This is a genomic window from Pseudomonas sp. S11P7, from assembly GCF_023195435.1.
Classification (GTDB): Bacteria; Pseudomonadota; Gammaproteobacteria; order Pseudomonadales; family Pseudomonadaceae; genus Aquipseudomonas; species Aquipseudomonas fluorescens_G.
The window spans coordinates 114,454-292,500 of sequence record NZ_JALPKS020000002.1 but is presented as its reverse complement, the minus strand read 5'-3'; the positions used below and the strand labels follow the sequence as shown (position 1 = coordinate 292,500).

The following is a 178,047-nucleotide window of genomic DNA, read 5'->3' as shown; positions in this document are numbered from 1 at the left end:
CCAGACGATACCGGCCACCACGCCGGCAGCCGCAGGACTCGCCAGACCAATGAAGTAGCGCTTGTCCGCGGTACCGACCTGAGTGTTGAAGCGCGCCAGACGCAACGCCGCGCCCGCCACATAGATGAAGGCGACCATCCAGCCGACCTTGCCCATATCACCCAGCGCCCAGCCAAACGCCAGCAATGCCGGGGCGACACCAAATGCGACCATGTCCGACAGCGAGTCGTACTCGGCGCCGAAGGCGCTTTGCGTGTTGGTCATGCGCGCAACACGCCCGTCGAGGCCATCGAGCACCATGGCGACGAAAATCGCGATCGCGGCGAAGGCGAAATACTTGCTCGCGTTCGCCGAATCCCCGGCGCTCAACGCGGCCTGGGCACTCATCGAGTTGATGATGGAATAAAAGCCTGCAAACAGGTTCGCAGTGGTGAACAGGTTCGGCAGCAGATAGATACCACGATGCCGGACTTTACGACCTTCCGCGTCGTGCCCTTCTTCGATGTGTTCATCGACGGGCAGCAGGCTTTCGGCGTCAGAAGCCTTGTTCGGCTCTTCGGGACGTTCGCTCATGGACATTACCTTGCAACGGTTTGGAGAAAATTCGACAGAGGCTTGAGGACGACAGTTCGGCCACAAACGATGCAGCTTTATACCAGAACCACCGCCTCAAACGAAAAAACGCGGCCGAGGCCGCGTCTTTCGTACAAGCAACGACGACTTAGTTTTTGGCTTTGTCGACGATCTTGTTGGCACCGATCCACGGCATCATGGAGCGCAGTTGCTCGCCGATGATTTCGATACCGTGAGCGGCGTTGTTACGACGCTTGGCGGTCATCGAAGGGTAGCCGGTTGCGCCTTCGCTGATGAACATTTTGGCGTATTCGCCGTCCTGAATACGTTTCAGGGCGTTGCGCATGGCCTGACGGGATTCGGCGTTGATCACTTCCGGACCCGTCACGTACTCGCCGTATTCAGCGTTGTTGGAGATCGAGTAGTTCATGTTGGCGATACCGCCTTCGTACATGAGGTCAACGATCAGTTTCAGTTCGTGCAGGCACTCGAAGTAGGCCATTTCCGGCGCGTAGCCAGCTTCAACCAAGGTTTCGAAACCGGCTTTCACCAATTCAACGGTACCGCCGCACAGAACGGCTTGTTCGCCGAACAGGTCGGTTTCGGTCTCGTCCTTGAAGGTGGTTTCGATGATGCCGGTACGACCGCCACCGACGCCAGCAGCGTAGGACAGTGCAACGTTTTTGGCGTTGCCCGAGGCGTCCTGGTAGATCGCGATCAGGTCAGGGATACCGCCGCCTTTCACGAACTCGGAACGCACGGTGTGGCCCGGAGCCTTCGGCGCGATCATGATCACGTCGAGGTCAGCGCGTGGCACAACCTGGTTGTAGTGAATCGCGAAGCCGTGGGAGAAGGCCAGAGTGGCGCCCTTCTTGATGTTCGGCTCGATTTCGTTCTTGTACAGCGACGACTGGAACTCGTCCGGGGTCAGGATCATGACCAGGTCGGCCGCTGCGACAGCGGAAGCCACGTCGGTCACTTTCAGGCCGTGGGCTTCAGCTTTGGCAACGGTAGCCGAACCTTTACGCAGACCAACGGTAACGTCGACACCGGAGTCTTTCAGGTTGCACGCCTGGGCGTGGCCCTGGGAACCGTAACCGATGATGGCAACTTTCTTGCCCTGGATGATCGACAGGTCGCAGTCTTTATCGTAGAAAACTTTCATGAATTTCCCCTTATATCCGGCCATTCAGGCCATGCGCTAATTTGGTTTAGATGCTGAGTACTTTGTCGCCGCGGGCGATACCGGTCACGCCGCTGCGGACGGTTTCCAGAATCGATGCGGTGCCGATGGACTGAATGAAGCTGTCGAGCTTGTCGCTGGTACCGGTCAATTGAACGGTATACACGCTGGCGCTGACATCGACGATCTGTCCACGGTAAATATCGGTGGTGCGTTTGATCTCGGCGCGCTGGGCGCCAGTGGCCTTGACCTTGACCAGCATCAGCTCGCGCTCGATGTGAGCACTTTCCGACAGGTCCACCAGCTTGACCACTTCGATCAGCTTGTTCAGGTTTTTGGTGATCTGCTCGATCACTTCATCGTGGCCCACAGTGGTCAGCGTCAGACGCGACAAGGTCGGGTCTTCGGTCGGCGCCACGGTCAGGCTTTCAATGTTGTAGTTGCGCTGCGAGAACAGGCCGACTACGCGAGACAGAGCGCCAGGTTCGTTTTCCAGAAGCAAGGAAATAATGTGCCGCATGATTAAGTACGCTCCGTCTTGCTCAACCACATATCGCGCATCGAGCCGTCTTTGATCTGCATCGGATAGACGTGCTCGCTGGTGTCGACCGCAACGTCGATGATCACCAGGCGATCCTTCATGGCGAAAGCTTCGGCCATCTTCGACTTCAAATCTTTCGATTCGGTGATGCGTACGCCAATGTGGCCGTAGGCTTCAGCCAGTTTGATGAAGTCCGGCAGCGATTCCATGTAGGAGTGCGAGTGACGGCTGCCGTAGCTCATGTCCTGCCACTGGCGAACCATGCCCAGCACACCGTTGTTGAGAATGACGATTTTCACCGGCAGGCCGTATTGCAGGCAGGTCGACAGTTCCTGGATGTTCATCTGGATGCTGCCTTCGCCGGTGACGCAGGCAACGTCGTCGTCCGGGAAGCTCAGTTTGATGCCCATCGCCGCCGGCAGACCGAAGCCCATCGTGCCCAGACCACCGGAGTTGATCCAGCGGTTCGGCTTGTTGAACGTGTAGTACTGCGCCGCGAACATCTGGTGCTGACCGACGTCGGAGGTCACAAAGGCATCGCCCTTCGTCACTTCGCACAGGGTTTCGATCACGGTCTGCGGCTTGATTTTGCTGCCGTCGCCCTTTTCGTAAGGGAACAGGCCGCGATCGCCACGCCATTCATCGACCTGCTTCCACCAACTGGCGACGGACTCCTTGTTCGGGGTTTCGCCGATTTCCTTGAGAATCGCGACCATTTCGGTCAGGACGCTCTCGACCGGGCCAACGATTGGCACATCAGCCTTGATGGTCTTGGAGATCGACGCCGGGTCGATGTCGATGTGAATGATCTTGGCGTTCGGGCAGAACTTCGCCGGGCCGTTGATCACGCGGTCGTCGAAACGTGCGCCGACTGCGAGAATCACGTCGGCATGGTGCATCGCCAGGTTGGCGGTGTAGCTGCCGTGCATGCCGAGCATGCCGATGAACTGGCGATCGGTGCCGGGAAAAGCACCCAGGCCCATCAACGTGTTGGTCACCGGCAGATTGAGCATTTTCGCCAGTTCGGTCAGCGGTGCGGAACCGTTGCCGAGGATCACCCCGCCGCCGGAGTACAGCACTGGACGCTTGGCCGCCAGGAGCATTTCGGCTGCCTTGCGGATTTGCCCGGAGTGCCCGCGAACGGCCGGGCTGTAGGAACGCAGCTTGGCCTTTTTCGGGAAGATGTATTCGAACTTCTCGGCCGGGTTGGTCATGTCTTTCGGGATATCGACCACGACCGGGCCCGGACGACCGGATTGCGCCAGGTAGAATGCCTTCTTCATGACTTCCGGGATTTCCGAGGCGTGCTTGATCATGAAGCTGTGCTTCACGATCGGCCGGGAGATACCGATCATGTCGGTTTCCTGGAACGCGTCGGTGCCGACCATGGTGCTGGGCACCTGACCGGAAATGATCACCATTGGAATCGAGTCCATATAGGCGGTGGCGATACCGGTGATGGCGTTTGTGGCGCCTGGACCGGAAGTCACCAGTACCACGCCGGCTTTACCGGTGGCACGGGCGTAGCCGTCGGCCATATGGGTTGCCGCTTGTTCGTGACGAACCAGGATGTGAGTCACTTCCGGTTCTTTGAACAGGGCATCGTAAACATGCAGGAGAGCACCACCCGGGTACCCGTAGATATATTTGACGCCTTCGTCACGCAAAAAGCGGACGAGCATCTCACCGCCAGATAAAAGCTCCACGTTGTTCACCTCTAAAACGCCAGAATACCGTCCACAAAAAAGGGGCGGGTCTTAATAGGTTTACTTCTCGGCAGAGCATGAGCGACGGTGGTCGCCGACTACGTCAGCACTGACTGAGCAAGTATTGGGATCGTCCCAAGTGTTGCGGGCCTTTCCCACCCAGCGCGAGGTAACGCGTTGCGGGTGTAACAGGTCGGCGCGGATGTGCGCCTCATGATCTACCGAGTGGGTCTGCTTCTGGCAGTCCCTCTACAGCGGACTTTGGATTCTTCTGTTTCGCCCTCTGCAAGTCAAGTCGTCTGTGAGGTTAATTGTGGGTAAGCACATGAGAACGCAAGAAAAAACCTGAAAAGCGCTACTCTGTTAGCGTCAATTGCGCAATTTTGCCAAGGAATCAGCATGCGAACGCTCCTCCTGACTCTGCTGATCGGCCTCAGCCCGTGGTGCTCGGCCGCTCAGATCTACAAATGGGTCGATGCCCAGGGTGTCACTCACTTCGATGCCCAGCCACCTGCGGGCCAGCCGTCGACCACCGTGAAAACGCCCTCCTCGCCCCCGGCAAAACCATCCGCCATGCCCGGCAGCGGCGTACTTGGTGATCAGAAAGCGATCGACGACAAGGTCAAAAAACAGGTGGCCGAGCAACAGGCGCAGCTCCAGGCGTTTTGCGAGCAGGCACGGACCAACCTTGCGCAGTTGCAAAACAATCCACGTTTGCGAGAAGAGGTCGAAGGACAGTTGAAGCGGCTTGACGATGCGCAGCGTCAGGAGCGCATCGCCGAAGCGCAGAAGCAGATTGAGCAGAACTGCCAGTGATCACTGGCAGTTCCCACGTCAATGCGAGCGTTTGATCAGATCGTCAAAATCCTTGAGCAGCACCTGCAACTGACGATCTTTACCCCCAAGGTTGCGCTGCGCGAAAACCATCTCGGCCATTTCGTGAATACCCGAGACATTCGGCAGTGCCAGATTGTGTTCGAGAATCGCCTTCATACGCGGCAGGAAGATCCATTGCAGCCACTGCTCGAAATCGAGTGTGTCGACGGAAAACGGCTCAACACTGCTCAAAGCTTCGGCCGACGGCTGCACCTCGTCCCACCAGCCCTGGGTACGCAGCTCACGCTCGATCAGCAGCAACTGATCGGCGATTTGCGGGAAACGGGCATCCATCACAGCGAGACCTTGGCCTTTTGCCGGGCCAGCGTGGCGCCGGCGGAATCGCCTTGTTTCTCACGGGCCTGAGCGATCAACTCCCACAGGCTGGCTTGCAGATCCGGACGACCGTTGGCCATCGTCAGTGCACGACGGGCAAATTGCTCGGCTTGCGGCGCATCGCCCTGAGCCATGCGCACCTGCGCCAGACGATAAAGCACTTGCGGCTCACGCGGTGCAACGCGCTGGGCGCGCTCCAGACTCGACGACGCACCGTTGAGGTCGCCACCGGCCTGCTGCTGTTGTGCAGTGGTCAGCAAGGCGAGCACCGGGCCGTCCAGTTGCTCATCGGCCGACAGGCCACCGCCGCTGCTCGCCGACGGAATGCCACTCGGCGTCGACGGCACGCTGTAGCTGCCGGAGTTGACCGGCGCCGAGTCGACCGCCGACGGGTTGTATGGGCCCGAGGTGATACCGCCGGAGGCAGGGCCCGGAACGATTGGCGAGGAGCTGATCGGTGTCGACACGGCCGCGCCGCCGCCCGGCACCATCACCACTACGCCGGTATCGCCTTGCGGAATTGCCTGAGTCTGGCCCTGCACCGGACGCTTGACCGTGGTCTGGCGGAAACCGCCATTGGCACCGATGCGCTCGCTGTTGGACACCGCTGTGCCGGAGTCGACGACGGGAATCGAACCACGCTGTACGGTAGAGCAGCCGCTGAGCAAAGCCACGGCGGTCACCGCTGGAATCAACCACTTGTTCACTTGAAACCCTCTTTGCTTAATTCATCCAGCCCTTGACCCAATCCATCACCGATTCCGGCGAGGCAGGCGTTTCGCTTGCGCACGCGGCGCCGGGTGGCGGTTCGCTGCCGCGAATATACGGCATCTGTACCGCACCGGGGCAGTTGGCATCGGAGCCTTGCCCGGTGCGCGAATCGACCCAGGCCTGCACGACGTTATCCGGCTGCGGCATGTCCAGCGGCAGCGGATCGGCCTTGCGCATGAAACTGGTCCAGACCTGCAACGCACCGGTCGCCCCGGTGAACGGCGTCTTGCCGTTGTCGTCGCGGCCCAGCCAGACCACGGCCAGCAGGTCCTGACTGAAACCGGCGAACCAGCTGTCGCGCGAATCGTTACTGGTACCGGTCTTGCCGGCCAGCGTCAGGGTCTTGGGCAACACGTTATAAACCGAACTGCCGGTACCTTCACGCATCACGCGCTGCATGGCGTTCTGGATCAGATAGATGGAGGCCGGGTCGAAACGCTGCTGAATCTGGAACGGATAACGTTTGAGCGGCTCGCCTTCTGCGGTCAGTACGCTGCGAATCCCGCGCATCGGCGTGTTGAAACCGCCATTGGCCAGCGTCTGGTACATGGTCGCCACTTCGATCGGGGTCATGCCGCCGGCACCCAGGAGCATCGACGGGAACGCCGGGAATTCACGCGTCACACCCAGACGACCGAGGGTCTTGAGCACGTTCGGCACACCGACTTCCAGGCCCAGACGCGAGGTCGACAGGTTGTAGGAATGCGCCAGCCCCTGATAGAGGAACACCGTGCCGTGGGAGCGGCGATCATAGTTCTGCGGCTTCCACACCTGCCCGTTTGCGCCTTTGACCGACAACGGTTCATCCGACAGCCAACTGGTCAGCGTGTACTGGCTCGGTTTTTCCAGCGCGGTCAGGTAAACCGCCGGTTTGATCAACGAACCGATCGGCCGCACCGCATCCAGCGCGCGGTTGAAGCCGGCGTAACTGGCCTGACGGCTGCCGATCATCGCCTGGACTTCACCGGTTTCCGGGTTGGTCACGACCATCGCCGCTTCAACGTCATCGGAGCCTTTGCGCCCGGCCAGACGTTTAAAGGTGTCGTTGACCGAGGCCTCGGCTTTCATCTGCAGGATCGGGTCGAAGCTGGTGAAGATGCGCAGGCCTTCTTCGGTCAAGTCTTCGTCGCGGTAATCCTCACGCAACTGACGTTTGACCAGATCGATGAAGCCTGGGTACGAGCTGTCGGCAAGCTTGCCGCGGGTGGTCACGCCCAGCGGCATTTTCTTCGCCGCTTCGACCTGCTCCGGCGTGGCTACGCCCTGTTGTGCAAGCACGTCGAGCACCAGGTTACGGCGCTCCAGCGCGCGCTCCGGATTGCGCCGCGGGTTGTAGTAGGACGGGCCTTTGACCATGCCGACCAGCAACGCCACTTGATGCAGCTTCAGCTCGGACAATGGCTGGCCGAAGAAGAACTGGCTGGCCAGACCGAAACCGTGCACCGCGCGCTGACCGTCCTGCCCGACGAAGACTTCGTTGAGGTAGGCCTCGAGGATTTCCTTCTTGTCGTAATGCAGCTCCAGCAACATCGCCATCATCGCTTCGGTGAGCTTGCGGGTCAGGCTGCGTTCGCTGGTCAGGTAGAAGTTCTTCACCAACTGCTGGGTCAGGGTACTGCCGCCCTGGGTCATCTTGCCGCCAGAGGTGTTGACCCAGACCGCACGGGCGATCGACTTCGGCGACACGCCCCAGTGGCTGTAGAAATCGCGGTCTTCGACAGCGACCAGAGTTTCGAGCAGATACGGCGGCACCTGATCGAGCTTGATCAGGATGCGGTCTTCAAGATTCTTCGGATAAATGCCGCCGATCAGCAGCGGTTCCAGACGCACCACCGACAGCTTGGAACCGTTGGTCGCCGACAGCTCGGCAACGTAATCGCCGGAGAAGCGCACGCGCACCGGTTGCGGTTTCTCCAGACCTTCATAGAACTGGAAGCCACGGGTATTGAGGTCAACCGTATTGCCGCTGACGGCAGCAGCGCCGGGGCCATTGCTCACGGCTTCGCGGCGATAGCCGAGGGCATCGAGTTCGGTGAGGAAATCGTCCTTGCTGAGCTTCTGTCCGACGAACAGCTCGAGCGGGCGCGCGTACACCTTGGCCGGGATGGTCCAGCGCTTGCCGGAGAACTTCTCCTGCACCACGGCATCGAGGTAAACGGCGAAGCCGGCCAGCACGACAAGGCCGACCAGACTGAGTTTGATGGCCCAGCTCAGCCACGGGCTCAGGCCCTTGGACGGCGGTTTTTTCTTGGTACGGGGGGATCGGGATCGAGTCATGGCGGCGGATTATACGCACTTTATCGATCCTCAACAGGCACCCTCAGAGGTTTGCGTCCGGCGGGCAAGCGGCCATAATGGCGACCTCGAATTTTCCCGTCTCTGAAGGATCGCCCGTGAGCCAGTCCCTGATCGCTGCCCTGCAAAACCCGGCCCTCTACCCGCACCCCGTCGAAGGGTTCCAGGTCATCGAAACCCACATCTCGTGGGTGATTCTCACCGGCCCTTTTGCCTATAAAGTGAAGAAGCCGGTTAATTTCGGCTTCCTCGACTTCACCGGACTGGAATCGCGTGCACATTTCTGCGCTGAAGAACTGCGCCTGAACCAGCGCCTGACCGAGGATTTGTATCTGGAAGTGTTGCCGGTCACCGGCAGCGTCGAGGCACCGCAATTGGGCGGCGAAGGCGCGGCGATCGAATACGTACTGAAAATGCGTCAGTTCCCGCAGACCGGCCTGCTCAGCACCCTGCAAGCTAACGGTGAGCTGACTACCCAGCACATCGATGCGATGGCCGAACAGATCGCCCGCTTCCACCTCAACGCACCGATAGTACCGGCCGAGCACGACGCCGGCACCCCGCAGAGCGTAATGGCGCCGGTCGCGCAAAACTTCGAACAGATCCTGCCGTTCCTCAGCGACAAAAACGACCTGCTGCAACTCGAGGCGCTGAAAGCCTGGGCCGAAAGCAGCTTCGAACGTCTCAAGCCACTGTTCGCCGAGCGCAAGGCTGCGGGTTTCACCCGTGAATGCCACGGCGACATCCACCTGGGCAACGCCACGGTCATCGACGGCAACGTGGTGATCTTCGATTGCATCGAGTTCAACGAGCCGTTCCGTTTCACTGACGTCTGGGCCGACACCGGTTTCCTCGCGATGGACCTGGAAGACCGCGGCCTGAAATCACTGGCGCGACGCTTCATCAGCCAGTACCTGGAACTGACCGGCGACTATCAGGGCCTGGAAGTGCTGAACTTCTATAAAGCCTACCGCGCGCTGGTGCGCGCGAAGGTCGCGCTGTTCAGCATGCCGGCGGACGCGACCGCCGTGCAGCGCGCCACCACCCTGCGCCAGTACCGCAACTACGCCAACCTGGCGGAAAGCTACAGCACCATTCCGTCACGCTTCATGGCGATCACCCACGGCGTGTCCGCGGTCGGCAAAAGCCATGTTGCCATGCGCCTGGTCGAGGCACTGGGCGCGATCCGCCTGCGTTCGGATGTCGAGCGCAAGCGCCTGTTCGGCGAGCAGACCGTCGCCAACGACGTACAGGCCGGGATTTACAGCGCCGATGCCAGCACCGCGACTTATGCGCGCCTGCACGAAATCGCCGAAGTGATCCTGCACGCCGGTTTCCCGGTGGTGATCGACGCCACTTACCTGAAACGCGAACAACGTGACAACGCCGCGAAAATCGCCGAAGCCACCGGCACGCCCTTCCTGATTCTCGACTGCAACGCGCCGCAAGCGGTGATCGAGAGCTGGCTGGCGATGCGCCAAGCCGACCAGAAGGACCCGTCCGACGCCACCCTGGCGGTGATCGAAGCGCAACAGGCCAACCGTGAAGCGCTGACGCCAGAAGAGATTCTGCGCAGCAAACGCGTGCAGACCAATGAATCCGGCACGCTCGACACAGTGGTCGCGCAGATTCGTCAGCGCCTGCCAGGCCTGTAAGAAACTATTTCGGCCGTGAAGCCCTCGCTCGCTTCACGGCCGCCAAATAGTGGCACTATACTGGCGCCATAAAACCAACAGGTGATCTGACATGAGCCAGCCGAAACTTCTCGATACGCCGCTGTATGCCTTGCTGCACAAAGACGACATCACTGGTTTCAACAAGGAGCGTCCGCAGGACGGTCCGATCGACATGGTCGGCGGCGATTTCCGCGGTCTCGATCTGCGCGAGTTGAACGCCGATGGCGTGGATTTCCGCGACGCGTATTTCCGTTCCGCCGATTTGCGTGGCATCGATTTCCGTAACGCACAGCTGGAAGGCGCAAGCCTGGCCCACGCACAGATTTCCGGTGCGTACTTCCCGCCGGAGCTGAGTGCCGACGAGATTCTGATGTCGATGAATTTCGGCACGCGCTTGCGCTATCGCACGCGCTGAGATCGCTGTCAGCCCTGGCCCCCCCTTGTGGGAGCGAGCCTGCTCGCGAAGGCGTAGTGTCAGTCGATATAGGTAGCGGCTGATCCACCGTCTTCGCGAGCAGGCTCGCTCCCACATTTGTTATGCGCTATGCCCCTTCCCTTCTGCATTCGTAGATCTTTATCCCCTTTCTTAGAAGCATTTGCGTCGAATCCGACCAAACAACCACGCTTTTCCTACTGATGGCTACACTCCTGAGAAGCTCGCCCACGCACCATTCGGCCGTCGCAAGGAGGCTTGATGAATGATGAACTGCAACACCTGAAAAATCTTGGCAAGACGTCGGCGCAATGGCTGCATGCCGTGGGCATCCACAGCGCCTCGGACTTGCGTCGGCTCGGCGCAGTGGACGCCTACCGGGCCGTGCGTACCCGCGGTTTTCGTGCATCGAAGGTGTTGTTGTATGCGATCGAAGGCGCCCTGATGGATGTGCACTGGAACGACATCCCCGCCGAGCGCAAGGACGCCCTGAACAAGCAGCTCGAAGCCATTTCCGCGCGTCACAAGAACTGAACGGGCAGCGACCGTCATGTATTTACTGGGCGAACAATCGGCGTATACCGATGCAATGATCAACCGTTTGCAAAGCCTGCCCGTGCAGTGGGTGCGAGATCTCGCTCCTTGCGGGCCGGTTTTGCAGGTGGATGCGACGGATGATTTGCTGCCCCTGTTGCCCGCCGGACAGTTGTTTCTGCTGATTGACGGTGTGATCAACGGCCACATCGGCGCGCGACCGCTGATTTACTGGCAGGAAGGCGATCTGATCGGTCTGCAGCAGGGTGATGCCTGGGCTGATTGTCGTTGGTACTGCGACGCACCGCTGCGTTTGCAGCCCTACCGCCGTGAAGAGCTGTTCCGGCATCTTTACGCTGACGCAGGCCGCGCGGAGCAGTTCGTTGAATACATGCAAGGTCACATGGCCATCCTGGCCCACGCCGTAGCAGAGCTGAAACCGCGCGAATTTCGCAGCACTAACGGTTTCAAACGGGTCGAGGCTGGCGAAACCCTGATCAGGCAGGGTGACGTTGCCGATCATGTGTTTGTGATCATCGACGGGCATGCCGAAGCGTTTGTTGATGGACACAAGGTCGGCGACGTCGCCAGGGACGAGATTTTCGGCGCCATGGCGATCTTCACCGGCGAACCGCGCAACGCCACAGTGATTGCGCGCGTACCGAGCACGGTGATGTTGATCCCGGGTGATCAGTTTTTGAGCATGGCTCGGACGAACCCCAAGATCGCTCACAGCCTGATCGAAAGCATGGCGCGGCGCATCGGCCAATTGAACCGGCAGATCGCACCCGCCACCGTCGCTGACGGCCAACACTGAAGCCCTTGATTTTCGCGGCATTCCGGCCATTTTCGCGACTGAATCGTAAAAACGGCAAATCAGTGGTTGACGCGGTAATGAGAATCGCTATGATTATCACAACTGGTCGCGAGATCAGTCGATATTCTGAAAAGCCCTTGGTTCGGACTCTCAGATTATCTCCTCATCAGGCTAATCACGGTTATTTGACCCGGTTTTTACCGGGTCTTTTTTGCCCGCAAAAAAGTCATTTACCGAACTGTTTGCGCATCTGCTCGCAGTAATCCGGTTTCGACGTGGCAGGTGTGTACCAGACATAATCGGCCATCACCGCAGTCACCTTTTCGCCTTGCTCGGCCAGCATCAGCACTGTGGGGGCATCGGCCGCGCCCAAATCGAGAACATGCAGCGGCACGCCGGCATCCTTGCGTGCATGCCAGGCGCCAGCCAGAAGGATTGAGGGCGTGGGCGCCGCGAGCAGGCGTTCAGCCATGCGCCGATCACGCTGTTGCTGAACCGCCAGCATCGCCGGCATTTGCGATTCGGGCAGCAAGCCGCAGTGGGAATCGCTGATTTGTTCCAACAGTGTGTTTTGCACCGATGCCGCGTTGCTGCGCGCACCGCTCAGCGCGGGAGACTCTCGATAGACTGCGCGGATTTCGTTGTTGTCGAGATTGGCCGCCAGCAGCGGATACGGTTGCGAGAGCGCGAAGCGTACGATCGGACCATAAAGCGTCCAGTCCCAGCCGTCCTGCCAGTCCAGCGCTTTGGCAACATCGGCGGATGCCGGCATCTGCTGCGCGGTAGCCACTTTGGGCTGCTGATCGGGCGTGAGCATTTCCAGCAACAGACTGCCCTGCTGGCGCTGCTCGCCGAGCGCCTGCAACAGCCATAACTGCACAGCGTGGTGATCGGCATTGTCATGTTGCTCACCGATGATCAGTCGCTCGGGATCCGCAAGACGCGTCACCAGTTGCTCTGCGGTCAGCACTTCACCGCTGTGCAGGTCGCGAATTTCGCCACTGACCGGTGCTGGCGCGACAGCATGCTGACACCCTGCAAGCACCACCAGCAGCAACAACCACAGTCTTCGCATGCACACACCTCGACGATTCGGTCAGCGGGCGATGATCAGCGGATGCCCGCGCTCCGGGTGCGGCTGCACCAGCACTTGCAGTCCGAACACCGCTTGCAGTGTATCCGGGCGCAGCACCCGCTCGGGCGTATCCAGGGCCACTGGTCGGCCGTTTTCCAGCAGCAGGATGCGATCGCAATAACGCGCAGCGAGGTTCAGATCATGCAGGATCACCAGCACCGCCGCGCCGCGATCGGCAAACTCACGCACCGCCTGCAAAGTGGTGTGCTGATGCAGCGGATCGAGCATTGAAGTCGGCTCGTCGAGCAACAGCGTTTGCCCGGCCTGCCCCGGCCACAACTGCGCCAGCACCCGCGCCAGGTGCACGCGCTGGCGCTCGCCACCGGACAACGCCAGATAACTGCGCCCGTTCAGATGCCCGGCATCGGCCGCCGCCAATGCCGCAGCGATGATCTCCTCGTCACGCATGCGGCCGCTTTGATAGGGCAAACGGCCCATGCCGACCACTTCTTCGACGCGAAAGGCAAAGTCCAGCGTCGACACCTGCGGCAAGACTGCCAGCCGTTGCGCACGTTCGACTCGCGCCCAGTCATTCAACGGCTTGCCATCGAGCAACACCTCGCCCGCGCTGGCGGCCAACTCCCCGCACAACGCGCCGAGCAACGTACTTTTGCCCGCACCGTTCGGCCCGAGTACGCCGAGCACTTCGCCCGCTTCGAGTTGCAGCGTGACCTCATCGAGCACGGTTTTGCGCCCGCGCTGAATCTGCAGTTTGTGCGCGCTCAGCATCAGGCCCGCCCTCGCAGCAGCAGATAAAGAAAGAACGGTGCGCCGATGAATGCCGTGACGATACCGATCGGCAACTCCGCCGGCGCCAGCGCCAGCCGCGCCACCAGATCGGCGAGCAATAACAGGCTGCCACCGGCCAGCACCGAGGCCGGCAACAGCACGCGATGGTCGGGGCCGGCGAGCAGTCGCACAAGGTGCGGCACCACCAGCCCGACAAAACCGATCATACCCGCCGCCGCCACCGCCGCGCCGACACCCAGTGCGGTGCAGAACACCAGTTCACGCTTGAGCCGCTCGACGTCGATCCCCAGATGCCCGGCCTCCGACTCGCCGAGCAGCAAGGCATTCAAGGCCTTGGCCCGACGCGGCAGCCATAACGCGACAGCGGCGCTGATGATCAGCAACGGCCACAGCCGCGCGTAGCTGGCGCCATTGAGGCTGCCGAGATTCCAGAAGGTCAGCGTGCGCAGGGTCGCGTCATCCGCCAGATAAGTGAACAGGCCGACGGCCGAGCCGGCCAGCGCCGTCAGCGCGATGCCCGCCAGCAACATGGTCGCGACGTGGGTCTGCCCGTTACGCCGGCCGAGTCGATAGACCAGTGCCGTCACCCCGAGCCCGCCGAGAAATGCGCACACCGACAGCAGATACGGCGCGAAGCCTTCCGGCACTTCGCCAAACATCTCGCCGCCAACAATCGCAATCGCTGCTCCCAGCGCTGCGCCACTGGAAACACCGACCAATCCCGGATCGGCCAGCGGATTGCGAAACAAGCCCTGCATCGCCACGCCGGACAACGCCAGCACGCCACCCACCGCCAGACCGAGCAAGGTGCGCGGCAGACGAATCTGTCCAAGGATCAGTTCGGCCTGCTCCAGACCGTCCGGCGCCAGCGGCACCCCCAGCAGGCGCAACGCGGCGCGCAAGGTATCGAACAGCGGCAGGCTGACCGGCCCGAGCGCCAGTGACAGCCAAATTGCCAACAGACACAGCAGTGTCAGGCCGATGAACAGGCCACGCGGTTTGACCAGTGTGGTCATTGGCCGCCCTTGGCCGGATAAAAACCGTCAGACAGGGTTTTCAGTGCAGCCGGCAAGCGCGGCCCGAGCCCGCCGACCAGCAGTGTCGGATCCAGCTCCATCACCCGCCCGGCCCTGGCCGCGCGACTGGAACTCAAAATCGGATTTTCCTTGAATAGCGCGGTTTTCGCCGCCTCGCCGCTCAGCGCACGATCGGCGAATACCAACACTTCGGGATCAAGGCCGGCCAGCGACTCCACCGAAAAGGGTTTGTAACCGCTATGAGTCGCGAGGTTATGCCCGCCTGCCTGTTGCAGCAGCCAATCGGCGGCGGTGTCCTTGCCGGCAATCAGCGGTTTGCCTCCGGCGTGACCGAGCAACAGCAGCACGCCCGGGGCTTTTTGTGCGGTTTGCGCCTGAGCCACCCGCGCCTGTTGCGCATCGAGTTGCTGTTGATAAGTTTGCAGCAGTTGCTTCGCCTGCGCTTCTGCGCCCAACAACTGACCCAGACGAGTGACGTTTTGCGCCAACGTCGGCAGATCCGCTTGCGCCGAAAACAGCTCGACGCGGACCTTGGCTGCCTTGACCTGAGCCAGCACCGGCGGCGGGCCCATTTCTTCGGTGCCGATGAGCATGTCCGGGCGCAGGCTGAGAATGCCCTCGGCAGAAAGACTGCGCTGATAACCGATGCCTGGCAGCGCCTTGAGTGATTGCGGATGCTGGCTGGTGGTATCGACGCCGACCAGTTTCGCTTCGCCGCCCAGCGCACTGACCCATTCCGACAGCGCACCACCGGCGCTGACCCAGCGTTGTGGCAGATCAGCCGCGACAGCGTGATGACTGAACAGCCAGCCGACACACAACGCAGCAATGCGGGGACTCAGGCGCATACACAGCTTCCTTGGGTAAGGTTTCCCGGGCATCCGCAGAGCGAGCCAAGTATCCTCGACAGCTGCCAGACTCCCTGTGGGAGAAGGCGGCCATTTGATAATTGTTTGCATTTAACCGTCAAGCTCGGACATATCCAGACACGAGCAGACTCTTGAGGATAGCCATGAAGTTTCTCTGCGCCGGCACTGAGCTGCCCGAAGCCAGCAGCCGCGGCTTCGAAATCGACGGCAAAAAATTGTTTGCCGTACGCCGTGGCGGACAGGCCTACGTTTATCTGAATCGCTGCCCGCACCGTGGCGTTGGGCTGGAGTGGCAACCTGACCGGTTTCTCGACCCGAGCAACAGCCTGATCCAGTGTGCCACCCATGGCGCACTGTTTCTGATCGAGGACGGTGAATGCGTCGCCGGCCCGTGTGCCGGGCAATCGCTCACGGCGATTGAATGCGAGGAAGACTCGCAAGGCCTGTGGATAAAGGTTTAACCGTTTAGCCGCACCTCGAGTCGGCGGTCGATGACCATTTCCTCATGGTCAAGGCGCACGCCGTAAGCCAGCACTTCCACGCCGCAGGCAACCGCTTCGCGCAGCGCCTCTGCGTAAGCCGAATCGATTTCCTCGGCCGGGCGCACGGCTTCGATGCCGGTCAGGTTTACGCAATACAGCTGCACCGCACGAATGCCGTCGCGCGCCAGATGCGCCAGCTCGCGCAGATGCTTGGCGCCACGCTGGGTCACGGCATCAGGGAACGCCGCCACCGCCGTTTCATCGAAGCCCAGGGTGACGCTTTTCACTTCGACATACGCCGGACCGCTCGGGTATTCGAGGCGAAAATCGATGCGACTTTTTTCCTGCCCGTAGGCGACTTCGCGCTTCAACGCGGTAAAGCCGTTCAGCTCGGTGATAACCCCCGCCTGCAAGGCTTCTTCGACCAACCCATTCGCCCGTGCGGTATTCACACAGAACAAGCGCCCCTGCGGGGTTTCGCCGATCTCCCAGGTGCCGGGCAGCTTGCGCTTGGGGTCATTCGAGCGGCTGAACCAGACCTGCCCGCCCTCAACCTGACAGTTGAGCATTGAGCCGGTGTTGGGACAGTGAATGGTCAGCAACTCGCCGCTAACGGTTTCAATATCAGCGAGGAAACGTTTGTATCGGCGGATCAGGCGAGCTTCTTCAAGCTGTGGATAAAAGCGCATCAGCCTTGCCAGCTCTTCAAGCCACGGGCGATACGCTCCACCGCTTCCTGTAAGCGATCAAGGTTTTGCGTGTAGGCAAAACGCACATGGTGGCTGGCCTGATAGCGGCCAAAATCCAGGCCCGGGGTGAAGGCAACGTGCTCGGTTTCGAGGAAATGCTGACAGAACGCGAAGGCATCGCCGCCGAACTGGCTGATATCGGCGTACAGATAAAACGCTCCTTCAGGCTCGACGGCAATGTTGAAGCCCAGTTCGCGCAGCGCCGGCAGAAGGAAATCGCGGCGGCGGCCGAATTCGGCGCGGCGCTCTTCGAAAATTGCGATCGTCGCCGGCTCGAAACAGGCCAGCGCCGCGTGCTGCGCCATGCTCGGCGCGCTGATGTAGAGGTTTTGCGCCAGCTTTTCCAGCTCGCTCACCGCTGCGTCCGGCGCGACCAGCCAGCCGAGGCGCCAACCGGTCATGCCGAAATACTTGGAGAAGCTGTTGAGCACGAACGCACCGTCATCCACTTGCAGAACGCTGGCGGCATCGGTGCCATACGTCAGGCCGTGATAGATCTCGTCGACCACCAGATGACCGTGACGCGCCTTGATGGCGGTGGATAACCCGGCCAGTTCATCGCGAGTCAGAATCGTCCCGGTCGGGTTGGCCGGCGACGCAACCAATGCGCCCACGCTGTCGCGATCCCAGTGCCGCGCGACCAGATCGGGGGTCAGTTGATAGCGCACGTCCGGCCCGACCGGCACCAATTGCGCCGCGCCCTCGACCAGCCGCAGGAAATGCCGGTTGCACGGGTAGCCGGGGTCGGCCAGCAACCAGTGCTTGCCGGGATCGACCAGCAACGCACTGGCCAGCAGCAGCGCGCCGGAGCCGCCCGGGGTGATCAGAATCCGCCGCGGATCAATGTTCAGCCCGTACCGCGATTGATAGAACCCGGCAATCGCCTCGCGCAACTCGGGAATCCCGCGCGCCGCGGTGTAGCGGGTCTTGCCCGCCGTCAGCGCCGCTTGCCCGGCGCGAATGATCGGCTCGGCGGTGGTGAAGTCCGGCTCGCCGATCTCCAGATGGATCACGTCGTGCCCGGCGGCCTGCAATTCATTGGCCCGCGCGAGCAGCGCCATCACATGAAACGGTTCGATCGCACGACTGCGCGCACTGTAGGGGGCCATTGAAATGCCTTCGACGGAAAAAAGAGACGATTCTACCTGTCTGCCGGAACGAGCGAGAACCCGTGAAGGTCACAGCCTCAAGAACGCTGGACTGTAACGATCTGAACGTACGCTCCAGGATTGACTAAAATCAGTGATTGAACAGGTCTCCATTCCCACAGACACGGCTTGCCAAACATCTGCAAGCGCCACCCGCCGGGGGCTCGACATCCGGGAGTAGCGCAGGCTGATTTGATCTGGTAAGTTCGCCCGCTTGCAGCCGCAGGGCCGGCAGGTGTCGGTGATGGAGCAATCCTGCGCAATGGATTACAAGAGTAGAGGCGGTCTATTTCATGTCCACCCAAGCAAAGCAACAGCAGCAAGCGACGATCAGCGGCTTCGAACCTTACGTTCCGAAGGCGGGTGAAGAGTACATGGGCGCTCCGATGCGCGCGCACTTCACCAAGATCCTGAACAAGTGGAAACAGGACTTGATGCAGGAAGTCGACCGTACGGTTGATCACATGAAAGACGAAGCGGCCAACTTCCCTGACCCGGCCGACCGTGCCAGCCAGGAAGAAGAGTTCGCCCTCGAACTGCGCGCCCGCGACCGCGAGCGCAAGCTGATCAAGAAGATCGACAAGACGCTTGAGCTGATTCAGGACGAAGAATACGGCTGGTGCGAGTCCTGCGGCATCGAGATCGGCGTCAAGCGCCTCGAAGCCCGCCCGACGGCGGATCTGTGCATCGACTGCAAGACCCTGGCGGAAATCAAGGAAAAACAGGTCGGCAAGTGATTGCGACCTGAACGAAAAACGGAGCGTGCGAACGCTCCGTTTTTGTTTCTGACATTTGCCTGCCTAACCTGCTTCTGCCTTTGTGGGAGCGAGCCTGCTCGCGAAAGCGGTGTTCCAGTCAACATTGAATTGTCTGGAAGTGCGCATTCGCGAGCAGGCTCGCTCCCACAGGGATAAGCTGAGTCAACTCTGAATAGCTTTCGTCCCCATGACCGTAAGAACCTCCCCCGCCTACATCGGCCGATTCGCCCCGACCCCCAGTGGCCACTTGCACTTCGGTTCGCTGGTCGCCGCCCTCGCCTCCTACCTCGACGCACGCTCGGTTGGCGGGCGCTGGCTGGTGCGCATGGAAGATCTCGATCCGCCGCGCGAAGAGCCCGGTGCGCAAGCGGCGATTCTCAAGGCGCTGGAGAGTTACGGTTTCGAATGGGACGGCAGAATGGTGCGTCAGAGCGATCGCCACGACGCCTATGCCGAAGTGCTCAACAGCCTGTTCAATCACGGCCTGGCCTACGCCTGCACGTGCTCGCGCAAACAACTCGAACCGTACAACGGCATTTATCCGGGCTTTTGTCGCAACGCTGGTCATGATCAGCAGGACGCGGCGATCCGCCTGCGCGTGCCGGAGCTGGAGTATCACTTCATCGACCGCGTGCAGGGCGAGTACCGCCAGCATCTGGGCCGGGATGTCGGCGACTTTGTCATTCGTCGTCGCGACGGGCTCTACGCCTATCAACTGGCGGTGGTGCTGGATGACGCCTGGCAAGGCATCACCGACATCGTGCGTGGCGCCGATCTGCTCGACTCGACCCCGCGCCAGTTGTATCTGCAGGAATTGCTCGGCCTGCGTCAGCCGCGCTACCTGCACCTGCCGCTCATCACCCAGCCGGACGGCAACAAACTCGGCAAGTCGTACCGCTCGCCGCCGCTTGCGGCCGACCAGGCCACACCGTTACTGCTGCGAGCCCTGCGCGCGCTGGGGCAGAACCCCGGCTCTGAACTCGCCCACGCTTCGCCGCGTGAACTGCTCGCCTGGGGCAGCACGCACTGGGATGCGGCGAAAATCCCGCGCACACTGACCCTGCCTGAGGCGCAACTGCAATGACGCCCCTTGCAGTCACGCGCCCATCCGTTACCATCGCCGCACGTTTTCGGGCACGCGCATAAAAAAGAGAGGCCGGGATGTACATCTATCGCTTGGTCCTGCTTTTAGTCGTGGGGATCTACCTGTTTTCCCCCGCCATCATGGATTGGTGGATCGACGCGACGGGCGCCTGGTATCGCCCTTATCTGCTCTGGCTGATCCTGATTGTCGTGACCTTCATCCTGCAGAGCCAAAAAGATGCCGATGAGCTTTAGCCTGACCCAGATGATCCTGGTCAGCGCCGCGTACCTGGCGGCGCTGTTTGGCGTTGCCTGGGTCAGCGAACGGGGCATGATCCCGCGCGCGATCATTCGCCACCCGCTGACCTACACCTTGTCGCTGGGAGTCTATGCCAGTGCCTGGGCGTTCTACGGCACGGTCGGCCTTGCCTATCAATATGGCTACGGCTTTCTCTCCAGTTACCTGGGCGTGTCCGGTGCGTTTCTGCTGGCGCCAGTGCTGCTCTATCCGATCCTGAAAATCACCCGCACCTATCAACTGTCGTCGCTGGCGGACCTGTTCGCGTTTCGTTTTCGCAGCACCTGGGCCGGCGCGCTGACCACGATCTTCATGCTGATCGGCGTACTGCCGCTGCTGGCCCTGCAGATTCAGGCCGTGGCCGATTCGATCGGTATCCTCACCGGCGAGCCGATCCAGAGCCGCGTCGCCCTGGCATTTTGCGCGCTGATCATTCTGTTCACGATCTTCTTCGGCTCGCGACACATCGCCACCCGCGAGAAACACGAAGGGCTGGTGTTTGCGATTGCCTTCGAGTCGGTGATCAAGCTGGTCGCCCTCGGCGGCGTCGGCCTGTATGCGTTGTACGGCGTGTTCGACGGTCCGCAACAACTCGAACTGTGGCTGCTGCAAAACCAGACCGCCCTCGCCGCGTTGCATACGCCGTTGCAGGAAGGGCCGTGGCGCACGCTGCTGCTGGTGTTCTTCGCCTCGGCGATCGTCATGCCGCACATGTACCACATGACCTTTACCGAAAACCTCAACCCGCGCTCGCTGGTCAGCGCCAGTTGGGGTTTGCCGCTGTTTCTGCTGCTGATGAGCCTGGCGGTGCCGCTGATTCTCTGGGCCGGGTTGAAACTCGGCGCCACGACCAACCCGGAATATTTCACCCTTGGCATCGGCATCGCCGCCAACAGCAAACCGCTGGCGTTGCTCGCGTATGTCGGCGGGCTGTCGGCGGCCAGCGGGCTGATCATCGTGACCACGCTGGCGCTGTCGGGCATGGCACTGAATCATCTGGTGCTGCCGCTTTATCAGCCACCGGCCGAAGGCAATATCTACCGCTGGCTGAAGTGGACGCGCCGCGCGCTGATCGTCGCGATCATCATGGCCGGTTTCGGCTTTTACCTGATGCTCGGCGCCGAGCAGGATCTGGCCAACCTCGGGATTGTCGCGTTCGTGGCGACCCTGCAATTCTTGCCGGGGGTACTGTCGGTGCTGTACTGGCCGACCGCCAATCGGCGCGGCTTCATCGCCGGCCTGTTGGCGGGGATTCTGGTCTGGGTGGTGACCATGTTGTTGCCACTGGTCGGCAATCTGCAGGGTTTCTACATTCCGCTGCTGAACATGATCTACGTGCTCGACGACACCAGTTGGCACATGGCGGCGATCGCCTCGCTGGCGGCCAACGTGTTGATGTTCACCTTGATCTCGCTGTTCACCAACGCCAGCCCTGAAGAAGCCAGTGCCGCCGAAGCCTGCGCTGTGGATAACGTGCGTCGTCCACAACGCCGCGAACTGCACGCCGCCTCGCCGCAGGAATTCGCCACGCAACTGGCGAAACCGCTGGGCGCCAAGGCTGCGCAGAAAGAAGTCGAGCAAGCGCTGCGTGACCTGTATCTGCCGTTCGACGAGCGCCGCCCGTACGCCTTGCGCCGTTTGCGCGACCGCATCGAGGCCAACCTGTCCGGGCTGATGGGCCCGAGCGTCGCCCAGGACATGGTCGAAACCTTCCTGCCGTACAAGGCCGGCGGCGAAAACTACGTCACCGAAGACATCCATTTCATCGAAAGTCGCCTTGAGGATTACCACTCGCGCCTCACAGGACTTGCCGCCGAACTCGATGCGCTGCGCCGCTACCACCGCCAGACCCTGCAGGAACTGCCGATGGGTGTCTGTTCGCTGGCCAAGGATCAGGAGATCCTGATGTGGAACAAGGCCATGGAAGAACTCACCGGGATCGCCGCGCAGCGTGTCGTCGGTTCGCGCTTGAGTACCATTGGCGAGCCGTGGAAAGATCTGTTGCAGGGCTTCATCAATCTGCCCGACGAGCATTTGCATAAACAGCATCTCGCCCTCGATGGCCAGACCCGTTGGCTGAACCTGCACAAGGCGGCGATCGACGAGCCGCTGGCGCCGGGCAACAGTGGCTTGGTGTTGCTGGTGGAGGATCTGACCGAAACGCAGATGCTCGAAGACAAACTGGTGCATTCCGAGCGCCTGGCCAGCATCGGCCGCCTTGCGGCGGGCGTGGCCCACGAAATCGGCAACCCGATTACCGGCATCGCCTGTCTGGCGCAGAATCTGCGCGAAGAGCGCGAAGACGACGGCGAGCTGACGGAAATCAGCGGGCAGATTCTCGAGCAGACCAAACGCGTCTCGCGCATCGTTCAATCGTTGATGAGTTTCGCTCACGCCGGCAGCCATCAGCACAGCGACGAGCCGGTTTGTCTGGCCGAAGTGGCACAGGACGCGATTGGTCTGCTGGCGCTGAATCGACGCAATTTTGAAGTGCAGTTCTACAACCTGTGCGATCCCGATCATTGGGTCGAAGGCGATCCGCAGCGACTCGCCCAGGTCTTGATCAACCTGCTCTCCAACGCTCGCGACGCCTCGCCGCCGCACAGTGCGGTACGGGTCAAGAGCGAAGCCGGCGAACACACGGTCGATCTGATCGTCGAAGACGAAGGCAGCGGTATTCCGAAGAACATCATGGACCGATTGTTCGAACCTTTTTTCACCACCAAGGATCCGGGTGAAGGCACCGGTCTGGGCCTTGCACTGGTCTATTCCATCGTTGAAGAGCATTATGGACAAATCACCATCGACAGCCCGGCTGATGTCACCAGCCAGCGCGGCACCCGTATCCGGGTGACATTGCCGCGTCATGTCGAAGCGACGTCCGCTGTGAACTGAGACCGTCGAGAGTATCGAATCAATGCCGCACATTTTGATCGTCGAAGACGAAACAATTATCCGCTCCGCCTTGCGCCGCCTGCTGGAACGCAACCAGTACCAGGTCAGCGAAGCCGGTTCAGTGCAGGAAGCACAAGAACGCTTCACCATTCCTACGTTCGATCTGATCGTCAGCGATCTGCGCCTGCCGGGCGCGCCGGGCACCGAGCTGATCAAGCTCGGCCAAGGCACGCCGGTGCTGATCATGACCAGCTACGCCAGCCTGCGCTCGGCGGTCGACTCGATGAAGATGGGCGCGGTCGATTACATCGCCAAGCCTTTCGACCACGATGAAATGCTGCAAGCGGTGGCCCGCATCCTGCGTGATCGTCAGTCGGCACCTGCTGCCGCTGAAACCGCCTCGAGCAAGCCTGCCACTGGCAACGGCAAAGCTTCTGTGGATAACAGCAACGGTGAAATCGGCATCATCGGTTCCTGCCCGCCGATGCAGGATCTGTACAGCAAGATCCGCAAAGTCGCGCCGACCGATTCCAATGTGCTGATCCAGGGCGAGTCCGGTACCGGTAAGGAACTGGTGGCCCGCGCCCTGCACAACCTGTCGAAACGCGCCAAGGCACCGATGATCTCGGTGAACTGCGCGGCCATTCCGGAAAGCCTGATCGAGTCCGAGCTGTTCGGCCACGAGAAAGGCGCGTTCACCGGCGCCAGCGCCGGGCGTGCCGGCCTAGTCGAAGCGGCGGACGGCGGCACGCTGTTTCTCGACGAGATCGGCGAACTGCCGCTGGAAGCTCAGGCGCGTCTGCTGCGTGTTTTGCAGGAAGGTGAAATTCGCCGGGTCGGCTCGGTGCAGTCGCAGAAAGTCGACGTGCGCCTGATCGCCGCGACTCACCGCGATCTCAAGAGTCTGGCGAAAATCGGCCAGTTCCGTGAAGACCTTTATTACCGTCTGCACGTGATCGCCCTGAAACTACCGGCCCTGCGCGAGCGTGGCGCCGACGTCAACGAAATCGCCAATGCCTTCCTCGCCCGCCAAAGCGCGCGCATCAACCGTACCGACCTGAAATTTGCCGCCGATGCCGAACAGGCCATTCGGCATTACTCCTGGCCGGGTAACGTGCGCGAGCTGGAGAACGCTGTCGAGCGCGCAGTGATTCTCAGTGAAAGTCCGGAGATTTCGGCCGACCTGCTGGGCATCGACATCGAGCTGAGCGATCTGGAAGACGACGAGTTCATCGGCCTGCCGCCGCAAACCGGCGGTAACGCCAGCAACAGCAGCCATGAGCCGACCGAGGATCTGTCGCTGGAAGACTACTTCCAGCACTTCGTCCTCGAGCATCAGGACCACATGACCGAGACTGAACTGGCGCGCAAACTGGGCGTGAGTCGCAAATGCCTGTGGGAACGCCGCCAGCGCCTGGGCATTCCGCGGCGTAAAACCGGGGTGGCGAGCGAGAGCTGAACGTTACCTGTCGCGTGCGCGGGTAACGCATGAGATTGTGAAAAAACTGTTACCGCAGTCGATTCACGTAACAGAAGCCGGGGTTATCGGTAACGAAACCCCGGCTTTTTTTCGCCCCTGCAAAACGGTTATATCGACCTAACCCCTTGTTTCACTGGGGTTCGCAAAAGTTGGCACGCACCCTGCTATATGTTTGGTACAAGAACAATAACAAGCAATGTACAAGACAATAAAAATAAGACGAATCGACTCACGCACAATAAAAACAAGACGGCGAGAGGCGCAGCTAACTGATTCTTTTGGAGAGGCGTTGTATTTGGGGCTTGCCCCACGACCAGGCCGAGAACAACAAAAACTGTCCTAAGACAGAGCCTGTACTGGTTGGATCGACAGATCACTGCAATTCAGCGACCAAAGCAATCCGTTTGCTCTTGGCTCCCGATTGGGAGGGTCACGAAGGAAACACTTCGTGGCGAGGGCACTCAACAAAAACAAGAAGCCCGAATCAATAATAAAAAGAGCACGCAACTACTTCTTGGGGAGCTTCGGCTCCCCTTGTAGTTTCTCCCTTCTGTAAAAAATCCTCCGATCACCCCCGCTCCACCCTTGTAGCTTGCGGCTTTCAGCTTGAATCTGCTGTGTCCTACACCATCCCTCGACTAAATGCTAGAATCTGCGCCCATCATGCGGTCATTCTTTGGTATGGCCGAACATTCCTTCAAACAGTGCATCCCATGCTGAAGAAGCTGTTCCAGTCATTCCGAACTCCCGTGCGTCGTACGCAACACATCCGCAGCACCCCTGAAGTGCTCAACAGCGGTCAACACTCGCTGCAGAAAACGCAATTCAGCCGCTATGCGGTGAATATCGTCGAACGCCTGCAAGGTGCCGGTTACCAGGCCTATCTGGTCGGCGGTTGCGTGCGCGACATGCTGCTGGGCATTACGCCCAAGGATTTCGACGTCGCCACCAGCGCCACCCCCGAACAAGTGCGTGCCGAATTCCGCAATGCGCGAATCATCGGCCGCCGCTTCAAGCTGGTACATATCCATTTCGGTCGCGAAATCATTGAAGTCGCGACCTTCCGCGCCAACCATCCGGTCAACGAAGACGAGGAAGACAGCAACCAGTCTTCGCGCAACGAGAGCGGGCGGATTCTGCGCGACAACGTCTATGGCACCCTGGAAGAAGACGCGCAACGCCGCGACTTCACCATCAACGCCCTGTATTACGATCCGGTCAGCGAGCGCATCCTCGACTACGCCAACGGCGTGCACGACATCCGCAATCATTTGATCCGGCTGATCGGCGACCCGAAGCAGCGTTACCAGGAAGACCCGGTGCGCATGCTGCGGGCGGTGCGTTTCGCCGCCAAGCTCAACTTCGGTATCGAGAAGCACACCGTGCAGCCGATCCGCGAACTGGCGCCGATGTTGCGCGAGATTCCATCGGCGCGGCTGTTCGAAGAAGTGCTCAAGCTGTTCCTCTCGGGTCACGGCGCGATCACTTTCGAAATGCTCGTCGATCTGCAACTGTTCGCCCCGCTGTTCCCGGCCAGCGCCGACGCGCTGGAATACAACCCGGAATATACGCACACGCTGATCAGCGAAGCCCTGACCAACACCGACCTGCGCATCAAGCAGAACAAACCGGTAACCCCGGCGTTCCTCTTTGCTGCGTTGTTGTGGCCTGCGCTGCCAGCACGAGTGTTGCGCTTGCAGGAACGTGGCATGCCGCCGATTCCGGCGATGCAGGAAGCAGCCCACGAGCTGATCGCCGAGCAGTGCCAGCGCATCGCCATTCCGAAACGCTTCACCATGCCGATCCGCGAAATCTGGGACATGCAGGAGCGTCTGCCACGGCGCAGCGGCAAACGCGCCGACCTGCTGCTGGACAACCCGCGTTTCCGTGCCGGTTACGACTTCCTGCTGCTGCGTGAAAGCGCTGGCGAGGAAACCGACGGCCTCGGCGAATGGTGGACCGACTACCAGGACGCCAATGACAGCGAACGTCGCGACATGATCCGTGACCTCGGCGGCAAAGGTGACGACACCAGCGGCGCGCCACGCAAGCGTCGTCGCAGCAGCGGCGCCAAGCGCAAACGCGCCGGCGCACCGAGCGCTACAGGCGAGTAAGGCGATGGAACGCGTCTACCTTGGCCTGGGCAGCAATCTGGCTGACCCGGCCGAACAATTGCGCAGCGCCGTCGCGGCGCTGGGGCAAGTGCCGCACACCCGCGTTGTCGGTGTTTCAGCGTTCTATCAAAGCGACTCGCTACTGCCGGGCCAACCGCGTTACACCAACGCCGTTGCCGCGCTCGACACCGACCTCGCGCCGTTGACGCTGCTCGACGCATTGCAGGCAATCGAGAACGATCAGGGCCGCGAACGTCTGGAACGTTGGGGCCCGCGCACGCTGGATCTGGATATCCTGTTGTTCGGCGATCGCCTGATCGACGAGCCACGATTGAAGGTTCCGCATTATCAGATGCAGGAACGCGCGTTCGTGCTCTATCCGCTGGCCGAACTGGCACCGCAGGATCTGCGCCTGGCCGACGGCCGCACGTTGACAGACTTGCTGGCCGCCTGCCCGTTCGTCGGTCTGGAACGCATTTTCCAAGCCTGACGCAAATCCAGATTGCAGGAGTGAGCCTGCTCGCGATAGCGGTGGGTCAGTCACGGAAATGTTGATTGACCCACCGCTATCGCGAGCAGGCTCACTCCTACAGTTGATCGCATCATATTCACGATTCTTGTCTGACAAAAAATCCTCGAATCAGCCCCGCCGCGCCGCTGAATCGCATCAGTAACGCCGGTAACACCGTGCGCGTAACAATGCGGTAACACACGCAATTGACTTCCGCTTGGCTCCTCACGACTATAGGCGTCCCGCTGCCGCCAACCCGGCACATACGGGCGCAATCCAGGCCTTATAAGCACGACAAAAGAGCGTGCGCCTGAGTAGATGACGAATCACGCGCGTTACTCGCTGTAGTTTCCAGAGCGCCTGAACGAGGATTTTTTACATGCCAGCCATTACCCTGACCACGCTCCAGAGCCTCAAGCAGAAAGGTGAAAAGATCACCATGCTGACCTGCTATGACGCGACCTTCGCCCATGCCTGCAACCAGGCCGGTGTCGAAGTGCTGCTGGTGGGCGACTCCCTCGGCATGGTCCTGCAAGGTCACGACAGTACTTTGCCGGTGACCACCGCAGAAATGGCCTATCACACCGCCTGCGTCAAACGCGGCAACAGCGACGCGCTGATCCTGGCCGACCTGCCTTTCATGGCCAACGCCACCCTCGAACAGACTCTGAGCAACAGCGCCACGCTGATGCAGGCCGGTGCGCACATGGTCAAGGTCGAAGGCGCACTGTGGCTGGCCGAGTCGATTCGCCTGCTCGCCGAACGCGGTGTGCCGGTCTGCGCGCACATGGGGCTGACCCCGCAAGCAGTGAACATTCTCGGTGGCTATAAAGTGCAAGGCCGCAACGAGAACCAGGCGCGGCAGATGCGCGCCGACGCGATCTCGCTGGAACAGGCCGGTGCAGCGATGCTGCTGCTTGAATGCGTGCCGAGTGAACTGGCCGCGGAGATCAGCCAGGCGGTGAAGATTCCGGTCATTGGTATCGGTGCCGGCAACGCCACGGATGGTCAGGTTCTGGTGCTGCACGACATGCTCGGCCTGTCGATCACCGGTCGCGTGCCGAAATTCGTCAAGAACTTCATGCACGGCCAGGACAGCATCCAGTCCGCGCTGAAGGCTTACGTCAGCGAAGTCAAAGCCACCACGTTCCCCGGCATCGAACATGGATTCTCCGCATGAACACCGTCAAAACCGTACGTGAACTGCGCGCCGCCGTCGCCCGCGCGCGCAGCGAAGGCAAGCGCATCGGCTTCGTGCCGACCATGGGTAACCTGCACAGCGGTCACGTCGCGCTGGTGACCAAAGCCACGCAACGGGTGGATTTCGTCGTTGCGAGCATTTTCGTCAATCCGCTGCAATTCGGCGCCGGCGAAGACCTCGACAAATACCCGCGTACGCTGGTAGCCGATCAGGAAAAACTGCTCGAGGCTGGCTGCTCGCTGCTGTTCGCCCCAACCGTTGAAGAGATGTACCCCGACGGCATGGCCGGCCAAACCCGCGTCAGCGTGCCGCAATTGTCCGAAGGCCTGTGTGGCGCCAGCCGTCCCGGGCACTTCGAGGGCGTGGCGACCGTGGTCAGCAAGCTGTTCAACATGGTCCAGCCGGACCTGGCGATTTTCGGCCAGAAGGATTATCAGCAACTGGCGGTGATCCGCGCGCTGGTGCACGACCTGAACATGCCGATCCAGATCATCGGCGAGCCGACCGTACGTGCTGCAGACGGCCTGGCGCTGTCTTCGCGCAATGGCTTTTTGACTGAAGAGCAACGTGCGGTGGCACCGGTGGTGTACCGCTCGCTGAGCAGCATTGCCGAGTCGATCAAGCAAGGTGAACGCGACTACCCGGCGCTGATCAGTACACAGTTGCAGGCGCTTGAAGCGGCTGGCCTGCGCCCGGATTATCTGGAAATTCGCCACGGTCTGACGCTGCGTCCGGCAACGGCTGAGGATCGTGACCTGGTGATTCTGGTGGCGGCGTTTCTCGGCACCACGCGGTTGATCGATAATTTGCATCTGAACCTCGATACACCCGCTTAAAACCACCGCCGCAATATCCCTGTGGAAGCGAGCCTGCTTGCGAATGTGCCAGTCAGCTGACAACGATGTCGACTGATCCGACGCTTTCGCGAGCAGGCTCGCTCCCACAGTGTTTTTCAAGGTCCGAAAGATTGCATTCCAGCCATATTGCCGCCCCCAAAGCCTTCGGGCACACTGCCCGCCGTTCGATTCCAACCCGGGAAGCCCCCAATGCACGCGATCATGCTCAAGGCCAAACTGCACCGCGCGGAAGTCACCCATGCGGTGCTCGATTACGAAGGTTCGTGCGCCATCGATGGCGAATGGCTGGACCTGTCCGGCATTCGTGAATACGAGCAGATCCAGATTTACAACGTCGATAACGGCGAGCGCTTCACCACTTACGCGATTCGTGGCGAAGAAGGCTCGCGGATGATTTCAGTCAACGGCGCGGCTGCGCATAAGGCCAGCGTCGGTCACCGCGTGATCATCTGCGCCTACGCGCATTACAGCGAAGCCGAACTGGTCAACTTCAAGCCGCGCATGCTCTATATGGCGCCCGGCAACGAGCTGAGCCACACCAGTAACGCCATCCCCGTTCAGCTCGCCTGAATCGCCGCAACGCCCGCTCCTTCTCCGTTTGTCGGCCAAATCCCTGTTCGGATGTTAAAAAAGTACAGGGATCTGGTCAGACAAAGTCAAGACAGATCGCAGCGCGAGGTTTACTGTATTCGCCCTGTGTCCGCAAATCGTGTCGATGCAGTCGATCCCGCGCCTCACCAGCGGCGTGCCGGGTCTGTTCAGTGTTCAAAAGGCCGTTCAAGTAAAAAGGAAAACCGCAGCGATGGCGTACTACCGCACTCCTCATGACGTTACCGCTCTGCCTGCCTGGCAAGCGTTGAAAGATCACCGCCAAGCCATGCAGGATTTCAGCATGCGCGAAGCCTTCAACGCCGATCCGCAGCGCTTCAATCAGTTCACTCTCAGCAGCTGCGGGCTGTTTCTCGATTATTCGAAGAATTTGATCAACGCCGAGACCCGCAATCTGCTGGTGGGTCTGGCCAATGAAGTCGACCTCAAGGGCGCGATCAAAGCGCTGTTCGACGGCGAAATCGTCAACGCCTCCGAAGGCCGCCCGGCGCTGCATACCGCCCTGCGCCGTCCGGTTGGCGACAAGCTGTCGGTCAATGGCGTCAACGTGATGCCGGACGTCCACAAAGTGCTCAACCAGATCACCGATCTGGTCGGCCGCATCCATGACGGTCTGTGGCGCGGTTACACCGAGAAGCCGATCACTGATGTGGTCAACATCGGCATCGGTGGCTCGTTCCTCGGCCCGGAGCTGGTTTCCGAAGCGCTGTTGTCGTACGCGCAGAAAGGCGTGCGCTGCCACTATCTGGCGAACATCGATGGCAGTGAGTTCCACGAGCTGACGCAAAAGCTGCGCGCCGAAACCACCCTGTTCATCGTGTCGTCGAAATCCTTCAATACCCTCGAAACCCTGAAAAACGCTCAGGCCGCACGCGCCTGGTACCTGGCGCAGGGCGGCTCGGAAGCCGAGCTGTATCGTCACTTCATCGCCGTTTCGAGCAACAACGCTGCAGCGGTGGCATTCGGTATCCGCGAAGAAAACATCTTCCCGATGTGGGACTGGGTCGGCGGGCGCTACTCGCTGTGGTCGGCCATCGGTTTGCCAATCGCTCTGGCCATCGGCATGTCCAACTTCAAGGAACTGCTGTCCGGTGCCTACACCATGGACCAGCATTTCCAGACCGCGCCGTTCGAACAGAACATGCCGGTGCTGCTGGCCCTGCTTGGCGTGTGGTACGGAAACTTCTGGGGTGCGCAAAGCCACGCGATCCTGCCGTACGACCACTACCTGCGCAACATCACCAAGCACTTGCAACAGCTGGACATGGAATCCAACGGCAAGAGCGTGCGCCAGGACGGCACTTCGGTGTCGACCGATACCGGTCCGGTGATCTGGGGCGGCGTCGGCTGCAACGGTCAGCACGCCTACCACCAGTTGCTGCACCAGGGCACCCAGTTGATCCCGGCCGACTTCATCGTGCCGATCGTCAGCTTCAACCCGGTCGCCGATCACCACCAGTGGCTGTACGCCAACTGCCTGTCGCAGAGCCAGGCGCTGATGCTCGGCAAGACCCAGCCGGAAGCCGAAGCCGAGCTGCGCGACAAAGGCATGAGCGAAGAAGACGTGCGCAGACTCGCGCCGCACAAGGTGATTCCAGGCAACCGTCCGAGCAACACCTTGGTGGTTGAACGCATCAGCCCGCGTCGCCTCGGCGCGCTGGTGGCGATGTACGAACACAAGGTGTTTGTGCAAAGCGTGGTCTGGGGCATCAACGCCTTCGACCAGTGGGGCGTGGAACTGGGCAAGGAACTGGGCAAAGGCGTTTACAACCGCCTGGTCGGCAGCGACGAAAGCGTGGCTGATGATGCCTCGACTCAAGGCCTGATCAACTACTTCCGCGGCCGTCACCGCGGTTGATATAAGCCTTCAGGCAAGCGCTGTTCCCTGTGGGAGCGAGCCCGCTCGCGAAAGCGGTTGCTCATTCAACATCATTGTTGACTGACATGCCGCCTTCGCGAGCAGGCTCGCTCCCACAGTTGTTTTGTGGATGACTTGAACCTCCGGAGCTCTCGGCGCATCTTTATTCTTGTCGCACCACAAGAATAAGGAACCGTCATGTTCGATATCAGTACGTTCCCCAAAGCCGATGCCGTGCGCCGGGCTGCTCAGTTGAGTCAGGACGATTATCGGCGTCTGTACCGCGAATCCATTGAACACCCCGACACTTTCTGGGCCGAACAGGCCACGCGCTTCCTCGACTGGAGCACGCCGTGGCAGACCGTGCAGCGCTGCGATCTGCACACCGGTGAAGCCGCCTGGTTTGCCGGGGGCAAACTGAACGTCAGCTACAACTGCATCGACCGCCACCTCGCACAACGCGCTGAACAGACCGCCCTGCTCTGGGAAGGCGACGATCCCGCCGAATCAGCGCAGATCACTTACAAAAAACTTCACCATCACGTTTGCCGACTGGCCAATGTGCTGAAAAGCCGTGGCGTGAAGAAAGGCGACCGGGTGTGCATCTACATGCCGATGATCCCGGAAGCGGCCTACGCCATGCTCGCTTGCGCGCGGATCGGTGCCATCCATTCAGTGGTGTTTGGCGGTTTCTCCCCCGACTCTTTGCGTGACCGTATTCTCGATGCTGATTGCCGCACGGTGATCACTGCAGACGAAGGCGTACGCGGCGGCAAGTTCGTGCCGTTGAAACACAATGTCGACAAAGCCCTGCAAAGTTGCCCTGACGTCAGCACCGTAGTGGTGGTCGAGCGCACCCAGGGTGAGGTCGATTGGGCCGAGGGCCGCGACCTCTGGTATCACCAGGCCGTGCGCGAAGTCAGCGACGACTGCCCGCCGGAGCCGATGGACGCCGAAGACCCGCTGTTCATCCTCTACACCTCCGGCAGCACCGGCAGACCCAAAGGCGTACTGCACACCACCGGCGGCTATCTGCTGCAAGCGGCGATGACCTTCAAATACGTGCTCGACTATCGTGACGGCGAAGTGTTCTGGTGCACCGCCGACGTCGGCTGGGTCACCGGCCACAGTTACATCGTCTACGGCCCGCTGGCCAACGGCGCAACCACGCTGATGTTCGAAGGCGTGCCGAGCTACCCGAGCAGTGCACGATTCTGGCAGGTCATCGATAAACACCAGGTCAACATTTTCTATACCGCGCCGACCGCCCTGCGCGCGTTGATGCGCGAAGGTGCCGGGCCATTGAAGGAAACTTCGCGGCAGAGCCTCAGATTACTCGGCAGCGTCGGTGAGCCGATCAACCCGGAAGCGTGGGAATGGTATTTCAACGTGGTCGGTGAACAGCGTTGCCCGATCGTCGACACCTGGTGGCAGACCGAAACCGGCGGCATCATGCTCAGCCCGCTGGTCAGTGCCCAGCGGATCAAACCGGGCTGCGCCACACAACCGATGTTCGGTGTCCAGCCGGTATTGCTTGATGAACACGGCAAGGAAATCCACGGCGCCGGCAGCGGCGTGCTGGCGATCAAGTCCAGCTGGCCAGCGCAGATCCGCAGCGTTTATGGCGACCCGCAACGCATGGTCGACACCTATTTCAAGCCCTACCCCGGCTATTACTTCAGTGGCGACGGCGCGCGCCGCGATGAAGATGGCGATTACTGGATCACTGGGCGCATTGACGATGTGATCAACGTTTCCGGGCATCGCATCGGCACCGCTGAAATCGAAAGCGCACTGGTGCTGCACGACAGCATCGCCGAGGCAGCCGTGGTGGGTTACCCGCACGACGTCAAGGGCCAGGGCATCTACGCCTTCGTCACGCCCATGGACGGCACCGAAGCGAACGACGATCTGAAAAAGGATTTGCTGGCGCACGTCAGCAAGGAAATCGGCAGCTTCGCCAAACCGGACCTGATCCAGTGGGCGCCAGTCCTGCCGAAGACCCGTTCGGGCAAGATCATGCGGCGGATTTTGCGCAAAATCGCCTGCAACGAACTCGACAGCCTGGGTGACACCTCTACATTGGCTGATCCGGGTGTGGTGCAGACACTGGTTGATAAACGGCTCAACAACTGAAAGCTGCAAGTTTCGAGCTGCAAGCTGCAAGCTCAAGCGGTCCGCATTGGCTTGTAGCTTGTAGCTTGCAGCTCGCCGCTTGAAGCTAGTAGCTGATAGACTTCGCGTTTTTTCAGCAAGGCGCCCGCATGTCTTCCTTGAATCAGGCGCTGCGCGCCGCCCTCGATCAACGTCAGGACTTGCTGTCTGAGCTGCACAGCCAGGGCACCGATTGCTATCGCCTGTTCCATGGCAGCCAGGAAGGCGCGGGCGGGCTGACCATCGACCGCTACGGCCCGCAACTGCTGGTGCAGAGTTTCCACCAGACGCTGGAGCGCGACGACCTGCTGCAACTGCACGCCATGGTCAACCAGACCTTGGGCTTTGAATCCCTGCTGGTCTACAACGACCGTTCCCGAGGCAACTCGCGCATCGATCGCGAAGACCACGTCTATAAGGCTGACGAGGCAGCGCTGGCGGATCTGGTCGGTCACGAATGGGGCCTCAACTATCGCGTGCGCGGGCGCCATGCCGGGCAGGATCCGCTGTTGTTTCTCGATCTGCGCAACACCCGCGGCTGGGTCAAGGACCACGCCAAGGGCAAATCGGTGCTTAATCTGTTCGCCTACACTTGCGGCGTGGGGCTGAGCGCTGCGGCCGGTAGTGCGCGCGAGGTGTGCAACCTGGATTTCGCCGAAGGCAATCTGGCGGTCGGTCGCGAAAACGGTCTGCTCAACCCGCAGCTGCCTGAAATGCAATTCATCCAGTCCGATTATTTCCCGGCGATTCGCCAACTCGCCGGTCTGCCGATCAGCCAGCGGCGCGGGCAAAAACTGCCGAGCTATCAGCGCCTCGAACAACGCCAATACGATCTGGTACTGCTCGACCCACCGGCGTGGGCGAAAAGCGCGTTCGGCACGGTCGACCTGCTGCGCGACTATCAAAGCCTGCTCAAACCCGCCCTGCTGACCACCGCCGACAACGGCGTGCTGATCTGCTGCAACAACCTGGCGAAGGTCAGCATGGACGACTGGCGCGAACAGGTCTTGCGCTGCGCGGAAAAGGCCGGGCGGCCAGTGCGCGAGTGGAGCGTGATGACCCCGGGCGCCGATTTCCCCTCGATGGATCAGCAGCCGCCGTTGAAGACGCTGATCTTGCAGCTCTGAGCCCTCAAGCCATAACCTGTGGGAGCTGGCTTGCCAGCGATGACGGTACGTCAATCTACATCACTGTTATCTGACACACCGCAATCGCTGGCAAGCCAGCTCCCACAGGGTTATGTGTTGATCGATATTTCTGAACAATCCTGCCCCACATCAAGCACTTCGGAACCAGAATCGCGTGCCATACTCCAAGGCACTCCGATTCAGACAGATGAAGCCGCACATGCCCAAAGGATTGATTCGCGCGATTGGCGCCTTGCTAACCGCTCTGGCGCTCTACAGCCTGCTGGGGTTTCTGATTTTGCCGGGCATTGCGCTGCGGGTAGCCAATCAGCAACTCGCCAACTACGCGACGGTACCTGCACACATCCAGCGTATCGAGCTCAACCCGTTCAGCCTTGAAGTCACACTGTGGGGCCTGGTCATCGGCGAGCCGGGCAAGGAGCAGGTCGGCTTCGAACGCCTGTACGCCGACCTGCAGATCGACAGTCTGTGGACTAAAGCCCTGCATCTGGCGAACATCGAACTGGACAAGCCAAAGACCGAAATCCTCTTCGCCAAGGACGGCAAGCTCAACCTGCTCGGCCTGTTCAATGTGCCGGCCAGCGAACCGACGCCCGCCGACCCCGACGCCAAGCCGTTCCCGCTGCGTATCGACAACATCAAACTGGCCAGCGGCGTGGTGCACTTTCAGGATGTGCGCCCGAGCGAGCCGATCGAATTTCTTTACGATGACCTCAGTTTCGAGCTGAAAAACCTCAGCACCCTGCCCGAAGACAGTGCCGACATGACTCTGGTCGCCATCGGCCCGGCCGGCGGGCGGATCGACTGGAGCGGTAATTTCAGCCTGATTCCGTTCACTTCCGAAGGCACACTGAAAGTCACCGACGGCCAGATGAAAGCTTTCTGGCCCTATGTGCGCGATGCGGTGCCGCTGGTGCTGGAAAACGGCGTGGTCAGCCTCAGCACCGATTACAAACTCAACCTGTCGAAACAAACCGAACTGCTGCTCAATAACGTCGCGGTGAGCATCGCGCCGTTCGCCATCAAGGCCCCGGACGGCCGCCCACTGGCAAAACTTGAACGTCTCGATGTCAGCGAAACCAGCGTTGACCTCGCCAAACAACAGGTCGTGGTCGGCAAGATCCGCAGCCAGAAACTCGAAACCTGGGCCGCCCTCGAAGCCGACAAGCAACTGGACTGGCAGAAACTGTTTGCCAGCCAACCGTCGAAACCGGCGGCTAAAGCCGCTGCCGAACCGGCCAGTACTCCGGCCGCAGCCGATTCACCGAAGCCTGAACCAGCGGCGCCAAGCAAACCGTGGCAAGTGCTGCTCAAAGATGTGCAGTTGCGCAACTACACCGTGCACCTCGCCGATCGATCTGCACAACCGCCGGTGACGCTGGACCTGACCCCGCTGAACGTCGATCTGCAGGATTTCGACAGCCTCAATGGTTCGCCCTTCAAGCTCAAGCTCGACAGCGGCGTCGGCAAGCAAGGCAAGATTTTCGCCGACGGCACGCTCAACCTCGCTCCGGTCAACGCGCAACTCAACGTCAAGACCCAGGACATTGACCTGCGCGTCGCCCAGTCGTACATCAATCCGTTCATTCGCCTGGAACTGCGCAGCGGCATGCTCGGCAGCGATCTGAAGGTCAATCTCAAGAGCACCGAACCGCTGGCCCTCAGCGTGACCGGGCGCGCGCAGATCGATCAATTACACACCCTCGACACCCTGAAGACCCGCGACTTCCTCAAGTGGCAGCAAGTGGTCGTCGAAGGCCTGAATTACCAGCACGGTGACAGCCTGTCGATCGACAAGGTCAACCTGTTCCAGCCTTACGCGCGGTTCATGATCAACGATGACCGCAGCACCAACGTCGATGACCTGCTGATTCCGCAACCGGCCGACAACGGCACAAAAAGCGCTGCAGCCAAACCGGCGAGCAATGAAAAACCCTTGGGCATCCACATTGGCGCCATCGCGATCAACGATGGCTCGGCCAACTTCGCCGACTTCAGCCTGACGCCAAACTTCGCCACCGCCGTGCAGCAGCTCAACGGTCAGATCGGCACCATCGACAGTCGGCAGGCGAAACCTGCCAGCGTCGATATCAAAGGCAAGGTCGACCGTTATGCACCGGTCACCATCAAAGGCGCAGTCAACCCGTTCGACCCGATGGCCAGCCTCGACATCGCCACCAGTTTCAAACGCGTCGAGCTGACCACGCTGACGCCCTACTCCGGCAAGTTCGCCGGCTATCGAATCCGCAAGGGTCGGCTCAATCTCGATCTGCATTACCTTATTACCAAGGGACAGCTCAAAGCCGAAAACAAAGTGGTGGTCGAGCAATTGCAGCTCGGTGAAAAGGTCGACAGCCCGGATGCGGTCAGCCTGCCTCTGAAACTGGCGATTGCCCTGCTCAAGGACGTCGACGGCAAGATCTCCATTGAATTGCCGGTCACCGGTGACTTGAACAACCCGCAGTTCAGCGTGATGCCGATTGTCTGGCAGACCCTGCGCAACCTGATCGTCAAAGCCGCCGCCGCGCCGTTCAAGATGATTGGCGGACTGGTCAGTGGTGGCGGCTCCGAAGACCTCGGTACCGTGTCCTTCGCGCCGGGCTCCAGCGAGCTGAACAAGGACGCCGAAGCGGCACTGGTCAAGCTGTCTCAGGCGCTCAAGGAGCGCCCGGCTCTGCGTCTGGAAATCGAAGGCACCGCTGCGAAAAGCAGCGATGGTCCGTTACTCGCCGAGCAGCGTCTGGAACGTGAATACCAGTACAACTACTACAAGATGCTCCAGCGCCGTGGCGATAAAGTCCCGGCCCAGGCCTCGCTGCTGCAAGTACCCGACGGCGAAAAAGGTCCGCTGCTGGAGGGCATCTATCGCACCCGCCTGAAAACCCAGCCACCGGCCGAATGGAAGGATCTGGGCAAGGAAGAACGCACCGCGAAGATGCGCGAAGGCGTGATCAAGTTCTGGAGCGGCAGCGATGTGTTGCTGCGTCAGTTGGGCCAGGACCGCGCCAGCACCATCAAGGATTACCTGGTCGACAAGGGCAAGCTTGAGGATGACCGCGTGTATTTCATCGACGCCAACCTTGGTGAAGCTGAAAGCGACGGTCGTGTAGTGACGCAAATGCACCTGGACGCCGAGTGATGAGTTGCAAATGGCTGGTCGCAGGGGTGCTGGCGTGTGCCGCCAGCCATGCCAGCGCTTCCGACACGTTGCGCTGCGGCAGCCAGTTGATCAGCCTTGGCGATCGCAGCAGCGAAGTCCTGCAAAAGTGCGGCGAGCCGGTCAGTCGTGACGTGCTCGGCTACAAGCGCAGCGCCAACCGCCGCGAGGAGTTTCAGGTCGAGGAATGGACCTACGGCCCGAGCAACGGCATGTATCAATACCTGCGCTTCGAGGGCAACCGCTTGCGGCAGATCAACAGCAAGCGCGGCCCCTGATCCAACACCATCCCCCTGTAGGAGTGAGCCTGCTCGCGATAACGACCTGTCAGCCAACGCTTGATCAACTGACAGAACGCTATCGCGAGCAGGCTCACTCCTACCTTTGATTTGGTCGCCCCTGAAATAGAACAGGCCCCGACACAAGTGCCGGGGCCTGTAATGGTCACCTCCGTGTGACCGTTCGCATGAACTCTAAAGGTGCGGCAGACGTATGGCTCGGCCCGTCTGTCGCGTCTTCTCCCGGTCCAGGCGAGAAGCCTTGCCTTACTCGGCTTTCAGGCCGTCAGCGGAGACCGCTTTAACGCCTTTGATTTTCTTGGCGATGGCCACGGCTACGTCTTTCTGCGATTCAGTCACTGCAGTAGTCGACGACAGGGATACCACGCCTTTATTGGTTTCTACTTTGATGTCGGTGCCTGGAATGCCTTTTTCGGTAACCAGATCAGCTTTGACCTTGGTGGTGATCCAAGTATCGGAAGTGTCCTGCTTCATCTCGGTGACTTCACCAGCAGCCAGAACCATTGGCGACTGGGTAGCCTGAGTGGTCTGGGCGAAAGCGCCGCCAGCCATGGTCAGGGTCAGAGCGGTAGCAGCGGCAGTGATAGCGAACTTCTTCATACGAGTAACTCCTGTTTTTCTGGAAAGTCTGCTGGGATATCTCTTCAGCAGGGTTGCCAAGGTAGTTGCGAACGCTGTGCCAACTTTTTCGAACCTAATAAATCGTTTAAAAACAGCAGCTTACAGAATTCGCTCATTTTCGATTTCATGCAAAATGCATGACTCGCGGTTTATTCGCATGCAAGTTGCGGTTTTTCGAAAAGTTCATAAGCTGCTGAAATTATTGAAGCTTTTTTCAAGCGCTGCGCCATAAAAAATGCCCTGCTGTGCAGGGCATTTTCGACTCTTCCGAGAAATCAGGCACCGCTACCCGGACAACCTCTAGGCGCGTATTCGTTATTGACTGTCGATGCGCATGTCCAAGAGCCTGAGGTGGCTCCAGTTGCCGCACCAGAACGAGTGAGGGTAATCGTTTTACCCAAGACAGGCCCCGGAGCGTTGAGCAGCGTACAGGTAATCGTGCCCGCACCTGTCGCAGCTGTACCTGTAACCGCCAACGTACAGTTGGAGGTGGTTGTCGTGCCGCCATTCACATTGGTTATGTCAGGGGCGGTGCCTTGGTTGATGGTGTCCTCGAACGGCACCTTCAATGCGCTGATCTCCGCCAGCCCCGCCGTCACCTTCGACCGCGCCTGATATTTCGAATACTGCGGCAGGGCGATGGTCGCCAGAATGCCGATGATCGCCACCACGATCAGCAGCTCGATCAGGGTAAAACCTTGTTGTTTTTTCATAGACACGCTCCATGCATGAGGGGAAATCTCATGATCTGAAAAAGACCCAGCATAGGCCATGCCACTGCCCCGGAGCCCTGCCTGCCGGGCGCGAACTGCGCACTGCGCCGTTTCCTACAACCCGCAACCGCACTATCTGACACTTTTTGTCACCTGCATCGGCCGTGTTTGGCGCTGTCACTTGACTAGGCTATAAGTCATGAACGCCAAGCACGCGGAATCCACATGAATGACATCGCTCTGAGCGGTCTGGCCAAGCAATTGGTGCAGGCCGAACTGCTGACGGAACAAGGTGCCCAGCAAGCCTGGCAGCAGGCACAGCGCAATCGCGTGTCGCTGGTGAACTACCTGGTGCACAACAAACTGGTGAAGAGCCGGCAGATCGCCGAGATTGCCTCGGAACACTTCGGCATGGCCCTGCTCGATCTCAATTGCCTCGACAAGGAAACCCAGCCCAAGGGCCTGGTCAGCGAAAAACTGGTGCGCCAACACTGCGCCCTGCCGTTGTGGCGACGCGGTAACAAACTCTTTGTCGGCCTCTCCGACCCGAGCAATCAGCAGGCCATCAGCGATATCCAGTTCAGCACCGGCCTCAGCACCGAAGCGATTCTGGTCGAAGACGACAAGCTCAGCGATGCCATCGACAAGTTCTTCGATACACACGCGACCGGCCTCGAGGAAATGGCCGACGTCGACCTCGATGGCCTTGACGTCGAATCCGTCAGCGACAGCAAACAGGACGCCATTGGCGGGCTCGATGCCGACGATGCGCCGGTGGTGCGCTTCGTTCACAAGATGCTGCTCGACGCGATCAAAAGCGGCTCCTCCGACCTGCACTTCGAGCCTTATGAAAAGAACTACCGGGTGCGGGTACGCACCGACGGCATGCTGCGTGAAGTCGCCAAACCGCCGATTCAACTGGCCGGGCGCATCGCCGCGCGCCTGAAGGTCATGGCCAGCCTCGATATCTCTGAGCGACGCAAACCGCAGGACGGGCGGATCAAGATGCGCCTGTCGAAAAGCAAGTCGATCGACTTCCGGGTCAATACCCTGCCGACACTGTGGGGCGAAAAAGTGGTGATCCGGATTCTCGACCCGTCCAGCGCGCAGATGGGTATCGATGCTCTCGGTTATGAACCGGAACAGAAAGAGTTGTACATGGCCGCGCTGAAACAGCCGCAGGGCATGATCCTGGTGACCGGCCCCACCGGTTCGGGGAAAACCGTGTCGCTGTACACCGGGCTGAATATTCTCAACACCGTCGACATCAACATTTCTACCGCCGAAGACCCGGTAGAGATCAACATGGAAGGCATCAATCAGGTCAACGTCAATCCGCGCCAGGGGCTGGATTTCGCCCAGGCCCTGCGCTCGTTTCTGCGTCAGGACCCGGACGTGATCATGGTCGGCGAGATCCGCGATCTGGAAACCGCCGAGATTGCCATCAAAGCCGCGCAGACCGGCCACCTCGTGCTCTCGACCCTGCATACCAACAGCGCTGCCGAAACGCTCACACGCCTGCACAACATGGGCATTCCCGGGTTCAACATTGCTACCTCGGTCAGCCTGATCATTGCCCAGCGTCTGGCACGCAAACTGTGCAACCACTGCAAGAAACCGATCGAAGTGCCTCGCGAAACCCTGATCAAGGAAGGCTTCCCCGAGGAACGCATCGGCAGTTTCACGATCTACGAGCCGGTCGGTTGCGATCATTGCAACAACGGTTACAAGGGACGCGTGGGGATTTATGAAGTGGTGAAGAACACGCCTGAGCTGCAACGCCTGATCATGGCCGAAGGCAACTCGCTGGAAATCGATATGCAGATGCGCCGCGACGGCTTCGACGATCTGCGCACCGCAGGTTTGCACAAGGCCATGCAAGGCACCACCAGCCTGGAAGAAATCAACCGGGTCACCAAGGATTGAACATGGCGGTCAAGGCAGCGAAAACCAGCACGTACGCTTGGGAAGGTACGGACCGCAAAGGCAGCAAAGTCACCGGAGAGTTGAGCGGGCAGAATGCGGCGCTGATCAAGGCACAGTTGCGCAAACAGGGGATCAATCCGGGCAAGGTGCGCAAGAAATCAGCATCGTTGCTGAGTTTCGGCAAACGCATCAAGGCCCAGGACATCGCCCTGTTCACCCGCCAAATGGCGACGATGATGAAGGCCGGCGTGCCGCTGTTGCAGTCGTTCGACATCATCGGCGAAGGCTTCGAAAACCCGGCGATGCGCAAAGTCATCGACGAGGTGAAGCAGGAGGTTGCCGCCGGTAACAGCTTCGCCGCGGCGCTGCGCAAGAAGCCACAGTATTTCGACGAGCTGTATTGCAACCTCGTCGATGCCGGCGAGCAATCCGGCGCACTCGATACCCTGCTCGAACGGGTCGCCACTTATAAGGAAAAAAGCGAAGCACTCAAGGCCAAGATCAAGAAAGCCATGACCTACCCGAGCGCCGTCCTCCTGGTGGCAGCCGTGGTGACCGGCATTCTGCTGGTAAAAGTGGTGCCGCAGTTTCAGTCGGTGTTTTCCGGGTTTGGCGCCGAGTTGCCAGGGTTCACCTTGATGGTGATCAGCCTGTCTGAATTCATGCAGGCGTGGTGGTGGGCGATTCTCGGCGCACTGATCGCAGCGTTCTTCGGCACCCGCCATGCACTGAAAAAGTCTCAAGCGTTGCGCGATCGCCGCGACGCCTGGCTGCTCAAATTGCCATTGGTCGGCACGCTGATGTACAAGTCTGCCGTGGCGCGCTTTGCCCGGACCCTGTCGACCACCTTCGCTGCCGGCGTGCCGCTGGTGGAAGCCCTCGACTCGGTAGCGGGCGCTGCGGGCAATGTCGTGTTCAAACGTGCCATCCTGCGAATCCGTCAGGACGTCTCCACCGGCATGCAGCTGAATTTCTCCATGCGCAGCACCGGAGTTTTCCCGACCATGGCCGTGCAGATGACCGCGATCGGCGAAGAGTCCGGCGCATTGGACGATATGCTCGACAAGGTCGCCGGCTTTTACGAAGAGGAAGTGGATAACATGGTCGACAACCTCACCAGCCTGATGGAGCCGTTCATCATGGTCGTGCTGGGGGTCGTCGTCGGCGGTCTGGTGGTGGCCATGTACCTGCCGATCTTCCAGCTCGGCTCAGCGGTCTGACATGTACCTCGACGAGCTGTTCGCTCTCTATCCGCTGGCCTTTATCGGCGCCGCGCTGTTGCTCGGGCTGGTGGTTGGCAGCTTCCTCAATGTGCTGGTCTGGCGCCTGCCGAAAATGCTCGAACGCGACTGGCGCCAGCAGGCACACGACGTGCTCGGCCTGCCGATCGAAACGCCGCAACCCACTTACAACCTGATGCTGCCGCATTCGCAATGCCCGCACTGCGCACACCGGATTCGCGCCTGGGAAAACATTCCCGTGCTGAGTTATCTGTGCTTGCGCGGGCGTTGCTCGGCGTGTGCTGCACCGATCAGCAAGCGTTACCCGCTGACCGAGCTGACCTGCGGTGTGCTGTCGGCCTTCATTGCCTGGCATTTCGGTTTCGGCTGGCAGGCGGGGCTGCTGATGTTCCTCACCTGGGGCTTGCTGGCGATGAGTCTGATCGACACCGAACATCAATTGCTGCCCGATGTGCTGGTGCTGCCGTTGTTGTGGCTGGGGCTGATCGTCAATAGCTTCGGGCTGTTCGTGCCGTTGCACGATGCATTGTGGGGTGCGGTGGCTGGTTATCTGGCGCTGTGGTCGGTGTTCTGGCTGTTCAAGCTGTTGACCGGCAAGGACGGCATCGGCCACGGTGACTTTAAATTATTGGCGCTGCTGGGCGCGTGGGGCGGCTGGCAGATTCTGCCGCTGACCATTCTGCTGGCATCGCTGGTCGGCGCCGTGATTGGCGTGATTGTGTTGCGCCTGCGCGAGCAGAAAACCTCGACGCCGATTCCTTTCGGTCCCTATCTGGCCATTGCCGGCTGGATTGCCTTGCTCTGGGGTGGTCAAATAACCGACTTCTATTGGCAGTTTGTCGGTTTGAAATGAATACCCCTGTGGAAAAACCCTGGATTCTCGGCCTCACCGGCGGCATCGGCAGCGGCAAAAGCGCGGCGGCACAGCACTTCATCGACCTCGGCGTGCATGTCGTCGATGCCGACCACGCAGCGCGCTGGGTGGTCGAGCCCGGGCGTCCGGCGCTGGCGCAGATTGCCGATCATTTCGGCGCGCAGGTGTTGCAAAGCGACGGCACGCTGAACCGCGCAGCCCTGCGCAAGCTGATCTTCGAAGTGCCGGAGCAACGGCGCTGGCTGGAAGCACTGCTGCATCCGTTGATCGCCGAGGAAATCGCCCATCACCTGGCGCTGGCAAAATCGCCTTATGCGATTCTGGTTTCGCCGCTATTGATCGAGTCCGGCCAATACAGCATGACCCAGCGCATTCTGGTGATCGACGCCCCGCAACCACTGCAGATCGAACGCACCTTGCAACGTGACCAGACCAGCGCCGAGCAGGTTCAGGCGATCCTCAAGGCCCAACTGAGCCGCGAAGACCGCGTAAGCCGCGCCGACGACGTAGTGGTCAACGACCGCGACCTCGCCTGGCTGCACAGCGAGATCGAGCGTCTGCATCACTTTTACCTGACTTTATCCGGAGGCCAAGCATGAGCCAGATCCCAACCGTTGAATGCCCGACCTGTGGCGCCCCCGTGGAATTTACCCCGGAAAACAAGTTTCGCCCGTTCTGTTCTGACCGCTGCAAGCTGATCGACCTCGGCGCCTGGGCCTCGGAAGAACACAAGATTCCGGTCGCCCCGGATGCCGAAGACGAACTGTTTTCCGGCGATTTCGATCCGCGTCACTGAGCCTGATCAGGGCCGCATGAAGCCGTAGTCCTGTTCGTCGTCGAGGTTTTCCGCAAGAAAACGCAACTCGTCGGCCAGGTCTTCGGCGTTGCGCACAGCCTTGCTCTGTTGCACCACAGCACTGAGCAAGGCGCGCAAGCTCAACCCCGGGTCAAAGCCGACCTCCTGCGCCATCTCCAGACTCTGCCGGGTTTCCTGCCTCGCCCATTCGTACACACTCATGCCGCTGCTCCTGAAGGGATTTGCGTGAGCATGGGATTTTCCGCCGATGGCGGATTTGATATGGATCAAGGCTTGCGATCGTCGTCGTTCCACGGCGCCGAGAGGTAGCGCGTACGGTTGAACGTCTCCAGCCATTCCGGGCTGAACACCACCAGCGCACTGACGATCATGCCGTTGATGAATGCCTCAGGAAAAATGATCAACCACAAATAGCCGATGAAATCTTCCAGCCACTCCGGCATGGCGAACAGGCCGTCGAACCACAGCAGCGTCAGACTGAAGATCAGGCACAACAGCGCCGACAATGCCGCAGCAAAAAAACCGGAACAGAAGATATACACAAACGGATTGCGCGGCTGCGCACGCTCGACAAGGATGGCCACGCACTCGGTAACCAGCACCGGTAGCAAAATGAACAAGGCGCCATTGACCCCCAGTGCCGCCAGATCCTGCCGCCCGAGCAGCACCAGGCCGATTTGCGCCACCAGCGCGCCAATGATCGCCAGCGGCCAATCCAGCAGCAGGGTCACCGCAGTCATGCCGAGGAAGTGATAGGACACGCCGGTATCGAAGTCCCGGCGCATCAGCCAGAGCAGGAACAGGGCGAACACCGTTGCGCACAGCAAATGCTGACGCCGGTTGTCACTGAACAGCTCGACCCACGGCGCGCGCATGATCGCCCACAGCAGCACTGGCAGATAAATCAGCCAGCCGAGCGTCAGACTCGCCGAGGACAGCAGTTCGGCACCGATCATGATTCCCTCACCTTCTCCATGGACATACCGCCTCGTCGCAGTCTACACCGCCACCGCATGCGCACCAGCCGATGCAAAGCTATCTGCTTGTCGCATTTGAACGCTAAGCTTGGGCTTATGGATGACTCAGATTACTTACGCCTGCTGACCATCGCGGCCGAGCAAGCCAACGCCTTTCTGTCCAATGCCCGCAAATGGGAGCGTGAGCGTTGGGTTTGCCAACGCCTGCTGCAAGGCCTCAACATCCCCTACCGCGCCGACGAATTCGCGCCGGCCGGTGAGCCGCCGGATGTGCTGTTTCGGGATGCCAACTTCGAAGTATTTTTTGTGCTCGATGAAGGTCGTCGGCTCAACGATGAATGGCGCGATGAACTGCAGCGGCGCCGCAGTGCATTTTCCCTCAGCCAACTGGTGCGCCGCGAAGCCAAGCCCAAGCGGATTCCGGCCAATGAATTTCTCCTGCGGCTGGCCCCGACCCTGCGCAAGAAAGCCCACAACTACAAGGAACGCGGCATGGATCTGGGCGAACTGGACATCATTGCATTCGCCAGCCTCAAACGCGAAGTGCTCGACCTGAACAGTCATTTCCCGCCACCGACCGAATATTTGCGTCAGGGCTGGCGCTCGCTGTCGCTGGTCGGCCCGACGTTCGCCCGCGTGTTGTTCGCACACCCGGATGCACCGGATTTCCTGCGCAGCAATCTTGGGCGCAGCATCGTCTTTGATGTCGGGATCAGCCTGTGACGCCACTTCAACAATTGATTGCCGATGTGCCGCAAACCGGACGAGTGCGCTGGATCGGCGTGCGTCCCGAATCACGCGGACCGATGCTTGAGCTCGATGCCGTGGAGGCGCGCCTGGAGGCCGGCTTGACCGGCGATCATGCCCGCCCCGGTGTGCGCAACGCGCGCCAGGTGACACTGATTCAGTGGGAGCATCTGGCAGTGATCAACGCTTTGATGGGCCGCCCTGACGACAATCCGGTCAGGCCTGAAGACTTGCGGCGTAATCTGGTCATCAGCGGTATCAATCTGTTTAGTTTGAAGGGTCGGCGTTTTCGCATCGGTCAGGCAATATTCGAAACCACTGGCTGGTGCCAACCGTGTGCACGCCTGCAGAACAATCTCGGCCCGGGCACTTTTCAAGCGGTGCGCGGACATGGCGGAATTACCGCACGGGTGTTACAAAGCGGGATCATTCGCCTCGATGACCGGGTCAGCGTCGAACCGGTGCCGGACAGCGGCTATGCTGCGTTCAACCCCGGATAAAAAACCGCTGTAGCGTGTGCCCATTCAGCAACGTCTACCTGACGAGGCCAATATGACCAGCCGCCTGAAACCCGAAGACCAAAAGCATGTCGAAGAGTACCTGCAACTGTCCCAACACCGAGTCGAGCGCCGGCCTTTCCGGCCGTGGATGCTCCTGGTGCTGGTGCTGGCAGTGACCATTGGTCTCGGTCTGCTGAGCCGACTTATCAGTTACCTGACGCTATGAGCAGCCTCGCGCTCGCTTGGGTAACGATTTCCTTTAAAAACCTTGCGAGTTATCCCCATGTCCCATCGTATTGTCATTGTCGGCGGCGGCGCCGGCGGTCTGGAGTTGGCTACCCGTCTGGGTAAGACCCTGGGCAAGCGCGGTACCGCCAGCGTGATGCTGGTCGACGCCAACCTCACTCACATCTGGAAACCACTGCTGCACGAAGTGGCTGCCGGGTCGCTGAACTCTTCCGAAGACGAACTCAACTATGTCGCCCAGGCAAAATGGAACCACTTCGAGTTCCAGCTCGGGCGCATGAGCGGCCTTGATCGCGCGCAGAAGAAAATCCAGCTGGCGGCCACTTACGACGAAAACGGCATCGAGCTGGTTCCGGCGCGTGAAGTTGCGTACGACTCGCTGGTGATCAGCGTCGGCAGCACCACCAACGATTTCGGCACTCAGGGCGCGGCGCAGCACTGCCTGTTCCTCGACACCCGCAAACAGGCCGAGCGCTTTCACCAGCAACTGCTCAACCACTACCTGCGCGCCCACGCCGGGCAGACCGATGTGGTCGAGCAGATCAGCGTGGCCATCGTCGGTGCCGGCGCTACCGGCGTCGAACTGGCGGCGGAGCTGCACAACGCTGCGCATGAACTGGCCGCTTACGGACTGGACCGGATCAAACCGGAAAACATGCACATCACCTTGATCGAGGCCGGCCCACGGGTGCTGCCTGCGCTGCCGGAACGCATCAGCGGGCCAGTGCACAAGACCCTGGAAAAACTCGGGGTCAATGTGCTGACCAATGCTTCGGTCAGCGAAGTGACTGCCGACAGCCTGATCACTGCCGACGGCAACCAGATCAAGGCCAGCCTGAAAGTCTGGGCAGCGGGCATTCGCGCGCCGGGGTTCCTCAAGGACATCGACGGTCTGGAAACCAACCGCATCAATCAGCTGCAAGTGCTGCCGACCCTGCAAACCACCCGCGACGAAAACATCTTCGCTTTCGGCGATTGCGCCGCATGCCCGCAACCGGGCAGCGATCGCAACGTACCGCCTCGGGCCCAAGCGGCACACCAACAGGCCTCGCTGCTGGCCAAGTCGCTGAAGCTGCGCATCGAAGGCAAGACCCTGCCGGAATACAAATACACCGACTACGGCTCGCTGATCTCGCTGTCGCGTTTTTCGGCGGTGGGTAACCTGATGGGCAACCTGACGGGCAGCGTGATGCTCGAAGGCTGGCTGGCGCGGATGTTTTACGTGTCGCTGTACCGCATGCACCAGATGGCGCTGTACGGGCCGTTTCGCACGGCGATGCTGATGCTCGGCAGCAAGATCGGCCGCGGTACCGAGCCGCGTTTGAAGCTGCATTGATCAAGGCCTGGGAAGGGAATCCTGACCCAGTACACCTCTCCTGTGGGAGCCAGCCTGCTGGCTCCCACACTTTTTTGTGCCTGGCTCGAAATCAAAGCTAAACACTACCCCTGTGGGAGCGAGCCTGCTCGCGAATGCATTCTGTCAGTCAGCAAGGTGGCCGACTGATCTGATGCTTTCGCGAGCAGGCTCGCTCCCACAGGGTTTTGTGTTGAATGGCAGATATGTTTCGCACTGTATCTGCCTGCGCAGATCTCACTTTTTCTTACAAACCCCGCGCGCCACGACACAGTCGCGATACACCGCCGCCGCTTAATGGCCACACCCGAGCGCACCTGCTCAGGGCTTCGTCCTTAACGTGTGGCTGCGCTGTGCAGCCAGGAGAATGTCAATGTCGCGTACTTCGACCCTCGGTAAAAAATCCATTGGCCTGTTCGGCGCCGCACTCGCCGGTGGGCTGATGTTGTCCGGTTCGGTGTTTGCTGCCCAGCCCTTGGCACAGGGCTACATGGTCGCCTCCGCGGAAACTTCGGTGAAAGCGCCGGAAGGCAAATGCGGTGAAGGAAAATGCGGTGATGCTTCGATGGCCAAGACCGACAGCGACGGTGACGGCAAAGTCTCCCGCGCGGAATTCATCAAGGTTGCGCCAAAGTCTGACTTCGGCAAGATCGACACCAACCACGACGGCTTCATCGACGAGCAAGAGGCCTACAACAACGTGAAGGCCAACTTCGAAGCCAATGGCAAGAAGATGCCCAAAGGCCTGTTCGAGCATCTGAAAGATCAAGACGGCGCCTGATTCAGCAAGCAATCCAGCCGCGCTTTTTTAAGAAAAGCGCGGCTTTTTCATGTCTGGCGTTTACAACTGAAAGCGCCGCACCATGCCTTGCAGCGCGTTGGCCAGTTTCGACAATTCGTGGCTGGAGGCACTGGTCTGATCGGCCCCCGCCGCGGAGCGCACCGACAGATCACGAATGTTGACCAGATTGCGATCCACTTCCCGCGCCACCTGCGCCTGCTCCTCGGCGGCGCTGGCGATGACCAGATTACGCTCGTGGATCTCATGCACCGACGCGGTGATCGTCTGCAACGCCTCACCGGCGCGCGCCGCCATGCTCAGCGTGGTATTCGCACGCGCAGCACTGGCCTGCATCGACTCCAGCGCCAGACTCGAGCCGTTGCGCATGCCCTGCACCATCTGCTCGATTTCCTGGGTCGATTGCTGCGTACGATGGGCCAGCGCGCGCACCTCATCGGCGACCACGGCAAACCCACGCCCGCTTTCGCCCGCCCGCGCCGCTTCGATTGCCGCATTGAGCGCCAGCAGGTTGGTCTGCTCGGCAATCGCCCGGATCACGTCTAGCACCTTGCCGATGTCCTGGGATTGATTGGCCAGTGATTGCACCAGCTCGCCAGTGTGCTGCACATCAGCGGCCAGCGCATTGATGGCGCTGGCGGTTTCGCTGACCCGCTCCTGCCCCAGTTGCGCCGAATCGCTGGATTGGCGGGTAGCGTCGCTGGTCGACACGGCGTTGCGCGCGACCTCCTCGACCGCCGTGGTCATTTCATTGACGGCGGTGGCCGCCTGCTCGATTTCATTGTTCTGTTGTTGCAAGCCTTGGGTGCTGTCGAGGGTTACTGCGTTGAGCTCATCGGCAGCGGAGGCCAATTGCGTGGCCGAGCCGCTGATGCCCTGCAAGGTTTCGCGCAGGTTTTGTTGCATGGTCGCCAGTGCTTTGAGCAAACGGCTGACCTCGTCATTGCCCTGGGTTTCGATAGGACGGGTCAGATCGCCCTTCGCCACGCTTTCAGCGGCGCTGACTGCGCTGCTCAGCGGTCGCACAATGCTGCGTGTCAGCAGCATCGCCAGGGCCACGGTCGCGAGCGCCGCCAGTGCAATGAACACGCTGACGATGGTGCGCGACGTGGCGTAATGCGCGGCCGACTTCTGGCTTTCCAGCGCGACCTGTTTGGCGAACAGATCCGCCAGGTCATTGAGTTGCTTGCCCGAGCCATCGACTACGGTCTTCATATCGACGAGCAGCAATTTGGTCAGCTCGTCACGCTTGCCCTGTTCGGCCAGGGTGAACGATTGGGCAATCCCGGTGCGGTACGCGGCAAAGGTCTGCTTGAACTGGTCATAGAGCTGCTGGCCCTCTGGCGTGGTGACCAGATTGTCGTAGGCGGTGATTTTTTCGCTGAGCTCTTTGTCGCGGGTGTCCATTTGGCCACGATAGGTCGGGATATTTTTTGGGTCTTCGTCCAGCGCCATGCGCAAGGAGATGGTACGGATGCGCAGCATCAGCTCGCGAATCTCATCGCCGCCACGAATGCTGGGCAGCCACTGAGTCTCCACGGCGACTTCACTGTCGCGGATGCTCGACATCTGCCCAAGGGCAAACACGCCGAGCAAGGCCACCAATACCGCGATCAGGGCGAAGCCCAAGGCAGCCCGCGGAGCAATATTCAACTGACGAAGCAACATGACGAACGCCCTTATTCTTGTATTGGCCAGATGCGAGGGGCGAAGCCATGGCAGTCCCCTCGTGTTAGCGGGCTATCGGCCGGTTGTATGACGACTTGAAGGGATTTGTCTTTTCAGCAAACAAAAAAATCCCCGTATCTTTCGATACGAGGATTTTCAATATGGTCGGGGTAAGGGGATTCGAACTCCTGACATCCTGCTCCCAAAGCAGGCGCGCTACCGGACTGCGCTATACCCCGGTAAAAAAAAGGCGACCTTTCAAAGATCGCCTTCTTCGATCAGCGCTTTTGGCCTCTGATCTTAAGATTCGATCCCAGCGCTAACTGGTTTCAAAAATGGTGGGTCGTGTGGGATTCGAACCTACGACCAATTGGTTAAAAGCCAACTGCTCTACCAACTGAGCTAACGACCCAAAAATGGTCGGGGTAAGGGGATTCGAACTCCTGACATCCTGCTCCCAAAGCAGGCGCGCTACCGGACTGCGCTATACCCCGGTTTGAAATTGGCTCCGTGACCAGGACTCGAACCTGGGACCCAATGATTAACAGTCATTTGCTCTACCGACTGAGCTATCACGGAACTACATATTTCAATTTACAACGGTGAAACCTGAAGCTTCTCGACACCGTTTTCGCATCGCTGCGTTCGTGTGTCTGAGGCGCGCTATTCTACAACCTAGAACACCTCTGTCAACCCCCTAAATTGCTTTCAAGTTAATGATTTGCAACTTATTTCAGTTTTCAACCCAGTGAGTTGAAAGGCTGCCGGTGACTGACTGCGGGGCGCACTTTACAAGCCTTTTCCTTTGAGTTCAACAGCCTAACGAAAAAAAGGCCCCACAATGTGGGGCCTCGGATTTTTACCTGGCGTGTGGCATCAGTTGAAAACGATTTCCTCGTTCTCGACGGTGCCGGTCGCGGTGTCGCCTGGCATGAAGTGACCGGAAAGGATCAACTGTGCGAGCGGGTTTTCGATCCAGCGCTGAATTGCACGTTTCAACGGCCGTGCGCCATAGACCGGGTCGTAACCGACGGCGATCAGCTTGTCCATTGCCTCCGGGCTCAATTCCAGCTTCAGCTCGCGCTCGGCCAGACGGCTGCGCAGACGGCCCAGCTGGATCTCGGTAATGCCCGCGATCTGATCACGTGCCAGCGGCTCGAAGATCACCACTTCGTCGACGCGGTTGATGAACTCCGGACGGAAGTGCGACGTCAGCGCGTCCATTACTGCGGCACGCTGTGCCTCACGATCACCGACCAGTTCCTGGATCTGCATCGAGCCGAGGTTCGAGGTCATCACGATCACCGTGTTGCGGAAATCCACCGTACGGCCATGGCTGTCGGTCAGACGCCCATCCTCAAGCACTTGCAGCAGGATGTTGAACACATCCGGATGCGCCTTCTCGACTTCGTCCATCAGGATCACCGAGTAAGGCTTGCGCCGCACTGCTTCGGTCAGGTAACCGCCCTCTTCATAGCCGACGTAGCCCGGTGGCGCGCCGATCAGACGAGCCACGGAATGTTTCTCCATGAACTCGGACATGTCGATACGCACCATCGCCTCTTCGGTATCGAAGAGGAATTCAGCCAGTGCCTTGCACAGCTCGGTTTTACCGACACCGGTCGGGCCGAGGAACATGAACGAACCGCTCGGACGATTCGGGTCGGACAAGCCGGCGCGCGAACGGCGTACCGCGTTGGCCACGGCCACAACCGCTTCTTCCTGACCAATCACGCGTTTGTGCAGCAGGCTCTCCATCTTCATCAGCTTGTCGCGCTCGCCTTCGAGCATTTTCGACACCGGGATGCCGGTCCATTTCGACACGACTTCGGCGATCTCTTCCTCGGTAACCTTGCTGCGCAGCAACTGGTTTTCGCTCTTGCCGTGCTGGTCGACCATCTGCAGGCTGCGTTCCAGATCCGGGATCACCCCGTACTGCAACTCGGCCATGCGGTTCAGATCGCCTTTGCGCCGCGCCGCTTCCAGTTCCTGACGCGATTGCTCGATCTTCTGCTGGATCTGCGCTGAACCCTGCACCTCGGCTTTTTCCGAGTTCCAGATTTCTTCCAGGTCGGAATACTCACGCTCGTGACGCTCGATTTCTTCCTGGAGCTTTTCCAGACGTTTCTTCGCCGCGTCGTCGCTTTCTTTCTTCAGCGCCTGGGATTCCACTTTCAACTGAATCAGGCGCCGCTCCAGACGATCGAGCACTTCCGGCTTGGAGTCGATTTCCATGCGGATACGGCTGGCGGCCTCGTCGATCAGGTCGATCGCCTTGTCCGGCAATTGCCGGTCGGTGATGTAGCGATGGCTGAGCTTGGCCGCGGCGATAATCGCGCCGTCGGTGATCGCGACCTTATGGTGGACCTCGTAACGCTCTTTGAGGCCACGCAGAATCGCGATGGTGTCTTCTTCGCTCGGTTCATCGACCAGCACTTTCTGGAAACGCCGCTCGAGCGCCGCATCCTTCTCTATATATTGGCGGTACTCGTTGAGCGTGGTCGCGCCAACGCAGTGCAGCTCGCCACGGGCCAATGCAGGCTTAAGCATATTGCCCGCATCCATCGAGCCTTCGCCTTTACCGGCGCCGACCATGGTGTGCAGTTCGTCGATGAACAGAATGATCTGCCCTTCCTGCTTCGACAGTTCATTGAGCAGGCCTTTCAGGCGCTCTTCGAATTCACCGCGGTACTTGGCACCGGCAATCAGCGCGCCCATGTCCAGCGAGAGCAGACGCTTGCCCTTGAGGCCGTCCGGCACTTCGCCGTTGATGATGCGCTGGGCCAGGCCTTCGGCGATGGCGGTTTTACCCACACCAGGTTCACCGATCAGCACCGGGTTGTTCTTGGTGCGGCGTTGCAGGACCTGAATGGTGCGACGGATTTCGTCGTCACGGCCTATCACCGGATCGAGCTTGCCCTCTTCGGCACGCTTGGTCAGGTCAACGGTGTACTTGTCCAGCGCCTGCCGCGACTCCTCGTGATTGGCGTCGTTTACCGCTTCGCCACCACGCAGGTTGTTGATCGCGTTTTCCAGGGCTTTCTTGCTCACACCCTGGCCGAGCAGCAACTTGCCGAGCTTGCTGTTCTCGTCCATCGCCGCGAGCAGCACCAGTTCGCTGGAGATGAACTGATCACCCTTCTGCTGGGCCAGGCGGTCGGCCTGATTGAGCAGGCGCGCCAGATCCTGCGACATGTTCACATCGCCGGTCGGGTTCTGGATTTTCGGTAATTGGTCGAGCTCTTTGGTCAGCTCTTTACGCAAGCTGTTGACGTCGAAGCCTACCTGCATCAGCAGCGGCTTGATCGAACCGCCCTGCTGTTCAAGCATGGCCTGCATCAAGTGCGCCGGCTCGATGGCCGGATGATCGTGGCCGACTGCCAACGACTGGGCGTCGGACAAGGCCAACTGTAATTTGCTGGTTAAACGGTCTATACGCATGGGTCACCTTCCTTTTGAGCAGGCCGGACCTAAGAAACCATCCTGAATAAAGAAACCTGCCAGATACCGCTATAGATGCGGTCGATTCTGCAAGATTCAAGCGTCGGAGAGTTGATACAGGTCAGGCAAGTCTAGCGGGTGATCCAAACGAGAGAGGCGAAGCGCCCAGTGCGCGACGCACGGCGATAGGAGAAGAAGCGCGGATCGGTCACGGTGCAGAAACCGCCCCCGTAAACCGCAGTGACGCCACGTTCAGCCAGACGCTGGCGCGCCAGCAAATAGATGTCTGCCATGAACTTGCCAGCATTGTTGCTCGGCACAAAGGCTGTGGCTGCTTCCGGCAATTGATTGATGAAGACTTCCCGCACTTCCGGGCCGACTTCAAAGGCTTTTGGGCCGATGGCCGGGCCGAGCCAGACCAGCACGTCTTCAGGTGCAACATCGAGGCTGTCGAGCGTAGCTTCAAGCACACCCGCCGCCAAGCCACGCCAACCGGCATGTGCTGCCGCGACACGGGTGCCGGCACGATTGCAGAACAATGCTGGCAGGCAATCGGCGGTCATCGCCGTGCAGGCGATACCGGGTTTGTCGGTCCAACTGGCGTCGGCGGTCGCGACCACATCCGGATCAGCTTGCGTCACGGTAATCCCGTGAACTTGCTGTAACCAGACAGGTTGTATAAAGAAGTGATCGGTCAGGCGCCGACGATTCTCGGCGACTGCCTCAGGACAATCATCAACATGATCACCCAGATTCAGGCTATCGAACGGCGCCTCGCTGACACCGCCCTCGCGGGTGGTGACGCAGGCTCTGACGCTGGCCGGCGCTGGCCAGTCCGGCGTCAGCCAGTTCATCCGACGAATGCCTCGCGATCCTGCTTGAGCAGGGTCAGCAGCCAGACGAAATCTTCCGGCAGCGGCGATTCCCAGCTCATCCGTTCACCGCTCGTCGGGTGATCGAGTTCGAGGAAGCGCGCGTGCAAGGCCTGACGCGGGAAGTGCTTGAGCGATTCGACCATGGTCGGGTTCGCCGCGGGCGGAATGCGGAAACGCCCGCCGTACGCCGGGTCGCCGACCAACGGGAAGTTGATGTGCGCCATGTGCACGCGAATCTGGTGCGTACGACCGGTTTCCAGCTTCACCCGCACATGGGTGTGCGAACGGAAACGCTCGAGCACGCGGTAGTGGCTGACGGCAGGCTTGCCGCCTTCCATCACCGCCATGCGCTGGCGCTGCTGGCCGTGGCGACCGATCGGCGCGTTGATCTTGCCGCCAGCCGTGACCACACCGATGACGATGCATTCATAGATGCGGCTGACGCTGCGGCTCTGCAATTGCGCAACCAGTTTGGTCTGCGCCTGGATGGTCTTGGCCACCACCATCAAGCCGGTGGTGTCCTTGTCCAGACGATGGACGATGCCGGCCCGCGGGACATTGATGATGTCCGGCACATGGTGCAGCAAGGCATTGAGCAGCGTGCCATCGGCGTGACCGGCAGCCGGATGGACCACCAGGCCCGCAGGCTTGTTGATCACCAGAATGTCGTCATCTTCATAGACGATGTCGAGCTCGATGTCCTGGGCGATCCACTCGCCCTGGGCTTCCTGCTCGGCCGTCAGTTCGAGGACGGCACCGCCATGCACGATGTCGCGCGGGCGGATCACCGCCCCGTCCACAGTCAGGCGACCTTCTTTGATCCAGGCGGAAAGGCGCGAGCGCGAGTGCTCAGCGAAGAGTTGGGCGGCGACTTGATCGAGGCGTTGGCCGCCCAATTCGGACGGCACCTCTGCGCGAAGTTCTATTTTATCGGACATGCTCGGACTGGGCGTCGGCACAGCCTTTGGTTTCGGCTGCGCGCTTGTGGTTAAATACGGCGTCTTTTGCCCCGAGGCTTTTCAACGGGGCGCTCATCATAACAGGACGGCCCCGCCCAAGACAGCGGCCGTCATAGGGACGCAAGCCGCCATGCAAGTGAAACACCTGCTGCTGATCGCCATCCTCGCATTGACCGCTGCTTGCTCATCGAAGGAAGTCGTAGACGAAAACCTCAGCGAAGCCGAGCTGTACCAGCAGGCTCAGACTGATCTGGACAACAACAGCTACACCAGCGCCACAGCCAAGCTGAAGGCCCTGGAGTCGCGTTATCCGTTCGGTCGCTACGCCGATCAGGCTCAGCTGGAGTTGATCTACGCCAACTACAAGAACGCCGAGCCGGAAGCTGCAAAGTCCGCCGCCGAGCGTTTCATTCGTTTGCATCCGCAGCACCCGAACGTGGATTACGCGTACTACCTCAAGGGTCTGACCTCGTTCGACCAGGACGTCGGCCTGCTGGCGCGCTTCCTGCCGCTGGACATGACCAAGCGTGACCCGGGCGCGGCCCGCGACTCGTACAACGAGTTCGCCCAGCTCACCAGCCGCTTCCCGAACAGCCGCTACGCGCCGGACGCCAAGCAGCGCATGATCTACCTGCGCAACCTGCTGGCCGCCTACGAAATCCACGTGGCCGACTACTACCTGACCCGTCAGGCTTATGTAGCCGCGGCCAACCGTGGCAAGTACGTGGTGGAGAACTTCCAGGAAACCCCTTCGGTCGGCGACGGCCTGGCGGTGATGACCGAGGCCTATCAGCGTCTGCACCTGGACGATCTGGCGGCCACCAGTCTGGAAACCCTGAAGCTCAACTACCCGGATCACCCAAGCCTGCAGGACGGCCAGTTCGTGCCACGCGTTGCCGAAGCTGACAACCGCTCGTTCCTGAGCAAGGCGACTTTGGGCCTGATCGAGTCGCGTCCACCGCTGCCGCCGGGCGAAACCCGCGCCAACCAGGACGTGCAGAAGCAGTTCCAGGACGCGAAAGACGCGATCCCGAACGAGCTCAAGCCGAAAGACGAAAACGGCGACGTGATCGAAGAGCCGGAGCCGGAATCCACCGACACCGACCGCTCGTGGTTCAGCTACATGACCTTCGGCGTGTTCGACTGAGCACACCGGCGGTAACAAAAAGGAGATCTGCGGATCTCCCTTTTTTATTGCGGCGCTTTAATCCGCTGTGCGCTGCTCGGCTCCTTGGCTAAACTGCCGGATCATCAGTCGAAAAGCCGCTCATCATGCTTCGTTTATTGTTCTGGATCGCCGTGATCTTCGCCGCCATCTGGCTCTGGCGTAAATTCAAGGCCCCCGCCGCCTCCAATCAGTCCCAGCGCAATTCTCGCGAGCAAGACGCGGCGCCCATGGTGCGCTGTGCCCATTGCGGCGTGCACCTGCCCCGCGATCGCGCGCTGGGCAATCAGCAACAGTGGTATTGCAGCCAGGCTCATCTCGAGCAAGGCCCGGGCGCCAGTGGTCGCTGAGGCCGCCCCTCCGACAGCAAACAGGCGCAGCGTCTGCTGCGTCTTTATCACCTGTACCGTCTGAGCGTCGGCATCACCTTGGTGTTGCTGATTTCAAGCAACATGGACAACCGCCTGCTGACGTCGGCCAACGACGATTTGCTGCGCGGCGGCAGTTGGCTGTATCTGGTTCTGAATATTCTGCTGGTGGTGTTTCTCGAAAACACCCGTCGGCCCGGGCAATTGTTCAGCCTGGCACTGGTCGACGTGCTGCTTCTGTGCGGTTTGTTCTTCGCTGCGGGCGGCGTTGGCAGTGCGCTGGGCAACTTGCTGATTGTGTCCGTGGCGATCAGCAATACCCTGCTGCGCAGGCGCATCGGCCTGTTGATTGCGGCCATCGCCGCGCTGGGCATTGTCGGCTCGAGTTTCCTGCTCGGCATCAACCACTCACTGAGCGCCAATGAATACTTGCAGGCCGGCACACTCGGCGCTTTGTGTTTTGCCGCATCGCTGTTGGTGCAGGGGCTGGTCCGTCGCCTTGAGGTCAGCGAAACCCTGGCCGAGCAGCGCGCCAGTGAAGTGGTGGGCCTCGAAGCGTTGAATGCTCTGATCCTGCAACGCATGCGCACCGGCATCCTCGTCCTCGATCACGAGCATCGCGTACTGCTGGCCAACCACAGCGCACAAACCCTGCTCGCCCGATCACAATTGCAGGGCCACTTGATCGATGAGTTTTCGCCGACGCTGGTCGAGCGCCTGCAGCTGTGGATGAACAACCCGACCCTGCGCCCGCAAAGCCTGAAAGTGCCCGGCAATGGCATAGAACTTCAACCGAATTTCATCGCGCTAGAGCAGAGCCCGAATCCGCGCACCCTGGTGTTTCTTGAAGACCTCGCGCAAATTACCCAACAGGCGCAGCAATTGAAGCTCGCCGCGCTCGGGCGGTTGACCGCCGGCATCTCCCACGAAATTCGCAATCCGTTGGGCGCAATCAGCCACGCCGCGCAGCTGTTGGCCGAGTCCGAGGAACTCGACAGTGCCGATCGGCGTCTGACGCAGATTATTCAAGATCACTCCCAGCGCATGAACCGAGTCATCGAAAACGTCCTGCAACTGTCCCGCCGCCAGCAGAGTGCCCCGCAACGGCTGGACCTCAAACCGTGGCTGGAGAACTTCGTTGCCGAAAGCCGCGAGCAGGCCAGCGAGCGCCAGCAGATTCATCTGCGAATCAATTCCGGGGACTTCACCACGCTGATGGACCCGAACCAGCTGCGGCAGATCCTCGACAACCTGCTGCGCAACGGCTGGCGTCACAGTGCCCTGCTGCACGATCAGGCCGAGGTCTGGCTGGCGCTGTTCACCGACCCGGACAGCCAGTTGGCGGTACTCGAAGTACAGGACAACGGCCCCGGCGTACCGGCCGAGGAACAGGCGCATCTGTTCGAACCGTTCTTCACCACCAGCAGCCAGGGCACCGGCCTTGGGCTTTATCTGTCCCGTGAGCTGTGCGAAAGCAACCAAGCGCGCCTAGACTTTCAATCACGCCAAGGCGGCGGCTGCTTTTGCATCACCTTTGCTCACGGACGGAAACAAAGTTGAATACAAGCCCACGGCAAAAAATCCTCATTGTTGACGACGAACCGGACATCCGCGAACTGCTGGAAATCACCTTGGGGCGGATGAAACTCGACACCTACAGCGCGCGCAATTTGGCCGAAGCGCAAACGCTGTTGCAGCGCGAGGCGTTCGCTCTGTGCCTGACCGATATGCGCCTGCCCGACGGCACGGGGCTGGAACTGGTACAGCACATCCAGCAACGTTATCCACAACTGCCGGTGGCGATGATCACCGCGTATGGCAGCCTGGAAACCGCCATCAACGCCTTGAAGGCCGGCGCGTTCGACTTCCTGACCAAACCAGTCGACCTTACCCGCCTGCGCGAACTGGTCAGCAGCGCCTTGCGCATGCCGGCAGCGGGTGGCCATTGCACACCGATCGATCGGCATTTGCTCGGCGATTCACCGCCGATGCGCAACCTGCGCAAGCAGATCGACAAACTCGCGCGCAGCCAGGCACCGGTGTACATCAGCGGTGAATCAGGCAGCGGCAAGGAACTGGTCGCCCGGCTGATCCATGAACAAGGGCCACGCGCCAGCCAGTCGTTCGTGCCGGTCAACTGCGGGGCGATTCCGTCGGAGTTGATGGAAAGCGAGTTTTTCGGTCATCGCAAAGGCAGTTTCACTGGCGCGGTCGAAGACAAGCCGGGGCTGTTTCAAGCGGCCCATGGCGGCACGCTGTTTCTCGACGAAGTGGCAGACCTGCCGCTGTCGATGCAGGTCAAGCTGTTGCGGGCGATTCAGGAAAAAGCCGTGCGCAGCGTCGGCGGCCAGCAGGAAACCGTGGTCGATGTGCGGATTCTCTGCGCCACGCACAAGGACCTCGATGCCGAGGTCGCCGCTGAGCGCTTTCGTCAGGATCTGTATTACCGCCTGAATGTGATCGAGCTGCGTGTGCCATCTCTGCGCGAGCGGCGCGATGACATCGAAGTGCTAGCGGCGCACATGCTCAAGCCGCTTGGCCAACGACACTGGCCAGCCAGCTGCGCATCTACACCCGCAGGCGCTGGAAGCACTGAAGAATTACCGCTTTCCCGGCAATGTGCGGGAACTGGAAAACGTTCTTGAACGGGCGCATACCCTGTGCGAGAACCGTACGATCGAGGCCGATGATTTGCGCCTCAGTGAAGGCAACTGCGCGGCGGACGGCGCGATTGCCGATCTGACGCAAATCGACAATCTCGAAGATTATCTGGAGAACGTCGAGCGCAAGCTGATCTTGCAGGCGCTGGAAGAGACACGCTGGAACCGCACGGCGGCGGCGCAGCGCCTGAGTCTTTCGTTTCGGTCGATGCGTTACCGGCTGAAGAAACTGGGGCTGGATTGAGGGCCCCTTCGCGAGCAGGCTCGCTCCTACACTGGGTCTTTGGTGTGCATGCTTTTTGTGTACAGCAAAGAACAATTGTAGGAGTGAGCCTGCTCGCGATGACGGCCTATCAGACACCGAAGACTTATCAGCTCAAATACGACCCTCAGGTGCATACGGCGCCGGATCAATAATCGGCGTCCGGTCCAACATCACATCGGCAAACAACTGACACGACGCCGGCGCCAGCACCAACCCGTTACGGTAATGCCCGCAATTGAGCCACAAGCCATCGAACCCCGGCACCCGGCCGATGTAAGGAACCCCCTCTGGCGAGCCCGGACGCAACCCGGCCCAATGCCCGACCACTTGCGCATCGGCCAGCGCCGGCAACAGCTCGACCGCCGATGCCTTGAGGCTTTCCAGCGCGACGTCGGTGGGCGTCTTGTCGTAGCCTGCGTGCTCCAGCGTACTGCCGATCAGAATATGCCCGTCGCGACGTGGAATCGCATAACGCCCCTTGGCCAGCACCATGCTCGGCAAAAAATCCGCCGCGCATTTGTAGAGAATCATCTGCCCTTTGACCGGCTCCACCGGCAGCGTCAGGTTCAAGGTCTTGAGCAAGTCGCCGCTCCACGCCCCCGCAGTCAGTACCACCTGATCGCCAGCGATGACGCCACCGGCCGTTTCAACCCCAATCACACGTTCGCCGTCGCGAGCGAAACCGCTGACTTCGCACTGCTCGTGAATGGTCACGTTTGGCAATGCCTGCAACGCTGCTTTCAAGGATTTCACCAGCCGCGGATTGCGCACGTTGGCGACATCGGCCATGTGGATAGCGCGCGAAAAACCGCCGCCCAGCACCGGCACCGCGTCATGCGCCGCAGAGATATCCACAGAGCGCAGCGGGCGGTTTTCGCGCTCGGCCCACGCCAGTGCTTCGGCTTCGTCGTGCAGATCCAGCCAGTACAGACCGGTGGTGTGGACCTCCGGATCAACGCCAGTGTCGGCAAACAGCCGCGCGCCGAGCTGTGGATAGAAATCCTGCGACCAGTGCGCCAGCGCGGTGACCGCCGGGCTATAGCGCCACGGGTACAGCGGCGAAACAATACCGCCGCCCGCCCAGGACGATTCCTGGCCCAGGTTCGAACGATCCAGCAGCACCACGCTGCGCACTTCGGAGGCGAGATTGTAGGCGGTGAGCAGGCCTATCACCCCGCCACCGACAATCACCACTTGCTGTTGCCTGGTCATGTTTGATCCAACCGTAAAAAAGACAGTGGGCGCAAAAGGCGCCCGAAAGAAAGCGCCTCAGCGGCCCCAGCAATCCTTGGTGGTCAGCCCGGTGGTCGCGTTGTTCATGCTCCTGACACCGGTGTTGGTCAGGGTGAAATCGCCGCACTTGTCAGTGGCCATCGACGTGCCGCTCTTGCGTGTTGCGGTCAGCACAAAGGTCTGGTCAGTGATCGTCGGCGTGAGGGTATAGAAATCATTGCCGGCACTCAGCCCGGTGACGCCGATGTAGACATTGTTGCGGGTGTAGAACCGCTCGAGGATCTGCGCCTGTTCCGAGAGCAGCGATACCACCTCGGCGCGACGGCCCTTTTTCAGGTACTCGGTGTAGCTCGGTGCGGCGATGGTGATGACGATCCCGATGATCGCAATCACGATCATGATTTCGATCAGGGTGAAACCTCGGTTGGTTCTGCGCATGCCTCAAATTCTCGCTTACTGGATTTGTCGCCACATGATACGACGGCTGCCGCCACCGCCCTTTTCCTTGATCATCGTAAGTTTGCCACTTGTATCGCCCGCAACCTTATCCTCAGCATTTTGGGAGATAAAATTTAGGGTCGGAATGCCGCCGGTGAATACCACACCACTGGAGATAGTGTCATTACCGTCCACGACCCTATCGTTCGTAGTGTCGAGCACCGCATAGTTGAGCATCTTACCGCTGAACGCATCGAGTTCGATTAGCTTGCCAGTCCCCAAACTCGAACAAGGATCGGTGGTATCGACGCTGGCCGTGGTAAAGACGATTCGCCCCAGCACAATGCTCGCCTGATTGATCACCCGCTCGCCGGTCAGCACGTTGTTATACACCAGCGGCAAATACCAGCCCTTCTCGCCCGGATACGTCGTCTCATTCTGCGTGGTGGTCACGAACTGCCCGGTGCTGCCGGAGAACGACCCGGTAATCGTCTGCGCCTGCAAGCTGCTGACAGTAATTTGTCCCGAACCGCCATCGGCGTCCCATACCGAATAGAACGCTTGCAGATCCTTGTTGCTCTTGTCGGCGGTTTCGTTGAATTTGCCGGTGCCGAAGAACACCTGCTTGCCACCCTGCGGGTTATCCGCCAGCAGCGGTTGCGCGGTGATCGGCTGCGTCGCCCCGCCCGGTGCGGTGAACAACGGGTTGCCGGCAAACGCCACGCCCCAGCTCTCCGGGGCCGTCGTGCTCAAGTCGAATTTCCACATCCGTCCTTTCAAATCACCACCGTAAGCCGCCTGCACCACGTTCGACGAATTGACCCTTAGCTCCACCGAGGACAGGCCATTGGTGGTTTCCGTGTTGTCGATAACGATTTTCCTGATCAACGAGCCATCACGCACATCCAGCACGTACAACGCCGCGACGCCGGAATTGCTGCCGTAGCCATTGGCAATGAACGCGGCCCAACGACCATCGGCCAAGCGTGCCACTTCCGGGCGTGCGTAGGCATAACCCAGATCATTGAATGCGTTGGCCGTGTTGGCACTGACCGGCGCACTGACCTCCCACAGCGCACGGATCACGTTGCCCGCCGAAGCATCGAACAGTTGCAGCCCGTAGAAGGTCTTACCGCCGGCACCGGTGCCGCCAATCGCCAGGGTTTTCCAGGTAGTCCCGGACTGCACGTCGAACACCCCGACCTGTCCATCCACGAGAAACTTGTGGCTGACGCCGTTGACGTAGTTGGTGTCGGCGATCAGGCGTAACGACGGCAGCACGCTGGACGGCATGTATGCATAACGGCGCGTGCCGTTCGCCGAATTGATCACGTTGACGAAGCCGTCGTTGGCGTTGACCACCAGACTGCTGTTCATGTTGGCCGCTTTGGTCGCCAGGTAAGTGGTGTAACTGGTATCGGCGGACAGATCGGACGCGGTCTTGTCCGCAGGCGACGCGAGCACCAGCGGCGAATTGATGATGTCGCCGAGCAACACACTGCGCACTTTGAGTCCGGCCTTGTTGGTGCCTTTGCTCCACTCCACCAGATCATTGCCGCTGATGCCGGTAGGCAAGCCCTGATTGAGTGTGGTCTGCTGCGCGGGGGAAAAGTTGCCGAAGGCCAGGGATATCGGCGCGTTGCTCACGGTGTTCCACGACTGGAAGGTCGGTGCCGTGGCGGACGGTACGATGGTCGTGTCGGTTGTCCACTGCGCGCTGGACGTATTCACCGTACCGGTCGAGGTAAAGCCGAACGATCTGATTGTCCCGCGCCAATCCTTGGGGTCGTAAGTGGTCTGATAAAAACTGCTGCCGCTGCTCAACGAGCTGCTGCTGGCGACGCCGGCCCCGCCGGAGCCAGCCTTGGAGGTAATGTCGCTCAATGCTGACGATAATGCCGCGTTGAGTCCGGAGCTGTCGGTGGCCTGGTAATACCGGCCCTGCCCATAACTGGCGGCATCGGACAGCATGTCGTTATCCGCCGCGAAACCGACGGTGTAGGTGTTCATGTTCTGCTTGGGAAAATCCACCGCGTTCCAGCTTTTGCCTGCCGCATCGGTGCCGGTCGAGCGCATGTCGATGTCGAAGGCGAACTTGGCGATGTCATCCAGATACAGCGTATCGCCCTCACCATCGCCGTTGAGGTTGTCGCCGTCATTGTTGACGCCATCCCAGTTCGGCAACCGATTGCCGCCCAAGGGGTCGTTGGTCGGGAAGGTCCGGTCGTAGGTCGGCAAGCCGTCGGTAATCACCACGCCGTAGTTTTTCTGGCAGCGATACTGAATCGGGCTGGTGTAGGTGCTCGGCGTGCCGTTGTAGAAAGGGGCGATGCCGCGCATGTAACGGGTGATCTCGTAATAGCTTTCCGCCAAGGGCGTATTGGCCACCGCGTTCAAACCGTTGATGGATGAAATCAGCGCGTTGTAGTTGGTATCGGCTTGCGCCTGGGTCACGCTGCCCGTTACCGGCGACAGATCGGTAATCGCGCGCGGGATGAAACCTCCGTTACCGGGGTTGGTGCTGGTGGCCGGGTTGAACGTCGCCAGCCCCATGCGCAAGGAACGGTTGCTGCTGACCAGCGCGGTGGAAACGTTGCGCGCGACATTCATCCGGTAATCGTTGGGAATCGCCCCGGTGGTGAAGTCGCGGGTGCCGGTGCTGATCGCCAGACTGACGATGTAGGAAATGTAATCAGCGGAATAACGGGTGTTCTCGTTGCCCACCGGGTCGGGCAACTTCAGGCACAACGGCGCGACGCTGTTGTTGTAGAACGCATACGCGCCGCCCGAGCAGCCGGACGTTGGCAGGCTCGAGAGAAACACCAGGTCGCCGGTGATCTGCGGGGCATTCAGCGCAGAGCACAATCCGAGAAAGGCATTGCACTGCCGCGCCGGTGTGCGGTTGATATTCGGATCAAATCCGGCGGCATAAATGATGCTGTTCATGCTCCCCGAATCGTCGATCAGCAGCATCACGTTCGGCGGCACGGCGGCTGCGCTCAGCAAAGGCGAGTCGGAGGGCGTGAAGGCGTAGGCCGGCGAGCTCAGATAAAAACTCAGCAGCATGCCGAGCAGCAACGTCCGGCAGCGCTCAAAACTTCGCATACACACTCTCCAGCACACTGCGCGAGCTACCGGCGATACCGACAGCAGTGACCCGGTACAGGGTCGCCGAGGTGTTGCTCGGCACGTTGACCGCGGTCAATGTCGTGCCGATGTTCTGCACGCCATAAAAGCCGTTGCCCGCAGCGATCCAGGTCACTCCCGACGTCGAGTTGAGCCCCGCTGCGCTGACCACCGTCGATTCTGCCGGCGGCGCACATTGAGTGCCGCTGCACACCGCCAGCGAATAACTGTCCAGTTGCACCGCGCTTTCGCCAATCCGCAGCGCGGCTTCGGCAGCCTGGAACGACTGGTTGCGCAGGCTGACGCTGCCAGCCATTTTTTCCTGCAGGTTGGCACTCTGCATCGACGACAGGCCAATCAGAGTCAGCAGCAACAGGAACACCAGACTCACCAGCAACACCATGCCGCGTTGCGCCTGCCGCTGATGCAGAGAGATCCTCATGGTCATCCCCTCACTGCAAGCGGTTGCGCAAGGCGGCAACCACGTTGAAGGTTTGGCTGGCGACCCGATTGTTCGGGTCGGTGAGGGTCAGGCTCAGGCGCACACTGCGGATGCGCGCCGCATCGCTGGGGTTGGCGCTGTAGGTCGACGCCGCGATATCCGTGGCTGAACTGGCCAGCCCGAACATCACGTTGAACGCGCTGACGTTATTCACCAGTACCTGTTGCGTCGGGTTGCCGCTGCCGGTGCCCATCAGGATCTGGTTGTTGCTGAAGCTGTAGACCAGCCGCCGGATCGGGAACGCAATCTGCCCGCTGGCCGCCGCACGCAAGCCGGTATACGCGACGGCGCTGTTGCGGCAATCGGAGAGCACCGTCCAGGTTGGCGTACCGCCAGCATTGCCGACGTCGGCGGTGACCAGGGTCAGTTTCAGGTTGGCATTGTCCCAACTGATCGGCGCGAGTTGCGCCCCGTTGAAATCGCCGGCACTGCTGGAATCGGTGATGGTGCCAAGACAACCGAACATGCCGACCATGCGGATTTCCTGAACCATTTTGCTCAATACGAAGCGCGCGTCTTCCTGCATCGCGGCGGCGCTGTTCTGGCTGACGTAAGTGTTTTTCGCTGCGATGAAAATCTGCACCACGCCGAGCACCACGATCAGACCCAGCGCCAGGGCGACCAGCAATTCGATCAGGCCGAAACCCTGTTGCTGACGCTTCATGGTGACACCACCGGATCGACCGCCGCGCGGCTGCTGAGGACGAAGCTGCGCGCAGCACTCGCGGTGTTGGCTGCCCGTGCGTCGTTCCAGGTGATAGTGATGGTGTACACGCGCTGATTGCGGGTGATGCTGCCGGTGGCAGTCGGGCCGCCGAAATTGGCAATGTTGGTGGTGAAATCGTAGAGGTCCTGATCCCGCGCGACCGAAAGATTGCCCGAGGTCGGCGGCGTGGCGGTGTAGTCGGCAGCGGAATTGGCGCGGATGCGGTCCATCATGTCGTAGGCGATGAAACTGGCCTGGCTGGTCATCCGCGAGCTGTCGGTGTACTTCAGCGCATTGAGTTGCACTGCCGCCGCGCCAAGCAAACCGACCGTGAGAATCAGCAAAGCGACCAGCACCTCGATCAGCGTCATCCCTCGCTGCGTGCGTTGACTCCCTGCCCTCATCCGCAATTCCCACCCAATTGAATTCGTCCGTTCAGACACACGTTCAGCGTCCTGCTTTGCGTACCCAGCGTGTAACTGATGACCACCGCCGTTGACGGTGCCGCCAGACCGCCGAGATTATTGAAATCCAGTGCGGTCACTCCTGAGGGTAGCGTCAGAGTCGCGCCGCTGCTCATCGCTGGAACAACCCGCAATACATTGGCCGGATTGCCAGTACTGTCGTAGACCGCCAGCTCACCGGTCCAGACGCTACCGCCAGCCGTTGGCCGCAAACGGGTGGTGACACCGCGGTTGATCGCCTCAAGGCGGGCAAAGTTGATCGCTCGTTGCAAGTCACCCATCTCGGTATCGGCCTTGCTGCCCTGTATCGAACGGGTAAAAGCCGGGACCGCCAAAGTGATCAGGACCAGAAACACGGCGATCGCCACGAGCAACTCGATCAGCGTGAAACCTTTTGTACGAAGATCCATCGATGCCCTCCGTTGCCGTCGGCTATACCTGCTTCTACACGCTAGAACATTCAGCCGACCTGTGTCGGTTGATTTGCCCTGCCCGGCGCACGGAGCGCGCCATCCATCACGTTCCACGGAGGGAGTCTTCATGTCTCAACACGGTTTCAGCCTGATCGAATTGCTTATGGGACTGGCGATCGGCGCAATTGTTCTGCTGCTGGTCAGCCCCGCGCTTGCCAGCCTTAAAGAATCGAGCCACCGCGAGCTGGCGGCGCAGTCCTTGTTCGAGGGCATCCGCAACGCCCGCAGCCTGGCCATCACGCGTAATCAGAGTGTGGTGATCCATGGGATCAATGGCGACTGGAGTCAGGGTTGGCGGATCATTCTCGACATCAGTGGCAAGGGCGCCAAAGACGTCAGCAATCCGCTGCTGGTGGAACAGGCAAGTGCCATGCAGGTGCCGATTGTCGGCAATTGGGCGGTGAGTCGTTACGTGCGCTTCAGCAGTCTGGGGCAACCGCTGATGCCCGGGCGGGCCTTTCAGGCAGGGACATTACATGTCTGCTCGGTGCGCGAGCCGGTCAGCCAGCAGCAGATCGTGCTGGCCGCGACCGGTCGCGTGCGCCTGAGCCGCGCAAAGTCGGAACAGGCGTTGTGTCAGCAAGCCGAGCGGGTCAGATCGAACGCACGCGCAACTCTTTAGGCATCGAGAAGGTGATGTTTTCCTCGCGCCCGGCCAGCTCATCGGCACCGGTGGCGCCCCAGGCCTGCAATTGCTGGATCACGCCGCGCACCAGCACTTCCGGTGCAGAGGCACCGGCGGTGATGCCGATACGCTCGACGCCATCGAACCAGCTCTTTTGCATGTCTTCGGCGCCGTCGATCAGGTAGGCCGGAGTGGCCATGCGTTCGGCGAGCTCGCGCAGACGATTGGAGTTGGAGCTGTTCGGGCTGCCGACCACCAGCACCACGTCGCATTCGTCAGCCAATTGCTTGACCGCGTCCTGGCGGTTTTGCGTGGCGTAGCAGATGTCGTCCTTGCGCGGGCCGCCAATCGCCGGAAAACGTGTACGCAAGGCGTCGATAACACGACTGGTGTCGTCCATCGACAGCGTCGTCTGGGTGACGAACGCGAGTTTTTCCGGGTTGCGCACCTGCAGTTCAGCCACGTCTTTCTCGTCTTCGACGAGGTAGATCGCGCCGCCATTACTGGAATCGTACTGGCCCATGGTGCCTTCGACTTCCGGATGCCCGGCGTGGCCGATCAGGATGCACTCACGGCCATCGCGGCTGTATTTGGCGACTTCGATATGTACCTTGGTCACCAGCGGACAGGTGGCGTCGAAGACTTTCAGGCCACGACCGGCGGCTTCATTGCGTACGGCCTGGGAAACGCCATGGGCACTGAAGATCACGATGACGTCGTCCGGCACCTGATCGAGTTCTTCGACGAAAATCGCGCCACGACTGCGCAGGTCCTCGACGACGAACTTGTTGTGCACCACTTCATGACGCACGTAAATCGGTGGCCCGAACACTTCGAGGGCGCGGTTGACGATTTCGATCGCCCGGTCCACGCCGGCGCAGAAGCCACGGGGGTTGGCGAGTTTGATTTGCATGCTGTGCCTCGTGTCTTGCGCGCAAGAAATAGCGAATTCTGTGGAAATACTGTGGGAGCGAGCCTGCTCGCGATGGCGGTATGTCAGTCAACATCAATGTTGAATGTCAGGCACCCATCGCGAGCAGGCTCACTCCTACATTTCAGATCGCTTTGACTGAAATGATTTCCACGTCAAAGGTCAATGTCTTGCCGGACAGCGGGTGGTTGAAGTCGACAGTCACTTGCGCGTCGTCGAACTCTTTTACCACGCCCGGCAGTTCAGTATTGGCCGCATCGTTGAAGATCACCAGCAGACCCGGCGACAGTTCCATGTCGGCGAACTGCGAACGCGGGATGACCTGCACGTTTTGCGGGTTCGGCTGGCCGAAGGCGTTTTCCGGCTCGACGGTCAGCGTGCGCTTGTCGCCAGCCTTGAAGCCGAACAGCGCCGCTTCGAAACCCGGCAGCAGATTGCCGTCGCCGACCTTGAAGGTCGCCGGGGCTTTGTCGAACGTGCTGTCGACGGTGTCGCCGTTTTCCAGGCGCAGTGCGAAATGCAAAGTGACTTCCGTGTTCTGGCCGATGCGTTGCTCAGCCGATACCTGTTCAGTCATGAGCGGTCTCTTCGGTTTTCTTCGGTTTGAACATGTCCAGCGCCAGCATGATCGCGCCAACGGTGATCGCGCTGTCGGCGAAGTTGAACGCCGGGAAGTACCAGCGGTTCTGCCAGTGCACCAGAATGAAGTCGATCACATGGCCCAGGGCGATGCGGTCGTACAGATTGCCCAGCGCGCCGCCCAACACCAGCGCCAGCGCGATGGCCAGCCAGGTGTCGTTGCGGCCCAGGCGTTTGAGCCAGACCACCAGCACACCGCTGACCACGATGGCGATCAGGGCAAACAGCCAGCGCTGCCAGCCGGAGCTGTCAGCCAGGAAGCTGAACGCCGCACCGGTGTTGTAGGCCAGGGTCCAGCTGAACAGATCGGGAATTATCACGATCTGCTGGAACATCTCGAGCCTGCCTTCGAAGTAGAACTTGCTGGCCTGGTCGATGACCAGAACCAGCAGGCTCAACCATAGCCAGCTCAACCGTCCGAAACGGCCAATGGCATCAGGCATAGTGACGAACCTCGCCAGTGCCGCTGATGTTGTCGACGCAACGACCGCAGATTTCCGGATGCTCCGGGTTCACACCAACGTCTTCGCGGCAGTGCCAGCAACGGGCGCACTTCGGGAAGGCCGATTTGACGATCTTCAGCTTCAGACCGCTGACTTCGGTCGTGACCGCGTCCGCTGGTGCCTGAACAAACGGCGCAACGCTGGCGGTCGAAGTGATCAGGACGAAGCGCAGTTCGTTGCTCAGTTTTTCCAGATCGGCGCTCAGCGCATCTTCGGCGTACAGCGTCACTTCGGCTTGCAGGTTGCCACCGACGGCTTTCGCCGCGCGCTGGATTTCCATTTCCTTGTTGACCGCTGCCTTGACCGCCATCACACGGTCCCAGTATTCGCGGCCCAGCTCGACGTTGTCCGGCAGTTCGGTCAGGCCTTCGTACCAGGTGTTGAGCATGACCGATTCGTTACGCTCGCCCGGCAGGTATTCCCACAGCTCGTCAGCGGTGAAGGCGAGGATCGGCGCGATCCAGCGCACCAGCGCTTCGGAGATGTGGAACAGCGCGGTTTGCGCCGAACGGCGGGCCTTGCTGTTCGCGCCAGTGGTGTACTGACGGTCCTTGATGATGTCGAGGTAGAAACCGCCCAGCTCCTGCACGCAGAAGTTGTGGATCTTCGAGTAAACGTTCCAGAAACGGTATTCGCCGTAGTGCTCTTGCAGCTCGCGTTGCAGCAGCAAGGTGCGGTCGACCGCCCAACGGTCCAGCGCGAGCATTTCCTCAGCCGGCAGAATGTCGGTGGCCGGGTTGAAGCCGCTCAGGTTGGAAAGCAGGAAGCGCGCGGTGTTACGGATACGACGATAGGCGTCGGCGCTACGTTGCAGGATCTGGTCGGAGACCGCCATTTCGCCGGAGTAGTCGGTCGAAGCGACCCACAAACGCATGATGTCGGCGCCGAGGGTGTCGTTGACTTTCTGCGGCGCGATCACGTTGCCCAGCGACTTGGACATCTTGCGCCCGGCTTCGTCGACGGTGAAACCGTGGGTCAGCAGTTCGCGGTACGGCGCGTGGTTGTCGATGGCGCAGCCGGTCAGCAGCGACGAGTGGAACCAGCCGCGGTGCTGGTCCGAGCCTTCCAGATACAGGTCGGCACGCGGGCCGCTTTCGTGGCCCATCGGGTGCGAACCGCGCAGAACGTGCCAGTGCGTGGTGCCCGAATCGAACCAGACGTCAAGGGTGTCGCTGATCTTGTCGTACAGCGGCGCTTCGTCACCAAGCAGTTCGACGGCGTCCATCTTGAACCAGGCTTCGATGCCTTCGACTTCAACGCGCTTGGCCACTTCTTCCATCAGCTCGACGGTGCGCGGGTGCAGCTCGCCGCTTTCCTTGTTGAGGAAGAACGGGATCGGCACGCCCCAGTTGCGCTGACGCGAGATGCACCAGTCCGGACGGTTGGCGATCATCGAGTGCAGGCGCGCCTGGCCCCAGGCCGGGACAAATGAGGTGTCTTCGATGGCCTTGAGCGAACGCACGCGCAGGGTGTCGCCGCTGGTGGGTTCTTTGTCCATGCCGATGAACCACTGCGCGGTGGCGCGGTAGATCAGCGGGGTCTTGTGGCGCCAGCAGTGCATGTAGCTGTGTTCGATGACCGTGGTGTGCATCAGCGCACCGACTTCGGTCAGCTTGTCGACGATCGCCGGGTTGGCCTTCCAGATGAACTGGCCGCCGAAGAATTCCAGCGACGGCACGTACACGCCGTTGCTCTGCACCGGGTTGAGGATGTCGTCGTTGACCATGCCGTATTTCTTGCAGGTCACGAAGTCGTCCACGCCGTAGGCCGGAGCGGAGTGAACCACGCCAGTGCCCGCGCCCAGTTCGACGTAGTCAGCCAGGTAAACCGGCGACAGGCGATCGTAGAACGGGTGACGGAAGTTGATCAGTTCGAGTTGTTTACCGGTGGTGGTGGCGATGACCGAGCCTTCGACGCCATAGCGAGTCAGGCAGGCTTCAACCAGTTCCTCAGCCAGTACCAGCAACTTGTCGCCGATATCCACCAGCGCGTAGTTGAATTCCGGGTGAACGTTCAGCGCCTGGTTGGCCGGGATGGTCCACGGGGTGGTGGTCCAGATCACGATCGCCGCAGGCTTGCTCAGCGATGCCAGGCCGAACGCGGCAGCCAGTTTGGCTTCGTCAGCGATCGGGAATGCGACGTCGATGGTCGAGGACTTTTTGTTCTCGTATTCGACTTCCGCTTCGGCCAGCGCCGAACCGCAGTCGAAGCACCAGTTCACCGGCTTCAAGCCCTTGAAGACAAAACCACCCTTGACGATTTCGGCGAGGGCGCGGATTTCACCGGCCTCGTTCTTGAAATCCATGGTCTTGTACGGGTTGGCCCAATCGCCCAGCACGCCAAGACGGATGAACTCGGACTTCTGCCCTTCGATCTGCTCGGTGGCGTAGGCACGGCACAGCTCGCGGGTCTTGTCCGCGCCCAGGTTCTTGCCGTGGGTCACTTCAACCTTGTGCTCGATCGGCAGGCCGTGGCAGTCCCAGCCCGGAACGTACGGCGCGTCGAACCCCGACAGGGTCTTCGAGCGGATGATCATGTCCTTGAGAATCTTGTTCAGTGCGTGACCGATGTGAATCGTGCCGTTGGCATACGGAGGACCGTCATGCAGAACGAACTTCGGACGATCCTTGCCAATCTCGCGCAACTTTCCGTACAGGCCAATACTGTCCCAGCGCTGCAGGATCTGCGGTTCGCGCTGTGGCAGGCCGGCCTTCATTGGGAAGGCGGTGTCCGGAAGGTTTAGCGTGGCTTTATAGTCGGTCATTTAAGGCTCTTCATTAGCGATGGGCGCTAGGTGCGGCTAGTGCACGGGCGGCGGCGACATCCGCGTTGATCGCCGTTTTCAGTGCCTCCAGGGAGGCGAAACGCTGCTCTTCACGCAGCTTCTGGTGGAAAACCACCGTCAAACGCCGGTCATACAGATCGCCGGCAAAATCTAAAAGATGGACTTCGAGGTGGGCCTTGCCATCACCTTGTACCGTGGGCCGTACGCCAATATTGGCGACACCGGGCCAGGTCTTGCCGTCGATATCAACATTCACCAGATACACCCCGGTGAACGGCACGCGACGACGCTTGAGCTGCACATTGGCAGTGGGCGTACCCAGTTGCCGGGCCAGTTTTTGGCCATGCAGCACGCGACCGGCGATCCGGTACGGGCGGCCGAGCAAGCGTTCGGCCAGGGCAAAATCGGCGGCGGCCAAGGCGTTGCGCACTTGCGTGCTGCTGACGCGAATGCCGTCCAGCTCGACCGTTTGCGCGGCTTCAACGCTGAAACCGTGCATCTGCCCGGCCTGCAGCAGAAAATCGAAATCGCCGAGGCGATCACAGCCGAAACGGAAATCGTCACCGACCTCCAGATGCTGCACGCCCAGGCCATCCACCAGGATGGTATCGACGAACTCGCTGGCGCTGAGTTTGCTCAAGCGCTGATTGAAGGCCAGGCACAACACCCGGTCGACGCCTTCGGCAGCCAGCAGTTGCAGCTTGTCACGCAGGCGGGCCAGACGTGCCGGCGCAGTCTCGGGGGCAAAGAATTCCCGTGGCTGCGGCTCGAAAATCACCACGCAGCTGGGTACGCCCAACTCGAGCGCACGCTCACGCAGCCGGGCCAGGATAGCCTGGTGACCACGGTGAACACCGTCAAAGTTGCCAATAGTGGCGACGCAGCCCCGATGCTGGGGGCGCAAGTTGTGGAGGCCTCGAACCAGCTGCATAACGCGCTTCTTGCTCATAAAGTGGTCGATTATAACCACACCCGACGGCCGACGACAGGCAACACCGTAACGCAAAGTGATCGAGCCGACAAAACTGCCGGCCCCCGCCTGTGGATAAAGGCTGAAACCTCAGCTCAGGGCCTTGCGATTGAAGTCGCGCAGACGGAAACCGAGCAGCAGCAACATGCCGAAATAGGCGACCACCCCGGCGACTACCAGCGCGCCAAGACGCAGGAAGCGCTCAAGCATGTGCCCCTCATCCCAAGCGGGCATGAAATGCATGCCCACCAGCAGCACCGCCGACATCACCGTCACCGCCACGACCAGTTTGAAACCGAATTTGCCCCAGCCTGGCTGCGGCTGATACATCTTCTGCTTGCGCAACTGATAGAACAGCAGCCCGGCATTCAGGCAAGCGCCGGCACTGATCGCCAGCGCCAGACCGGCATGGGCCAACGGACCGATCAACGCCAGGTTGAACAACTGCGTGCAGACCAGGGTGAAGATGGCGATCTTCACTGGCGTGCGGATGTTCTGTTGCGCATAAAAGCCCGGCGCCAGCACTTTGATCACGATGATCCCCAGCAAGCCGACCGAATAGGCAATCAATGCGCGCTGAGTCATTTCAGCGTCAAAGCCGCTGAACTGGCCGTACTGAAACAGTGAAACCGTCAGCGGCTCGGCGAGAATGCCCAGCGCCAGCGCGCACGGCAACACCAGCACGAAGCACAGGCGCAGGCCCCAATCGAGAATCCGCGAATATTCGTGGCGATCTTTGTTGGCGTAGGTCTTCGCCAGCGTCGGCAACAGGATCGTGCCGAGCGCCACGCCGAGCACACCGGACGGCAACTCCATCAAACGGTCGGCGTAATACATCCACGACACGGAGCCGGCGACCAGAAACGAGGCGAAAATCGTGTTGATGATCAGCGAAATCTGGCTGACCGAAACCCCGAGGATCGCCGGCAACATCTGCTTCATCACCCGCCACACGCCGGTATCGCGCAGGTTCAGGCGCGGCAGCACGAGCATGCCGATTTTTTTCAGGTGCGGCAGTTGATAAAGCAACTGCGCCAGACCGCCGACCAGCACCGCCCAGCCGAGGGCCATCACCGGTGGATCGAAGTACGGTGTCAGGAACAACGCGAACACGATCATGCTGACGTTGAGCAGCGTCGGCACGAACGCCGGCACGGAAAAACGGTTCCAGGTATTGAGGATGGCGCCGGCCAGCGAGGACAGCGAGATCAGCAATATATAAGGAAAGGTCACCCGCAGCAGGTCGGAGGTGAGCTGGAATTTTTCCGGCGTGTCGGTAAAACCCGGCGCCGTTGCCCAGATCACCCAAGGCGCAGCGAGCATGCCCAGCGCCGTGACCAGCGCCAGCACCAGGGTCAGCAGGCCGGTCACGTAAGCAATGAACGTGCGCGTCGCCTCTTCGCCCTTCTGGCTTTTGTATTCGGCGAGAATCGGCACGAAAGCCTGGGAAAATGCGCCCTCGGCAAAGATTCGCCGCAGCAGGTTGGGCAGCTTGAAGGCAATGAAGAAGGCGTCCGTGGCCATTCCGGCGCCGAATATGCGCGCGATCAACGTGTCCCGTACAAAACCCAGAACCCGGGAAAGCATGGTGATAGAGCTGACCGCGGCCAGCGATTTGAGCAGATTCATTGAGGGAATGGGTGCCTGTCGATAAACAGCAGGCGAACAATGCGCCTACTTGTGCGATACTCCGCGCCGCAACAGCACAGAGCCAAAGCTCGCGAGTTTACAGGTCAAGCGCCGGAAATAAATATCCCGCCTCTTTATACCTACCACTTAGCGGAACGATTCAAGTGCCCTTGACAAGACAAGTCTTCATCGGCATGATTCGCGGCCTATTTTGTTTGCTATTTCCTAAAAAGTCTTTCGAGGAGCTCGACGGTGGCCAACTCACCTTCCGCCAAAAAACGTGCAAAACAGGCTGAGAAGCGTCGCAGCCACAACGCCAGCCTGCGTTCCATGGTTCGCACCTACATCAAGAATGTAGTCAAAGCCATCGACGCAAAAGACGCTGAAAAAGCTCAAGCTGCATACGTTCTGGCTGTGCCAGTTATCGACCGCATGGCCGATAAAGGCATCATCCACAAGAACAAGGCTGCTCGTCATAAGAGCCGTCTGAATGGCCACGTCAAAGCGCTGAAAGAAGCCGCTTAATCGACGTAGTCATTAAAAAACCGACCTCAGGGTCGGTTTTTTATTGCCTGTGATTTGACCAGCCTCGCGAGCGAGACCGCGCCCAACCCAAAAGAGCCAGGCGCCGCTACGCGCCCGACCAACGTTAATCCAGCGGATTGAAAGAACGATTCATCGCCACGACATCGTCATGGCTTGGGTTCGGACCGAGCAACTGGAATTGCCGGGGCAACTCATCGCGCATGGCTGACGCCCGCCCTTTGACCGCCAGCGCCAGAGCCCGGCGCATGGTTTGCGCGTCATAGTCACAGCAATAGCAAGGCGTGCACGGCTGCTGCCGCCAGGACTCGTCAAGCGTACCGCCATCCACCGGATCAAAACCAACCTGATCCACCAAAGACATCACCGTCTCTTTGGCCTTTTGATCATCCCCGCCACGGCTGCCGCCAGACGACCCTCAGCACCTTGTGCACGCCCCAGCTCAGCCAAGGTATAGGCCAGCAGGTTGTTGAAAGCCTTGATCACAGGACGCCCGATTTGCCGGGTAACCCAGATGCTTTCCGTCATCCCCTGATCGATCTCCTCAATCTTCGGATCGCGCAAACCAGGGTAGTAATTACTGGTATCGACGATCGGGACGCCGGGTGGCACAGAAGCAAACAGATCAGCAGGTAACGCACTCAACGCCGGCAGCGGTATCGACAATACGATCACCTCCACCCCATCTACCGCACCTCGAATATCCGCAGGCTCGACCCCAATTTCTTCAGCAAACGCACGCACGCCGTCAATGCCTCTAGAGTTCGCCACGCGGACCTCATGACCGGCAGCCTTAAGCTTGCGGGCGAGAACACCGCCGATATTGCCGGTGCCGATGATGCCGATTTTCATGATTCAAACCCCTCTTCAATGATTAGCTACACCGATGTTAGGGGGCTGGTGTGATAATGGTAAGTACCGACTAAAAGGTGGGTAACTCACCTGCGAGGAAGAAATGGACCGAGAGTGGAACTGCGAAGACCCGCAAAATCGAAAGAACTGGGCCGAGGCAACGACTGAGACGCTTCGCGTACTGGAAGGGAAATGGAAGATCATCATCCTCTGCCAGTTATTCGCGGCAAAGGGCGCGCTGCGCTTCTCGGATCTGGAGAAGCTGATCGACGGGATCAACCAGAAGATGCTGATTCAGCAGCTCAAGCAACTGGAAAAGGACGGTATTGTGCTGCGCACGGTGTACCCGCAGGTGCCACCCAAAGTGGAATATCAGCTCACGCCCATTGGCCACGCCCTCGGGCCGTCCATCCAGGCGCTGATTGAATGGGCAGAGATGCGGCGCGCTCAGCTCTGAAGCGCTTTAGACTGCAACCGACCCAATCCAAACGCCGGAATGCAGCGAGCCGGCCCGCAAAAAATTGCCGGACCGGCTCGCACGTCGCTTGGATTTGCAGCGCTTACTGTTGGACCGGCACCCACGGCAGGATCGGAATCGCCGTCACGGCATTCTGCGGACTGCCCTCGATCAAGCGATCGCTGTAGACCAGGTACACCAGCGTGTTGCGCTTCTTGTCGAGGAAACGCACCACCTGCATGGTCTTGAACACCAGCGAAGTGCGCTCCTTGAACACCTCGTCGCCATCCTTCAACTCACCCTTGAACTTGATTGGCCCCACCTGCCGGCAGGCGATCGACGCTTCCGCGCGATCCTCAGCCAGACCCAGACCGCCCTTAACACCGCCAGTCTTGGCGCGCGACAGGTAGCATGTCACGCCCTCAACCTTGGGATCATCAAAGGCTTCGACCACAATGCGGTCATTCGGACCGACGAACTTGAACACCGTCGACACCTGACCGATTTCTTCGGCCGAGGCCAGCAATGGCAGCGCCATCAACAGACCCAACAATCCTTTTGCTACGCGCATCGAGCTTTCCTTAAACCAGAATCAGGTTGTCACGGTGAACCAGTTCCGGCTCCGCCATGTAACCGAGCAAACCGACAATCGCATCCGACGACTGACCGATGATTTTTTGTGCTTCCAGCGCGCTGTAATTGGCCAGGCCGCGGGCGATCTCCCGACCGTCCGGCGCCACGCAGACCACCATTTCACCGCGGCGGAAGCTGCCCTGCACCAGTTTGACCCCCACCGGCAGCAGACTCTTGTTGCCTTGCGACAGCGCCGACACCGCACCATCGTCCAACACCAGGGTGCCGCGAGTTTGCAGGTGCCCGGCCAGCCACTGCTTGCGCGCCGCGAGCATGCCGCGCTCAGGCGACAGCAAGGTACCGATGCGCTCGCCGGCCTTCAGGCGATCAAGCACTCGCTCCAGGCGCCCACCGACAATGATCGTATGCGCACCCGAACGCGCAGCCAGACGCGCCGCGCGCAGCTTGGTCTGCATGCCGCCACGCCCCAGCGCACCACCGGTGCCGCCCGCGACTGCATCGAGACTCGGATCATCGGCGCGCGCCTCGAAGATCATCTGCGCATCAGGATTGTTGCGCGGATCGGCGTCGAACATGCCATCGCGATCGGTAAGGATCACCAGCAGATCCGCTTCGACCAGGTTAGCCACCAGCGCCGCCAGCGTGTCGTTGTCGCCAAAACGGATTTCGTCAGTGACCACGGTGTCGTTTTCGTTGATCACCGGGATGACTTTCAGCTCGACCAGCGCGCGCAAAGTACTGCGGGCGTTGAGATAGCGCTTGCGGTCGGACAGGTCATCGTGAGTCAGGAGGATCTGCGCGGTGTGCCGGCCATGCTCGGCGAAGCTCGACTCCCACGCCTGTACCAGCCCCATCTGACCGATTGCCGCAGCCGCTTGCAACTCGTGCATTGCACTGGGTCGCGCAGTCCAGCCCAAACGACTCATGCCCGCCGCTACCGCCCCGGAGGACACCAGCACCAGCTCGACGCCAGCCTCATGCAAGGCCACCATCTGTTCGACCCAGACACTCATTGCCGCGCGATCGAGCCCTTTGCCATCCGCTGTCAGCAAAGCGCTGCCGATCTTCACGACCCAACGCTGCGCATCTGTCACCTTGCTCCGCATCATCTTCAACCTTAGCTTGAGGGCAGCACGACCTGACACCACCCATGACGTTAATCGTGGCGATTGCTGACCAACGATCGATTTCCAGATACCAAAACGCCGCTCGATTGAGCGGCGCTTAAGTTTACTGCAACGAATCAGTCACGCACGTAAATGATTTCCGGACCATCTTCGTCATCCACATCTTCTTCGTCCCAGTCATCGTCGCCGATGTCATGGACCGACTTCACGCCGCTGCGACGCAGGGCACGCTTGTCGTCCAGCGCCTGCAGCTGCGCACGCGCCTCGTCTTCGATGCGCTGGTCGAGATCAGCCAGCTCTTCCTTGTAGGCCGGGTCATTGGCCAGGCGATCAGCACGGTCTTCCATGTAACGCATGATGTCGTGGCACAGACGCTCGGTACCGATCTTGGCGATCGCCGAGATCACGTACACCGGACCAGTCCACTCCAGGCGGTCGACGATTTCCTTGACGCGAGCGTCGTGCTCTTCTTCAAGGATCTGGTCGCACTTGTTCAGCACCAGCCAGCGGTCACGCTCGGCCAGCGACGGGCTGAACTTGATGAGCTCATTGACGATCACTTCAGCCGCGTCCGGAGCACTGGAGTCATCCAGCGGCGCCATGTCGACGAGGTGCAGCAGCAGACGCGTGCGCGCCAGGTGCTTGAGGAAGCGAATGCCCAGACCGGCACCGTCGGAAGCGCCTTCGATCAGCCCCGGAATGTCGGCAACGACAAAGCTTTTCCAGCGGTCGACGCTGACCACACCAAGGTTCGGCACCAGGGTGGTGAACGGGTAATCGGCGACTTTCGGCTTGGCGGCCGAGACCGAACGGATAAAGGTACTTTTACCAGCGTTCGGCAAGCCCAGCAGACCGACGTCAGCAAGCACTTTCATTTCCAGCTTCAGGTCACGCTGCTCGCCCGGCTTGCCCGGCGTAGTCTGGCGCGGCGCACGGTTGGTACTGGATTTGAAACGGGTGTTGCCCAGACCGTGCCAGCCGCCCTGCACCACCATCAGCTTCTGACCGGCCTTGGTCAGATCGCCGATAACTTCCTGGGTGGCGGAGTCGATCACCGTGGTACCGACCGGCACGCGCAGGATCAGGTCTTCGCCCTTCTTGCCGGTGCAGTCGGTGCTGCCGCCGTTGGAGCCACGCTCGGCATCGAAGTGCCGGGTGTAACGGTAGTCGACCAGGGTATTGAGGTTTTCGTCGGCCATCATGTAGATGGAACCGCCATCACCGCCATCACCACCGTTCGGGCCACCGTTTTCGATGAATTTTTCCCGACGGAAACTCATGGCGCCATTGCCGCCATCACCAGCCTTTACGCGAATCGATACTTCATCAACAAACTTCATAACCAACGCCTCTCGCCGTACGGACGAGCCGAAAAACAATCAAGACATAAGACTCTTGCAAAAATGAGCGCAGCGACTCCAAGACACGACCTGCATCGCACGCCGACAGCCCATACAAACAGCTTTGCAAGAGACTCACCCCACAAACGAAAAAGCCCCGTCGCAAGACAGGGCTTCTCCAGCGATCTCGCGATTAAGCCGCGATTACGCTCACGTAACGACGACCGAAGGCGCCCTTTACTTCGAACTTGATCACGCCTTCGATTTTAGCGAAGAGAGTGTGATCCTTACCCATGCCAACGCCGTAGCCAGCGTGGAATTGGGTGCCGCGCTGACGCACGATGATGTTGCCGGCCTTGATGACCTGGCCGCCATACATCTTCACGCCAAGGCGTTTGGCTTCTGAGTCGCGACCGTTACGGGTACTACCACCAGCTTTTTTGTGTGCCATGAGTTCAATTCTCCTAGTGAGGAATTAGGCTGTAATTAAGCCTGAATACCGGTGATTTTGATCTCGGTGAACCACTGGCGGTGGCCCATACGCTTCATGTGGTGCTTACGACGACGGAACTTGATGATGCGGACTTTATCGTGACGACCTTGGGAGATCACTTCAGCCTTGACGGTTGCGCCAGCAACAACGGGTGCGCCGATGTTCACGTCGTCGCCGTTGGCGACCAGCAGAACGCGATCAAAAGTCACGGATTCGCCAGTAGCGATTTCCAGTTTTTCGATCTTCAGGTATTCACCTTCAGCGACCTTGTATTGCTTACCGCCGGTAACGATTACTGCGTACATGGTATTTCTCCGATAATCCTGCTCACCCAGCTCTTTATAAGAAGAGGTATTGGCTGGCATGGCTGCATGGGGCTGGAACGGCCCAAGTGCAATTGCGTAAGGCAGGTGCTGCCCAGGAAGTTCAGGGTGCGCGATTGTACGCAAGCCGCAGCAGGCTTGCAAGTAGCCGTCCATCGCGCCTTGACAGGTCTGGACGGGGGTCCTAGCATGCCGCGCAACCCTTCTGGAGCGACTCTCGCTGATGCAACCCCAAGCTTTCTACCGCGCGGTGGCGGACGATTTTAGCGCCGTCGACGGCATCATCAAGAAGCAGCTGACTTCCCGAGTACCGCTGGTATCGAAAATCGGCGACTACATCACCTCGGCTGGCGGCAAGCGTCTGCGTCCTTTATTAGTGTTGCTGTGTGGCAAGGCCCTGGGTCGCGAAGGCGACGACATGCGTCTGCTGGCCGCCACCATCGAATTCCTGCACACCGCGACCCTGCTGCATGACGACGTGGTCGACATGTCCGGCATGCGCCGTGGCCGTTCGACCGCCAACGCCATGTGGGGCAACGCCCCGAGCGTGCTGGTCGGCGATTTCCTTTACTCGCGCTCGTTCGAAATGATGGTCGAGCTGGGCTCGATGCCGGTCATGAAGATCCTGTCCCAGGCCACGCGCATCATTGCCGAAGGCGAAGTGTTGCAGCTGTCCAAGGTACGCGACGCCAGCACCACCGAAGAAACCTACATGGAAGTCATCCGCGGCAAGACCGCGATGCTCTTCGAAGCCTCGACCCACAGCGCCGCCGCACTGGCCGGTGCCACCGCCGAGCAGAGCGAAGCCCTGCGTACCTTCGGCGATCATCTGGGTGTGGCCTTCCAGTTGGTCGACGACCTGCTCGACTACAAAGGTGACGCGGAAACCCTGGGCAAGAACGTCGGTGACGATCTGGCCGAAGGCAAGCCGACCCTGCCGCTGATCTACACCATGCGCGAAGGCACGCCGGAACAGGCAGCACTGGTGCGCCAGGCGATCCAGAAAGGCGGGATCGAAGACCTGGAAAGCATCCGCATCGCCGTGGAAGCTTCCGGTTCGCTGGAGTACACCGCGCAACTGGCCCGTGATTATGTGGCCCGTGCAATCACCTGCCTCGAAGCACTGCCAGCCAGCGAATACCGCGATGCGCTGGTGGAACTGAGCGAGTTTGCGGTCGCCCGCACGCACTGATTGATCCGCTGTGGGAGCGAGCCTGCTCGCGAAAGCAATCTGCCAGTCGACAGCAATGCTGACTGACAAAACGCATTCGCGAGCAGGCTCGCTCCCACAGTCATTTCTGCGTTATCCCCTCCTTCGGCTAAAACCCTATACAATGTGCGCCCTTTTACCCTCCTGATACCCAAGGAACCTTAGTGAGCACGTTGCCACCCTGCCCGAAATGCAATTCCGAATACACCTACGAAGACGGTACGCAACTGGTCTGCCCTGAGTGCGCCCACGAGTGGTCTGCCGGCGGCGAAGCCGAAGTGGCGTCCACGGATGACGTGAAGAAAGATTCGGTCGGCAACGTCCTGCAGGACGGCGACACCATCACCGTGATCAAGGACCTCAAGGTCAAGGGCACCTCCTTGGTGGTCAAGGTCGGCACCAAGGTCAAGAACATCCGCCTGTGCGATGGCGATCACGATATCGATTGCAAGATCGACGGCATCGGCCCGATGAAGCTCAAATCCGAGTTCGTCAGAAAAGTCTGAGCCTTGCGTCATCCATCCCGCGCCAGCCGTGGGATGGAGATTCGCCCTCCCCGCTTCGCGCCAACAAAACCAGACAATAGCCAAACGCCAGCCGTTTTGACCTGACACAACCTTTACCCGGAAAAGCCAGGCATCCGCCAATAGGCACTTGCTATTTGACGAATAAGAATTATTCTCATTGAAACCTTTCAAGGAGAAACGACCCATGACTTATTTGATCGACGCCTGGCTGGATCGCCCGCACCCCTACCTCAGAATCCTTCATCGAGAAACCGGCGAAGTCTGTGCGGTGCTTGAAGAAGAAGCCTTGCATGAGCTGCAGGATCAAGGCGATCTGGACGTCAGCAGCCTCAATTCCAGCGAGCCACTGGTACTCAAGGAACTGGTGCGCAATCTGTTCCTGTTCTGCTATGCCCGGGCCTTGCGCCCCAGCAGTGAACTGCACAACAAGATCGAAATATGAAACGCGGTAAAAACTGTAGGAGCGAGCCTGCTCGCGATAGCGGTGTGTCAGATAGCCAATCAACTACTGACAGGACGCAATCGCGAGCAGGCTCACTCCTACATTAGGTAGCCCGCCGCGAAGGCAGGCCCGGAATTACAGAACGTCCAGCAGCTCGACGTCGAACACCAGAACGCTGTGCGGCGGGATGCTGCCAACGCCTTGAGCGCCGTAAGCCAGTTCGCTCGGCACGTACAGGCGCCATTTGCTGCCGGCATTCATCAGTTGCAGGGCTTCGGTCCAGCCGGCGATCACGCCGCCGACCGGGAATTCTGCAGGCTGGCCGCGCTCGTAGGAGCTGTCGAACACCGTGCCGTCGATCAGCGTGCCGTGATAGTGCGTGCGCACCTGGTCTTCACGGGTCGGCTTGGCGCCTTCGCCCTGGGTCAGCACTTCGAACTGCAGGCCGGAAGCCAGCGTGGTGATGCCGTCACGCTTGGCGTTTTCCGCCAGGAAAGCCAGGCCCTCACCAGCAGCCGCTTCAGCCTTGGCAGCTGCTTCGGCCTGCATGATTTCGCGGATCACCTTGAAGCTGGCGGACATCTCTTCCTGACCCACACGGCTTTCCTTGCCGGCGAACGCGTCGGTCAGGCCAGCCAGAATCGCGTCCAGGCTGACGCCCGGTGGCGGGTTGTCGCGCAGCTGGTCACCCAGCTGACGGCCAATACCGTAGCTGACGCGGGTTTCGTCGGTGGACAGATTTACTTCGGACATGACACTGCTCCGCTGTGCGGACGGCCACAAGACTTGCCGTGCGAGCACAGCGCGTCCCGGCGCGCCCGGAACCAAAAGGGCGAGCAGACTAGCACAGATGCCCCGAACGTGGGGCGCCGCGCCTACAGGGCGGAGCGCCAGGCGAGCGGCACTTTCAGACTTTCATTGATGCCACCGCCCAGGCCGCACATTTCATCGTGCACCGAGGTGTGTACGAGGTTGAACGGCAGCACTGGAAAGGCATGCAGCATGTCTCGCGCGTGCTCGACGGAACGAAGAGTCAGGGTTTTGCCCAAAGGATCATGCAACGGATGCGCCGCCCCATGCATGCGCGCTTCCAGCAAATAAATCCCGCCCTCCATGGAAATCAGGTTCAACTCATCGACCTTGCCGGCAATGGCAAACGCGTTCAGCTCTTGCAGGTTCATCGAACACCTCAAGCAGTGACAAGCCAGAAGCTACAGGGATAGGCTTGTACAAAGCAAAGCACAAGGTACAAACGAAGCCGCCCGTCTGTTTCCCAACAGACGGGCGGCTCTTTTTGCCTTGATCAATGGTTGATCAGTGCTTGGTGACCTTGTCCAGGTAACCCATGGCAAACGCCGAGATCACGAAGGTCATGTGAATGATCACGTACCACATCAGGTGCTCGGGATCGACGTTCTTGGCATCCATGAAGATGCGCAGCAAATGGATCGAGGAGATCGCCACGATCGACGCTGCGACTTTCATCTTCAGCGACGAAGAGTCCATGGTGCCGAGCCAGCTGAGCTTTTCCTTGCCTTCGTCGATGTCCAGTTGCGAGACGAAGTTCTCGTAGCCGGAAATCATCACCATCACCAGCAGACCGCCAACCAGCGCCATGTCGATCAACGACAGCAGCACCAGGATCAGTTCCGACTCGGCCATGGCGAAGACGTTGGGCAGGATATGCACGATTTCCTGGAAGAACTTCAATGCCAGCGCCAGCAAGCCAAGGGACAGGCCGATGTAGATCGGCGCCAGCAGCCAGCGCGTGGCGTACATTGCATTTTCGATAAAGCGTTCCATTGAATCTCACACAAGGGGGCTGGAAATGGCGGCGAGTATACCAGTGCGCTGTGACAGCCAGAAACAGCCCGAAAATCCGCTACCTGCGTGTGTGTGACAAAGTTTTTCTGCTAGTGTCCAAACCATTGACAGCCCAGTGACCGTAGACAGGACGCGTGGAAATGGATGTGCGATTGCCGCTAACGACCGCCGGAATTTGCCTTGCCTTGCTGATCAGCGGTTGTTCGCCCGGCGATGAAAAACGCGTCGTCAACCTTGACGAAAAGACCGCCACCTTCGAACAGTCGCTCGACGCGATCAACGATCCGAAACTCAAGGACGCCATCACCGAACTCGGCGGCTCGCTGCTGTTGCTCGACAGAGCCCGGCTCAAGCTTGACGACCTTGCGCCGCACGTCGAATACGGCGAAGACGCTCTCGCGGTGCTCAAGCACTATCCTGCCCCGCAGGCTCTGGTCGATACCTTCATCAACGGCCTGTTCGTGCTGCACAAGGATGCCAGCTCCGATTACCTCACGGACCTGCAGCCGGTATTTCCCTTCAACCTGAACATTCCCGGCGGTTTCCTGTTCCCGCATGCCATCGAATGGCGTTCGGTGACGCTGAGCAACCAACGCGTAATCGCCTGGCAGCCGGAATGGTCGGAAACCGATCCCGGCATTCAGCTCAGCCCGTCCAGCTCGAACGTCACCAACCCCGACGACCTGACCGTGACCTACCCGTTCATCGACGGCCTGAACGTCGACAAGAAAACCCTGCCGCAACCGGTCAGCCTGCAAGGCCAGGTCGAAGTCATCGCGCCACGACGCCTGTACAGTTTCGACCTGACGCAGAAGGATGTCGGCCAGACCCGCAGCAACGACAACCTCAGCGTCAAATTGCTCAAGCTTGAAAAAAACTACGCCGAGGTCGAGGTCAGCAACAGCCTGCCACTGGCCGCGGAAGTGGCCGAGACTCGCCTCAATCCGCTGATCGTCCAGGCCCGCGACGCCAGTGGGCAATATCTGGTGCGCGCCGGCTCGATCAACGAAAGCCCGGAACAGGTGGCGTTCTACCAAAAACAACTGGCGCAATTGCAGCAGCAGAAGACCTGGAGCGACAGCCTGGAAACACAGCTCAGCGACGACCAGCGAGCGTTCGAGAAGGAGCATCCGCGTCGCTACAACAAGGTGTATTTCCACGGCCCGATCGAAACGCTGGAAGTCAGCGTGCTGGACTTTTCCTCAGCGACGGTCACGCGCAAAGACCTGAACCTGCCGGTTCGAACCTTCAACCCGCACACCACGGCCAAAGCCGTGCAGCCGCTGGACCTGCCGGTGGTGGTTTACGACGATCTGGCCGCCAACTGGCTCAAAGGCGCGACGCTGACCGAGGAGCAATTGAAGGCCGGCGTGCGCATTCATCAATCGGTGGAAGAACCGAGCGCCGCGCGCATCGAGTTCTCTCATCTGCGCACCTTCAATGATGAATTGCTCGGCGATGAGCTCAATCCCGGCGTCAGCCCGGTCACGTTCTTTACCGGCAAGCGTGGCGGCAAGCTCGACGAACCGATCGAACTGCCACCCGAGGCCTACCAGGTCGACCCGCTGCAAGCGACCATCACTTACGATCTCAACCTGTTTCCGGAGACACCGGCAATTGCGGTCGGCTCGATGCCGCTGTTTCTCGCCACGGTGAACAAGCAGAGTTACGACGCCAGGTCTTTGCCCAAAGGCCTGCAGATCAAGGACAACACGCTGGTGGTTGATCAGAAACTGTTCGCCCCGAATGAATGGCGCTTTTACGTCAAAGACGACAGCGGTCATTACCTCAAGCAGATTCTCTCGGTCAGCCATGACGCGAGTGCAGAGGGCCCGGCACTGTTCGGCGTGCATTATTTCTACGGCCGGCCGACGCACGTGGAGACCTATCAGCGAACCGACCTGAGCACCGTGCAATACGGTTTCGAGGTCAAGCTCGACAAGGCGCCGTTGCCGCCAACCGCGCCTTAACTGTTGAGGCTGCGGCCGCGGCCGCCGTTGATCTGCCGCAGCTGGGCCTGCAGATGCAGGCTCCAGATCTGCGGATCGTCGGCCAGCTCATAACCGTGCAAGGTCAGGCTTTCAACGATCGTGTCGAGAATCGACTCGGCCGCTACCGGGCCGTGAAACGGGCCCTGGGCTTTGATCGCAGAAGGTTGTTCGCCTGCCATGCCGGCGGCGAAGAGTAATGTCCACATGCCGTTATCGCCGGCCAGCGGTTTGACGGCGCATTCGATCCGGGTCACGAGACCCAGGCATTGACGGGTGAGGCAGAGGTTGCGCGACATGGCGGCGACCCTCGGTAAAGCCGGTATTCAGCCCCCACGGGAGGACTGGCTCGATCCAGTGATACTGTCGATATCCTTGACCTGAGAATAGAAGAAAAGTGTCCTTCGCAAGCCGAATGGGACCAAAAGGCGCCGAATGGTCATTGTGTGAATATTGGCGCCAGAGTCGTGACACATTTGCCGAAGATCGCTGCAAATCCTAATGCTGAAAAACACTGTAGGAGTGAGCCTGCTCGCGATGGCGGCGGGTCAGGCAACGTTTTCGCCGACTGACACTCCGCCATCGCGAGCAGGCTCACTCCTACCATTTGACCGCGCTTGGCTTAAGCGGGTTTGGCTTCGGCGAGCGCCTCCTGCGCCAGTTCCTTCTCGGCTTCTTTGAGATCCTCTTCGCTGATCATTTCGGCAATGTCGCGCAGACGCTCCACTACCCGCGCGTTGATGCTGCCTTCCGGGAATTGCCCATCCTCATTCGGCTCACCCGCCGGTTCGCCGACCAGCAGGCTCAGCGCTTCGTCGGCCTGACGCACCGCGTAAACGTGGAACTGCCCGGCCCGCACCGCCGCGAGGACTTTTTCGTCGAGCATCAGCGTGGCGACGTTGGCCTGCGGAATGATCGCGCCCTGCTCGCCGGTCAGCCCGCGCGCTTCGCAGAGGCGGAAGAAGCCTTCGATCTTCTCGTTGACCCCGCCGACCGCCTGCACTTCACCGAACTGGTTGATCGAACCGGTGATCGCAAAGCACTGCTTGAGCGGGGTTTTCGACAGAGCCGAAATCAGCGTGCACGCCTCGCCCAGCGACGCACTGTCGCCGTCGACGTAACCGTAGGATTGCTCCAGCGCGATGCTCGCGGAAATCGCCAGCGGGAATTCCTGGGCGTAACGGCTGCCCAGATAGCCGGTGAGAATCATCACGCCCTTGGAGTGGATCGGCTGACCGAGGTTGACCTCACGCTCGATGTCGACAATGCCGCTGCCGCCCGGGTACACCGTGGCGGAAATCCGCGCCGGCACGCCGAACGCCGAGTCGCCGACTTCAAGCACGGTCAGCCCGTTGCACTTGCCGACCGCCGCACCATCGGTGTCGATCAGGATGATCCCGGCGAGCATGTCGTCAAGAATTCGCGCGGACACGCGGCCGGTACGGGTGGCCTTGGCTTTCAGGGCTCGCTCGATGTGCCCGGCATCGGTCATTTCATCGCCGGCCAGATGACGGATGAAGTCCGCCTCGCTGACCAGTTGAAACAGATCGCCAATGCGCGCCGACAAACGCCCCTGGTGTTCAGCCAACCGCGCGCTGTAGGTCGCCAGACGCGCCACCGCGTCGGCGGTGAGAGGCGCCATGCCTTCTTCCGAAGTACGGGTTTTCAACAGCTGGGCGAATTGCTCCAGGCTCTCGTCAACCATCGGGATGTCTTCGTCGAAGTCGACCAGCACGCGGAACATTTCCTGGAAGTCCGGATCGAGGTCTTGCAGCGTGTAGTAGAGCTGCCGCGCGCCGATGATGATGACTTTGACTTGCAGCGGAATGTGCTGCGGATTCAAGGTCACCGTGGCGAAACGGCCCATCTCGCCCAGCGGCGATTCCATTTTCAGTTTGCGCGATTGCAGGGCGCGCTTGAGCGCATCCCACACGAACGGCTCGCTGAGCATTTTTTCCGCTTCAAGAATCAGGAAACCGCCGTTGGCGCGGTGCAAGGCGCCCGGGCGCAACTGCCGATAGGTGGTGTAGAGCGCGCCCTGATCGGTGGTGTATTCGATGCGGCCAAACAGGTTTTCATAAGTCGGGTGTGGCTCGAACACCACCGGCGCACCGCCGCTGGCCGGGTGGCCGACCACCAGGCTCGGCGCGTATTGCTCTTCGAGCAGTTTGCGCGCGACGGCGTCGGTCTTGCTGTCGTCGACCAGTTGCTCGACCACGGTTTTCAGCAAGTACACCTGCATCGCCTGCAGATAACCGCAGACCGCCGCGTTTTCCGCATATTTTTCCGATAGCGGCGCCAGCAACGGCTGCAAAGCCAGGGTGATGGTTTCTTCGTTGAGCTGGCGCAGTTGATTGTTCGATTCGCGCTTCCACTGCGGCAGGCTGGCGAGCTCTTCGTTCAGACGCTCTTCGAGACCGGAGATGTCATCGTGGAAACGCTCGCGCTCGGCTTCCGGCAACTGGGCGAATTCCGCTTCGTCCAGCGCTTTGCCGTCGAGCATTGGGGTGAAGGCGATGTTGCTGCTGTCGCGATACAGGGCAACGTCCTTTTCCAGGGCCAGGCGCTCGATGATGTCGAGGGCCTTGTCGTAGCGCTGGTTGAAGGCGCGGTCGATGGCGCTTTTCTTCTGCTGGTAGGACGGGTGTTCGAACACGGCCGGAAAAGTCGCCAGCAAGTTGTCGATCAAGCCGTTGATGTCACCGATGAAAGCGCCGGCGGTGCCCGATGGCAACTCCAGCGCACGCGGCTCGCGCGGCTCATCGAAATTGTTGACGTAGACCCAGTCTGCCGGGGTCTGCAGGCGTTTGCCTTCGGCCTTCAGGTAGCGTTTGACGAACGAGAAACGCCCGGTGCCGGGCTCGCCCATGACGAATACGTTGTAACCGGGGCGTGGCATCGCCACACCGAACTGCAAGGCTTCGACCGCGCGTTCCTGGCCGAGCACACCGCGAAAGGGCTCCAGATCATTGGTGGTAGTGAAGCTGAACTGTTCAGCGGAAAACGGACGGGTCAGCGCTTCAGGCGCGAGACGCAAGCTGGCAGCAACAGGATCAGGCATCGGGCTTCCTTAACAATCGGGCGGGGCAGATAGCGGCATTCTGGCGCTGCCCGTGCCCCACTGGCAAGGCGCGCCACATGACAAAGCATAGACAACCGGACAGCCCGGCGGCGCGCCTCGTAAAACCGGGGTTTATTCCAAATATTTTGTAAAAAACCACGGAACCCTCGGAACGTGCCTAAACTCCAAACTGCGCGGCTGGAACTAATACTGGCCCACTGGCTATATTCGGCGCTGTTTCACGCAGCACCGGAAAGTCAGAACCCTGTCCATTGGTATGCACATAAAGAGAAAAAAGCTATGAAACGGATTCTTCTCGGTACTCTCTTCACCGCTGTATCCATCAACGCAATGGCGCAAGCTCCAGGCGGCCCGGATTGCGGTTGGGGCAACATGCTGTTCGAAGGTCAGCGTGGCACCCCGGCTCACTTCCTCGCTTCCACCACCAACGGCACTTCCGGTAACGCTACTTTCGGTATGACTTCCGGTACCAACGGTTGCTCGACCAACGCGTCGCTGACCTACGGCGGCAAATCCTGGTTCGCCATGAATGGCATGATGAACGAGCTGTCCGAAGACATGGCCAAAGGCAACGGCGAAGCGCTGACGACTTACGCTGTGGTACTGGGCGTGGCACCAGAAGATCGCGCGCACTTTGCCGCTGTCACTCACGAGCACTTCCAGCAGATCTTCAGCAAGGCTGACGTGACCGCAGAAGACGTGCATACCAACACCCTGGCGGTACTGAAATCGGACCCACGTCTGGCCAAGTACGCGACTCAGGCTTAAGCTCGACCCCGCCCGCTTCCTTCGGGAAGCGGGTTTTGTTTTTTTGGCCCGCCCCTCTTTGGGTCTTTTATTTCTTTCCTGTTCAAGTTGCCGACTATGCTCAAACGCCTTGCCTGGCTGGCGCTCTGTGTCTGCGCCCCGCTGTCCGCCGCGCCTCACATCGACCCTCAACGTTTGCAGCAACTGGCCAACGACCGCTTCTGGATTTCCCTCGGTCACTATGAAACCGCCAAACTCGGCGGCTGGCGCAGCTATGTCAGCGACAAGAAATTCTTTCTCGCGCCCGATGGCAACGAACACCCCGACCGTGAACTGGCCGCGACCGTGCAGGCGCTGTATGCGCCGGCCAGCCTTGGCGAGCAGCACGCACAATGTGTGTACCCGGCGCGCACGCGCTGGCTGAAAGCCCAGCTCAACCTCAACGACCTGCCGACGCCGGAGTGCGCCGAGTACAAGCAGTGGTTCAAGGACGTCTCGCCGCACAGCGCGGTGATGATTTTCCCGGCCGCCTACCTCAACAGTCCTTCGTCGATGTTCGGCCACACCCTGTTGCGCATCGATCAGGCCGACGTGCAGGCCGACAAGACCTCGCTGCTCAGCTACGCGATCAACTTCGGCGCCTACATCGAAGGCTCCGACAACAGCATTCTCTACGCCTGGAAAGGTTTGATGGGCGGCTATCCGGGGCTGTTCGCGCTGGTGCCGTATCAGGAAAAACTCTCCGAATACCGCAGCCTCGAAAACCGCGACCTGTGGGAATACCGGTTAAACCTGACCCAGGAAGAAACCGCGCGCATGGTCGAGCATGTCTGGGAGCTCAAGCAGATCCAGTTCGACTATTTCTTCTTCGACGAAAACTGCTCCTATCGCTTGCTCGAGTTGCTGCAAGTCGCGCGGCCGAGCCTGCGCCTGACCGAACAATTCCCGCTAACCGCGATCCCCACCGACACCGTGAAAGCGGTCAAGGAAGCCGGGCTGGTCGAGCACATCGAATACCGCCCGTCCCGCGAGCGCGAATTGCTCAGCCGCGCCGAGCCGCTGAGCGATGACGAACAGCAATGGGTGCTGAAAGTCAGTGCCGATCAAAAAGTATTGCAAGAGCCGACATTCAAGGCGCTGCCCCGCGACCGTCAGGCGCTGATCGTCGATGCGGCCTATCGCCTGGAGCGCTACCGCGCCAACGGTCAGGAACGTGATCCGCAACGGGCGCAGCGCAGCTTCGAACTGCTGCGGGCGATCAACAAGAACCCGGCTCCCGAGCTGAACATTGCGCAACCGGGGCTGCCCGAAGACGGCCACGAGTCCCGTACCTGGCAGGCCGGCCTCGGCACGCGCGGTGATCGTGCATTCGGCGAATACGGTTTGCGCATGGCCTATCACGATCTCAATGACAACGCCGAGAGCTTCCCGCTCGGCGCGCAGATCGAGATCCTGCAACTGAAGCTGCGCCAGTACGAAGGCAACGACTGGCAATTGCAGCAACTGGATCTGGCAACGATTCGCTCGTTGACTCCGCGCAATGAGCTGCTGCAGCCGTTGTCATGGCAAGTCACCGGTGGCCTTGAGCGGGTGCCGGGCAAACATGATGACGAGACGCTGGTCAGCCACGTCAACGGCGGCGGCGGTGGTACATGGCAGTTGGGCGAGGATGTGCTGGGCTTTGCCCTCGGCACCGTACGCGTGGAGCACAACAATGACTTCGCCGAGTTCGTGTCCCCGGCTGGCGGTTTCAATACCGGCGTACTGTGGAAAAACCCGCTGGGCAACCTCAGCCTGGAAGCCAAGGGCGATTACTTCTTCAACGGCGAAGTGCGCCGCAGTCTGAGCCTGAATCAGCAATGGGAGCTGTCGCGCAACCTCGGTTTGCGCTTGAGTGCGCAGCGTGAATTCAGCCATCTCGCTACACCGGAAACCGAAGTCATGCTCGAAGTGAAGTGGTATCACTACTGATCCGGAACTCTTCACAAAACCAATGTGGGAGATTCTATGGTTCATGTCTAGCCCCTAAACGCCTTTGGGTGAGTATTCGCTCTGGCTTTTCAACAGAGCAAATACCACCCGTGCAAGCTTGCGGGCTAGTGCGACCAGTGCTTGGGTAGTGCTCAGTCCGCGCCCTCTCATAGCCTCATAAAACCCTTTCCACGCCGAGGTCCGGCTCGCCGCCATTGCAGCGTTGTGCAGCAACCGACGTGCCTCAGGGTCGCCTCGTTTGGTCAGGCAGCGGCGGCCTTTCTTTTTGCCTGAGTCCGCTATGCGCAGATCCATGCCTAGAAAGGCGATGAAAGCGTCCGCATTTCTGAAGTCCCCACGCTGAAAGGATGCGAGCAAGCGGGCGCCAGTCAACGTACCGATGCCTTCGACCTTCATGCAGCGCTTGAGCTGCGCGCCCAAACCGGCTTCCTCTATCTGCGTCAGGATCATTTTTTCAAGCAAGGTTTCCAGCCTTTGCATGGCGCTTATCTGATTCTTGAAAGCGGTTTTGAGCAGCGGCTCATTCTCCCAGCTCTGCTTGAGGCTGACACGAGCCTGAACCAGAGCCGCACGGCGCCGGAACAGACTGATGAGCCGGCAATACAGGGGGGACGGCGGCGTCCAGGGGCGCAAATGGTCCCCTTCGTTTGTCAGATACCGGGCGAATAATCGAGCATCCAGCGCATCAGTTTTAGCGCGAACGTTCACGCCTTTGCGGTAATGACTGAGTTCATAACCGCCAACCATATAGATCCTGCAGCCATCCGCGTGCGCTAGCTCGGCAAACTCCTGGTGATAAATATTGGTGGCTTCGATGGCGATTGCTACTGGTTTGGCAACGGTTTTGAGCCATTTCTTGATCGCCGTTTTGGTATTGGAGATTGTCTCGAGCCGATCTGATTCGACGTGATAAATCACCAGTTCGTCCTTGGCGACATCAACCCCGACAATCGACTGGGTAGTAGCGACGGGCATTGCCATGAGAAAGCCTCCGGGCTAAGGTTTGAACACTTGAAGGGTTCACCCAGAGGCGCAGGCTTGTTCCTATCGTCGGTCTAGGCCAGATGCATTCTTTATCGGCGCTTGGGTGAAAGGAGGAGGGTGAAAATCTCCCACGGTCTGTACTGCGCTAACAGTCAGAATCGAGCCTTGTCCCTCCTCCTCCCTTCAAGTCCTACCATACAAGCGAGCCTGCTCGCGAAAGCGGTGAGTCAGTCGCAATCAAGTCGTCTGACACACTGCCTTCGCGAGCAGGCTCGCTCCCACAAGGATCTCCACTGGTTAATGAATTACTCACATGCCTTTGACCAACGCCCGACAAATCCCCTTCTAGACTTTCCCTATGAGCCGAGTAGCGGCGCGGGAGAGTGCAATGTGGCGGTGTGCAGGTTTGCTGGGCGTGTTGCTGGTGCTGGGCGGTTGTCAGTCGACCCATGACGATCTGATTGCCAAGGGTTATCCACCGGCCTTCGCCGACGGTTTCGATGACGGTTGCGTCAGCGGCCGGCAAGCCGCCGGTTCGATCAGCGGCGAGTTCCGCAAGAACGTGCCGCGCTATCTCAAGGACAGGCAGTACGCCGATGGCTGGACCGACGGATTCCGCCAGTGTCAGGCGATGCTGGAGAACAAGAGCCGCGAAGACTATCGCAACGAACATTGGGATGAACGCGAACGCGCCTGGCAGCAACAGAAGGATCAGGACGCCGGGCGGGCCTATCGCTCGCAATAGGTCGCTTTCAGACATCCAGTGAAACCAAATGCCGGCGAGCATGGCCCAAATCCTTTAGAGGAGGACACCATGAGTCGCGCATTCGTCAACGAGGACAACGCCGCCGCACAGGCCGATCAGCCAGTCGAGCGGCAAGTCAGCACACAGCCCAATTACGTGACGCCGCAAGGTCTGGCGCAGTTGCAGGCGAAAGTTGCCGAGCTGCAAGCCCTGCATGCCGAACAATCAGGCAAAGGTGAGCAGGCCGACAAGCAGCGTCTGGCGGATCTGCAAAGGGATCTGCGTTACTTCAATCAACGCCTGGGCACGGCACAGGTAGCTGTCGCCGCGACGTCCACCGACAAAGTGCAGATCGGCAGCTGGGTGACCTACGCCGACGAGCACGACACCGAACACCGCGTGCAACTGGTCGGTGAAGATCAGGCCGATGCGAGTCAGGGGCTGATCAATTGGGCCTCGCCGCTGGGCCGGGCGCTGCTCGGCGCACGACTCAACGACGAGGTGCTGTGGCAGCGCCCCGCCGGTGATCAGGTGATTGAAGTGATCCGCATCGAACCGGCTTAAACCACGCCTTGGGCCAACATCGCATCGGCGACTTTGACGAAGCCGGCGATGTTCGCGCCTTTGACGTAATTGACCTGGCCGTTGTCCTCGCCGTAATGCACGCAAGCGTGGTGGATCGATTGCATGATCGCGTGCAGCTTGCTGTCCACCTCGCCGGCCGTCCACAGCAGGCGCATGGCGTTCTGCGACATCTCCAGACCACTCACCGCGACGCCACCCGCGTTGGACGCCTTGCCCGGGGCGAACAGAATGCCCGCCTCGATAAAGATATCCACAGCCTCCAGCGTGGTCGGCATGTTCGCGCCCTCGGCCACGCACTCACAGCCATTGCGCAGCAGCGTGCGCGCCGCTTCGGCGTCGAGTTCGTTTTGAGTGGCGCAAGGCAGCGCGATGTCGCACGGCAGCGACCATGGCAACTGCCCGGCGCGGAACTCCAGACCGAATACGGCCGCCAGTTCGCTGATGCGCCCGCGTTTGACGTTTTTCAGCTCCAGCAGCGCCAGCCATTGTTCTTCGCTCAGGCCCGCCTCGCAGAACAGCGTGCCTTCGGAGTCGGACAGGGAAATCACCTTGCCGCCCAGATCCATCACTTTGCGCGCCGCGTATTGCGCGACATTGCCGGAGCCGGAAATCGCCACACGCTTGCCCTCAACGCTTTGCCCGCGGCGCTTGAGCATTTCCTCGGCGAAGTACACGCAACCGAAACCGGTGGCTTCGGGGCGAATCAGGCTGCCGCCGTACGTCATGCCTTTACCGGTGAGCACGCTGGTGAACTGGTTGCTCAGGCGCTTGTACTGACCGAACAGGAAACCGATCTCCCGCGCGCCGACGCCAATGTCACCGGCCGGTACGTCCACATCCGCACCGATATGACGATACAACTCGCTCATGAACGCCTGGCAGAAACGCATGACTTCTGCGTCGCTTTTGCCCTTTGGATCGAAGTCCGAACCGCCCTTGCCGCCGCCCATGGGCAACGACGTCAGCGAGTTCTTGAAGGTCTGTTCGAAAGCGAGGAATTTCAGCACGCCCATGTTCACCGACGGATGAAAACGCAGACCGCCCTTGTACGGGCCGATGGCGCTGTTCATCTGGATGCGGAAACCGCGATTGACCTGAACCTTGCCCTGATCGTCGACCCACGACACGCGAAACACCACCGCACGCTCCGGCTCGCAGATGCGCTCCAGAATCCCCGAAGTCAGGTAGCGCGGATTGGCTTCGAGAAATGGCCACAGACTGCGCAGCACTTCTTCGACAGCCTGGTGAAATTCAGGTTGATCGGGGTCGCGTTTTTTCAGGCGCGCAAGGAAGGATTCGACGGATTCGGTCATGGGCAAAAGTCTCGGCAAATTCATTGTCGTTGGAGGAGATTGGGCCGGACTGTAACAAACCGATTGCGCACAGGAACAGCGCAAAATGTCGCAGTTATGAAATTAAATGGTGCACAGGATATAAATCAGCCCTGATTTTTGCCCAGTCTTGCACCTGAATGGTGAGATCAGGCTCAGATTACGCACCAGTAGTTACATCGCCATCGCTGGCAAGCCAGCTCCCACAGTTTTAGCGGCGTTCACACAATCCGGACATAACACAATCCCTGTGGGAGCTGGCTTGCCAGCGATGAATCCACCTCGGTCCCGCTGAAAAAACCCGAGCAAAAAAACGGAGCCCGAAGGCTCCGCTTTGTCATGCAACCCGCCGAATCAGGCCAGTTTCTTGTGGCGTACCCGGTGTGGCTGGGCCGCCGCTTCGCCGAGGCGCTTTTTACGATCGGCTTCGTACTCGGTGTAGTTGCCTTCGAAGAACACCGCTTGCGAGTCGTCTTCGTACGCCAGGATGTGCGTGGCAACACGGTCAAGGAACCACCGATCGTGAGAGATCACAATGGCCGCGCCCGGGAAGTCCAGCAGCGCTTCTTCCAGCGAACGCAGGGTTTCCACGTCGAGGTCGTTGGACGGTTCGTCGAGCAGCAGGACGTTGCCGCCCTCCTTCAGGGTCAGCGCCAGGTGCAGACGACCGCGCTCACCACCGGACAAGTCCTTGACGAACTTCTGTTGGTCGCCGCCCTTGAAGTTGAAGCGACCGACGTAGGTGCGCGACGGAATCTCGTAGTTGCCGATGCGGATCTGGTCGGAACCGTCGGAGATCTGCTGGAACACGGTCTTGCTGCCGTCGAGGTCTTCGCGGCTCTGGTCAACGCAGGCCAGTTGCACGGTTTCGCCGACTTCGATGGTGCCCGAGTCCGGAGTTTCCTTGCCCATCAGCATGCGGAACAGGGTCGACTTACCGGCACCGTTACCACCGATCACGCCGACAATGGCGCCCTTGGGCATCGAGAACGACAGGTTGTCGATCAGCACGCGATCGCCGTAGCCCTTGGTGACGTTCTTGAATTCGATGACCTTGTCACCCAGGCGCGGACCGGCCGGGATGTAGATCTCGTTGGTTTCGCTGCGCTTCTGGAATTCCTGCGACTGCATTTCTTCGAAGCGTTGCAGACGAGCCTTGGATTTCGACTGGCGGGCTTTCGCGCCTTTGCGCACCCACTCCAGTTCTTCCTTCATGGCTTTTTCGTGCGCCGACTGCTGCTTGGATTCAGCGGCCAGACGATCGGACTTGGCTTCGAGCCAACCCGAATAGTTGCCCTCGTAAGGGATGCCCGCGCCGCGGTCGAGTTCCAGAATCCAGCCGGCGACGTTGTCGAGGAAGTAACGGTCGTGCGTGATCGCGACCACAGTGCCCGGGAAGTCGTGGAGGAAATGCTCCAGCCAGGCCACGGAATCGGCATCCAGGTGGTTGGTCGGTTCGTCGAGCAGCAGCATGTCCGGCGCGGACAGCAGCAGACGGCACAGGGCCACACGACGTTTTTCACCACCGGACAGGTGTTCGACTTTCGCATCCCAGGCTGGCAGACGCAGCGCATCGGCGGCGACTTCCAGTTGGCGCTCCAGGTTATGACCATCGCTGGCCTGCAGGATCGCTTCAAGCTTGGCCTGCTCGGCGGCCAGTTTGTCGAAATCGGCATCCGGATCGGCGTAAGCGGCGTAGACCTCGTCCAGACGCGCTTGCGCATCCTTGATCACGCTCACCGCTTCTTCGACCACTTCACGCACGGTCTTGGTCGGATCGAGTTGCGGCTCTTGCGGCAGGTAGCCGATGTTCAGGTCCGGCATCGGACGGGCTTCGCCTTCGAACTCGGTGTCGACGCCGGCCATGATTTTCAGCAGCGTGGACTTGCCCGAACCGTTGAGGCCGAGCACGCCGATCTTGGCGCCGGGGAAGAAGGACAGCGAAATGTTTTTGAGGATTTCCCGCTTCGGCGGAACAACTTTGCCCAGCCGATGCATGGTGAAGACGTATTGAGCCATGGAGAACCTTGGGTCAGTGACAGATGAATGAGTGGAGCGCAGGCGATGCCTGGCCAGACTGTGCGCGTCGTTCAGTTGATCGCGATCAATGCGTGCGCGCTGGAAAAAGTCTGATTGTAGGGGCTGGAACGCCCCCGGTCTAACCGGCAAAGCTACCTGAATGCTCCCAGGCAGTCCAGCCGCGAGGGGCTGGCACTTCGCCACGAGTCAAGGCATGCTAGCCGCCCTTTGGGCGTCCGGCTTATAGTGCACGTCGCGCCAGTCCAGCCAATCCGCAGGATCACAGCTTGTCCAACGTCACTCCGCCAGCTTCTGTGAGCAGCACCCCAGCGGCGCCCGGCTCGTCCCTGCGCGGCACATTAAAGGGTGCGCTGGCGACGCTCGTGCTTTTATTGCTGGCGTTGCTGTTCTGGCAACTGCTCGACCAACTGCGTGAAACCCAGAAAAACCAGCGCCAGTACACCATCGACTACACCGCCGACCTCGCCGCGCAGGTCAGCCTGAACATGGCGCTGAACGCGCAAATCGCCCTCAATCTGCTACCGATCGTCGAACAACCGCAATCAGCCGACGAACAGCAGGCGTTGCTGCGCAAGCTCCAGCAATCGCTGCCGGATCTGCGCAGCATGGCCTTGCTCAGCCCGTCCGGGCGGATCATCAGCGACAGCGCCGCGAACAGCGACGACGCCGACTACCTCACTGAACTGGTCCGGCGCAGCCGCGCCCAGGCGCATTATTTCAGCAACGCCGACGATGGCTCGGTGGTGCACTTGTTGTTGCACCAGGCCAGCGGCAGCACCCGCGGCTATTGGGCGCTGCGCCTGACGCCGACGTTTTTCGATTCCCTGACCAAACAGGGTGAAGCCGGCCTGCGCCCGCTGTGGCTGGTGGAAAACCGCGTCAACCATCAGATCATCAGCCGCGACAAAGCCCAGCCGTCGACCAAACCCGGCGTACTGACCCCGGACGACCTGGCCAACACCGTACTCACCGTGCCGCTGAGCAGCAGCGACTGGCAGTTGCGCGGGCTGTTCGACCGCCAGCGGGTGCTTGAAGAATTGTTGCCGGCGTTCATCGGCAAATGCCTGCTGGGCCTGGCGTTTTCCATGCTGCCGGTGATCGCGCTGCTGAACATGCGGCGGCGTCAGCGCCAGCTACATGAAGGGCGCCGCCGTTATCAGGACATTTTCGAAGGCACCGGGGTGGCCCTCTGCGTGCTCGATCTGTCGGGGCTCAAGCAGGCATTCGACAAGGCGCAGATTCAGAGCAGCGACCAGCTCAAGGCCTGGCTCGACCAGCCGCAGCAACGCCAGCAATTGCTTCAGGAACTGCGCGTCACCGAGGTCAATCAGGTCGCGCTGCAGTTGCTCAATGTCAATTCCTGCGAGCAGGCCTGGCAACTACTGATCGCCGGCCAGCCGCATCAACATTGCGTCATCGGCCAGCAAATTCTCGATGCGGTTTTGCTGCAACAGGATCAACTGGAGCTGGAAATCAAACTGCCGGACGGCAATGGTCGCGACCAGCACCTGTGGATGGTGCTGCGCCTGCCCAACGAGCAAGACGATTACAAAGCGGTGATCCTCAGTATCAACGACATCACCAGCCGCAAGCTGATCGAACTGTCGTTGCTCGAGCGCGAGGGCTTCTGGTCGGACGTGGTGCGCACCGTGCCGGATCATCTGTACGTGCAGGACGTGATCAGCCAGCGGATGATTTTCAGCAACCATCACCTCGGCCAGACACTGGGCTACAACCGCAGCGAACTGCACCAGATGGGCGAGTACTTCTGGGAAATCCTCCTGCACCCGGAAGATGCCGACCACTACCATCGCTCGCGGCAGTTGCAGCGCCACGCCGGTTACAGCCAGTTGCTGCAATGCCAGTTGCGTTTCCGCCATCGCGACGGCAAATGGCGGCGCTTCGACATTCGCGAACAGGCGCTGGCGCGGGACAAACACGATCAGGTCACGCGGATCATCGGCGTGGCCAAGGACATCACCGAGCAGATCGAGGCCAGCGAATCCCTGCGCGACAGCGAGCAGCGTTACCGGATGCTCGCCGAAAGCATCAGCGACGTGATTTTCTCCACCGACAGCAAACTCTCGCTGAACTATGTGAGCCCGTCGGTGCAAGCGGTGCTGGGATATAACGCCGAGTGGATTTTCCAGAACGGCTGGCAATCGACCATCGCCAACCCGCAGCAATTGAACGGCATCTACACGCTGATGGATCGCGTCAGCAAAGCCTTGGACAAGCCCGAACAACTGGCGCTGCTGCGCAATCAGGTGCAGACGCAACTGTTCCTGTTCGACTGCCTGCGCGCCGATGGCCGCAAGATCCCCATCGAACTGCGCCTGGTGCTGGTCTGGGACGAGCATGGCGCCTTCGAAGGCGTGCTCGGCGTCGGCCGCGACATCAGCCAGCAGCGCCGCGCCGAAAAGGACCTGCGCATGGCCGCCACGGTATTCGAGCACTCGACCTCGGCGATTCTGATCACCGACCCGGCCGGCTACATTGTCCAGGCCAACGAAGCGTTCAGCCGCGTCAGCGGCTACGCGGTGGGTGAAGTGCTCGACCAGTTGCCGAACATGCTCACCGTCGATGAACAGCAGGACGCGCACCTGCGCTACGTGCTCAAACAACTGCATGAGCACAGCACCTGGGAAGGCGAGGTCTGGATGAAGCGCCGCAACGGCGAGCATTATCCTGCGTGGGTCGGGATTACCGCAGTGCTCGACGACGAGGGCGATCTGGCCAGCTACGTGTGCTTCTTCAGCGACATCAGCGAGCGCAAGGCCAGCGAACAGCGCATTCACCGCCTCGCCTACTACGACGCCCTGACCCACCTGCCCAACCGCACGCTGTTCCAGGATCGCCTGCACACCGCGCTGCAAGCGGCCGAACGGCAGAAGTCGTGGGTGGTGCTGATGTTCCTCGATCTCGACCGGTTCAAGCCGATCAACGACTCCCTCGGCCACGCCGCCGGCGATCGCATGCTCAAGGACATGGCCACGCGCCTGCTGGCCTGCGTCGGTGAAGACGACACCGTGGCGCGCATGGGCGGCGATGAATTTACCCTGCTGCTGCAACATCGTTCCAGCCGCGAACTGGCCTTGAACCGGGCGATTCACGTCGCCGAGCAGATCCTCGGCAGTCTGGTGCGGCCGTTTGTGCTCGAAGGCCGTGAGTTCTTTGTCACCGCGAGTATCGGCATCGCGCTGAGCCCGCAGGACGGCAACGAACTCAGCCAGTTGATGAAGAACGCCGACACCGCGATGTACCACGCCAAGGAGCGCGGCAAGAACAACTTCCAGTTCTACCAGGCTGACATGAACGCCAGTGCGCTGGAGCGTCTGGAGCTGGAAAGCGACTTGCGCCATGCGCTGGAACAGAACGAATTCGTCCTGTATTACCAGCCGCAGTTCAGCGGCGACGGCAAACGTCTGACCGGCGCCGAAGCGCTGTTGCGCTGGCGCCATCCGCGTCGCGGGCTGGTGCCGCCGGGGGATTTCATTCCGGTGCTGGAAGAACTCGGGCTGGTGGTCGACGTGGGCGACTGGGTGATCAGCGAAGCCTGCCGCCAGCTGAAAACCTGGCATCAGCAACGCGTGCGCGTGCCGAAGGTGTCGGTGAACATCTCGGCGCGGCAGTTCTCCGACGGCCAGCTCGGCACGCGCATCGCCACGATCCTGCGCGAAACCGGTCTGCCGCCGGCGTGCCTGGAACTGGAACTGACCGAAAGTATCCTGATGCGCGAAGTCAGCGAGGCGATGCAGATTCTCGCCGGCCTGAAAAACCTTGGCCTGAGCATCGCCGTCGATGACTTCGGCACCGGTTACTCATCGCTGAACTACCTCAAGCAATTCCCGATCGACGTGCTGAAAATCGACCGCACCTTCGTCGATGGCCTGCCCTCCGGCGAACAGGACGCGCAAATCGCCCGGGCGATCATCGCCATGGCCCACAGCTTGAACCTGGCGGTGATCGCCGAGGGCGTGGAAACCCACGAGCAACTGGACTTCCTGCGTGAGCACGGTTGCGACGAGGTGCAGGGTTACCTGTTTGGCCGGCCGATGCCGGCGGGACGGTTCGAGGCGCAGTTCAGCAATGATGCGCTCTTCATGTTCGACTGAAGTCCTGCGGTGCGGCCATCGCTGGCAAGCCAGCTCCCACAGGGATTGGCAATGGATCAGTATTTTGAGGCTGGAACACAGTCATTGTGGGAGCTGGCTTGCCAGCGATAGGGTCGGCACAAACGCCACCTGTCTATGCATGAACGCCACTTGTCTGCGACATGATGCCGTTTCATATGCCATCCAAAAGCGGTTGGGTTAGAATGCCCCCTTTTCTGCCCCCCGATCCTTGAGGACCGCCATGTTCAGCCGTGATTTGACTATTGCCAAGTACGACGCCGACCTTTTTGCCGCCATGGAGCAAGAAGCTCAGCGTCAGGAAGAACACATTGAGCTGATCGCTTCGGAAAACTACACCAGCCCAGCGGTGATGGAAGCTCAAGGCTCGGTCCTGACCAACAAGTACGCCGAAGGCTACCCGGGCAAGCGCTACTACGGTGGTTGCGAATACGTCGACGTGGTCGAGCAACTGGCCATCGACCGTGCCAAGGAACTGTTCGGCGCCGATTACGCCAACGTTCAACCGCACGCCGGTTCGCAAGCCAACGCCGCGGTCTACCTGGCCCTGCTGTCGGCTGGTGACACCATTCTGGGCATGAGCCTGGCCCACGGCGGTCACCTGACCCACGGCGCCAGCGTTTCCTCCTCGGGCAAGCTGTACAACGCCGTGCAGTACGGCATCGACGCCAACGGCCTGATCGACTACGACGAAGTCGAGCGTCTGGCGGTCGAGCACAAGCCGAAAATGATCGTGGCCGGTTTCTCCGCCTACTCGCAGATCCTCGACTTCCCGCGCTTCCGCGCCATCGCGGACAAAGTCGGTGCCTACCTGTTCGTCGACATGGCCCACGTGGCCGGTCTGGTCGCCGCTGGCGTCTACCCGAACCCGGTGCCGTTCGCTGACGTCGTCACCACCACCACGCACAAGACCCTGCGCGGCCCACGTGGCGGCCTGATCCTGGCGCGCGCCAACGCCGACATCGAGAAGAAGCTCAACTCTGCCGTTTTCCCGGGCGCCCAGGGCGGCCCGCTGGAGCACGTGATCGCTGCCAAGGCGATCTGCTTCAAGGAAGCGCTGCAGCCTGAGTTCAAGGTTTACCAGCAACAGGTGGTGAAAAACGCCCAGGCCATGGCCAGCGTATTCATCGAACGCGGTTTCGACGTGGTCTCGGGCGGTACTGAAAACCACCTGTTCCTGCTGTCGCTGATCAAGCAGGAAATCTCCGGTAAAGATGCCGACGCCGCTCTGGGCAAAGCGTTCATCACCGTGAACAAGAACTCCGTGCCTAACGATCCACGCTCGCCGTTCGTCACCTCCGGCCTGCGTTTCGGTACTCCGGCAGTGACCACTCGCGGCTTCAAAGAGGCTGAGTGCAAAGAGCTGGCCGGCTGGATCTGCGACATCCTGGCAGACCTGAACAACGAAGCGGTAATCGACGCCGTACGTGAGAAAGTCAAAGCCATCTGCAAGAAACTGCCGGTATACGGCGCGTAAATCGCGACGTCAAACCTGCAGCAGGAAAAACCGGCCAAGTGATTGGCCGGTTTTTTTTCGCCCGTATTTTTTCAAACACCTGAACCGCTCAAGCATGGGGCTTGCCGCACAACTGGTCAGACCGGTCATGCCAATTCGTCATTTTTCACTTGCGGCCATGGAAAATCAGCGCCTAGACTGCGCCTGCACTGGACATACCGGTAAGACCACAATAATTAAGTCCTGAATCCGATACGCCAAGCGTGCGGCAGCCAGGACACCGACCCAGGATTCCTCCCATGCTCAGATGGTGCTCGCGTTCAATCTTCCTCCAAGTGGTTCTCGGACTGATGCTCGGCATCGTCTGCGGGCTGACCCTCCCGGAATACTCAGCCCAGCTCAAACCGCTCGGCGACGGTTTCATCAAACTGATCAAGATGCTCATCGGCCTGATCGTGTTCTGCGTGGTAGTCAGCGGCATCAGTGGCGCGGGTGACCTGAAGAAGGTCGGGCGCATCGGCCTCAAGTCGGTGATCTACTTCGAAGTGCTGACCACCATCGCGTTGGTGATCGGCCTGGTGTTCGCCTTCAGCACCGGCATCGGCAGCGGCGCGAATATTCATCTGGAGCAACTGTCCAGCGCTGACATGGGCGACCTCGCCGAGCGCGGGCAGCACATGCACACCACCACGCAGTTTCTGATGGACCTGATCCCGACCTCGGTGATCGGTGCCTTCGCCGACAACAACATTCTGCAAGTGCTGCTGTTCTCGGTGCTGTTCGGCAGCGCGCTGAATCTGGTCGGCGAAGCGGCGTCGGGAATCTCGCGACTGATCAACGAACTGAGCCATGTGATCTTCCGCATCATGGGCATGATCGTGCGTCTGGCGCCGATCGGCGTGTTCGGCGCCATCGCTTTTACCACCAGCAAATATGGCCTGGATTCGCTGCAGCATCTGGGCAGCCTGGTCGGCCTGTTCTATCTGACCTGCATTGCATTCGTCAGCGTGATTCTCGGTCTGGTGATGCGTGCTTCCGGGCTGCGCATGTGGCCGCTGCTCAAGTACCTGCGCGAAGAACTGCTGATCGTCATGGGCACCGCCTCCTCTGACGCCGTGCTGCCGCAGATCATGCGCAAGCTTGAACACCTGGGCATCGGCAGTTCGACCGTCGGGCTGGTGATTCCGACCGGGTATTCGTTCAACCTCGACGGTTTTTCGATCTACCTGACCCTGGCCATCGTGTTTATCGCCAACGCCACCGGCACGCCGCTGGCGATGACTGACTTGCTGACAATTCTGCTGGTGTCGCTGATCACCTCCAAAGGTGCCCACGGCATTCCCGGTTCGGCGCTGGTGATTCTCGCGGCAACGCTGACCGCGATTCCGGCGATCCCGGTGGTCGGTCTGGTGCTGGTGCTCGCGGTGGACTGGTTCATGGGCATCGGCCGCGCGCTGACCAACCTGATCGGCAACTGCGTCGCCACCGTCGCCATCGCCCGCTGGGAAAAGGACATCGACGTACAACGGGCCAACAAGGTGCTCAACGGCGAACAGGGCTATAACTTCCAGCCGAGAAAAACCGTCGCCCAGGCGGCGGCCAAAGAATTCTGATTGATCGCCGTGCCTGCTGATCGGCAGGCACGGCGCAGGAGCCAATACGTGATTACAACTTCAACCGTCGTCAACTCAGTGGTGGAAAAGCTCCGCGCGGCGCTGGCCCGTGGTCAGTGGCGCAGCGGTGAAATGCTGCCGGGCCAGCGTGAACTGGCCGAACAATTGGGCATCAGCCGGCCGAGCCTGCGCGAAGCCGTGATCGTTCTGGAAACCCTTGGCCTGGTGCGTTCGATGCCGGGCAAAGGTGTGGTGGTGCTCGACGCACAACTGAGCGACAACCCAAACCACGACAGCGCAGTCGCCGGGGCCAGCCTGGAAGACGTACTGCAACTGCGCTACACCCTCGAGCCATTCATTGTCGGCCTCGTCGCACAATCGATCAGCAGCAAGGAAGTCGGCCAGCTGCGCCTGACCCTGATGGACATGCGCGAAGCCCTCGAAGCGGGCGACAGCGAAGCCGGAGTCAGCGCCTATATCGCTTTCCACGAGGAACTGTTCACCCTGACCTCGAACCCGATTTTCCAAAGTGTCGTGCAGCAGACCAGCAACGCGCTCAAGCAAAGCGCCGAAGTGCTGCGCAATTCTCCCGAGCATCTGGCCGAACGTCTGGAAGAAAACGAAGCGGTAGTCCGCGCGATCCGTAGCAAGAACAGCGCGCAGGCCAGCGCCGAAATGCGTCGGCACATTCTGCGAGAGGGCCAGCGCATGGGCGTCGAGCTGAATATCCCGGAAGACAACCTGCCCCACTGAATTACCTTTTTTGGAGACCGGCCATGAACAGTGTCGCCGCAACGCCGCACGCTCACTCTGCAGGCGCCCCACTGCCCTTCACTCACCTGCGCGCCGCGGTGGACGATCTGTATCCGCGCCTGCTCGAGGCGATTCTGGAGCAGCGGATTACCCCGGCCAGCCGTTTTACCGAGGACAGCCTGCAGGCGATGTTCAGCGTGGGCCGCGCCGATGTACGACGGGTGCTGACGCAGTTGTCCCATGAGCAGATCGTAGTATTGCGCGCCAATCATCGACCGCGAGTGGCCGCGCCTGATCGGGATTTGATCCGGCAGACCTTGCATGCGCGACGGCTGGCTGAGAACACGCTGGTCAGATTGGCCTGTCAGAGTCCGCAGCCAGACGATCTGGAATGCTTGCGCACGTTGATAGAGCGCGGGAAGCGCGCCATCGAGCAGGATCGGCGCGGGGCGGCGATTCGGTTGTCGGGGGAGTTTCATTTGCAGTTGGCACGGATGGCGGGGAATGTGCCGCTGACGCATTTTCTGCGCAGTCTGGTGCCGTTGACGTCGTTGGCCATTGCGCGGAATCAATGTTCGACGCGAAGCTGTTGCGCATCGCAAGAGCATTTGGCGTTGGTTGAGGTTGTGGAGCGAGGTGATGCTTCCAAGGCCGGGATGCTGATGAATCGGCATCTGGATCATCTTGAGCAGACACTGCTGGGGACAACCTTTCAACATTGTGTTGTGAGTTAAATCGTCATCGCGGGCAAGCCCGCTCCCACAGGATTATCTGTCGCTCACAGATTGCGGGTACACCAATAAACCTGTGGGAGCGGGCTTGCCCGCGATGACGTCAGCTCTGACACCGAAAAATCATCAGGCAGAAGCTACCCTGGCAAACCCCGCCCGAATCTTCTCCTGCGGCAAATCATCGGCAATAAACACCATCACACTTTCGCGCTTCTCACCCTCGGCCCATTCAGTGTCCCAGTCGAAACCGTAAAGTTTCAGCACCCCCTGAAACACCAGCCGCCGATCCTCGCCCGCAATGTTCAACACACCTTTGTAACGCAGCAATTGCTTGCCGTGTTCTTCCAGCAGTTCGTTCATGAACTCGCTGAGCTGATCGATATCCAGCGGCTGATCAGTGCGCAGCACCAGGCTGGAAATCCGATCGATCGACGGCGCCTTGCCTACCGGACGCAGGCTCAAGCCGCCGCCGAGATCGGCATTCAGATTGAAGCCGCGCACATCCAGCAGCTCGGCCAGATCAATGTTGCCATGCTCGACCACGCGGATTGGCGCACGGCGGTTGATCCGCGTCAGCCGCTCGCTCAGCGCGGTGAAGGTGGCTTCGTCAACCAGATCGGTCTTGCTCACCAGCAGGCGGTCGGCGAAACCGATCTGCGCCTGGGCGATGGTCTGGCTCAGATGCACGTCGGCATGCGCGGCATCGACCAGGGTGATGATGCCGTCGAGCAGATAACGCTCGCGCAGCTCTTCATCGATGAAAAAGGTCTGCGCTACCGGCGCCGGATCGGCAAGGCCGGTGCACTCGATGACCAGACGATCAAAGGCGATCTCGCCGCTGTCCAGCCGTTCGAGCAGCAGGTACAGCGCCTTGGTCAGGTCGGTGTGAATGGTGCAGCAGACGCAGCCGTTGGCCAGGGTCATGACTTGCACTGGCTCGTCACCCAGCAACTGCGTGTCGATGCCGGCGTCGCTGAATTCGTTTTCGATCACGGCGATTTTCAGGCCGTGCTCGGCTTTCAATAAATGGCGCAGCAACGTGGTCTTGCCAGCGCCGAGGAAACCGCTGAGTACCGTGACCGGGATGGGAGAGGACAAAACTCGATCTCCTTAAAAGGAACACAAAACAAATGTGGGAGCCAGCCTGCTGGCGATGAGGGTGTGTCAGTCGAAATTTCCGTCGACTGACACTCCGCCATCGCTGGCAGGCCAGCTCCCACAGGGGGATTACCTCAACCTGATACTGTCAGCTCAACAGCACTTCGGCCCACCCTTGCCACCGTAGCGAGCCTCCTGACGTTCACGAAAGAACATCTCGTAGCTCATCACCGGTTTGTCCGGGTGTTTGGTTTGCATATGCTCGACGTAGGTGTCGTAGTCGGGCATGCCGACCATCAGGCGCGCGGCCTGACCGAGGTATTTACCGAGGCGACTCAGGTCATTGAACATGCTGCAATCCTCTGGTTACGCATCCGGCAGGGCCTGGAATGGCGATTCTTTATCCGTACGCTCTTTTTTGCCCCAGGCGGCGATGCCGACCTTGAGCGCATAGAACAGGATGCTGAATACCACGAACAGGAACAGCGCGGTGAGTGTGGCGTTGGTATAGGCGTTGAAGATCACATGCTGCATCTGCTCGACACTTTTCGCCGGTGCCAGCACCTGACCGTTGGCCAGCGCATCGCTGTACTTCTTGGCCAGCGACAGGAAGCCGATCGCCGGGTTGGCGTCGAACAGCTTGATGAAGCCTGCGGTCGTGGTGCAGATCAGCAGCCAGGTGGCCGGCAGCAGGGTGACCCAGATGTAGCGCTGGCGCTTCATCTTGATCAGAACCACGGTGCCGAGCATCAGCGCAATACCGGCGAGCATCTGGTTGGAGATGCCGAACAGTGGCCACAGGGTGTTGATGCCGCCCAGTGGATCGATCACGCCCTGATACAGCAACCAGCCCCACATCGCCACACAGCCGGCGGTGGCGATCAGGTTGGCGCCCCACGATTCGGTACGTTTCAGCGCCGGGACGAATGAGCCGAGCAGGTCCTGCAGCATGAAACGCCCGGCACGGGTACCGGCGTCGACTGCGGTCAGGATGAACAGCGCTTCGAACAGGATCGCGAAGTGGTACCAGAACGCCATGGTGTTTTCACCCGGCAGGACGCTGTGCAGGATCTGCGCAATCCCCACCGCCAGGGTCGGCGCACCACCGGCACGGGCCAGAATGGTGGTTTCACCGATGTCATGAGCAACCGCTTGCAGCGCCTCCGGCGTGATTGCGAAGCCCCAACTGGTGACCATCTGCGCCACTGACGCGGCGTCACTGCCAACCACGGCGGCCGGGCTGTTCATGGCGAAGTACACGCCCGGCTCGATCACCGAAGCGGCAACCATGGCCATGATTGCCACGAACGACTCCATCAGCATGCCGCCGTAACCGATGTAGCGGGCGTTGGTTTCGTTATCCAGCAGCTTCGGCGTGGTGCCCGAAGAAATCAGTGCGTGGAAACCCGATACCGCACCGCAGGCGATGGTGATGAACAGGAACGGGAACAGACCGCCCTTCCACACCGGCCCGGTGCCGTCGACGAACTGGGTCAGCGCCGGCATTTTCAGCTCGGGCATGGTGATCAGGATGCCGATCGCCAGCGCGACGATGGTGCCGATCTTGAGGAAGGTCGACAGGTAGTCACGCGGCGCGAGGATCAGCCAGACCGGCAGCGACGCGGCGACAAAACCATAACCGACCAGCATCCAGGTAATCTGCACACCGGTGAAGGTGAAGGCTTTGGCCCATACCGGATCGGCAGCAATCTGCCCGCCCAGCCAGATCGAACCGAGCAGCAGCAACACACCGACCACGGAGATTTCGCCGATGCGGCCCGGGCGGATGTAGCGCATGTAGATGCCCATGAACATTGCGATCGGGATGGTCGCCATCACGGTGAAGATGCCCCACGGGCTCTCGGCCAGGGCCTTGACCACAATCAGCGCCAGCACCGCAAGGATGATGATCATGATCAGGAAGCAGCCGAACAGCGCGATGGTCCCGGGAATCCGGCCCATTTCTTCGCGGACCATGTCGCCCAGGGAACGCCCGTTGCGACGGGTCGACATGAACAGGACCATGAAGTCCTGCACCGCGCCCGCCAGCACCACACCGGCAATCAGCCAGAGCGTACCGGGCAGGTAGCCCATCTGCGCCGCCAATACCGGGCCGACCAGCGGCCCCGCGCCAGCGATGGCCGCGAAGTGGTGACCGAAAAGAATGTGTTTGTTGGTCGGCACATAGTCCAGACCGTCGTTGTTGAGCACGGCGGGGGTGGCCCGTCGCGGGTCGAGTTGCATCACGTTGTTGGCGATGAACAGACTGTAGTAACGGTACGCAACCAGATAAATGGCCACGGCAGCGACCACGATCCACAAGGCGTTGATCGCCTCGCCGCGGCGCAATGCCACTACGCCCAGGGCGCACGCTCCTACGATTGCCAGCACTAGCCAGGGTAAGTGGCGTAGCAGGCTATTATTATTTTTCATTTTTTTATTCCAGCCAGGGTGGACAAGAAAGACAGCCACCCCGAGTTTAGCGCTAACGGTGCCAAAGGCCATACCCCGACATAGGTCTATCTGGCCCCGTGCGCGCTGGCGAGGCCGGACAAGGTGGGTCTATAGTCAGCGAACCTTCGGAGGATTGCGCCATGAACGAGCCTTCAGACAACCGTCGTCGCTTCAAACGTATTGCGTTCGATGCCAGAACCGAGCTGAGTCAGGGCGAGTACATCTGGCCGGTCAAACTTCTCGACCTGTCACTCAAGGGTTTGCTGGTCGAACGGCCGGAGCCGTGGCTCGGCGATCGGCAAAAGGATTTTTTCGTCGACATTCATCTGAGCAATGACGTCGACATACAGATGGACGTGCATTTGACCCATGAGGAAAACGGCCATTTGGGGTTCATTTGTCGGCATATCAGCCTGGAGTCGATCCAGCGCTTGCGGCGGTTGATCGAGCTGAACCTGGCGGACAAGGCCGAGCTTGAGGCCGAATTGGCCGCCCTGATCGAAATCTAGCGTCCTCCACCGATCAACTGTAGGAGTGAGCCTGCTCGCGATAGCGGTGTGTCAGCCAGCTGATTTGTCGAATGACACACCGCTATCGCGAGCAGGCTCACTCCTACAGGGGATTGTGGTTATTCAAAGAGTGCGTCAAGCGCCTGTTCGAGGCGCGTGACAGCAATAATCTGCAAGCCTGCCGGCGATTCCTTCGGCGCGTTGCCCTTGGGCACGATCGCGCGTTTGAAACCATGCTTGGCCGCTTCCTTCAAGCGCTCCTGCCCGCTCGGTACCGGGCGCACTTCGCCGGACAGGCCGACCTCGCCGAACACCAGCAGATCGTGCGGCAACGGCCGGTTGCGCAAGCTCGACATGACCGCCGCCATCAGCGCCAGATCGGAAGCCGTTTCCAGCACCTTGACCCCGCCGACCACGTTGAGGAACACGTCCTGATCGTGGGTTGGAATCCCACCGTGGCGGTGCAGAACCGCGAGCAACATCGCCAGACGGTTCTGATCCAGACCCAGCGTCACTCGGCGCGGATTGGCCAGATGGCTGTCATCGACCAGCGCCTGCACTTCCACCAGCATCGGCCGGGTGCCTTCCCATGTCGCCATGACCACACTGCCCGGGACTTCTTCCTGGGCGCGCGTGAGGAAAATCGCCGAAGGGTTGGAGACTTCCTTCAAACCCTTGTCGGTCATGCCGAACACGCCCAGCTCGTTGACCGCGCCGAAACGGTTTTTCACCGCGCGCAGCAAACGCAAGCGCCCATCGGACTCGCCTTCGAAATACAGCACGGTATCGACCATGTGCTCAAGCACGCGCGGACCAGCCAGTGCGCCCTCCTTGGTGACGTGGCCGACCAGGAAAATCGCCGTCCCGCTCTGCTTGGCATAACGCACCAGCAGCGCCGCACTTTCGCGCACCTGAGAAACGCCGCCGGGCGCCGACTGCAGTTGTTCGGTGAAAATCGTCTGGATCGAGTCGATCACCATCACCTTGGGTTTTTCCTGACGGGCGGTGGCGATGATGGTTTCGATGCAGGTTTCGGTCATCACGCGTAGCTGGTCCTGCGGCAAGCCGAGGCGGCGGGCGCGCATGGCGACTTGCTGTTGGGATTCTTCGCCAGTGACGTACAGCGCCGGCATGCTCTTGGCGAGGTTGCACAGGGTTTGCAGCAGAATCGTCGACTTGCCGATGCCCGGATCACCGCCGATCAACACCACCGAACCGTCGACCAGACCGCCGCCGAGCACGCGATCGAGTTCACCGGAGGCGGTGGAAAAACGTGGAATTTCTTCAATGCTGACTTCGGCCAGGGTCTTGATCTGCGCTTGCTGCCCGGCCCAACCGGTGCGCCCGGTGGGTGCCGTGGCGCCGCCACTTTCAATCATGGTTTCGGTCAGCGTGTTCCACGCGCCGCATTCACCGCACTGGCCGGCCCACTTGGGAAAGGTTGCGCCGCACTCGGTGCAGCCGTACATGCGCTTGGCCTTGGCCATCAGAACCCCCGACAAAAACCGCGATGATAACCTACAGGCTCGCGATCAGCGCGGCGCCGGATTACGGATTTCGCCGCTGGCCAGACGCGCGGCGCTATTGCCCAGCGGGTCCTCGGCATTCAGGTCGGCGCCCTTGGCCTTGAGCGCATCAAGCAGTTCCAGACGCTTGAACAAGCCGCCATACATCGCCGCTGTCTGCCCGGCGCCGTTACGTTGATCGGGGCTGCAATCGCTGGCCATCAAGCGCCGGGCGATCTGCACTTCGCCTTTGAAAATCGCGCCCATCAGCGCCGTGTTGCCGCGCTGATCCTGGGCGCAGGCGTCGGCGCCGGCCGCAAGCAAGCGCTCCACGGCAGGCGCCTGACCGTGATAAGCGGCGAGGATCAGCGCGGTGTATCCCTTGCTGTCGCGGGTGTCGAGGGAATAGCCAGATTCGATGAACGTCTCGAGCATCGGCACATCACCACGCCGCGCCGCGTCGAAATAGTAGTCGCGCAATTGTGCCTGGATCGCCTCGGGACTCTGGTCGACCGGTGCCGCCCATACGTTAAGCGACAGGCACGCGGCCAATAGGAAAAGACAGGTTCGCATCAGCAGTCTCCTTCAACGGAACGGGGCCTGCTGCAGGCCCCGCGGGTGTCATGTCGCTATCAGTCGACCAGTTTCGCCGCCAGGGCCTTGACCCGGCTCAGATCGCCCTTGGCCACTTCCGTCACGCCGGTGCCGTATTCCGGATCGGCCTTGTACAGGAACGACAGGATGATGTGCTTGCTTTCATCGTCGGTGGTGGCCAGCGAGCCACCGAAGCTGTCGATCAGGTCGCGACGCTCTTTCTTGCTGAACGAGCGATACAGATCGCCGGCCTGCTTGAAGTTCTGCTCGCGTTGGATCTTCACCTGCTGAGTGCTGCCCGACAGCGCCAGTTGGCTGTAACGCGCGCTCGACGTCTCTTCACGCGGTTGCAGACGGCTAGGCTGGTAGTTCACGCCGCTGTTGCTGGCGCCAAAGTTCATTGCACCGTCCTGATTGCCATTGTTCACCGCAACTTTCGGCGCGTTGATTGGCAATTGCAGAGCGTTGGCACCCAGGCGATACATTTGTGTATCGGCGTAGGAGAACACTCGGCCCTGCAATAAACGATCTTCGGAAGGTTCGATACCCGGAACCACATTAGCCGGCGCCATCGCAACTTGTTCGGTTTCCTGGAAGACATTCGCCGGATTACGGTTCAAGACCATTTGTCCAACTTTTCGCTCAGCAATACCTGGCCAGATCTTGGTGGCATCCAATGGATCAAAATCAAACTTGGACAAATCCTGTGGTTTGAGAACCTGAACGTACAAGTCCCATTTCGGGAAGTTGCCTTTATTGATATGACTCACCAGATCATTGGTCATATGGCTGTAATCCTGACCCTGAACTTTGGCAACTTGTTTTGGCGTCAGGTTATTAAGACCTTGCAGGCTCTTCCAGTGAAACTTGACGTAATGAACTTCACCTTTGGCGTTGATCAATTTATAAGCATGCACACCATTACCGTCCATTTCCCGATAGCTGGCCGGAGTACCCGCATTGGAATACAACTCGGTCAGTGTACGGGTGGCTTCCGGTACATGGGAGAAGAAGTCGAACCGGCGCGAGTCATCGTCGAGGTTGGTTCGCGGATCAGGCTTGAACGCGTGGACCATGTCGGGGAATTTGATCGCGTCGCGAATGAAGAAAGTCGGGAAGTTATTGCCCACCAGGTCCCAGTTGCCATCAGCGGTGTAAAACTTGGTGGCAAAACCGCGTGGGTCACGCAAGGTTTCCGGCGAGTGATTGCCATGCACCACCGCCGAGAAGCGCACGAATACCGGTGTGGTCTGCCCAGCGGCAAACACCTTGGCCTTGCTCAGGTCGCTGAGGTCGTTGGTCACCGTGAACGTGCCGTGAGCACCGGTACCGCGGGCGTGAACCACGCGTTCGGGAATGCGCTCGCGGTCGAAACGCTGCAGTTTCTGAATCAGTTGCACGTCCTGCAGCAGAACCGGGCCGTTGGCGCCTGCGGTCTGAGAATTCTGGTTATCACCGACGGCTGCGCCATTGTCACGGGTCAGTGGTGCTGCATTCACGGAGAAACTCAGCAGGCCGGCGGTCAGTACGCCGAGCGTGCGGCGGCGGGGAAAAGCCCCCAATCCAAGTGCGGAAGTCATATCAGGATCCTCTGGTTTTTTTTGGCGGCGCATCCAGGTGCGCCATCCCAAGGCTAGAGGCCTGCGGCGGGGAACATAAATAGAAAGAACGTAACACCATGATTGAGAAAATTGGCTTCCTGATCAGCGAGTTACACGCTATTTCGCGCGCGATTGCTGGCACTTTGCAAACTAATCGTCTATTGATGTGTCGATAAAAACGGGGATTGTAAGAAGGTGTTTCGCGCAGGACGCGTTTCGCTGATTTACACTGCCTTCACCAAACTCATCTGTAACAAGGAAATAACTATGGGCGTGCTTAGCGAGTTCAAGGCCTTCGCGGTCAAAGGCAATGTGGTCGACATGGCCGTCGGTATCATCATCGGTGCGGCGTTCGGCAAGATTGTGTCGTCGTTTGTCGGTGACGTGATCATGCCGCCAATCGGCCTGTTGATCGGCGGGGTGGACTTCAGTGACCTGGCCATCACGCTCAAGGCCGCCGAGGGCAACACGCCTGCAGTGATGCTGGCTTACGGCAAATTCATCCAGACGGTGCTGGACTTCATCATTGTCGCTTTCGCCATCTTCATGGGCGTCAAAGCCATCAACCGCCTCAAGCGTGAAGAAGCCGTAGCGCCGACCGCGCCACCGATCCCGAGCAAGGAAGAACAGCTGCTGGGTGAAATTCGCGATCTGCTCAAGGCGCAGAACGAGCGGCCCTGAGCCATCCGCCCTTAGCAAAACAACGGCACCTGCGGGTGCCGTTTTCGTTACCAGTAATTTTCCACAGCGACCTGGCCGGGCCGGCGCGTCAGGCTCAGGCGCATGTCCCTCTGTTTCAGCAACGCGCGGGTGTCGTCGATCATCTGCGGGTTGCCGCACAACATGACCCGTGAATGCTCCGCCGACAGCTCCACGCCCGCCGCACGCTCCAGTTCACCGTTTTCAATCAGGGTAGTAATGCGCCCGTGTAGCGCCCCCGGGTGCGCCTCACGCGTCACCGTCGCGATGAACCGCAACTTGTGTGCATATTCGCTGAGGTAGTCGCGTTGATCGAGCCCGGCAATCAGTTCCTGATAAGCCAGCTCGCGCGCCTCGCGCACGCTGTAGACCAGAATGATGCGCTCGAATTTTTCCCACACTTCGAAATCCTGCAGGATCGACAGGAACGGCGCCACCCCCGTGCCCGTCGACAGCAGCCAGAGATCGCGGCCGTCGACGAAGCGATCAAGGGTCAGATAGCCAAACGCCTGGCGCTCGACCAGCAAGGTATCGCCGACCTGCAACCGGCTCAGCTCGCTGGTGAACTCCCCACCCGGCACGACGATGGAGAAAAACTCGAGAAACTCGTCAAACGGTGACGAGACCATCGAATAGGCGCGCCAGACGATACTGCCATCAGCCTTGGTCACACCGAGGCGGGCAAACTGCCCGGCGCGGAAACGAAATCCGACGTCACGAGTGGTGCGCAGGGTAAACAGACTTGAGGTCAGGGGTTGGACGTCGAGCAAGGTTTGCCTGGTGTATTTATCTGCGCTGGCGGTCATGGGTCACTCCACTGAACGGTTGTCGCCAGTTTCGCGCAAATCGACGCGGTTAAACACCGACGGTTAATAATGGTATTGAACCTATATCAAACAGAAGATTCATCTGAAAAATTATCGCACCGGTCAACATTCGAGCAATTACTTCAAATGACAACTCCAATGTAATACAAGAATGTATTAAGAACTCTTTATCCATATATCTAACTGTTCAATACCGAAAAAATTTATAGCTCCCTGTGTGAATCGTCCTACACTTCGCTGCGTGCCGGATCTGTTTGGATCCATTCGGCGCCCCCGTTACGTCATGGAGTGTTTCATTATGGAAACATGGAAGGAATCACAGCTGAAACAACTGACGTTTGCCAAGGGCATCGATGCTGCTTATCCGATTCTGTTGCGATTTGCCGAAAACCTCGGATTCAACTTTTGTGCAATATCGGTTGTCCCCCTTCATCGCGATACGCCGCTCCGCCCCTTGCAGATCAATAATTACCCCAGCGACTGGAACAGCGAATATGAACTGAATAGTTACATTAAAACAGACCCTCTGATATCACACTGCAATCATTCAATGTCTCCCATCGTCTGGAATGAATCGGTATTTGCCGAAACCCGGGATATATGGCAAGGCTTGCAGAAGTATGGCTTGCAACATGGCTGGTCACAGTCGTTCCATCATGCGCCAAGTGGTTTGTGCAGCATTATCAGCCTGGCGCGCCGACATTGTTCGATCAGCCCACTGGAGCTGTATGAGCATTTTGGCTATATGTTCTACGCCAGCAGTCACTTGAGCGAGCTGTTCGCCCGGACCCTGCCAGCGGAATCGCTCAAGCCTCGTCAACCGCATCTGTCCTCACGAGAACTGGAGGTGTTGAAATTGTCCGCCGTCGGCAAGACCGCTTATGAAATCTCGAAGATCCTCAGCCTTAGCGAACGGACCGTGAACTATCACGTACAAAACGTCATCGAGAAACTCCACGTCTGCAACAAGATCTCTGCCGTTATCAAAGCTGCCAGAACCGGGATCATTTGACGCGCGATCAGCCTTGCCTCCCTTTATAAACATGCGGGTAATGACAGCGAAAAAAACGTACCATTCGTAACCTTCCTGAGTGATAACGCCGGTACTGCGCGTTGCCTTACACTCGGTCGGTTCCGCCGCACATATCAGGGCCGCGGAATATTCGTCGATCACCTGAGTCCCCGCCCCATGCCTTTGCTCGAAACGCCCTTCGCCCAACTCGACCTGATCCGCCAGCCCGAACAGCCGAACGAACCGCTGCAAGCTTTCGATGCCGCCGACGAATACCTGCTTAACCATCTCGCGGCGCAGCAACCGACGGCGGACACCCGCGTGCTGGTGCTCAACGACAGCTTCGGCGCGCTGGCGGTCAGTCTGCTCGGCAAGGTCAAAGTCTGCAGCAGCGGCGACTCGTTTCTCGGTTTTCAGGGACTGGAGAAAAATCTGCTGCGCAACGGCCAGGCGTTCGATGCGGTGCGCGGTATCCCGGCGAGCGAGCCCTTGGTCGGGCCGTTCGACCGGGTCCTGATCCGGGTGCCGAAAACCCTCGCGCTGCTGGAAGAACAACTGATCCGCCTGCAAGGGCAACTCGCGCCCGGCGCCGAAGTAATCGCCGCCGCGATGGTCAAGCACCTGCCGCGTGCCGCCGGAGACCTGCTCGAGCGTTACATCGGCCCGGTACAAGCCTCGCTCGCGGTGAAAAAGGCCCGCCTGCTGATTGCCACGCCGCAAGCCAAGGCTGCGGTGGCCGACTCGCCCTACCCGACGCGCTATCGCCTCGACGAGCCGCCGATCGAACTGCTCAACCACGCCAACGTATTTTGCCGCGAAGGGCTGGACATCGGCACCCGGGCGTTCCTCCCGCACTTACCGAAAAACCTCGGTCAGGCCCGCGTCGCCGATCTGGGCTGTGGCAACGGCGTGCTGGCCATCGCCAGCGCTTTGCAGAACCCGGATGCGCATTACACGCTGGTCGATGAATCGTATATGGCGGTGCAATCGGCCCTGGAAAACTGGCGGGGCGCACTGGGCGACCGCGAGGTGATCGTGCGTGCCGCCGATGGCCTGGCCGGACAAGAGGCGCAGTCGCTGGACGTAGTGCTGTGCAATCCACCGTTCCATCAACAGCAGGTGGTTGGCGACTTCCTTGCCTGGCGCATGTTCCAGCAGGCACGCGAAGCGCTGGTGGTTGGCGGTGCGCTGTACATCGTCGGCAACCGCCATCTGGGTTACCACAGCAAACTGGCGCGGTTGTTCCGCGGCGTCGAACAAGTCGCGGCCACGCCGAAATTCGTCATTCTCAAAGCGCGCAAATAAACCCGCAGACGAAAAAAACCCTCCACAAGGAGGGTTTGCAAATCCTTTGCCGAAGGCGCCGGGGCGGGATGATTTCAGTGCGTGGTCAGGCCTGCTGCGTTCATGAACATACGCATCAGGCTGGCGGCGATAAACAGCACACCCACGCTACCGACCCAGATCAGGGCCAGCCAGCCGAGCCGCTGCCACAGCGGCTTTTTTTCGGCTTCTTCGATGTCGTGCAGGGAATGTTTGCCGGTCATTGCATCGATCTCCGTTAAGCCAAGCCGTCATTCGGGACGCCTTCGCGAGCAGGCTCGCTCCCACAAGGGAAGCCAGGCAGCAGACTAGTGATAACCGTCTTCATGGGTCACCTTGCCGCGGAACACGTAGTAGCTCCAGAAGGTGTAACCCAGGATGAACGGAATGATGAACAGCGTGCCCACCAGCATGAAGCCCTGACTTTGCGGTGGTGCTGCGGCGTCCCAGATCGAGATCGATGGCGGCACGATGTTCGGCCACAGGCTGATGCCCAGGCCGCTGTAGCCGAGGAAGATCAGTACCAGCGTCAGCAGAAACGGCGTGTAGTTGGCGTTACGCGCCACCGCGCGGATCAAGCCATACAGTGTCACCAGCACCAGAATCGGCACCGGCATGAACCAGAACAGATTGGGCATGGTGAACCAGCGCGAAGCGATTTCCGGATGCGCCAGCGGCGTCCACAGGCTGACCACACCGATCACCGCCAGCAGCACGAAGGCCAATGGCCGCGCCAGATCGTGCATCTGCTCTTGCAGCTTGCCTTCGGTTTTCATTATCAGCCAGGTGCAGCCGAGCAAGGCATAGGCGACCACCAGGGCGGCGCCGCAGAACAGCGTGAACGGGGTCAGCCAATCCATTGAGCCGCCGGCGAACTGGCGGTTGACCACCGGCAAGCCGTCGATGAACGCCCCCAGCGCCACGCCCTGAAAGAACGTCGCCGCGATCGAGCCGCCGATGAACGCTTTGTCCCACAGATGACGTTTTTCATCCTTGGCCTTGAAGCGGAACTCGAAGGCCACACCGCGGAAGATCAGCCCCATCAGCATGAAGATCAGCGGTAGATAAAGCGCTGAAAGCACCACCGAATAGGCCAGCGGGAAAGCGCCGAATAATGCGGCGCCGCCGAGTACCAGCCAGGTTTCGTTGCCGTCCCAGACCGGGGCGACGGTGTTCATCATCACGTCACGGTCGGTCTTGCCCGGAACGAACGGGAAAAGAATCCCGATGCCCAGGTCGAAACCGTCCATGACCACGTACATCATGATCCCGAAGATGATGATCACGGCCCAGATCAGCGGAAGATCAATACCCATGGCTCAAATCTCCTTGGTCAAGCGAGTGTTGTCTTCGTGTTCGCCTTCGCCCGGATCGTCGGCAGCGGACAACGGACGCGCCGGAGTGCGCTTCTTGCCCGGACCACCGTCCGGCGTATCGGTGCCTTCGCTGAGCTTCGGACCTTTGCGCACCAGGCGCATCATGTAGCCGAGGCCCGCACCGAACAGGGCGAAATACACCACGACGAACATGATCAGGGTGATGCTCATCTGCAGGAAGCTGTGATTGGACGAGGCGTCCGCGGTGCGCATCAGGCCGTAGACCACCCACGGCTGACGGCCGATCTCGGTAGTGAACCAGCCCGCCAGAATCGCGATCAGGCCGGACGGGCCCATCCACAGTGCCAGATGCAGGAACGGCCGCGAGGTATACAGCGAGTCACGCTTGCGCAGCCACAAACTCCACAGACCGGTGAAGATCATCAGGAAACCGAGGCCCACCATGACCCGAAACGACCAGAACACGATCGTCGAATTCGGCCGGTCTTCTGGCGGAAACTCTTTGAGTGCCGGTACTTGCTTGTCCAGCGAGTGGGTCAGAATCAGGCTGCCGAGGTAGGGAATCTCTACGGCAAATTTAGTGCGTTCTTCTTTCATGTCCGGCCAGCCGAACAGAATCAGCGGCGTCGCTTCGTCACCGTGGTTTTCCCAGTGCCCTTCAATGGCAGCGATTTTCGCCGGCTGATGCTTGAGCGTATTCAGACCGTGAAAGTCACCAATGACCGCCTGGATCGGCGCAACGATCAGCGCCATCCACATGGCCATCGAGAGCATGGTGCGAATCGCAGGATTATCCCGGCCGCGCAGCAAATGCCAGGCCGCTGACGAGCCGACGAAGAACGCCGTAGCGATGAACGCGGCGGTCGCCATGTGCAGCAGGCGATACGGGAACGAAGGGTTGAAGACGATGGCCAGCCAGTCGGTGGGGATCACCTGACCATTGACGATCTCGAAGCCCTGCGGGGTTTGCATCCAGCTGTTGGAGGCGAGAATCCAGAACGTCGAGATCAGCGTGCCGATCGCTACCATCACCGTGGAGAAAAAGTGCAGCCCGCGCCCGACCTTGTTCCAGCCGAACAGCATGACGCCGAGGAAACCAGCCTCGAGGAAAAACGCCGTCAGCACTTCATAGGTCAGCAACGGCCCGGTGACGGCGCCGGCGAAATCCGAGAAGCGACTCCAGTTGGTGCCGAACTGGTAAGCCATGACCAGCCCGGAGACCACGCCCATGCCGAAATTGACGGCAAAGATCTTCGACCAGAAGTGGTAAAGGTCACGGTAGGTGTCGTTTCGAGTCTTCAGCCACAGACCTTCGAGCACCGCCAGGTAACTCGCCAGGCCAATGGTGATGGCCGGGAACAGAATGTGGAACGAGATGGTGAACGCGAACTGAATTCGGGCGAGATCGAGAGCCTCTAAACCGAACATATGGCTTCCTCTGTCAGGTAATACGGGTGGCAGACCCGGGGGCCTGCACCACTGCCCCCACGGATATGAGTGCGGCGAATTCGGATTCGTTCTTTTTTTACAGCCATCGCTACGCAGGGAGTCTGGCCAACTGGCCGTCAGATCAAACCCTCGTGAGGTGTTGATCTGGATCAAGCAACGTTAAAAGAGTAGTCCCATTTTTGCCGTTGAACGGCGTGGTCGTTTGCCGCGTGACAAGTTGCCTCAGCGCGTTGGCAGGGCATTTGCCCAGTGGCTTCGCAGGCAGGCTGGGACAATTCGATGTCTGGCTAAGTAAATTTTTCGCAGGTAGCAACTTCCTGTTACAGACTGGTGATAATCTCGCGTTTCCCCTCGAGCCAGACCTGCCTTCAGATGCCCAGCCAAGAGCCCCTGCTGTTACGTCACCATCGTCCGTTTCTCGCTTTCTGGTTCGCGCGGATTTTCACCGCCAGCGGTTTTCAGATGCTCACCGTGGCGATTGGCTGGAATCTTTATCAGTTGACCGGCAACGTCCTCGACCTGGGTCTGGTCGGTCTGGTCGAGTTTGCCCCGCGCGTGTTGTTCATGCTGCACACCGGGCATGTCGCCGATCGCTATGACCGGCGCAAGGTCGCAGCGCTTTGTCAGTCGCTGCAGGCGATGATCGCCCTCGCACTGGCGATCGGCAGCGCCACCGATCACGTCACCCGCGAAATGATCTTCATCCTCGCGTTCCTGCTCGGCGCGGCGCGTTCGTTCGAGATGCCGACCACCCAGGCGCTGCTACCGAGCATCGTGCCCAGCGCGTTGTTCCCTCGGGCAGTGGCCGCAGCGCAGTCCGCGCAACAGTCTGCAACCATTGTCGCGCCAGCGCTCGGCGGCTTGCTCTACGCGTTCGGCAGCGTCTGGGTCTACGGCCCGACCGTGCTGCTCTACGTTGTTGCCTGCACCCTGATGCTCAACCTGCCCACACGCCAGACGCCGCTGAACAAAGGCAAGGCCACGCTGGATTCGTTGCTGGCAGGGATTCGTTTTATTCGCAGCCGCCCGGACATACTCGGGGCGATTTCGCTGGATCTGTTTGCGGTTCTGCTCGGCGGCGCCACGGCGCTGCTGCCGGTCTTTGCCAAGGACATTCTCCTGACCGGCCCGTGGGGCCTGGGCCTGCTGCGATCGGCACCGGCGGTCGGCGCACTGGCAATGTCGCTGTACCTCGCGCGGTTTGCCGTGGAACGCAAGGTCGGCCGCGTGATGTTCACCGCAGTCGGCGTGTTCGGCGTCGCGACCATCGCCTTCGGCCTGTCGACCTCGTTCTGGTTCTCGCTGGCGGTGCTGGTGGTGCTCGGCGCGGCGGACATGATCAGCATGGTCATCCGCGCCTCCTTCGTACAACTGGAAACCCCCGACGAAATGCGCGGCCGGGTCAGCGCGGTCAACGGCCTGTTCATCGGCGCCTCGAACCAGCTCGGCGAATTCGAATCCGGCCTCACCGCCCACTGGTTCGGCACCGTCCCGGCGGTGGTCATGGGCGGGATCGGCACGCTGGTGGTGACAGGAACGTGGATCAAACTGTTCCCGACCTTGGCGAATCGAGACCGGATGCATGTGCCGGTGGAAGAGACGAAGGTCTGACGTTACTCAGGCTTGAAGCTCTGCAGCCACTTTCGCCCGCAACCCCTTACCGCCAAGCTGCTCGACCAGCATTAATGCAAAACCCAATGCGGCGCCGGAACCCTGCGCGGTGATGCAGTTGCCGTCGACCACCACCGGTTGGTCAACGAAGGTACAACCCGACAACTGATGGCTGGCGCCGGGCAGACAGGTCATGCGGCGTTGGCGCAGCACACCGAAGGCTTGCAGGGCGACGGCCGGGGATTCGCCAATGGCGGCGAACAGGCGTCCGGCGCTGGCCTGATCCTTGAGCAATTGTTGCAAGGGTTGATGCGCTGCCAGGTGCCGGGAGCCAACGGCGCCGCCGGGCAGAACGATCAGATCAAAGGTTTGCGCCAGCACATCGACCAGCATGCCGTCGGCGGTCAGGCGCGTACCGCGAGCGCAGGTGAGCATGCGTCGGCCTTCGATACTGGCTGCGACCACTTCGATTTCGGCGCGACGCAGCACATCGATCAGGGTCACGCTTTGCAGATCATCGATGCCCTCGGCGAGGGTAATCAGCACTCTTGAAGTCATGGGCGTTATCCACAGGGTGATCCTTCAAGCGTAGTCAGCTTCCCCCGGATCGCGCAGCGCCAGCCGTTACTTGATGTAAAGCTGGGTCGACATCATATTGCGCGGTGCGTTGATCGAGGTGTTGCTGAAGCTGAAGGTGCCTTCCTGCTTGCCGGCCAGATCGAAGGTATACAGCGAACCGACGGCTTTGCGCCCGGGCGTGCACTCGGTCAGATTGCCGTTATCGAACGCACATACCGGAGCACGGCTGCCGTTGACTTCGAAACCGTCCAGCGTGGCGTGCGGCTGGTTCTGGCCGTAACCGACTTCCAGCACATAGACCTTGATGCTCGGCCCACTGTGGTTGCATTGAGTCTGCGGCTGGTTATCGGCGATGTCCTCCAGACCACAGCTCGGCGATTGCACCTTGATGACTTTTACCTGCGTCAACGCCGCCGCCGAAGCGGCCCACGTCATCGGAGCCACAGCCATCAGCACCGCCATCAAGCCCCAACCTTCCACCCAGCCCTTGCTCATGCGTCGCTCACCCGGAAAAATTCAGCGCGCAGTATGGCGCAGTTGTTTGCTGCGCAAAACTTCGCCGACGATCGACACCAACATCCGCCAAATTCCTCACGCGGCTGGTATGATGCGCGGCTTTTTCCGGCCCAGCAGAATTTTCCAGGCGCTTGCGACGGTCTGTGCTTTGCTGTTGAGGTCGATACATTCACGGCGCCACGCGCGCCACGGGGAGCAGACATGCTGGAAAGGCTGTTTCAACTCAAGGCACACAACACCAACGTGCGCACCGAGATTCTCGCGGGCATCACCACGTTTCTGGCCATGGCCTACATTCTGTTCGTCAACCCGAGCATTCTCGGCGAGACCGGCATGGACAAGGGTGCGGTGTTCGTTGCCACCTGTCTGGCGGCCGCCATCGGCTCGACGGTCATGGGCCTGATCGCCAACTACCCGATCGCCCTCGCACCGGGCATGGGCCTGAACGCCTTCTTCACTTACACCGTGGTCCTGCACATGGGCCACACCTGGCAAGTGGCACTGGGCGCGGTGTTCATCTCCGCCGTGCTGTTTTTCCTGCTGTCGATCTTTCGCATCCGTGAGTGGATCATCAACAGCATCCCGCTGCCATTGCGCTCGGCGATTGCGGCCGGTATCGGCTTGTTCCTCGCGTTGATCGCCCTGCACAACGCCGGCATCGTCGTCAGCAATCCGGCGACCATGGTCGGCCTCGGTGACCTGAAAGCCCCGGCACCGATCCTCGCGACCCTCGGCTTCGCGCTGATCGTCGGGCTTGAAGCACTGAAAGTGCGCGGCGCGGTGCTGATCGGTATCCTCGCGGTGACCATCGTGTCGATCGCCATGGGCTTCACGCCGTTCGGCGGCGTCACCTCGATGCCACCCTCGCTGGCCCCGACCTTCCTGCAACTGGACATCAAAGGCGCACTGGACATCGGTCTGGTCAGCGTGATCTTCGCCTTCCTGTTCGTCGACCTGTTCGACAACTCCGGCACCCTGATCGGCGTCGCCAAGCGCGCCGGCCTGATGGGCAAGGACGGCCACATGCCGAAAATGGGCCGTGCGCTGATCGCCGACAGCACCGCGGCCATGGCCGGTTCGCTGCTGGGCACCTCGACCACCACCAGCTACATCGAATCCGCCGCTGGCGTGAGTGCCGGTGGCCGCACAGGTCTGACCGCCATTGTCGTCGCGATCCTGTTTCTGCTGGCGCTGTTCTTCTCGCCGCTGGCGGCCAGCGTTCCGGCATTCGCCACCGCACCGGCGCTGCTGTTCGTCGCTGTGCTGATGACTTCTGGCCTGGCGGAAATAGACTGGGACGACATCACCGTCGCCGCGCCGGTCGTGGTCACCGCGCTGGCCATGCCGTTCACTTACTCGATCGCCAACGGCATCGCGTTCGGCTTCATTTCCTGGACCGTGATCAAACTGCTGTCGGGCCGCGCTCGCGAGCTGAACCCGGCACTGGTGATCCTGTCGATTCTGTTCGTGATCAAGTTGGGTTGGTTCAACGCATGACTTTCGATTCCCAGGCTTACGCCGAACAACTCCAAGCCAAGGTCACGCGTTTGCGTGATCTGCTGGCACCGTTCGATGCTCCCGAGCCGGCGGTATTCGATTCGCCGCTGCAGAACTTCCGTCTGCGCGCCGAATTCCGTCTGTGGCGCGAGGCCGGTGAGCGGCACTACGCGATGTTTTCCCAGGACGACAAACGCACACCGATCCTCATCGAAGAATTCCCGATCGCCAGCCTGCGCATCAACCAGTTGATGCCACAACTGAAAGCCGCGTGGCAGGCCAGCTCGGCGCTGAGCCACAAGCTGTTCCAGGTGGAATTCCTCACCACGCTGTCTGGCGATGCGATGATCACCCTGTGCTATCACCGCCCGCTGGATGAGCACTGGCATGCCGCAGCAACGCAGCTGTCGGCGGATCTGGGCGTCAGCATCATCGGTCGTTCGAAGGGCAAACGCGAAGTGCTGGGCCTCGATTATGTGGTCGAAAAACTCGACGTCGGCGGCCGCACCTTCAGCTACCGTCAGCCGGAAGGCGCATTCACCCAGCCCAACGGCACGGTGAACCAGAAGATGCTCAACTGGGCGTACGAAGCGCTGGGCGATCGCCCTGACGATCTGCTGGAGTTGTACTGCGGCAACGGCAACTTCACCCTGCCGCTCGCCACCCGTGTGCGCAAAGTATTGGCCACCGAAATCAGCAAGACCTCGGTCAACGCCGCGTTGAGCAACCTCAGCGAAAACGCTGTGGATAACGTCACCCTGGTGCGCTTGTCCGCCGAGGAACTGACCGAAGCCCTCAACGAAGTGCGCCCATTCCGTCGCCTGCACGGCATCGACCTGAAAAGCTACGAATTCGGCAGCGTCTTCGTCGACCCGCCACGCGCCGGCATGGACCCGGACACCTGCGAGCTGACCCGGCGCTTCGACAACATCCTGTACATCTCCTGCAACCCGGAAACCCTGGCCGCCAACATCGCCCAGCTGCACGACACGCACCGCATCACCCGTTGCGCGCTGTTCGATCAGTTCCCGTGGACCCATCACATGGAATCGGGTGTATTGCTGACCCGCCGGTGATGCTGATGCCGGATACGAAAAAGCCGTCGTGATTGACGGCTTTTTTGTGCGTGCTGTTTGTTTGTGCGATCACCGAACACATAACGCCAAGGGTCTTTTTTGTTCAATTGACCATGGTAACCATCTAGTACATTTTATCTCCACAGGCCGGAACCCTCGGCCAAAGCTAAAAACAATAAGTGGAGTCTGCCCCCATGTCCCCTATCGTTCTGGTGCTCAACGGCCCGAACCTGAACCTGCTCGGCACCCGTGAGCCGGCGACTTATGGCCATGAAACCCTGGCCGACATTTCTGCGCTGTGCGGACGTGCCGCCGAGGAATTCGGTCTGACCGTGGAGTTTCGCCAGACCAATCATGAAGGCGAATTGCTCGACTGGATTCACGCTGCCCGTGGCCGTTGCGCCGGGATCGTGATCAACCCGGCCGCGTGGACGCACACGTCGGTGGCGATTCGTGATGCGCTGGTGGCCAGTGAGTTGCCAGTGATCGAAGTGCACCTGTCCAACGTGCATGCTCGTGAACCGTTCCGCCATCACTCGTTCGTCTCGGCGATTGCCACGGCGGTGCTGTGCGGTTTCGGCAGCCATGGTTACCGCTTGGCGCTGGAGCATTTCAGCCAGCGGTTGCAAGGGGCGAAACATGGCGCGCGCTAACGCGGTACTCGCCGGGCTGATCGGTGCCGGCATTCAAGCTTCGCGTACGCCGGCACTGCATGAGCACGAAGGTGATGCACAGGGTTTGCGTTACCTGTACCGGTTGATCGATCTCGATGAACTGCACCTCGACAGCAACGCCCTGCCCGATCTGCTGCTCGCTGCCGAGCGCATGAACTACACCGGCCTGAACATCACCTTCCCGTGTAAACAGGCCATTATTCCGCTGCTCGATGAACTGTCGCCGGAAGCGCGCGGAATCGGCGCGGTGAATACGGTGGTGTTGAAGGACGGCAAACGTGTCGGTCACAACACCGACTGCCTTGGTTTTGCCGAAGGCTTTCGCCGGGGCCTGAAAGGCGCGCCGCGTGAGCGTGTGGTGCAGATGGGGGCTGGCGGGGCGGGCGCAGCGGTGGCCCACGCGCTATTGAGCGAAGGCGTACAGCAACTGAGCATTTTCGACGTTGACGTCGAGCGCGCCGAGAGCCTGGCACACAACCTCAATCAGCATTTCGGCGCCGGTCGCGCGGTGGCCGGGCGTGATCTGCCGAGCGCCATGAGTCTGGCCGACGGCCTGGTCAACACCACGCCGATGGGCATGGCCAAACTGCCGGGCATGCCGGTACCGGTCGAGCTGCTGCGCGCGGACCTGTGGGTGGCGGAGATTGTGTACTTCCCGCTGGAAACCGAACTGCTGCGCAACGCCCGCGCCCTCGGTTGCCGCACGCTGGACGGCGGCAACATGGCGGTGTTTCAGGCAGTAAAAGCGTTTGAACTGTTCAGCGGCGTGGCGGCGGATGCGCAGCGCATGCTGGCGCATTTTCAGAGCATGAACAACTGAAGAGCGAATCTGCTTCTGTGGGAGCGAGCCTGCTCGCGAAGGCGTCGAAGACCAGTCAATCAACCGGCGACTGACGCAGCGCTTTCGCGAGCAGGCTCGCTCCCACAAGGGGAATCGCGTCAGGCCTGCAGATAACGCAACACCGACTCGCAAATCATCTCGCGGTGGCGCTGTTTGATCTGCGGATCGGGCAAGTCGATCTGGAAAATTTCGCCCAGCGTATGGCGGTTCGAGACGCGATAGAAGCAGAACGAACTGATCAGCAGATGCACATCCAGCGCATTGATCCCGCGGCGGAACAGCCCTTCGTCAGCGCCGCGCTGCAAGATCGCGCCGAGGGTATCGAGGATCGTATTGTTCAACGCCTTGATCGCATCGGAGCGTTTCACGTATTCGGCGTTGTGGATATTTTCGATGCTGACGATGCGCACGAAATCGACGTTGTGATCATGGTGATCGAAAGTGAATTCCACCAATCGGCGGATCGCCATTTCCGGCGGCAGCTCGTCCAGGTGCAGGCGGTTTTCGGTGCTGCGAATGTCGCCGTAGAGCTTTTCCAGCACCTCGACGTACAACTGCTCCTTGCTGCCGAAGTAGTAATAGATCATGCGCTTGGACGTGTGGATGCGTTCGGCGATCGCGTCGACGCGCGCACCGGACAGGCCTTGCTGGACGAACTCGACGATCGCCTCCTGCAAAATGTTCTCGCGGGTCTTTTCCGGATTGTTCTTGCGGCCCTTGCGCGGCTCTGCGGCGGCTGCGTCCGGGGCGACGGACAGTTCTGAATTCACGGTCATTGCGGGCTCACGGCCATCACTGCACAAGCGCCGATTATGGGCCGCGCGACACAGTGAAGGAAGCCGCGCAGCCTGCGTTTAACACCGCATTTACGAATTTCCTACAACTTCGCCTGGCGTACAGCGCCGCTGCGTGACTTAGCCATCGCCGCCAAACGCACAGCGACGTTGGCTGCGCCATAACCGGCATAACCGTTCTTGCGCTGGATGATCTCGAAGAAGAACCGTCCCTCGAACGGTTCGGTGTAGACGTGAAACAGTTCGCCGCCCTGTGCATCGCGGTCGTACAGCACATTGAAGTACGCCAGCTCGCTGAGAAACTCGTCATCGAAATCGAAACGCGCGGCGAGGTCGTCGTAATAGTTGAGCGGAATGTCCAGCAACGGCACGCCCGCCTCTTTGGCGCGACTGACTTCGGCGAAGATGTCATCACAATCGAAGGCAATGTGATGTACGCCAGAACCGCGATAACTCGACAGCGCATGGGAGATCGCGGTGTTTCGGTTCTCGGAAATGTTCAGCGGCAAGCGGATCGAACTGTCGCGGCTGCGCAAGGCGCGGCTCTTCACCAGGCCGTAAGGGTCAGGCAAGACCACTTCGTCATCGGCCTCGAAGTCCAGCAGGCTTTTATAGAACAGCACCCAGCTGTCGAGGCTGTCGGCGGGAAGCGCCATGGCCATGTGATCGATGCGCTTGAGACCGCCACGGGCCTGCGCGTCGGGGAGCAGATTGAAATCGGTGCCGTAGACGTCCGCCTCTTCATCCACCAGATAAATCAGACTGCCATCCGGCGCACGCACCGCCGCCAGTTCCAGTTCGTTGGGGCCGACCAGCCCGCGATAGGGCTGGCCTTTATAGGCAACGGCACGGGCCAGCGCACTGGCGCTGTCCTTGACTCGTACCGCCGTGGCGCACAGCGACGGGCCATGAGCTTCAAAGAAGCTGTGGGCGAAAGAATAGGGTTCGGAGTTGAGAATCAGGTTGATATCGCCCTGACGCAGCAGGCTGACGCTCTTGGAACGATGCTGCCCGGCCTTGACGAAACCGAGGCGCTCCAGCCAATGGCTGAGCTTGGCGCCCAGCGCCTCGTCAACGGCGAATTCGAGAAACTCGATGCCGTTGTACTCGCTGGCCTTCGGCGTTTCGAACAGAATCTCGCGATTGGCCACGGGTTCGGCTTGCTGCTCGAGACGCTGGCGGGTCTTCTCTTCCAGATACAGCAGCGAGCGCAGACCGTCGGCGGCATTGGCCCGTGGCGGTGCGGCGCGGAAGCCGTCATTGAAGATTTCCAGCGACAGTGGCCCGCTGTAGCCGCTCTGGATGATCGGTGCGAGGAAGCCCGGCAGATCGAATTCGCCCTGCCCCGGGAAGCAGCGGAAATGCCGGCTCCACTCCAGCACGTCCATCTGCAGGATCGGCGCGTCGGCCATTTGCACGAAGAAGATCTTGTCGCCGGGAATTTCGGCGATCGCCGCTGGATCGCCCTTGAGCGACAAGGTGTGGAAGCTGTCGAGCAGCACGCCCAGGCTCGGGTGATTGGCCTGACGCACGATGTCCCAGACCTGTTGATAAGTGTTGACGTGGCGGCCCCAGGCCAGCGCTTCGTAACCGATGCGCAAACCCCGCGCGCCGGCCCGTTCGGCCAGCAGGCGCAGGTCATCGACAAGGATCTGCTGATCACCGACGCTGTCGGCCGCGGCGTTGCTGCACACCAGCACCAGATCGGTACCGAGTTCCTGCATCAGGTCGAACTTGCGCTCGGCGCGTTCCAGATTGCGCGCCAGCCGGTCACGGCGGCAGCCTTCGAAATCACGAAACGGCTGAAACAGTGTGATGGCGATGCCGAGGTCAGCACACATCTGCTTGATTTCACGGGGGCTGCCGTCGTAGTACAGGAGGTCGTTTTCGAAAATCTCCACCCCGTCGAACCCGGCGGCGGCGATGGCTTCGAGTTTTTCTGGCAGGGTGCCGCTCAAGGAAACGGTGGCAATGGAACGCTGCATGTTTGAACTCCCGTTGGAGACGGCGGCTGCGTGAGCCGCGCCGCTTTTATAGGATGAGCAAATTATTGGCTGCATCCATTCCGACAGCAATTTAAAGTGTACTACCCGGTTAGTTTTGCGTGCGATTATCGAACACAATGGCGGTTTGGCGAATTGACGATTTTTTGTCCACTGCCCAACATCGACCGCACATTGAGTCCGGACCTGAACCGCCGGTCGCAGCGTGCAAGCAAAAGCACACCAAATAACAAATCCAAAAACGGGTGGAACACATGATTCCTTCACAGACTTCCCGCATGGCCCCGGCCATGAGCACTGCCACGGGTGGCATCGGCGACAAGATCCGCGGCGCCATGGCCGTCGGCAAGACCCGCTGGGGCATGCTGGCGCTGGTGTTTTTCGCCACCACCCTGAACTACATCGACCGCGCCGCCCTCGGCGTCATGCAGCCGATCCTCGCCAAGGAAATGAGCTGGACGGCGATGGATTACGCCAACATCAACTTCTGGTTCCAGGTCGGCTACGCAATCGGTTTCGTCCTGCAAGGTCGCTTGATCGACCGCGTTGGCGTCAAGCGCGTGTTCTTCTGCGCGGTGCTGCTGTGGAGCCTGGCCACCGGCGCCCACGGCCTGGCGACGTCGGCGGTCGGCTTCATGGTCTGCCGGTTCATCCTCGGCCTGACCGAAGCGGCGAACTACCCGGCCTGCGTGAAAACCACACGCCTGTGGTTCCCGGCCGGCGAGCGCGCAGTCGCTACCGGCATCTTCAACGCCGGCACCAACGTCGGCGCGATGTTCACGCCGATGCTGCTGCCGCTGGTGCTGCACGTCTGGGGCTGGCAGGCGGCGTTCCTGTGCATGGCGGCACTGGGCGGAATCTGGCTGCTGTTCTGGGGTTTGAAGTATTTCAACCCGGAAGATCACCCGAGCGTTAAACAGTCGGAGCTGGACTACATCCAGCAGGAAGTCGAACCGGAACAGGCCCGCGTGCCATTCTCGAAAATCCTGCGGATGCGCGGCACCTGGGCCTTCGCCCTCGCCTACTCGCTGACCGCACCGGTGTTCTGGTTCTACCTGTACTGGCTGCCGCCGTTTCTTAATCAGCAATACAACCTGGGCATCAACGTCACACAGATGGGCATTCCGCTGATCATCATCTACGTCACGGCCGACTTCGGCAGTGTCGGCGGCGGCATTCTCTCGTCGTTCCTGATCGGTCGCGGAATGAACTCGATCAAGGCGCGGCTGCTGTCGATGTTGCTGTTCGCCTGCTGCATCATCGGCGTGGTCATGGCTGCCGGTTCGGCCAATCTTTGGGTAGCAGTGGCGGCGATCTCGCTGGCGATCGGTGCGCACCAGGCCTGGACCGCGAACATCTGGAGCCTGGTGATGGACTACACGCCCAAGCACATGATGAGCACGGTATTCGGTTTCGGCGGCATGTGCGCGGCCATCGGCGGCATGTTCATGACCCAGATCGTCGGGCACATCCTCACCGTCACCAACAACAACTACACCGTGTTGTTCACCCTGATTCCGGCGATGTATTTCCTTGCGCTGACGTGGATGTACTTCATGGCACCGCGCAAGATTCCGACTGTCACCGAGTAATCCTGCCGGCACAAATCCCACTGTGCAAACCCCTTCTGTGGGAGCGAGCCTGCTCGCGAATGCGGACTTTCATTCAGCATCAATGTTGACTGACTCACCGTCTTCGCGAGCAGGCTCGCTCCCACAAGGGTATGTCGGTTTCTTCAGCGGCGGCTCTGCTGCCACGCTGCCGCCAGCCCGCTGCAACAGATCACCGCGATGCCAACGATCGTCAGCAAACTCGGCGTGTGACTGAACAGCAACCAGCCCAGCAACCCGGCAAACACGATCTGGCAATAACCGAACGGTGCCAGCAATGCCGGTGCGGCATGCCGGAATGCCTGGGTGAGAAACAGGTGCGCAGTCATCCCGCAACTGCCCAGCGCCAGCATCAGCGCGGCATGCGTCAGCGTCGGGACCTGCCAGAAGAACGGCACCAGCGCACTCATCACCAGGGTGTTGCACAACCCGGCGAAAAAGTTGCTGGTGGTCGGGCTGTCGACTTCGGCGAGCTTGCGCGTCAGCAACTGATAGAAGCAGAAGAACAGCGCCGAGCAGAACGGCAGCAAGATCGCTGGAGTGAACAATTCACCGCCGGGATGGACGATGATCAGCACGCCGATAAAACCGCAGATCACCGCGATCCACTGCCCGCGCGTGACCCGTTCTTTGAGCAGTGGCACCGACAACGCCGTGACCAATACCGGTGCAAGAAAGTTGACTGCCGTGGCTTCCGCCAACGGGATGTAAAGCAGCGCCGTGGTGAAAAACAGACTGGTGCCGAGCAGGCACAGCGCGCGTGCCAGTTGCCATAGCGGCTTTTTGGTACGCAGCACGCGCAACCCGGATTGCGGCAGAAAAATCCCTGCCATCAATAAGGTGTGTACGACATAACGCGCCCACACCACCATCACGATCGGATAGAAACCGGAGAGATATTTCGACAACGCGTCGTGGCTGGAAAACAGAAACGTCGCCACGACAATCAGCAGGATCCCCTTGAAGGGCTGGTTGACGCCGGAGAGCGGAGTGCTGACGGTCATTGGCAATCTCTGAAAACAATACGGTGGCGATCGGCTTCGGCAATCATAGCTGGCCGAGCTTTCAGCAAGCCGAACCGAGCCAGAAAAATCCACGCCGGGAATCCGCCGTTGAGCAAAAGTGTGAGGCAAGATTCCGGCCATGTCGGCTACAGCGGGCCCGCCCCATCACAGACTGCTGTCTACAGTGCCAGTTCACGAAAATGCCCGGAGAAATTCTGCAGTGGATTGAATTTGCGGACCTGCCGACCGTCAATAACAAGCCGCCCGACGCGGGCGCTTGTGAATGGACGGACGACCGGACTGGCGCCACACTCACACAGCGGCAACACTCATCACCATCTGATTCATCACCCGTAAAGAGGATTCCCACATGCTATGGAAAAAAGGCCGACGCAGTGACAACGTCGTCGATGCCCGGGGTGATGACTCAGGCGGTGGCGGCGGTATGCGTTTTGGCGGCGGCAAAGGCCTGAGCCTGGGGGCGATCCTGTTGATCGTCGGCATCGGCTGGATCACCGGCCAGGACCCGTTGCAGATTCTCGGCCAGTTGACCGGGCAAATGGAGCAGTCGGCGCCCACCTCGCAGACCCGTCAGGCACCGCCGGCCAACGATGAGCAAGCCGAATTCGTCCGTTCGATCCTTGGCGACACCGAAGACACCTGGGGCGCGATTTTCCAGCAGGCCGGTCGGCAGTACAAAGACCCGACCCTGGTGCTGTTCAGCAATCGAGTGAACTCCGCCTGCGGCATGGCGACTTCGGCCAGCGGCCCGTTTTATTGCCCCGCCGACCAGAAAGTCTATCTGGACATGGCGTTTTTCCAGGAAATGTCGCAACGCTTCAAAGCTGCCGGCGACTTCGCCCAGGCCTACGTGATCGCGCACGAAGTTGGCCACCACGTGCAGACGCTGCTCGGCGTCTCGGCGAAAATGCAGACCGCGCGCCAGCAAGGTCGGCAAATGGAAGGTGATGGCGGCCTGCTGGTGCGGCAGGAACTGCAGGCCGACTGCCTCGCCGGTGTCTGGGCCTACAGCGCGCAGAAACGCCTCAACTGGCTGGAACCCGGCGACATTGAAGAGGCCTTGAACGCGGCCAATGCGATCGGTGATGATCGCCTGCAACAACAGGGTCAGGGCCGTGTGGTGCCAGACTCGTTTACCCACGGCACGTCGGCGCAAAGGGTGCGCTGGTTCAAAACCGGATTCGCGCAGGGCCAGGTCGGCCAGTGCGACACCTTCGCGGCGAAAAACCTGTAAATGCATAAATGGCTTTTGGCGTTACTGATCGTTGCTGGCACTGCGCAAGCAGCGGGTGTCGACGCGATCAGCCCCGGTCGCTTGCAATTCAAGGCCGGGGAAATGGCGGTGGGCATCGGCCCGGCGCCTGAGAAAATCGAGCGCGTGGTGATCGTGGTCCACGGTCGTTTGCGTAACGCCGAGACCTACCGCAAGAGCGCCGAAAGCGCCACCGAACTGGCCGGGCAAAGCAGCCACACGCTGGTGATCGCGCCGCAGTTTCTCAATGAAAGCGACGTTGCCCTGTACTCGCTGCCCGAGACACTACTGCGCTGGCAGGGTAACGACTGGATGGGCGGCGGCTTGTCGATCGGGCCGAATCCGTTGAGTTCTTACGCGGCCCTCGATGAAATCGTTGCACGCGTCAGTGATCGCAAGCAGTTTCCCGATGTGAAGCAGGTGGTGATCTTCGGCCACTCCGGCGGCGCTCAGGTGGTGCAGCGTTACGCCTTGCTCGCCAAGGATCAGCCGGCGCTGAAAACCAACGGCATCCGCTTGCGCTACGTCGTTGCCAATCCTTCTTCCTACGCCTATTTCAACGAGCAGCGCCCGGTGGCGTTCGATCACGCTGCGTGTCCGGGCTTCAATCGCTGGAAATACGGCCTGGCCGACATGCCGGTGTACGCCGGCGGGCAAACGCCGTTACAGGTGGAAAGCCGATACGTCAAACGCGAGGTGATTTATCTGCTCGGGCAGCAGGACACCGACCCCGAGCACCCGGCACTGGACAAGAGCTGCGCCGCCGAGGCGCAAGGCGCTTATCGGTTGATGCGCGGGAAATTGTATTTCGGGTATTTGCTGCGTCGGCATCCGGAAGGCGTCAACCAGCGGCTGGTTGAAGTGCCTGGGGTCGGGCATAACGGCGATGAGATGCTGACCTCGGCGGAGGGGCAGAAGGCGTTGTTCGATCAGTGAGTTTTTGCTGAAAGGGCCGCCCCCTTCGCGAGCAGGCTCGCTCCCACAGGGGAATGCATTTCAACTGTGGGAGCGAGCCTGCTCGCGAAAGCGCCCAGTCAGTCAATGAAGGGCTCAGGCCTGAAGCATCCGCCGCAACTCCACACAATCGCGGGCATGCCAATCGGTCAATTCCGGCCACGGGTTATCCGGCAGATTGACCAGCACTGTGCGCGCTCCCGCCGCTCGTCCGCAATCGAGATCGAAGCGGTAATCACCGACCATGACCATTTGACTGGCCGGCACATCCCAGGCCTGCGCCAGTTTCAGCAAGCCACCAGGGTGCGGTTTTGGCGGCGCTTCATCGCGGCCCAAGACGTCCTCGACCTTGAAGCAGTCGGCCAGACCGATCGCCTCCAGCGTTACATGCGCCAGCTCCCGCGCGTTGCGGGTGAGGATGCCGAGGCGATAGCCGCGTGCGTGCAGTTCGCGCACCAGCTCCACCGCGCCGGTGGCCGGGGTCGAACCCAGCGCCAGATCGCGCTCATGCTCGAGCAGCCACGCATGTTTCGCCGCTGCTTCAGCGGCAGGCAACGCGGCGAGGTGGGTGAGGATGTCGTCCTCCGGCGCAATTGCCAGCGCTACGCGAATCGCGGCGAAGTCATGCACGGCCACGGTCAGGGTGCCGTCCATGTCGAACACCCAATGACGCACCTCGGCCAGGCTCATGCCCAATCCTGGCGATGGCGGATAAGGCCTTCCTGCGTCACCGAGGCAACCAGTTGCCCGGCGCGGTTGTACACGCTGCCGCGAGAGAAACCACGGGAATTGCCGGCCCATGGGCTGTCCATGGCGTAGAGCAACCAGTCATCGGCGCGCAGGTCGTTGTGGAACCACAGCGCGTGATCGAGGCTGGCGACCTGCATGTCCTTCTGCCACACCGATTTGCCGTGGGGCAGCATCGAGGTGGTCAGCAGGCCGAAGTCCGAGGCGTAGGCCAGCAGGTATTTGTGCAGTGCGGGAATGTCGGCCAGGGCGCCATCGGCACGGAACCAGACATATTTGACCGGATCGGCCGGTTGCGGGTTGTACGGGTCTTTTTCGGTGACCGGGCGCACTTCGATCGGTTTCGGGCAGAGCAGTTTTTCACGCATGTGCTCGGGAATCAGGTGCGCGCGTTGCTGGGTCAGTTCCAGCTCCGAGGGCAGGTTCTCCGGGCCGACCACCACAGGCATCTGGCTCTGGTGCTCGAAGCCTTTTTCGTCGTACTGGAACGAAGCGCTGCAGGTGAAAATCGGGTGGCCCTTCTGGATCGCCGTGACGCGGCGCGTGCTGAAGCTGCCGCCATCGCGCACGCGATCGACCGAGTACACCACCGGCAACTTGGCGTCGCCGGGGCGCAGGAAATAGCCGTGCATCGAATGCACATGCCGCGCTTCTTCAACGGTCTGACTGGCCGCCGACAGCGACTGGCCGAGCACCTGACCACCGAACAACTGACGGAAACCCAGATCCTGGCTGCGGCCACGGAAAAGGTTTTCTTCGATCGGTTCCAGGGTCAGCAAGTCGACCAGATCTTCCAACACTTGGCTCATTCAGACTCTCCTCACACAAAGCAGTGCCGCGCAGTCTTGGCTGCGGCGGCCGATTCAGATTCTGGCGCGGGCCAATGATTTGGCGGCCATTGTAAACGTCCGTGTCGGCTTATTCATGCAAGGTTTGCAACCATTGTTCGCGGCTGATGCGGTACAGCACATGCCGACGCAACGGATGGTCGGCGGCAAGCTTGGGGTGATCGAAGTCATCCTGCGGATCGTGGTGCATGCCGATCGCCTGCATGACCTTCTCCGAGGGCAGATTGCTTTGCGCAGTGAACGAGACGATTTCTTCCAGCTTCAGTTGGTCGAAACCGGCACGCAACGCGGTCCACGCCGCTTCACTGGCATAACCCAGGCCCCAATGTTCCTTGGCCAGGCGCCAGCCGATTTCCACGGCCGGGGTGAACGGCGCGTCAAAGCCGACCACCCCAAGCCCGGTGAAACCGATGAATTCGCCGGTATCCTTGCGCTCCAGCGCCCACAACCCAAAGCCATGTTCGGAAAAATGCCCGCGTATGCGCCCGATCACCGCCGCGCTTTCCAGCCGGGTCAAGGGTGCCGGAAAGTAGCGCATCACCTGCGGATCAGCACACATCGCCGCGAACGCCGGCAAATCCTCGTCCTGCCACTGTCGCATCAGCAAGCGTGCGCTTTGCAGTTCCAGTATTGGCTCCATCGTCTTCTCCATTTCCATGCCGCCAGTCTACATCGCTGGTAGGATCGTCAGCGCTGCGCCGAATTCCAATGACCCGCCAATATCAGACATCACCATGCCTTTGCCGCTGATCTACCACGAAGACTACAGCCCCGAGTTCCCGGCGGATCACCGCTTCCCGATGGACAAGTTCCGTCTGCTGCGCGATCACCTGGTCGACACAGGCCTGACCCGCGATGCCGATCTGCTGCGACCGCAGATCTGCCCCAACGACATCCTCGCCCTCGCCCATGACCGCAGCTATATCGAACGCTACATGAGCGGCGAGTTGTCCCGCGAAGACCAACGGCGTCTCGGCCTGCCCTGGAACGAGGCCCTGGCGCGGCGCACGGTGCGCGCGGTCGGCGGTTCGATCCTCGCGGCGGAGAAAGCGTTGGAGCATGGCCTGGCCTGCCACCTGGCGGGCGGCACCCATCACGCGCATTACGATTATCCGGCGGGTTTCTGCATCTTTAATGACCTGGCGATCATCAGCCAGTACCTGCTGCAAAGCGGCCGGGTCAATCGCGTGCTGATCTTCGATTGCGACGTGCATCAGGGCGACGGCACGGCGCGGATTCTTCATGACACACCGGAGGCGGTTACCGTTTCCCTGCACTGCGAGAAGAATTTTCCTGCACGCAAGGCCGACAGCGATTGGGATATTCCGCTGCCCAAGGGCATGGGCGATGCCGATTATCTGCAGGTGGTCGATGACACGCTCAATTACCTGTTGCCGTTGTATCAACCGGATCTGGTGCTCTACGACGCCGGTGTCGATGTGCACAAGGACGACGCCCTCGGCTATCTGCAACTGACCGACGAAGGCGTGGCCGCCCGCGATAAGAGCGTGATGCGCCATTGCCTGGGCCGCGACATACCGGTGGTGGGTGTGATCGGCGGTGGCTACAGCAAGGACCGCCACGCCCTCGCCCGCCGCCACGGCATCCTCCACCACAGCGCACAACGGGTGTGGGATTCACACGGTTGTCACTGAGGTGTGCTGCGTTACCCACAATCGCTGTGGAACTGCCTGTGGATAACCTGAGTGAAAGGGACTGCAGGCCATATGGGGCGTGGCGTACAGCGCACTGTTTGTTTTTTGATCAGCCTGGAATTCACCACTGAACCTGTGGGAGCGAGCCTGCTCGCGAAAGCGTCCGCACATCCAACATCAAATTGACTGACCCACCGCCTTCGCGAGCAGGCTCGCTCCCACATGGGCTCTACCACAAGGAGCGGCGCTGGTAGAATGCGCGCCTCATCCCGCCATACCGCAGCGCACCGCCCATGACCCAGAACTCCGCCCCGATTACTGCTCGCGTCGCCATCATCGGCGGTGGCCCCGCCGGCCTGATGGCCGCCGAAGTGCTGAGCCAGGCCGGCATCCGCGTGGATTTGTATGACGGCATGCCTTCGGTGGGGCGTAAATTCCTGCTGGCCGGGGTCGGCGGCATGAACATCACCCACTCCGAACCTTACCCGGCCTTCCTCTCGCGCTACGCCGAACGCGCACCGCACATCGCCCCGCTGCTGCGCGGTTTTGACGCTGATGCGTTGTGCCAGTGGATTCATGCGCTGGGCATCGAAACCTTCATCGGCAGCTCCGGCCGCGTATTTCCCACCGACATGAAAGCCGCCCCGCTGCTGCGCGCCTGGCTCAAGCGGCTGCGCGACAGCGGTGTGGTTATCCACACCCGTCACCGCTGGCTCGGCTGGGATGAACACGGCGCCTTGCGCATCGACAGCCCGGACGGCGAAATCCGCGTCAGCCCCGACGCTACCTTGCTGGCCCTCGGCGGCGGCAGTTGGTCGCGCCTGGGCTCGGATGGCGCCTGGATGTTGCCGCTGGAGCAGCGCGGCGTCGATCTGGCGCCGTTGCAGCCGAGTAATTGCGGCTTCGAGGTACAGGCCTGGAGCGAATTGATGGTGAGCAAATTCGCCGGTGCGCCGCTGAAGAACATCGCTATCGGCCTGGACGACGATGTGCCGCGCTTGGGCGAATGCGTGATCACCGCAACCGGCATCGAAGGCAGCCTGATCTATGCCCTGTCGGCGCCGATCCGTGAGGCAATCAATCGCTATGGCGCAGCGGTTATCCACATCGATCTGCTGCCCGGACGCCCTGTGGATAAATTACAGATGGCGCTGAGCAAACCACGCGGCTCGCGCTCGATGGCCAAGCATCTGCACAGTCAGGTCGGCATTGATGGGGTGAAAGCAGCGTTGTTGCGTGAGTTGACCGATGCCGAGACGTTCGCCGATCCAGCGCTGTTGGCACGGGCGATCAAAGCGCTGCCGCTGACCCTGGTTAAAACCCGGCCGCTGGACGAAGCGATCAGCAGCGCCGGCGGCGTGAAATTCGAGGCGATGGACGAGCGCTTGATGCTCAAGGCGCTGCCGGGGGTGTTTTGTGCGGGCGAAATGCTTGATTGGGAAGCGCCGACCGGAGGGTATTTGCTGACCGGGTGCTTTGCCAGTGGACGGGCGGCTGGGTTGGGAATGCTGCAATGGCTTAAAAGCAGCGGCAAGCTTTGAGCCGCAAGCTGCAAGCCAAAGCAAAGCGCTTCTAACTTGCAGCTTGCAGCTTGCCACTCGAAGCTGCTTTTAAGGCTTACGCTTGCGCGGCCCGGTATTGAACACCGGCACCTTGCGCACTGGCTTGATCGACGGCTCCGGCGCTTGCGTATCACCGCTGTCCACCCACTTGCCCAGATTGCGTTTACCACCGCCACCGCCCGACGCTTTTGGCTTTTTCGGTTTCTTCGGCTTCTTGATCACCTGACCGCTGGCATCGGTGTCCGGTACGCAGTGCTCCGGCTCAAAATCCGGTTCGTTCTGGCGCTTCAAGGTCTGGCGCGTGAGCATTTCGATGGCCGAGAGCATGTTCACTTCGTCGGCACACACCAGCGAGATCGCCTCACCGGTAGCACCTGCGCGGCCAGTCCGGCCGATGCGGTGAATGTAATCCTCGGCGACGATCGGCAGATCGAAGTTCACCACCAGCGGCAAATCCTCAATGTCCAGACCACGGGCAGCGACGTCGGTCGCGACCAGAATCTGCACTTCGCTGAGCTTGAACCGGTCCAGCGCACGCTGGCGGGTCGCCTGTGGTTTGTCGCCATGGATACCGTCGGCGTTGACGCCCAGGCCCTGGAGTTTTTCCACCAGCGCATCGACACCGTTGCGGGTCTTGGCGAACACCAGCACTTGCTTCCACTTGTTCTTGCGCATCAGGTGCACGAACAGTTCGGCCTTGCGCTTCTTGTCCACCGTGACGATCCATTGCTTGACCGTGTTGGCCGCCACGTTGCGCGGGCTGACTTCGACGGTTAGCGGATCGTTGAGCATCTGCCCGGCCAGCAGGCGGATGTCATCGGAGAAGGTTGCGGAGAACAGCAGGGTCTGGCGCTTTTTCGGCAGCATGCGGTAGATGTTCGCCAGTTCTTCAGAGAAGCCCAGGTCGAGCATACGGTCGGCTTCATCCAGCACCAGCGTTTGCAGCTGATTGAGCTTCAGCGCGTTCTGGCGGAACAGGTCGATCAAGCGACCGGGCGTGGCGACCAGCACATCGACGCCGCCGCGCAGCTTCATCATCTGCGGGTTGATGCTGACACCGCCGTACACCGCATAAGTGCGCAGCGGCAGATTTTCCGCGTACTGGCGCACGGCTTCGTGAACCTGTTCGGCCAGTTCGCGGGTCGGCACCAGAATCAGCGCACGCGCCGAGTTGGCGGTGACTTTCGGCCCTTCCATGGCCAGCAACTGCAGCAGTGGCAAGGCGAAACCGGCGGTTTTGCCGGTGCCGGTCTGGGCCGCCGCCATCAGGTCGCGACCGGCCAGCACGGCCGGAATGGCTTGCGCCTGCACCGGCGTCGGGGTCTGGTAGCCGAGCGTCTCGAGGGAGCGCAGCAAGGGTTCGATCAGGCCAAGGGAGGCGAAAGTCATGGGAGTACCGTAGGAAAAAATGACGCGGGGATGCAATGCCGCGCAGTTTACCCTAATTCGTCCGCGCTTCCGTCGGATCGGCTTGCGCCTCCTCGACCGGTACTTGTTTCGGCCGACGCCACTGCGGCAGGCTGATCAGCAATACGGCGCTGATGATCACCAGCATCGCCAGCGCTTCTTCGATACCAATGGTCTCGCCGACAAACACGATCCCCAGCAACACGGCTACCGCCGGGTTGACGTAGGCATAACTGGTCGCCGCCGCCGGGCGCACATGCTTGAGCAGGTACATGTAGGAATTGAAGGCGATGATCGAGCCGAAGAAAATCAGGTAGGCCAGCGCCAGCCAGCCTTCGACCGGCGGCAGCGCTTGCAGGTGTTCACCGCTCACCGCGCTGCCGATCAGCAGCACGACACCGCCGACCAGCATTTCCACCGCGCTGGCCATGGCCCCCTGCGGCAACGGCAGATATTTACTCCACACCGAACCGAACGCCCAGGTCGCCGCAGCGAAAATCAACAATGCGGCGCCCAGCGGGCTGGATTGCAGGTTGGAGCCCATGTTGAGCATGGCGATGCCGATAATCCCCAACGCTACCCCGGCCCACTCGAGACGGGTGTTGCGCGCGCCCCAGAAATAGCCGAACAACAAGGTGAACAGCGGCACCGTCGCCACCGCCAGCGCCGCCACGCCGGAAGCCACACCGGTGTGCTCGGCCACGCTCACCGCGCCGTTACCGAAACTGAGCAGCAAAATCCCGATCAGCCCCGCCGCCTTCCACTGCGCCCAGGTCGGCGCCGGCGCACCGCGCCAGCGCAGAAAGGCGTACATCAACGTGCCGGCAATCACGAAGCGCACCCCACCCAGCATCAGCGGCGGCCAGTATTCAACGCCGATGCGGATCACCAGATAGGTCGATCCCCAGATCACATACAACGCAAAAAATGCGGCGATCAAAGGCAAGGAAAAACGGCGCAGGGCAGGCATGGGCAGCTCGACGGTCAGTGTCAGGAAATTGAGTATTCTAGAAAGGCGCGCCAGTAAAAATAAGTTACAAAACCTGTTTATCGCGCCGGTACACTTTTGCATGAAAGCAGCTGAGCACCATGAGGCTCGCTCCCATGGAATTGGATCGTTCCCACGCGCAGCAAAGGAATGCCTCAACGGACGCTCCGCGTTCGGCTTTGAAAGGGACGCGGAGCGTCCCGGGCTGCATTCCCACGCAGAGCGTGGGAACGATCAGTGGTTGTGCCCCGGATCAGCGGTAGCGCAGCAAGTGTTCGTTGACCTTGGCAGCGGGGACTTTCTGCAATTTGCACAGCAGGTCATGGTTCAGCTCGCGCACGCCGTGCTTGTGCCGCAACTCGTCGGCCAGATGCGCCATCAGGTTGGCCGCCATTTCGGCGTCTGCCATGGCCCGGTGAGCCTGGCCGGTGTGTGGCAGGCTGGCGAAAGTGGTGAGGGTGCCGAGTTTGTGATTCGGCGCAGCCGGCATCAAGCGCCGTGCCAGTAGCAACGAGCAGGCAAAGTTCTGCAAGCGGGTGCGTTTGATTCGTCCCAGTTCAAAGTCCCAGAACTTCTGGTCGAACGAGGCGTTGTGCGCCAGCAGTGGCGTGCAGCCGACAAATTCGTTGACCTCTTCCATCACCCGCTCGGCGGGCGGCGCGCTGCGCAGCATGGCGTTGCTGATACCGGTCAGTTGTTCGATAAACGCCGGGACGCGCACACCGGCGTTCATCAGGCTTTGATAACGCTCGACGATGCGGCCGTTTTCCAGCATGACCACAGCGATTTCCGTGGCACGGCAGTTGCTGTTCGGCGAAAGGCCAGTGGTTTCAAAGTCGATGACTGCAATGCGTTCCAAACCGGGTTCAACTCCGTTCAAATCAATGCTTGAGCTTAATTCTTCAGCAGCAACGCGCCTTCGATCGGCACGTAGCGGCTGGCGGCGCGGATCAGCGAGTTGGCGGTCAGGCCGGGTACGCCATAAGCCACTGCCTGCACGCCGTGTTTGCTGATGATGCGTTCGAGCAGCATGTCGAAATCGCCGTCACCGGACGCCAGGACGATTTCGTCGACGTGGTCGGCGGCGTCCATGATGTCGAGGGTGATGCCCACGTCCCAGTCACCCTTGGCCGAGCCGTCGCTGCGCTGGATGTAGGGCTTGAGTTTCACGGTGAAACCGAGGTTGCGCAGGATCTGCTGAAATTGCTGCTGCTTGCTGTCGCCGCGATCGATTGCGTAGGCGTAGGCCTCGACAATCTGCCCGTCCTTGCTGATATCGGCCCACAACGCGGCGTAGTTGAAATGGCAACCATAGGCCTGACGCACGGTGTAGTAGAGGTTCTGCACGTCGGCGAACACTGCGATTTTTTTCACCGGAGTTCCTGTGGGTGCGCACGCGCACGAAGCGGGATCAGGCCCAGGGCCCGAAAAAGGCGCTCAGTATGCCAGCCCGAAGGAGGGTTCCGCGAATAATCGGCCCGAAGCCCCGCAGGGCTCCGGACGAATGGTGAATCAGACGAAGGAGTCGTCGTCATCGAAGAATGACGAATTGTCACTGCTGTAATCGGCGTCGCTGAAACCGCCCTGGTCATTGCCCGAGTAACCGTTGTCCGCCACGCGCTGCTCATCGCCCCAGCCGTTGTTGCTCTGGTCGGCGACCTGCGCCGGCTCTTCCTTGATCACCTCAACGATTTCTTCCGGTTGCTGGTTGTGATGAAACAGGCTGCTGATGCCCTGCGCGAGCATCACGCCGCCGGCCACACCGGCGGCGGTTTTCAGCGCGCCACCGAGGAAGCTGTTGCCTGCCGCAGGCGCAGCTTGTTGCGCATAGTTGGGCGGCGCTGCGCCGAAGTTCTGTTGTGGCGCTGGTGCCTGGAAGCTCTGCTGCGGCGCCGGTTCGCGCCAGCCACCCGTGGATGCCGGGGCGGGATTTTGCGTCGGCGCCGGGCGCGAACTGCCGCCGCCAAAGATGCTCGACAGAAAGCCACCGCCAGCGCTCGCTGCCGGGGCGGCACCTTGCGCCTTGGCTGACTGCAACTCGGCCTGCAAGCGCTGCACCTGCTGAGTCAGTTGCTGGTTCTGTTCGTTGAGGCTCTTGAGCGCCGCCTCTTGCACCAGAATCGCCTGGGTCATGAAATAGCCTGCCGCCGGCTGGCGCGTCAGGTGTTCCTTGATCCGCGCCTCGGCCTGGGCGTCACGCGGGGCTGCCTCCGTTTCGGCCTGTTGCAGCCGGGAAAACAGTCCATCGATCAGGGTTTGCTCTTCGCTGTTCATGGCGACCTCGTAGATTGCCGGTAATAACATGCCCTCGCCCACTCTGGGCGTGGTGCCCTCCTGTAATGGAGACAGTGACAAAACGTTTCAATGACCTTTACCGAATGTTTACGTTTGTGTCGCCCCGCGTTGCATCGGTTAAAGTGAGCCACTGTTTTCGACCTGCGATACCGACTGATGAATGCCCTCGAAGTACTGCGCGACTCTTTGTATTTTTTCAAACGCCATCTGGGCAGCATCGTGCAGTTGTGCCTGCCGCTGGTGATCGTCGAAGCTTTCTTGCAGCAGGCGGTCGATCACGCCAGCGGGCCGGACACCTTCGCCGGGGTCAGCATCATCGTCGGTCTGCTGGTTTACCCGTTGTACACCGCGGCACTGATCCTGTTTCTCGATGCCCGCAGCCGTGGCGAGTCGCCGCGCAACCGCGACCTGCTGGCGATGGCGGCGACCCTGTGGCCGCGCTTCGCCCTGCTGACCGCACTCAACACCTTGCTGATTCTGCTTGGCCTGTCGTTGTACTTCCTGCCGGGCCTGATGCTGATGGTCATGCTCGCGTTCGGCGAGTATCTGCTGGTGCTGCGCGGTCTGGGCCCGTTGCAGGCGATGAAGGAAAGCCTGCGCCTGACGCGTGGGCATTTCTGGCGAATCCTGCTGTGCATTCTTTGCGTGATGACCCCGCTGTGGCTGCTCAAAGGCGCAACGCTGGCGGTTTATCCCGAGCCGCAAAATCCGCTGATCGCGGTGCTGATCGACAGCGCTCACAGCTTCCTGCAACTGTTCACCAGTGTCGTCCTGTTCCGCCTGTTCATGCTGATCAGCGAATTGCCTGACAAGCGTGACGGAACGATCTGACCGCGCAGCGCTTGGGCTTCGCGCCGCCCGTCAGGTATGCTCGGGGCCACTTTCTGTAACGCTATAAGCCGAGCCATGACCCGTCTACTGCGCTACTCGTTGTTGTTCGTTGTACTGGCCATCGTGGTGACAGGCGCGCTGATCTTCAGCCTGACCTGGCGCCCCGACGCCCGAGAAACCCTGCCGGTCAGTTGCACCGCAACGGCCCCGACACTGGTGCCGGGCCAGGCGCTGAAGGTCATGACCTGGAACGTGCAATACCTGGCCGGCAAGCGTTATGTGTTCTGGAACGACCTGGCCCAAGGCAAAGACGAAGCACCGACTGCCGAAGACATGGCGTTCAGCCTCGATGAAGTGGCGCGGGTGATCCGCGATGAGCAGCCCGACGTGGTGCTGCTGCAGGAACTCGACGACGGCGCCAAGGCCAGCGACTACCAGAACCAGCTCAAACTGTTGCAGGAACGGGTCGCCGATCTGTATCCGTGCAGCGTCAGCGCGTTCGACTGGAAAGCCGACTTCGTCCCCGAGCCGCAGATTTTCGGCAGTGTTGGCCGGCAATTGGCGACCCTCAGCCGCTATCGCATCGAACACGCCGAACGCCTGCAGTTGCCGGTCGCCGACGCGAATCTCATCAGCCGCCAGTTCCAGCCCAGGGATGCCTTGCTGGCCAGCAAACTGCCGCTGAGCGATGGCGGGCAATTGACCGTCTTCAATACCCATCTGGAACACGCCAGCCAACCGGACGCGACCTTGCAGGCGCAAGTGAGCGCGGTGGCCAAGGTGCTCGACAAGTACGAAAGCCAGGGCTTGCCGTGGCTGATTGGCGGCGACTTCAATCTGCTGCCGCTGGGCCAGTACCGGCGCCTCCCAACCGAGCAGCGCACGCCCTACTCGGCCGACAGCGAGTTGCATCTGCTGTGGGACAAGTACCCGATGATTCCCACCAACAATGAAGCTGGCGGCATCGACCGCGCCAAGTGGCTGACCCATTATCCCAACGATCCCGGCCTGAACGGCCCGGACCGTACCGTCGACTACCTGTTCTACAGCCCGAAGATCAAACGGCTCGAAGCGCGGGTGCGCCAGGACGATACGTTGCGCATTTCCGATCATTTGCCGGTGATCGCGCGCTTTCTGTTACCCGCCGCGCCTTAGCCGCCACCGCGCGACCGCTGTAGTCGAAGGCCCCGAATTCACGACATGGAAAGCCATGAAAATCTTATTGGTATGCAAGGACATTGGCGGTTATGCGCGCAAGCTGGCAGATCATTTACGGGCCGAGAACGCTGTGTGCTTCATCGATACGGCGTTGATGGCCGATGCGTTCAACCGGGCGCCGAAAATTCTGCGCCGCCCGCTCAGACGCTGGGCCAAATTACGCCAGTTCAAAAAGGCAGTAGAGGCACACGGGCCGTTTGACGTTGCCCTCGTTATCAACCCGGCACAAATAGACCCAGAGCATTTGGCTATCGGCCTGAACGCATCCTCGCGCAAGATCGCCTACCTCTATGACAGTTTCAGCCGATGGCCGATGACCCGGGAACAACTTGCCGGGTACGACGAGGTGTTCTCGTTCGATCCGCAGAACGCGCAGCAATACGGCCTGAAAAAACTGCACAATTTCATTTACGACGACTACGACGCGGACGCTGACGACGGCGACTACAGCGCCTTCGTGGTCATGGCTGGCAAAGACCGCGTTCCGGCGCTTGAAGGCCTCGCGCGGGCGTTTGATCGGCTTGGCGTCAGCGACTACAAGTTTCTGGTGCAGTGCAAACCGATCCCGGGCGCGCACCCGGGGATCACGTTTTTCGAGCAACGTCTGCCACTGGATACGGTCGGTGCGCTGGTCAAGCGCTCGCGGATCATTCTCGACATCGCCAAACCAGGTCAGGCCGGGTTGAGCTTCCGTTTTTTCGAAGCCATGGCCGCGCGCAAGAAGGTCATCACCACCAACCCCGGCGTGGTCGACTATGACTTCTACAACCCGGCGAACATTCTGGTGATCGACGAGGCCGATCCACAGATTCCGCAAAGCTTCATCAGCGAGCCGTATGTCGATGTGCCCGAGCACGTCTACCGCAAGTACACGTTGCAGGGCTGGGTCGAGACGGTTTTTGCATCGGGCTGAAAGTTTCTTTGCCCTGTGTGGGAGCGAGCCTGCTCGCGAAAGCGTCCTGTCTGTCAGCGCACCCACCATATGACAAAAGTCTTCGCGAGCAGGCTCGCTCCCACAGGTACGGTGTGTCATTCGGCTCGGTGCACTTCTTCCAGATCATCGTGCAGCAGGCCGAAGATCTGCCGCTTCATGTCGATGAACGAGCGCTCCATGACCATGTCCAGCGAGCGCGGGCGATCGATCGGTACGTCGAGAATCTGTTTGATCCGCCCGGGTTTCGCGCCCATGACATAGACGCGGTCGCCGAGCAGGATCGCTTCGTCGATATCGTGGGTGACGAACAGCACGGTTTTCTTGCTGTGGCCCCAGACCCGCAGCAACAGCTGCTGCATCTGCAAACGCGTCTGGCTGTCGAGCGCGCCGAAGGGTTCGTCCATCAGCAGGATCTGCGGGTCGTTGGCCAGCGCCCGGGCGATCGCCACCCGCTGCATCATCCCGCCCGACAGCTGTTTGGCGTAGTTGTCGGCGAATCCGCTCAGCCCCACTTCATTGACGTAGTAGTCGACGATTTCCTTGCGCCGCGCCGCCGGCATGCCGCGACGCTTGAGGCCGAACTCGACGTTCTGGCGCACGGTCAGCCACGGAAACAGCGTGTAGCTCTGAAAGACCATGCCGCGATCAGCCCCAGGCCCCTGCACTTGCTGGCCGCCGACGTAGATCTCGCCGGAGGTCGGCTCGGCCAGGCCCGCGGTCAGGTACAACAGGCTCGATTTGCCGCAACCCGACGGCCCGACCAGCACGGCGAACTGCTGGTCCGGCACGTCGAACGAGACTGCTTCCAGCGCGGTGAAGATACCGCCGTCAGGCTTTTCATAGCGCAGGCTGACCTTGTCGACCTGCAACCTTGGAGCCGCTTGCGCGGTGGCCGCAACGGGTTCGATGAAACGATGATTGGCAGCAGTCACTGAGCCCATGCGGCAACCCTCAAACGGAGAAAGCGAAACAGTTGATCGGTAACCAGCCCGAGCAGGCCGATGATCGCGATGGCGAGGAAAATCACATCGACCTGAAAACCGCGCATGGCTTTCAGGCTCAGATAACCCAGACCGCTGGACGCGGCGACCAGCTCAGCCACGACCAGATAGGTCCAGGCCCAGCCCATGGTGACGCGCAAGGTGTCGAGCACGCCCGGCACCGAGGCCGGTGCGATCACATGCAATACCGCGTCGCGGCGGCTCGAGCCCAAGGTGTACGAGGCGTTGATCAGGTCTTTGGAAATGCCTTTCGAGACGTCAGCGATCATCACCAGTTGCTGAAAGAACACGCCGAAAATGATCACCGACACGCGCTGCTCCAGACCGATGCCGATCCACAAAATGAACAACGGCACGAACGAGGTCACAGGCAAATAGCGAATGAAATTCACCAGCGGTTCGAGAAACGCCTGAACGATGCGAAAGCTGCCCATCAGCAAGCCCAGCGGCACTGCCACCAGCGATGACAGGATAAAACCGACCATCACCACTTCGACGCTGGCCCAGACATGCTGGCCCAGGGTGCCGTCGCGGCTCAGGCGTACGGCGGCTTCGACTACCGCTCCGGGTGTCGGCAGAAACATGCCCGGCACGATGCCGCCGTAGGACAACCCGGCCCACAGGCCGACCAACAAGACCCAGGCCAGGCCGCTGGCGCTCCACACCAATTGCACCGGCAAGGCGGTTTTTGGCGTCAGGCAGCGGCTCAGCCATGATTTGCGCTTGAACATGACAGCACTCCTAGCGCGGGCTGACGAAGCGGTTGTCGATCAGGTCGTCGTTGCTGACGTTGTAGGGTTTGCCCTGCAATTCACTGGCAGTCTCGTTGGCCAGTTTGATCAGCGCCGCGCTATCGCCCGGTTGGCCCGGCGCGCCGAACAATTGCTCACTCATGGCCTGATCGTAGAACCGCACGCCTTGCGCGGCGGCGGCCAGTTCCTTTGGATCGGAGAGGTAACCGCCAACGCCTTTGGCCATGATCCTGTAGGCGTCTTCGGGATGATCCTTGGTGTACTGCACCGCTTTGTACAAACCGGCGACCAACGCCTTGACGTCGTCCGGCTGTTTCTCGATCACCGTGCAGTTGAGCGCCACCACATCGACGATCACCCCGGGCGTGCTGCTGCTGTCGATCAACACCTTGCCCTGCTGCTTGTTACGCACCATCGACAGGTGCGGCTCCCAGGTCACCGCAGCCGGCACGCGACCGGCGATGAACGCGGTGGCGGCGTCGTCGGCGGTCATGTTCTGCACGGTGATGTCGCTCATGCTCATGCCGTTTTTCTTCAGCAGATACGACAGCCAGAATTGCGAAGTCGAGCCTTCGTTGACCGCCACGGACTTACCCTTGAGTTCCTGCAAGCTGTTGACGTCCTTGCCAACCAGCACGCCGTCGCCGCCGTGACTGTCGTCCAATGCCGCGACCGCCTTGAAGCAGAACTGCGGACGGTACTTGAGCACTTCATCGATGGTCGAGGCCGAGCCGGACAGTTGCCCGGACGCTTGCGCGGCCATGTACATCGAAGCCTCTTCGACCACCGGCAGCTCGACGCTCAAGCCGTTTTCCTTGAAGTAGCCGAGGTCCCGCGCCAGATACAGCGTGCCGTAACCGACCCACGTGGTGTGGCCGATCGACAGCGTGCCGGCCTGCGCGCCGCTCGCGACTGAAGCCGCGAGGGCGGTGATTGCCAAAGGATGAGAAAGACGAATACACAAGGACTTGATCATGGAGCACTCCCGACGCTGTTGATTTAGTTTTGTCATGGGCAGTACGCGCGCCGGCCGTTGGGCAGTGGCTGCCATTGGTCTCTGACGGACACTTGGGCGGGCAACTTCGGTCGGGCAAGATCGATGGTGGCCCATGTGCGCGGTGAGGAAAATCAGGAAATTGTTGGCTGCAAATGATGAAAAAACTGGGTAGTGCGCACTGCTAAAGGGCGGGGATGGCGGGGATGCGCAAGGTGGGTGCAGATCGGGAATTTTCAGTGCTGGCTGGATTGTCTTGGCTGGCAGGCCAGCTCCCACAAGAGTCTGCGTCGCACCCATTTGGTGTGAACACCACTGAAACCTGTGGGAGCTGGCTTGCCAGCGATGGCGGTGGGTCAGTCAGATTTCTCCAACTGACACAGCGCTTTCGCGAGCAAGCTCGCTCCCACAGTGGCCCATGTAATACCGAATATCCCTGTGCGAGCCTGCTCGCGAACGGGGCGGACGCGGTGTCAGCGCAATTGAAACCAAGTGGTTTTCAGTTGGGTGTATTTGTCGAACGAATGCAGCGACAGGTCGCGGCCGAAACCCGACTGTTTGCCGCCGCCGAACGGCACGGTCACATCCAGCGCATCGACGGTGTTGACCGACACCGTGCCCGCGCGCAATTGCCGTGCGACGCGATGCGCCCGATTGAGGTCATCGGTCCACAGCGACGCGGCGAGTGCATAGTCGCTGTCGTTGGCCAGCCGAATCGCCTCGGCCTCGTCATCGAACGGCAACACCGCCAGCACCGGGCCGAAGACCTCCTCGCGAAACAGCGGCATGTCGGCCGTGACTCCGGTGAAAATCGTTGGCTCAATGAAATTGTCCGAGCCGTTGATCCGCCGCTGCCGGCCGCCACACACCCGCGTCGCCCCCGCCTGCTCGGCATCGCCAATGCTGCGCAGGATGCTGGCGGTCTGCCGATCGTCGACAATCGCGCCGGCACGGCTCTGCGGGTCGAGCGGATCACCCGGCAGCCATTGCTCGGCCTGGGCCTTGAGGCGCGCGACGAACTCGTCATGAATCGAGCGTTGCACCAGCAACCGCGAGTTGGCCGAGCACACTTCGCCCTGATTGAAGAAGATGCCGAAGGCGGCTTTCTCCGCCGCCAGATCCAGATCCTGACAATCGGCGAATACCAGATTGGCACTCTTGCCACCGCACTCCAGCCACACCTGCTTGAGGTTCGATTGTGCAGCGTACTGCATGAAATATTTGCCGACCTGCGTCGAACCGGTGAACACCAGGCAATCGACATCATTGTGCAAACCCAAGGCCTTGCCGGCCTGCTCGCCAAGCCCCGGCAGCACGTTGAGCACACCTGGCGGCAACCCCGCTTCCAGCGCCAGTGCGGCCAGGCGCAACGCCGAAAACGGTGACTGCTCGGCCGGTTTGAGAATCACCGAGTTACCCGCCGCCAGCGCCGGCGCCAGCTTCCACGCGGCCATGTCCAACGGGAAATTCCACGGCACCACGGCCGCCACCACGCCGAGCGCTTCGCGGGTGATGGTCGCCAGCACGTTGGGCGCACTCGGGGCGATCTGGTCGTACAGTTTGTCGAGGCTTTCGGCGTACCAGCGAAACACGCCGGCGGCGCCCGGCACGTCGATGTTGTAGGCGTCCATCACCGGTTTGCCCATGTTCAGCGAGTCGAGCAGGGCCAGTTCTTCACGGTGCTCAAGCAGCAGATCGGCCAGGCGCAGCAACACCTGCTTGCGCTCCGTCGGCGGCCGTTGCGACCAGACGCCGGCGTTGAACACCTGCCGCGCATTGCGCACCGCCGCGTCGACATCCGCCTCGCCACAGGCGGCGACATGGGCCAGACACTCACCGGTCGCCGGGTTGATCGCAGCAAACGTCTGCCCCGACCGGGCCGGGCAAGGTCGGCCGTCGATCACGGCCTGATCGGGAAATTTCAATGCAACGGCGCGGCGCTGCCACTGTGCGAGTTCGAACACGACGCAGACTCCTTGAGCGGGATTTGCCTCGATGGTCGCGCAGGCCCGCGCGGGCTAAAACCAGTAAAAATATCTTCGCAGGCAATAAAAACGCTGGGCAATCACTTCGCCCAAATGAACCGCGAGCGGCTATGGTTGAAGCACAAGAACATCGTCGCGCAACGGACGTGGCGGCGCACAAATTGCTTGGAAGTCGAGTCCGCTCGTTCAGAGGTTTGTTGTGGCCGCTTACAATCTGCGTCAGTTGAAATACTTCATCACCACCGTCGAATGCGGCAGCGTTGCCGAGGCTTCGCGCAAGCTGTACATCGCCCAGCCGGCGATTTCCACCGCCATCAAGGCACTGGAAGACAGCTTCGCCGTACAACTGCTGATCCGCCATCACGCGCAAGGGGTTTCCCTCACGCCGAGTGGCGCACGCTTTCTGCGCAAGGCTCAGGAACTGCTGCGCATGGCCAAGGAGTTCGAACAGAACGCCCTCGCCGACAACGACATAGTCGCCGGGCAGATCGACATCGGCTGTTTCGAAACGGTGGCGCCGCTGTACCTGCCGCAACTGATCGCCGGGTTCTCGGCGCTGTATCCGGGGTGAAAATCCGCATCCGCGACGGCGAGCAACAGGAGCTGGTGCAGGGCCTGACCTCGGGCGCGTTCGATCTGGTGATTCTCTACGAACACGAACTCGACGCGACCATTCAGACCGAACCGCTGATGCCGGCGCAACGGCCCTATGCACTGTTGCCGGCCGATCATCGTTTCGCCCAGTACAAGCAGGTTTCACTGCGCGACCTGTGCCTCGACCCGATGATCCTGCTCGACGTGCAACCGAGCCGCACCTACTTCGTCAGCCTGTTCGAAGAACTCGGCCTGACCCCGCGCATCGAATTCAGCTCGCCGTCGATCGAGATGGTGCGCGGCATGGTCGGTCAGGGTTTCGGCTTCTCGATCCTGGTGACCAGACCCCATTCGGAATGCACCTACGACGGCAAGAAAGTCGCGTGCGTGGACATTGTCGAAGACGTCACCGGTTCAGGTCTGGTCGCCGCCTGGCTCAAGCGTGGGCAACTGACCAAACCGGCGCAGTTGTTCGCCGACTATTGCCGCGAACAACTGACCGCGAAGACCGCTCACATTCCGGGCGGAATATAACCGGGGACATACCTGACATTGGTGCACTTGCCATGCAGGATCCGTCCATCTTCGATCAGAAACTGCGCGATCTTCTTTTGCTGGTTGATCTTTGCCTGCAATTTGCAATCGGAACTGTGGCCGACCTGTTGATAGTGTTCGGTGTACACCATGCCATTACCGGTATGGGTCATTGAGGTCCCGGCCGCTTCGGTGGTGGTCCAGCTCGCCGACTTGTACCAGGTCAGCACGGCCAAGGGTTCGCCGTTGGGGCCGATCTCCTTTTGCATTGAATCGGGCGTGCCGAACAGATCCAGTGCCTCCTGCGCATCGCGCCCTTCCCAACGGCTTTGCGCAATGGTCGAACAGCCGGTCAAGAACAATCCCGCCAACAGGGCTGTCAGCAATAAGCGTGTGCAAGTCATGTGAAGTCCCGGCTTATTTTTTCAGTTCGAGGAGGCTGTCGATGTTGTCCATCATCTGGCTCTTTTGCTGAATCGGCGCGAGCTTGAAGAACATCTGCTGGAGCATCTCGATCATCTGCAGGTATTCCATCTTGCCCACGGCAGCCATGTCGTTTTTAGCGCGACTGCCCGGTTCGCAGGCAAACTTCAGCGCCTGCTGAATCCAGAACTCTTTCGGGGTCTGCCATTGATTGGCAACTTTCAGATGACGCATGGTGTAAGCGAGACGCTCGATGGACTGGCCGTTGATAAAACGCACCTTGCCCGTAGAGCACTGGGCTTCGAGGTTGTAGACGTCGATCATCGGTTTGCCCGGTTCTTCGTAGACCAGGGTGACCGCGACCATGGTCGCGCCTTTGGTTTTTTCCGAAGGCACCACCGACGTCGCGTCCGCCACGTACATGATGTTTTTTTGGGCAACGCCGTTGCCGTAAATGATCCACCAGTCGCCAATCGCATTAGGCTCTTCGGCGATTGCCGAACTGGAGGCGGCCAGCAGCGCAGCCGACAAGAAGAACAACTTCTTGAACTTGAAGAAAGATGACATGGGCAGTTCCGTTCCTTGGGCACAAGTTGCAGGCAGCAACACTTGTTATTGTTCAGGCCGCGATTTTGCGAGCCTGCACAAACAAGGGCAATTAGCACGGATGGGCTAATGGCGCGCTGCCATCCCGGTCAAGTGCCCCGAGGTTTTGCCCGCGCCGTGGCTTCGGCGACCAAGGGGTCGTCCGGCCAATAATGTTTCGGATAGCGGCCCTTCAGATCCTTTTTCACCTCGGCATAAGTACTGCGCCAGAAGTTGGCCAGATCCTGAGTGACCTGCACCGGGCGCCGCGCCGGCGACAGCAGATGCAGCTTGACCACTTGCCGCCCGCCGGCAATTCGCGGTGTATCGGCGAGGCCGAACAGCTCTTGCAAGCGCACCGCGAGAATCGGCGGAGACTCGCTGTAATCCAGGCGAATCGACGAGCCCGACGGCACGCTCAAATGGTGCGGCGCCAGCTCGTCGAGCTTTTGCGGCAGCGGCCACGGCAGCAGATTGCGCACGATGCTCGACAGGTCGAGGTTGGCAAAATGGCTGAGTCGCGAGACTTTGCCCAGATACGGCATCAGCCAGTCTTCCAGAGTGTCGAGCAGCGTTGCGTCACTGACATCCGGCCACTGGCTGTCGTCCTGATGATTTAGATCGAGCTGGCGCAGCAGCGCCACCCGTGCCTGCCACTGGCGCAGTTCCGGGGTCCACGGCAACAGCTCGAGACCTTTGCGTCGGACCAGATTGACCAGCGCCTGACTGCGCGCATTTTCATCCAGACCGGTTAGCGGTTCGCGGCTGAGGATCAGCTCGCCGACCTTGCGCTGACGCTCGGCACGCAGCACGCCTTCGCGCTCGTCCCAGTCCAGTTGATCGACAAAGCGCACCTGTTCGGCCAGTACCGAGTCGAACAGCGCCGGATCAAAATCCGCCGCCAGATAAATCCGCTCCTCGCGCTGGCCCTGGCGGCTACCAAGGTCAGCGATGACGATCCACGGCTGTTTCATCAGGCTGTCGGCTTCGGCGAACAGCGCGGCGCGACCATTGGCCAGACGATATTCCGCGCCACCGGCACGCCGTTGCTGGGCGACGCGATCCGGGTAGGCCAACGCCAGCAACCCACCGAGCCAGCGCGGGTGCTCGGGATCGCTGACCGGCGTGCTGGCCTTGCCGCGCAGGTAACTGCGATATTGCCGCGCCAGTTGCCGTGCCCGCTGCACCCCGCCCTGCGCACCACGCGCCGCACGCTCTTCACCCGAAAGCAAGGCCAACCGACTATGCAAATCCGCGCCGGCGCCACGCAAGATATCGCGCTCGCCGAGCAGCGCCGCTACATCGCAGGCCATGTTCGCCAGGCCCAACGCCTGACCGCGCAACAGCAAATGGCCGATCCGCGGATGTGCCGGCAGTTCGGCCATGGCCTGACCGTGCGAGGTCAGCGCCTCGCCTTCCAGCGCACCGAGGCGCTGCAACAGATCCTGCGCCTGGGCATACGCCGCCGCAGGTGGCACATCCAGCCACACCAGTTCATTCGGTGTTACGCCCCAGCGGCCCAGTTGCAGGGCGAGGCTGGCGAGGTCCGCCGAGAGAATTTCGGCACTGCCGTAAGCGGCGAGTTGTTCGTGCTGATCCTGCGACCACAAGCGGTAGCAAACACCCGGCTCGAGTCGCCCGGCGCGGCCGGCACGCTGGGTGGCGCTGGCCTTGGAAATGCGCTGGGTGTCGAGGCGGGTCATGCCGCTGCCGGGATCGAAACGCGGCACCCGCGCCAGCCCGGCATCGATCACCACACGCACGCCATTGATGGTCAGGCTGGTCTCGGCGATGTTGGTTGCCAGCACCACTTTGCGCTGACCGGCCGGCGCCGGGTCGATCGCTGCACGCTGGGCATTGAGGTCAAGTTCGCCGTGCAGCGGGCAGAGCAACACATCGCTGCGCGAGCCGATGGCGTCGGCCAATTGCTGATGCACGCGACGGATTTCCGCCTGCCCCGGCAGGAACACCAGCAGGCTGCCGGTTTCATCGTTGAGCGCTTCGAGCACGGTTTGCGTGACGCGCTGATCGACGTACTCGCCAGGCTGAAACGGCCGGCCCCAGCGCATCGTCACCGGATACATGCGCCCTTCGCTGCGCAGGATCGGCGCGTCATCGAGCAACCCGGCCAGACGCTCGCCTTCGAGCGTGGCCGACATCAGCAGAATCTTCAGCGGCTGTTCAGCGCGAAACAGCTCGCGACCGTTCAGACTCAGGGCCAGCGCCAGATCGGCGTCGAGGCTGCGTTCGTGAAACTCATCGAAAATCAGCAGACCCACGCCTTCCAGCGCCGGGTCATCCTGCAGACGGCGGGTGAGAATGCCTTCGGTGACCACTTCGATGCGCGTCTTCGGGCCGACCTTGCTGTCCAGACGAATGCGGTAACCGACGGTTTCCCCGACCTGCTCGCCCAGCTCGCTGGCCAGACGTTCTGCAGCGGCACGCGCGGCCAGGCGGCGCGGCTCAAGCATCAGAATGGTCTGCCCGGCGAGCCACACTTCATCCAGCAAGGCCAGCGGCACGCGGGTGGTTTTACCGGCGCCGGGCGGCGCTTCGAGCACGGCTTCGTGGCGTGACGCGAGGGCTTCACGCAGGGCGGGTAAAACAACGTCGATCGGCAAAGAAATCATGCTGGCTCCCAAACAGATCGGCGAGTATAACGGCGAACTGTTTGGCGTAGTCTGAACTCAAAACAGTAGCCGTTATTGTTCAGCTCTCAGGAGACATTTCCATGCGCTTACCTTTTCGCCTGATTGGCGGTGTTCTGGTCGCTACCCTGCTCACGCAGATCACTGCGTGCGGGTCGATTTTCTACCCGGACCGTCGCGGCCAGATCGACGGCAAGATCGACCCGGCAATTGCCGCGCTCGATGCTGTCGGCCTGCTGTTCTACATCATCCCCGGGCTGATCGCGTTCGCCGTCGACTTCGCTACCGGCGCGATCTATTTCGAACCGGGCCACACCGCGCAGGTCGATCCGGCCAGGCTCAAGCAAGCCATCGGCGCGGACGGTCAGGTCGACAAGCACAAGTTGCAGGCGATTCTCGAAAGCGAGTTGGGCAGAGACTTCCCACTCGACGACCCGCGCCTGATCCAGCACAAGGGCAGCACCCAGCAACTGGCGATGTTCGGCCTGCAACCTGCGGCATAAAAAGGAAGATCGATGACCTCCAGCCCCGAACACGCCCGCCTGCTGCGGCTGGCGACCCGCGCCTCGGTGGCGGTGGCGTGCACGCTGATCATCGCCAAAGCCATCGCCTGGTGGCTCAGCGGTTCGGTGAGCATGCTCGCCGGCCTCACCGACTCGGCGCTGGATGGCGTCACCTCGATGCTCAATCTGCTCGCGGTGCATTACGCCCTGCGCCCGGCGGATGACGACCACCGTTACGGCCACGGCAAAGCCGAATCGCTGGCGGGCATGGCGCAAGCGTTGTTCATCGGCGGCAGTGCGCTGCTGATCGCGTTTCAGGCCTACGAACGCTTGCAGACGCCGCAGCCACTCGGTGCGCCCTGGCTGAGCATCGGCGTGATCGTGTTCTCGTTGCTGCTGACCGCGGCGTTGCTGATATTGCAACACCGGGTGATCAAGCAGACCGGCTCCAACGCCGTACGCGCCGACTCCCTGCACTATCGCTCGGACATGCTGCTCAACGGCAGCATCCTGCTGGCGCTGGTGCTGGCCGGGTTTGGCTTCGAGCAACTGGATGCGTGGTTCGGCCTGGGCATTGCTGCGTACATCCTGTGGAGCGCGATTCAGATCGCCCGCGAGAGTTTTTCCGTGTTGATGGACGAGGAACTGCCGACCGACGTCAGCCAGCACATGCTCGAACTGGCGTGCAGCGTGCCGGGCGTGCTGGGCGCGCATGACTTGCGCACGCGCATCTCCGGCAACCACTGGTTCGTGCAGTTGCATCTGGAGTTGCCGGGAGAGTTGACGCTGTCAGTCGCTCACGGCATCAGCGATCAAGCCGCCGACGCCATTCACAAGGCCTACCCACGGGCCGAAGTGCTGGTGCACGCAGACCCCGCAAAAGCGCCCACAAGCTATTAGCTTCAAGCTTGTAGCTTGTAGCTTGTAGCTTGTAGCTGCCCCTATCTGACTTGGTAGCCGCGACTGCTCAGGCAGTTGCCCTGGGCCTGGCGGTACGCCTGAACCACTTCAGGCGCCGGTTGGTAGGTCGCGGTGCGCGGGTCGAAGCCGCTTTGCTGCACCGCATATTGGTAGCACTGGTAGCCGTCCTGCTGGACCTGCTCCGGCGATTGGCCGTTGGCCGGGTAGGCTTCGACGTCATAGCCTTGCGCCTGTGGTTGCGGCGGTTGCTGTGCCGGCGGCTCGACCACGACGTAATCTTGCGTCGCTTCCTGATAGGCGTAATAGGAGCCGGCGGCGAGGAACAGCAGCGAGCCGCCGATCCACACTTCGCGGGCATAATCCGGCAAATACTGGATGCGAATCCCGCGCGGCGGCTGCACGACGATGTAGCGTGGGCCTTGCGGGCGATACCAGTAACCACCGGAATAGAAATAATCCTGACCCCGATACGGCACGCGGTAATCGCGATCCGGGAATCGGTCGATCACATGTCCCGGGCGATATTGCGGCCCCGGGCCCCAACCGTTGCCATGCCCGTTCGGACGTCCCGGCCAGCGGTTGTCATTGGGCCGGTTGTCGGTCTGCCATTGCTGATTGTGGTAACCGTTTTGCGGGCGTTCGTCGCGGTAGTAACCCTGACGCGGTTCCTGGGTCTGGCGCACGGTGTCGGGACGCGGCTGGATCGGCAGACTGTTGGCGGGCAGTTGCGGCGGCGGTGGTGGCTGACGCACCGGATTAGGGTTGTACGCCGGGCGGTTCTGGTCGCGATTCTGCCAACCGTGGTCATTGCCGTTGTGCTCGAACTGGCGACTGTTGTCGCCACGAATGATTTCGTTGTTCTGCGGCCGCGCCTGGTTCTGCGGCGCATTGCCCGGCCCGCGTTGATCACCGCCACGACCCTGGCCGTTGCCCTGATGCTGCTGGCCACGACCGTCGCCATCGGGCCCACGATTCTGTGGCTCGTCGGCAAGCGCTTGCGCACTGACACTCACACACAGCAAACCAACACCGGCCAAACGCCAGATGCGCGAATTCATGTTGTTCCTCACTGTGGGGAGCCTGTCATTGGGAGGGCCTGTTGCTAAGACTCGCAACAGGCGCACCGGGTTCTGCGACAGGTTATCAGTCGCGCGACTTATTTATTGAGGCGGCAAGATGAAATCGCCAGCAAGAAAAAAGGGAGACCCGTCGGCCTCCCTTTTAGAGAACTGCGTCCTGGCTCGACGCTTTTGACGTCGGCTCACCTCACGCCGTCTTCTGGACAGTGTGCAGCTCGGGGGCCGACACAACCCCGGTGGGGGTGGCGGCCGCGGCGGGCCGGATTGGGCGGGCCGCGTGGACTGTGTTACCGAGCAGTGATTCTGGTGATAAGAATAGGCCGGACACCGCGACAGAGGATTGCGAAGATTGCTCAAATAAACACCACTTGCGCAATTTTTAACCCTGGATAGATAATCCGCCGCAATAGTTACAGCCAAGGACAGATTGATGAGCAAACTCGACCGTTACGACCTGAGCATTTTGGCGGAATTGCAACGCGACGCCCGCATCTCCAACCAGGAACTGGCCGAGCGCATCGGTCTGTCGCCCTCGCCTTGCTCGCGTCGGGTCAAGCAACTGGAAGACGACGGCTACATCTCGCGCCAGGTTGCGCTGCTCGATCGCAAGATGCTCGGGCTGAGCCTGACGGCCTATGTGCTGATCGGCATGGACCGGCACACACCGGAGCGTTTCGAGAATTTCGAAGCGGCGATTCGCACGTTGCCGCAAGTGCTGGAGTGCAGTCTGGTGACGGGCGTGGATGCGGATTACCAGTTGAAGGTGGTGGTGCCGGATATGGATCACTATCAGAAGTTGCTGTTGGGGCATTTGACCCGCATCGAGGGGGTTACAAGTGTTCGGTCGAGTTTTGTGCTGAATCAGGTTTTGAACAGTACTGAATTGCCGCTGACTCATTTGCGCAGTTGATCAAAAGCTACCCTCATCGGAACGCCGCCCGCCCAGCCCTCTCCCGGAGGGAGAGGGAGCCGACCGAGGGTTGCTCAAGATGTACGCCGACCTAGACGTTCTGCTGTGAATCCATAATCGACTCGATATTTCAGGTCGATGTATGACGCCAGACACCTCGGTCAGTCCCCTCTCCCTCCGGGAGAGGGCCAGGGTGAGGGCAACAGTTCCAGATCAGACCCAGATCAATGCCACCCCGCACACCTTGGCGTATACTCGCCGCGCCCTTTTTGCCCCATGCGCGCCGGAGAAACCCAATGGATCCAGCACTGTTAGAAGAATGGATGATGACCGGCCTGGTCAGCATCCTGATCATTTTCATGGGTTTCATCGTCTGGGATCTGGCGAAGAAGTCCAAGGCCGGGCGCTTTGGCTCGTTCATTCTGTTTTTCGTGCTGGGCCTGGGCGTGGCCGCGTTCATCATCAAGAGTGTGGTGATCGGCCTGATCGAATCCGGCGCCCTATAAGCGCGCCGGCACTTCTTTCCACTGGCCCTGATCGAGCCCATCGAGCGTCCAGTCACCAATTCTCACGCGCACCAGACGCAACGTCGGCAAACCGACCGCAGCGGTCATGCGCCGTACCTGACGATTGCGCCCTTCGCGAATCACCAGTTCCAGCCACGAAGTCGGCACGGTCATGCGAAAGCGTACCGGTGGATTGCGCGGCCACAGGTCCGGCTCGTCCAGCTGCCGGGCTTCGGCGGGCAAGGTCACGCCGTCGTTCAACTCGACACCTTCACGCAAACGCTGCAACTGCTCGGCAGTCGGCACGCCTTCGACCTGCACCCAATAAGTCTTCGCCAGTTTGTGTTTCGGATCAGCAATGCGCGCCTGCAACTGGCCATCATTGGTCAGCAGCAACAAACCTTCGCTGTCACGATCCAGGCGTCCGGCCGGGTAAATGCCGGGCACATCGATGTAATCCTTGAGCGTCGCCCGCCCCTCACCGTCGCTGAACTGCGTCAGCACATCGAACGGTTTGTTGAACAGGATCAGTTTCGGCTCGGCCGGTGGTGCCTTGGCAACACGGCGCGGCGAGGACGATTGAGGCTTCACGCCAGGGCGGCGGGAAGGTGGTCGAGTAGGACGGGACATAAGAAGAGAAAACATTTAGCGATCAGGGCTGACAATGCTAGTGCCCCGACCACCAAATGACCACGACTAAGCGTTAACGGAACGGCGGCTCGTCGAAGCTGCGCAGTTTGCGCGAGTGCAGCGAGTTGAGTTCGGTGCGCAGCAGATCCACCGCTTCGATGCCGATCTTCAAGTGCTGGCTGACCGCGCGCTCATAGAAGGCGTTGGCCGAACCCGGCAGCTTGATTTCGCTGTGCAGCGGTTTGTCCGAGACGCAGAGCAACGTGCCGTACGGCACCCGCAACCGGTAACCCTGCGCGGCGATGGTGCCGCTTTCCATGTCCACGGCAACCGCGCGGGACAGGTTGATCAACGGCCGTTCCTGGGCCCAGCGCAGTTCCCAGTTGCGGTCGTCGTAGGTCAGCACGGTGCCGGTGCGCAGGCGTTTTTTCAGGTCGTCGCCTTTCTCGCCGGTGACGTTCGCTGCTGCCTGCTGCAGCGCCAACTGCACTTCGGCCAGTGCCGGGATCGGGATATTCGGCGGCACCACGCGGTCGAGAATGCCGTCGCGACGCATATACGCGTGGGCCAGCACGTAATCGCCGATGGTCTGCGACTGACGCAGGCCGCCGCAGTGGCCGATCATCAGCCAGCAATGCGGACGCAGCACGGCGAGGTGGTCGGTGATGTTCTTGGCGTTGGACGGGCCGACGCCGATGTTGACCAGCGTCACGCCGTGGCCATCGTTGGCAATCAGGTGATAGGCCGGCATCTGGTAACGGTGCCAGACCACACCGGCGGCGATGGCCGAGGCTTCGCCGTGGTCCATGCCCTTCTCGATGATCACGTTGCCCGGCAGAACCATGCGCACGAAACGCGGATCGTTGCGCAGTTGCTCCAGGCCATGAACGATGAACTGGTCAACGTAGCGGTGATAGTTGGTCAGCAGGATCCACGGCTGCACATGGCGCCAGTCACTGCCGGTGTAATGCACCAGACGGCGCAGCGAGAAATCCACGCGCGCGGCGTCGAACAGCGCCAGCGGCAGCGGATCGGTGTTTTCCCAATCGTAGAGACCGTCGGCGATGCCATCGGTGGCCGCGGACAGGTCGGTACTCGGAAACACCCGCGCCAGTACCGCAGCGGTAACGCCGGAACCGGCCAGCTCATCGCCCTGCTCGACCACGTACGGGTACGGAATGTTCTGCTGGCTGACGCCGACTTCGACGGTCACGGTGAAGTCGTGCATCAACGGCGTCAGCTGTTCGAGCAGGTATTTGCGAAATGCCGCCGGGTGAGTGACGGTGACGCTGTACGTGCCGGGCAACTGCACCTTGGCGTAGGCGCGAGTGGTCTGCGGGACTTCACCCTGGCAGTGATAGGTCAGACGCAGTTCGGGATAACGAAACAGGGCACGCTGTGCGGCGTCGGGTTCGACGCGGTCCTTGAGGTAACGCTTGAGCGCCGAATTCAGCGCAGTGGTGGCCCGCTCATGCAGCTCAGCCAGACGATCCACGGCTTGTTCGGCGGTTTGAACGACAATAAACGCTTCGGTCACGATCAGCTTCCTGTGTTCTGACTTGCAGAGCTTCATCTTGCCTGCATCGTCGCGTCACGGGAACAGTGGCGTTGTGGGTGCAGCCAATTCTTTCAGGCGAAGCGAATCCCTGTGGGAGCTGGCTTGCCAGCGATGAGGCCGTCACATTCAACATCGATGTTGACTGACAGACCGCCATCGCTGGCAAGCCAGCTCCCACAGGGTTTTGTGGTGTCGGCAAAATTGAGGTCAGAAAAGCTGCGGAGTCGAGCGCGCGACGATCGCCTCGACATCCAGCCCACGCGGCAACGCGCCGTAGGCTCGGCCGCCGCTGCCCAAACGGCTGGCAATGAACGCATCGCTGACCGCCGAGTTTCCGGCCTCAAGCAACAATTTCGCCTGCAAACCGAGGGCGATATCTTCGGTCAACTGCCGCGCCCGATACTGAATGTCACTGGTGTCCTTGAACTGCGCCTGCAACTGCTGGATATGCGCGGCCAGACGCTGGTCGCCATGGCCATCACCGAGTTCGCTGAACAACACATCCAGCACACCCGGCTCTTTCGACAACGCGCGCAACACGTCGAGGCACTGCACGTTGCCAGAGCCTTCCCACGTCGAATTCACCGGCGCTTCACGGTACAGCCGCGGCAGAATGCTGTCCTCGACATAACCGGCACCGCCCATGCATTCGGCGGCTTCGTTGATCATTCCCGGCGCGCGCTTGCAGATCCAGTATTTGCCCACCGCCGTGACCAGCCGCGCAAACTGCGCTTCGTGGCGATCATCGAGATGATCGAGCGCCTTGCCCATACGCAAACTGAGCGCCAGCGCGGCTTCGCTTTCCAGCGCCAGATCGGCCAACACGTTCTGCATCAACGGCTGTTCGCTGAGCAGCTTGCCGCCAACCCTGCGGTGCGCGCAGTGATGGCTGGCCTGGGTCAGCGCCTGGCGCATCAGCGAGCTGGAACCGACCATGCAATCGAAACGGGTCATCGCCACCATCTCGATGATGGTCGGCACGCCGCGCCCTTCTTCACCGATCATCCACGCCAGCGCGCCACGAAATTCGACTTCGCTGGAGGCGTTGGACTGATTGCCGAGTTTGTTTTTCAGACGCTGGATGTAGAACTGATTGCGCGTGTCGTCCGGGCGATGGCGCGGCAGCAGAAAGCAGCTCAAGCCCTTGTCGGTCTGCGCCAGCGTGAGGAAGGCATCGCACATCGGTGCCGAGCAGAACCACTTGTGCCCGACCAGTTCATACGCCTGGCCCGGGCCGCTGGCGCCGACCGGATAAGCCTTGGTGGTGTTAGCGCGCACATCGGTGCCACCCTGCTTCTCGGTCATCGCCATGCCGATGGTCACGCCGGCCTTGTGCGCCATGCCGACGTTGCGTGGGTCGTATTCGGTAGCGAGGACCTTCGGCAGCCATTGTTCGGCCAGGTCCGGCTGCAAACGCAGGGCCGGCACGCTGGCAAAGGTCATGGTCAACGGGCAACCGCTGCCGGCCTCGGCCTGGCTGTGCAGATAAGTCATCGAAGCGCGCGCGACATGGGCTCCGTCCTGCGGATGAGCCCAAGGTAATGAGGTAAGACCGTGTTCGATCGCACTGCGCATCAACTGGTGATACGCCGGGTGAAACTCCACCAGATCGATGCGATGACCATAGCGGTCATGGCTGGCAAATACCGGTTTGTTCTGGTTGGCCAAGAAGCCAGCCTCCATCAGCGGGCCACCGGCGAGCGCCCCGTAGGCATCGATCCGCGACTCGGCCCAGCCGGCGCCAAACCGGCGCGACCATTCCTGCAACGGCAGGTCGATGCGGTACAGATTGATGCCGTCCAGCGACGGTGGCTGGTTGGTGACTTCGTGGGTTTCGGCGAACTGGTGCAGGTTCATCGCGGCGGCTCCTTGATTCGGCAGAAGGTCAGTTAAGCACCGCCCCCATGCCGATCAAAGTGGCATATCCGCCGAATTTGCGGCGCTTTTACCCTACTCTCAGCACAGCACGCGACGCTCCAGCGCGGACTGCAACTCTTCGAATTTCACCGGTTTGTTCAGGTAATCGACGGCTACGCCGGTGGCGCACAGTTCGCGCTCGGCCTGCAGCGCAAGCAAAAACACCGGCAGGTGCGCGCAGCCTGGCAAGGCCTGAATCTGGCAGCACAGCGAGGCGCCGTCATGGGTCGGCAACTGGCAGTCGATCAGCACGGCGTCGACGCTCTCGCGCTGCAAACAGGCCAGTGCCGCCGCCGCGTTGTCGGCGGTGCGCACGCGAAAGCCGAGCTTGAGCAACATGCCGCGCATCACCAACTGATTGACGCTGTTGTCGTCCACCAGCAACACCGTGCAATCCTGCGGCAAACGAATCCGCTCTTGGGTGAAAGCGAAATCCGGCGCCGGTTCGACCACCGGCAACTCGAACTCGACGTCCAGTTGAAAGCGGCTGCCGCGCCCCGGCTCGGAGCGGTGGGTCAGCTTGCCGCCGAGCAATTCGACCAGTTGCCGACAGATCGCCAGACCTACACCGAGGCCGCCATATTCGCGAGTCATCGAGCCGTCGAGCTGAAAGAAGCGCTGATACATGGTCGCCTCGCCCAGATCGCTAAAGCCGATACCGGTGTCGATCACCGCAAACGACAGCGCCAGACGGTTATCCGTCGAGGGTTTGCCGGTCACGCGCAAGGCCAGACCACCGACGCGAGTGAACTTGATCGCATTGTCCAGCAGGCATTCCAGGCATTGCGCAAGTTTGCTGCTGTCCCCGTGCAGGCGATCCGGCAGGGTCGGCAGCACATCGACCTTGAAGTCCAGCGACTTGCTCGCCGCGTTGCCCTCGAATTGCACGCGCAGTGCCTCGATCACCGCGCGCAGGCTGAAGGAGCCCGAGGACGCCTTGAGCTTGCCCGCCTGCAATTCGGTCAGCGTGAGGATGCCGTTGACCATGCGCATCATGTCGCGTGCGGAACCGGCGGCCGTCTGCTGATATTGCTCGAGTTCCGGGTCCATCTCGACGGTCTGCATCAGTTCCAGCGAACCGATCACACCGTTCATGGGCGTGCGCAGCTCATGCGTCAAGGTGGCGAGGAATTCGTCCTTGAGCTGGTTGCTGTGGGCCAATTGCTGGTTGAGCACTTCGAGTTTCTGCCCGGCGTCGTACAGCGTCTGCGCCTGCTGCTCGCGCATGGCATTGATGCGATCGGCCAGCGCCAGCGACAGCAGCGCCACTTCGATGGCCGAACCGATCTGGCTGGCGTACATGGTCAGGAACACATTCGGCAGCAGACCCAGCACCATCAGCGTATTGACGATGCCGCCGAGGAGGAACGCCGACCAGGCAATGATGAAATAACGCGCCACGCGCAGGCCGCGCCACCAGGCGAGAATCCCCGCGGCGAAAATCACCACGGTGAAGGTCAGCGCCAGTGTCGTCGCCAGACGCAGAGCCAAGGCGTAACTGGTCATCAGCGACAGGCCGATCACCACGGCACTGAAGACGATCAATCCGATCAGCAAGCGATCGAGCCAGCGGCTGTGGGTGTGGGTCTGCAGAAAGCTGCGGGCGAACTGGCTGCCGAACAGGCCGGCGCAGCCGATGAAAAACGGTGTGGCGGCGTTGGCCCACCATGGATTGTTCGGCCAGAAATATTCGACCGCCGCGCCATTCACCGACAACTGATAAAGGCCGAACGAGCCGATATAGAAGATGTAATAGAGGTAACTGGTGTCGCGCACGCTCAGGTAGATGAACAGGTTGTAGACCAGCATCCCCAACAGCACGCCATAAATGATGCCGAGCACGTACAGGCGCACGGGCTGGTCTTCGAGATAAGCGGTGCTCGACCACAACGTTACCGGGGCCTGGATCGAGCCTTCACTGGCCAGTCGCAAGTACAGCGTCTGTTGCTGATCGGGCTTGAACGGCAAGTCGAACAGGTAGTTGTTCTGACGGATCTCGCGGCTGGCGAAGGGCAAGGCATCGCCGGTCTGGCGCACCAGGCGATAGTCACCGGCTGCGTCGGGCAAGTACAAATCGAGATGATCGAGCGGTGGATAGGCCAGCTCCAGCAGCCAGGTGCGCTGGGCGGCGGGGTTGCTCGGACGATAATGCAGGTCGATCTTCAGCCAGAACGCCGAACGCGAATAACCGGCGTTGAGCGTGGCTTTGTCGTGCGCCTTGAACTGGCCGGCGGCAGCCTGTGCGCGGACGTCGGCGAGGCTCGCCTGACCACTCGGGTCTTCGAACACTTGCAGCGACTGGCCCAGCGGCAGGCTTTGGGTGTATTCGTCGAATTCGACAGCGCTCGCCATGAAGGGCAAGCAGAACAGCAACATCAGCAAATAGCGCATTGAAGCCCCAGCGTGGCTCGTCCGGTTGTGTCAGGAAGCCCCCCATTCCCTTTGAGTAGACGTAAAACCGGTATTACCTGTTATTGGTTTGGATCCAGCCTAGCATAGCCGTTGATGGCCATTAAGCACCATCGAAACTTTTCCTACAAAGGCTCTAGAACGGGCGTTTCAGAGCAAAGCTGCGGACTAGAGCTGTTGAGTCGGTCAAGTTGTGACAATGCGCTCGGTTTCTCTGGCCAGGATATCGGCCAGGCGCAACGGCACTGAACCCGCAAATCAGCTTTGGTGGTAAGCTCGCGCACCATGAATATCTACAGCTCCCGCCCCGTTGTCCTCTGTCTCTCCGGCCACGACCCCAGTGGTGGCGCCGGCCTGCAGGCAGATATCGAAGCCCTGCTTGCGCAAGGTTGCCATGCGGCCCCGGCCGTCACCGCCCTGACCGTGCAAGACACGGTCAATGTCACTGACTTTCGCGTCCTCGACCGTGAGTGGGTACTGGCCCAGGCCAATGCTGTGCTCAACGATTCCGAAGTCGCGGCAGTGAAGCTGGGCATGCTCGGTTCGCTGGAAATGGTCGACACCGTTGTCGAACTACTCTCGGCGCACTCGCATTTGCCGGTGGTCTGCGACCCGGTGCTGCGCGCCGGCGGGGGCGGACGCCTGGGCAAGGATGAAGTCGGTTATGCGATGCGCGAGCGGCTGCTGCCGCTGTCGATCATTGCCACGCCCAACCTTCCCGAAGCGCGCATCCTCGCCGAACTGCCTGATGGCACCGCCGACGAGTGCGCTGAAAAACTCCTGCCATTCGTCAAGAACCTGCTGATCACCGGCGGCCATGGCGACGAAACTGAAATCCACAACCGCGTGTACAGCCGCGACGGTCTGCGTGAAACCTTCATTTGCCAGCGTCTGCCGGGCAGCTATCACGGTTCTGGTTGCACCCTGGCCAGCGCCCTCGCCGGTCGCCTGGCCCAGGGCGAACACCTGGCCAGCGCTGTGCGCAGCGCACTGGATTACACTTGGCGCACCCTGCGCGATGCCGAACAACTGGGCAAAGGCCAGTTCGTCCCGCGTCGCCTGCCGCTGGATTTCTGCTCGTAACGTCGTGAGGTCTGCCCGATGAAACTACGTGGCCTGTATGCCATTACCGACAGCACACTGCTGGCCGGCAAGTTTCTGTCTTACGTGGAGGCGGCGCTGGAAGGCGGCGTCACCCTGCTGCAATACCGCGACAAAAGCAGCGACGAGGCCCGTCGCTTGCGCGAGGCCGAAGCGCTGCGCAATTTGTGCGAGCGCTACAAGACCCAGTTGATCATCAACGATGACGCCGAACTGGCCGCGCGCCTCAACGTCGGCGTGCACCTGGGCCAGACCGACGGCCCGCTGTCGCCGACCCGCGCCCTGCTCGGTTCGAAAGCGATCATCGGTTCGACCTGCCACGGCCAGCTTGCCCTGGCCGAGCAAGCTGCCAAAGAAGGCGCGAGTTACGTCGCCTTCGGCCGCTTTTTCAATTCCAGCACCAAGCCCGGCGCGCCGAGTTGCAGCCTCGACTTGCTCGACGAAGCCAAACGCACGCTGCACCTGCCGGTTTGCGCGATTGGCGGCATCACCCTCGACAACGCCGCACCACTGGTGGCCCATGGGGTTGACCTGCTGGCGGTGGTCCACGGTTTGTTCGGTGCCGAAAATACCGCCGAAGTGACCCGCCGCGCCCGCGCGTTCAATGAATTGTTCAAAGCCTGAAGATTGAGAGCCCGATCATGTCTCGTTCCGAAACCCTGTTTGCCAATGCCCAGAAACACATCCCCGGCGGCGTCAATTCGCCGGTGCGCGCGTTCAAAAGCGTCGGCGGTACGCCGCTGTTCTTCAAACACGCTGAAGGCGCTTACGTCACTGACGAAGACGACAAGCGTTATGTCGATTACGTTGGCTCGTGGGGTCCGATGATCCTAGGGCACAGCCATCCGGACGTACTTGATGCAGTGCGTAATCAGCTGCAACACGGTTTGTCCTACGGCGCGCCGACGGCGATGGAAACCGAGATGGCCGATCTGGTCTGCTCGCTGGTGCCGTCGATGGACATGGTGCGCATGGTCAGCTCCGGTACCGAAGCGACCATGAGCGCGATCCGTCTGGCCCGTGGTTACACCGGTCGCGACAGCATCATCAAATTCGAAGGCTGCTACCACGGCCATTCCGACAGCTTGCTGGTCAAAGCCGGTTCCGGCGCGCTGACCCAAGGCGTACCGAGCTCGGCCGGCGTACCGGCGGCGTTCGCCAAACACACCCTGACCCTGCCGTTCAACGACATCGAAGCGGTTGAGCAGATGCTGGCCGAAGTCGGTGAGGATGTGGCCTGCATCATCGTCGAGCCCGTGGCCGGCAACATGAACTGCGTGCCACCGGCGCCGGGTTTCCTCGAAGGCCTGCGTTCGCTGTGCGACAAGCACGGCGTGGTGCTGATTTTCGACGAAGTGATGACTGGTTTCCGCGTCGCCCTCGGCGGTGCGCAGGCCTACTACGGCGTCACCCCGGACCTGACCACGTTCGGCAAGATCATCGGTGGCGGCATGCCGGTCGGCTGCTTTGGCGGCAAGCGCGCAATCATGGAACGTATCGCGCCACTGGGCCCGGTGTACCAGGCCGGTACGCTGTCGGGTAACCCGTTGGCGATGGCCGCCGGCCTGACCACCCTGCGCCTGATCAGCCGTCCGGGTTTCCATGCCGAGCTGACCGACTACACCACGCGCCTGCTCGATGGTCTGCAACAACGCGCCGATGCTGCGGGTATTCCGTTCGTGACGACACAGGCCGGCGGCATGTTTGGTCTGTATTTCAGCGGCGCCGACGACATCGTCACCTTTGACGACGTGATGGCCAGCGACGCTGCACTGTTCGGACGCTTCTTCCACCTGATGCTCGAAGGTGGCGTGTACCTCGCTCCGAGCGCCTTCGAAGCCGGTTTCACCTCGATCGCCCACGGCGAAGCCGAGTTGCAACTGACGCTGGACGCCGCCGAGCGTGCCTTCGCCGCGTTGAAATAATCGCTGTACCGCTGACGTTGGCTATCGCCAGCGTCAGCTTTCACCTACACCGCAGCCGTTTTTCCCACGCCGCTGCTAAAAATCTTGTAGAAAGTGGGCGATATATCCCCCACGCAGCAGAAAAACGAGTAAAGACTTTGTAAGGTTGGCCCTGCTTATTTCATAATGCGCGCTTATTGGATCCCCCGACGGGTCCGCGCGCCCTTCAGAGGTAAGTCGATTCCCATGAACCGCACCGGCCGCACCCTTGCATTGGGCTGCCTGTTGCTCCTTCAGCCCCTGCTCGCGCATGCACAAGCAGGCGGCAACTCGTTGTTGATCCCGGCGATGGGTCGTTGCACCCTCAATACTCAGCCGCAAGACGTCACGCAGGCACTGGCCGCCTGCCAGAAAGCGGCGGACGAAGGGGATGCGCAAGCACAATACGAGTTGGGTGAGTTCTACTACGACGGCAAGAACGCGCCGCGCGACCTCAATCAAGCCCTGAGCTATTTCGAAAAGGCCTCGCTGCAAGGTCACGCTCAGGCACAGTTCAAGCTCGGCACCATGTTCTTCCACGGCGAAGGTGTGCAGGCCAATAATATCCAGGCGTACATCGTGTTGAAGATGGCGGCGGTCAATGGCGCCGAAGAGGCGCTGGACACGGCCGATGAAGTCTCGGAAAAAATGTCCCGCGAAGACCTCGAAACCGCGACTCAGGTACTCGGGCAGATCTTCCGCAAATACCTGATGGAATTGCAGAGCGCCGATGGGCGCACGCCGTTTTCACCCCTGCCCTGATCATTGATAGTTCCCACGCTCTGCGTGGGAACTCATCCCGTGACGCTCCGCGTCACCGACGCGGAGCGTCGAAGGCGGCATTCCCACGCAGAGCGTGGGAACGATCATCCTCTTCCATCCAGAATCGCGGGCTTACTTCTCAGGCATCGGCATCGGAAACGGCATGACATTGCCGACCGCGCCGCGGGCTTCGCTGATTTTCGGTGTACCCAGGCGCTCTACTTCGTCGATGCGTACGATCGAATGCATCGGCACAAAGCTGCGCACCACGCCTTCGAACTGCGCCTTGAGCTTTTCTTCGCTCGGGTCGACGACCACTTGCGTGCGCTCGCCAAAGACGAACTCTTCCACTTCCAGAAAACCCCACAGATCACTTTGATAGATCTGCTTGGCGTACATTTCGAACACCTGGCCCTGGTTGAGGAAAATCACCTTGTAGATTGGAGCTTCGCGTTTGGTCATGGCGGGCGGACAACATCGGGGTAAAAATGGGGGCGCGAACTATAGCATAGCCACCGGACGCACAGCGGTAGGAACCTGACGGCTTGTTCCCTATAATGCGCGGTTCTTCGAATCACGTGACGACACTAATCCATGGCCAAGAAGCTTTACATCGAAACCCACGGTTGCCAGATGAACGAGTACGACAGCTCGCGCATGGTCGATCTGCTGGGCGAACATCAGGCCCTGGAAGTCACCGCTCGCGCGGAAGACGCCGACGTGATTCTGCTCAATACCTGCTCAATCCGCGAGCGCGCCCAGGACCGGGTGTACTCGCAGCTCGGGCGCTGGCGCGAACTGAAGCTGGCCAACCCGGACATGGTGATTGCGGTCGGCGGTTGCGTCGCCAGCCAAGAAGGCGCGGCGATCCGTGACCGCGCACCGTATGTCGACGTGGTCTTCGGCCCGCAGACCCTGCACCGTCTGCCGGAAATGATCGACGCCGCGCGCAGCAGCAAGCTGCCGCAGGTCGACGTGTCGTTCCCGGAAATCGAAAAATTCGACCACCTGCCCGAGCCACGCATCGATGGCCCGAGCGCTTACGTGTCGGTGATGGAAGGTTGCAGCAAGTACTGCACGTTCTGCGTGGTGCCTTACACCCGTGGCGAAGAAGTCAGCCGGCCGTTCGACGACGTGATCGCCGAGATCATTCACCTGGCCGAGAACGGCGTGCGTGAAGTGACCCTGCTGGGCCAGAACGTCAACGGCTACCGCGGCGCTACCCATGACGGGCGCATGGCCGATCTGGCCGAGCTGATCCGCGTGGTCGCGGCCGTCGATGGCATCGACCGCATTCGCTATACCACGTCGCACCCGCTGGAGTTTTCCGACAGCCTGATCCAGGCCCACGCCGAGGTGCCGGAGCTGGTCAAACACCTGCATTTGCCGGTGCAGTCAGGTTCCGACCGGATTCTCGCGGCGATGAAGCGCAACCACACCGCGCTGGAATACAAATCCAAACTGCGCAAACTGCGCGCGGCGGTGCCGGGAATCTGCATCAGCTCGGACTTTATCGTGGGCTTCCCCGGCGAGACCGAGAAAGACTTCGAGCAGACCATGAAGCTGATCGCCGATGTCGGCTTCGACTTCTCCTACTCGTTCGTTTACAGCCAGCGCCCCGGCACCCCGGCGGCAGACCTGGCCGACGACACGCCGGAAGAATTGAAGAAAGAGCGCCTGAATGCGCTGCAACATCGCCTGAACCAGCAAGGCTTCGAAATCAGCCGACAGATGGTCGGCTCGATCCAGCGCATTCTGGTCACCGATTATTCGAAGAAAGACCCCGGCGAACTGCAGGGGCGAACCGAGAATAACCGTATCGTCAACTTCCGCTGCGACAATCCAACCTTGATCGGCCAGTTCGCTGACGTGCACATCGACGCGGCGCAACCGCACTCGTTGCGCGGCTCACTGATTCAATAAAAAGATCAGCCGCATTGGAAAACCTGTGGGAGCTGGCTTGCCAGCGATGGGGCCATCAGTCGGAAAGTCAATTCGCCTGCTGAACCGCCATCGCTGGCAAGCCAGCTCCCACAGGGATGTTGATTGAAGCTGAGATATTTAAGAGCTTTCGCCCCCACGTCTCTGGCGTTATCCTTGATTTCACCTCAATTGCCCCAGGGCGGCTAAATACGACCTTGAACGCACCCATCGAACCACATCGTTTCATTCTCGAGCCCTTCGAGGCTCGCCGCTTCGCCAATCTGTGCGGGCAATTCGACGAGCATCTGCGCTTGATCGAACAACGCCTGGCCATCGAGATCCGCAACCGCGGCAATCAATTCGAACTGATCGGCGACCCCAAGCTCACCACGTCTGCGGAAAACCTGCTGCGTCGGCTGTACCGGGAAACCAAGGCGACCGAATTGTCGCCGGACATGGTTCACCTGTTCCTGCAGGAATCGGCGGTCGAGCAACTGGACAATCACGCCCCTGCCGAACCGTCCGTCGCCCTGCGCACCAAAAAAGGCATGATTCGCCCACGCGGCTTGAATCAGCAGCGCTACGTGAAGGAAATCCTCGGCAACGACATCAACTTCGGCATCGGCCCGGCCGGTACCGGCAAGACATATCTGGCTGTGGCCTGTGCCGTCGACGCGCTGGAACGCGAGCAGATCCGCCGCATCCTGCTGGTGCGTCCGGCAGTTGAAGCGGGTGAAAAACTCGGCTTCCTGCCCGGCGACCTGTCACAGAAGATCGACCCGTACCTGCGCCCGCTTTATGACGCGCTGTACGAGATGCTTGGTTTCGAATACGTGGCCAAGCTGATCGAACGTCAGGTGATCGAAGTGGCACCGCTGGCTTATATGCGCGGTCGCACGCTGAACAACAGCTTCATCATTCTCGACGAAAGCCAGAACACCACCGTCGAACAGATGAAGATGTTCCTGACCCGCATCGGTTTCGGTTCCACCGCAGTTATTACCGGTGACATCACCCAGGTCGACCTGCCGCGTGGCACCAAGTCCGGTCTGCATCATGTGATCGAAGTGCTCAAAGATGTGCCGGGCATCAGCTTCACGCACTTCCAGCCCAAGGACGTAGTGCGCCATCCTTTGGTGCAGCGGATCGTCGAAGCCTACGAGCGCTTCGAAAGCCGCGCCGATGCCCCCAAGGAAGCCGCGCGCGATGCTTGAGCTTGATCTGCAAATCGCCACCGAAGCGTCGGCGCCAAGTGAAGCTCAATTCCGTCAATGGTGCGAACTGGCGCTGCGCCAGCGCACCGCCGACTCGGAAATGACCATTCGTCTGGTCGACGAGGTAGAAGGCCGCGAGCTCAACCACACCTGGCGGCACAAGGACTACGCAACCAACGTGTTGTCGTTCCCGGCCGAAGTGCCCGATGAGTTTCTCGATATCCCGCTGCTCGGGGATCTGGTGATCTGCGTCGCCGTGGTCGAGCGCGAAGCTGCCGAACAGGGCAAGGAACTTAACGCCCACTGGGCACATCTGGTCATTCACGGCTGCTTGCATCTGCTCGGTTACGACCATATAGAAGATGACGAAGCCGAAGAAATGGAAGCACTGGAACGCGAGTTGCTTGCTGAACTTGGCTTTCCCGATCCGTACGCGGACGACGAAACCGAACCATCCCCTACTGTTACAACAAAGGATTCAGAGTAATCGCTATGAGCGAAGATCGATCGAGCAACGGGCAGAAGTCATGGCTGGGTAAGCTCACCCAGGCTTTTGCCCACGAGCCGAAGAACCGTCAGGAGCTCCTTGAGCTGCTGCGTGATGCACATCAGAACAAACTCCTGGACAGCGAAGCGCTGGCCATCGTCGAAGGCGCCATTCAGGTGGCTGACTTGCAAGTACGCGACATCATGGTCCCGCGCTCGCAGATGATCAGCATCAAGGCGACCCAGACACCCCGCGAATTCCTCCCTGCCGTGGTCGACTCGGCCCACTCGCGCTATCCGGTCATCGGCGAAAGCCATGACGACGTGATGGGCGTGCTGCTGGCCAAGGATCTGCTGCCGCTGATCCTCAAGGAGAACGGCGACAGCTTCAACATCAAGGACCTGCTGCGCCCGGCCACCTTCGTGCCGGAGTCCAAGCGTCTGAACGTGTTGCTGCGTGAATTCCGCGCCAACCACAACCACATGGCCATCGTCATCGACGAATACGGCGGTGTGGCCGGTCTGGTGACGATCGAAGACGTGCTGGAACAGATCGTCGGCGACATCGAAGACGAACACGACGTCGAAGAAGACAGCTACATCAAGCCGCTGCCCAGCGGCGATTTCCTGATCAAGGCGCTGACGCCGATCGAGAACTTCAACGAGTTCTTCGACAGCGAATTCTCCGATGACGAGTTCGACACGGTCGGCGGTCTGGTGATGAGCGCGTTCGGCCACTTGCCAAAACGCAACGAAATCACTGAAATCGGCGCCTATCGTTTCCGCATCCTGAACGCCGACAGCCGTCGGATTCATTTGCTGCGTCTGACGCCCATTGCTCGTTAATTCTAAGGACTGAAATGCGCTGGACTACCCGCCCCGGCTGGCCCGGTAACCTGCTGGCCGTGGCGGCCGGTGCAATCACTACATTCGCGCTTGCGCCGTTCAACATCTGGCCGCTGGCTTTGCTGGCGGTCGGCTTGTTCTATGCCGGTTTGCGCGAGCTGAGCCCGCGGCAGGCGCTGGGTCGTGGCTGGTGCTTCGGTTTCGGCCTGTTCGGCGCCGGCACCAGTTGGATCTATTACAGCATTCACCATTTCGGCGGCGCGTCAGTGCTGCTCGCCGGATTCCTGATGCTGCTGTTCACCGCAGCGATTGCCTGGTTCTTCGCCCTGCCCGCCTGGCTCTGGGCGCGCTGGTTGCGCCGCAATGAGGCACCAGTGGCCGATGCCCTGGCATTTGCTGCGCTTTGGGTCGGGCAGGAAGCGTTTCGTGGCTGGTTCCTCACCGGTTTCCCGTGGCTTTACTCCGGTTACAGTCAGCTCGACGGGCCTTTGGCCGGGCTCGCGCCTGTAGGCGGCATGTGGCTGGTGTCGTTCGTTCTGGCGCTGACCGCCGCGCTGATCTACAACGCACGGCGCTTGCTGCAGACTCGTCGCAAAGCTTTTATGGTCGCTGGATTGTTGTTGCTGGTCGGGCCGTGGGTGGCCGGTATTGCGCTCAAGGGCCATGCCTGGACCAGTCCATCGGGCGCGCCGTTGAGCGTCGCCGCGATTCAAGGCAACGTCGCCCAAAGCATGAAATGGGACCCGGCCGAACTCAACGCGCAATTGGCGCTGTACCGGGACTTGAGCTTTCGCTCGAAACCGGTCGATCTGCTGATCTGGCCGGAAACCGCTGTGCCGGTGCTCAAGGAATCCGCGGAGGGTTACCTGAACATGATGGGTAACTTCGCCGCCGAGCGTAAATCGGCGCTGATTACCGGCGTGCCAATCCGCCAGACCGTGCACAAGGAAAGACGTTTCTTCAACGGCATCACCGTGGTTGGTGAGGGCGATGGCACTTACCTGAAGCAGAAA

Annotated in this window: 164 protein-coding genes, 4 tRNA genes and 4 pseudogenes (2 of these 172 cut by a window edge); 82 read left to right on the top strand and 90 right to left on the bottom strand. The window is 60.5% G+C overall.

The window, feature by feature from the left end:
* The 4 genes from pssA to M0746_RS01420 all read right to left on the bottom strand — a co-directional run.
* On the bottom strand, positions 1-573 hold the 5' portion of the coding sequence (gene pssA, locus M0746_RS01435) for a CDP-diacylglycerol--serine O-phosphatidyltransferase (protein ID WP_090286305.1). Its footprint begins 285 nt before the window's first position; 573 of the gene's 858 nt are visible here — the first part of the coding sequence; the start codon lies at positions 571-573; its stop codon lies beyond the left edge, outside the window.
* 148 nt (positions 574-721) lie between these two features.
* Positions 722-1,738 (bottom strand): ketol-acid reductoisomerase, encoded by a 1,017-nt coding sequence (gene ilvC, locus M0746_RS01430; protein ID WP_003228216.1) that lies wholly within the window; start codon positions 1,736-1,738, stop codon positions 722-724.
* A 46-nt stretch (positions 1,739-1,784) separates the two neighbouring features.
* Entirely contained in the window at positions 1,785-2,276 is a 492-nt protein-coding gene (gene ilvN / locus M0746_RS01425; RefSeq protein ID WP_003176102.1) for an acetolactate synthase small subunit, read from the bottom strand.
* 2 nt (positions 2,277-2,278) lie between these two features.
* Positions 2,279-4,003 (bottom strand): acetolactate synthase 3 large subunit, encoded by a 1,725-nt coding sequence (locus M0746_RS01420; protein WP_258447998.1) that lies wholly within the window; start codon positions 4,001-4,003, stop codon positions 2,279-2,281.
* A 399-nt stretch (positions 4,004-4,402) separates the two neighbouring features.
* On the opposite strand from M0746_RS01420, the gene M0746_RS01415 reads away from it, so the two are divergent.
* Positions 4,403-4,819 carry a DUF4124 domain-containing protein gene (locus tag M0746_RS01415; protein WP_258447997.1) on the top strand — a complete coding sequence of 139 codons (417 nt, stop codon included), beginning with the start codon at positions 4,403-4,405 and terminating at the stop codon, positions 4,817-4,819.
* 18 nt (positions 4,820-4,837) lie between these two features.
* On the opposite strand, the gene M0746_RS01410 is transcribed toward M0746_RS01415, so the two are convergent.
* The 3 genes from M0746_RS01410 to mrcB are packed head-to-tail and all read right to left on the bottom strand — an operon-like array spanning position 4,838 to position 8,263.
* Complete coding sequence (locus M0746_RS01410; protein WP_258447996.1) at positions 4,838-5,173, bottom strand: YqcC family protein; 336 nt, start codon at positions 5,171-5,173, stop codon at positions 4,838-4,840.
* A complete protein-coding gene (locus M0746_RS01405) occupies positions 5,173-5,922 on the bottom strand; it encodes a tetratricopeptide repeat protein (protein WP_258447995.1) in 750 nt (249 codons plus the stop codon). Before M0746_RS01405 ends, M0746_RS01410 begins: the two co-directional genes overlap by 1 nt.
* 16 nt (positions 5,923-5,938) lie before the next feature.
* Complete coding sequence (gene mrcB, locus M0746_RS01400; RefSeq protein WP_258447994.1) at positions 5,939-8,263, bottom strand: penicillin-binding protein 1B; 2,325 nt, start codon at positions 8,261-8,263, stop codon at positions 5,939-5,941.
* 116 nt (positions 8,264-8,379) lie between these two features.
* Between mrcB and M0746_RS01395 the strand changes: the two genes are divergently transcribed.
* The 4 genes from M0746_RS01395 to M0746_RS01380 all read left to right on the top strand — a co-directional run bounded on the left by M0746_RS01395 (position 8,380) and on the right by M0746_RS01380 (position 11,741).
* Positions 8,380-9,936, top strand: a complete 1,557-nt coding sequence (locus M0746_RS01395) for a bifunctional aminoglycoside phosphotransferase/ATP-binding protein (RefSeq protein WP_258447993.1) — start codon at positions 8,380-8,382, stop codon at positions 9,934-9,936.
* Between the two features lie 91 nt (positions 9,937-10,027).
* Positions 10,028-10,372 carry a pentapeptide repeat-containing protein gene (locus tag M0746_RS01390; RefSeq protein ID WP_258447992.1) on the top strand — a complete coding sequence of 115 codons (345 nt, stop codon included), beginning with the start codon at positions 10,028-10,030 and terminating at the stop codon, positions 10,370-10,372.
* Between the two features lie 279 nt (positions 10,373-10,651).
* Positions 10,652-10,924, top strand: a complete 273-nt coding sequence (locus M0746_RS01385) for a TfoX/Sxy family protein (protein ID WP_016773175.1) — start codon at positions 10,652-10,654, stop codon at positions 10,922-10,924.
* Between the two features lie 16 nt (positions 10,925-10,940).
* Entirely contained in the window at positions 10,941-11,741 is an 801-nt protein-coding gene (locus tag M0746_RS01380) for a Crp/Fnr family transcriptional regulator (RefSeq protein WP_258447991.1), read from the top strand.
* A gap of 226 nt (positions 11,742-11,967) precedes the next feature.
* Here M0746_RS01380 and M0746_RS01375 read toward each other — a convergent pair whose 3' ends face one another.
* From M0746_RS01375 to M0746_RS01360, 4 genes are read right to left on the bottom strand one after another with little or no spacing between them, the layout of a single operon-like run.
* Positions 11,968-12,816, bottom strand: a complete 849-nt coding sequence (locus M0746_RS01375) for a ChaN family lipoprotein (RefSeq protein ID WP_258447990.1) — start codon at positions 12,814-12,816, stop codon at positions 11,968-11,970.
* 21 nt (positions 12,817-12,837) lie between these two features.
* A complete protein-coding gene (locus M0746_RS01370) occupies positions 12,838-13,605 on the bottom strand; it encodes a heme ABC transporter ATP-binding protein (RefSeq protein WP_258447989.1) in 768 nt (255 codons plus the stop codon).
* A complete protein-coding gene (locus tag M0746_RS01365) occupies positions 13,605-14,588 on the bottom strand; it encodes a FecCD family ABC transporter permease (RefSeq protein WP_258451418.1) in 984 nt (327 codons plus the stop codon). The genes M0746_RS01370 and M0746_RS01365 overlap by 1 nt, the downstream gene beginning before the upstream one ends.
* 50 nt (positions 14,589-14,638) lie before the next feature.
* On the bottom strand, positions 14,639-15,511 hold the full coding sequence (locus M0746_RS01360) for a heme/hemin ABC transporter substrate-binding protein (RefSeq protein WP_258447988.1): 873 nt from the start codon (positions 15,509-15,511) through the stop codon (positions 14,639-14,641).
* Positions 15,512-15,675: 164 nt separating this feature from the next.
* On the opposite strand from M0746_RS01360, the gene M0746_RS01355 reads away from it, so the two are divergent.
* On the top strand, positions 15,676-15,993 hold the full coding sequence (locus tag M0746_RS01355; protein ID WP_258447987.1) for a Rieske (2Fe-2S) protein: 318 nt from the start codon (positions 15,676-15,678) through the stop codon (positions 15,991-15,993).
* On the opposite strand, the gene sfsA is transcribed toward M0746_RS01355, so the two are convergent.
* Entirely contained in the window at positions 15,990-16,703 is a 714-nt protein-coding gene (sfsA, locus tag M0746_RS01350) for a DNA/RNA nuclease SfsA (RefSeq protein WP_258447986.1), read from the bottom strand. The two genes, M0746_RS01355 and sfsA, sit on opposite strands and share 4 nt — an antisense overlap.
* Positions 16,703-17,872, bottom strand: a complete 1,170-nt coding sequence (locus tag M0746_RS01345; RefSeq protein ID WP_208939744.1) for a pyridoxal phosphate-dependent aminotransferase — start codon at positions 17,870-17,872, stop codon at positions 16,703-16,705. Before M0746_RS01345 ends, sfsA begins: the two co-directional genes overlap by 1 nt.
* Positions 17,873-18,204: 332 nt before the next feature.
* Between M0746_RS01345 and dksA the strand changes: the two genes are divergently transcribed.
* The 15 genes from dksA to M0746_RS01270 all read left to right on the top strand — a co-directional run bounded on the left by dksA (position 18,205) and on the right by M0746_RS01270 (position 38,312).
* Positions 18,205-18,648: an RNA polymerase-binding protein DksA gene (dksA, locus tag M0746_RS01340; protein ID WP_258447985.1), complete on the top strand. Its 444-nt coding sequence runs from the start codon at positions 18,205-18,207 to the stop codon at positions 18,646-18,648.
* 208 nt (positions 18,649-18,856) lie between these two features.
* On the top strand, positions 18,857-19,753 hold the full coding sequence (gene gluQRS, locus M0746_RS01335) for a tRNA glutamyl-Q(34) synthetase GluQRS (protein ID WP_258447984.1): 897 nt from the start codon (positions 18,857-18,859) through the stop codon (positions 19,751-19,753).
* A gap of 77 nt (positions 19,754-19,830) precedes the next feature.
* The gene (locus tag M0746_RS01330) at positions 19,831-20,007 is read left to right on the top strand and encodes a hypothetical protein (protein ID WP_003176118.1); all 177 of its coding nucleotides are present in this window, start codon (positions 19,831-19,833) and stop codon (positions 20,005-20,007) included.
* Entirely contained in the window at positions 19,991-22,945 is a 2,955-nt protein-coding gene (locus tag M0746_RS01325) for a sensor histidine kinase (RefSeq protein ID WP_258447983.1), read from the top strand. Before M0746_RS01330 ends, M0746_RS01325 begins: the two co-directional genes overlap by 17 nt.
* A gap of 22 nt (positions 22,946-22,967) precedes the next feature.
* Positions 22,968-24,404, top strand: a complete 1,437-nt coding sequence (locus M0746_RS01320) for a sigma-54-dependent transcriptional regulator (protein WP_258447982.1) — start codon at positions 22,968-22,970, stop codon at positions 24,402-24,404.
* A gap of 734 nt (positions 24,405-25,138) precedes the next feature.
* Positions 25,139-26,539 (top strand): polynucleotide adenylyltransferase PcnB, encoded by a 1,401-nt coding sequence (locus M0746_RS01315; protein WP_258447981.1) that lies wholly within the window; start codon positions 25,139-25,141, stop codon positions 26,537-26,539.
* A 4-nt stretch (positions 26,540-26,543) separates the two neighbouring features.
* The gene (gene folK, locus M0746_RS01310; protein ID WP_258447980.1) at positions 26,544-27,029 is read left to right on the top strand and encodes a 2-amino-4-hydroxy-6-hydroxymethyldihydropteridine diphosphokinase; all 486 of its coding nucleotides are present in this window, start codon (positions 26,544-26,546) and stop codon (positions 27,027-27,029) included.
* A gap of 400 nt (positions 27,030-27,429) precedes the next feature.
* Positions 27,430-28,230, top strand: a complete 801-nt coding sequence (gene panB / locus M0746_RS01305) for a 3-methyl-2-oxobutanoate hydroxymethyltransferase (RefSeq protein ID WP_090286350.1) — start codon at positions 27,430-27,432, stop codon at positions 28,228-28,230.
* Entirely contained in the window at positions 28,227-29,087 is an 861-nt protein-coding gene (gene panC / locus M0746_RS01300; protein WP_258447979.1) for a pantoate--beta-alanine ligase, read from the top strand. Before panB ends, panC begins: the two co-directional genes overlap by 4 nt.
* Positions 29,088-29,297: 210 nt before the next feature.
* Entirely contained in the window at positions 29,298-29,678 is a 381-nt protein-coding gene (gene panD / locus M0746_RS01295) for an aspartate 1-decarboxylase (RefSeq protein WP_093098254.1), read from the top strand.
* Positions 29,679-29,910: 232 nt separating this feature from the next.
* The gene (gene pgi, locus M0746_RS01290) at positions 29,911-31,575 is read left to right on the top strand and encodes a glucose-6-phosphate isomerase (protein WP_258447978.1); all 1,665 of its coding nucleotides are present in this window, start codon (positions 29,911-29,913) and stop codon (positions 31,573-31,575) included.
* 198 nt (positions 31,576-31,773) lie between these two features.
* The gene (gene acs / locus M0746_RS01285) at positions 31,774-33,711 is read left to right on the top strand and encodes an acetate--CoA ligase (protein WP_258447977.1); all 1,938 of its coding nucleotides are present in this window, start codon (positions 31,774-31,776) and stop codon (positions 33,709-33,711) included.
* 128 nt (positions 33,712-33,839) lie between these two features.
* On the top strand, positions 33,840-34,856 hold the full coding sequence (locus M0746_RS01280) for a class I SAM-dependent rRNA methyltransferase (RefSeq protein ID WP_208939735.1): 1,017 nt from the start codon (positions 33,840-33,842) through the stop codon (positions 34,854-34,856).
* A 208-nt stretch (positions 34,857-35,064) separates the two neighbouring features.
* The gene (locus M0746_RS01275) at positions 35,065-38,016 is read left to right on the top strand and encodes a DUF748 domain-containing protein (RefSeq protein WP_258447976.1); all 2,952 of its coding nucleotides are present in this window, start codon (positions 35,065-35,067) and stop codon (positions 38,014-38,016) included.
* Positions 38,016-38,312, top strand: a complete 297-nt coding sequence (locus tag M0746_RS01270; RefSeq protein ID WP_208939733.1) for a DUF2845 domain-containing protein — start codon at positions 38,016-38,018, stop codon at positions 38,310-38,312. Before M0746_RS01275 ends, M0746_RS01270 begins: the two co-directional genes overlap by 1 nt.
* 267 nt (positions 38,313-38,579) lie before the next feature.
* On the opposite strand, the gene M0746_RS01265 is transcribed toward M0746_RS01270, so the two are convergent.
* A complete protein-coding gene (locus M0746_RS01265; RefSeq protein ID WP_090286366.1) occupies positions 38,580-38,933 on the bottom strand; it encodes a BON domain-containing protein in 354 nt (117 codons plus the stop codon).
* 296 nt (positions 38,934-39,229) lie between these two features.
* On the bottom strand, positions 39,230-39,667 hold the full coding sequence (locus M0746_RS01260) for a pilin (protein ID WP_208939731.1): 438 nt from the start codon (positions 39,665-39,667) through the stop codon (positions 39,230-39,232).
* Between the two features lie 225 nt (positions 39,668-39,892).
* Between M0746_RS01260 and pilB the strand changes: the two genes are divergently transcribed.
* The 5 genes from pilB to yacG are packed head-to-tail and all read left to right on the top strand — an operon-like array spanning position 39,893 to position 44,504.
* Complete coding sequence (pilB, locus tag M0746_RS01255; RefSeq protein ID WP_258447975.1) at positions 39,893-41,593, top strand: type IV-A pilus assembly ATPase PilB; 1,701 nt, start codon at positions 39,893-39,895, stop codon at positions 41,591-41,593.
* A 2-nt stretch (positions 41,594-41,595) separates the two neighbouring features.
* Positions 41,596-42,813: a type II secretion system F family protein gene (locus M0746_RS01250; RefSeq protein WP_258447974.1), complete on the top strand. Its 1,218-nt coding sequence runs from the start codon at positions 41,596-41,598 to the stop codon at positions 42,811-42,813.
* 1 nt (position 42,814) lies between these two features.
* Positions 42,815-43,687: a prepilin peptidase gene (locus M0746_RS01245; RefSeq protein ID WP_258447973.1), complete on the top strand. Its 873-nt coding sequence runs from the start codon at positions 42,815-42,817 to the stop codon at positions 43,685-43,687.
* On the top strand, positions 43,684-44,307 hold the full coding sequence (gene coaE / locus M0746_RS01240) for a dephospho-CoA kinase (protein ID WP_208939727.1): 624 nt from the start codon (positions 43,684-43,686) through the stop codon (positions 44,305-44,307). Before M0746_RS01245 ends, coaE begins: the two co-directional genes overlap by 4 nt.
* Positions 44,304-44,504 carry a DNA gyrase inhibitor YacG gene (gene yacG / locus M0746_RS01235; protein WP_007959585.1) on the top strand — a complete coding sequence of 67 codons (201 nt, stop codon included), beginning with the start codon at positions 44,304-44,306 and terminating at the stop codon, positions 44,502-44,504. Before coaE ends, yacG begins: the two co-directional genes overlap by 4 nt.
* Positions 44,505-44,510: 6 nt before the next feature.
* On the opposite strand, the gene M0746_RS01230 is transcribed toward yacG, so the two are convergent.
* Positions 44,511-44,726, bottom strand: a complete 216-nt coding sequence (locus M0746_RS01230; RefSeq protein ID WP_208939726.1) for a hypothetical protein — start codon at positions 44,724-44,726, stop codon at positions 44,511-44,513.
* 65 nt (positions 44,727-44,791) lie between these two features.
* Positions 44,792-45,481 (bottom strand): energy-coupling factor ABC transporter permease, encoded by a 690-nt coding sequence (locus M0746_RS01225; RefSeq protein WP_258447972.1) that lies wholly within the window; start codon positions 45,479-45,481, stop codon positions 44,792-44,794.
* A 117-nt stretch (positions 45,482-45,598) separates the two neighbouring features.
* On the opposite strand from M0746_RS01225, the gene M0746_RS01220 reads away from it, so the two are divergent.
* The 5 genes from M0746_RS01220 (at position 45,599) to M0746_RS01200 (ending at position 49,130) form a co-directional block, all read left to right on the top strand.
* On the top strand, positions 45,599-46,225 hold the full coding sequence (locus M0746_RS01220) for a DUF1780 domain-containing protein (RefSeq protein WP_007909887.1): 627 nt from the start codon (positions 45,599-45,601) through the stop codon (positions 46,223-46,225).
* A complete protein-coding gene (locus M0746_RS01215; RefSeq protein WP_093098226.1) occupies positions 46,222-46,749 on the top strand; it encodes an MOSC domain-containing protein in 528 nt (175 codons plus the stop codon). The genes M0746_RS01220 and M0746_RS01215 overlap by 4 nt, the downstream gene beginning before the upstream one ends.
* A gap of 52 nt (positions 46,750-46,801) precedes the next feature.
* Entirely contained in the window at positions 46,802-46,975 is a 174-nt protein-coding gene (locus tag M0746_RS01210; RefSeq protein ID WP_127651957.1) for a DUF3094 family protein, read from the top strand.
* Between the two features lie 57 nt (positions 46,976-47,032).
* Positions 47,033-48,331, top strand: a complete 1,299-nt coding sequence (locus M0746_RS01205) for an NAD(P)/FAD-dependent oxidoreductase (RefSeq protein ID WP_208939723.1) — start codon at positions 47,033-47,035, stop codon at positions 48,329-48,331.
* Positions 48,332-48,722: 391 nt separating this feature from the next.
* Positions 48,723-49,130 carry an HvfA family oxazolone/thioamide-modified RiPP metallophore gene (locus tag M0746_RS01200; protein ID WP_258447971.1) on the top strand — a complete coding sequence of 136 codons (408 nt, stop codon included), beginning with the start codon at positions 48,723-48,725 and terminating at the stop codon, positions 49,128-49,130.
* A gap of 60 nt (positions 49,131-49,190) precedes the next feature.
* Here M0746_RS01200 and M0746_RS29335 read toward each other — a convergent pair whose 3' ends face one another.
* The 9 genes and pseudogenes from M0746_RS29335 to rluD all read right to left on the bottom strand — a co-directional run bounded on the left by M0746_RS29335 (position 49,191) and on the right by rluD (position 56,070).
* Positions 49,191-50,054 (bottom strand): methyl-accepting chemotaxis protein, encoded by an 864-nt coding sequence (locus tag M0746_RS29335; protein ID WP_446731312.1) that lies wholly within the window; start codon positions 50,052-50,054, stop codon positions 49,191-49,193.
* Positions 50,046-50,816 (bottom strand): annotated as a pseudogene (locus tag M0746_RS29330) (MCP four helix bundle domain-containing protein); the annotation flags it as partial. The gene M0746_RS29335 and the pseudogene M0746_RS29330, both read right to left, overlap by 9 nt.
* Before the next feature lie 162 nt (positions 50,817-50,978).
* A tRNA-Pro gene (locus M0746_RS01190) sits at positions 50,979-51,055 on the bottom strand.
* Positions 51,056-51,152: 97 nt separating this feature from the next.
* Positions 51,153-51,228: transfer RNA gene (locus M0746_RS01185), tRNA-Lys, on the bottom strand.
* A 5-nt stretch (positions 51,229-51,233) separates the two neighbouring features.
* Positions 51,234-51,310: transfer RNA gene (locus tag M0746_RS01180), tRNA-Pro, on the bottom strand.
* 9 nt (positions 51,311-51,319) lie between these two features.
* Positions 51,320-51,395: transfer RNA gene (locus M0746_RS01175), tRNA-Asn, on the bottom strand.
* Between the two features lie 297 nt (positions 51,396-51,692).
* On the bottom strand, positions 51,693-54,257 hold the full coding sequence (gene clpB / locus M0746_RS01170) for an ATP-dependent chaperone ClpB (protein ID WP_258447969.1): 2,565 nt from the start codon (positions 54,255-54,257) through the stop codon (positions 51,693-51,695).
* A 131-nt stretch (positions 54,258-54,388) separates the two neighbouring features.
* A complete protein-coding gene (pgeF, locus tag M0746_RS01165; RefSeq protein ID WP_258447968.1) occupies positions 54,389-55,111 on the bottom strand; it encodes a peptidoglycan editing factor PgeF in 723 nt (240 codons plus the stop codon).
* The gene (gene rluD, locus M0746_RS01160) at positions 55,108-56,070 is read right to left on the bottom strand and encodes a 23S rRNA pseudouridine(1911/1915/1917) synthase RluD (RefSeq protein ID WP_016773140.1); all 963 of its coding nucleotides are present in this window, start codon (positions 56,068-56,070) and stop codon (positions 55,108-55,110) included. The genes pgeF and rluD overlap by 4 nt, the downstream gene beginning before the upstream one ends.
* A 151-nt stretch (positions 56,071-56,221) precedes the next feature.
* On the opposite strand from rluD, the gene M0746_RS01155 reads away from it, so the two are divergent.
* From M0746_RS01155 to M0746_RS01140, 4 genes and pseudogenes are all read left to right on the top strand, one after another.
* Complete coding sequence (locus M0746_RS01155) at positions 56,222-57,238, top strand: outer membrane protein assembly factor BamD (RefSeq protein WP_258447967.1); 1,017 nt, start codon at positions 56,222-56,224, stop codon at positions 57,236-57,238.
* 125 nt (positions 57,239-57,363) lie between these two features.
* Complete coding sequence (locus M0746_RS01150; protein ID WP_090286400.1) at positions 57,364-57,606, top strand: PP0621 family protein; 243 nt, start codon at positions 57,364-57,366, stop codon at positions 57,604-57,606.
* Positions 57,596-59,184: pseudogene (locus M0746_RS01145) on the top strand (sensor histidine kinase). The gene M0746_RS01150 and the pseudogene M0746_RS01145 overlap by 11 nt, the downstream one beginning before the upstream one ends.
* Positions 59,181-60,528 (top strand): annotated as a pseudogene (locus M0746_RS01140) (sigma-54-dependent transcriptional regulator). Before M0746_RS01145 ends, M0746_RS01140 begins: the two co-directional pseudogenes overlap by 4 nt.
* Before the next feature lie 132 nt (positions 60,529-60,660).
* On the opposite strand, the gene thiO reads toward M0746_RS01140, so the two are convergent.
* Genes thiO through M0746_RS01105 form a run of 7 tightly spaced genes read right to left on the bottom strand, consistent with a single transcriptional unit; the run spans position 60,661 to position 67,428 of the window.
* On the bottom strand, positions 60,661-61,761 hold the full coding sequence (gene thiO / locus M0746_RS01135) for a glycine oxidase ThiO (RefSeq protein WP_258447966.1): 1,101 nt from the start codon (positions 61,759-61,761) through the stop codon (positions 60,661-60,663).
* A gap of 57 nt (positions 61,762-61,818) precedes the next feature.
* Positions 61,819-62,220, bottom strand: coding sequence for a type IV pilin protein (locus M0746_RS01130; RefSeq protein ID WP_208939716.1), 402 nt, complete (start codon positions 62,218-62,220; stop codon positions 61,819-61,821).
* Positions 62,221-62,235: 15 nt separating this feature from the next.
* Complete coding sequence (locus tag M0746_RS01125) at positions 62,236-65,325, bottom strand: pilus assembly protein (RefSeq protein ID WP_258447965.1); 3,090 nt, start codon at positions 65,323-65,325, stop codon at positions 62,236-62,238.
* Positions 65,312-65,788: a pilus assembly PilX family protein gene (locus tag M0746_RS01120; protein ID WP_208939714.1), complete on the bottom strand. Its 477-nt coding sequence runs from the start codon at positions 65,786-65,788 to the stop codon at positions 65,312-65,314. The genes M0746_RS01125 and M0746_RS01120 overlap by 14 nt, the downstream gene beginning before the upstream one ends.
* Positions 65,789-65,798: 10 nt before the next feature.
* Positions 65,799-66,512: a PilW family protein gene (locus M0746_RS01115; protein WP_258447964.1), complete on the bottom strand. Its 714-nt coding sequence runs from the start codon at positions 66,510-66,512 to the stop codon at positions 65,799-65,801.
* Positions 66,509-66,958 carry a type IV pilus modification protein PilV gene (gene pilV / locus M0746_RS01110; RefSeq protein ID WP_258447963.1) on the bottom strand — a complete coding sequence of 150 codons (450 nt, stop codon included), beginning with the start codon at positions 66,956-66,958 and terminating at the stop codon, positions 66,509-66,511. Before pilV ends, M0746_RS01115 begins: the two co-directional genes overlap by 4 nt.
* Positions 66,955-67,428, bottom strand: a complete 474-nt coding sequence (locus M0746_RS01105) for a GspH/FimT family pseudopilin (protein ID WP_208939712.1) — start codon at positions 67,426-67,428, stop codon at positions 66,955-66,957. Before M0746_RS01105 ends, pilV begins: the two co-directional genes overlap by 4 nt.
* Positions 67,429-67,558: 130 nt before the next feature.
* Here M0746_RS01105 and M0746_RS01100 point away from each other — a divergent pair, with 130 nt between their 5' ends.
* Complete coding sequence (locus M0746_RS01100; RefSeq protein ID WP_258447962.1) at positions 67,559-68,113, top strand: GspH/FimT family pseudopilin; 555 nt, start codon at positions 67,559-67,561, stop codon at positions 68,111-68,113.
* Here the strand turns inward: M0746_RS01100 and ispH are convergent.
* The 6 genes from ispH to murJ all read right to left on the bottom strand — a co-directional run bounded on the left by ispH (position 68,085) and on the right by murJ (position 75,573).
* Positions 68,085-69,029, bottom strand: a complete 945-nt coding sequence (gene ispH / locus M0746_RS01095) for a 4-hydroxy-3-methylbut-2-enyl diphosphate reductase (RefSeq protein ID WP_258447961.1) — start codon at positions 69,027-69,029, stop codon at positions 68,085-68,087. The two genes, M0746_RS01100 and ispH, sit on opposite strands and share 29 nt — an antisense overlap.
* A 142-nt stretch (positions 69,030-69,171) precedes the next feature.
* Positions 69,172-69,624 (bottom strand): FKBP-type peptidyl-prolyl cis-trans isomerase, encoded by a 453-nt coding sequence (fkpB, locus tag M0746_RS01090; RefSeq protein WP_090286424.1) that lies wholly within the window; start codon positions 69,622-69,624, stop codon positions 69,172-69,174.
* Complete coding sequence (gene lspA / locus M0746_RS01085; protein WP_258447960.1) at positions 69,617-70,129, bottom strand: signal peptidase II; 513 nt, start codon at positions 70,127-70,129, stop codon at positions 69,617-69,619. The genes fkpB and lspA overlap by 8 nt, the downstream gene beginning before the upstream one ends.
* Positions 70,122-72,953 (bottom strand): isoleucine--tRNA ligase, encoded by a 2,832-nt coding sequence (gene ileS, locus M0746_RS01080; RefSeq protein ID WP_258447959.1) that lies wholly within the window; start codon positions 72,951-72,953, stop codon positions 70,122-70,124. Before ileS ends, lspA begins: the two co-directional genes overlap by 8 nt.
* Positions 72,954-72,966: 13 nt before the next feature.
* On the bottom strand, positions 72,967-73,905 hold the full coding sequence (ribF, locus tag M0746_RS01075; protein WP_172833241.1) for a bifunctional riboflavin kinase/FAD synthetase: 939 nt from the start codon (positions 73,903-73,905) through the stop codon (positions 72,967-72,969).
* A gap of 129 nt (positions 73,906-74,034) precedes the next feature.
* Positions 74,035-75,573, bottom strand: coding sequence for a murein biosynthesis integral membrane protein MurJ (murJ, locus tag M0746_RS01070; RefSeq protein WP_258447958.1), 1,539 nt, complete (start codon positions 75,571-75,573; stop codon positions 74,035-74,037).
* Positions 75,574-75,825: 252 nt separating this feature from the next.
* Here murJ and rpsT point away from each other — a divergent pair, with 252 nt between their 5' ends.
* Positions 75,826-76,098 carry a 30S ribosomal protein S20 gene (gene rpsT / locus M0746_RS01065; RefSeq protein WP_003228351.1) on the top strand — a complete coding sequence of 91 codons (273 nt, stop codon included), beginning with the start codon at positions 75,826-75,828 and terminating at the stop codon, positions 76,096-76,098.
* Between the two features lie 124 nt (positions 76,099-76,222).
* Here the strand turns inward: rpsT and M0746_RS01060 are convergent, their stop codons facing one another.
* Positions 76,223-76,480 (bottom strand): hypothetical protein, encoded by a 258-nt coding sequence (locus tag M0746_RS01060; RefSeq protein ID WP_258447957.1) that lies wholly within the window; start codon positions 76,478-76,480, stop codon positions 76,223-76,225.
* On the bottom strand, positions 76,480-76,968 hold the full coding sequence (locus tag M0746_RS01055; RefSeq protein WP_258447956.1) for an NADPH-dependent F420 reductase: 489 nt from the start codon (positions 76,966-76,968) through the stop codon (positions 76,480-76,482). Before M0746_RS01055 ends, M0746_RS01060 begins: the two co-directional genes overlap by 1 nt.
* Before the next feature lie 103 nt (positions 76,969-77,071).
* Between M0746_RS01055 and M0746_RS01050 the strand changes: the two genes are divergently transcribed.
* The gene (locus M0746_RS01050) at positions 77,072-77,425 is read left to right on the top strand and encodes a winged helix-turn-helix transcriptional regulator (RefSeq protein WP_258447955.1); all 354 of its coding nucleotides are present in this window, start codon (positions 77,072-77,074) and stop codon (positions 77,423-77,425) included.
* A gap of 103 nt (positions 77,426-77,528) precedes the next feature.
* On the opposite strand, the gene M0746_RS01045 is transcribed toward M0746_RS01050, so the two are convergent.
* From M0746_RS01045 to rplU, 5 genes are all read right to left on the bottom strand, one after another.
* The gene (locus M0746_RS01045; RefSeq protein ID WP_166216509.1) at positions 77,529-77,996 is read right to left on the bottom strand and encodes a CreA family protein; all 468 of its coding nucleotides are present in this window, start codon (positions 77,994-77,996) and stop codon (positions 77,529-77,531) included.
* Positions 77,997-78,006: 10 nt separating this feature from the next.
* Positions 78,007-79,125, bottom strand: a complete 1,119-nt coding sequence (gene proB / locus M0746_RS01040; RefSeq protein ID WP_258451416.1) for a glutamate 5-kinase — start codon at positions 79,123-79,125, stop codon at positions 78,007-78,009.
* Between the two features lie 137 nt (positions 79,126-79,262).
* The gene (gene cgtA, locus M0746_RS01035) at positions 79,263-80,486 is read right to left on the bottom strand and encodes an Obg family GTPase CgtA (protein WP_090286443.1); all 1,224 of its coding nucleotides are present in this window, start codon (positions 80,484-80,486) and stop codon (positions 79,263-79,265) included.
* A 193-nt stretch (positions 80,487-80,679) separates the two neighbouring features.
* Positions 80,680-80,937 (bottom strand): 50S ribosomal protein L27, encoded by a 258-nt coding sequence (gene rpmA, locus M0746_RS01030; RefSeq protein ID WP_016773121.1) that lies wholly within the window; start codon positions 80,935-80,937, stop codon positions 80,680-80,682.
* A 35-nt stretch (positions 80,938-80,972) separates the two neighbouring features.
* The gene (gene rplU, locus M0746_RS01025; RefSeq protein ID WP_007924746.1) at positions 80,973-81,284 is read right to left on the bottom strand and encodes a 50S ribosomal protein L21; all 312 of its coding nucleotides are present in this window, start codon (positions 81,282-81,284) and stop codon (positions 80,973-80,975) included.
* Positions 81,285-81,525: 241 nt separating this feature from the next.
* Between rplU and M0746_RS01020 the strand changes: the two genes are divergently transcribed.
* The 3 genes from M0746_RS01020 (at position 81,526) to M0746_RS01010 (ending at position 83,481) form a co-directional block, all read left to right on the top strand.
* Positions 81,526-82,494, top strand: coding sequence for a polyprenyl synthetase family protein (locus M0746_RS01020; RefSeq protein ID WP_090286445.1), 969 nt, complete (start codon positions 81,526-81,528; stop codon positions 82,492-82,494).
* A gap of 182 nt (positions 82,495-82,676) precedes the next feature.
* Entirely contained in the window at positions 82,677-83,018 is a 342-nt protein-coding gene (locus M0746_RS01015) for a zinc ribbon domain-containing protein YjdM (RefSeq protein ID WP_090286447.1), read from the top strand.
* A gap of 205 nt (positions 83,019-83,223) precedes the next feature.
* A complete protein-coding gene (locus M0746_RS01010) occupies positions 83,224-83,481 on the top strand; it encodes a PA4570 family protein (RefSeq protein WP_093098189.1) in 258 nt (85 codons plus the stop codon).
* Positions 83,482-83,616: 135 nt separating this feature from the next.
* Here M0746_RS01010 and M0746_RS01005 read toward each other — a convergent pair whose 3' ends face one another.
* The 3 genes from M0746_RS01005 to M0746_RS00995 form a co-directional block, all read right to left on the bottom strand.
* A complete protein-coding gene (locus M0746_RS01005) occupies positions 83,617-84,234 on the bottom strand; it encodes an FKBP-type peptidyl-prolyl cis-trans isomerase (protein WP_008078561.1) in 618 nt (205 codons plus the stop codon).
* 122 nt (positions 84,235-84,356) lie between these two features.
* Positions 84,357-84,662, bottom strand: a complete 306-nt coding sequence (locus tag M0746_RS01000; RefSeq protein ID WP_090286453.1) for a DUF6482 family protein — start codon at positions 84,660-84,662, stop codon at positions 84,357-84,359.
* Between the two features lie 133 nt (positions 84,663-84,795).
* Complete coding sequence (locus M0746_RS00995; protein ID WP_090286455.1) at positions 84,796-85,284, bottom strand: TIGR00645 family protein; 489 nt, start codon at positions 85,282-85,284, stop codon at positions 84,796-84,798.
* Between the two features lie 161 nt (positions 85,285-85,445).
* Here M0746_RS00995 and M0746_RS00990 point away from each other — a divergent pair, with 161 nt between their 5' ends.
* Positions 85,446-87,275, top strand: a complete 1,830-nt coding sequence (locus M0746_RS00990) for a hypothetical protein (protein ID WP_258447954.1) — start codon at positions 85,446-85,448, stop codon at positions 87,273-87,275.
* Here M0746_RS00990 and M0746_RS00985 read toward each other — a convergent pair.
* Both M0746_RS00985 and M0746_RS00980 read right to left on the bottom strand, forming a co-directional pair.
* Positions 87,272-87,592: a PA4575 family protein gene (locus M0746_RS00985; protein ID WP_090286459.1), complete on the bottom strand. Its 321-nt coding sequence runs from the start codon at positions 87,590-87,592 to the stop codon at positions 87,272-87,274. The genes M0746_RS00990 and M0746_RS00985 overlap by 4 nt on opposite strands.
* A 323-nt stretch (positions 87,593-87,915) precedes the next feature.
* The gene (locus M0746_RS00980; RefSeq protein WP_093098183.1) at positions 87,916-90,354 is read right to left on the bottom strand and encodes a Lon protease family protein; all 2,439 of its coding nucleotides are present in this window, start codon (positions 90,352-90,354) and stop codon (positions 87,916-87,918) included.
* Between the two features lie 300 nt (positions 90,355-90,654).
* Between M0746_RS00980 and M0746_RS00975 the strand changes: the two genes are divergently transcribed.
* Both M0746_RS00975 and M0746_RS00970 read left to right on the top strand, forming a co-directional pair.
* Positions 90,655-91,143: a DUF3015 domain-containing protein gene (locus M0746_RS00975; RefSeq protein WP_007909797.1), complete on the top strand. Its 489-nt coding sequence runs from the start codon at positions 90,655-90,657 to the stop codon at positions 91,141-91,143.
* Positions 91,144-91,239: 96 nt separating this feature from the next.
* Complete coding sequence (locus M0746_RS00970) at positions 91,240-93,093, top strand: Lnb N-terminal periplasmic domain-containing protein (protein WP_258447953.1); 1,854 nt, start codon at positions 91,240-91,242, stop codon at positions 93,091-93,093.
* A 54-nt stretch (positions 93,094-93,147) separates the two neighbouring features.
* On the opposite strand, the gene M0746_RS00965 is transcribed toward M0746_RS00970, so the two are convergent.
* On the bottom strand, positions 93,148-94,095 hold the full coding sequence (locus M0746_RS00965; protein WP_258447952.1) for an IS110 family transposase: 948 nt from the start codon (positions 94,093-94,095) through the stop codon (positions 93,148-93,150).
* 391 nt (positions 94,096-94,486) lie between these two features.
* Here M0746_RS00965 and M0746_RS00960 point away from each other — a divergent pair, with 391 nt between their 5' ends.
* Positions 94,487-94,843, top strand: coding sequence for a hypothetical protein (locus M0746_RS00960; protein ID WP_258447951.1), 357 nt, complete (start codon positions 94,487-94,489; stop codon positions 94,841-94,843).
* 69 nt (positions 94,844-94,912) lie between these two features.
* Positions 94,913-95,407 carry a GreA/GreB family elongation factor gene (locus M0746_RS00955; protein WP_258447950.1) on the top strand — a complete coding sequence of 165 codons (495 nt, stop codon included), beginning with the start codon at positions 94,913-94,915 and terminating at the stop codon, positions 95,405-95,407.
* Here M0746_RS00955 and gdhA read toward each other — a convergent pair.
* Entirely contained in the window at positions 95,404-96,741 is a 1,338-nt protein-coding gene (gdhA, locus tag M0746_RS00950) for an NADP-specific glutamate dehydrogenase (protein WP_258447949.1), read from the bottom strand. The two genes, M0746_RS00955 and gdhA, sit on opposite strands and share 4 nt — an antisense overlap.
* 372 nt (positions 96,742-97,113) lie before the next feature.
* Positions 97,114-98,778, bottom strand: coding sequence for an energy-dependent translational throttle protein EttA (gene ettA, locus M0746_RS00945; RefSeq protein WP_003228391.1), 1,665 nt, complete (start codon positions 98,776-98,778; stop codon positions 97,114-97,116).
* A gap of 287 nt (positions 98,779-99,065) precedes the next feature.
* Here ettA and morA point away from each other — a divergent pair, with 287 nt between their 5' ends.
* The 5 genes from morA (at position 99,066) to M0746_RS00920 (ending at position 107,488) form a co-directional block, all read left to right on the top strand.
* Positions 99,066-102,914 (top strand): cyclic di-GMP receptor MorA, encoded by a 3,849-nt coding sequence (morA, locus tag M0746_RS00940; protein WP_258447948.1) that lies wholly within the window; start codon positions 99,066-99,068, stop codon positions 102,912-102,914.
* 241 nt (positions 102,915-103,155) lie between these two features.
* Positions 103,156-104,409: a serine hydroxymethyltransferase gene (glyA, locus tag M0746_RS00935; RefSeq protein WP_090286474.1), complete on the top strand. Its 1,254-nt coding sequence runs from the start codon at positions 103,156-103,158 to the stop codon at positions 104,407-104,409.
* Between the two features lie 278 nt (positions 104,410-104,687).
* Positions 104,688-106,001, top strand: a complete 1,314-nt coding sequence (locus M0746_RS00930) for a C4-dicarboxylate transporter DctA (RefSeq protein WP_208939698.1) — start codon at positions 104,688-104,690, stop codon at positions 105,999-106,001.
* Positions 106,002-106,049: 48 nt separating this feature from the next.
* Positions 106,050-106,754 carry a FadR/GntR family transcriptional regulator gene (locus tag M0746_RS00925; RefSeq protein WP_258447947.1) on the top strand — a complete coding sequence of 235 codons (705 nt, stop codon included), beginning with the start codon at positions 106,050-106,052 and terminating at the stop codon, positions 106,752-106,754.
* 23 nt (positions 106,755-106,777) lie between these two features.
* Entirely contained in the window at positions 106,778-107,488 is a 711-nt protein-coding gene (locus M0746_RS00920; RefSeq protein WP_208939696.1) for a GntR family transcriptional regulator, read from the top strand.
* Between the two features lie 123 nt (positions 107,489-107,611).
* Here the strand turns inward: M0746_RS00920 and yjiA are convergent, their stop codons facing one another.
* The 3 genes from yjiA to M0746_RS00905 form a co-directional block, all read right to left on the bottom strand.
* Positions 107,612-108,583: a GTPase gene (gene yjiA / locus M0746_RS00915; RefSeq protein WP_208939695.1), complete on the bottom strand. Its 972-nt coding sequence runs from the start codon at positions 108,581-108,583 to the stop codon at positions 107,612-107,614.
* 153 nt (positions 108,584-108,736) lie between these two features.
* The gene (locus M0746_RS00910) at positions 108,737-108,934 is read right to left on the bottom strand and encodes a YbdD/YjiX family protein (protein WP_003228401.1); all 198 of its coding nucleotides are present in this window, start codon (positions 108,932-108,934) and stop codon (positions 108,737-108,739) included.
* A gap of 15 nt (positions 108,935-108,949) precedes the next feature.
* Entirely contained in the window at positions 108,950-111,016 is a 2,067-nt protein-coding gene (locus M0746_RS00905; protein WP_208939694.1) for a carbon starvation CstA family protein, read from the bottom strand.
* Between the two features lie 161 nt (positions 111,017-111,177).
* On the opposite strand from M0746_RS00905, the gene M0746_RS00900 reads away from it, so the two are divergent.
* Positions 111,178-111,546 (top strand): PilZ domain-containing protein, encoded by a 369-nt coding sequence (locus M0746_RS00900; RefSeq protein WP_258447946.1) that lies wholly within the window; start codon positions 111,178-111,180, stop codon positions 111,544-111,546.
* Between the two features lie 119 nt (positions 111,547-111,665).
* On the opposite strand, the gene radA is transcribed toward M0746_RS00900, so the two are convergent.
* From radA to M0746_RS00885, 3 genes are read right to left on the bottom strand one after another with little or no spacing between them, the layout of a single operon-like run.
* Positions 111,666-113,033 (bottom strand): DNA repair protein RadA, encoded by a 1,368-nt coding sequence (gene radA / locus M0746_RS00895; RefSeq protein WP_095181861.1) that lies wholly within the window; start codon positions 113,031-113,033, stop codon positions 111,666-111,668.
* Positions 113,034-113,078: 45 nt separating this feature from the next.
* Positions 113,079-113,624, bottom strand: coding sequence for an ankyrin repeat domain-containing protein (locus M0746_RS00890; RefSeq protein WP_258447945.1), 546 nt, complete (start codon positions 113,622-113,624; stop codon positions 113,079-113,081).
* Between the two features lie 59 nt (positions 113,625-113,683).
* Positions 113,684-115,225 (bottom strand): catalase, encoded by a 1,542-nt coding sequence (locus M0746_RS00885; protein WP_258447944.1) that lies wholly within the window; start codon positions 115,223-115,225, stop codon positions 113,684-113,686.
* Between the two features lie 288 nt (positions 115,226-115,513).
* Here M0746_RS00885 and mscL point away from each other — a divergent pair, with 288 nt between their 5' ends.
* The gene (gene mscL / locus M0746_RS00880; RefSeq protein WP_203419572.1) at positions 115,514-115,927 is read left to right on the top strand and encodes a large-conductance mechanosensitive channel protein MscL; all 414 of its coding nucleotides are present in this window, start codon (positions 115,514-115,516) and stop codon (positions 115,925-115,927) included.
* Between the two features lie 47 nt (positions 115,928-115,974).
* Here the strand turns inward: mscL and M0746_RS00875 are convergent, their stop codons facing one another.
* Positions 115,975-116,751, bottom strand: coding sequence for a ferredoxin--NADP reductase (locus tag M0746_RS00875; RefSeq protein ID WP_258447943.1), 777 nt, complete (start codon positions 116,749-116,751; stop codon positions 115,975-115,977).
* Positions 116,752-117,070: 319 nt separating this feature from the next.
* Between M0746_RS00875 and M0746_RS00870 the strand changes: the two genes are divergently transcribed.
* Together M0746_RS00870 and M0746_RS00865 are read left to right on the top strand one after the other, a co-directional pair.
* Positions 117,071-117,784, top strand: coding sequence for an autoinducer binding domain-containing protein (locus tag M0746_RS00870; protein WP_258447942.1), 714 nt, complete (start codon positions 117,071-117,073; stop codon positions 117,782-117,784).
* A gap of 177 nt (positions 117,785-117,961) precedes the next feature.
* Positions 117,962-119,089, top strand: coding sequence for a methyltransferase (locus M0746_RS00865; protein WP_258447941.1), 1,128 nt, complete (start codon positions 117,962-117,964; stop codon positions 119,087-119,089).
* A gap of 74 nt (positions 119,090-119,163) precedes the next feature.
* Here M0746_RS00865 and M0746_RS00860 read toward each other — a convergent pair whose 3' ends face one another.
* The 3 genes from M0746_RS00860 to M0746_RS00850 form a co-directional block, all read right to left on the bottom strand.
* The gene (locus tag M0746_RS00860; protein ID WP_016773090.1) at positions 119,164-119,331 is read right to left on the bottom strand and encodes a DUF2474 domain-containing protein; all 168 of its coding nucleotides are present in this window, start codon (positions 119,329-119,331) and stop codon (positions 119,164-119,166) included.
* An 84-nt stretch (positions 119,332-119,415) separates the two neighbouring features.
* Positions 119,416-120,423, bottom strand: coding sequence for a cytochrome d ubiquinol oxidase subunit II (gene cydB, locus M0746_RS00855; protein WP_208939686.1), 1,008 nt, complete (start codon positions 120,421-120,423; stop codon positions 119,416-119,418).
* Between the two features lie 3 nt (positions 120,424-120,426).
* Positions 120,427-121,872, bottom strand: coding sequence for a cytochrome ubiquinol oxidase subunit I (locus tag M0746_RS00850; RefSeq protein ID WP_208939685.1), 1,446 nt, complete (start codon positions 121,870-121,872; stop codon positions 120,427-120,429).
* A gap of 393 nt (positions 121,873-122,265) precedes the next feature.
* Between M0746_RS00850 and M0746_RS00845 the strand changes: the two genes are divergently transcribed.
* Positions 122,266-123,504, top strand: coding sequence for an MFS transporter (locus M0746_RS00845; protein WP_258447940.1), 1,239 nt, complete (start codon positions 122,266-122,268; stop codon positions 123,502-123,504).
* Between the two features lie 6 nt (positions 123,505-123,510).
* Here the strand turns inward: M0746_RS00845 and M0746_RS00840 are convergent, their stop codons facing one another.
* Positions 123,511-124,062 (bottom strand): DJ-1 family glyoxalase III, encoded by a 552-nt coding sequence (locus M0746_RS00840; RefSeq protein WP_258447939.1) that lies wholly within the window; start codon positions 124,060-124,062, stop codon positions 123,511-123,513.
* 66 nt (positions 124,063-124,128) lie between these two features.
* Entirely contained in the window at positions 124,129-124,578 is a 450-nt protein-coding gene (locus tag M0746_RS00835) for a YolA family protein (protein WP_258447938.1), read from the bottom strand.
* A 222-nt stretch (positions 124,579-124,800) separates the two neighbouring features.
* Here M0746_RS00835 and M0746_RS00830 point away from each other — a divergent pair, with 222 nt between their 5' ends.
* The 4 genes from M0746_RS00830 (at position 124,801) to M0746_RS00815 (ending at position 128,666) form a co-directional block, all read left to right on the top strand.
* On the top strand, positions 124,801-126,096 hold the full coding sequence (locus M0746_RS00830; RefSeq protein WP_090286510.1) for an NCS2 family permease: 1,296 nt from the start codon (positions 124,801-124,803) through the stop codon (positions 126,094-126,096).
* Entirely contained in the window at positions 126,093-127,172 is a 1,080-nt protein-coding gene (trmA, locus tag M0746_RS00825) for a tRNA (uridine(54)-C5)-methyltransferase TrmA (protein ID WP_203419580.1), read from the top strand. Before M0746_RS00830 ends, trmA begins: the two co-directional genes overlap by 4 nt.
* A 194-nt stretch (positions 127,173-127,366) precedes the next feature.
* Positions 127,367-127,825, top strand: coding sequence for a type II 3-dehydroquinate dehydratase (aroQ, locus tag M0746_RS00820; protein WP_093098129.1), 459 nt, complete (start codon positions 127,367-127,369; stop codon positions 127,823-127,825).
* Positions 127,812-128,666 (top strand): shikimate dehydrogenase, encoded by an 855-nt coding sequence (locus M0746_RS00815; RefSeq protein ID WP_258447937.1) that lies wholly within the window; start codon positions 127,812-127,814, stop codon positions 128,664-128,666. The genes aroQ and M0746_RS00815 overlap by 14 nt, the downstream gene beginning before the upstream one ends.
* A 119-nt stretch (positions 128,667-128,785) precedes the next feature.
* Here M0746_RS00815 and M0746_RS00810 read toward each other — a convergent pair whose 3' ends face one another.
* On the bottom strand, positions 128,786-129,463 hold the full coding sequence (locus M0746_RS00810; protein WP_208939678.1) for a TetR/AcrR family transcriptional regulator: 678 nt from the start codon (positions 129,461-129,463) through the stop codon (positions 128,786-128,788).
* Positions 129,464-129,564: 101 nt separating this feature from the next.
* Complete coding sequence (quiC, locus tag M0746_RS00805; protein WP_258447936.1) at positions 129,565-131,466, bottom strand: 3-dehydroshikimate dehydratase QuiC; 1,902 nt, start codon at positions 131,464-131,466, stop codon at positions 129,565-129,567.
* 272 nt (positions 131,467-131,738) lie between these two features.
* Between quiC and M0746_RS00800 the strand changes: the two genes are divergently transcribed.
* On the top strand, positions 131,739-133,076 hold the full coding sequence (locus tag M0746_RS00800) for an MFS transporter (RefSeq protein WP_093098117.1): 1,338 nt from the start codon (positions 131,739-131,741) through the stop codon (positions 133,074-133,076).
* A gap of 143 nt (positions 133,077-133,219) precedes the next feature.
* On the opposite strand, the gene M0746_RS00795 is transcribed toward M0746_RS00800, so the two are convergent.
* Complete coding sequence (locus M0746_RS00795) at positions 133,220-134,098, bottom strand: DMT family transporter (RefSeq protein WP_208939675.1); 879 nt, start codon at positions 134,096-134,098, stop codon at positions 133,220-133,222.
* 370 nt (positions 134,099-134,468) lie between these two features.
* On the opposite strand from M0746_RS00795, the gene ypfJ reads away from it, so the two are divergent.
* Positions 134,469-135,353 (top strand): KPN_02809 family neutral zinc metallopeptidase, encoded by an 885-nt coding sequence (gene ypfJ / locus M0746_RS00790; RefSeq protein WP_258447935.1) that lies wholly within the window; start codon positions 134,469-134,471, stop codon positions 135,351-135,353.
* Positions 135,354-136,307 carry an alpha/beta fold hydrolase gene (locus M0746_RS00785; protein WP_258447934.1) on the top strand — a complete coding sequence of 318 codons (954 nt, stop codon included), beginning with the start codon at positions 135,354-135,356 and terminating at the stop codon, positions 136,305-136,307.
* A 114-nt stretch (positions 136,308-136,421) separates the two neighbouring features.
* Here M0746_RS00785 and M0746_RS00780 read toward each other — a convergent pair whose 3' ends face one another.
* From M0746_RS00780 to M0746_RS00770, 3 genes are all read right to left on the bottom strand, one after another.
* Positions 136,422-137,015, bottom strand: a complete 594-nt coding sequence (locus tag M0746_RS00780; protein ID WP_258447933.1) for an HAD family hydrolase — start codon at positions 137,013-137,015, stop codon at positions 136,422-136,424.
* Positions 137,012-137,881, bottom strand: coding sequence for an acyl-CoA thioesterase II (gene tesB / locus M0746_RS00775; RefSeq protein WP_208939671.1), 870 nt, complete (start codon positions 137,879-137,881; stop codon positions 137,012-137,014). The genes M0746_RS00780 and tesB overlap by 4 nt, the downstream gene beginning before the upstream one ends.
* A gap of 109 nt (positions 137,882-137,990) precedes the next feature.
* Positions 137,991-138,560, bottom strand: coding sequence for a GNAT family N-acetyltransferase (locus M0746_RS00770; protein ID WP_203419587.1), 570 nt, complete (start codon positions 138,558-138,560; stop codon positions 137,991-137,993).
* A gap of 94 nt (positions 138,561-138,654) precedes the next feature.
* Here M0746_RS00770 and M0746_RS00765 point away from each other — a divergent pair, with 94 nt between their 5' ends.
* Both M0746_RS00765 and M0746_RS00760 read left to right on the top strand, forming a co-directional pair.
* Entirely contained in the window at positions 138,655-139,575 is a 921-nt protein-coding gene (locus tag M0746_RS00765) for a histone deacetylase family protein (RefSeq protein ID WP_258447932.1), read from the top strand.
* A gap of 293 nt (positions 139,576-139,868) precedes the next feature.
* On the top strand, positions 139,869-141,116 hold the full coding sequence (locus M0746_RS00760) for a TIGR03862 family flavoprotein (RefSeq protein ID WP_258447931.1): 1,248 nt from the start codon (positions 139,869-139,871) through the stop codon (positions 141,114-141,116).
* Between the two features lie 69 nt (positions 141,117-141,185).
* Here the strand turns inward: M0746_RS00760 and M0746_RS00755 are convergent, their stop codons facing one another.
* The 5 genes from M0746_RS00755 to M0746_RS00735 all read right to left on the bottom strand — a co-directional run bounded on the left by M0746_RS00755 (position 141,186) and on the right by M0746_RS00735 (position 145,806).
* Positions 141,186-142,526, bottom strand: coding sequence for a DEAD/DEAH box helicase (locus M0746_RS00755; protein ID WP_258447930.1), 1,341 nt, complete (start codon positions 142,524-142,526; stop codon positions 141,186-141,188).
* A 52-nt stretch (positions 142,527-142,578) separates the two neighbouring features.
* Positions 142,579-143,514, bottom strand: a complete 936-nt coding sequence (gene yedA / locus M0746_RS00750; protein ID WP_203419590.1) for a drug/metabolite exporter YedA — start codon at positions 143,512-143,514, stop codon at positions 142,579-142,581.
* A 271-nt stretch (positions 143,515-143,785) separates the two neighbouring features.
* The gene (locus M0746_RS00745) at positions 143,786-144,391 is read right to left on the bottom strand and encodes a 3'-5' exonuclease (protein WP_258447929.1); all 606 of its coding nucleotides are present in this window, start codon (positions 144,389-144,391) and stop codon (positions 143,786-143,788) included.
* A 35-nt stretch (positions 144,392-144,426) separates the two neighbouring features.
* Positions 144,427-144,906, bottom strand: coding sequence for a LabA-like NYN domain-containing protein (locus M0746_RS00740; RefSeq protein WP_007949802.1), 480 nt, complete (start codon positions 144,904-144,906; stop codon positions 144,427-144,429).
* 138 nt (positions 144,907-145,044) lie between these two features.
* Positions 145,045-145,806, bottom strand: coding sequence for a DUF2076 domain-containing protein (locus tag M0746_RS00735; RefSeq protein WP_258447928.1), 762 nt, complete (start codon positions 145,804-145,806; stop codon positions 145,045-145,047).
* Between the two features lie 177 nt (positions 145,807-145,983).
* On the opposite strand from M0746_RS00735, the gene M0746_RS00730 reads away from it, so the two are divergent.
* The 3 genes from M0746_RS00730 to M0746_RS00720 all read left to right on the top strand — a co-directional run bounded on the left by M0746_RS00730 (position 145,984) and on the right by M0746_RS00720 (position 148,789).
* Complete coding sequence (locus M0746_RS00730; protein ID WP_208939664.1) at positions 145,984-146,658, top strand: YciC family protein; 675 nt, start codon at positions 145,984-145,986, stop codon at positions 146,656-146,658.
* Between the two features lie 75 nt (positions 146,659-146,733).
* Positions 146,734-147,813, top strand: a complete 1,080-nt coding sequence (locus M0746_RS00725) for an endonuclease/exonuclease/phosphatase family protein (RefSeq protein WP_258447927.1) — start codon at positions 146,734-146,736, stop codon at positions 147,811-147,813.
* 55 nt (positions 147,814-147,868) lie between these two features.
* Entirely contained in the window at positions 147,869-148,789 is a 921-nt protein-coding gene (locus M0746_RS00720; protein ID WP_258447926.1) for a hypothetical protein, read from the top strand.
* Positions 148,790-148,905: 116 nt separating this feature from the next.
* Here M0746_RS00720 and M0746_RS00715 read toward each other — a convergent pair whose 3' ends face one another.
* The 4 genes from M0746_RS00715 to M0746_RS00700 all read right to left on the bottom strand — a co-directional run bounded on the left by M0746_RS00715 (position 148,906) and on the right by M0746_RS00700 (position 153,521).
* A complete protein-coding gene (locus M0746_RS00715) occupies positions 148,906-149,751 on the bottom strand; it encodes an ABC transporter ATP-binding protein (RefSeq protein ID WP_258447925.1) in 846 nt (281 codons plus the stop codon).
* Positions 149,739-150,542, bottom strand: a complete 804-nt coding sequence (locus M0746_RS00710) for an ABC transporter permease (protein WP_208939660.1) — start codon at positions 150,540-150,542, stop codon at positions 149,739-149,741. The genes M0746_RS00715 and M0746_RS00710 overlap by 13 nt, the downstream gene beginning before the upstream one ends.
* Positions 150,543-150,552: 10 nt before the next feature.
* Complete coding sequence (locus tag M0746_RS00705) at positions 150,553-151,539, bottom strand: ABC transporter substrate-binding protein (RefSeq protein ID WP_258447924.1); 987 nt, start codon at positions 151,537-151,539, stop codon at positions 150,553-150,555.
* 491 nt (positions 151,540-152,030) lie between these two features.
* On the bottom strand, positions 152,031-153,521 hold the full coding sequence (locus M0746_RS00700) for an aldehyde dehydrogenase (RefSeq protein WP_258447923.1): 1,491 nt from the start codon (positions 153,519-153,521) through the stop codon (positions 152,031-152,033).
* Between the two features lie 220 nt (positions 153,522-153,741).
* Here M0746_RS00700 and M0746_RS00695 point away from each other — a divergent pair.
* Positions 153,742-154,670 (top strand): annotated as a pseudogene (locus tag M0746_RS00695) (LysR family transcriptional regulator).
* Here the strand turns inward: M0746_RS00695 and M0746_RS00690 are convergent.
* The 3 genes from M0746_RS00690 to hrpB all read right to left on the bottom strand — a co-directional run bounded on the left by M0746_RS00690 (position 154,649) and on the right by hrpB (position 158,308).
* Complete coding sequence (locus M0746_RS00690; protein ID WP_258447922.1) at positions 154,649-155,074, bottom strand: hypothetical protein; 426 nt, start codon at positions 155,072-155,074, stop codon at positions 154,649-154,651. The pseudogene M0746_RS00695 and the gene M0746_RS00690 sit on opposite strands and share 22 nt — an antisense overlap.
* A gap of 13 nt (positions 155,075-155,087) precedes the next feature.
* Positions 155,088-155,660 (bottom strand): hypothetical protein, encoded by a 573-nt coding sequence (locus M0746_RS00685; protein ID WP_258447921.1) that lies wholly within the window; start codon positions 155,658-155,660, stop codon positions 155,088-155,090.
* Positions 155,661-155,788: 128 nt separating this feature from the next.
* A complete protein-coding gene (hrpB, locus tag M0746_RS00680) occupies positions 155,789-158,308 on the bottom strand; it encodes an ATP-dependent helicase HrpB (protein WP_258447920.1) in 2,520 nt (839 codons plus the stop codon).
* A 101-nt stretch (positions 158,309-158,409) separates the two neighbouring features.
* On the opposite strand from hrpB, the gene M0746_RS00675 reads away from it, so the two are divergent.
* Positions 158,410-158,829, top strand: a complete 420-nt coding sequence (locus M0746_RS00675) for a polyribonucleotide nucleotidyltransferase (RefSeq protein ID WP_258447919.1) — start codon at positions 158,410-158,412, stop codon at positions 158,827-158,829.
* Positions 158,830-158,841: 12 nt separating this feature from the next.
* On the top strand, positions 158,842-159,729 hold the full coding sequence (locus M0746_RS00670; protein WP_258447918.1) for a cation diffusion facilitator family transporter: 888 nt from the start codon (positions 158,842-158,844) through the stop codon (positions 159,727-159,729).
* Between the two features lie 41 nt (positions 159,730-159,770).
* Here M0746_RS00670 and M0746_RS00665 read toward each other — a convergent pair whose 3' ends face one another.
* Positions 159,771-160,808 carry a DUF6515 family protein gene (locus tag M0746_RS00665; RefSeq protein WP_258447917.1) on the bottom strand — a complete coding sequence of 346 codons (1,038 nt, stop codon included), beginning with the start codon at positions 160,806-160,808 and terminating at the stop codon, positions 159,771-159,773.
* 451 nt (positions 160,809-161,259) lie between these two features.
* Here M0746_RS00665 and M0746_RS00660 point away from each other — a divergent pair, with 451 nt between their 5' ends.
* Both M0746_RS00660 and M0746_RS00655 read left to right on the top strand, forming a co-directional pair.
* On the top strand, positions 161,260-161,739 hold the full coding sequence (locus M0746_RS00660; protein WP_007909658.1) for an Lrp/AsnC family transcriptional regulator: 480 nt from the start codon (positions 161,260-161,262) through the stop codon (positions 161,737-161,739).
* Positions 161,740-162,035: 296 nt separating this feature from the next.
* Positions 162,036-162,245 (top strand): DUF2788 domain-containing protein, encoded by a 210-nt coding sequence (locus tag M0746_RS00655; protein ID WP_007909655.1) that lies wholly within the window; start codon positions 162,036-162,038, stop codon positions 162,243-162,245.
* Here the strand turns inward: M0746_RS00655 and M0746_RS00650 are convergent.
* The 4 genes from M0746_RS00650 to M0746_RS00635 form a co-directional block, all read right to left on the bottom strand.
* Positions 162,240-162,875: a pseudouridine synthase gene (locus M0746_RS00650; protein WP_258447916.1), complete on the bottom strand. Its 636-nt coding sequence runs from the start codon at positions 162,873-162,875 to the stop codon at positions 162,240-162,242. The two genes, M0746_RS00655 and M0746_RS00650, sit on opposite strands and share 6 nt — an antisense overlap.
* A 73-nt stretch (positions 162,876-162,948) precedes the next feature.
* A complete protein-coding gene (gene amn / locus M0746_RS00645) occupies positions 162,949-164,448 on the bottom strand; it encodes an AMP nucleosidase (protein WP_208939649.1) in 1,500 nt (499 codons plus the stop codon).
* A 192-nt stretch (positions 164,449-164,640) separates the two neighbouring features.
* A complete protein-coding gene (locus M0746_RS00640) occupies positions 164,641-166,290 on the bottom strand; it encodes an acyl-CoA dehydrogenase family protein (protein ID WP_258447915.1) in 1,650 nt (549 codons plus the stop codon).
* A 99-nt stretch (positions 166,291-166,389) separates the two neighbouring features.
* Positions 166,390-168,741: a 7TM diverse intracellular signaling domain-containing protein gene (locus M0746_RS00635; RefSeq protein WP_258447914.1), complete on the bottom strand. Its 2,352-nt coding sequence runs from the start codon at positions 168,739-168,741 to the stop codon at positions 166,390-166,392.
* Positions 168,742-169,044: 303 nt separating this feature from the next.
* Between M0746_RS00635 and M0746_RS00630 the strand changes: the two genes are divergently transcribed.
* The 4 genes from M0746_RS00630 to M0746_RS00615 all read left to right on the top strand — a co-directional run bounded on the left by M0746_RS00630 (position 169,045) and on the right by M0746_RS00615 (position 172,565).
* The gene (locus M0746_RS00630) at positions 169,045-169,842 is read left to right on the top strand and encodes a hydroxymethylpyrimidine/phosphomethylpyrimidine kinase (protein ID WP_258447913.1); all 798 of its coding nucleotides are present in this window, start codon (positions 169,045-169,047) and stop codon (positions 169,840-169,842) included.
* A gap of 18 nt (positions 169,843-169,860) precedes the next feature.
* The gene (gene thiE, locus M0746_RS00625) at positions 169,861-170,484 is read left to right on the top strand and encodes a thiamine phosphate synthase (RefSeq protein WP_258447912.1); all 624 of its coding nucleotides are present in this window, start codon (positions 169,861-169,863) and stop codon (positions 170,482-170,484) included.
* 17 nt (positions 170,485-170,501) lie between these two features.
* Positions 170,502-171,785 (top strand): glutamate-1-semialdehyde 2,1-aminomutase, encoded by a 1,284-nt coding sequence (hemL, locus tag M0746_RS00620; protein WP_090286579.1) that lies wholly within the window; start codon positions 170,502-170,504, stop codon positions 171,783-171,785.
* 225 nt (positions 171,786-172,010) lie between these two features.
* On the top strand, positions 172,011-172,565 hold the full coding sequence (locus M0746_RS00615; protein ID WP_042561233.1) for a tetratricopeptide repeat protein: 555 nt from the start codon (positions 172,011-172,013) through the stop codon (positions 172,563-172,565).
* A 132-nt stretch (positions 172,566-172,697) separates the two neighbouring features.
* On the opposite strand, the gene M0746_RS00610 is transcribed toward M0746_RS00615, so the two are convergent.
* Positions 172,698-173,027, bottom strand: a complete 330-nt coding sequence (locus M0746_RS00610; protein WP_003185742.1) for a DUF1820 family protein — start codon at positions 173,025-173,027, stop codon at positions 172,698-172,700.
* A gap of 132 nt (positions 173,028-173,159) precedes the next feature.
* On the opposite strand from M0746_RS00610, the gene miaB reads away from it, so the two are divergent.
* The 5 genes from miaB to lnt form a co-directional block, all read left to right on the top strand.
* Entirely contained in the window at positions 173,160-174,488 is a 1,329-nt protein-coding gene (gene miaB / locus M0746_RS00605) for a tRNA (N6-isopentenyl adenosine(37)-C2)-methylthiotransferase MiaB (RefSeq protein WP_203419604.1), read from the top strand.
* Between the two features lie 215 nt (positions 174,489-174,703).
* Positions 174,704-175,702: a PhoH family protein gene (locus tag M0746_RS00600; protein WP_093098046.1), complete on the top strand. Its 999-nt coding sequence runs from the start codon at positions 174,704-174,706 to the stop codon at positions 175,700-175,702.
* Complete coding sequence (gene ybeY / locus M0746_RS00595; protein WP_258447911.1) at positions 175,695-176,189, top strand: rRNA maturation RNase YbeY; 495 nt, start codon at positions 175,695-175,697, stop codon at positions 176,187-176,189. The genes M0746_RS00600 and ybeY overlap by 8 nt, the downstream gene beginning before the upstream one ends.
* 5 nt (positions 176,190-176,194) lie before the next feature.
* On the top strand, positions 176,195-177,034 hold the full coding sequence (locus tag M0746_RS00590) for an HlyC/CorC family transporter (RefSeq protein WP_007909641.1): 840 nt from the start codon (positions 176,195-176,197) through the stop codon (positions 177,032-177,034).
* Positions 177,035-177,048: 14 nt separating this feature from the next.
* Positions 177,049-178,047 carry the 5' portion of an apolipoprotein N-acyltransferase gene (lnt, locus tag M0746_RS00585; RefSeq protein ID WP_258447910.1) on the top strand. It continues 525 nt past the right edge of the window, so the window shows 999 of its 1,524 coding nt (coding positions 1-999); the start codon lies at positions 177,049-177,051; the stop codon falls past the right edge of the window.

Coding starts and splice junctions, on each gene's coding strand:
- ilvC (WP_003228216.1), bottom strand. CDS start 1,738: ATGAAAGTTTTCTACGATAAAGACTGCGACCTGTCGATCATCCAGGGC.
- ilvN (WP_003176102.1), bottom strand. CDS start 2,276: ATGCGGCACATTATTTCCTTGCTTCTGGAAAACGAACCTGGCGCTCTG.
- M0746_RS01415 (WP_258447997.1), top strand. CDS start 4,403: ATGCGAACGCTCCTCCTGACTCTGCTGATCGGCCTCAGCCCGTGGTGC.
- M0746_RS01410 (WP_258447996.1), bottom strand. CDS start 5,173: ATGGATGCCCGTTTCCCGCAAATCGCCGATCAGTTGCTGCTGATCGAG.
- mrcB (WP_258447994.1), bottom strand. CDS start 8,263: ATGACTCGATCCCGATCCCCCCGTACCAAGAAAAAACCGCCGTCCAAG.
- M0746_RS01390 (WP_258447992.1), top strand. CDS start 10,028: ATGAGCCAGCCGAAACTTCTCGATACGCCGCTGTATGCCTTGCTGCAC.
- M0746_RS01385 (WP_016773175.1), top strand. CDS start 10,652: ATGAATGATGAACTGCAACACCTGAAAAATCTTGGCAAGACGTCGGCG.
- M0746_RS01380 (WP_258447991.1), top strand. CDS start 10,941: ATGTATTTACTGGGCGAACAATCGGCGTATACCGATGCAATGATCAAC.
- M0746_RS01375 (WP_258447990.1), bottom strand. CDS start 12,816: ATGCGAAGACTGTGGTTGTTGCTGCTGGTGGTGCTTGCAGGGTGTCAG.
- M0746_RS01370 (WP_258447989.1), bottom strand. CDS start 13,605: ATGCTGAGCGCGCACAAACTGCAGATTCAGCGCGGGCGCAAAACCGTG.
- M0746_RS01360 (WP_258447988.1), bottom strand. CDS start 15,511: ATGCGCCTGAGTCCCCGCATTGCTGCGTTGTGTGTCGGCTGGCTGTTC.
- M0746_RS01355 (WP_258447987.1), top strand. CDS start 15,676: ATGAAGTTTCTCTGCGCCGGCACTGAGCTGCCCGAAGCCAGCAGCCGC.
- sfsA (WP_258447986.1), bottom strand. CDS start 16,703: ATGCGCTTTTATCCACAGCTTGAAGAAGCTCGCCTGATCCGCCGATAC.
- M0746_RS01345 (WP_208939744.1), bottom strand. CDS start 17,872: ATGGCCCCCTACAGTGCGCGCAGTCGTGCGATCGAACCGTTTCATGTG.
- dksA (WP_258447985.1), top strand. CDS start 18,205: ATGTCCACCCAAGCAAAGCAACAGCAGCAAGCGACGATCAGCGGCTTC.
- gluQRS (WP_258447984.1), top strand. CDS start 18,857: ATGACCGTAAGAACCTCCCCCGCCTACATCGGCCGATTCGCCCCGACC.
- M0746_RS01330 (WP_003176118.1), top strand. CDS start 19,831: ATGTACATCTATCGCTTGGTCCTGCTTTTAGTCGTGGGGATCTACCTG.
- M0746_RS01325 (WP_258447983.1), top strand. CDS start 19,991: ATGCCGATGAGCTTTAGCCTGACCCAGATGATCCTGGTCAGCGCCGCG.
- M0746_RS01320 (WP_258447982.1), top strand. CDS start 22,968: ATGCCGCACATTTTGATCGTCGAAGACGAAACAATTATCCGCTCCGCC.
- M0746_RS01315 (WP_258447981.1), top strand. CDS start 25,139: ATGCTGAAGAAGCTGTTCCAGTCATTCCGAACTCCCGTGCGTCGTACG.
- folK (WP_258447980.1), top strand. CDS start 26,544: ATGGAACGCGTCTACCTTGGCCTGGGCAGCAATCTGGCTGACCCGGCC.
- panB (WP_090286350.1), top strand. CDS start 27,430: ATGCCAGCCATTACCCTGACCACGCTCCAGAGCCTCAAGCAGAAAGGT.
- panC (WP_258447979.1), top strand. CDS start 28,227: ATGAACACCGTCAAAACCGTACGTGAACTGCGCGCCGCCGTCGCCCGC.
- panD (WP_093098254.1), top strand. CDS start 29,298: ATGCACGCGATCATGCTCAAGGCCAAACTGCACCGCGCGGAAGTCACC.
- pgi (WP_258447978.1), top strand. CDS start 29,911: ATGGCGTACTACCGCACTCCTCATGACGTTACCGCTCTGCCTGCCTGG.
- acs (WP_258447977.1), top strand. CDS start 31,774: ATGTTCGATATCAGTACGTTCCCCAAAGCCGATGCCGTGCGCCGGGCT.
- M0746_RS01280 (WP_208939735.1), top strand. CDS start 33,840: ATGTCTTCCTTGAATCAGGCGCTGCGCGCCGCCCTCGATCAACGTCAG.
- M0746_RS01275 (WP_258447976.1), top strand. CDS start 35,065: ATGAAGCCGCACATGCCCAAAGGATTGATTCGCGCGATTGGCGCCTTG.
- M0746_RS01270 (WP_208939733.1), top strand. CDS start 38,016: ATGAGTTGCAAATGGCTGGTCGCAGGGGTGCTGGCGTGTGCCGCCAGC.
- M0746_RS01265 (WP_090286366.1), bottom strand. CDS start 38,933: ATGAAGAAGTTCGCTATCACTGCCGCTGCTACCGCTCTGACCCTGACC.
- M0746_RS01260 (WP_208939731.1), bottom strand. CDS start 39,667: ATGAAAAAACAACAAGGTTTTACCCTGATCGAGCTGCTGATCGTGGTG.
- pilB (WP_258447975.1), top strand. CDS start 39,893: ATGAATGACATCGCTCTGAGCGGTCTGGCCAAGCAATTGGTGCAGGCC.
- M0746_RS01250 (WP_258447974.1), top strand. CDS start 41,596: ATGGCGGTCAAGGCAGCGAAAACCAGCACGTACGCTTGGGAAGGTACG.
- M0746_RS01245 (WP_258447973.1), top strand. CDS start 42,815: ATGTACCTCGACGAGCTGTTCGCTCTCTATCCGCTGGCCTTTATCGGC.
- coaE (WP_208939727.1), top strand. CDS start 43,684: ATGAATACCCCTGTGGAAAAACCCTGGATTCTCGGCCTCACCGGCGGC.
- yacG (WP_007959585.1), top strand. CDS start 44,304: ATGAGCCAGATCCCAACCGTTGAATGCCCGACCTGTGGCGCCCCCGTG.
- M0746_RS01230 (WP_208939726.1), bottom strand. CDS start 44,726: ATGAGTGTGTACGAATGGGCGAGGCAGGAAACCCGGCAGAGTCTGGAG.
- M0746_RS01225 (WP_258447972.1), bottom strand. CDS start 45,481: ATGATCGGTGCCGAACTGCTGTCCTCGGCGAGTCTGACGCTCGGCTGG.
- M0746_RS01220 (WP_007909887.1), top strand. CDS start 45,599: ATGGATGACTCAGATTACTTACGCCTGCTGACCATCGCGGCCGAGCAA.
- M0746_RS01210 (WP_127651957.1), top strand. CDS start 46,802: ATGACCAGCCGCCTGAAACCCGAAGACCAAAAGCATGTCGAAGAGTAC.
- M0746_RS01205 (WP_208939723.1), top strand. CDS start 47,033: ATGTCCCATCGTATTGTCATTGTCGGCGGCGGCGCCGGCGGTCTGGAG.
- M0746_RS01200 (WP_258447971.1), top strand. CDS start 48,723: ATGTCGCGTACTTCGACCCTCGGTAAAAAATCCATTGGCCTGTTCGGC.
- M0746_RS29335 (WP_446731312.1), bottom strand. CDS start 50,054: ATGCAACAAAACCTGCGCGAAACCTTGCAGGGCATCAGCGGCTCGGCC.
- clpB (WP_258447969.1), bottom strand. CDS start 54,257: ATGCGTATAGACCGTTTAACCAGCAAATTACAGTTGGCCTTGTCCGAC.
- pgeF (WP_258447968.1), bottom strand. CDS start 55,111: ATGAACTGGCTGACGCCGGACTGGCCAGCGCCGGCCAGCGTCAGAGCC.
- rluD (WP_016773140.1), bottom strand. CDS start 56,070: ATGTCCGATAAAATAGAACTTCGCGCAGAGGTGCCGTCCGAATTGGGC.
- M0746_RS01155 (WP_258447967.1), top strand. CDS start 56,222: ATGCAAGTGAAACACCTGCTGCTGATCGCCATCCTCGCATTGACCGCT.
- M0746_RS01150 (WP_090286400.1), top strand. CDS start 57,364: ATGCTTCGTTTATTGTTCTGGATCGCCGTGATCTTCGCCGCCATCTGG.
- thiO (WP_258447966.1), bottom strand. CDS start 61,761: ATGACCAGGCAACAGCAAGTGGTGATTGTCGGTGGCGGGGTGATAGGC.
- M0746_RS01130 (WP_208939716.1), bottom strand. CDS start 62,220: ATGCGCAGAACCAACCGAGGTTTCACCCTGATCGAAATCATGATCGTG.
- M0746_RS01125 (WP_258447965.1), bottom strand. CDS start 65,325: ATGCGAAGTTTTGAGCGCTGCCGGACGTTGCTGCTCGGCATGCTGCTG.
- M0746_RS01120 (WP_208939714.1), bottom strand. CDS start 65,788: ATGAGGATCTCTCTGCATCAGCGGCAGGCGCAACGCGGCATGGTGTTG.
- M0746_RS01115 (WP_258447964.1), bottom strand. CDS start 66,512: ATGAAGCGTCAGCAACAGGGTTTCGGCCTGATCGAATTGCTGGTCGCC.
- pilV (WP_258447963.1), bottom strand. CDS start 66,958: ATGAGGGCAGGGAGTCAACGCACGCAGCGAGGGATGACGCTGATCGAG.
- M0746_RS01105 (WP_208939712.1), bottom strand. CDS start 67,428: ATGGATCTTCGTACAAAAGGTTTCACGCTGATCGAGTTGCTCGTGGCG.
- M0746_RS01100 (WP_258447962.1), top strand. CDS start 67,559: ATGTCTCAACACGGTTTCAGCCTGATCGAATTGCTTATGGGACTGGCG.
- ispH (WP_258447961.1), bottom strand. CDS start 69,029: ATGCAAATCAAACTCGCCAACCCCCGTGGCTTCTGCGCCGGCGTGGAC.
- fkpB (WP_090286424.1), bottom strand. CDS start 69,624: ATGACTGAACAGGTATCGGCTGAGCAACGCATCGGCCAGAACACGGAA.
- lspA (WP_258447960.1), bottom strand. CDS start 70,129: ATGCCTGATGCCATTGGCCGTTTCGGACGGTTGAGCTGGCTATGGTTG.
- ileS (WP_258447959.1), bottom strand. CDS start 72,953: ATGACCGACTATAAAGCCACGCTAAACCTTCCGGACACCGCCTTCCCA.
- ribF (WP_172833241.1), bottom strand. CDS start 73,905: ATGCAGCTGGTTCGAGGCCTCCACAACTTGCGCCCCCAGCATCGGGGC.
- murJ (WP_258447958.1), bottom strand. CDS start 75,573: ATGAATCTGCTCAAATCGCTGGCCGCGGTCAGCTCTATCACCATGCTT.
- M0746_RS01060 (WP_258447957.1), bottom strand. CDS start 76,480: ATGTCTTTGGTGGATCAGGTTGGTTTTGATCCGGTGGATGGCGGTACG.
- M0746_RS01055 (WP_258447956.1), bottom strand. CDS start 76,968: ATGAAAATCGGCATCATCGGCACCGGCAATATCGGCGGTGTTCTCGCC.
- M0746_RS01050 (WP_258447955.1), top strand. CDS start 77,072: ATGGACCGAGAGTGGAACTGCGAAGACCCGCAAAATCGAAAGAACTGG.
- M0746_RS01045 (WP_166216509.1), bottom strand. CDS start 77,996: ATGCGCGTAGCAAAAGGATTGTTGGGTCTGTTGATGGCGCTGCCATTG.
- proB (WP_258451416.1), bottom strand. CDS start 79,125: ATGCGGAGCAAGGTGACAGATGCGCAGCGTTGGGTCGTGAAGATCGGC.
- cgtA (WP_090286443.1), bottom strand. CDS start 80,486: ATGAAGTTTGTTGATGAAGTATCGATTCGCGTAAAGGCTGGTGATGGC.
- rpmA (WP_016773121.1), bottom strand. CDS start 80,937: ATGGCACACAAAAAAGCTGGTGGTAGTACCCGTAACGGTCGCGACTCA.
- rplU (WP_007924746.1), bottom strand. CDS start 81,284: ATGTACGCAGTAATCGTTACCGGCGGTAAGCAATACAAGGTCGCTGAA.
- M0746_RS01020 (WP_090286445.1), top strand. CDS start 81,526: ATGCAACCCCAAGCTTTCTACCGCGCGGTGGCGGACGATTTTAGCGCC.
- M0746_RS01010 (WP_093098189.1), top strand. CDS start 83,224: ATGACTTATTTGATCGACGCCTGGCTGGATCGCCCGCACCCCTACCTC.
- M0746_RS01005 (WP_008078561.1), bottom strand. CDS start 84,234: ATGTCCGAAGTAAATCTGTCCACCGACGAAACCCGCGTCAGCTACGGT.
- M0746_RS01000 (WP_090286453.1), bottom strand. CDS start 84,662: ATGAACCTGCAAGAGCTGAACGCGTTTGCCATTGCCGGCAAGGTCGAT.
- M0746_RS00995 (WP_090286455.1), bottom strand. CDS start 85,284: ATGGAACGCTTTATCGAAAATGCAATGTACGCCACGCGCTGGCTGCTG.
- M0746_RS00990 (WP_258447954.1), top strand. CDS start 85,446: ATGGATGTGCGATTGCCGCTAACGACCGCCGGAATTTGCCTTGCCTTG.
- M0746_RS00985 (WP_090286459.1), bottom strand. CDS start 87,592: ATGTCGCGCAACCTCTGCCTCACCCGTCAATGCCTGGGTCTCGTGACC.
- M0746_RS00980 (WP_093098183.1), bottom strand. CDS start 90,354: ATGCCTGATCCTGTTGCTGCCAGCTTGCGTCTCGCGCCTGAAGCGCTG.
- M0746_RS00975 (WP_007909797.1), top strand. CDS start 90,655: ATGAAACGGATTCTTCTCGGTACTCTCTTCACCGCTGTATCCATCAAC.
- M0746_RS00970 (WP_258447953.1), top strand. CDS start 91,240: ATGCTCAAACGCCTTGCCTGGCTGGCGCTCTGTGTCTGCGCCCCGCTG.
- M0746_RS00965 (WP_258447952.1), bottom strand. CDS start 94,095: ATGGCAATGCCCGTCGCTACTACCCAGTCGATTGTCGGGGTTGATGTC.
- M0746_RS00960 (WP_258447951.1), top strand. CDS start 94,487: ATGTGGCGGTGTGCAGGTTTGCTGGGCGTGTTGCTGGTGCTGGGCGGT.
- M0746_RS00955 (WP_258447950.1), top strand. CDS start 94,913: ATGAGTCGCGCATTCGTCAACGAGGACAACGCCGCCGCACAGGCCGAT.
- gdhA (WP_258447949.1), bottom strand. CDS start 96,741: ATGACCGAATCCGTCGAATCCTTCCTTGCGCGCCTGAAAAAACGCGAC.
- ettA (WP_003228391.1), bottom strand. CDS start 98,778: ATGGCTCAATACGTCTTCACCATGCATCGGCTGGGCAAAGTTGTTCCG.
- glyA (WP_090286474.1), top strand. CDS start 103,156: ATGTTCAGCCGTGATTTGACTATTGCCAAGTACGACGCCGACCTTTTT.
- M0746_RS00930 (WP_208939698.1), top strand. CDS start 104,688: ATGCTCAGATGGTGCTCGCGTTCAATCTTCCTCCAAGTGGTTCTCGGA.
- M0746_RS00920 (WP_208939696.1), top strand. CDS start 106,778: ATGAACAGTGTCGCCGCAACGCCGCACGCTCACTCTGCAGGCGCCCCA.
- M0746_RS00910 (WP_003228401.1), bottom strand. CDS start 108,934: ATGTTCAATGACCTGAGTCGCCTCGGTAAATACCTCGGTCAGGCCGCG.
- M0746_RS00905 (WP_208939694.1), bottom strand. CDS start 111,016: ATGAAAAATAATAATAGCCTGCTACGCCACTTACCCTGGCTAGTGCTG.
- M0746_RS00900 (WP_258447946.1), top strand. CDS start 111,178: ATGAACGAGCCTTCAGACAACCGTCGTCGCTTCAAACGTATTGCGTTC.
- radA (WP_095181861.1), bottom strand. CDS start 113,033: ATGGCCAAGGCCAAGCGCATGTACGGCTGCACCGAGTGCGGCGCAACC.
- M0746_RS00890 (WP_258447945.1), bottom strand. CDS start 113,624: ATGCGAACCTGTCTTTTCCTATTGGCCGCGTGCCTGTCGCTTAACGTA.
- M0746_RS00885 (WP_258447944.1), bottom strand. CDS start 115,225: ATGACTTCCGCACTTGGATTGGGGGCTTTTCCCCGCCGCCGCACGCTC.
- mscL (WP_203419572.1), top strand. CDS start 115,514: ATGGGCGTGCTTAGCGAGTTCAAGGCCTTCGCGGTCAAAGGCAATGTG.
- M0746_RS00875 (WP_258447943.1), bottom strand. CDS start 116,751: ATGACCGCCAGCGCAGATAAATACACCAGGCAAACCTTGCTCGACGTC.
- M0746_RS00870 (WP_258447942.1), top strand. CDS start 117,071: ATGGAAACATGGAAGGAATCACAGCTGAAACAACTGACGTTTGCCAAG.
- M0746_RS00865 (WP_258447941.1), top strand. CDS start 117,962: ATGCCTTTGCTCGAAACGCCCTTCGCCCAACTCGACCTGATCCGCCAG.
- M0746_RS00860 (WP_016773090.1), bottom strand. CDS start 119,331: ATGACCGGCAAACATTCCCTGCACGACATCGAAGAAGCCGAAAAAAAG.
- cydB (WP_208939686.1), bottom strand. CDS start 120,423: ATGGGTATTGATCTTCCGCTGATCTGGGCCGTGATCATCATCTTCGGG.
- M0746_RS00850 (WP_208939685.1), bottom strand. CDS start 121,872: ATGTTCGGTTTAGAGGCTCTCGATCTCGCCCGAATTCAGTTCGCGTTC.
- M0746_RS00845 (WP_258447940.1), top strand. CDS start 122,266: ATGCCCAGCCAAGAGCCCCTGCTGTTACGTCACCATCGTCCGTTTCTC.
- M0746_RS00840 (WP_258447939.1), bottom strand. CDS start 124,062: ATGACTTCAAGAGTGCTGATTACCCTCGCCGAGGGCATCGATGATCTG.
- M0746_RS00835 (WP_258447938.1), bottom strand. CDS start 124,578: ATGAGCAAGGGCTGGGTGGAAGGTTGGGGCTTGATGGCGGTGCTGATG.
- M0746_RS00830 (WP_090286510.1), top strand. CDS start 124,801: ATGCTGGAAAGGCTGTTTCAACTCAAGGCACACAACACCAACGTGCGC.
- trmA (WP_203419580.1), top strand. CDS start 126,093: ATGACTTTCGATTCCCAGGCTTACGCCGAACAACTCCAAGCCAAGGTC.
- aroQ (WP_093098129.1), top strand. CDS start 127,367: ATGTCCCCTATCGTTCTGGTGCTCAACGGCCCGAACCTGAACCTGCTC.
- M0746_RS00815 (WP_258447937.1), top strand. CDS start 127,812: ATGGCGCGCGCTAACGCGGTACTCGCCGGGCTGATCGGTGCCGGCATT.
- M0746_RS00810 (WP_208939678.1), bottom strand. CDS start 129,463: ATGACCGTGAATTCAGAACTGTCCGTCGCCCCGGACGCAGCCGCCGCA.
- quiC (WP_258447936.1), bottom strand. CDS start 131,466: ATGCAGCGTTCCATTGCCACCGTTTCCTTGAGCGGCACCCTGCCAGAA.
- M0746_RS00800 (WP_093098117.1), top strand. CDS start 131,739: ATGATTCCTTCACAGACTTCCCGCATGGCCCCGGCCATGAGCACTGCC.
- M0746_RS00795 (WP_208939675.1), bottom strand. CDS start 134,098: ATGACCGTCAGCACTCCGCTCTCCGGCGTCAACCAGCCCTTCAAGGGG.
- ypfJ (WP_258447935.1), top strand. CDS start 134,469: ATGCTATGGAAAAAAGGCCGACGCAGTGACAACGTCGTCGATGCCCGG.
- M0746_RS00785 (WP_258447934.1), top strand. CDS start 135,354: ATGCATAAATGGCTTTTGGCGTTACTGATCGTTGCTGGCACTGCGCAA.
- M0746_RS00780 (WP_258447933.1), bottom strand. CDS start 137,015: ATGAGCCTGGCCGAGGTGCGTCATTGGGTGTTCGACATGGACGGCACC.
- tesB (WP_208939671.1), bottom strand. CDS start 137,881: ATGAGCCAAGTGTTGGAAGATCTGGTCGACTTGCTGACCCTGGAACCG.
- M0746_RS00770 (WP_203419587.1), bottom strand. CDS start 138,560: ATGGAGCCAATACTGGAACTGCAAAGCGCACGCTTGCTGATGCGACAG.
- M0746_RS00765 (WP_258447932.1), top strand. CDS start 138,655: ATGCCTTTGCCGCTGATCTACCACGAAGACTACAGCCCCGAGTTCCCG.
- M0746_RS00760 (WP_258447931.1), top strand. CDS start 139,869: ATGACCCAGAACTCCGCCCCGATTACTGCTCGCGTCGCCATCATCGGC.
- M0746_RS00755 (WP_258447930.1), bottom strand. CDS start 142,526: ATGACTTTCGCCTCCCTTGGCCTGATCGAACCCTTGCTGCGCTCCCTC.
- yedA (WP_203419590.1), bottom strand. CDS start 143,514: ATGCCTGCCCTGCGCCGTTTTTCCTTGCCTTTGATCGCCGCATTTTTT.
- M0746_RS00735 (WP_258447928.1), bottom strand. CDS start 145,806: ATGAACAGCGAAGAGCAAACCCTGATCGATGGACTGTTTTCCCGGCTG.
- M0746_RS00730 (WP_208939664.1), top strand. CDS start 145,984: ATGAATGCCCTCGAAGTACTGCGCGACTCTTTGTATTTTTTCAAACGC.
- M0746_RS00725 (WP_258447927.1), top strand. CDS start 146,734: ATGACCCGTCTACTGCGCTACTCGTTGTTGTTCGTTGTACTGGCCATC.
- M0746_RS00720 (WP_258447926.1), top strand. CDS start 147,869: ATGAAAATCTTATTGGTATGCAAGGACATTGGCGGTTATGCGCGCAAG.
- M0746_RS00715 (WP_258447925.1), bottom strand. CDS start 149,751: ATGGGCTCAGTGACTGCTGCCAATCATCGTTTCATCGAACCCGTTGCG.
- M0746_RS00710 (WP_208939660.1), bottom strand. CDS start 150,542: ATGTTCAAGCGCAAATCATGGCTGAGCCGCTGCCTGACGCCAAAAACC.
- M0746_RS00705 (WP_258447924.1), bottom strand. CDS start 151,539: ATGATCAAGTCCTTGTGTATTCGTCTTTCTCATCCTTTGGCAATCACC.
- M0746_RS00690 (WP_258447922.1), bottom strand. CDS start 155,074: ATGACTTGCACACGCTTATTGCTGACAGCCCTGTTGGCGGGATTGTTC.
- M0746_RS00685 (WP_258447921.1), bottom strand. CDS start 155,660: ATGTCATCTTTCTTCAAGTTCAAGAAGTTGTTCTTCTTGTCGGCTGCG.
- hrpB (WP_258447920.1), bottom strand. CDS start 158,308: ATGATTTCTTTGCCGATCGACGTTGTTTTACCCGCCCTGCGTGAAGCC.
- M0746_RS00675 (WP_258447919.1), top strand. CDS start 158,410: ATGCGCTTACCTTTTCGCCTGATTGGCGGTGTTCTGGTCGCTACCCTG.
- M0746_RS00670 (WP_258447918.1), top strand. CDS start 158,842: ATGACCTCCAGCCCCGAACACGCCCGCCTGCTGCGGCTGGCGACCCGC.
- M0746_RS00665 (WP_258447917.1), bottom strand. CDS start 160,808: ATGAATTCGCGCATCTGGCGTTTGGCCGGTGTTGGTTTGCTGTGTGTG.
- M0746_RS00660 (WP_007909658.1), top strand. CDS start 161,260: ATGAGCAAACTCGACCGTTACGACCTGAGCATTTTGGCGGAATTGCAA.
- M0746_RS00655 (WP_007909655.1), top strand. CDS start 162,036: ATGGATCCAGCACTGTTAGAAGAATGGATGATGACCGGCCTGGTCAGC.
- M0746_RS00650 (WP_258447916.1), bottom strand. CDS start 162,875: ATGTCCCGTCCTACTCGACCACCTTCCCGCCGCCCTGGCGTGAAGCCT.
- amn (WP_208939649.1), bottom strand. CDS start 164,448: ATGAAGCTCTGCAAGTCAGAACACAGGAAGCTGATCGTGACCGAAGCG.
- M0746_RS00640 (WP_258447915.1), bottom strand. CDS start 166,290: ATGAACCTGCACCAGTTCGCCGAAACCCACGAAGTCACCAACCAGCCA.
- M0746_RS00635 (WP_258447914.1), bottom strand. CDS start 168,741: ATGCGCTATTTGCTGATGTTGCTGTTCTGCTTGCCCTTCATGGCGAGC.
- M0746_RS00630 (WP_258447913.1), top strand. CDS start 169,045: ATGAATATCTACAGCTCCCGCCCCGTTGTCCTCTGTCTCTCCGGCCAC.
- thiE (WP_258447912.1), top strand. CDS start 169,861: ATGAAACTACGTGGCCTGTATGCCATTACCGACAGCACACTGCTGGCC.
- hemL (WP_090286579.1), top strand. CDS start 170,502: ATGTCTCGTTCCGAAACCCTGTTTGCCAATGCCCAGAAACACATCCCC.
- M0746_RS00615 (WP_042561233.1), top strand. CDS start 172,011: ATGAACCGCACCGGCCGCACCCTTGCATTGGGCTGCCTGTTGCTCCTT.
- M0746_RS00610 (WP_003185742.1), bottom strand. CDS start 173,027: ATGACCAAACGCGAAGCTCCAATCTACAAGGTGATTTTCCTCAACCAG.
- miaB (WP_203419604.1), top strand. CDS start 173,160: ATGGCCAAGAAGCTTTACATCGAAACCCACGGTTGCCAGATGAACGAG.
- ybeY (WP_258447911.1), top strand. CDS start 175,695: ATGCTTGAGCTTGATCTGCAAATCGCCACCGAAGCGTCGGCGCCAAGT.
- M0746_RS00590 (WP_007909641.1), top strand. CDS start 176,195: ATGAGCGAAGATCGATCGAGCAACGGGCAGAAGTCATGGCTGGGTAAG.